Consider the following 228,499-nt stretch of genomic DNA (forward strand, 5'->3'; position numbering starts at 1 on the left):
CTGTTCAAGCCGGAAAACATCTCGAAGCTGAAGACCTGCGGCGTGTCGGTGCTCGACGCGCCGGACCAGATGTTCGCGGCGGCGCTGCACTACATCGGCAAGGATCCGATGAGCACGAACCCGGCCGACTACAAGGCCGCGATGGAAGTGCTGAAGAAGATCCGCCCGTACATCACGCAGTTCAACTCGTCGGGCTACATCAACGACCTGGTCGGCGGCGACATCTGCTTCGCGTTCGGCTGGTCGGGCGACGTCGTGATCGCGAAGCATCGCGCGATCGAGGCGAAGAAGCCGTACAAGGTCGAGTACTACATTCCGAAGGGCGGCGCGCCGGTATGGTTCGACGTGATGGCGATCCCGAAGGACGCGAAGAACAAGGACGCCGCGCTGCAGTGGATCAACTACATCGAGGATCCGAAGGTGCACGCGGCGATCACGAACGCCGTGTACTACCCGAGCGCGAACGCCGAGGCACGCAAGTACGTGCGGCCGGACGTCGCGAACGACCCGGCCGTCTACCCGCCGGCCGACGTCGTGAAGACGCTGTTCCTGCTCAAGCCGCTGCCGCCTGAAATCCAGCGTCTGCAGACGCGTCTGTGGACCGAGCTGAAATCGGGCCGCTGAAGCGAGCCGGAGCAGGCCAGCAGTCATGAAGCCCCTGGTGTCCCCGGGGGCTTTGTTCGTCAAACGCAGGAGAGAAGCAGCACATCATGAATAGCCAGTCGGGTGCGCCGGTCGCGGGCGCGCCGTCCTTCGTTCCTTCGTCCGGCGCCGACGCGCGCGCCGAGAACTTTGTTCAGATTGTCGACGTCGTCAAGAAATTCGGCGAGACCGAAGTGGTACGCAACGTGAACCTGACGGTGCGCCAGGGCGAGCTGTTCGCGCTGCTCGGCAGCTCGGGTTCCGGCAAGTCGACGCTGCTGCGCATGCTCGCGGGTCTCGAGACGGTCACGTCGGGCAAGATCCTGATCGACGGCGAGGACCTCGCGCAGATGCCGCCGTACAAGCGGCCCGTGAACATGATGTTCCAGTCGTATGCGCTGTTCCCGCACATGTCGGTCGAATCGAACGTCGCATACGGCCTCAAACAGGAAGGTACGCCGAAGGCGGAGCTGAAGGAGCGCGTCGCGGCGGCGCTTGACCTCGTGCAGATGAGCAAGTACGCGAAGCGCAAGCCGCACCAGCTGTCGGGCGGCCAGCAGCAGCGCGTCGCGCTCGCGCGTTCGCTCGTCAAGCGCCCGAAGGTGCTGCTGCTCGACGAGCCGATGTCGGCGCTCGACAAGCAGATCCGCCAGCGCACGCAGATCGAGCTCGTCAACATCCTGAACAAGGTCGGCGTCACCTGCATCATGGTCACGCACGACCAGGAAGAGGCGATGACGATGGCGAACCGGCTTGCCGTAATGAGCGAAGGGCAGATCGTGCAGATCGGCTCGCCGAACGAAGTCTACGAATATCCGAACAGCCGCTTCTCGGCCGAGTTCATCGGCTCGACCAACCTGTTCGAAGGCGTCACCGTCGAGGACGAACCCGACTACGTCTACATCGAATCGCCGGAGCTGCCGAGCCGGCTGTACGTGAGCCACGGGATCACGGGCCCGCTCGGGATGCCGGTCACGGTGTCGGTGCGCCCCGAGCGGATCGCGCTCACGCGCAAGCCGCCCGAGGGCGCGTTCAACTGGGCGCGCGGCAAGATCACCAACGTTGCGTACATGGGCGGCTATTCGCTGTATCACGTGAAGCTCGATGCGGGCAAGACGGTGATCGCGAACGTGTCGAGCCTCGCGATCTCCGAGCTCGACACCCCGTCGCTCGGCGACGAGATCTACGTGCGCTGGAGCGCGACCGCGGGCGTGGTGCTGACGTCATGAGCACGCTCAAGTCCCTGCTTGCATGGCCCGTGCGGCGCTTCAACCTGACCGGCGGCTCGGCGGTCGTCGCGGGGCCGTACACGTGGCTCGTGCTGTTCTTCCTCGTGCCGTTCGTGCTGGTCGTGAAGATCAGTTTCGCGGAGCTGCAGCTCGGCATTCCGCCGTATACGGAACTCGCGTCATACGCGGACGGCGTGGTGCACATCGCGCTGAATCTGTCGCACTATGCGTTCCTGCTCACCGACAGCCTGTATTTCGCGACCTACGTGAATTCCGTGGTGGTCGCGGCGATCACGACGCTGCTGTGCCTGCTGATCGGCTATCCGATGGCGTATTACATCGCGCGTTCGAACCCGGCGACCCGCAACCTGCTGATGATGGGCGTGATGTTGCCGTTCTGGACGTCGTTCCTGATTCGCGTGTACGCATGGATCGGGATCCTGAAGAACAACGGGCTCCTGAACAACTTCCTGATGTGGATCGGCCTGACCCACACGCCGATCGAGCTGTACCGCACGAACTACGCGGTGTACATCGGGATGGTGTATTCGTACCTGCCGTTCCTCGTGATGCCGCTGTACGCGCACCTCGTGAAGATGGACCTGCGCCTGCTCGAGGCTGCGTACGACCTGGGAGCCAGGCCGTGGAGGGCGTTCGTGCAGATCACGCTGCCGCTGTCGAAGAACGGGATCATCGCGGGCTGCCTGCTGGTGTTCATTCCGGCGGTCGGCGAGTATGTGATTCCGGAATTGCTCGGCGGCGCGAACACGCTGATGATCGGCCGCGTGATGTGGAATGAATTCTTCAATAACGCAGACTGGCCGATGGCATCGGCCGTGACCTGCGCGATGGTGCTGCTGCTGCTCGTGCCGATGGCGATGTTCCAGCACTTCCAGGCGAAGGAGCAGGAGGGCCGCCGTCGATGAAGCCGAATCGTTACCTGCAGTTCGCGGCGCTCTTCGCCGGTTTCGCGTTCCTGTACATCCCGATCATCAGCCTGATCGTCTATTCGTTCAACGAGTCGAAGCTCGTCACCGTGTGGTCGGGTTTCTCGTTCCGCTGGTACTCGGCGCTCGTGGAGGACGACGAACTGCTGACGGCCGCATGGCTGTCGCTGAAGATCGGCGTGCTGACCGCGTTCGCGTCGGTGTTCATCGGCACGTGGGCCGGCTTCGTGCTCGCGCGGATGGGCCGCTTTCGCGGCTTCGCGCTGTTCAGCGGCATGATCAACGCGCCGCTGGTGATTCCCGAGGTGATCCAGGGGATCTCGCTGCTGCTGCTGTTCATCGAACTGGCGAAGTGGATCGGCTGGCCGGCCGAGCGCGGCGTGTTCACGATCTGGCTGGGCCACGTGATGCTGTGCATCTCCTACGTCGCGATCATCGTGCAGTCGCGTGTGCGCGAACTGAACCCGTCGCTCGAGGAAGCCGCGCTCGATCTGGGCGCGACGCCGCTGAAGGTGTTCTTCACGATCACGCTGCCGCTGATCTCGCAGGCGCTGATCGCGGGCTGGCTGCTGTCGTTCACGCTGTCGATCGACGACCTCGTGCTGTCGGCGTTCCTGTCGGGCCCCGGCTCGACGACGTTGCCGCTCGTCGTGTTCTCGCGCGTGCGCCTCGGCCTGAACCCGGAGATGAACGCGCTCGCGACGCTGTTCATCGTCGCGGTGACGGCCGGCGTGGTGATCGCGAACTTCGTGATGCTGCGTCAGGAGCGCAAGCGGATGATGTCGTTCGCGACCTGACGCGCGCACGGCTGTCGTCATGAAAAACGCCCGGTGCCGACGTCGAGTCGGACCGGGCGTTTTCCTTATGTACCGCGCCGAGGCGCTCAGTATGCGAAGCTCTTGCCGGGCGTCTTCCACACTGCCGTGGCCATAGTGCAAGCCTGCAGCGTCGCGGCGCTGCCGGCCGGCGCGAGGCAGCGGCCGGTGGCCTGCGACACGAGTTGCGCTGTGCCCGGCAGCGTGCCGGCCTTCACCTGCCACTGCTGGCTCGCCGTGCCGGGCACGCAGGTGCGCAGCAGCGCGCCGTTGGCCGAGCCGGGCGCCTGCGCGGTGAGGCAGTAGCTGTACTTGGTCTGCAGCGTGCCGTCGCTGGCCACGACCCACAGTTGCGGATTGAAGTGCGTGCCGCCGGATGCGCGCACCGACGCGAGCGTCGGGCATGCGCCGAGCGTTGCGACGCTGCCGTCGGTCAGGCCGCCCGACGCCGTCAGGCATGCGCCGCCGCTTTTTACGAGGCCGGCGGCCGATTGCTGCGGCCCGCCGATCAGCGTGGCGACGCCATTCGCTTGCGACGCGGTCGCATAGCTCGCCGGACACGACTTGTTGACCGTGACCGAGGGTGCCGGGACCGACACTGCGTTGCCGATCGCGTCATACGCGCGAATGCTGAACTGCGCGTCCGTATGCGCGATCGACGCGCAACTCGTGCGGCTCGAGTTCCAGTCGAAATATTCGACCCACTGGCTGATCCAGCCGACGGGCACCTGCGTCTGCGTGGTGCCGACGTAGATGCTGCCGATATCGAAGCTGTCGCCGGTTGTACCGTTCGTCACGTCGGTCACGTTGCTCTTGAACCAGCCGGGGCCCTGGCTCGTGTCCGGCGTGATGCGGAACCGGTACGTGTGGCCCGCGTGCCATTCGTAGCGATAGCGGCATTGCGCGCCCGCGCTGCCGTCCGTCGCCGAGCCGCTGACCGTGCAATAGCTTCCCGCGCCGATGCCCGCGCTCGCGGGCGTGCCGGGTTTGGCGGCGGTCGCGCCCCACAGGCTGAACAGGAACTGCTTGCCGACGCCTTCGCTGGCCGACACCAGCTCGGTCGACTGCAGGCCGGTGTAGCCGTTGAGCGAACCGATCTGGTTCGACCAGAAGACGTTCGAGTTCGGGCCCGGGTCCGTTGCCGGCGTGATGAACAGGTCGAGCGTGCCGACGCTGCGCACGGACGACGGGAACCACGTGTTGCTGTAGAGCCCAGGTGTCGAGCCGAGGAAACCGGATAGCGTTGGCGCGGTGGCGGCCGTCAGCGTCGCGAGCCCTGCGGCCGTATCGGCCGTGATCGTGAAGCTGCGCGCGCCTGCCGGCGGCAGCGCCGCGACCGGCGGCACACCGAGCGTGAAGCCGAGCGTGCAGGTGCCACCCGCCGGCACCGTCATGCCCGACAACGCGATGCGCGACGTGCCGTCGTCGGTGAGCGTGCCGCCACACGTGCTGGTGAGGCTGCTCGCGCTGAAACCGGATGGCATGCCGATGAAGAGCCCGGCGGCAGCGGGCGCGGTGCCGGTGTTGGCGAGCTTGAGCGTTGCCTTGTCGGTTCCGCCGACCGACGGGGAGAGACTGGCGAGCGTCAGCGTCGCCGTATAGGCGGATGCGGCTAGCGCGGTGAGTGGCGTCAACAGCAGTGCGGCAAGTGCCGCGCTTCCTCGTTTACCGATGTGCATGACCGGACTCCATTGTTCTTGTTGGTGTCGACGCGCCGGGCAACGGCGCGCGGGGAGTCTAGCATGCGGCTCGCGGCGGTTTTGCGACGGCGCGGGCGGCTCCTGCGCAGGACGCGGGGGCGATTCCCGCGCCCCGGTTCACGCGCCGAACGCCGCCTTCGCCAGCAGCCCGAGCGCGACGCAGACGAGCACCGCGGCGAAGCCGGCCTGCACGTGCCGCGCGGACAGGTGCCGGGACGCATTGCGTCCGATTGCCATGCCAATCGCGGTCGCGACCGTGAACCACAGCATCATGTCGAGCGGCGCGCGCGTGCCCGACACGAGCGTCGCGAGCACGCCGCCGGTGCCGACCAGCGCGATCACCATCAGCGACGTCGCGACCACGCCGTGCATCGACACGTTCGTGAACTTGCGCAGCATCGGCACGATCACGAAGCCGCCGCCGACGCCGAGCAAGCCCGTCATCAGCCCCGTCACCGCGCCGGTCGACGCGAGCGCGAGCCCGACCGGCCATGACCACACGAGGCGGCCCGTATCGGGATTCACGCGGCCGACGCATAACCGCGATTCGTCCGCGTCGCCGGAGGCGTGGCGGAGTGCCTGCCGCAACAGGCGGCTCGCGACGACCAGCATCGTCAGCGCGAACAGCGCCAGCAGCACGCGTTGCGGCAGCACGTGCGCGAGCTTCACGCCGAGCGTCGTGAGCGGCACGCCCGCCACGGCCATCAACAGCGCCGCGCGATAGCGCACGAGCCCGCGACGAAACCCTTCGAGCGCGCCGAGCGCGGCACTGCCCGCGACCGCGACGAGCGCGACGGGCGTGGCCTGCTGCATCGGCCAGCCCATCCCGACGACGAGCGCGGGCACCGCGAGAATGCCGCCGCCCGCGCCGGTGAGGCCGAGCACGGCGCCGACGAGGCTGCCGAGTACGAGGGAAATCAGCATGGTGTCATCGGGTTCCGGTCAACGTGCGATCGCGGGCTTCGCGAGCCATTCGCGGCCCTTGAGCATCGCCTTCCAGTAGAGCGGCGGCAGCAGGCGCTCCTTGAGCAGCCACGCGAGCCGGGACGGACGCCTGCCGTCGATCAGCCACGCGGGGAAGGTCGGCGCGACCTTGCCGCCGTAGAGGAATTCGGCGAGCACGATCTTGCCGCGCTCGACGGTGAGCGGGCACGACCCGTAGCCGTCGTACGCGGCGTCGCCGTGCGCGCGGCCCAGCGACGCGAGCACATTGTGCGCGACGACGGGCGCCTGCTTGCGCGCGGCCGCGGCGGTTTTCGCGTTGGTCGTGTTGGTGACGTCGCCGAGCGCGAAGATGTCCGCGAACTGCTTGTGCCGCAGCGTCGCCGGATCGACGTCGATCCAGCCGGCCGCATCGGCGAGCGGGCTCGCGCGCACGAAATCGGGCGCCTTCTGCGGCGGCACGACGTGGATCATGTCGAACGCGCGCTCGACGGTTTCCGTGCCGCCGTCGGGCAACGCGCGCCGGAACGTCGCGCGCCGCGCGGACCCGTCGATCGCGACGAGGTTGTGGCCGAACGACAGCGCGATGTCGTAGCTTTTCACGTACTCCATCAACGCGGGCACGTAGTCGGCGACCCCGAACAGCGCGGCGCCCGCATTCAGGAACTCGACGTTCGCGGCGCCGAGGCGGCCCGTGCGCCGCCAGTGATCGCACGACAGGTACATCGCCTTTTGCGGCGCGCCCGCGCACTTGATCGGCATCGGCGGCTGCGTGAACAGCGCGTTGCCGCCGCGGAACGCCTGCACCAGTTCCCACGTGTACGGCGCGAGGTCGTAGCGATAGTTCGACGTGACGCCGTTGCGGCCGAGCGTTTCCGCGAGGCCGTCGATCGCGTGCCAGTCGAGCTTGAGCCCCGGACACACGATCAGCTTGCGGTAGCCGATGCGCCGGCAGCCATCGAGCACCACGGTGTGCGCGTCGGGCTCGAAGCCGGCGACGGCGGCCTGGATCCATTTCACGCCGCGCGGCAGCAGGTCGACGATCCGGCGCGCGGTCGTGTCGGGCCGGAACACGCCTGCGCCGACCATCGTCCAGCCGGGCTGGTAGTAGTGCGTCTCGGCCGGGTCGATCACCGCGATATCGAGCGATGCGTCGCGCGCAAGCAGGCTCGACGCGACCGCGACGCCGGCCGCGCCCGCGCCGACGATCACGATGTCGTGCCGCGCGTCGACGGCCGGCGCGGCCTGGCGGCCGTCCTGCGCGAGTCCTTGCGCGGAACCTCGTGTGAGACGCGGCGCGAGCGCGGCGAGGTCATAGCCGGCCGTGGCGGCGATCGCGACGATGTCGCCGGCCGGACGCCTGTCGGCCTGCGACAGCGCCCACAGCGTCGCCGAGCGCGTGCCGCTGCGGCAGTATGCGAGTACCGGGCCGGCGAGCGACGCGACGAGCGCGTCGAACTGCCGGGCCTGATCGTCGGTGACCTTGCCGGTATCGACGGGCAGGTAATGGACGGCGATGCCGAGCGGCGCGGCGGCGGCGCGAATCTCGGCGACGGTCGGCTGGTCGGCGCCTTCGCCGTCCGGGCGGTTGCAGACGATCGTGCGGATGCCGGCCGCGTGGAGCGCGGGCAGGTCGGTCGCGGCGATCTGGGGCGAGACCGACAGCAGGTCGGTCAGCGAACGGATGGTCATGTCGGGGGTTCTCCGGTCGGGGCGGCGGCTCAGATCGCGTCGAGCGGGATCTTCAGGTAACGCACGCCATTGTTTTCGGGCTCGGGCAGGTGGCCGGCGCGCATGTTGACCTGCACGGACGGCAGCATCAGCACGGGCATGTCGAGCGTCGCGTCGCGTGCGGTGCGCATGGCGACGAAATCGTCCTCGGTCACCCCGTCCTTCACATGCACGTTCGCGCGGCGCTGCTCCGCCACGGTCGTCACGAACTGCACGTCGCGGCCGCCCGGCTGGTAGTCGTGGCACAGATACAGGCGCGTGTCGGGCGGCAGGGCGAGCACGCGCGCGATCGAGCGATACAGTGTGCGTGCGTCGCCGCCCGGGAAATCGCAGCGGGCGGTGCCGTAGTCGGGCATGAACAGCGTGTCGCCGACGAACGCGGCACGCTGCGTCGCGTCGTCGACGCAGTAGGTCAGGCACGCGGGCGTGTGGCCCGGCGTGTGCAGCGCGCGAATCGTCAGCGCGCCGAGCGCGAGCGTGTCGCCGTCGTCGAGCAGCCGATCGAACTGGCTGCCGTCCTGCGCGAAGCTCGGGCCGGCGTTGAACAGCGTGCCGAACACGTGCTGCACGCGGCGCACGTGCGAGCCGATCGCGATCTGCCCGCCGACATGCGCCTTCAGGTACGGCGCGGCCGACAGATGGTCGGCGTGCACGTGCGTTTCCAGCAGCCAGTGCACGGTCGCACCGAGTTCGGCGACGCGCGCGATCAGGCGGTCGGCGCTGGCGGTGCGCGTGCGGCCCGATTTCGGGTCGTAGTCGAGCACGCTGTCGATCAGCGCGCACGCGCGGCTCGCGGTGTCGAGCAACAGGTAGCTGACGGTATGGGTCGCCGGGTCGAAAAAGCCTTCGACCGACAGCATGGGGGCATGGCTCACGGGTTGTCCTCGATCGGGTTCTGCATCTGCAATCGGCGATTCCATGTTCAAGAAGCATGCCAATCCGCGTCGCGACGCCGGACGATGTGGCAGGTACTTGATTCGGCTCGGATTTCTGGCCCGACCGCGGTGCGCCGCGGGCGCGGCCGATGGGGCATCGTCGAAGTCGACTGCCATATATGGCAGTGCTGTGGCAGAATTGGCAGTCGATCTGGCAGTCCGACTGTCCATCCATTCCCGAGCCGCCTCATGAATCTGCACGACACCATTCCGATCGTTCCCGCGCCGGCGCGCGACGTCATGCCCGACGTGCGCGCGCTCGTCGCGTATCTGGAGCAGGATCCGCAGCCGATGATCGTCGTCGATCCCGAGTACCGCATCCTCGCGGCGAACGATGCGTACCGGCGCCAGTTCGGCGTGGCGGGTGTCGAGCACGTTGGCCGGCGCTGCTTCCAGGTCTCGCATCACTACGACGTGCCGTGCGATCAGGCCGGCGAGCATTGCCCGATGAAGCAGGCGCTCGAGTCGCGCAGCCTGAACCGCGTGCTGCACATCCACCATACGCCGCGCGGCCCCGAGCACGTCGATGTGGAGTTGCGGCCCATCTTCGATGCGCGCGGCGACGTGATCGCGTACGTCGAGCGGCTGACGACCGTGCGCAGCGCGTCCGCGCAGCCGAGCGCGGAAGGGCTCGTCGGCGGCGCCGACGCGTTCAATGCGGCGCTCGGCGCGCTGCAGCGCGTCGCGCCGTCGATGCTGCCGGTGCTGCTGCTCGGCGAATCGGGCACCGGCAAGGAATTGTTCGCGCGGGCGCTGCACGAGGCGAGCGCGCGCGCGATGGGGCCGTTCGTGGTCGTCGACTGTTCGGGCATCGCCGAGACGCTGTTCGAGAGCGAACTGTTCGGCTACGAGAAGGGGGCGTTTACCGGCGCGAACCAACGCAAGCCGGGCCTCGTCGAGACCGCGCAGGGCGGCACGCTGTTTCTCGACGAGATCGGCGACGTGCCGCTGCCGATGCAGGTGAAGCTGCTGCGGCTGATCGAGTCGGGGACGTTCCGGCGCGTCGGCGGCGTCGAGGCGCTGCGCGCGGATTTCCGGCTCGTCGCGGCGACTCACAAGCCGCTGCGCGAGATGATCGACGACGGCCGGTTCCGGCAGGATCTCTACTACCGGATCAACGCGTTTCCGATTCCGCTGCCGCCGCTGCGCGAGCGGCGCGGCGACGTCGCGCTGCTGGCCGAATCGATCCTGCGGCGCATCGCGAACGCGCGTGCCGGCGCGGGCGATGCGAGCGCGCGACCGTTCGTGCTGACCGAGCATGCGCGTGCGTGCCTCGACGCATATGCATGGCCGGGCAACATCCGCGAGCTGCGCAACGTGCTCGAACGTGCGTGCCTGTTCGCGGACGACGGGACGATCCGCGTCGAGCATCTGCCGGCCGAGCTGGTCGCGGCGTCGGCCGCGCCGCACGCGCATGCGGCGGACACGCGTGGCGTGTCGGACGCGGAACTCGTGCGGATTGCCGGCACGTTCGACGGTACGCGCAAGCAGCTGGCCGAGCACGTCGGGTTGAGCGAGCGCACGTTGTACCGGCGGATGAAGGCGCTCGGGCTCGGCGTGCGCGAGCGGTGAGCGGAAGCCGGCGCGCTCGCGCGGGCGGCGCGTGAAACCACCACGCACAGCCCGCGCGGGTTACGCCGTCAACGCGCCGGCGCAAGCTGCGCCATCGCCTCGCGGATGAAACCGAGCAGCGTGTCGTCGACCCACGAATCCTTCGTCAGCGCCGGCTCGGTCATCATCGCGTGCCGGAATTTCGCGTGCGTGGCCGGGTCGTTGCCCGCATAGCTGCGGAACAGGTCGAGCCAGCGTTGCGCGAGCGCGCGGCCTTCCGGCGAATCGGGCCGTGCGCCCGTATCGATCGCATCGCGCACGTCGCCCATCAGTTGTGGCCATTCCATCGCGTGTTTGCCGAAGTGCGCGCGCATGAAGCGGATCTCGTCCGGGGCGAGATACTTCTCGAAGATCCGCATCTTCGTTTCCGAGGACGCGCGCAGCACATAGTCGCGCAGCACGGTCGAGATGCCGAGTTTCGACTGCATCGCCGGTTCGCGCTCGTGCATCAGGTTCAGCTTCGCGAGCAGCCGCGGATCGTTGTTCGTGTCGCGCACGAGCAGCGCCATCCAGCGGCCGGCGAGCGCACGCACGCGCTCGTCCTCGGGCGGCACGCCCGCGTCGTGCAGCGCACGCACGTCGGCGACGAGCGCGATCCATTCGGCGTCGCCCGCCTGGCTCTTGCGGTACATCGGCAGACGCGCGAGTTCTTCCTCGGAAAAATATTTGTCGTACACGGTCATCAACTCCAGTGTGGTGAGCCAATCGGCCAGTTCCGGCTCGGTGCCCGCGGCGAGTTGCGCGTGCAGGTGCACGAGCCGCTCGCGCAGCTGCGCGGCCTGCGCGAGCTGGTGATCGAGCGACGCGATCTGCTTCGCGACGAGCTCGACGAGCGGGGTGCCGGGCTGGTTCAGGTAGTCGCCGATTTCGGCAAGCGACAGTCCGAAGCGACGCAGGGCCTGGATCTGGTGGAGCCGGGCGATGTCGTCGCGGTCGTACAGCCGGTAGCCGTTGTCGGCGCGCGCCGAAGGCGTCAGGAGGCCGATCGCGTGATAGTGATGAAGCGTGCGGACGGTCAGGCCGCTGCGTTTCGCCAGTTCTCCCACTTTCAGCCGCATGGTGTCCTCCGTTCGGTGCGCACACTGGAGTCTCGAACGTTACGCTACGTGAGGGTCAAGCGGAAGATCGCGGATCGGCGCGCGGGGTGGTTCCGCGCGCCGTGCGTCCGGGGCAAGGGCGCGTTATTGCGGTGACGGCGGCGCGGCGGGCGTGGTCGCGCGTGCCTGGGCGGCGGGAGCGCCTGGATCCGCGTTGCCGACGTTCCCGGCCGTCGCTGCGTTGCCGGTCGGCTCGGCCGGCGGCGTGCCCATCGCCTGATAGAGCCGCGCGGTATCCGCGAAGCGTGCGCCGGTTGCGCGAATCTCGTCGAGCCGCGCGTTGCGGTACTGCAGCTCGCTCGCGCGCGCCGCCGACGGCGGCAACGCGCCGAGCCGCACGCGGGCGGCCGCGTCGTCGTACGCGCCGCGCGCGGACAGCGCGGCCCGCGACGACGCGTCGAGCGCCTCCGCGTCGTGCTCGAGCGCGGCGAGCGAATCGGCGACGTTCTGGAACGCGCTCAGCACGGTCTGCCTGTACTGGTCGACCGCGGCTTCGTAAGTGGCCTTCGCCGCACGCCGCTGCGCGAGCAACGCGCCGCCGTGAAACAGCGGCTGGCTCAGCGACGCCCCGACATTCCAGATCGCGCCGGCGCCCGACAGCATCGTCGGCCAGCTGAAGCCGCCTTTGCCCATGGCCGCCGACAGCGACAGCTGCGGGAACAGCTGCGCGGTCGCGACGCCGACTTCGGCGGCGGCCGCCTTCAGCCCCGCGTCGGCGGCCTGGATATCGGGGCGGCTTTGCAGCAGGTCGGACGGCACGACCACGGGCACCTGCGCGGGCAGGCGCAGATCGGCGAGCGTGAGGTCGGCGGGCGGCCGGTCGGGCGTGCGGCCGACCAGCACCGCCAGCGCATGGCGCGCCGAGTCGCGCTGCTGGCGCAGCGCGGGCAGGCTCGCGGCGAAGGTGTCCGCGCTTTGCCGTGCGTTCAGCGCGTCGCTGTGCGACGCCGAGCCGAGCGCGTAGCGGCGTTGCGCGTCGTGCGCCTGGTCGTTCGCGAGCGCGACGAGCCGTTCGGTCGTCGCAATCTGCGCATTGAGCACCGACACCGTGATCGACGCGGTGACGATGTTCGCGGCGAGTGCCCGACGCGCCGATTCGAGCTGGAACGCGCTGACGTCGACGCGTTTCGCGAGCGCGCGGTTCGCGAAACGCGACACGCCGAACAGGTCGATCGTGTAGCTCGCCTGCAGTTGCCCGACGAACGTGTCGTACAGCAGCGTCGGCGCGCCGAGCGCGGGGATCGGCACGCCGAGTGCACGCTGGCGCGTGGCCTGGGCGCCAGCGTCGATCGACGGCAGCATCGAGCTGCCGATCTGCCCGCGCAACTGCTCGCGCGCGGCATCCAGCGAATGCGAAGCCGCGCTGAGCGTCGGGCTGTTGCGCAGCCCTTCGTCGACGAGCGCGTTCAGCGCATCGGAGCGGTACTGCGTCCACCAGTCGGGCACGGGCTGCGCGCCGACCTCGAACTGCTGCGCGACGCCTTGCGCGGCGACGGTCTGCTGCACTTGCGGCGCGGCGCCGTAATGCGCGGGCGACGGCATCGCGGGCGGCTCGCCGCTCGGCGCGAACCATGCGCAGCCGGCGAGCGGGCCGGCGAGGCTCACGGCCGCGAGCGCTCGCGCGGTCTTCGTTTTCAGGTTCATCGACAGTTCCATGATCAGGCTCCCGACGGCGCGGCAGGCGAGCCGTCGTGCGGCGGGCCGTCGCGCGGGTCGCGTTCGTCGCGCTTCACGCGGAACCACGCGGCGTACAGCGCGGGCAGGTAGAACAGCGTCAGCACGGTCGCGCTCGTGATCCCGCCCATCAGCGCGGTCGCCATCGGCCCGAAGAAGTTCGAGCGCAACAGCGGGATCAGCGCGAGCACGGCGGCCGCGGCCGTCAGCGTGATCGGGCGGAAGCGCCGCACGGTCGCGCCGACGATCGCGTCGAAGCGGCCGTGGCCGGCCGCGATGTCCTGCTCGATCTGGTCGACGAGAATCACCGAGTTGCGCATGATGATCCCGAACATCGCGATCACGCCGAGCATCGCGACGAAGCCGAACGGCTGGCCGAACAGCAGCAGCGTGCCGACCACGCCGATCAGCCCGAGCGGCGCGGTCAGCACGACCATCAGCACGCGCGAGAAGCTTTGCAGCTGGATCATCAGCAGCGTGAACACGGCGATCGCCATCAGCGGCATCTGCGCGTTGATCGACGTCTGCGCCTTCGCGCTTTCCTCGACCGACCCGCCGATGTTGATCTGGTAGCCGACCGGCAGTTGCGCGCGCAACGCATTCAGCTTGGCGTCGATCGCATGCGTGACATCGATGCCCTGCGCGCCGGCGCGCACGTCGGACTGCACGGTGATGGTCGGCTGGCGATCGCGCTCCCACACCACGCCGTATTCGAGCGTCGGCGTGAAGCGGCCGAGCGAGCCGAGCGGCACGGGGCCGTTCGGCGTCGGCATCGCCAGGCCCGCTAGCCTCGCGGGATCGACGCGATCGGGGCGCGGCGCACGCAGGTCGACCGCGATCAGCTTGTCGCGTTCGCGATACTGCGTGACGGTCGTGCCGGACAGCGTCATCGCGAGGAAGCTCGACACGTCCTGCGACGTGACGTTCAGCGCGCGCGCCTTCTTCTGATCGAGCTCGAAGCGCACCGAGCGCTCGGCCGGCTCATCCCAGTCGAACTGCACGTTCATCGTGCGTGCGTCGCCGCGCATCGTCGCCGCGACCTTCTCGGCGATCGAGCGCACCGTCGCGATGTCGTCGCCGCTCACGCGGAACTGCACGGGGTAGCCGACGGGCGGCCCGTTCTCGAGCCGCGACAGGCGCCAGCGCACGGCCGGGAAGCGGTCGCGCAGCGTGGTCTCGAGCCACGTCGCGAGCTTCTCGCGATCCTCGACGGATTTCGCGGTGATGACGAACTGCGCGAAGTTCGGCAATTGCAGTTGCTGGTCGAGCGGCAGGTAGAAGCGCGGCGCGCCGCTGCCGACGAAATTCACCGAATGGTCGATCTCGGGCCGCTTGTCGAGCACCTTCTCGAGGCGTTCGGTCTCGCGCAGCGTCGCCGCGAACGACGCACCTTCGGGCAGCCGCAGGTCGACCAGCAGCTCGGGGCGATCGGAGCTCGGGAAGAACTGCTGCGGCACGAGCGAGAAACCCATCAGCGCGACGACGAAGAGGGCGCCGGTGATCAGCAGCACGACGAAGCGGCGCTCGATGCACCAGTCGATCCAGCCGCGCAGGCGCGTGTAGAAGCGCGTGTCGTAGATGTCGTGCTCGTGATCGTCCGGCAGGTGCGCTTCGTGCGCGTGCTTCTTGCGCTCGGGCAGCAGGTGGTAGCCGAGCAGCGGAATCAGCACGACGGCCGCGAACCACGACGCGATCAGCGCGATCGCCGACACCTCGAAGATCGAGCGCGTGTACTCGCCGGTGCTCGATTTCGCGAGCGCGATCGGCAGGAAGCCCGACACCGTGACGAGCGTGCCCGTCAGCATCGGGAACGCGGTGCTCGTGTACGCGAACGCGGCGGCGCGCGCGCGGCTGTAGCCCTGTTCGAGCTTCACGGCCATCATCTCGACCGCGATGATGGCGTCGTCGACGAGCAGCCCGAGCGCGAGCACCAGCGTGCCGAGCGACACCTTGTGCAGCCCGATGTCGAACAGGTACATGAACAGGGCCGTGACGGCGAGCACGACCGGAATCGAGATCACGACGACCATCCCGGTGCGCAGGCCGAGCGACACGAGGCTCACGACCAGCACGATCGCGACCGCTTCGGCGACGGCTTCGAGGAAGTCGTCGACCGAATGCGACACCGCATGCGGCATGCTCGACACGAGCGTCAGCTTGAGGCCGGCCGGCAACTGCGCCTGCAGGTCCTTCGATTCGGCGTCGAGCGCCTTGCCGAGCCGGATCACGTCGCCGCCCGGCTGCATCGTCACGCCGATGCCGAGCACGGCATGGCCTTGGGTGCGCATTTGCGTGACGGGCGGATCGTCGTAGCCGCGCTTCACGGTGGCGAGATCGCCGAGCCGGAACGTGCGGCCGTTGATGCGGATCAGCGTGTCGGCGATCGCGGCGACGTTGTCGAACTGGCCGCTCGGCCGCACGAACACGCGATCGTCGGCGGTCGTGAGCACGCCGGCCGACGAGATGTCGTTCTGCGCGTTGATCGCCTGCCCGAGCTGCTGCGGCGAGATGCCGAGACGCGTGAGCTGCGTGTTGTCGGCCTCGATGAAGATCCGCTGGTCGGGGTCCCCGAAGTAGTCGACCTTGCCGACGCCAGGCACGCGCAGCAGCACCGTGCGCAGCTGGTCCGCGTAGTCGTGGAGTTGCGCGGGCGTGAAGCCGTCGCCTTCGAGCGTCCAGATGTTGGTGTAGACGTCGCCGAACTCGTCGTTGAAGAACGGGCCCTGTACGCCGGGCGGCAGCGTGTAGCCGATGTCTCCGACCTTCTTGCGGATCTGGTACCAGGTCTCGGGCACGTCCTTCACGGGCGCCGAATCCTTCATCGTGAAGAAGATCAGCGATTCGCCGGGCCGCGAATAGCTGCGCAGGAAGTCGATGGCCGGCGTTTCCTGCAGCTTGCGGCCGATCCGGTCGGTCACCTGCTCCTGCACCTGCCGCGCGCTCGCGCCGGGCCAGAACGTGCGGATCACCATCACGCGGAACGTGAACGGCGGGTCTTCGGATTGCGCGAGCCGCGTGTACGCGAGGATGCCCGCGAGCGTCGCGAGCGCGATCAGGTAGACGACCAGCGCCTGGTGGCGCAGCGCCCATGCCGACAGGTTGAACCGGCCTTCTTCGCGGGGGCCGCTCATGACGCGAAGTCCTCCGCATGCAGCGGTGCGATCGGCCGCACCTTCTCGCCCGCGCTGACCGTGTGCACGCCTTGCAGCACGACGCGCTCGCCAGGCTGCAGCCCGCCCGACACGGTGACGGTGCGTTCGTTGAAGCGCGCGACGTCGACGCGGCGCAGTTCGAGCGTGTCGTCCTTCGTGCGCACGACCCACACGGCCGGATGCGGGCCGTCGTGGAACAGCGCGGTCGCGGGCAGCGTGATGCTCGGCGCGTTGCCGGCAATCGGCGCGCCGTCGAACGCGACGGTCGCGGTCATCCCGAGGCGCACGGCCGGATCGGGCGCGGCGAGCGTGAGCTTCACGCGGTAGGTGCGGCTTTGCGGATCGGCGGCCGGCGCGATTTCGCGCACCTTCGCGTCGAACCGGCGGCCCGGCAGCGACGGCAACGTGACGCTCGCCGCGTGCCCGGGCGCGAGCGACGCGAGCGCGGCCTCGGGCACGTCGCTGACGACATCGACGTCGCCCGACCACGCAAGCTGGTAGACGGCCTGGCCGGCCGATACGTTCTGGCCGGTGTCGGCCTGTTCGGCGGTGATGGTGCCCGCGTGGTCCGCGACGAGCGTTGCATAGCGGAGCTGGTTCTTCGCGAGCGCGAGTTGCTGCTGCGCCTGGTCGCGCTGCGCGAGCGCGGACGTGTAGCTGTTCTCGGTCTGTTCGAGCTGCGCGGTCGCGATCAGGTTCTCGCGCGCCTGCGCGCGATCGCGGTCGAGCTGCTGCTTCGCGAACGCGAGGCCGTGCGATGCGGCATCGAGCTGCGCCTGCGCGCTCGCGGCGTTCTTCTCGACGTCGGACGGATCGAGCAGCGCGACGACCTGGCCGGCCTTGACGGTGTCGCCGAGCCGCACCTTGCGTTCGACGATCTTGCCCGCGATGCGGAACGACAGCGGCGTCGCGTAACGCGGCTGGATCTCGCCGGGCAGCGTGGCGGCCGCCGCGGCGCCGTCGGCGTGCGCGGGCAACGCGACGACCGGGCGCGGCGCGGGCGGCGCGGCTTCCTTCGGGTGGCAGGCGGCGAGGACGAGCGCGGTGCCGATCAGCAGCACGGCGCGGGAACCGGAGCGATTCACGAAACCCCCAGATGAGGTGAGAACGGAGCGAAGCCGGCAAGCGCGGCGGGCGCTTGCCCCGAGTGGCGCCGGCCCGGCGCGCACGAACACAGTCGAACGAGGTCGTTCGGAAACTGTGGCGGATTCTAATACACACCTGTATCTGAATGCAAAGATGAATCCGAAAGGGAGTTGGTGCTAGACTGCGCGCCATGAAACCACAGCGCTTAACTCGCGAGCAGAGCAGGGACCAGACGCGCGAACGTCTGCTGAATGCCGCGCACCGGATTTTTCTGAAGAAAGGCTATGTCGCCGCGAGCGTCGAGGACATCGCGGCGGCGGCCGGCTATACGCGCGGCGCGTTTTATTCGAATTTCCGCAGCAAGTCGGAACTGCTGCTCGAACTGCTCGAGCGCGACCATGATTCGGTGCGGGCCGATTTCGAGGCGATCTTCGAGGTGGGCGGGCCGCGCGAGCAGATGGAGTCGATGGCGCTCGCGTACTACCGGACGCTGTTTCGCGACGACGAATATTCGCTGCTGTGGGGCGAGGCGAAGCTGCAGGCGGCGCGCGACGCGAAGTTTCGCGTGCGCTTCAACCAGTTCCTGCACGGCAAGCGGCTGCAGATGGCCGAATTCATCCAGCGCTTCGCCGAGCGCGCGGGCACGCCGCTGTTGCTGCCGGCCGAGACGCTCGCGTTCGGGCTGATGTGCCTGTGCGACGGCGTGCAGTCTTACTACACGGCCGATCCGCAGCATGTTTCGGCCGACGTGGCCGAATCGGTGCTGGCGGGGTTCTTCGCGCGGGTCGTGTTGGGGCGCGCGCCGGACTGAACGGGCCGGCGGTCGGTCGGCGCGGACGGCGCCGCGAGCGAGGATGCGGCGACGCCGTATCGCGCGCCGCGCCCCGTACAGGTCAGCGCTCGCCGGTCATCCGCCGATACGCGTCGAGCAGCGACGTCTTGTAGACGACGCCCGCGAGCGTCGGCTCGGCCTCGCTTTCGATCACCGGCAGGCGTTCGCCCTGGAATGCCATGAAGCGTTCGAGCGCGGTCGAGAGCGGCATGTCGGGCGTGAGCAGCGGAAACGGCGTATGCGCGTAGTGCGCTGCCGTCTTGTCGGTGGTGTCGCGCTTGTCGAGCAGGTCGGACGTGATGTCCTTCAACGCGACCGCGCCGCGGAAGCGCCCGGCGTCGTCGGTCACGTACAGATACTTCACCGGATATTCGAGAAACACGCGCGTCATGTCGGCGACGCTCGCAGTGAGCGGCACGACCGTCTGCGCGGGCTGGATCAGCTCGCGCATCTGGGTGGTGCGCAGCCGCAGCCGTTCCTGCGCGTCCTGGTGGTGGCGCAGCGTGATCTCGTACATCGACGTCGTGCCCGTCGCGCGCGCGACGAAATACGCGAACACGCACGACACCAGCAGCGGCAGCACGACCTGGTAACTGAGCGTCATCTCGAAGATCATCAGGATCGCCATCAGCGGCGCCTGCGTGGCGCCGGCCATGAACGCACCCATTCCGACCATCGCATACGCGAAATACGCGGACGTGTGGCCGGGCCACAGCGCGTTCATCGCGAGCCCGAACAGCGAGCCGAACACGGCCCCGACGAACAGCGTCGGCGTAAACACGCCGCCGACCGCGCCCGAGCCGGCGGTCGCGGCGGTCGCGATCACCTTGAACACCAGCACCGCGACGAGCGCCTGCCAGGTCCACGGCGAATGCAGGATGTGGTTCACGACGCTGTAGCCGTTGCCCCACACGTCCGGAATCCACACCGAGATCACGCCGACCACGAGGCCGCCGAGCGCGAGCCGCACCGGCAGCGGCACGGGCAGCCGCTTGAACTGGTTCTTCGACGCATCGAGCAGGTGCAGGAACTGCGGCGCCAGCACGCCGCACAGCGCGCCGAGCACGACGAACAGCAGCACCTCGGGGCCCGTCACGGCCGGGAACACCGGCATCTCGTATGGTGGCCGGTAGCCGGCGAATTCCCGCATCACGATGTTCGCGACGACGGATGCGACGACCATCGGCCCGAAGCTTTCCATCGCGATCGTGCCGAGCACGATTTCGGACACGAAGAACGCGCCGGCGATCGGCGCGTTGTAGGCGGATGTGATGCCGGCCGCCGCGCCGCACGCGACGAGCAGGCGCAGGCGCGGCGGGTCGAAGTGCACGAAGCGGCCGACCAGCGATGCGGCGAGCGCGGCGAGCTGCACCATCGGGCCTTCGCGGCCGATCGAGCCGCCGCTGCCGATCGTCAGCAGCGACGACACGCTGCGCCACAGGCTCTGCCGTACCGGCACGACGCCGTCGCCGAGCGCGACGGCTTCCATGTAATCGGTGTTGCCGGATTTCCGGACGCCGCGCGTCGCGAGCAGCAGCACGCAGCCGGCGAGGAAGCCGCCCGCGGCCGGCATCCAGAACCGCACGTACCACGGCAGGCTTCGCGCCATCTGCACGAAGCTGCCGCTGTGCCCGGAGATCAGGCGCTGCATCAGGTCGATGCCTTCGCGAAACGCCATGGTGGCGAAGGCGCCGCCGACGCCGACGATGGCCGACCAGATCAGCATCGTATGGGCGTCCGACAGGCGGAACAGCGTCTGGGCGCGAGTGCGCAACTTCAGCAGGAACGAGAGCACGGCTGAAAGAGGATGGTGAAGTGGGCGAAGGAAAACGACGCGAAGCATAGCACTGCGCCGCGCCCGCGGGACCTTCCCGTCGGGCGCGGCGCGTGTCGCGGCGTGGATGCGCGGCTCAGCCAAGCCAGCGCTGCACGACCCAGGTGATCCCGTAGCCGCCGGCGATCAGCCAGACGTACAGGATCAGGCCGGTGGTCAGCGCACGCGGGCCGGCATCGCGGATCTGCGACACGCGGGTTTCGATGCCGAGCGCGGTCATTGCCATCGTCAGCGCGAAGGTGTCGAGCACGTTCAGGGTGTGCGTAACGTCGGCGGGCAGCACGTTCAGCGAATTGACGATCACGAAGCCGAGGAAGCCGAGCGCGAACCACGGCACCGCCACCTTGCGCTTGCCGTGCGCGCCGTCGGCGCTCGCACCGGCCGAGCGTGCGGAGCGGGCGAGCCACCAGCCGAGCGTGAGCAGCACCGGCACCAGCAGCATCACGCGGGTCATCTTCACGATCGTCGCGACGTGCGCGACCTGCGGGCTGATGTCGCTCGCCGCGCCGACCACCTGCGCGACCTCGTGGATCGTGCCGCCGAAGAACAGGCCGAGGCCGGCCGGGTCGAGATTGAGCAGGCCGGCGTGATACGCGAGCGGGTAGAGGAACATCGACAGCGTGCCGAACAGCACCACGCTGCCCACGGCCATCGCGCTCTGGTGCGGCTTCGACTGCAGCGTCGACTCGAACGCGAGCACGGCGGCCGCGCCGCAGATCGCGCTGCCGGCGGCGGTCAAGAGCGCCGCGTCGCGATCGAGCTTCATCACCTTCATGCCGACCCAGGTGCCGATCGCGAGCGTGCTGACGACGACCAGCACCGACACCGTCAGGCCCGGCAGGCCGACCTGCGCGATTTCCTGCAGGCTCACGCGCAGGCCGAAGAACGCGACCGCGATGCGCAGCAGCTTGCGCGCGGAAAAGTTGACGCCGGCCGCCCAGCTCGCGGGCATGCCGTCGCGCAGCGCGTTGCCGTACAGCGCGCCTGCGACGATGCCGACGATCAGCGGCGACAGGCCGAGCCCGGCGATCGCCGGAAGTTGCGACAGACTGGTGACGGCGGCGGCGAACAGCGCGACGAACAGCACGCCGTTCAACTGGCCGCGCATCGACGGGGCGGCGTGATTGAGATGGGGAGTCGGAGCAGTGGACATGGGGCGCCGTGATGAAACGGGTTGCGATGGCTTAATCCTAATTTGGTTATATCGATATGAAAAATTGTGATTTGTGACGTAAGCTATCCGGAAATTCGATAATTAACGCTCATGACCCCGGATCAACTGATAACGTTCGCGGCCGTCGCCGAACATCTGAACATCAGCCGCGCTGCCGTCGCGCTGCATCTGTCGCAGCCGGCCGTGTCGGGCCAGTTGCGCCTGCTGCAGGACGAGTTCGGCGAGCCGCTGTACCAGCGCGAGGGCCGCGGTATCCGCCTGACGCCGGTCGGCGAACAGCTCGCGCAGTACGCGAAGGCGCAGCGCGACACGTTCGCGCAGGCGCGCGCGTTCCGCGACGCCGTGCGCGGGCTCGACGCCGGTACGCTGCGGATCGGCGCGAGCACGACGCCCGCCAGCTATCTGCTGCCGTATCTGATCGCGGCATTCCAGCCGCGCGTGCCGCGGGTGGCGATCCACACGATGAGCGGCAATACGGCCGACGTGGTTGCCACGCTGGCGTCGCTCGACATCGCGATGATCGAAGGGCCGCCCGGCGAGGCGCTGCCGCCCGGCACCGCCGTGCATGCGTGGCACGAGGACGAGATCGTCGCGGTCGTGCCGGCCGGCCATCCGCTCGCCGCGCCGGAATACGAAGCGGGCGTCACGCTCGACGCACTTGCCGCGCATCCGCTCGTGCTGCGCGAGGAGGGTTCCGGCGTGCGCCAGCTCGTCGAACGCGCGTTCGCGCATGGCGGCGCGCCGATGCGCGTCGCGTTCGAGATCGCGGGCGTCGAGGCCGTGAAGGAGGCCGTGCGCGCGGGGATGGGCGTCGGTTTCGTGTCCGCGATGTCGCTGCGCCACGAGGAGGCGGCGCTCGTGCCGCGCTCGCTGGCCCCGGCGCCGCTCACGCGCCATTTCTCGATCCTCGTGCCGCACGGCGCCGCGCCGTCGCGCGTGGCGGCCCAGTTCCTCGACATGTGCATCACGCACGACAACGAATAGGCGCCGACGCGGGTCGTGGAACGCCGGATGCACGTGCGCGGGCGCGCGGCGGCCGGCCTAGGGATTTCCTCTATGGCGTGCACCGGATGCGAAGCGCACCATCCGTCTCAAGCAAATGGAACCGGTTCCATTCCGGTGAAAAAAGGGCAGAAATGGCAGACATCGTGATCGTGGCGAGCGCATTCGGGATGGACCGCGTGCGTCAGGAGGGCCACCGTGCATTCATCGCGACCGCGGCCGCATCCGGCGCGACCGGTTTCGAGGTGCGGCGCGAGCTGTTCGCATCGGACGACGACGCGACGCCCGGCGCGCTGGCCGAGCTTGGCACGGCACTCGCCGCGCACGGGCTGTGGTCGGTCTATTCGACGCCGGCCACGTTGTACACGGAAACCGGCGCGCTCGATGCCGACGTGTTGCGCGACACGCTCGTGGAAGCCGACGCGCTCGGCGCGCGCTTCGTCAAGTTCCAGCTCGGCGGCTTCGCCGGCGACGCGCATGCGTCCGGGATCGTCGCGCTGTCGCGCGGCGCGCGTGCCCGCGTGGTGGTCGAGAACGGCCAGCTGCCGGTGGGTGGCGCACTCGCTCAATTCAGCGGGCTGTTCGCCGCGTTGACCGACGCGGGCGTGCCCGATGCGCTCGGCATGACGTTCGACATCGGCAACTGGCAGTGGCCGGGCGAAGCGCCGCTCGCGTGCGCGCACGCGCTCGCGCCGCATGTGGAATACATTCATTGCAAGGCAGTCGAGGGCGAGGGCGCGCGCCGTTTCGCGGTGGCGCCGGCGCCGGGCGACACGCTCGTCACGGGCGTGCTCGCGGCCCTGCCGCAAGCGGCGCCGCGCGGCATCGAATTCCCGTTCGATGCCGCAGATCTGGCGGGCGATGCCGGCCGGCGCGTGGCGTGGCTCGCCGCCGCGTGACGCAGGAAGGATACGGAGGAATTCACTGATGAAGGCACCACTCGATGTCGTGACCTACGGCGAAGCGATGGCGATGTTCGTCGCCGCCGAGCCCGGCCACCTTGCGCATGCGTCGCAATTCACGAAACGGATCGCGGGCGCGGACCTGAACGTCGCGATCGGCCTGTCGCGGCTCGGCTTCCGAGTCGGCTGGATGAGCCGGGTGGGCCGCGATTCGTTCGGCGGTTACGTGCTCGACACGCTCGCGCGCGAAGGCATCGACGCGTCGTGCGTGACCGTCGACCCGCGCTATCCGACCGGGTTTCAGCTGAAGTCGCGCAACGACGACGGCAGCGACCCGACCGTCGAATATTTCCGCAAGGGCTCGGCCGCGAGCCACCTGTCGTGCGACGACTACGTGGCCGACTACGTGCTCGGCGCGCGTCACCTGCACTTGACGGGCGTCGCGCCGGCGATCTCCGCGACGTCGTGCGAACTCGCGTTCCAGCTGGCGCGCGAGATGCGCGCGGCGGGCAAGACGATTTCGTTCGACCCGAACCTGCGCCCGACGCTGTGGCCGTCCGCCGACGTGATGGCGAAGACGCTGAACGCGCTCGCGACGCTCGCCGATTGGGTGCTGCCGGGCCTCGCCGAAGGGCAGCAGCTCACCGGGCACGACACGCCCGCCGACATCGCGGGCTTCTATCTGGCACAGGGCGCGCGCGGCGTGGTGATCAAGCTCGGCGCCGAGGGCGCGTACTTCCGCACGGCCGACGGCCGCGAGGGCACGGTCGCGGGCGAGCGCGTCGCGAACGTGGTCGACACGGTCGGCGCCGGCGACGGCTTCGCGGTCGGCGTGGTCAGCGCGCTGCTGGAAGGCCGGTCCGTCGAGCAGGCGGTCGCGCGCGGCAACCGCATCGGGGCGCTCGCGATCCAGGTGATCGGCGATTCGGAAGGCCTGCCGACCCGCGAGGCACTCGATCGGCTCGAAAACGTCAGCAATCGAGCCGATCGCTTAGAGGAAAGCGTCACCGCGCAATGAGAGGCCGGACACGGCACAATCCGCGGACCCATTTCGTGCTTCGTGCACGGTTTTGCATGAGGCCGGAGCAGGCGCCGATGCGCCGACGCCGGTCGATTCCCGAAAGGACGGGACGGGAGCAAGCGCTTGAGCGCCCGCTCCGGTCTACCCAGGAGACACTCTGATGGCAGCCAATCTCGCAGCACGACGCTGGTGGACGATCATGCCGATCGTCTTCATCACGTACAGCCTCGCTTACCTCGACCGCGCGAACTACGGGTTCGCAGCAGCGGCCGGCATCAACCAGGACCTCGGGATCAGCAAGGGCCTGTCGTCGCTGATCGGCGCGCTGTTCTTCCTCGGCTACTTCTTCTTCCAGATTCCGGGCGCGATCTACGCGGAGCGCCGCAGCGTCAAGAAGCTCGTGTTCGCCAGCCTCGTGCTGTGGGGCGCTTGCGCGGCGCTCACGGGCGTCGTCACCAACATCCCGTCGCTGATGGCGATCCGCTTCATGCTCGGCGTGGTCGAAGCGGCCGTGATGCCGGCGATGCTCATCTACATCAGCAACTGGTTCACGAAGAACGAGCGCTCGCGCGCGAACACGTTCCTGATCCTCGGCAACCCGGTCACCGTGCTGTGGATGTCGATCGTGTCGGGCTATCTCGTGCACGAATTCGGCTGGCGGCATATGTTCATCGCCGAAGGCGTGCCGGCCATCATCTGGGCCGTATGCTGGTGGTTCCTGGTGCAGGACAAGCCGGCCGATTCGCCGTGGCTCACTGCGGAGGAAAAGAGCGACCTCGATGCCGCGCTCGCGGCCGAACAGGCGGCGATCAAGCCCGTGCGCAACTACGGCGAGGCGTTCCGGTCGCCGGCGGTGATCAAGCTGTGCGCGCAATACTTCTGCTGGAGCATCGGCGTGTACGGCTTCGTGCTGTGGCTGCCGTCGATCGTCAAGAACGGCTCCGAGCTCGGCATGGTCGCGACCGGCTGGCTGTCGGCGATGCCGTACCTCGCGGCGACGATCGCAATGCTGGTCGCGTCGTGGGCGTCCGACAAGGTCGGTTCGCGCCGCGGCTTCGTGTGGCCGTTCCTGCTGATCGGCGCGGCCGCGTTCGCCGCGTCGTATGCGCTCGGCTCGTCGCATTTCTGGATCTCGTATGCGCTGTTGGTCGTCGCGGGCGCCGCGATGTACGCGCCGTACGGCCCATTCTTCGCGATCGTTCCGGAGCTGCTGCCGAGGAACGTCGCCGGCGGCGCGATGGCGCTGATCAACAGCATGGGCGCGCTCGGCTCGTTCGTCGGCTCGTATTTCGTCGGCTATCTGAACGGGGCGACCGGGTCGCCCGTCGCATCGTATGCGTTCATGAGCGCCGCGCTCGTGGCCGCGGTGATCCTCACGCTGTCCGTCAAACCCCAGGCGCGCGATGCGCACCCGCTCGCGACGCCGCTGCAAGGAAAATGAAAACGATGAAGCCTCGTATCGTCGCGTACAAGCCGCTGCCCGATGACGTGCTCGCGTATCTGCGCGAGCATGCGGATGTCGTGCAGACCGACGGCGCCGACGCGCTCGCCGATGCCCTCGGCGACGCGGACGGCGCGATCGGCGCGAGCCTGAAGGTCACGCCGCAGATGCTCGATCGTGCCCCGCGGCTGAAGGCCTGGTCGACGATCTCGGTCGGCTACGACAACTTCGACGTCGCGGATCTCACGCGGCGCGGCATCGTGCTCGCGCATACGCCCGACGTGCTGACGGAATCGACCGCCGATACCGTGTTCTCGCTGATCCTCGCGTCCGCGCGGCGTGTGGTCGAACTGGCGGAGTGGGTGAAGGCCGGCCACTGGCATCGCAGCATCGGCCCCGATCTGTACGGCACCGACGTTCAGGGCAAGACGCTCGGCATCGTCGGGCTCGGGCGGATCGGCGGCGCGGTCGCGCGCCGCGCGGCGCTCGGCTTCCGGATGCAGGTGCTGTACACGAATCGTTCCGCGCATGCCGAAGCCGAGACGCAGTACGGCACCCGTCGCGTGACGCTCGACGAACTGCTCGCGCAGTCGGACTTCGTGTGCCTGCAGGTGCCGCTGTCGCCGGAAACGCGTCACCTGATCGGCGCGGCCGAATTCGCGAAGATGAAGCGCGGCGCGATCCTGATCAACGCGTCGCGCGGGCCGGTGGTCGACGAGGCCGCGCTGGTCGACGCGCTGCGTGCGGGCACGATCCGCGGCGCGGGGCTCGACGTGTTCGAGAAGGAGCCGTTGCCGGCGGATTCGCCGCTGCTGCGGATGAACAATGTCGTCGCGCTGCCGCATATCGGCTCGGCGACGCACGAGACGCGCCATGCGATGGCGCGCTGCGCCGCGGAAAACCTGGTCGGCGCGCTGGCCGGCACGCTGCGCACGAACCTCGTCAATCCCGACGCGCTCGCGCGCGTCTGAGCGGGGGCGGTCAGCCGGCGGGGCCGCCGGCCGGGTTAGAGGCGATGGTCTTGGTACGGGAGGGCAGGCTGCGTTATGATCGCCCGCTCGTCGCATCGACGACCCGGCCACGCGGCCGGCGGCGTTTGGCGGCGGGCATCCGTGCCAGGTCCGGTGCGGCCGATCGCCGTGCGTTTCAGGCGACCGGAGCGGGCGCGAACGCGCCGGCTTCGATCGATCGCGAAGCAGGGGGGGCGGCGGCGTCCGCCGGGTGGCTTTCGTATCCAACAACAAAGGTCCGTCCGCACACGAAGCGGCGCGGATCGTACGTCGCGAGGCACGACTTGAGCGATTCGCAACCTTCCACGCAGCGTCCGGCGACGATCAGCGACGTCGCACGCGAAGCCGGCACGGGCAAGACCAGCGTTTCGCGCTATCTGAACGGCGAGACGCACGTGCTGTCCGCCGATCTGCGCCAGCGGATCGAGGCGGCGATCGCACGTCTCAACTACCGGCCGAACCAGATGGCGCGCGGGCTGAAGCGCGGCCGCAACCGGCTGCTCGGCATGCTCGCGGCCGACCTGACCAATCCGTATACCGTCGAAGTGCTGCAAGGCGTCGAGGCCGCGTGCCACGCGCTCGGCTACATGCCGCTCATCTGTCACGCGGCCAATGAGGTCGAGATGGAGCGGCGCTTCCTGCAGCTGCTCACCACCTACCGGGTCGAAGGGCTGATCGTCAACGCGCTCGGCGCCGAGGAAGACGTGCTGCGCCCGCTGCGCGGCGCCGGCATTCCGGCCGTGCTCGTCGACCGGACGGTCGAGGGCTTCGAGGCCGATCTGATCGGGCTCGACAATACCGAGGCGATCGAGACGGCGATCGCGCATCTGGTTGCGCGCGGCTTCGATGCGATCCATTTCGTCGTGCAGCCGTTCGAGCACGTCAGCTCGCGGCGCCTGCGCGAGGCCGCGTTTCGCGCGGCGCTCGACGCGCGCGGGCTGCCGGTGCCGCCGACGGTCGTGCTCGACCTGAACGAGCCCGCCGCGGCCGCGGCGGCGCTTGCCGACCTCGACGCGCGCATCGACGACGCGGCGCGGCGCGGCGTGCGTGCGGCGCTGTTCGCCGCCAACGCGCCGGTCGCGCTCGCGATCGCGCGCCATCTGCGCGCGCGTTTCGGCGCGGCGTGGCAGGAAAAGGCCGCGCTGCTGTCGATCGACGATCCGGAGTGGGCCGAACTGATCGGCATCACGACCATTCGGCAGCCGACCTACGAGATCGGCTACAAGGCCGTCGAATTCGTGCACGAGCGCATCGACGGCGCGGCAGGCGACGTGCGTGTCGCGTTGCTGCCGGGCGAGCTGATTGCGCGCGCGTCGACCGCAAGCTGAGTATCATTCGGGGCACGCGGCGCGTCAGGTGCGCTGCCCCGAACAAGGAAATTCATGACTGTCGCTCCCGTCACGCTGGCGGTGCTGATCGCCGCCACGCTGATCATCGCGCTACTGCCGTTCGTTCTCTTCCGTCTCCTGCGCAAGCCGCTTTCGCTCGACCGCCGCGACACGATCGTCGGTGTCGCCGTCTTCACGCTGTTCGCGATGATCGTCGAACGCGCATTCCATGGCCTCGTGCTGAGCCAGACGCCCGCCGGCGGCTGGCTCACGCAGCCGCTCGCATTCGTCGCGTACAGCGCGCTCGCGACCGCCGTGTTCGAGGAGGTCGGCCGCTATCTCGGGATCCGGTTCCTGAACCGCCGCTACGGCGCGTCGGTCGGCGACGGGCGCGGCATCGGCTACGGGATCGGCCATGCCGGTGCCGAAGCGTGGTTCGTCGGCGTGCTCGTATGGGGCCAGTGGTCGTATCTCGCGTGGCTCGCGAGCCACGGCCAGCTCGAGACGCAGCTCGCGGACCTGCCGGGCGATACCGTCGTGCGGCTGCACGTGATGCTGGCGACCTTGTCGGCACAGTCGATGCTGCTGTTGCTGCTCGAGCGCTGCTCGGCGTTCGTGGTGCAACTCGCGCTGTCGGTGCTGGTCTGGCGCGGCGTGCGTGCCGGCCGCGCGGGCGTGCTGCCGCTCGCGATCGTGCTGCATGCGCTGGCGGTCGCGCCGGCGCTGCTGTATCAGGTGCGCGTGCTGCCGGCCGGATCGCTCGAGGCCGTGTATTTCGTGCTGGCCGCGATCCTGGTCGCCGTGCTGGTGAAGACGTGCCGGTCGCCGCGTGCGGCGGCCTGACGGGAGAGGCGGAATGGACGACTATCTGATCGAATGCCAGAGCGCCGAATTCGACGCGCTCGCGCGCGTGATCTGCGATCTCTTTCCGGAGCAAACGCGCTTTGCCGAAAGCAACGACGAACGCGGGCGTTTCCTGTCCGTGCAGTGGCTCGCGATGCGTTTCGGTTCGACGCCGAAACGGATGACGCTCGACATCCGCATCGTGCCGGCCGCGCTGGCGCGCTATCTGGCGCTCAGGCCGATGCAGCGCGCCCGCAGCCATGCGGTGCTGCATGCGTACACGGAAGCGATGCTGGGCTCGCTCGAGGAGCGGCACGCGGCCGGCGAGGCCGTCGAGCGCGACGCGGAACTCGAACTCGACGAAGACTTTGCCTGAACGTTGACGTGAACGCACGCGCCGGCGCGATGCCGGCGTCGCGCGCTGCGCGTTACGCGTCGCGGTAGACCTGCGCGAAACGCTGCGCCTGGACGACGCCGTAGTCGCCGGGCGCATACTGCATCACCCAGTCGCCGGCGACGCCGCGCAGCGTGTCGCCGTTCTCCGAGCGGGCGATCGTGAACGGCTCGTCCATCCGGCGGGCGAGCACGACGGCCGGCCGGTTCCGGTAGGCGCCCGGCGCACCGTGCGCGAGTGCCGGATCGGCGGGCAGGTATTTCGCGTCGAAGCGTGCGCGCGACACGACCCAGCGGTCGCCGGTCGAGCCGGTGATCAGTGCGTCGCCCGCGACATAGCGGTTCGGGCCTTCGAGGCTCATCAGTTCGCCGTCGGCCTCCGCGAATGCGACCGTGACGGTTTCGTCCTTCACGACGCGACGGGCCTGTGGGTCGGTACGCAGATCGATGTGCTTGAGTTCGAGCATGGCGGGGGGAAGTGCGGGAAAAGCCGGGAGCTTATCCCGAATCCGGCGCGCCGTGTGACGCACCGGGTTCCTGCGGGATGCGCGACGCCGTTCGGCCCGGGCGGGCAGCGCGACGCCGGCGGGCGGACGTCAGGGTTGTGCGGGCGCGCTTGCGGCCGGTGCGGCGGCCGCCTTGCCTTCCTTGCTCCTGGCCTTGCCCTTGCCGCGGTGTTCGCCGCCGTGATGCAGCCAGCTGCGGAACGTCGTGTCGGCGAGTGCCTTCTGGTCGGCCGGGAAGCTCTCGTAGAGCGGCGCGAATGCGTCGGCGAGCTTCTTCGCGCCCTCCGCGTTCGCCTGCGCGAGTTCCGCGTACTGCTTCATGTCGTCGACCGCGGACACGTTCTGGCTTTCCATTCGCGTGCGATAGAGGCGGCCCATCGTGTCGCCGTTTTCACGCATCGTGTCGGCGAACGTCTTCCATTGCGGCTCCTGCGCCGACGTGATCTTCAACTGATCGTGCAGGTACTTGATGCGTTGCTCGATGCGCGCTTCGTGGCGCGCCGCGCGCTGTTCGGCGCTCGGGGCCGATGCGGCCGTCGCAGTCGCCGTCGACGGAGCGGGCGTTTGCGGTTGCGGCGGCGTTTGCGCGAATGCGCTGGCCGCAGCGGCGAGCGTGGCGAGGGTGAGCGAGATTTTCTTCATGGTTGGCTCTCCGGGGTGGTGTCGTGCGAGCGGGCGCGGCGGCCGATGCCGCGAGCGCCGAACTCTTGTCACCCGTTATTAGTAGCACGTCGCCTGAAACGCGACAGCGAAAGCGACACTTGCTTACATCCGATACGAATCGAAATTGAAAGGGACATAGCGGGCGGGCGACGATCGACGGCGTTCGATCGACACGTCGGACGCCGCACGCGAACGAGGCGGGCAATGCGAACGCGTGAGCCCATGACCGTGCGCGATGCCGTTTGGGCGCACCGGCGTTCGGCGCTATCATCGCGTCACGTTCCATTTCGCCGGCGCGTTGCACGCCGGGCCAGCCTCATGCGTCCACCTCGCCTCGACCAACTCGACGACCTCGACCGGCAACTCGTCGCGCTGCTGCAAGCGGATGCGCGCGCAAGCGTCGCCGATCTCGCGCGACAGCTCGATGTCGCACGCACGACGGTCGTCGCGCGCATCGCGCGGCTCGAGCGCACCAACGTGATCGCTGGATACAGCGTGCGGCTCGGACAGGACGTGCTCGATGCAAGCATCTATGCGTACGTCGGCATCATCCTCACGCCGAAGTTCGGCAAGGACGTGCTGCGCAAGCTCGACCGGATGCCCGAGGTCCAGCTGTTGTGCGCGGTGAGCGGCGAATACGACTATGTCGCATGGCTGCGTGCGGATTCGCCGGAGCGGCTCAACGATCTGCTCGACCAGATCGGCACGCTCGAAGGCGTCGAGCGCACGACGACGTCGATCATCCTGTCGCGCAAGATCGATCGCGGCACGATCGGCGGATGACGTATCGCGTGCGGTGTCGCGTGTGACACCGCGGCGCGATTCGATTCGTCGCGCCGGTTTTTCTTCCTTTCCCTCTTCCTGATACCCGCCGACGGCGCTCGCCGCGGGGCGGGGCGTCGGCTCGCGCATCTTCCTCCTTGCATGTTCCTTCGTGCCCGTCCAAACGCGCCCGTCCAAACGCGCCCATCGCGGCCCGTTTGCGGCGCGTCATATACGCGATTTTTAGACGATTTGGTCGTTGTGACGAAATGTGTCGTCATATCGTCGAATTAAACGGTCGTTTCGCATCATTCTTCGTCTTGGAACTGATTTTGCGCGTCCCTAAACTGTGTTCATGGCTCGACGCCGTACACCAACACCAAACTCATCCTCAGGAGATAAGCGCATGAAAATCGCCATCGTCGGCGCAGGTCTGATCGGCCACACCATTGCTCACATGCTGCGTGAAACGGGCGACTACGAAGTGGTCGCGTTCGACCGCGACGCGGATGCGCTCGCCAAGCTGTCGCGTGAAGGCATCGCGACGCAACGTGTCGATTCGGCCGACGCCAATGCGATCCGTGAAGCCGTGAAGGGCTTCGATGCGCTCGTCAACGCGCTGCCGTATTACCTCGCGGTCAACGTCGCCGCGGCGGCCAAGGCTGCCGGCGTTCATTACTTCGACCTGACCGAAGACGTGCGCGCGACGCACGCGATCCGCGAACTGGCGGACGGTTCGGACCGCGCGTTCATGCCGCAGTGCGGCCTCGCGCCGGGCTTCATCGGCATCGCCGCACACGAGCTCGTGAACGGCTTCAGCGAAGTGCGCGACGTGAAGATGCGCGTCGGCGCGCTGCCCGAGTATCCGACCAACGCGCTGAAGTACAACCTGACGTGGAGCGTCGACGGCCTGATCAACGAATACTGCCAGCCGTGCGAAGCGATCCGCGACGGCCGCAAGCAGTGGGTGCAGCCGCTCGAAGGCCTCGAGCACTTCTCGCTCGACGGCACCGAATACGAAGCGTTCAACACGTCCGGCGGCCTGGGCACGCTGTGCGAAACGCTGTCGGGCAAGGTCGAGACGCTCGACTACAAGTCGGTGCGCTATCCGGGCCACCGCGAGCTCGTGCAGTTCCTGCTCGAGGACCTGCGCCTGTCGAGCGACCGCGACACGCTGAAGTCGATCATGCGCCGCGCGGTGCCGTCGACGAAGCAGGACGTCGTGCTCGTGTTCGTCACGGTGACGGGCGTGAAGGACGGCCAGCTCGTGCAGGACGTATTCACGCGCAAGATTTTCGCGAAGGACGTGTGCGGGATGCACATGAGCGCGATCCAGATCACGACGGCCGGCGCGATGTGCGCGGTGCTGGATCTGTTCCGCGAAAAGAAGCTGCCGCAGAGCGGTTTTATTCCGCAGGAAAAGGTGTCGCTGAAGGCGTTCCTCGCGAACCGCTTCGGCAAGCTGTACGAAGGCGGCACGATGGAGCGCGTGCACGAAGTCGCCTGACGACCGGTCTCCGGCACGAGGGCCGTGCGACGCCGGGAGCGCAACAGCGCTTCCGGCGTTGTTTTTTTGGCGCGTCGCGGCGGGGAAGAGCAGGGTGGTGCGCGCCGCTCAGGCGGGCAGCGGCGGGACGATCGTTGCCTGCGGCGCCGGAGGCGCGATGCGGTACAGCAGTGCATCGATGTCCGCGTCGGACGGCGCGGTGTTGTCGAACATCACGATGCCGTCGCATTCGTGGCCGGTCGGCACGAAGCGGCGTTGCCGGTATTCGTCCCAATGCGCGAGCTTGTACGCGTCGTTCGGATTGCCGCGCGCGACGATCCGCTGGTGCGCGACGTCTTCCGCGGTATGGACCCATACGACCGTCAGCGCGACGTCCGGCCCGATGCCCAGCCACGTGCGGTCGAGGATGCGCCGATCACGCACTTCGCGCGACAGCGGGCCGACCACGAGCACGCCGATGCCGAGCGCGAGGTTCTCGCGGGCCGTGTCGAGCAGGCCCTGGTATTCGGGATCGCGCAGGTGCTTCAGGTAGAGCGGGCTGTCGCGATCGTTCGGATCGGAGGTGAGGGCGCCCATCGCGGCCGAACTGTAGCGGCCGTAGAGCGTGTCCTTGTCGAGCAGGCAGAAGGCTTCGCCGGTCGCGCGCATCAGCGGCCCGATCAGCCGCTTCGCGAGCGTGGTCTTGCCGGTGCCGGCATGACCGCAGAAGAAAACCAGGTGCGTCACGAATACCGGCCCCCCGGATCCCCGCGCGACGCGTCGCTGCGCTTGTCGCCGCGCGAGAAGACTTCCGCCTCCAGCCACATCGCGTTGATGATGCCGAAGCCGAGCGCCACGCCGATGCCGAGTATCCACGAGAAATACCACATGGGTTTGTCTCCTTGACGGTTGGGCCGCACGGCCGTGCCGTGCGTCTGTCGAAGCGATGTCGTGCGCGTGCCGCGTCGCACGCAGTCCGATCATGACCAATATCGGCGTGTCGCGCAAGCCGGACCGCCCGCGCGTCAAACCGGTAAACTGATGCGAAAACTGCAACATGACGGACAACATGCTGATCAACTGTGCTGCATACCAGGACGGCCGCAAGCTGGCGGAAATCGATATCGACGCCATCAGCGACTACGTGTCGAAGCCCGAGTGTTTCGTGTGGGTCGCGCTGAAGGATCCGACGCCGGACGAGATCGACCTGATGGGTGAGGAATTCGGGCTGCACGAGCTTGCGCTCGAGGATGCCCGCAAGGGGCATCAGCGGCCGAAGATCGAGGAGTACGGCGATTCGCTGTTCGCGGTGCTGCATATGGTCGAGCTCGACGACGACGGCGAATTCAAGGTCGGCGAGCTGAACGTGTTCGTCGGCCCGAACTACGTGCTGTCGATCCGCAACCATACCGAGCAGGACTTCCGCGACGTGCGCAAGCGCTGCGAGCGCGAGCCGCATCTGCTGCAGGAAGGGTCGGCGTTCGTGTTCTATGCGCTGATGGATCAGGTCGTCGACCGCTATTTCCCGATCCTCGAGACGCTCGGCAACGAGCTCGAGGAACTCGAGGACCGCATCTTCACCAAGGCCTCGCCCGCGTCGTCGCGCGCGATCATCGAGGATCTCTATTCGCTGAAACGCCGGCTCGTGACGCTGCACCAGCACACGGCGCCGCTGATCGAGCCGCTCGCGAAGCTCACCGGCGGACGCATTCCGCAGATCTGCAGCGGGATGGAGCATTACTTCCGCGACGTGTACGACCACCTGCAGCGGATCGTGAAGACGATCGAAGGGCGGCGCGAGATGGTCGTGACCGCGATCCAGGTCAACCTCGGGATGATTTCGCTCTCGGAGAACGAGGTGACCAAGCGGCTCGGTTCGTTCGCCGCGCTGTTCGCGATACCGACGATGATCGCCGGCATTTACGGGATGAACTTCGCGAACATGCCCGAACTGCACCTCAAGTACGGCTTCTACGGCTGCATCGCGGTGATGGTCGCCGCCGATCTCGCGTTGTGGTGGCGCTTCAAGCGGGCGGGGTGGCTGTAGCAGGGGGACGCCGCTAGCGCGGGGCGTGCTTGCCGACCACGACGCGCCACGGACGCACGCACCAGGATTTGACGAGGCCGTGCTGCACGTACGGATCGGCGCGGGCGAACGATTCGGCGGCTTCCGGCGAGTCGCCTTCGAAGACGAGCACGGCCCGGTCGGCTGGATCCTGCAATGCGCCTGCGAGCATGAGCTCACCGCGCTCGGTTGCCGCCTGCGCGAGTGCAAGGTGCTCGGCGCGGTACTGTTCGCGCCGGGACAGATAATCGTCGACGAGTTCGTAGATCAACTGGTAGTGCATGGTCGCTCCCGGAATCGGCTGCCGCAGGATGGCGGGCGGTTGGCTCAGTATAGGGCGCGTTTCGGTCTTTGTCGGGCATGGTTTGCGACGGCTTCGCCGCTGCGTGGCCGGCTGATCCCGGGCGGCTGACGAGATGATTTTCAGGCCCCGACGCCCTTTCTTTAAATGCAACTAACGGTCTACTTTGAATCCGCCATCGCATGGATTCGGGTCATCGCACCGGACCGGTTATCGCCCATTTGTCTTCAAGAACGGCGGGTGTGGCCGCCATGTTCCATGCGCATTCCGGGCACGAATTTCGCATGCCGGCGAGGGCGGCCGTGTCGACCGCAAAAAGGGCCGAAGCCGGATATCGGACCGCCCGTGCGGACGTCGTGCGAGGGCGTTTCCATTGGCCGCAATGCGACCTATGCTGAACGAATCCGGAGCGAACTTCGTTCGCCCGATTCGTCAAGACGAGGTGTGCCATGCCTGTATCAGCCACCCTGCAGGATTGCCTGCGCCAGAAGTCATCGCGGTACGAAGTCGTGTACCACCCGTATAGCCATACCAGCATGGAGACGGCCGCCGCCGCGCATATCCCCGGCGATCGCCTCGCGAAAACCGTGCTGCTCGAGGACGACGAAGGCTACGTCGCCGCCGTGCTGCCGACGTCGCACGCGGTGCGCTTGTCGGACCTCTGGGTCAAGACCGGCCGTCATCTCGTGCTCGCCAGGGAAATCAAACTGCGCGAACTGTTCAAGGATTGCGACCTCGGCGCGTTGCCGCCGGTGTGCATGGCGTACGGGATGAAGACGTTCCTCGAGGAACATCTCGCGCAGCAGCCGGAAGTGTATTTCGAGGCCGGCGACCACGAAGCGCTGATCCACATGATGCAGGACGAATTCCTGTCGCTGATGGAGACGGCCGAGCGCGCGCATTTCTCGCACAAGATGCAGGGGATGTGGTTGTCCTGATCGTCCTGTAGCGGGCGGTTTGCGGTAGTTGGAGACGGCGTCTGGCGGGCGGCCGTCGGGGGCGTTGCGTGTCGCTGGTTTTGCCGCAGTTGGGTTCACGCTGGAAATCGGTGCTGCGAGCAACCGGTGAGGCGGGATTCTGGTGGCGTCTGGTCGGGATTTCAGTGGTGATGTTGGGTGAATTTCGTATTTTACATAATCATCATTATCGATAAGTTTTGTGTAGGTCCCAAGTTCAGATGTCGCGTTTCCGCTAAATAAAAATGTCGTGTTTTGGCCTGTAGGTTGATCGCCTGCACCCTTGGGAGCGCCGGCGATGAACGCGACTGGGACGATCACCATGACGATGCGTGAAGTGGATCGGCTGAAGGTCATCGAGGCTGTAGCCGAGTGTCGGCTCAAGCCTGGCCAGGCGGCCGAACGGCTGAAGTTGAGCGTGCGGCAGATTGAGCGTCTGGTATTGCGCTATCGCGCGGCCGGCGTGGCCGGATTGGTGTCAGGCAAGCGTGGGCGCCCGAGCAATCATCAGTTGCCGGCTGGAAAGGCGCAGCGGGCGCTGGCATTGATCCGCGAGCGCTACGCCGATTTCGGGCCGACGCTGGCCTGCGAGAAACTGCGCGAATGTCATGGCATTGACCTGGCTGTCGAGACGGTTCGTACGCTGATGAGGGCTTCCGGCCTATGGATTCCACGCAAGCAACGCCCGCCGAAGGTCTACCAACCGCGCAACCGCCGTGCATGCCTGGGCGAACTGATTCAGATCGACGGTAGCGACCACCGTTGGTTCGAGGACCGTGCGCCAGCTTGCACGCTGCTGGTGTTCATCGACGATGCAACCGGACGGTTAATGGCGCTGCATTTCACGGCGACCGAATCGACGTTCAGCTATTTTGAGGCGCTGTCGAAGTATTTGAGTTCGCACGGCAAGCCGGTGGCGTTCTACAGCGACAAGGCCAGCGTCTTTTACGTGAAGAAGCGCTCGGAGACCGCGGGCAAAGGCGTCACGCAGTTTGGCCGAGCGCTGTACGAACTCAATATCGACGCGTTCTGTGCAAACACGAGCCAGGCCAAGGGGCGTGTGGAACGGGCCAACCTGACACTGCAGGACCGGCTCGTCAAAGAGCTTAGATTGCGCGGAATCAGCACATGGGAGGCCGCCAACGCGTATGCACCCTCCTTCATCGCTGATTTCAATCGTCGCTTCGGCAAACCGCCGAAAAGCGATCACGATGCACACCGGCCACTGCGTGCTGATGAGGATCTGAGACAGATCCTGTCGTATCGCGTGCCGCGCAAAGTATCCAACGCGTTGACAGTGCAGTACGACCGCGTGATGTATCTGCTGGCCGATTCGGTGGCCAATCGGAGCCTCGTGCATGAATACGTCGAGGTCGTCGAATATCCGGACGGGATGATCGAAGTACAGGCCAACGGCGCAGTGCTGTCATGTCAGCAATACGATCGCATCACACGCATCGATCAAGGCGCCGAGGTCGAGAACAAGCGGCTGTCCAGCGCACTGGAAGTCGCACGGCGCATCCAGAATATGCGTGACGATCGCCGTGCTTCCGGCTCACCGTCGCGCACCCATTGCGGTGCCGAGGTCCAGGCAAAGAAGGCGCTCATCGGGCTGAAGAAGCAGCGTGCCATCGAGCTTGCTGACCTGAATCAAGCCATTCTTGAAGTAAGCGTCAAAGGAATCAGGGAACGGGGGGCGGCTTCGCCGCCCCACCCCAACACCATAAACAAGGACAAGACAAAGCCCAAACACCGCGACATTTCAATTTAGCGGGAAACCCGACAATTGAACTTAGCGGGGACATTTTGTTGTAGTGGCTAAGTTGAAATGTCCGCCTTTGGCTACGTGGAAATGTCGCTCTAGCGGCCGATCTGCCGACCAACCGCCGCCGGGTCCCAGCCGCACGATGTGCCGCGGCCGTTCAACCCATATTCATGACACGTCTCGCGCGTTCCGTAGGACGTACTCGCGACCGTCTGCCTCGGCCAACTTCACGTATTGCACCAGCTTTCCGGATTGGATGTTCTTGAGCACCCACAACGCGGCAATCCGCTGATATTCGTGTCCGGTGTGCCACGCACGCTCCGCGAGCGCCTCGGCATGAGCGGACTTCAGTGCGCCCAACGCAAGCAAGGCACGTCGGCGCACGTATTCGTCCTCGTCGTCCACCAGGCGCAACAGCAGTGCCTCGGCCTCGGCGGCATGCGAACCCAGCCCGCCGAGTCGCGCGGCCAACTGCCATTTGGCGTTCGGCTCCGACGCGTCGATCGAGGCGCGCGCGAGTGCCAGTAACGCGTCGGGTTGCGTCCAGAGCATGCTCGAAATGTGTTCCAGCGCTTGGTCGCGGGCAATCGCGTAAAGCAGATCGGCGCACGCGGTTGCGGTCCAGGCGGCCGGCGCAAGCGAGTCGACGACGGCAAGCGACGCGTCCCACAGCGCTTCCCAATGGCCGTACTCACATTCCCACTCGACACTTCGCTGGCGGACTGGGGATAGCGCCGCCCATTCCCTGAATTTTTCGACCTGTTCGTGCAGTGTGTTCAACGCGTGCATGGAAAGTGTATTGATTGCGGCCTGCGTCACGGTGCGATGCATGCGGCGTAAAACTACGTTGCCCCTGCAGCCCCAAAACCGGATGTATCGAGCCGCCCGCTCGCGACTCTCGTCGCGTCTCGCGGCACCCGGCATGCCGCGAGACGCGCATACCGCGCCGGCTGTTCGGGGGCGCTCGCGCAGGTGCTGCGCCGGCCGAAGCAAGCGTCCGGGACAAGCGGATCGGCGTCGTCCGCCACCGGGCAATCTCCGGGCGATATCGGGCCGTATCTACGGATGTGGGCAGGATTGTGCCAGTTTTGGTCGTGTTCGGAGTGCCGGATTACGCACCGAACATCCACGTGCGGCCGCATGCCCTGCCCTGATTCTCTTGGGGAGGCGTTCGGTCAGGCGCGTTTTCGTATCCGGGAGTTTTAATAAAAAATACAGCTATCTTGATAAGAAAAGTTATCCGGATATTTTCGATAAAAAACAGAAGTGCCCGATGCGTGATGAACGATCCGGTACACGACATTCCCAGCATTCCGCTGCGCAAACCTTCGAATTCACAACGATCGACGCGTGTCGCTGTGTGTGAAAGACGGCGCACTGGCGATCGCGTCGACGCAGCTCCTCCAGCATCCTCGCCGCTTCCCCCGCCCCGCATTTGTTCCCGCGACGCAAGACTGTTGGTCCATGGTGGGTATTCGAACTCCGGCCCGCCGCGCCTAGAGTTGCGTCCATCGGATTCATCGATCCGGTCGGCGCTGAAGCCGAAAACCAGTCACCTGTCGAGGCATATCATGAGCACTTCCAAAGTCATCATCGTCACCGGCGCATCGCAAGGCATCGGCGCCGAAGCGGTCAACGCATTCCGCGCGCAGGGCCATCGCGTGGTCGCGACGTCCCGTTCGATCGGGACGTCGGACGACCCCGATCTCGTCACCGTCGCGGGCGACATCGGCGACCCGGCTGTCGCGCGGCGCGTGGTCGACGCCGCCATCGAGCGCTTTGGCCGGATCGACACGCTCGTCAACAACGCGGGCATCTTCATCGCGAAGCCGTTCACGCAATACACGGCGGACGACTATGCGGCCATCACCCGCGTGAACCTGGACGGTTTCTTCCACATCACGCAGCGCGCGATTGCGGCGATGCAGCGCAACGGAAACGGCGGCGGTCACGTTGTCAGCATCACGACGAGCCTCGTCGATCACGCGAACAGCAACGTGCCGTCGGTGCTCGCATCGCTGACGAAAGGCGGGCTCAATGCGGCGACGAAGTCGCTCGCAATCGAATATGCGAAGGCCGGCATTCGCGTGAACGCGGTGTCGCCCGGCATCATCAAGTCGCCGATGCACGCGCCCGACACGCACGCGACGCTCGCATCGCTGCATCCGGTCGGCCGGATGGGCGAGATGAGCGACATCGTCGGCGCGATCCTGTATCTCGATTCGGCGCCGTTCGTCACCGGCGAGATTCTGCACGTGGACGGCGGCCAGAGCGCCGGGCACTGAGCCGCAACGTCGTGAACATGCGCCGGCGCGGAAGATGCGGGCGCCCCGATGCCGGCGCAGGCGTGGCGTCGGCGCCCCGCTCTGCCCGGTTGACGGCATGGCTGGCCGCGGCTAGCGAGCCCGCCTTGCGGGTGCCTGTTCGAGATGTTCGACGAGAAAGTCGACGAAGACGCGCACGCGCGACGAAAGATAGCGTGCATGCGGATACAGCAGCATGAACGGCCGCGATCGCCCGCCCTGCGCGGACAGCACCTCGGTGAGCGTGCCTTCCCGCAGATCCCGCTCGACGATGAAGCGATAGGTCTGGAACAGGCCCGCACCGCTGCGTGCGAGCGTGACGCCGGCGAGGACGTCGCCCGACGTGCCGTAGCCGCCCGTGGTCGCGACGTCGATTTCCGCCGATCCGTCGCTGAACAGCCATGGAATCGGCCGGCCGCTGCTTGGAAGCTCGAACTGGATGCATTCGTGCGCGTGCAGATCGTCGACCGTGCGCGGCACGCCGGCGCGCTTCAGATAGCCCGGCGTCGCGACGACGACGAGTTCGGCGTCCTCCAGCTTGCGTGCGACCAGGCTTGAATCCGCTGGCGCGCGGCCGCGGATCGCAAGGTCGAAACCCTCCTCGGCGAAGTCGATGTTGCGATTGCTGAGATGGGTTTCGACGCGTACGTCCGGGTATCGCTCGCGAAACGCGGGCAGCAGCGGCAGCACGCGATAGTGTCCGTATGGCGTCGGCATGCTGATGCGCAGCACGCCGGCCGGCGTTGCCTGCTGCCCCGTCGCTTCGCGCTCCGCGTCGACGAGCTGCGACAACGCATCACGGCATTGCTCGAAATAGCGCCGCCCGGAATCGGTGAGCCGGATCTGGCGCGTCGTCCGGACGAACAGGCGTACGCCGAGACGCTCCTCGAGCCGCGCGACCGACCGGCTCACCGCGGCCGGAGTGACGCTCGCGGCCGTTGCGGCAAGCGTGAAGCTGCCGAGTTCGGCTGCCAGGCAGAACAGCTCGATGCTGCCGAGCAGGAGGTCATCGAATTTTCTCTGCATGGGGGCGGCTCCTGCTTCCTCGTGCCGCCTGGCGCGGCTGCAAGACGGCGAATCCGGCGTGTGCCCGCGACGAGTCACCGCGCTTCCGGCCCGCCAGCGCGCGTTGTTTCGCGGCGGGACGCTGAAGCACCGAGTGTGCATGAATCGCCGCCAGGAAACCAGCGTATCGGCGACACCGGTGGTACGCGTTCGCGCCGCGTTGCACCGCGCGCGATTCGTTACACCGCGTGTCGAGTCAATTGCGCGAACGATATTTACCGGCCCCGACCGCCTCACTAGAGTGACTGACAGAGGCCGTGGCGAGTGGCGAGTCGCGCGTCCACACCGCGGCCAACTCATCAACGATCCCCGAAGGAGCATGCCATGACGATCGAACAGAAGCTGGCCGAACTCGGCTTCACGCTACCCGAACCGCCGCAACCGCTCGGCAGCTATACGGCCGTCAGTGAGGCCGGCAACCTGTTGTTCATTTCCGGGCAATTGCCGCTCGTCGACGGCAAGGTGGCCTATACGGGGCGCGTCGGCGAACAACTGGGCGTCGATGACGGTCGGCGCGCGGCGCAGCTCGCGGCGCTAAACGTGCTTGCACAGATCAGAAAGCACCTCGGCGGGTTCGACCGCCTGCATCACATCGTGCGTGTCGAGGGACACGTCGCGTCGGCCGACGGCTTCCACGGTCAACCGGCCGTGATCGACGGCGCTTCCGACCTGTTCGCCAAGGTGCTGGGCAACAAGGCCGGACATGCGCGCTCGGCCTTTTCCCACCGCCAGTTGCTGGCCGACGCGGCGGTGGTCCTGGTCGTGATCGCCGAAGTCCGCCCGGCATGACCGGGTTGCCGAAGGCCCGGGCGACCGCGATTCCAGCGCGGCCATCTGCCCTGCGATCGCTGAATCTTCCGGCCCGGGTCGTCTTTTAAATATAAGGGTTTGATCATCCCAGAGCCTTGCCCGGCAAGGCTAGCCACGATCTCGATACATTGAAATACAAAATATCGCATGCGATTTAATCGAATCCGCTTGACGAGGTCGGCCGTCTCGACCAAACTGCCTCGCATGCGATCGAATCGCATCAGAGAAAAACCTTCCTACCTGACGGAGTGAACGATGAGCAAGATCGAAAAAGTGCTGTACACGGGCAAGACGCATACGACTTCCGGCGGCCGCGACGGCGCGGCTCGCAGTTCCGACGGCCGCCTCGACATCCAATTGTCGTCGCCAGGCAGCGCCGGGAACGGCACGAATCCGGAACAGCTGTTCGCGGCCGGCTGGTCGGCCTGCTTCATCGGCGCGATGCAGCTCGCGGCGCGCGCGGCGAAGGTCACGCTGCCGGCCGATCTCGCGGTCGATGCCGAAGTGGATCTGGGCACGGGCGGCAACGCGTACTTCCTTCAGGCCCGCCTGAACGTGAGCGTGCCGGGACTCGATCGCGACGTCGCGCAGCACATCGTCGACACCGCACACCAGACCTGCCCGTATTCGAAGGCGACGCGCGGCAACATCGACGTCGAGATCCGCATCGTCTGAGCCATGCACCTGGCGGCCACGTGCTGCCCTCCTGAATGTCCTGCCATTTTCATGTCGAGGTGAATGATGAAAACCCAACTGATCGCTGCCCTTCTCGCTGCCGTGTCCGCCGCCGTTGCCGCGCCGGCCTTTGCCAGTGACGCCGTCGTGACGCGTGCACAAGTGCGTGCCGAACTCGTCCAGCTGCAGCAGGCCGGCTATGTGCCGGGCCGCGCGAACGATCCGCACTACCCGGACGACCTGCAGGTCGCGCTGACGCGTATCCACGCGAACGACACTGTCGCAGCCGATACGGCGACGTCCGGTTATGGCGCCGACGCCGCAGCCGTCACGCAATCGGGCAGCCGTCCCGTCACGCGCATCGACGAGCGCTCGATCTACTTCGGCCATTGAACGAAGTCGCGATCGACGCCGATTGCCGGCGCGCGGCGTTCACATTCCGATTACTCTTTTCTGTCGAGGTAAATGATGAAGACCCAACTGATTGCAGCCCTGCTCGTCGCCGTGTCGGCTTCCGTTGCCGCACCGGCCTTCGCGACCGAAAGCACCGTGACGCGCGCGCAAGTGCGGGCGGAACTGGCCGCCCTCCAGCAGGCCGGCTATCTGCCGAATCGCCCGAACGATCCCAACTATCCGGACAACCTGCAGGCAGCGCTGAAGCGGGTGCGCGACAACGATGCAACGGCGGCCGACACCCGGGCAGCCGGTTACGGCAACATCGCCGACGGTGCGACGCAATCCGGCAGTCGCATCGCGATTCGCACAGCCGAGCGCTCGATCTATTTCGGTCGTTGAGCGTCGCGACGAAATCGACGACACCGTCCGCCAAATAAAGCGCATACGATGTAATCGTATGCGCTTTTTGTTTGCCCGCAACCGGCGCGGGCGATCGCGTCTATGCTGTGCGACGGGCGGCCCTCACTCAAGGAGCAGACGATGCTGGAACCGACGACGGAGCAGGAAGAAGGCGGATCGCATCCGCTCGACAATACCGTATGGCGCGCGCTCACCGGGGAGCAGCATCGTTTCGCCCTCGGCGACGCGCTTGCGCGTCGATTTCCTCCTGCGCTCGCACCGTTTGCGGGCATAGCCGACCGCAGCCCGACCGCGTTCGACGCGTTGCACGGACTGATCGACGCGCATGGACCGGCGGCACTCGTCACGCCGGACGAGATCCCGACGCCGGCCGGTTTTTCCGTGGTCTGGCGGGCGATGCTGCATCAGATGATCTGGCAGGGAACGCTCGACGGCGCGCCTGCTCTGGAGCATGTCCGGCTCACCGAAGCCGATGTGCCGGAAATGCTCGAACTGATCGCGGCGACGGAGCCAGGCCCGTTCGGCCCGCGCACGGTCGAATTCGGCGGCTATATCGGTGTACGCCGGCAAGGCCGGCTCGTGGCGATGGCCGGTCAGCGGCTGAGGGCCGGCGGTCATGCGGAGATCAGCGCGGTGTGCGTGGATGCGGCTTTCCGGGGCCAAGGCCTTGCGGCCGGACTGATCCGGTCGTTGGTCGCGACCATCCGCGCGCGGGCGGAAACGCCGTTCCTGCACGTGCTCACGTCGAATAACGGCGCGATCGAGCGCTATCGCGCACTCGGCTTCGTGACGCGTCGCGACATGCATTTGCTGGTGCTGGGGCCCAAGGAAACCGGGACGGGCCAGCCGGAGCGCCAGCCATAAGGACGGGTCGCGCCGGCAATTGCACCGCAGGCTCGACATCGAGCCGGCGTTTAATCGTCTATTCGTCGATCGAATCGATCAGGTTGCCGCGCAGCGTGACGATGGCCTTCTGCATCTTCGCGAATTCGTCGGGTTTCAGCCCGGTGGCTTCGACCAGATTCATGTCGAGCCCCTTCTCGCGCACGCGGCGGCCGCTTTTCGTCAGGCTCACGAGCACCTGGCGCTCGTCCGACGGATCGCGGTGCCGCTCCAGATAGCCCATCGCCTCGAGCTTCTTCAGGATCGGCGTCAGCGTGTTCGATTCGAGGAACAGTTTTTCGCCGAGTTGCCCGACCGTCTGGTTGCCCTCCTCCCACAGCGCGATGATCGTGATGTATTGCGTGTACGTGAGGCCGAGCTCTTCGAGAATCGGTTTGTAGGCCTTGCCGAACGCGAGATTCGTCGAGTAGATCGCAAAACACAGGAACTCGGACAGCTTCGGCGCGGCGGGCGATTGTGTTTCGGTCGGTTTCATGGGCGTTCTCCAGCGACGGCGGATCGTGTCGCAGATGGACGCATTATATATCGCGTGCGATCTTATCGGTAGCATGATTATCGTTTCCGATCAACATGACTCGACGCCCACGGCACCTGTTCCGGTTCAGTCTTGTCCGCCGTCGTTCCGACCCCGTCGGTCGCCGGTCCGCTGGCGGCTGACTGACAGCAGCGAACACTGCACCGGATGAGCGATTTCGGTCGCGAGACCGCCGGCGGCGAACAGCAGGATCATCAGCCAGCGCTTCATGCGTCCTCCACGACGGAAAGGCTTGCGCCGTCGGCGACGGTCGCATCGAGCGCATAGGGATCGACACCGTCGAGGCAACCGAGATTGACGCGCCAGCACGCGGGATCCTTGCGCGTCTGATGAAACGGATAGACGCCGCAGCGGCTGCAGAAATAGTGACGGGCCGTGTGCGTGTTGAAGCGGTAGAGCGTCAGCGCGCCCTCGCCTTCGACGATCTTCAGGTCGGCCGCGGCGAACATCGGGCTCATCAGCGCGCCGCGACGGCGGCAGAGGCTGCAGTTGCAGCGGGTCGCCGGCGCGAGCGCGGTCCGGACTTCGAATTTCACGGCGCCGCAATGGCAGGATCCGTTGAACCATGTAGCAGACATGTCGTGCTCCTCAAGAGGTCATGTCCGCTTTATAACGGGCCTTCGCCGATGCGTTGTATCACGCTGTATCCACGCCGCGCGTGGATACAGGACGTTGCAATTTTGTCCACGGCCATGCGCATTGCGGCCCATGCGCCGAGCGCCGGCGCGCCGCATGTAACCGGGAAATCAGTCCAGCGCATGCTGTAACCGTGCGATGGCCACCCGTGTCTCGCGCTCGAGCGTCGCGAACAGTTCGGCCGCCGGCAGCGACCGGGCGAGCGGCGCCGCCTGCCCGGCCCATTGCGCGCCGTAGCCGAACTCGCCGTTCGCCTTCGCGGCCGCATGCAGTGCCTTGCCGGCGTCGTATGCGATCGGATAGGCCGGCGTGGCCGGCGCGTGCGGATCGTCGCCGAGCGCGGTCAGGCGGTTCGCGATGCCGCGTGCGATCCGTCCGGAGACCGCGGTCGTCAATGTCGTGCGGCGCGCTGCGTCGCCGAGGATCGCACGGCGATAACCGTCGTCGATCGACGTCTCCGGGCACGCCACGAAGGCGGTGCCGAGCTGTGCGGCCTGCGCGCCGAGCGCCAGCGCGGCGGCGATGCCGTCGCCGTCCATGATGCCGCCGGCCGCGATCACCGGCAGCGCGCATTCGCGCACCAGCAGGCGCGTCAGCGCGAACGTGCCGAGCCGGTCGTCGTGTGCCGTCGAGTCGAATACGCCACGGTGCCCGCCGGCCTCGATGCCCTGCGCAACGATCGCGTCGATGCCGGCCGCGACGATCTGCCGGGCTTCGTCGGGATTCGTCGCGGAGGCGAACAGCGTGATGCCCGCGCGCTTCAGCACGGCAATGGCCTCATCGGACGGCAACCCGAAATGAAAGCTGACGACCGCCGGTTTTTCTTCGATCAGCATCGCGAGCATCGCATCGTCCGCGACGAAGCTCGTGTAGATCTCCGACAACGACGCCGGCGGCGTCGCGCCCTGTTCGCGGAACGCGGGCGCGAGCCAGTCGAGCCACGCGCGTTCGACGACAGCGTCGGCGCGGGCCGGCTGGTGGCAGAACAGATTGATGTTGAACGGCCGGTCGGTAAGCGCGCGCGTGTCGCGGATCATCTTGCGCGCACCTTCGGCGTTCGTCGCGCCGACGCCGAGCGAGCCGAGCCCGCCCGCATTCGACACGGCGGCCGCCAGCGCGGGCGTGCTGACGCCGGCCATCGGCGCCTGGATGATCGGGGTGCGGATGCCGAGCGTGCGCAACAGCGTCCGGTTGTCGGTCGAGGGAATCATGTCGTGCGTCTCCTGTGGGCGGCGTGAACGCAAACGGGAAGCGTGCGGGTGCGCGGCACGTGGGTTGTGCCGGCGGGCCGCCGTTCGAAAGTTCAGCGCTCAGGATAGCGGACGGGGAAAACGCATCCAAGTCCGACGAACGGCATATGTCTCGTCATGCCGCTTCGTGAAATACTGCGGCCACGCGTCCTCCGGAACTCCGCAATGAGTGAAATGCCCGTCGTGCCCTCGTTCTGTTGCCCGATCGTGCGTTTCGCACTGACGTGCGTCGTGGCGTTGCTGGTCGTCGGGCCGGCGACGGCCGCCTCGGCCACGGATGCCACGCACTTGCCTGCCGGGTCGCCCGTACCGGCAGTGCGCACGCCGCAACGCATCCTGTTCGTCGGCGACAGCCTCACGCACGGCCGTTACACGCCAGTGCGTTCGTACGGCGCGATGCGGTCCGACCGCGAGGATACGGGCGGCACAGCGCGGGTCATCGACGAAAACTTCGGGCAGACCGGGGCCCGCGCCGAACGCGAGCCGGGCCCGTGGGGCGGGATTCCGGGGATCTTCGCGCGCTTCGCCGCCGAAGCCGGACTCGACTACGAGGTTCATCTGGAAGCGATGTCGGCGACGAGCCTCGCGAAACATGACCGCGCCGCATCGGACGTGATCGACCGGCCCACGTGGGATGTGGTGGTCCTGCAGGAGCTGAGCGCGAAGCCGCTGCCGTTCGCGCTCACGCACAGCCGCGCCAGCGATCCGGCCGGTTTCCGTACGAGCGTCGCGAAGCTGGCACGCGGCATTCGTGCGGCGGCGCCGCAAGCGCGTGTCTATCTGTATGAAACCTGGCCACGCGCCGAACTCGCGAAAGCGCTGGCTGGCGAGCCGGACAGCGCCGGTTTTCACGCACGGTACGTCGATCGTCTCGCCGACCTCGTCGCAGCGTATCGCGATGCATACGAAGGCGCGCGCCGCACCGATCCGTCGATCGCCGCCGTCGTGCCGGTCGGCCGTGCGTGGCAGCGTGCATGGACGACCGGCGTCGCCGATCCCGACCCGTATGCGCCGTCCGGCGCGCCGCTGCTGTGGTACGGCATGCGTGCGCAGAACGACCCGCCGCTCTCGCGGCCCGATTATCTGCATCCGGGCGTGCTGGGCGCTTATCTGAGCGCGCTCGTGCTGTTTCAACAGATCGCCGGGGTCGACGTCCGTACGTTCGGCCCGCAGGAGCAAGCTGCCGCGCAACTCGGCATCGCGCCGGACATGGCGGCAAGGTTGCAGGCGGTTGCGTCGGATACGGTCCGCCAGGAACGGGCCGACGCCAGCTCTACCCCCGCTGTCGATGCCGGTCAGACTGCGGCAGCCGGATGCGCTGATCCGTGCGCGTCGCAATGAGCGGCAATGCGGTGCGCACGGCGCACCACGTCGAGCGGTGGACGCATGACGAATGCGGAGGGCTGAGCCTGCCGTTCCGCTCCGTTGCGTAGCGCCGGCTGGTCCTGCCGATGCCGAACCGCTCCGCACGGCATCGCGGCCCGCCGAACGCACGCAGCGTCACCCATGGTTTTCCCTGCCCTCGCCTTCCCGCAGCGGCCTGACCTTCATCCGAAGACCGCCCGGCGGGCGTTCCGCAGCCTTTCTGCGCAGGAAAGGATGCTTGAAGCATCCGCAATTATCGTGTCGCGCAAATTCGTCGACGATGTTTCGGACGATCGGCGCCACCCGTGCAGCCGGCCTTTCGCGGGCCTGGCGCGCACGCGCGCCGCGTCGCGCGGCCGGATCCGCAAGGCCGGTCGCGAACGGCCGGGCGTCGCGCCACGGCAAATCGATAATCAGGAGACACGATGAACAGCCAATCCCTCGACCTCGGCGGCACCGCGGGTGACCCCGCGTCCGCCGTACCGTCCGCGGCCCGGGCCGGCGCCGGTGCGACGGCCCTGCCCGCCCGTGGCGTCACGCTCGGCGAATTCATGGACGACCTGCCCGTCAGTGCGCTGCACCGCTTCGTCGTCTGGGTGATCGGCGTCGGGCTGTTCTTCGACATGTACGAGATCTTCCTCGTCAGCACGATCGGCTCCGCGTTGCAGAACGAATACGGGCTGAGCCGGCAAAGCGCCGATTTCAAGCTGCTGCTGGCCTCGGCATTCATCGGGATGTTCGTCGGCGCGATGTGTCTCGGCAGCCTTGCCGACCGCATCGGCCGGCGCAAGGCATTCCTGTTGACGCTCGTCTGGTACAGCGCGTTTTCGCTGATCGGCGCGTTCTCCGTGAACGCCGACATGCTGGTGGCATGCCGGTTCCTGACGGGCATCGGCGTCGGCGCGATCTACCCGGTCGCCGACAGCTTCCTGTCGGAAATCCTGCCGAAGGACAAGCGTGGGCGGTTCGCCGCTTGGGGCTATACGACTTCGTACGTCGCGGTGCCGCTGGTCGGCTTCCTCGCGCTGTGGCTGAATCCGCTGCATGTCTCGGGTGTGGCCGGCTGGCGCATCATCCTCGCGATCGGCAGCCTCGGCGCGGTCTACGTGCTGCTGGTCCAGCATCGACTGCCGGAAAGCCCACGCTGGCTGCTCGCGCAGGGCCGCGTCGCGGATGCGCATGCCGCGGTTCGGCGCTTCGCGGACAGCGCGGGCGTGCGCGTGCCCGAGCAGTTCGCGGCATCGGCAGAACCGCAGCGGCCGCTGCGCCTCGGCGAGCGCATCGCGCTGCTGCGCCGCCGGCCTTACGGCGCGCGCTACCTGATGCTCGCGGTGTTCCACTTGTTCCAGGGCTTCGGCTATTACGGTTTCGGCACGCTCGCGGGCACGGTCGTCAAGAGCCGCGGGTTCGACGTGACGGACAGCACGCTGTTCATTGCGCTGTCGTTCATCGGTTATCCGATCGGCTCGCTGCTGTCCATTCCGCTGCTGAACTGGATCGAGCGCCGCACGCTCGTGATCGGGTCGATCCTGTCGATCGCCGCGTTCGGGCTGTGCTTCGCGTATTCGGGCAACACGGTGCTGATCGTCTGCTTCGGTTTCCTGACGACCTGCGCGTCGAACGTGTTCAGCAACGCGTATCACGTGTACCAGGCGGAGATCTTCCCGGCACGTGCGCGCTCGACCGCGATCGGCAGCACGTACGCGCTGTCGCGCATCGTCAGCGGCGCGCTGCCGTTCGTGCTGCTGCCGGTACTGGCCGCATATGGCGCCGGCGCGATGTTCGGTGTGATCTCGGTCGCGCTCGGCATCGTTGCCGTCACGCTGCGCGTGCTGGGGCCGCTGACCTCCCGGCGCAGCCACGACGACATCAACCCGGTATGACACGGCGACCGGCACGGGGCATGCGCATGCGTGCCCCGTGCATCGCGCGTGCGGCGTGCTGTTGAGCGGGTTCAGCGTGCCGACATGAAATCGAACAGCTTCGCGATGTCGCTGGTCAGCACGGCGCCTGCCTTTACGCCGACCCACAACGTGCGCGTCGCCCACGCGTCGTCGAGTTTCACGACCCCGAGCCGCGCCGCGCGCTCGCCGGTCACCGCATCGCGCGGCAGCACGCCGATCCCGAGCCCGGCCTCGATCATCCGGCTCACGCCGTCGAAATTCGACACCTGGATGCGCAGCTTCAGCGAGCGCTCGGCCGCGAACGCGGCGTCGGTCATGCGCGTGAGCAGCGAACTGCCGTCGCTCAGGCCGACGTAGTCTTCATCGAGCGTATCCTCGAAGCGGATGCTGTCGTGCGCGGCGAAGCGATGCCCGCGCGGCACGAGCAGTACCAGTTCGTCGCGCCGGTACAGGCGGCGTTCGATGCCGGGCGCCGGCACGTTGTCCGCGAACACGCCGAGATCGGCCTTGCCGGCCGCGAGCGCGTCGACGATTTCGTGACTCAGCCGCTCCTCCAGGCTGACCTTGATGCCCGGGTTGTCGGTGAGAAACGCGGCGAGATCGGCCGGCAGGAACTGGACGATGGCCGACGTATTGGTCCACACGTGAATGTGGCCGCGCACGCCCGCAACGTAGTCGCTCATCTCGTGCGCCATCCGGTTGACCTGCTCGATCACCTTCGCCGCATGGTCGAGCAGCGCGCGGCCCGCCGGCGTCAGCTCGACACCGCGCGCATGCCGGACGAACAGCGCGCTGCCGGTCACGCTTTCGAGTTCGGCGATCCGCTTGCTGACCGCGGACAACGTCAGCTGGCCGTGTTCGGCCGCCTTGGTCAGGCTGCCGTGCTCGGCGACGAGCGCGAACACGCGCAACGACTGCAGATCGAAATGAAGCGGGTTCACCATGATGAAGGTCCCGGGAAGCGCCGTGCGGGGCGCGCGTGCCGCGCCAGGCAGGCCTGAAGCGATCATACGCCCGGCCGCGCGCGGCGCGAAATCACGCAAGGCGACGCATTACGGCGCGGTCAGTGCGGCGCGATCGCCTGCAACGCAGCGAGCATCGCGCTCCCCGGTTTCGCGAGATCGTCGAGCACCGTGAAGTGCTGCATGCCGGGCAGCCATGCGCGCGCGATCCGTTCGCCGGCCGCTTCGCAGGCGTCCGCATATTCGTGCGCTTGACGCACGAGCTCCGGCAGCTCGGCCGCGCCGACCGCGACGACGGTCGGCGCGCCGGGCCCGATGTGATGCAGCGGGCTGTATGCGGCGATTTCCTGCGCGGTGAGCTTCAGCTTGTCGTCGAGAACGCACAGAGAGATCGGTTCGAGATCGACGAGCGGGCTGATCGCGAGCGCCGACACGACGGCCGGATGCGCGCGATGCACGGCCGTCAGGTGGCCGCCTGCCGAGTGACCGCTCAGGTGGATCGGTCGTCCCGCGGTGCCGTTGCCGTCGGGGTCGGCCGCGAGATGGTCGAGCAACGCGCCAATCTCGCCGACGATGTCGGTCATCGATGCGGCTGGTGCGAGCGTGTATTCGGCGAGCACGACGTCGAAGCCGCGTGCGAGCGGGCCGGCGGCCGCGTACGCGAAATCCTCTTTCGCGCAGTGCTGCCAGTAGCCGCCGTGAATGAACACGAACAGCGGTGCGTCGGCCAGGCCGCACCGCAGCCAGTCGAAGCGCTGCGCCGGACGCGCACCGTAACGCAGGTCGCGCTGCCCGGGCGTCGCATCGTAAAGCGCCGCGCTGCGTGCCTGGCAGGACGCGAGCACCGCGGGAAAATCGGGAATGGCTCTCGTGTTCAGGTAGGCGGCGTCGAGCGCCGCGCGGTCCATGCCGCGATAGAGGATCGTCATTCGGGAAGCGCCTGGTCGGATTGCGGATGCGCGGGACGTTCGCGGTGCCCCGCCACGAAGGCGCCGGACGGGCCGACGCCGTTGCGCCATTATGCGTAGCGCAACCCGCGCCGGCTATCCGGAATCGGCGGGGGCGGCATGCGCCTGTCCGCTTTCGGCGGAGGACTGTCGAGCAGCGCACGCGTCGTGCCCGCGCATGCGCGAACGGGCGGACCGGCGCGACGAAGCGGCGACGGTAGCCGCTCGGCGCAACGGATCGGCACTCAGATCAGTTCGGATATCTCGATGAGGTTCAGGTCCGGGTCGCGCACGTACACCGACCGTATTTTCTGCGTCGCGCCGGTGCGCTCGACGGGCCCTTCGACGATCGGCCAGTCGACGCGGCGCAGATGCGCGATCACGTCGTCGAGCGGCACCGACGCGATGAAGCACAGGTCGAGCGCGCCGGGCACCGGCACGTGCGCTTTCGGCTCGAACTCCGCGCCGCGCACGTGCAGGTTGATCTTCTGGTTACCGAAGCGGAATGCGAGCCGGCCCGCACCGAAGGTTTCGAGCTGCATCTGCAGCACTTCCGTGTAGAAGTGCCTGGTCCGCTCCGGATCGACGCAGGTCAGCACGAGGTGGTCGAGGTGGTCAATCAGCGCCATGTGGTTCGCTCCTGTTTCCACGCGTTCACGAGAAAGCCCGCTGCGCCGGCATGTCGCCGGTTTCGGCGCGCGGCGGCGGATGAAGGTCCGAGCGGCGCCCGGCCTTCAGGATCTGGCTCGGCACGTCATGCCCGATCAGCGCGGGCAGCCGCGCAGCCGCGGCGAGCACGGCCGCAAGGTCGATGCCCGTATCGTAGCCGTCGAGCGCGAGCATGTGGACCAATTCCTCGGTGCACGCATTGCCGGTCGCGCCCGGCGCGTACGGGCATCCGCCGAGCCCGCCGAGCGACGCGTCGAAGCGGTCGATGCCGGCTTCGAGCGCGGCGAGCGTGTTGGCGAGCGCCATTCCGCGTGTGTTGTGAAAGTGCAGCGTGAGCTGCAGCGCGCCGAAGCGCTCGCGTGCGCGTTCGGCCAGCTCGCGCACCTGCGACGGATATGCCATGCCGGTCGTGTCGCACAGCGTGAAGCCGTGCACGCCGAGATCCGCGAAGCGCTGCATCCACGCGAGCACGGTTTCCGCGCGCACGTCGCCTTCCATCGGGCAGCCCATCGCGGTCGACAGCGACACGTTGATCGCGACGCCCGTGCCGCGCACCGCGTCGATCACGTCGCGCAGCTGCGCGAACGACTGCTCGCGGGTCATCCGCAGGTTCGCGCGGTTGTGGCTCTCGCTCATCGACATCACGAGGTTCACCTCGTCGATGCCGCACGACAGCGCGCGCTCCGCGCCGCGCACGTTCGGCACGAGCGCCGTGTAGACGACGCCTGGCGCGCGCACGATGCCGTGCATCACGGCCTCCGCGTCGCGCAGCGCGGGGATCGCCTTCGGCGACGTGAACGACGTGACCTCGATCTTCGCGTAGCCGCATGCGCTCAGCGCGTCGACGAGCGCGATCTTGTCGTCGGTGTCGACGAACGCCGCTTCATTCTGGAAACCGTCGCGTGTGGCGACTTCGTGGATGTAGAGTCGTTGGGGAGGCTTGCTCATGTCGTCGTCCCGGAGGCTGGCCGGCCGGTTCAGATCACGCCGCGCGCGCGCCAGTCGTCGCGCGTCGCGGCATCGATGCCGATCGATTCGAGTACCGCGTCGGTATCGGCGCCGAGCGCGGGGGCCGGACGCTCGATGCGTCCCGGCGTCGCGCCGAGCTTCGGCACGATGCCCGGCACGAGCACGGGCGTGCCGTCGGGCAGCGCGGCGTCGACGATCATGTCGCGCGCGCGGTAATGCGGATCGGCCGCGATGTCCGCGACGTCGTAGATGCGTCCGGACGGGATACGCGCGTCGTTCAGCGCGGCGAGCACGTCGTCGAGGTCGTGTCGCGCGCTCCATTCGCCGATCGCCGCGTCGATGCGCGCGACCTGCGCGACGCGTCCGTCGTTGTGCGCGAGCGCCGGATCGTGGCCGAGATCGGGGCGCCCGATCAGTTCCATCAGCCGACGAAAGATGCTGTCGCCGTTGCCGGCGATCAGCGCGTACTTGCCGTCGCGGCAGCGGTACGCGTTGGTCGGCGCGATGCCGGGCAGGCTGCTGCCGGCCGCCTCGCGCACCGCGCCGAATGCCGAGTATTCGGGCAGCAGGCTTTCCATCATGTTGAACACCGATTCGTACAGCGCGACGTCGACGACCTGCCCTTGGCCACCCTGCTGCTCGCGATGGCGCAGCGCGAGCAGGACGCCGATCACGCCGTGCAGTGCCGACAGCGAATCGCCGAGCGACACGCCGACGCGCACCGGCGTGCGGCCGGGCTCGCCGGTCAGGTGCCGCAGGCCGCCCATCGCCTCGGCGATCACGCCGAAGCCGGGCCGGTCGCGATACGGGCCGGTCTGACCGAAGCCCGACACGCGCAGCATCACGAGCCCCGGGTTGATCGCGGACAGCGTCTCCCAGCCGAGCCCCCAGCCTTCGAGCGTGCCGGGCCGGAAATTCTCGATCAGCACGTCGGTCTCGGCGACGAGGCGCCGCACGACGTCCTGCCCTTCCGGCGTGCGCAGGTCGAGCGCGAGCGAGGTCTTGTTGCGCGACTGCGCGGCCCACCAGACCGACGTGCCGTCGTGCAGCAGCCGCCATTTGCGCAGCGGGTCGCCGACGCCGGGCGGCTCCACCTTGATCACGTCCGCGCCGAATTCGGCGAGCATCCGGCCCGCGAACGGCCCGGCGATCAGTTGGCCGAGTTCCAGCACGCGGATACCGTCCAGGGGGCGCGTCATGGTTGTCTCCGAAGAAATCGCGTTGTCGATGACGGCGATCATGACGACGTTCGCATTCGGCGAAAATCGATCGATGCTCAACCAGCCTTTCCCGAACGGAAAGGCACGCATGGCGGCGAGCCGCGGCACGTCGTGACGATGGGTCGAGCGGGGAGAAAGACGTGACGACGCGTTGCGGACAGGACGCCGCGGCGGAATCGGAGAAGCGGGGAATCGGGGAATCGGGGTTTCAGGCGGTGCGCGGCGGGCACCGGTATGCGCGGGTGCGCGATGCGCGCCGCCGGCGCGTGTCGGCCATCGGCCGCGCGTCGGCGGGAATCAGCGGCGCTGTGTCAACGTGAGACGAGGCTCAGTAAGCGGACATCTCGACGCAAGGATCGACCTTGGACGGCGAGCAGATGACCGAATACTTGGCGCTTTCGCGCATCAGCGCTTCGCCTTCGTGCAGCGCGATCTTGATCTCGGGGTGACGCTCGTACGCGAGGAATGCGGAGCAGAAGACCGCGGACATCACGACCAGGGAAAACACGAATTTTTCAAGGGATTGGAAACGTTCGGGCATGGTTCGACCTTTCTTCTAGCCCGCGATTATATCTCGAATTAAGGGTTTTCCCTATATGTCGGCCCGCATACCGAGGATGGCTTCGACCGATGGCAGGCGGTGTTTGCGCCCTTTTTCACCGTGACGCAGGTTCGAGCATCGAACGAGACGGAGGGACTGGTCGCTTCAACAGAAGGCAGGCGACGGTTCGGCACGCATCGTCCGCACGGCATTTCGGCGGGAGCGGCGACGAAGCCCGTCGCCGGCGCGTCATTGCGGTGCCGATGCACCGCTGGCCGCGTTGCCCGGCCATGCCTTGCCGATCTTGTCGATCAGCGACTTGGCGGCGCCGGTCGCGATGGCGGCGTCGACGCCCGAGGTCTGCCACGAACCGTCGGCGGCCTGCACGAAGGTCAGGTTCGCACGCGACGGCGTGTAATCGCTGTTGCGCCACGTGATCACGACGTCGCACGCGTAGGTGCGTTCGCCGGTCTTCCTGCAGTCGCCGTCGGGCTTCGCCGAGATCACGTCGGCCGACACGGGCAGCGGCTGGCCGAACAGCGCGTTCAGGCCGCCGTGGTTTTCCGCTTCGAGCGCGCGGCGCACCGCGGCATCGACGTCGCTCGATCCGGGGCCGTCGTGGAGCAGGTGGCAGGCGGCGAGCAGCGTGGCGGCACAGCCGAGCGTCAGCAGCGTGGGAAACTTCATGGAACTCCGCGAATCGGGTGAACGTCGGGCGGCATGCGGCGATGGCCGTTTAAGCATCGCCGAGCCGGTATGCCGCGTAGTCTGCAACGTCCGCGCGTGGTTCGCGGTATCCATTTGTAACCAATTGCACGGACGGCAGGAACGGCGCGAACGCCCCGCTGCCCCGCCGCCTTCGTGCGCGGCTACTGCCGCTCCTGCTTCACACGACTCACGAGCTGCGTCGGGCTCACGAACTGCAGCGCGATCACGACCCACACGAGCGTGATGGCCATGTAGATCATCGCCATCGCGTCGATCGACTGCGGTGCGCGCACGCCGGTCGAGAACACCGCGTAATACAGCGCGACGACGAGCGTCTGCGTGCTCGGGCCCGCGGTGAAGAAGGTCAGCTCGAACATCCCGATCGTGCGCACCAGCACGAGCAGCCCGGCCGCGAGCATGCCGGGCACCAGCAGCGGCAGCAGCACGTAGCGGAAATAGCGCCACGTGTTCGCGCCGAAGATGCGCGCGGCGGCTTCGAGATTCGGATCGATCTGCTCGATGAACGGCGTCATCACGAGGATCACGAACGGCAGCGCCGGCACGAGGTTCGCGAGGATCACGCCGGGCAGCGTGCCGGCGAGCCCGACCTTGTACATCACGGTCGCCATCGGGATCCCGTACGTGACGGGCGGCACCATCAGCGGCAGCAGGAACACCAGCAGCGCGAAGCGCTTGCCGCGGAACTGCACGCGCGCGAGCGCGTAGGCGGCCGGCACGCCGAGCGCGACCGACAGCAGCACGACCGCGCCAACGACTTCGACCGTCACCCACAGCACGCTGGCGAGTTGGAAGTCTTCCCACGCCTTCGCATACCAGTGCAGCGTGAAGCTCTGCGGCAGCGGCGTGCCGAACCAGCGCGTCGCGACCGAGTTCACCGCGACGGTCGCGATCAGCAGCATCACGTTCAGCAGGAAGAACGCCATCAGCCCCCACACGAGCGCCTTCCACGCGCGGCCGGCGACGCTGTCGCGCAGTTTCCGCGGCTTCATCGCGTTGACGGGCTGCGCGCCGGGCGGGCTGTGCTTCGGCGGCCATGCCGGCGCCGCATGATTGTCGGTCGCCATCAGCCCTTGCCTCCCGTGACCGGACCGGTATAGAAGAAGCGGCGCGCGCCGAGCATCGACGCGACCACCAGCAATTGCACGAAGCCCATCACGATCGCGATCGCCGATGCGAGCGAATAGTCGTAGCTCTCGAACGCGGCTTCGGCGGCCGCGATCGAGATCACGCGCGTCGGCCCGGCCGGCGCGCCGAGCAGCACGGCCGACGGGAATACCGAAAACGCCTGCACGAACGACAGACATGCGGCCATCGTGAGCCCCGGCACGAGCAGCGGCAGGTAGATCCGCCGGAACTGCTGCCACGGGTTCGCGCCGAGCGTGGCCGCGGCGCGCGCGAGCGTCGGGTCGATGCCGCTGATGTACGACAGCATCAGCAGGAACGCGAACGGAAAGCCCGACACGATCAGCGACAGCAGCACGCCCCAATAATTGTGCGTGAGGCGCACTTCGTCCGTGTACAGGTGCAGCCCCTGCAGCGCCTGCGGAAACCAGCCGTTCGGTCCGAAATACGTGAGCATCCCGTCGGCGACGAGCACCGTGCCGAGCGTGACGGGAATCACGAGCAGCGTCGTGACGAACTTCTGGTACGGCGAGTTGCGGCGCAGCGCGAACGCGACGGGCACCGAGATGCCGACGTTGATCAGCGTCGCCGGCACCGCGAGCTTCAGCGTGACGAGCACGGTCGGCCACATCGCGGTGTCGGTGAAGAACTGCACGTAGTTCGCGAGCGCGCCGCCGCCGTTCATCGGCTGGAACGACAGGACCAGGCCGTAAGCGAATGGATAGATGAACAGCGCGACGATGAACGCGAGCGCCGGCGTGACGAGCCACGCCTTCGCGTCGCGCGGCGCGCCGCCGGTCGCGAGCGTGCTCATGCGGCCTCCCGGGGGCGCGTCGCGCCTTGGCCGTTCATTGCGCGTCTCCCGCATAGACGAGCGTGCGCGCCGGCGCGACGCGCAGCCGCAACCGCTCGCCCTTCGCGAACTCGCCGGCGACCCGCGCCCAGATCGGGCCGAACGGCGTGATCGCGCGGATGAGTGAGTCGCGGCCGCCGTATTCGACCGTTTCGACGGTCGCATCGAATGTGTTGTCGGCCCCTTCTTCCGCTCGCTCGATGTCGTCGGGGCGCAGCGCGACCACGACGTCCTTGCCATCGAAACCGGCCATCGGCACGCCCGCGATGCGCACGCCCGCCGCGGTGACGTTCACGTGGTCGCCGGCCATCCCTTCGAGCGTGAACGGCAGCACGTTGCGATAGCCCATGAAGCGTGCGACGTGCAGATTGTGCGGGCGCGTGTACACGTCTTTCGGCGACGCGACCTGCTGCACGACGCCCTCCTTCATCACGACGATCCGGTCGGCCATCGACAGCGCCTCGTCCTGGTCGTGCGTCACGTAGATCGTCGCGCGTTCGAGCTGCGTATGGATGCGGCGGATCTCGGCACGCATCTCGATGCGCAGCTTCGTGTCGAGGTTCGACAGCGGCTCGTCCATCAGCACGAGCGGCGGCTCGATGACGATCGCGCGCGCGATCGCGACGCGCTGCTGCTGCCCGCCCGACAGCTGCCCGGGCAGCTTGCCCTCGTGGCCGACGAGTTGCACGAGTTCGAGCGCCTGCTGCGCGCGCCGCCGCGTTTCCTGCTTCGGCACGCCGCGCATCTTCAGCCCGAAGCCGACGTTCTCGAGCACCGACATGTGCGGAAACAGCGCGTAGTTCTGGAACACCATGCCGAAGCCGCGGCGCTCGGGCGGCAATACGTCGATGCGCGTGTCGTCGAGCCAGATGCCGCCGCTCGTGAGCAGCTGCAGCCCGGCGATGCAGTTCAGCGCGGTCGACTTGCCGCAGCCCGACGGGCCGAGCAGCGCGATGAACTCGCCGCGCCGGATGTCGAGATCGAGCCCGTTCAGTGCGGCGACCTGCGCGCCCTCCGCATTGGTGAAGCTGCGGCACACGCCGTCGAGCCGCAACCGTTCGAAACTGTGCTTCATTACGCGAACTCCGTCGGCGCGGGCGCCGCGGCGCCCGCGGGTTCATGCGTCATTTCGACTTCTGCGAACCGATCTCGCGGTCCCACTTCTGGAACGCGGCGACCATCGCCTGCGCGTTGAGCGGCTGCACGTGCGGACGATCCGCGAGCAGCTTCGCGTACTCGGGGCGGCCGAACTTCCTGATCACCTCCTGGCTGTGCGCGGGCGCCATCTCGAGCGTCACGCCTTTCACCGCCGGGCCCGGATAGAAGTAGCCGTCGTCGTAGGTCATCGCCTGCTGCGCCGGTTCGAGCAGGAAGTTCATCAGCTTGAACAGCACGTCGAGCTTGTCCTTCGCCACGCCCTTCGGAATCACCATGAAGTGCGCGTCGTTGACCCACGTCATGTTGTCGAATGCCTGGACCCGGAAGTCGGCCGGCACGATGCCGAGCGCGCGCGGATTGAGGTCCCAGCCGGTCACGGTCACCGTCATGTCGCGCGTGCCTTCGCCGAGCTCCTTCATCACGGCCGACGTGCCGCCCGGGTAGTACGGCACGCAGTCGTTGAGCTGCTTCAGGAACGCCCAGGTCTTGTCCCAGCCGTTGATCGGGTCTTGCGGGTTCTTGTCGCCGAGCACGTACGGCAGCCCCATCAGGAAGGTGCGGCCGGGGCCCGAGTTCGCCGGGCGTGCGTAGATCAGCTTGTTCGGATGCGCCTTGCACCACGCGAGCAACTGCTCGGGCGTCTTCGGCGGATCGCTGACCTTGGCCGGGTTGTATTCGAGCAGCGGGCCGGCCGGCATGTAGGTCACTTCGAGACCGAAGCCCTGCGCGAGATCCTGCATCTTGCGCGGGCCGGGCGCGTATTTGTCGAGCACGCCGGGGAACGCGCCCGCGCTGTCGGGCAGCAGCTTCAGCCACAGGTTCTGCTCGATGCCGGCGGCCAGCGCGTCGGTGCCCGTCAGCACGAGGTCGATGTCGGCCCGTCCCGCGGCCTGCATCGCCTTGATCTTGCCCGGCAACTGCGGCGCGGGCGCGTTCGTGAACGTGACGTTCGAGACGAGATTCGGGTTCTTTTCCTTGAACGCCTCGATGGCCTTCTGCGTGAGCTGCAGGTTGCCCGCGACGTCGACGACATTCAGCGACACGGGAGCCGCGACGGCGGCCGCGGCCGACAGCGTCAGGCCCAGCGCCAGGGCGATCCGGCGGACACGGCGCGCGATCGTGGTGGTGTTCATGTCTCCTCGCTTCGGTCGGTGGATGGGACCGTTCTTTCGGGAAATCATGACGGCGTTATACGATGTCGGTCAACAAAAAACCGACCCGCGCGGGGCGGGAATTTCCCTAACAAAAACCTTCCGTTTGTCGAGGATGTGCTTGTTGACCATTGCGCCGGATACGTCGCATGTTAGGACGTCGTATATCAACGGACGCCGAACCGGCGTCCGTCCGAACCGATTCGCGCCGGCATGCAAAGCGTGCGCGGCGCGTTGCGGACGGCGCTCAGGCCGCACGGAGCGCGATCACCTCCCCGATCAACCGCTCCGCATCCTGCCATTCGCCGAAACCCGAAGCAGGGTTCAGGTGTCCGACTTCGCCGAGATCGACGAGCCGGCTGCCCCACCCGGCCGCCAGCGCCTGCGTGCGTTCGAATCGCGCGAGCGGATCGTTGCGGCTCGCGGCCACGATGCTCGGAAACGGCAGCGGCCGGGTCGGCACCGGCGTCCAGCCGTGCGCGTCGAGCGCATCCGGTGTCGGATAGCCGGCGGGCATCGGCGTATCGAGATCGGCCGGTGCGGCGAGCAGCGCGCCGTCGATGGCACGCGTGGCCTGCAGCGCCCAATGCACGGTGATCATCACCCCCGCGCTGTGCGCGACGAGGATCACGGGGCCGTCGATCGCGGCCAGCGCCGCATCGAGCGCCGCGACGCGCGCGGCGCGGCTCAGCTTGTCGGCTTCGAGCGGCGCGACGGCGCGAGCGTTCGGCAGGCGCCGTTGCAGATGCGTCTGCCAGTGATCTTCGACGTGATCGCGCAAGCCGGGCACGATCAGGATGGTGGGCGCGGTCGCCAGGGTCATGCTGCCTCCGGGAGGGTTCGGTTCAGGAAAGGTGTGACGCGCGCCGTTCGCGTTCGACGCGCGCGAGATCGGCCGCGTAGCTCGCGCGTCCGATCGCGAAGAGCGCGGCGGCCGCGAGCGGCACAGCGGGAATCCATTGCAGTGCGCCGACGAGGCCGGCGCGATCGGCGACCCACCCCGTCAGCAGCGGGCCCGGCGCCATGCCGAGCAGGTTGTTGGCGAGCGTGAGCGTGGCGAACGCCGATGCGTGGATCGCGGCCGGCGTGAGGTTCGCGACCATCGCGCCCGATGCGCCCGACGCACCCGCGCCGACCAGCATGCCCGCGCAGATCAGCGCGAGTTGCAGCGGCCCGGGCGGCAGCCGGAACGCGACCGCGAGGCACACGCCCGTCAGCACGCAATACGCGATCGCGGTCAGCCATTTGCGCTTGCCGTCGGCCTTGCCGACGCGGTCGGTGACGATCCCGCAGCCGACCATCCCGACGCCCGACAGCAGCACGAAGCCGGCCGCGAGCACGGCGGCACGGTCCGGCGCCATCGCGTAATAGCGGTTCAGGTAGCTCGGCAACCAGGCGAACAGCGCGCCGGGCACGAACAGGTGCAGCCCGCTGCCGACATACGCGCAGATCACCGAACGGGATGCGAACAGTCCCGACATCAGCGCGCGCACGCTGCCGCGCAGGTCGCGCGGCGCATCGGCATGGGGCCGGCACGGTTCGACGCGGCATGCCGCGAGCCGCCGTTCGGTGACGATGCCGCGGTACGCGACGAGCAGCACGATGCCGAGCGCGGCCATCACGCCGAACGACCAGCGCCAGCCGAGATGCGCGCCGACGAGACCGCCGAGCGCCATCCCGAACACGGAGCCGAACGCGCCGCCGGCCATGAACGCGCCGGTCAGCGTCGCGCGCAGGCGCGCCGGGAAGATGCTGAGGATCAGCGCGACGCCGACGCTGCCGTATGCAGCTTCGCCGAGCCCGACGAGCCCGCGCGCCACGAGCATTTCGGCGTAGTTGGTCGACAGCGCGCAGCCGAGCGTCGCGACGCTCCACAGCGCGGCCATCAGCACGATGCTGCGCACGCGGCCGAAGCGGTCGGCGAGCACCGACAGCGGAAACGTCAGCAGCCCGACGAGCAGCGCGACGACGCCGGACAGCGAGCCGAGCTGCGTGTCCGACAGCCCCCACGCGTGCTTGAGCAGCGGAAACACGGCATTGAGCACCTGCCGCGACATGTAGTCCGACAGCAGCAGGCCGACGGTCAGCCCGAACACGAGCCAGGCATAGGCCGGCGCGCGCCGCCCGGTGGCCGCCACGTCCTGCAGCGACGGCTCGACGTGATGAATCAGCATGCGTGTCTCCTCCGGCGCCGGTGCGGCAATGCGCCGGCGCGGCTTGGGCGGCCCCGCTCCGTTCGTCGGAGCTTGCCTCGCGCAACGCGCGAGGGTGGGTGCCGCGCCACATCGATCGGCGGGCGGCGCGGGCGCGCCGCCCAGATGCGCGGTGCGTCAGGCCGCGCGCAGCGGCACGCTCAGCTGGCCGGGCCGGCGGTTCGGCGCCATCCCGAGCTGCGCGAGCGTCTCGTCGACGCCGTCGTACTGCACGCCGATCCGGTAGATCGCCTTCGCCTCCTTGCCGGTCGCGATGTCGCGGCCGAGTTCGCGCGCGATCCGCACGCACTGCTCGACCTGCTGCACCGACGTCATCCGGTTGCCCTTCTGGTCGATGATCGTGTCCTCGATCCCGCAGCGCGGATGCAGCCCCAGCGCCATCGCGACGGTGTTGATCGGCAGCACGTTCTTCATCAGCGATTCGAGCGTGATGCACGCGCCGTCCGGGCAGCGCCGCACGAATTCCATGAAGTTGTACGGATTCGGGCCGTCGAAGCCGCCGCCGATGCCGACCCACGTGACGTTCAGCGGGCCGCGATAGACGCCGCGGCGGATGATTCGCTCGAGCGTCTCGAGCGCGTGCATGCCGGTGAGCTGGAAATGCGGCTGGATGCCGGCCGCCTGCAGCCGGCGCAGGTGCTCGTCGACCCAGCCGGGACCGGCCGGCACGGTCATCTCGCGGTAGGCGTCCCACAGTGCCGCCTCGTTCAGCGACGTGCCGGCGATGTCCTTGCGGTTCATCAGCTCGGTGATGTTCATCTGCACGGTGTTGATGGCGACCGTCACCTGGTCGGGCTTCGGCGTCAGCTCGGCGAGCATGTGGCGCGTGTCGTCGGACAGCCATTTCGCTTCCGCGCCGTCGCCTTCCGGCGCGAACGAGATCGAGCCGCCGACCTGCAGGATCATGTCGGGCACCGCCTCGCGCAGCCGGCCGAGCAGCTCGTTGAATTTCGACAGCCGCTTGCTGCCCTTGCCGTCGAGTTCGCGCACGTGCAGGTGCAGCACCGTCGCGCCCGCGTTGTAGCAGTCGACGGCCTTCTGTACGTGCTCGTCCATCGTCACCGGAATGTCTTCCGGAAAATCCGCGGGCATCCATTCGGGGCCGTACGGCGCGACCGTGATGACTACCTTGTCCTGGTTTTCCGGGTGCAGCGAATCGTCGAGAAATTGCATGTCGTCCTCCAGATGGAATCGTTGTGTTCGGGGCGTACGGGCGTGCGTGTCCCGTCGCGCCGGGCGGCAGGCCCGGCGTGTTGCATGGGGTTTCAGGAACCGGTTAAGGCGCGGGCGCGTTCAGATCAGAACGGCACGTCGCCGACGATGCCCGCGCGCTCCATCTTGCGCACGCACGGCGGGTAGTCCATCACCGCGTAATGCTGCGTGGCGCGGTTGTCCCAGATCGCGACGCTGTTCTTCCTCCAGCGCCAGCGCACCTGGTATTCGGGGATATACGCCTGGCTGATCAGGTATTGCAGCAACTGGCCGGCGCCGGGATTCGCGTCCTGTCCGTAACGCACGCGCCCGGGCGTGTGGAAGTTCGTGAAGTGCGTCGTGAACGCGTTCACGTACAGCACCTTCTCGCCCGTTTCGGGATGCGTGCGCACGACCGGATGCTCGGCGTCCGGATACTGCGCCTTCAGCGCGAGACGCTTGTCGATCGGCATCGCCGCGCCGAAGCTCGCCTCGATGCTGTGACGCGCGCGCAAGTCCGCGATCTGCTGCTTCACGTGTTCCGGCAGGTGCTCGTACGCGAGCACCATGTTCGCCCACATCGTGTCGCCGCCAACCGGCGGACCGTCGATGCAGCGCAGCACGCAGCCGAACGGCGGCGCCACGCGCCAGCTCGCATCGCTGTGCCACGCATTCTCGTAGCGGTCGTTCGGCTGGTCGGGCGACTTGTAGATCCGCACGAGCCCCGGGTGCTCGGGGTCGCTGCCGGCGACCGGATGATCCTCGAGCTCGCCGAAGCGGCGCGCGAACGCGACGTGCTCGGCGCGCGTGATGTCCTGGTCGCGCAGGAACAGCACGCGATGACGCAGCAGTTGCGCGCGGATCTCGGCGAACAGGCCGTCGTCGTGCACGGCGTCGGCGAGGCTCACGTCCAGCAACTCCGCGCCGATCGCACAGGTCAGGGGTTCGACTCGCATGCGCGTCTCCTCAGACGATGAATACCGACGAGCCGGTCGTCTTGCGCGATTCCAGGTCGCGGTGCGCCTGCGCCGCGTCCTGCAGCGCATAACGCTGGTTGATCTCGATCCGGATGCGGCCGGCCGCGACGTGCGCGAACAGTTCGCCGGCCAGGTCGTTCTTCTCGGCCGGATCGGCGATGTAGTCGGCCAGCGCCGGGCGCGTCAGGTACAGCGAGCCCTTCATCGCGAGGCGCTGCGGGTCGAACGGCGGGATCGGGCCCGACGCCGTGCCGACGCAGACCATCAGCCCGCGCCGCTTCAGCGAATCGAGCGAGCCTTCGAAGGTGTCCTTGCCGACGCTGTCGAACACGACGTCGACGCCGACGCCGTCCGTCAGTTCGCGCACGCGTTTCGCGACGTCCTCGCGGCTGTAGTCGATCGTGTGGTCGCAGCCGTGTGCGCGGGCGACCGCGGCCTTGTGTTCGCTCGACACGGTGCCGATCACGGTGAGCCCGAGCAGCTTCGCCCATTGCGACACGATCAGCCCGACGCCGCCCGCGGCCGCATGCAGCAGGATCGTGTCGCCCGGCGCGAACGCGTGGATGCGGCGCAGCAGGTAGGCCGAGGTCAGCCCGCGCATCGTCATCGCCGCGGCCGTTTCGCATGCGATGCCGGCGGGCAGCTTCACGAGCGGCGCGGCCGGAATCAGCCGTTCGGTACTGTACGCGCCGAGCGTGTTGAGGAAGCCGGTGTAGGTCACGCGATCGCCGACGGCGACGTTCGTCACGCCGGGGCCGACGGCCTCGACCACGCCGGCCGCCTCGACGCCGATGCCCGCCGGCAGCGGAACCGGATACAGGCCGCTGCGGAAGTACGTGTCGGCGAAATTCAGGCCGACGGCCTCGTGCCGCAGGCGAACCTGCCCGGCGCCCGGCTCGCCGACTTCGACCGCTTCCCAGCGCAGCACGTCGGGGCCGCCGGTTTCGTGGAATCGCACTGCATGTGCCATCGTGTTCTCCGTAAGTATTCAGTCGGATGCGCGTCACGCATCGTCGGGTTCGTCCGCGCCCGGCGGCGTCGCGGCTGTGCCGCTCGCCGGGGGCGCGTCCAGTTCGTTCCAGTCGGCGTCGCCCAGATAGCGCCGCGCAGCCGGGAAAATCACGCCTTCGATGCGCCCCATCTGCTCGAACGCGCCGCGCGCATAGTCGGCGAGCGCCGCATCGAACGCGGCCGACGGCAACCCGCCGGCGGCGAGCCGCGCCAGCGCATCGAGCGCGTGCGCATCGCGGCGCCGCTGGCGGTCGAGCTCGTCGAGTTCGGCCGCGGTGCTCTCCGCCCGCATGCGCAATGCCGCGAACAGGCGTGCTTCGGCAGACGCGCCGAAGCGTGCGTTCTGCAGCGCCGCGAGCGATGCCAGCGCGGCCAGCGGGTCGCCCGCGTCGCCGGTCGGCCGCGTTGCCGCGTCCGGGGTGTCACTCGCCATCGTCATCGTCAGCGCCTGCAGCTGCTCGCCGAGCGCGCGATGCGCCGCGAGACAGCGGGCCATCACGCGCGCCTCGGCCGGCGCACGCCGCGCCGGGCACACGAGCACCGGCACGCCGCTCGTCGCCAGCAGCGACCGCCGTTGCGCGGCCGCGGCAGCATCGGCATCGTGCGGCAGCGCCGCGACGGCGATCAGGTCGCAGCCGAGCTCGCCGGCGAGCGTGGCCGGCGAGGCGTCGCCGGCCCCCGGATGGCCGGCCCCCGGATGGCCGGCCCCCGCGATCGCATGGGACAGGCCCTGCGCCCGTGCGGCGGCTTCCACTTTCGCACCGTGTTCCGGCATCCGCGCTCCGGATAAACGCGAGTCCGGCGCGGCGGCGGACAGCACGAACGTGACCCGCGCGCCGACCGCACGCGCCAGTTCGAGCGCATGGCCGATCGCATCGATGCCGCCGGGCACGCCGTCGACCGTCACGAGCAGATGGCGATACATCGTGCCGCTCCGCTTATCCGGCGCTCGGTGCGCTGCGTCGCGCGCCGGTCGATACGATGTCCATGGTCCCTCCTCGTTGCATTCGTCGGTTGCGTTCGTCACGCATCGGAACCCATGCTATCGACCGGGCGGCGGTGCGGCCCCACTCGTCGCGGGGGGGATTGACGCGCGAACGCGGTTCGGTCGATCCTTCCCCCCACGCCCACCCCGGACGCTGGCCCGCACGGCATCGCCGGATTCCGACTCCTGCCCCGATGGCCCACCCACCCGATCGCGCCGACGCGCCCCCCACCGAACTCGTGCTGAAGACGACCGCGCCGCGCGTACCGGCGCAGTTGCTCGCGCGTGCGCGGCTGAGCCTTGCCGCGCCGGCGTCCGACGCGCGGCCCGTCACGCTCGTGCAGGCGCCGGCCGGCTACGGCAAGACCTCGCTGCTCGCGCAATGGCGGCGCGAATCCCTCGCGCTCGGCCGCGCGGTCGTGTGGCTGTCCGCCGACGAGCGCGACGACGCGCCGCGCCTGCTGCAGGGGCTCGTGCAGGCGGTGCGCACCGGTTGCGCGCGGCCCGGCTTCGGGCGCCTGATTCCGGACGGCGCGGCCCGCGCGCTGGAGGGGCTGACCGCCTGGCTGGCCGAAGTCGCGCAACTGTCGATCGACGCGCTGCTGATCGTCGACGACGCGGAGCGGCTGCCGCCCGCCGGCCTCGACGCGCTGACCTACGTGCTGCACAACGCGCCGCAGAACCTGCGGGTGGTCGTCGCGGCCCGGCGCGGGCTCGATCACGCGGCCGGCGACCTGCTCGCTGGCGGGCAATGCATGCTCGCGGGCCCCGACTGGCTGCGCTTCACGCTCGACGAGACGATCGCGCTGGTCGGCGCGCGCTTTGCGCAGCGGGTCGACGCCGACGCGTGCGCGCGCCTGTTCGAACGCGTCGACGGCTGGCCGCTCGGGCTGCAGCTCGCGATGGCCGCGATGGCGCGCTCGGCCGATCCGCGCCAGGCCGTCGACGCGCTTGCCGCGCGGATGGACGGCACCCGCGACCGGCTCGTCGAGCTGCTGCTCGCGAATTTGTCGGCGGACGACACCGCGTTCCTCACGCGCACGAGCGTCGCCGATCGCCTGCATCCGTCGCTGTGCGCCGCGCTGCTCGACGACGAAAACGCCCCCGACCGGCTCGCGCGGCTCGCGCGCGACACGCCGCTGTTCATCGCGTCCGACGATTCCGACTGGTGCCGGCTGCATCCGCTCGTGCGCGATACGTTGCGCGACCGCCTCGCGGCGAGCCCCGACGCCGAGCGCAGCGCGCTGCACGCACGCGCGGCCGCGTGGCTCGACGCGCATGGGATGACGGAGGAAGCCGCGCGCCACGCGTACGCGGCCGGCCAGTTCGACACGGCATACGCGCTCGCGCAGCGCTGCCTCGAGGACGCGATCAAGCAGGGCCGCATCAACGACGTGCTCGACTGGCTCGCGCTGCTGCCCGATGCGGAACTCGACAAGCGCCCGACGCTGCGGATCGCGGTCGCCTGGGCGCTGGCACTCGGCGAGCGCCATGTCGAGGCGCAGCGCCAGATCGCCGGTATCCTGGCCGATGCCGGCACGCCGGCCGCGATGCGCTACGAATGCGCGCTGATCCTCAGCGCGGCGGCCTATTACGCGGATGAAATCGACCGGTTCGTCGAGCTGTTCGAACCGTGGGCCGACTTCGCGCCGCCCGCGGCGACGTGGCTCGCGCAGATGCACGCGAACCGCCTGTCGGCGCGCGCGATCATCGTCGGCGAACCGGCGCAGGCACGCCGCTTCCAGCAGGCCGCGCCGCGCGGCGAGACGGCGGCCGGATTCGGCTACGTCGCGCGCTGGGGCGAACTGATCACCGGCCTGAGCTACCTGCGCGAAGGCCAGATCCGGCTCGCGGACGACGCGTTGTCGCCGGCACTCGCGCGCGCGGAGGCCGACCTCGGGCGCCGCCATCCGCTGACCTGCATGCTCGCGGCAATGTGCGCGGCGATCGCGTACGAGGCCGATCGCGTCGACCAGGCCGCCGCGCTGCTCGCGAACCGGCTCGACGTGCTCGAGCACGCGGGCACGCCCGACACCGTGTTGCTCGGCTACCGGACGGCCGCGCGCATCGCGCTGCTGCACGGCGTCGAGCATCGCGCGATCGACCTGCTCGAGGCGCTCGACGCGATGGGCGTCGCGCGCCGGCTGCCGCGCCTGTCGGTCGCGAGTCTCGCCGAGCAGGTGCGCATTCACGCGGCCCGCTATCGCGAGGCGACCTGCCATGCGCTCGTGGAACGGATCGATGCGATCGCCGCGGCGGAGTTTCCGTCGCACGGGCCGCTGTGGCGACGCCCCGTCGTGCTGCTGCAGGCGACGGCGCATGCGGGCGCCGCGCTTGCCGCGCGCCGCTGGGACGATGCGTGCGCGGCGCTCGACGAAGCGGCGGTGCTGGCGCGCGAGATGAGCATGGGACGCGAGCGCATCGAGATCATGGCGCTCAGCGCGTTCGCGCTCGAACAGTCCGGACACGGCGGCCGCGCGCTGCTCGACGAGGCGATGAACCTCGCGGACATGTTCGGCCTCACGCGCACGCTCGCCGACGCGCATCCGGCCGTCGCCGACTGGGCGCGCCGCATCGGCGACGAAGCGGCCGCGGGCGACGGTCCCATGCGGCCCGCGCAGCCGCAGCCGCGCATTGTGCCGCCCGCGCCGCGCAGCCCGGCGAGCCCGCGCGCGGTGCCGAGCGTCGTGCTGACGCCGAAGGAACGCGCGATTCTCGAACTGCTCGCGCGCAACCTGTCGAACAAGGAAATCGCGGTGGCGCTCGCCGTCGGCGAGGAAACCGTGAAGTGGCACCTGAAGAACCTGTTCGGCAAGCTCGACGCCAGCTCGCGCAAGCACGCGGTGCGCCGCGCGCTGGTGCTCGGATTGCTCGAAAGCGCGCCTTGAACGCCGTCTGCACGCGTCTGTAGCGGCCTTGCCCCGCCGTTGACGGCAGCGTCGCCGCCGCCCGCCCCCCGATTCTCCGCAACCCTGCCCCCCGCGCATGGGGGGGAGCGGCCGTGCGTCGTTGCGTAACCTTTCCGCACGGCTCGCACCGGCGTCGCCTCACGCGCCTTCCCGCCTGCCTCGATGCTTCCCCCGCTCTACCCGCCCGGGCTCGATCCCGTGCGGTCCATTACGATCCTGGAGACTTCGATGAAGACGAAACTGGCCGCGCTCGCGGCGCTTGCCGGCTGTTCGGCGCTCGCGCATGCGCAATCCTCCGTCACGCTGTACGGCGTGGTCGACACGGGCCTGCTGTACCAGAGCACGTCGGCCGCGTCGTTCGGCCCGAAAGCGCCGAACACTGGCAAGGTGTTCCGCATGAAGGACGGCGGCATCTATTCGAGCTTCTGGGGTATCAAGGGCAGCGAGGACCTGGGCGGCGGCTACAAGGTCAACTTCAAGCTGCAGGGTTCGTTCGACAGCGGCACCGGCAAGATGCAGCTGAGCGACACGCCGGGCGCCGTCGCGATCTTCAACCAGGTGGCGTCGCTCGGCGTGTCGGGGCCGTTCGGCACGTTCACGGCCGGCCGCCAGATCGTGCCGATGATCTACGCGATGGCCGACACCGACGTGCGCAACGCGCAATTCTTCGGCAGCGTGCTGACCGCGTGGCTCGGCCTGAACACCGCGGCCGGCTGGCCGGGAACGAGCACCAACGGCGCGATCGGCGCGCTGTACGACAGCAATGCGCTGGTCTATCAGTCGCCGACGTTCGCGGGCGCGTCGATCGCGCTCGAATACGCACCCGGCGGCGTCGCCGGGCAGTTCCAGGGCGGCACGCGCGAGTCGGTCGTGTTGCGGTACTCGAACTACGGGCTCAATGCGTCGGCGGTCTACTACAACGGTCACGACACGAATCCGGCGCCGGGTGTCGCGCCGACGGGCGTCGACAACAACCGCTTCGTCTACGTCGGCGCGAGATACACGATCCGCGATTTCTCGGTGTCGGCTTCGTACGGCAACGGCCGGAATCCGTCGCATGCGGACAAGGTGAACCTCGACATGCTGTCGGCCGGCGTCGGCTATCGCTTCACGCCCGCGCTGCAGGTCGCCTCCGCCGTGTACTACCTGAAGGACCGCAACCGCGCCGAGAACCGGTCGACGGCCGTCGTGCTCACGGCCGACTACAGCCTGTCGAAGCGGACGATGGTGTATGCGCAGGTCGGTCACGTGAACAACCGCGGCACGATGAACCAGATGCTCGTGTACGGGCAGCCGGTCGCGCCCGGGGTCGGCACGACCGCCGCGATGCTCGGGCTGCGGCACAACTTCTGACGAAGCGGCAACGCGACGCCGCAACGACGCGATGGGCGTGCGGCGGCGCGCGGGCACGGCGCGCGGCCGCCGTCTGCAACGATCGCGGGGATCGGCTACAGTGGGCGTTTTCGGCGCGCCCCGCCCGTCTGTCGAAGTGTTCGTCCCGTCCTGCCGCGGTGTCAGGGGCGGTCGGCGATGCGCGGCAGGACGGCGGAGCGCGGATCCTCCACGTTGACGAGCGAACCTCCATGCCCGATCTGTCCGCCTTCCCGATCACGAAGAAATGGCCTGCCCAGCATCCCGACCGTCTGCAGTTGTACTCGCTGCCGACGCCGAACGGCGTCAAGGTGTCGATCATGCTCGAGGAGACCGGCTTGCCGTACGAGCCGCACCTCGTGCGCTTCGACACCGACGACCAGTTGTCGCCCGAATTCCTGTCGCTGAACCCGAACAACAAGATCCCGGCGATCATCGATCCGAACGGCCCGGACGGCCGGCCGCTGCCGCTGTTCGAATCCGGCGCGATCCTGATCTATCTCGCGGACAAGACGGGCCAACTGATCCCGAAGGATCTCGCGGGCCGCTACGAGACGATCCAGTGGGTGATGTTCCAGATGGGCGGCATCGGCCCGATGTTCGGGCAGGTCGGTTTCTTCCATAAGTTCGCGGGCCGCGATTACGAAGACAAGCGGCCGCGCGACCGCTACGTCGCCGAATCGAAGCGTCTGCTCGCCGTGCTCGACGCGCATCTCGCGAACCGCAAGTGGATCATGGGCGATACGTACACGATCGCCGACATCGCGATCTTCCCGTGGGTGCGTAACCTCGTCGGTTTCTACGAAGCGGGCGACCTGGTCGGCTTCGGCGAATTCAAGCATGTCGCGCGGGCCCTCGATGCGTTCGTCGCGCGTCCGGCCGTCGCGCGCGGGCTCAACATCCCCGCACGCGGCTGAGCCGCGCAGCGGGCGCACCTCGCGGCCCGCGCTCTGCCTGGCCCGCCGCATCGCGCGGCGGGCGATTCTCCCGCTTCCGTCCGGCGTTTCCGTTTCCCGCTCGCTGCGTTCATTCGACGTGACGAATCGGCGGCGCTATTTTTCGGCCGACGTCGACGCCGCTTCCCCCAGTCCCGCCAGCAGCTTTGCCAGCAGCGCTGAAAGCTGCGCCTGCTCCGCCTCCGACAGCGCGGCCAGCATCGCGCGCTGATTGTCGACGTGCGCGACCACCGCATCGTCGATCAGCGCGCGGCCGGCATCGGTCAGCGCGACGAGCGTGCCGCGGCCGTCGGCTGGGTTCGGCCGGCGCTCGACCCATCCGGCCTTCTGCAGCCGGTCGATGCGCGCGGTCATCCCGCCCGACGACATCATCAGCGCGTCGTACAGCGCGGTCGGCGTCAGCGCGAACGGCGCGCCGCTGCGCCGCAGCGTCGCCAGCACGTCGAATTCGCCCGGCTGCATCCCGTAGCGCGCGAACAACGGATTGAGACCGTCGCGTGCGATCACCAGTGCGGCCTCCTGCAGCCGTCCCATCACGAGCATCGACGACGCGTCCAGATCCGGGCGCTCGACGCGCCATTGCGCGAGCGCATGCGCGGCTCGATCCATTAACCCTCCTCGGCTCACCAGTTATCTTGACGTCGAGATAAATCGGCATTTATCTTGATGTCGAGACACTTTACATGAAAACGCGCGGCCCTCCTGACGGAGGTGTCGCGCACCGACACCGAGGGCCGTTCCATGAATCGCTTCGCTTCTCCCGGATGGCGGCTTGCCGCCATCGTGCTGGTCGGACTGAACCTGCGGCCGGCGCTGGCCGCGATCGGTCCGCTGCTCGACATGATCCAGCGCGCGACCGGCATCGGCGACGGCGCGGCGAGCCTGCTGACCACGATCCCGATCCTGCTGATGGGCCTGGGCGCGCTGAGCGCGCGGCGGCTGCAGCGTGCGACGGGAATCGTGGGCGGCGTATGGCTGGGCGTCGCGCTGATCGGCTTCGCCTGCGCGTCGCGCATCGGCGCGCAGCACGCGTGGCTGCTGCTCGCGAGCGCATGCTGCGCGGGCCTCGGGATCGCGATGGTGCAGGCGTTGCTGCCGGGATTCGTGAAGGCGCATTTCGCGACGCGGATCGGCGGCGCGATGGGCGTCTATTCGACGTCGATCATGGGCGGTGCGGTGCTCGCGAGCGTCGTCGCGCCGTTCGCCGCGGCCCGCTGGGGCTGGCTGGTCGCGCTCGCGGGCTGGGCGCTGCCGGCCGCGCTCGCGGCGCTCGCGTGGCCGCTGGCCAGCCGGGGCGGCGACGCGTGGGTGTCCGGGCCGACGTCGGCGTCGATGGTGCAGGCGCGGCCGTCGCGCTCGCCGCGCGCGTGGCGGCTCGCGCTGTTCTTCGGGATCGCGACGGGCGCCTATACCCTCGTGCTGGCATGGCTGCCGCCGTACTACATGCGGCTTGGCTGGTCGCCGACCGCGGCTGGCAGCCTGCTCGGCGGCGTGACGCTCGCCGAAGTCGTCGCGGGGCTCGCGGTCTCGGCGACGATCGACCGCCTGCCCGATCGCCGGCCCGCGCTGCACGCAGCGATCGCGTCGCTGCTCGCGGGGCTGCTGGTGATGCTGGCCGCGCCGCAGGCACTTGCGTTGCCGGCTGCGCTGCTGATGGGTGCCGGTATCGGCGCGCTGTTTCCGTTGTCGCTGATCGTCACGGTCGATCATGCGGCGACACCGGCCGATGCGGCGTCGTTGACGGGGTTCGTGCAGGGCGTCGGCTATCTGATCGCCGGGCTGTTTCCGTTCGCGGCGGGCATCGTGCGCCAGCATCTCGCGGATCTGTCGCCCGCGTGGGTCGCAATGGCTTGCCTGTGCGTCGTGCTGTTCGCGCTGGCGACGGGGTTCGCGCCGCGGTTTGCGCGGCGCGTTGCGCGGGCGTAGCGCGAGCGCAGTGCCTCGCGTTCCCTGCACGCGCAATCAACTGCCGCTCGCATACAGCGTCGAATCCGCGAACCCTTCCGCATCGAGCACGCGCCCGATCAGGATCAGCGCGGTGCGCTCGATCCGCGTGTCCTGCACCTTGCCGACGATGTCGGCCAGCGTGCCGGTCACGCGTTCCTCGTCGGGCCAGCTCGCCCGGTAGATCACCGCGACCGGGCAGGCGGGCCCGTAATGCGGCAGCACTTCGTCGACGATCCGCGCGAGATGCCGCACGCCGAGATGGATCGCGAGCGTCGCGCGATGCGCGGCGAGCGCGCCGAGCGCTTCGCCTTCCGGCATCGTCGTCTTGCCCGCGAAGCGCGTGAGGATCACCGTCTGCGCGACACCCGGCAGCGTCAGCTCGACGCCGAGCGTCGCCGCGCACGCGGCCGTGGCCGTCACGCCGGGCACGATTTCGTACGGAATCCCGAGGGCTTTCAGCCGACGGATCTGTTCGCCGATCGCGCCGTACAGCGACGGATCGCCCGAATGCACGCGCGCGACGTCCTGGCCTTTGGCATGCGCGGCGGCGAGCAGCGCGACGATCGCATCGAGGTCGAGCTCGGCCGTATTGACGACCTGCTCCGCGCGGTGGCCGTCGAGCACGGCCGGCGGCACGAGCGAGCCTGCGTACAGAATCACCGGGCACGTGCGCACGAGACGCTGGCCCTTCACCGTGATCAGCTCCGGGTCGCCGGGGCCCGCGCCGATGAAATACACCGTCATCGAAAAATCTCCGTCAATTCATGGGGCAGCCGGCGCGCGGCGTCACGCGCGCGCGCTCGGGTCGAGCGCATCGAGCAGCGCGGCGGCCGAGTCGAACGTGCGATCGGCGTCGGGCAGCGCCGGCCGGCGCAGCATCACGACCGGCAGCCTGCGTTCGCGTGCGACGTCGAGCTTGGCCTCGGTCGCGGCGCCGCCGCTGTTCTTGCTGACGACGACGTCGATGCCCGCGAGCGCGAACAGCGCGCGCTCGCCGTCGAGCGTGAACGGCCCGCGCGCGGCGAGGACCTGTGCGCGCGCGTTGCCGGGATGCGCATCGAGGCAGCGCACCAGCCAGAACTGGTGCGGCGGAATCTCGTCGAGATGCGCGAGCGGTTCGCGGCCGAGCGTGAACAGCGGCCGCCGGAACGGCGCGAGCGCGGCCTCGATACCGGCCCAGTCGTCGACCATCCGCCAGTCGTCGCCGGGTTGCGGCGCCCACGGCGCGCGGCGCAGCGCCCACAGCGGCACGCCGGCGTCGCGCGCGGCCGCCGCCGCGTTCGCGCTGATTCGTGCGGCATACGGATGCGTCGCGTCGATCACGAGGCCGATGCCGGCGCCACGCAGGTACGCGGCGAGTCCCGCCGCTCCGCCGAAGCCGCCGACGCGCACTTCGCAGCGCAAGTCCTCGGGCACCTTGCCGAGGCCCGCGAGGCTGTAGACCTGTTGCGGGCCGAGTGCGCGCGCGATCTTCAGCGCGTCGCCGGTGCCGCCGAGCAGCAGGATGCGCGCGCTCATCGTGCGCTCCCGACGAAGCGGCCCTGCCGATCGATCGCGAACATTTCTACCGCGACCGATGGCGGCACGATGTCGCGCGCGACCCGCAGCGCATGTGCGCAGACGATGTCGCCGAGCGGCACGCCGTCGGCCTGCGCGAGCTTGAGCGCTTCCTGGCTGGTGTTCGCCGCGCGCATCGCGGCCTGCAGCGCCGCGTTCGCGCCCGCCTCGGCCGCCCACTGCGCAAGCAGCGGCAGGTCGATGCTCGAATGGCGGCTGTGCAGGTCGAGATGGCCCGCCGCGAGCTTGCTGAGCTTGCCGAAGCCGCCGCACATCGACAGGCGCGCGACCGGCGCGCGGCGCAGGTGCTTGAGCACCGCGCCGGCGAAATCGCCCATTTCGATCAGCGCCATGTCGGGCAAGCCGTAGTGCGCGCGCATCGCATCCTCGCTCGCGTTGCCGGTACACGCGGCGATGTGCGCGATCCCGTTCGCGCGGGCGACGTCGATACCCTGGTGGATCGACGCGATGTACGCCGAGCACGAGAACGGCCGCACGATGCCGGTCGTGCCGAGGATCGACAATCCGCCGACGATGCCGAGGCGCGGGTTCATCGTCTTCAGCGCGAGCGCCTCGCCGCCCTCGACGCCGATCGTCACGTCGAAGCCGCCTGCGTAGCCGAATTCTGCAGCGAGCGCGTCGAGGTGCGTGGTCATCATCTGGCGCGGCACCGGATTGATCGCCGGTTCGCCGACCGGCAGCGTGAGTCCGGCGCGCGTGACGGTGCCGACACCCGGCCCCGCGTGAAAGCGCACGCCGGGCGCCGCCGCGAGCGCGACGCGCGCGAAGACCAGCGCGCCGTGCGTGACGTCCGGATCGTCGCCGGCATCCTTGATCGTGCCGGCTTCCGCGCCGTCGGCCGTCGTCCGGCAGAACGCCAGCCGCATCATCACGTGCTGCCCCTTCGGCAGCACGATCTCGACGGCGTCGACCGCGTGCCCCGCCAGCAGCAGGCGCGCGGCGGCGAGCGACGTCGCGGTCGCGCAGCTGCCGGTCGTGTAGCCGAAGCGCAGCGGCGCCGGTTGTTCGGGGGTTTCGTCGCGCATTACGCGGGGTCCGTGAGGTCCGTTGCCGTGACATCGGGTTTGCGCACGTCGTACAGCGTGACGGGCAACGGCTGCCGCCACGTGTCGAAGCGGCCGAGCGGCTCGGCGTGCGCGAGCGACACGCGCGTGAGCGTGCCGCCGTGCATCTCGCGCCACGCGGCGAGCGCGAGCTCGCCCTGCAGCGTGACCGCGTTCGCGACGAGCCGGCCGCCGGGCTTCAGCGCCGACCAGCACGCGTCGAGCACGCCGGGCGCGGTCGCGCCGCCGCCGATGAAGATCGCGTCGGGCGCGGCGAGCCCCGCGAGCGCAGCGGGCGCGCGCCCCGCGACGAGTTGCAGCCCCGGCACGCCGAGCGTGTCGCGGTTGTGCTCGATGAAGCGCTGGCGCTCCGCATGCGACTCGATCGCGATCGCCTGGCACGACGGATGCGCGCGCATCCATTCGATGCCGATCGAGCCGCTGCCCGCGCCGACGTCCCACAGCAATTCGCCGGGTGCGGGCGCGAGGCGTCCGAGCGTCAGCGCGCGCATGTCGCGCTTGGTGAGCTGGCCGTCGTGGCGGTACGCGTCGTCGGGCAGGCCGGGCGTGAGTGCGCGGCGCGGCGCATCGGGGCCGGCCTGGCAGTCGAGCGCGACAAGATTGAGCGCGGCGGTTTCGTCGATGTTCCAGTCTTGCGCGAGACCGTCGATGCGCCGTTCGAGCGGCCCGCCGAGATGTTCGAACACGCTGATGCGCGTCGGGCCGAAGCCGCGCGCAGCGAGTTCGGCGGCGACCGTGGCCGGCGTGCGGCCGTCGGCGCTCAGCACGAACAGGCGCCGGCCCGGCAGCAGATGGCGCGCGAGCGTCGCGAGCGGCCGGCCGACGAGCGACACCGCGCCGACGTCCTGCAATGCCCAGCCGAGCCGCGCGGCCGCCAGCGACAGCGACGACGGCGCGGGCAGCACGCGCCATTCGTCGGGGGATAGTTCGCGCGCGAGCGTCGCGCCGACGCCGAACAGCATCGGGTCGCCGCTCGCCAGCACGCAGACGGGCGAACCGCGTCGCGCGAGCAGGCCCGACAGGTCGAATGGCGACGGCCACGCGGCGCGCTCGGCCCGCAGCCGCGCGGGCAGCATGTCGAGGTGCCGCTTCGCGCCGACGACCCGCGACGCCTCGAGCAGCGCGCGCCGTGCGCTGCGCCCGAGCCCCGCGTAGCCGTCGTCGCCGATGCCCACTACCGTCAGCCACGCCGTCATGCACCCTTCCCCATCGTCCGGTTCCATCGAGTCGCCGCACGGCGCCGGTATGGCGCCGGTGCGGCCGTCCGCATTGCGAAAGTCGGCATGGTACCGTGTTCCACCGCGCGTTTCATCTGCCGGCCCGCCGACGCCGGGCCGCATTTCGCTTCGGCCACGATGCCCGCTCGGCGGTCGCGAAGCGCGGGGGAAATCGGGTATGCTACGGCCGTTCGTTCGCCGGTGCCCTTCGGGGCCGAAGAGGGAACACAGGGCGCGCACCGCGCCGCTGTGGCTGCCCCCGCAACTGTAGACAGCGAGCCGATCTCCCCCTCGTGCCACTGGTTTCACCGGGAAGGCCGGGAGCCGGCGCCGACCTGTCAGCCAGGAGACCTGCCGGCATGAAAGTGCGTGCGTGCCAGTCGGCGTCGGGCGGGGTGTACCGATGCGTTGGCCGCGGCGCGACACTGTCCCGGTATCCCGTTGAGTTCCGCCCCCGATTCCATTCCTGCATCGCCCGTCGTGCGCCCGTCGGCTTGCCCGGGGCTCGTGCGCGTCGTCGCGGCCGCCGACGGCGGGCTGTGCCGGATCAAGCTGCCGGGCGGCCGGCTCGACGCGCGGCAGGCGCGTGCGATCGCCGCGGCCTCGCGCGCCTGCGGCTCCGGCGCGATCGACGCGACCAATCGCGCGAATCTCCAGTTGCGCGGCATCCGCGACGGCGCGGCCGATACGCTGGCCGACGCGTTGCTCGATGCCGGCCTGGGCCCGCGCGCCGGCGATGCCGCCGACGACCGGGCCGCGCTCGCCGCGAGCGACGACGTCCGCAACCTGATGCTCAGCCCGCTCGCGGGGCGCGATCCCGACGCACTGCTCGACAGCCGCGCGCTCGCGCTGCCGTTGCTCGACATGCTGACGCACGAGCCGCGCCGTGGCGAGATGTCGCCGAAATTCTCGATCCAGCTCGACGGCGGCGAATCGGTCGCGGCGCTCGATCATCCGCACGACATCTGGCTCGCCGCGTGGCGTCGCGGCGACGGCGTAGTCCGCATCGCCGCGGGCCTGGCCGGCTGCCCGCCGGTCGCGCCCGGTGATCCGCCGGCCTGGTTCGACGTCGCGCCGGACCAGACCGTCGCGCTCGTTCGCGCACTGCTGCTCGCGTTCCTCGATCTCGCGCCGGCCGACATCACGCGGATGCGCGCGTTGCTCGCAACCGGCGGCGCATGCGCGTTGCGCGAGCGCGCGCAGCATTACGCGCCCTTCCCGCTCGAAGCCGATCCGGCACTGGCCGGCTGGCGGCGCAAGCACGCGGACGCCGCGCTGCGTTTCGGTGCACGGCCGTCGCGCGATGCGGATCGCTGCAGCGTCGGCGCGCAGTTCGTGCTCGGCCGGCTCGACGCAACGCAATTGGAACGGCTTGCGGCACTCGCCGACGCGGAAGGCGACGGCACGCTGTCGATGACCCCGTGGCAAGGCGTGTTCGTGCACGGCGTGCGGCACGAACGCACGCCGGCCGTGCTCGACGCGCTCGCGTCGCTCGGCCTCGTGTGCACGATGTCCGACCCGCTGGCGGCGCTGGTCGCGTGCACCGGCAGCGCGGGCTGCGCGAAGTCGCGTGCCGATACGAAACACGATGCGCTCGCGCTGGCCGCGCGCGTCGGCCATCCGGTCGACGTGCACCTGACCGGCTGCGAGCGCCACTGCGCGCTGCCGCACCCCGCGACGTCCACCCTCGTCGCGGTCGCGCCCGGCCGCTACGACCTTTACCGGCGCGACGCCGCCGCGGGCCTCGGCGCCCCGCTCGCGCGCCATCTGACGATTGACCAGGCCGCGGACCGACTCACGGACGCGCGGCACAGCCAGGACACCACCGATGCTTGACTACATTCGCGACGGGCAGGAAATCTACCGCCAGTCGTTCGCGACGATCCGCGCCGAGGCCGACCTGTCGCAGGTTCCGCCCGATCTCGAGAAGCTCGCGGTGCGCGTGATCCACGCGTGCGGGATGGTCGATGTCGCCTACGACCTGCGCTTCTCGGCCGGCGCCGGCACGGCGGGCCGCGCGGCGCTCGCGGCCGGCGCGCCGATCCTGTGCGACGCGCGGATGGTCGCCGAAGGCATCACGCGCGCGCGGCTGCCGGCCGGCAATCGCGTGATCTGCACGCTCGGCGAACCGGAAGTACCCGACCTGGCGCGGCATCTCGGCAACACGCGCTCGGCCGCGGCGCTCGAACTGTGGCGACCGCATCTGGCCGGCAGCGTCGTCGTGATCGGCAATGCGCCGACCGCGCTGTTCCACCTGCTCGACATGATCGACGCCGGCGCGCCGCGCCCCGCCTTGATCCTCGGCTTTCCGGTCGGCTTCATCGGCGCGGCCGAATCCAAGGCGGCACTCGACGCCGACAGCCGCGGCGTGCCGTACGTCGCGCTGCTCGGCCGGCGCGGCGGCAGCGCGATGGCCGCGGCCGCCGTCAACGCACTCGCGACGGAGGCAGAATGACGGCCCCGCGCGGACGCCTGTTCGGGGTCGGCGTCGGCCCCGGCGACCCCGAACTGATGACGATCAAGGCGCTGCGCGTGCTGCAGGCCGCGCCGGTGGTCGCGTATTTCGTCGCGAAGGGCAAGAAGGGCAATGCCTACGGGATCGTCGAGGCGCATCTGCTCGATGCGCAGACGCAATTGCCGCTCGTCTATCCGGTGACGACCGAGGCGCTGCCGCCGCCGCTCTGCTACGAGACCGTGATCGCCGATTTCTACGACACGGCCGCCGAGATCGTCGCGTCGCATCTCGACGCCGGGCGCGACGTCGCGGTGATCTGCGAAGGCGATCCGTTCTTCTACGGGTCGTACATGTACCTGCACGATCGCCTCGCGCCGCGCTACGACACCGAAGTGATCCCGGGCGTGTGCGCGATGCTCGGCGGCACGGCCGTGCTCGGCCAGCCGCTCGTCTATCGCAACCAGAGCCTGTCGGTGCTGTCCGGCGTGCTGCCGGAGGACGAATTGCGCACGCGGCTCGCGCAGGCCGACGCGGCCGTCGTGATGAAGCTCGGCCGCAACTTCGACAAGGTGCGGCGCGTACTCGACGAACTGGGGCTCGCGAAGCGCGCGCTGTACGTCGAGCGCGCGACGATGGCGGCGCAGCGCATCGTGCCGCTCGACGAAGTCGATCCGATGGCGTCGCCGTACTTCTCGCTGCTCGTCGTGCCGGGGGAAAAATGGCAAGGATGACGACTCCGCCCGCGATCGTGATTCTCGGCGCGGGCGCACTCGAAACCGCGCGGCGTATCCAGGCGCGTTATCCGGGCGCCGTCGTGCACGGGCTCGCGTCGCGCGTCGAGGCCGACGTGCCGTTCGACGAGCTCGGCGCGCACCTGCGCGAGCTTTACGCGCGCGGCCTGCCGATCGTCGCGCTGTGCGCGGCCGGCATTGTGATCCGTTGCGTCGCGCCGGCGCTCGCCGACAAGGGGGGCGAGCCGCCGGTGCTCGCGGTCGCGGAAGACGGTTCGGCCGTCGTGCCGCTGCTCGGCGGGCTGACGGGCGTCAACCTGATCGCGCGCGAAATCGCCGAATGCCTCGGCGTCGCGCCCGCGATCACGACGAGCGGCGAGCTGCGCTTCGGCGCGTGCGTGCTCAACCCGCCCGACGGCTATGCGCTCGCCGATCTCCAGCAAGGCAAGCGTTTCGTGTCCGACCTGCTCGCGGGTGCGGCCACGCGCGTCGACGGCGCGGCGCCGTGGCTCGACGACGTCGCGCTGCCGCGCGACGATGCGGCCGCGCATGCGATCCGCGTGACGCCCGATGCGTGGCGCGGCGCGCGCGACGAACTCGTGATCCATCCGCGCAGCGTGGTGGTCGCCATCGAGGCGCGCGGCGTGCGGGCCGATGCGTCGTCATCGCTTGCCGAGCGCATCGACGCGCTGCTCGATACGCACGGTCTCGCGCGGCTGGCGCTCGCCGCACTCGTCGCGCCGGCGTCGTTGCTCGGCGATACGCGGGTCGAAGCGGCGGCACGGACGCTGGGCGTGCCGCTGCGCTTCGCCGATGTCGAACGCGACGAAGATGCCGATGCCGCTGCCCTGCTGGGTTCGACGTTGCGCATGGCGCACACACTGCGCGCAACGTCCGACGGCCTCGCGTGCGCGGTCGCGACGCAACCCGTCGATCCCGCGACGCTCGGCCGTGCACGCGGCCGCCTGACGGTGCTCGGCCTCGGCCCGGGCGATGCGGCATGGCTCACGCCCGCCGCGCGCACCGCGCTCGCGCAAGCCACCGACATCCTCGGCTATACGACCTACGTGACGATGGCCGGCCCGTTCCGCGCGGACCAGCGTGTCCACGGCACCGATAATCGCGAGGAAATGCAGCGCGCGCGCCATGCGTTCGAACTGGCGGCCGAAGGCCGGCGCGTCGCGGTCGTCTCGTCGGGTGATCCGGGTGTGTTCGCGATGGCCGCGGCCGTGCTCGAAGCGCTCGACGAAGCGCGCGATCCAAGATGGGCCGCGGTCGAACTTCGCATCGAACCCGGCGTATCGGCATCGCTCGCGACCGCCGCGCAGGCCGGCGCGCCGCTCGGCCACGATTTCTGCGCGATCTCGCTGTCGGACAACCTGAAGCCGTGGGACGTGATCGAGACGCGCCTGCGGCACGCGGCGCAAGCCGATCTCGTGATGGCGTTCTACAACCCGATCTCGCGTGCCCGGCCGTGGCAGCTCGACCGTGCGCTCGATGCGGTGCGCGCGCATCGTGCGGCCGATACGGTCGTCGTGCTCGGCCGCGACATCGGCCGGCCCGGCGCGACGCTCACGACGACGACGCTCGGCGCGCTGCGCAGCGATCAGGTGGACATGCGCACGATGGTGATCGTCGGTTCGTCGACGACGCGGCGTTTCGCGATCGGCGACGGGCGTGAGTGGGTCTACACGCCGCGCTGGTATCGTTGAACGTCGCGGCGCCACGCGCGGCTGACCATCCGATCGATATCGGTCGGAAAAATCGCCCGCTTCGCGTTTCGATATGCGATCGAATCGGCAAGATCGTTACGTATCGGGAATCGAATAACGAAAAGAACACCTAAGTATTCACGATTCGGCGCGAATCCTCCAAGATGAGCACGCCGCCGGCCGGGCATACCCAATCGCCCGCCCGGCGGCGATACGCGGGCCAGCGTATCCCTCTTCCACTTGGAGAACACAATGAACAACAACGTGTTGCCGCGATTCAACCCGCGCGCGCTCGCCGCGGGCTGCCTGCTCGCCGTGGCGAGCGTGTCCCACGGCGCCGGCGTCTATGCGCCCTTCGTCGACGTGACGCTCTACCCGACGCCGCTCGTTGACCGGATCGGCGTCCAGCAAGGCATCCAGCAATTCACGCTCGCGTTCGTGGTCGCGGGCAGCGGCTGCGTGCCGTCCTGGGGCGGCGTGCAGCCGATCGGCAACGGCGCGAGCGGCGACCTGCTCGCGTCGCTGTCGACGTCGATCGCGAGCTATCGCGCGAAAGGCGGCGAGATTGCCGTCTCGTTCGGCGGCGCGAACGGCACGCCGCTGATGCAGGCATGCTCGAGCGTCCCCGCGCTGAAGACGGCCTATCAGACCGTGATCGACACCTACGGCCTCACGCACGTCGACTTCGACATCGAGGGCGCATCGCAGCAGGACAGCGCCGCCGTCGCCCGCAACTTCCAGGCCGTCGCGCAACTGCAGTCCGACTACGCGGCGAAAGGCAAGCCGCTGCACGTCACGCTGACGCTGCCGACGATGCCGACCGGGCTCACGCAGGATGGTGTGAACGTCGTCAACGCGGCCATCGCGAACAAGGTTGCGTTCGACGCGGTGAACCTGATGACGATGGACTACGGCCCCGCGAACATCGACATGGGCGCGGCCGCGATCAGCGCCGCGCAGGCGCTTTATTCGCAGCTCGATACGGCGTTCAAGTCGGCGGGCCAGCCGAAAACGGGCGCGCAGCTGTGGCAGATGGTGGGCGTCACGCCGATGATCGGGATGAACGACGTGCAGGGCGAAACCTTCACGCTCGCGAATGCGCAGAGCGTGTTGAATGCGGCGATCGGCAACGGCTACGGTTTCTTCGGCAACTGGTCGGTCGGCCGCGATCAGCCTTGCCCGAACAACGGCGCATATGTGGCGCCGACCTGCTCGGGTATCGCGCAGCAGCCATACGCGTTCGCATCGATCTTCCGCAAACTCGACGGCAAGTGGGGCACGGGCGTCACGCAGGATCCGAACTACGGCGGCGGCTCGAACGGCGGAACGCCGCAACCCGGCGCGCCCTGGTCGGCCGGCCAGGTCTATACGGCCGGCGCGACGGTGACCTACCAGGGCACGACGTACCAGGCGCAATGGTGGACACAGGGCGACGTGCCCGGCCAGGCGGCGGTATGGAAGCCGGTCGGCGGCGGCACGCCCGTGTGGTCGGCAACGACCGCGTACCAGGGCGGCACGTGCGTCACGTACCAGGGCGCGAAATACTGCGCGAAATGGTGGACGCAGGGCGACAACCCGAGCGCGGGCGGCGTGTGGGTGAAGTCGTGACGGCGCGGCGCACCGGCGCGTGACGCGCCACGGCCGTTCGTCGCCGCGCATCGGGGCGAACGGCCGCCGAAGCAAGCGCCGCCGCCCTGCTTCGCAGGGTTTTGCTAGCCGCGCCCCTGCTCGGCCAGCAGCCGCGACTTGGCGTCGACCAGCAGCGCCGCATGCGTGTCGCGATGCTGGCGGATCCGCTCGGTCGGCCCGACGATCGACAGCCCGTACCAGTCGCCGTCGAGCGTCAGCGCGACCGCGATCGCCGACAGCTCCGGCGCGCTCTCGCCGAGGTTCTCGGCCCAGCCGAGTTCGCGAAACCGCGCGGTTTGCGCGACGAGCGCCGGCAGGTCGGCCACCGTCGCATCGGTGAAGCGTTCGAACGACAACTGCGCGCCGAGCGCCTGCTGCGCGTCGCTCGCGAGCGACGCGAAGATCGCCTTGCCGATCGAGTTCGCATGCAGCGGCCGCAGCTCGCCCGGCTGTCGCGTGTAGCGGATCGCCTGCTCGGATTCGACGACGTCGAGATACGTGACCGACGCGCCCTGGATCTTGCCGAGCACGGCCGTCTCGTGGCTCGCGTCGCGCAGCGCGACGAGATGCGGATGCACGATGTCGACGACGGGATCGGTCGCGTCGATCGCGGCGGCGATCGTCTGCAGGCGCCGCGTGGGATAGTAGCCGCCGCGCTTGCGCACCTCGTACAGATAGCCGCGGCTCACGAGCGTGCGCGCCATCGCCAGGCAGCTCGACGCGGGCACGTTGAGCAGGCGCGCGAGTTCGGTGAGCGGCAGCGGCCGCCGTTCGGCGGCGAACAGCTCGAACAGGTCGAGCGTGCGGGCAACGAGTTTGACGTCCATGACGAGCGCTTGATTCGGAACGGGAAACCGCGCGCCGGGCGGGCCGCCGCGCGTCAGTACGACTTCGGCAGCCCGAGCACCTTCTCCGCGATGTAGCACAGGATCAGTTGCGGACTCACGGGCGCGAGCCTCGGAATCATACACTCGCGCAGATAGCGCTCGACGTGGTATTCCTTCGCATAGCCCATCCCGCCGTGCGTCGCGATCGCCGTCTGGCACGCCTGGAACGCGGCTTCCGCGCCGAGGTACTTCGCGGCGTTCGCCTCCGCGCCGCACGGCTGCCCCGCGTCGTAGCGCGTCGCGGCCTTCATCACCATCAGCCACGCGGCTTCGAGCTGCATCCAGGCCTGCGCGAGCGGATGCTGGATCGACTGGTTCTGCCCGATCGGCCGGCCGAATACGACGCGTTCGCACGCATACTGCGTCGCGCGGCGCAGCGCGGCCTGCCCGAGGCCGATCGCCTCGGCGGCGATCAGGATCCGTTCGGGGTTCAGCCCGTGCAGCAGGTAGCGGAAGCCGTCGCCCTCGTTGCCGATCAGGTCGTCGCGCGGCACGCGCAGGTCGTCGATGAACAGCATGTTCGAATCGACGGCCTTGCGGCCCATTTTCTCGATCTCGCGCACCTCGACGCGCGAACGGTCGAGGTCGGTGTAGAACAGGCTCAAGCCATCGGTCGGCTTCGCGATCTGGTCGAGCGGCGTCGTGCGCGCGATGATCAGCATCTTGTTCGCGACCTGCGCGGTCGAGATCCAGATCTTGCGGCCGCTCAGCACGTAATGGTCGCCGTCGCGACGCGCCTGCGTGGTGAGGTGCGTCGTGTCGAGGCCGGCATCGGGCTCGGTCACCGCGAAGCAGGCCTTGTCACGGCCGGCGATCAGCGGCGGCAGGAAGCGCGCCTTCTGCGCGTCGTTGCCAAACACCTGCACCGGGTTCAGCCCGAAGATGTTCATGTGGACGGCCGATGCGCCCGACAGGCCGGCGCCCGACGCGCTGATCGTGCGCATCATCAGCGCGGCCTCGGTCATCCCGAGCCCGGCGCCGCCGTGGGCCGGGTCCATCGCGATGCCGAGCCAGCCGGCCTCGGCGAGCGCCGCGTGAAAGTCGGACGGAAACCCGCCCGCGCGATCGCGTTCGAGCCAGTAGTCGTCGCCGAAGCGTTCGCAGATTTTCTCGATCGCGCTTTCGATCGCGCGCTGATCGTCGGTCAGGTCGAACTGCATCGATTGCCCTCCAGGAAAACGTGAACGGCCGCGCCGATCCATGCAGGCATGAGGTGTCTCCTCTTGCAACGGCGCGTGTCGGGTGCGGCGCGGCGTGATGTGCGAAGGGGCGCGGGCGGCGCCGGCCGCGATGCGGGTCAGTTGCGACGCGGGCCGTCGTCGTCGCGTGCGTCGTCGGCGAACACCTGCGCCGCGTGTTCGTTCAGCGCGGGCGGCGGCCGCCGGTACGTGGCCGGCGTGCGGCCGAGCTTGATCGGCGACGCGATGCCGCGATGCCGGCCCAGTTCGACCTTCATCCGCCGATGCGCGACGTGCGGATGGTCGAGCGCCGCATCGAGCGCGAGCACGGGCGCGCACGGCACGCCACGGCGCATCAACTGCTCGGCGAGTGCCGCGCCGTCGTGCGCGGCCAGCGCCGTTTCGAGCAGTGCGCGCAGTGCGGCGCGGTTCGCGCTGCGCGCGCGGTTGTCGACGAAGCGCGGATCGTCGGGCCAGTCGCGCGTGCCGAGCACGTCGCACAGCGCGGCGAACTGCCCGTTGTTGCCGACCGCGAGAAAGATGTCGACGCTCGCGGTTGGAAAGCTGTCGTAAGGCGTGATGTTCGGATGCGCGTTGCCGGTTCGCGCCGGCGCCTTGCCCGAATGGAAGAAGTTCGGCGTATGCGGATGCAGGATCGACAGCGCGCAGTCGAACAGCGTCGATTCGACGAATTGGCCGCGCCCGCTCGCATCGCGTTCGCGCAGCGCAATCAGCACGCCGAGCGCCGCGTTCAGCCCGGTGACGAGATCGACGATCGGCACGCCGACGCGCAGCGGCGCGCCGCCGGCCTCGCCATTCACGCTCATCAGCCCGGCCAGCGCCTGGACGGCCGCATCGTAACCGGGCAGCCCGCCGAGCGGGCCGTCCGCGCCGAAGCCCGACACGCGGCAATGGACGAGACGCGGAAAACGCGCGTGCAGCGTCTCGAAGCCGAGGCCCCAGCGCTCCATCGTGCCGATCTTGAAGTTTTCGACCAGCGCGTCGGCGTGCTCGAGCAGGCCGAGCAGGCGCTCGCGATCCTCAGGCTTCGTCAGGTCGAGCGCGATGCCGAGCTTGTTGCGGTTCACGCCGAGGAAATACGACGCTGTGTCACCGTCGAACGGCGGCCCCCAGGTGCGCGTCTCGTCGCCCGACGGCGGTTCGACCTTGATCACTTCCGCGCCATGGTCGGCGAGAATCTGCGTCGCGTACGGGCCGCCCAGCACCCGCGACAGATCGATGATGCGCAACCCCGCCAACGCGCCCTGCTGTTCCAGTTCCGCCATGCGTCTCGCTCCTGCTTCCGGTTGATCGGACCGCCGGTTCCGCCGTGCCGACAGGCGGCGACACGCTTTCCCGGACTCGAATGATAATTCGTGTATGTGAATTTATATTCACACTCGGGAATTTCGTTGTCAAGCCGGGCATGCCCCCGGCAGCCGGGCGGAGAACGCGGTCGCCCGCAAGTGGGGACGACACCGAACGCCGGCCGGTTGCGGCGCCGGGCCGCGGTTCGCTAAGCTGGCGGAGAGTGCTCACTGAAGACAGGCGGACCTTTCATGAAACACATGCTGCTCGCGGCCATCGTGCTGGCGTCGACGCTGGGCGTCGCCCGTGCGCAAACCCAGACTTACCAGTTTGGCGAAGGACAATCACAGCCGCGGGCCGCCGCGCCGACGGCACGGCCCGCGCCCACGCGCCCGCACGTGAACCCGCCCCCGCATCAGCACCGGCGCGCCATCCACAAGCGGCGCCATGGGCGGTCCGGGAAACCCGCGCGCACGGGGTTCTACACGCACGCGTGACGCGATGCGCGGTGCGCGCGACAACGCACGGAACTGTCACGAACGCCCGGTATGATCGGCGCGGCGGCTTGCATGCCGTCGTGCCCGACGATCGGGCGACAGGCCGGCAACGCCGGTCGACGACCATTTCCCTCCACGATTCAGCACCTGTTTTGCCGAACATGAATACCGGGCCGGATACCGTCGCGAGCATCAAGGAACGCGCCACGATCGTGTGCCGCCAGCGCAGCAGCGTGCTGCTGGTCGCCCGTACCGCGGCGCGCTGGTCGCTGCCGGGCGGCACGATCCGGCGCGGCGAGACGCCGCTCGAGGCCGCGCAGCGGGAGCTGGCGGAGGAAACGCGGCTGGAGGGGCTCGCACTCGACTATGCGGTGCAGTTCGGCGGCCTCACGAAGCTTCATCACGTGTTCGTGGCCGACGTGCCGAAACACCTGACGCCGCGCGCGAGCAACGAGATCGCGCGCTGCAAGTGGTTCGACGTCGAACGGCTCGAGACGCTGCGCGCGAGCGTGCCGACCCGCAAGATCATCGAACTGCTGCACCTCGACCGCTTTCCCGCGCACGCGGACTGGCCGCTCCGCTCGCGCTGAACCGGCCCGCGCGGGTCACCCGCGCAGCAACGGACCGGCCTTGCGCTCGAGCAGTGCGACGAGTTCGGGCTGCATGTATGCGTAGCGGTCGGGAATGTCGAGGCAGACGATCTTCTTGTGCTTCAGCCGGATGCCGAATCGGGCGGACAGCTTCGCCTTGTGCGCCCGCTCCATCACGAACACGATCTCGGCCCATTCGAGTTGCTCGGCGGATAAGCGCGTCTGCGCGTCGGGCGCGAGGCCCGCGGAGTCGGTTTCGACACCCGGCCACGCGGCGAACACCGCCTCGGCCGTCGGGCTGCGCAGCCGGTTGCGGCTGCAGATGAACAGGGCCCGTGTCATGCCGGTGCGCGGCGGCCGGATGGTCCGCTCAACCGTTCAACCCTGCGGAATCGTGCCGGGCCGCACGTAGGCCAGCATGTGCGGCACGTAGTCGGCCTTGCCGAGCTCGACGCCGTGATGGCGCAGGATCGCGTACGCGGCGATCGCGTGAAAGTAGAACTGCGGCAGCGCCCAGTCGCGCGCGTACTGTTCGCCCGTCATGTCGAACGCGATGCCGTTCGGCAGTTCGAGCGCGATCGGCAACGCGGCGCCGCCGTCGAGTGCGTCCGGCGCGAGTTCGCCGAGGAATGCGATCGTGCCGGCGACGATGCCTTGCGCGTCGCTCAGCGTGCCGGGCTGCGCGTCGGCATGCCAGCCGGCCTCCCGCAACGCCAGCAGCGCGTCCGGCAACGGTTCGCCGCGCAGACGGTAGACCGGTTCCATCGCCTGGAAACAGGAAAATCGCACCTGGGCGGCGAGCGGATACATGTCGGGCGCCAGCTTGAGCGTCAGCAACGCATCGGGCGCGTTGCCCTCGGCCTGCCGATGCGCGGCGGCCTTGTCGAGCCACGCGGATTGCGCGCGCAGCATCTGGGTGAAGGTCGGAACGAGAAGTTGGGTCGGTGACATCCATGCTCTCCGATGAGGCGTTCGCGCCACGATATCAATGTCGGCGCGAATCCGTATTCTGCCGTAGCCGAAGTTTCGACGCGAAACCGGTGACGTATCGCATGACCGACGCCCGGCGCCGGAAGTGTCACGGTTTGCCGTGGCGTGCCAGGAAGCGATCGAATTGCGACGCGAACGCCTTGCCGTCGCGCACGCTGAACGGGGCCGGGCCGCCCGTATCGATGCCCGCGCTGCGCAGTTGCTCCATCATCGCGCGAGTCGACAGCCGTTCCTCGATGTTCTCGCGGCTGAACCAGTTGCCGCGCGGGTCGAGCGCATGCGCGCCCTTGTCGAGGACCGCAGCGGCCAGCGGGATGTCGGCCGTGATCACGAGATCGCCGGCTTCCGCGAGTTCGACGATCCGCGCATCGGCCACGTCGAAGCCTGCCGGCACCTGCAGCGCCTTGATGAACGGCGACGGCGGCGTGCGCAGGAACTGGTTCGCGACCAGCGTCACGCAGATCTCGGCACGACGCGCGGCGCGAAACAGCATGTCCTTGATGACGGCGGGACACGCGTCGGCATCGACGAGTACTTGCATGGCAGGCATTCCGGTGGGTAGAAACGGCGATCATAGCGCAGCGCCGGCGCGTCGCCACGCACGGCCGCCCACGCGATCAGCCGGCCGGCCCGGCGCACAGCGACGCGGCCGTCATCCATTGCGCGCCCCAGGCATCGGCGAGCCGCCTGCCCTGCCCGATTCGCACGGCCGCATCGTCGAAGTCGACGAACACGACGTGATCGGCGGCCGCCGGTCTCGGCGGCGTTTCGCGCGTGCGGCCGTCGGACAGCACCCATAGCCAGCGCTGTTCGTCCGGCGTACGTCGTGCGGCGCCCGCGAGCAATTGCGCGGCGGCCGCGATGCCGTCGGCAAGCGGCGTGCCGCCGCCACCGTCCACCGGTTCGAGCCAGCGCGCATTCCACCAGCGCGGCACGGCCGGGCCGAAGCGCCGCGCGGCGCCGTCGCCGCCGAAGCAGATCAGCGCGGTTTCCACGCGATCGCGCGCGGCCTGATCGAAGTACGCGACGATCAGGCCTTTCGCGAGCGCGAGCCGATCGTGCGCCAGCATCGACGCCGAACAGTCGAGCACGAAGCAATGGAGCGCGCGCGGTGTGCCGGCCCGCTTGCGGAAACGCAGATGGCCGGCGTGCAGCGGGCCGCCGCGCTTCGCGGCGAGCGTCGCCGGCCATGCAACGGCCGTGCCGGCACGCACCGTACCCGGCACACGCGCGACAGCGCCTGGTTGCCATCGAGGACCGCGAACGGCGTTCGCGGCGGCGTCGGCTCGATGGCTCAGCGTTTTTTTAGCGGCAGCGGCACCACGCTCTTCACGTCACGCAGTCCGGCCGGCTCGGGCGGCAGGTAGCCCCAGTCGCCTTGCGATGCGGTCGCGTCGTTTCGTGCCGCGCCCGGTGGATGGTCGGGCTGCCGGTGCGTGTCCGGCGGCGGACGGTCGTCGCGGTCGCCGCCGCCCTCCGCATTCGACTGCGTCGCGCCCGATGACGGCGGCGTACCCGCATGGCGCCGATGCCGCAGCACCGAGTCGGCTACGCGTTCGACGTGCGACACCGTCACCGCGCCGGCCTGCTCCAGCGCCGCGAGCGCGCGCGCGGCGCGCAGCATCACGAGGTCGGCGCGCAGGCCGTCGACGGCCGCGTCGATGCACAGTGCGCTGACGCGTGCATGCACCGCGTCGCCGAAATCCAGCGCCGGCAACCGTGCCCGCGCCGCGCGGATCCGGTCGCCGAGTTCGCGCTGCGCGGCCGCGTGACGTGCGCGAAACGCGTCCGGGTCGAGATCGAACGCGAGGCGCGCCTTCACGATCTGCTCGCGCTGCGCGGCATCGAAGCAGTTCTCGAGCTCGACCATCAGCCCGAAGCGGTCGAGCAGTTGCGGGCGCAGTTCGCCTTCTTCGGGATTCATCGTGCCGACCAGCACGAAGCGCGCGTCGTGCGCATGCGACACGCCATCGCGCTCGACCACGTTCACGCCGCTCGCGGCGACGTCGAGCAGCGTATCGACGAGCCCGTCGGCGAGCAGGTTCACCTCGTCGACGTACAGCACGCCGCGATGCGCGCGCGCGAGCAGGCCCGGCCGGAAGCGCACGCCGTTTTCGGCGAGCGCATGGGCGAGATCGAGCGTGCCCGTGACCTGTTCGTCGCTCGCCGACAGCGGCAGCGTGACGAATGCCCCTTCGGGCAGCAGTTCGGCGAGCGCGCGTGCGGCGGTCGATTTCGCGGTGCCGCGCGGCCCGCTGACGAGCACGCCGCCGAGCGACGGGTCGATCGCCGCGAGCAGCAGCGCCTGCTGCAGCGGTTGCTGCGCGACCAGCGCCGCGAACGGAAATACCGCGCGGGCGCGATGCGTCGTCGAATCGGTCATCGCCGTCCTCCTTCCTGACATTGTTCGCTGTCGAGCCAGACCGCTTCGATCCGCTCGCGATAATCGCCCGGCTCCTGCCACAGCCCGCGCTGCATCGCTTCGACGAAGCGTTCGCAGATGCCGTGCAGCGCCTTCGGGTTGTGGCGTTCGAGGAACGCGCGGGTGGCGTCGTCAAACAGGTACGCGTCGGCGACGAGCGCGTACTGGTGGTCCGACAGCACGCGCGCGGTCGCGTCATAGCCGTACAGGTAATCGACGGTCGCGGCCATTTCGGCCGCGCCCTTGTAGCCGTGGCGCTTCACGCCGTCGAGCCATTTCGGATTGACGACGCGCGAGCGGATCACGCGCGCGATTTCCTCGCGCAGCGTGCGCATCTTCGGCGCGACCGGGTTCGCATGGTCGCCGTGGTAGATGCTCGGCTGCTGCCCGGACAGGTGCCGCACGGCTGCCGTCATCCCGCCCTGGAACTGGTAGTAGTCGTTCGAATCGAGGATGTCGTGTTCGCGGCTGTCCTGGTTCTGCACGACGACGTCGATCGTCGCGAGCCGTTCGCCGAACACGTCCGGCGCGGCGTCGCCGGCGCTGTTCAGCGCGTATGCATGGCCACCCCACTGGCGGTACGCATGGGCGAGATCGGCATCGGTCTGCCAGCGGCGCTGGTCGATCAGATCCTGCAGGCCCGCGCCGTAGCTGCCCGGCCGCGCGCCGAACACGCGCCAGCCGGCACGCCGCCGCGCTTCGTCCGGCGCCACGCCCTGCTCGATCCATTTCGCACGTTCGCGCTCGACGCGCGCGCGGATCGGGTTCAGTGCCTCGGGCTCGTCGAGCGCGGCAACGGCCTGCACGGCCGCGTCGAACAGGTGCATCAGGTTCGGGAACGCGTCGCGGAAGAAACCCGACACGCGCAACGTCACGTCGATGCGCGGCCGGTCGAAGATCTCGATCGGCAGGATCTCGAAGTCGGTCACGCGATGGCTACCGTGCGCCCATTTCGGCCGCACGCCAAGGAGCGCGAACGCCTGCGCGATGTCGTCTCCGCCGGTGCGCATCGTGGCCGTCCCCCAGACCGACAGGCCGATCGCGCGCGGATAGTCGCCGTGGTCCTGCAGATGGCGTTCGATCAACTGCTGCGCGGACTTCAGCCCGAGCGACCACGCGGCCTGCGTCGGCACGGCGCGCGTATCGACCGAATAGAAGTTGCGGCCCGTCGGCAGCACGTCGGGCCGGCCGCGCGACGGCGAGCCGCTCGGCCCCGGCGGCACGAAGCGGCCGTCGAGCCCGCGCAGCAGCTGGCGCAGTTCCTCGCCGCCGCATGCGTCGAGGGCGGGCAGCAGCGTCGAGCGCACGCGTTCGAGCACGGCGAGCGTGCTCGGCCAGTCGCCGGGCGGCGTGGGGGCGGCATCCGCGCCGGTCTCGCCGGAAACAGCCGCGCACAGCCCGTCGAGCCAATGCTGCGCGAGCCGTTCGAGCCGCTCGCGCGTGTCGCCGGCATGGCGCCACGGCGACGCGTCGAGCGCTTGCAGAACGGCCGGCCGCGGGCCCGTCCACGGCGCGGCCCAGTCGGCCGCGAGCGGATCGAAATCGTCGCCGAGCGCGAGATCGCGCGCGAGCGCGCCGATCAGCCCCGCGCGTTCGCCCTTGCCGTCGCCGACCGGAAAACGCGCGAGCGCGAGCAGCGTGTCGCGTCGCTGACGGTCGGCGGGCGACACGCCGAACACGTGCAGCCCGTCGCGAATCTGCGCTTCCTTCAATTCGCACAGCCACGCGTCGACGCGCGTCAGCAGCGCATCCTCGTCGCCCGCATCGCGCGGCGGCGACACGCTCAGTTCGTCGTGCAGACGGTGTTCGGCGATCGTCGCGAGAATCGTCTTGCGCAGCAGCTTCGCGCGCCGCGCATCGACCATCAGCGCTTCGTAGTATTCATCGACCTGCCGTTCGAGATCCTGCAGCGGGCCGTAGTTTTCCGCGCGCGTGAGCGGCGGCATCAGGTGATCGACGATCACCGCCTGCGCGCGGCGCTTCGCCTGGCTGCCCTCGCCCGGATCGTTGACGATGAACGGATACAGATGCGGCAGCGGCCCGAGCGTCAGGTCGGGCCAGCACGCGTCGGACAGCGCGACGCTCTTGCCCGGCAGCCATTCGAGGTTGCCGTGCTTGCCGAGGTGGATGACCGCGTCGATGCCGAACGCATCGCGCAGCCAGAAATAGAACGCGAGATACGCGTGCGGCGGCACGAGATCCGCATCGTGGTAGCTCGCATAGTCGTTCTCGCCGCGCGAGCGCGACGGCTGGATGCCGACGAACACGTTGCCTGCGCGCCAGCCGGCGATCGTGAAGCGCCCCTGACGCAGCGTCGGGTCCGCTTCGGGCAGGCCCCAGCGCGCGTTCAGCGCGTCGCGCACCGCGGCCGGCAGCCGCGCGAAATGCGCGACGTAATCGGCCAGCGCGAAGCTCTGGAACGCGGGGCGCAAGGCGCGCACGGCCGGGTCGTTGGTCACGCCTTCGGTGAGTCGCGCGATCAGCGCGTCGCCATCGGCCGGCAGGTCGGCCACGGCATAGCCCGCATCGCGCAGCGCCGCCAGCACGCGCAGTGCGGACGCCGGCGTGTCGAGCCCCACGCCGTTGCCGATCCGCCCTTCGCTTTGCGGATAGTTCGCGAGGATCAGCGCGATGCGCTTGTCGGCGTTGTCGAGCGTGCGCAGCCGGCACCAGCCCCGCGCGAGCGCCGCGACGAACGCGACGCGTTCGGCGTCCGGCTGGTAGCGCACGACGTCGACTTCGGTGTGCGGACAACGATACGCCAGCCCCTTGAAGCTCACCGCGCGCGTGACGATGCGCCCGTCGACCTCGGGCAACGCGATGTGCATCGCGATGTCGCGCGCATGCAGCCCCTGGTTGTCGGCCACCCACGCGTCGCGGTTGCCGCCGGACAGGATCACCTGCAGCACCGGCGCATCGCCGGCGAGCACGTCGGGCTCGGGGCTGTCGATCGCGCCGGCCGCGAAGGCGGTGGTGTTCAGCACGAGCGCGACGCCATGCGTGTCGCACAGCTGCGCGATGACCTCGCGGCTCACCGCATCCTTCAACGACGTGACCGCGATCGGCAGCGGATTGAGCTCCTCGCGCACGAGCGCATCGGCCAGCGCGTCGAACACGGCGGTGTTCGCGGCCTGCCAGTGCGCGCGATAGAACAGGATCGCGGCGACGGGCGCGCCGGGCGTCCAGCGCGCACGCCAGTCGTCGACGCTCGCCGGGTCGCGCGCCGGGTGATATAGCGCGGCGGCCGGCAGCGGGCGCGGCAGCTCGGGTTCGTCACCGAAACCGAGCGTATGGAACGCGATGCTGCGCAGCAACGCTTCGGCGTTGTGCATGCCGCCTTCGCGCAGATAGCGCCACCACATCCGGCACAGGTCGGGCGCGACCGTGCTCTTCGCGACGAGGTTCGGGTCTTCCTGCAGGTCGCCCGAGAACATCGCGAGCTGCTGCTTGCGTTTCGACGCGAGCGACACGGCCTGCTCGATCCCGTACGGCCAGTATGCTTCGCCGCCCAGATGATCGATCACGACCGTCTTCGCGTGACGCAGCACGTCGTCGACGTAGAAATCGACCGACGCCGGCTGACGCAGGAACGTGACGTTCGCGAGCCGCACGCTCGGAAAGCCGGCAGGCAGTTTCGGCACGACGCTGGCCAGCAGCGACAGTGTCGTGTCGGCCGAGCTCAGGATCACGATGTCGGCCGGCTGCTGGTCGATCCGGACGACGCCCTGCGTATCGTCGACGAAGCCGCCCGGCGTGGTGCGCAGCAGATGCATCGCGCGTTACGCCTGTTGCAGGTCGGCCGCGCACGCGGCGTCGAACGCGCGCTGCAGCGCGGCCGCGTCGAGATCCTCGCCGATCAGCACGAAGCGGCTCGCACGCGTTTCGCCGTCCTGCCAGCGACGGTCGAAGTAGCTGTCGAAGCGGCGGCCGACGCCCTGGATCACGAGCCGCATCGGCGCATCGGGCAGCGCGGCGAAGCCTTTCGCGCGGTAGATCGTATGCGTCTCGACGACACGCTGCAGCGCGGCGATCGTCGCCTCGCGCGTGCCCGCATCGCCCGACACCACCACCGAATCGAAATCGTCGTGATGGTGGTCGTGATCGCCGTCGTCGGCCGAGCCGTGATGGTCGTGCCGCAGGTGGATGGTTTCCTCCGACGCCGATTCGAGCCCGAGCAGCATCGCGACGTCCAGTTCGCCGCGCGTCGCGCGCACGATCTTCACCTGCGGCGCGATTTCCTCGCGGATCGCGGCTTCGACCTCGGCGAACCGCGCGTCGGCGACGAGGTCGGCCTTGTTCACGATCACGAGGTCGGCGGACGACAGCTGATCGGCGAACAGTTCGTGCAGCGGCGATTCGTGGTCGAGGTTCGGATCGGCGCGGCGCTGCGCGTCGACGGCCTGCGGGTTCTCGGCGAACTGGCCGCTCGCGGCGGCCGGACCGTCGACGACGGTCACGACCGCGTCGACCGTGAAGCTGTTCCGGATCGTCGGCCAGTTGAAGGCCTGCACGAGCGGCTTCGGCAGCGCGAGGCCCGACGTCTCGATCAGGACGTGATCGATGTCGGCGCGGCGCTCGACGAGCGCTTCCATCACCGGATAGAACTCCTCCTGCACGGTGCAGCACAGGCAGCCGTTCGCGAGTTCGTACAGCTGGCCCGACGCTTCGCCCTGCGCGCCGTCCGCGTCCTCGCAGCCGATGCCACAGCCCTTGAGGATTTCGCCGTCGATGCCGAGCTCGCCGAATTCGTTGACGATCACCGCGATACGGCGGCCTTCGGCGTGCTGCAGGATGTGGCGCATCAGCGTGGTCTTGCCGCTGCCGAGAAAGCCCGTGACGATCGTGACGGGAAGCTTGCGTAAGGTCATGGTGGATCCTGTGTCGAAAAGGGAGTCAGGCCGAGAGCGTCACGTCGATCTCGTCGTAGCGTTTGAGGCGGTAGATCGCGGCCGACACGATCCAGCACGCGAGGAACAGGCCGATCACGACGTAGCCGAGCATCCCGAAATGCGATGCGACCATCGTCGAGAAATTCCACACGGGCCCCTGCAGCGACAGTTTATCCGCGAGCAGCGCGAGCACCTCGATGCCGCCGATCAGCGCGGCGACCAGCACCGACACGAACGTGATCGTCATGTTGTAGTAGATCTTGCGGATCGGCCGCACGTACGCCCAGCGGTACGCGCCCATCATCAGGATGCCGTCGGTCGTGTCGACGAGCGTCATGCCCGCGGTGAACAGCACCGGCAGCACCATCACCGACCAGAACGACAGGCCGCCCTGCACCTGCGTGGCCGAAATGCCGAACAGCGCGATTTCGGTCGCGGTGTCGAAGCCGAAGCCGAACAGGAAGCCGACCGGATACAGGTGCCAGCTGCGCGACACGAGGCGGAACAGCGGCCGGAACAGGCGGGCCAGCACGCCGCGCTGGTTCATCAGCATGTCGAGGTCGGCGTCGACGATCGCCTCGCCGCGGCGGGCCGCGCGAAACGTCCGGTAGACGGAGATCAGGATCAGCAGGTTGGCGGCCGCGAGCACCAGCAGGAAGAACGCCGACACGCTCGTGCTGATCACGCCGCCCCAGGTCTTCATGCTCTCGAAACGCGCGAGCGACGCCGCGGTCAGCGCGACCGCGACCGACATCACGATCACCACCGTCGAATGGCCGAGCGAGAAGAACAGGCCCGCGCCGAGCGGGCTGCGGCCCTCCTGCATCAGCTTGCGCGTGACGTTGTCGATCGCGGCGATATGGTCGGCGTCGACCGCGTGGCGCAATCCGAACACGTAGGCGAGCAGCGCGGTGCCCAGCAGCACGGGCTGGTCGCGAAACGCGACGAAGGCCCAGATCCACGCGCCGACGTTGAAGGCGACGAGCAATGAATAGATCGCGACGATTTTGCCGCGCAGCCCGGATGAGCTGTCGTTGAACAGACGGAAGAACGAGTCGAGCATGATGCTCCTTTGCGAACGGTCGACATGATGAATGCCAACACGGCCGTCGTCGGCCCGGCCCGCGCCGCTGGCCGTTCTTCGCCCCGGCCCGCGCGCGATGCGGCTGACGGGTCGGCAAAGGAAGCGGGCAGCGTTCGGGCGTCGGGCGTGCTGCGGCCGTGGACGATGCGCCGCCTCCCCGCGGCGCTGAACCCCACGTTCTGGCCGGTATCCGGGCTGACGAACACGCCGCTTCGCCTTCCCGGATGCGCGGCATCCAGTGGCGGTCGTCCGCATGCGGCAGGCATGCGGCGAAGCGGCGCTGCATCGCGCTGGGCGCGATGCGTTCGCTTACCGTTGCGGGGGCAGCACAGGTTGGCTCGACTGCGGTGCAGCCAGGCTCCCTGTTTCCCGTTTAACTGCGCGCGCCGGAGGAGCGCGCGCGAGCACCAAAACGCGTGCGAGTGTAGGCGGCGGTGCGGGGAGCGTCAAGGCGGAACGGGCCGACGCGGCGCGGTTGGCACGGCCGCGGCATCGCGCCGGGGGCGCTCGCGGCGCCCGCGGGGCGGGTTCGCGCGGGCCGATCGCTGTGCTATCGTATGCGCCGCGTTCGGTGCTCGCATGCGCATTCCGCGCACGCAGTTAAACGGGAAACAGGAGGCGGAAGTCCGCCCGGCCTGTGCTGTCCCCGCAACGGTACGCCGCCCGCGCGCCGCGGTTCCCCCCGCACGCGCCCAGGCCGCCCGCGATGCCACTGCCCTTCAGCGGGCGGGAAGGCTGCGGCCTGGCAAGCGGCCAGCCCGGATACCGGCCGACGCAAGGGGCGAGCCCGCTGCTCGCCGAACGCCCGATCCGCGGGGGACGGATGGGGTGCGCTTCCCGCCCGCGTTCGCGCGGGCATCGCCCGATCCATCATGCCTTGCCTGTCCGCCGGCCGCCGATGTGCCGCTCGCCGTCCCCTTTCCACTGCCACGACACGGTGTGCGCCGTGCCGCGTCCGATGAGCCGCGCCTGGCTCGTCGGCGCCGGCCCCGGCGACGCCGATCTGCTGACGCTGAAGGCCGTGCGCGCGATCGCCGCGGCCGACGTGCTGCTCGTCGACGACCTCGTGAACCCCGACGTATTGCGCCATGCGCGCGCCGACGCGCGCATCGAGCACGTCGGCAAGCGCGGCGGCCATGCATCGACGCCGCAGGAGGCGATCGTCGCCGCGATGCTCGCACACCTGCGTGCGGGCCGCAGCGTCGCGCGGCTCAAGGGCGGCGATCCGTTCGTGTTCGGCCGCGGCGGCGAGGAGCTGCTCGCGCTCGGCGCGGCGGGTTTCCCGGTCGAGGTCGTGAACGGCATCACGGCCGGTATCGCGGCTCCGGCCGCGCTCGGCATTCCGGTCACGCATCGCGGCGACGCGCAGGGCGTGATCTTCGTCACGGGCCACGGCGCGGGTGCCGACGAACCCGACTGGCGCGCGCTGGCCGCGACGCGCATGACGATCGTGATCTACATGGGCATACGCCGGCTCGACGCGATCGTGGCCGCGCTGCGCGACGGCGGCGTGCCCGGCGACATGCCGTGCGCGGCGATCGAGAACGCGACGCGCGACGGGCAGCGGCACGTGCTCGCGACGCTCGACACCATCGTCGAACGCGTGGGCGCGACCGGTATCGGTTCGCCCGCGATCGTCGTGATCGGCCGCGTCGCCGCGCTTGCCGGCGATCCGGCCGTGCGCGCGGCGCTCGGCGGCCGCGCATGATGCGCGTCGCGCTCGGCGTCGGGTTTCGCGCGGACGTGACGGCCGCGCAACTCGATGCCGCGATTCGCGCGGCGCTGAAGCACTACCCTGATGCCGAGCCGGCCGTCGTCGCGACGCTCGCCGACAAGGCGCGCGCCCGGCCGCTGCGCATGCTGTGCGCACGCCGCGGCTGGCCGCTCGTCGCGTTCGACGCGGCGCAACTCGCGCAGTGCCCCGAACCGCCATTGAGCGGCCCGTCGGCGGCCGCGCTCGCGCGTTTCGGCGTCGCGGGCGTGGCCGAGCCGTGCGCGCGGCTCGCGGCACCGCGGGGCCGGCTGCTCGGCCCCAAATCCATCCTGGGCGGCGTGACGGTCGCGCTCGCCGGCCCGCTCTGAACCCTTTGTTTCGCTTTCGACAGGACGATTCCCGATGAAGACCGATGCCGAATCCCATCAGCGGATGACCGAACGCCGCCGCGCCGGCCATGAAAAGAAGCAGGCTGCCGCCACTCAGGAAAAGGGCCTGCTGATCGTCAACACCGGCAACGGCAAGGGCAAGAGCACGGCCGCGTTCGGCATGGCCGTGCGCGTGCTCGGCCACGGCATGCGGCTCGGCGTCGTGCAGTTCATCAAGGGCGCGCTGCACACGTCCGAGCGCGATTTCCTCGGCGCGGTCGCGCAATGCGACTTCGTGACGATGGGCGACGGCTATACGTGGAACACGCAGAATCGCGACGCCGACATCGCGACCGCCCGCAAGGGCTGGGACGAGGCGCGCAGGATGATCGAAAGCGGCGAGTACCGGATGGTGATCCTCGACGAGCTGAACACCGTTCTGAAGTACGAATATCTGCCGCTCGACGAAGTGCTCGCGACGCTCGTCGGGCGGCCGGATTCGGTGCACGTCGTCGTCACGGGCCGGCATGCGCCCGATGCCCTGATCGATGCGGCCGACCTCGTCACCGAAATGCGGCTCGTCAAGCATCCGTACAAGGAGCAAGGCGTGAAGGCGCAGCCCGGCGTGGAGTTCTGAGCGATGCCGGCCTGCCCCGCGCTGTTCGTCAGCGCGCCCGCGTCCGGCCAGGGCAAGACGTCGGTGACGGCCGGCCTCGCGCGGCTGCACCGGCGGCTCGGCCGGCGCGTGCGCGTGTTCAAGACCGGGCCGGATTTTCTCGATCCGATGTTGCTCGAACGCGCGAGCGGCGCCCCCGTGCATGCGCTCGACCTCGGCATGGTCGGGGAAGCCGGCTGCCGTGCGCTGCTCGCCGATGCCACACGCGACGCGGACCTGATCCTGATCGAAGGCGTGATGGGATTGTTCGACGGCACGCCGAGCAGCGCCGATCTCGCGGTCGCGTTCGGCGTGCCGGTCGTCGCGGTGATTGCCGCGAAGTCGATGGCGCAGACGTTCGCGGCAATCGCATTCGGGCTCGCGCGGTTCCGCCCCGAGGTGCCGTTTCACGGTGTGCTGGCGAACCGCGTCGGGTCGCCGCGGCACGCGGAATTGCTGCGGCAGGCGTTACCCGACGACTTGCGCTGGCTCGGCCACGTGCCGGCCGATGCGGGCATCGCGCTACCGGAGCGGCATCTCGGCCTGCACCAGCCCGCCGACATCGACGACCTCGATGCGCGGCTCGAGCGCGCGGCCGACGTGCTCGCGCAGACGGCGCTCGCCGAATTGCCGCCCGCCGTTTCGTTCGCGGCGCCGGATGTCCGCGCCCCGCTGCCGCGTGCGCTCGCCGGCACGCGGATCGCGATCGCGCGCGATGCGGCGTTCTCGTTCATTTATCCGGCGAATCTGGCGCTGCTCGATGCGCTCGGCGCGCAGCTTCGGTTCTTTTCGCCGCTGGCCGACGAACCCGTGCCCGACGATTGCGATGCGCTGTTCCTGCCGGGCGGCTATCCGGAACTGCATGCGGCGACGCTTGCGGCGAATGCCGTGACCGCGCGGACGATTCGCGCGCACGCGGCGGCCGGCCGGCCGATCGTCGCGGAATGCGGGGGAATGGTGTATCTGTGCGAATCGCTGACCGACGTGGACGGCGCGACGACGCCGATGCTCGGGCTGCTGTCGGGCCATGCGACGATGCAGCGCCGGTTCGCGGCGCTCGGGATGCAGCAGCTGGACACGCGCACGGGACCGATGCGCGGTCATACGTTTCATTATTCGCGGCTCGATACGCCGCTGGCGCCGCTGGCGATCGCCGCGCGGCCCGACGGCGCGCCCGGCAGCGGCGAAGCCGTTTATCGCGCGGGCCCGATCGTCGCGACGTACATGCATATGTACTGGCCGTCGAATCCGGAGCTGGCGGCCGCGCTGTTCGGCGGCACGGCATTCTGACGAAAAACTGCGGGACACCGCGAGGTCGCGATGTCAGTGCTTTTCGCGGCCCGGTGCTTCCGAGCGTGAAGTCCGGATCACGGTGCCGTCGGGCGAGAAATGCGCGTTGAACATCGCGTCGCCCGATACGCCGCCCTCGGCCCAGTGCCAACTCCACACTTCTTCATGACTCAATGCGTATTGCGCGACCTCGGTCGGCTTGCCGAGCAGTTGCCGTACGTCGTCCTTCGACATTCCAGGCACGACCTTCGCGATGTTTGCCGCCGTCAGGGCCTGCGTGATCGACACGAGCCGGCCGTCCGGCCCGAAATCGAGCATGTACGTGCTCGTGCCGTACGGGCCGCGCGGATACTCGAAGCGCTGCGAGCCGTCCTCGCCCTGCCTCACCATCTCGGGCTTGCCGGCCTGGCGCAGCACGTCCTCGGTCGTCGAGACGCCCGGCTGCAGATTGCCGAACGCCATCGGATCGGGCTTGATCGCATTCACCGCGTCAGCCACCTTCTGGTCGTCGCAACCGGCCACCAGAACGCCGACCGCGCAGGCCGTCAGCACGGTCAGAAACTGTTTTCGCATGTCATCCACACCTGTATTCATCGAGCCGATCCGGCGTCGCGCGCAGCGTAGCACGCGGCTCGTCCCGTCGATGTCAAGGAGCGTCAAATTCGCGCGCATCCCGCGCGCCCGGTATCACGGCCGCGTTGGCGCGTGCCGGGCGGCGGCGCCCGCGTCGATGCGCCGCGGCCTCACACCAGGAACGTCTCGGCCAGCTTGACCCAGTACGATGCGCCGGTCGGCAGCGCGGCGTCGTTGAAGTCGTAACCGGGGTTGTGCACCATGCAGCCGCCCTCCCCGTCGCCGTTGCCGATGATCAGGTAGCAGCCCGGCCGCTTCTCGAGCAGGAACGCGAAATCCTCGCTGCCGGTGAGCGGCACCATCCCGTCGATCAGGTTCGCCTCGCCGACCCACTCTCGCGCGACGCCGCGTGCGAACGCGGTCATCTGCGCGTCGTTGACGAGCACCGGGTAGCGGCGTTGGTAGTCGATCGTCGCGGTCGCGCCGAACACTGCAGCCTGCGCATGAACGACTTCCTTGATGCGCGTCTCGAGCAGGTCGCGCACTTCCGGTTTCAGCGCGCGCACGGACAGGCGCATCTGCGCGCGGTCGGGAATCACGTTCGGCGCCTCGCCCGCATGGATCGCGCCCACCGTGACGATCGCCATGTCGAGCGGCGACACGTTGCGCGACACGATCGTCTGCAGCGCGACGACGATCTGCGCGCACACGACGACCGGGTCGATCGCCCTGTGCGGCACCGCCCCGTGGCCGCCGCGCCCCTGCACGTCGACGATCACGGTATCCGACGACGCCATGAACGGCCCCGGCAGGAAGCCGAACTTGCCCGTCGGGAAGCCCGGCATGTTGTGCATCGCGAAGATCGCGTCGCACGGAAACTGCTCGAACAGCCCGTCGTCGAGCATTTTCTTCGCGCCGCCGAGCCCTTCCTCGGCCGGCTGGAAAATCAGGTTCAGCGTGCCGGAAAAGCGGCGCTCGCGCGCCAGGTGCTTCGCGGCCGCGAGCAGCATCGCCGTGTGGCCGTCGTGGCCGCACGCGTGCATCTTGCCGGGGATCGTGCTCTGGTACGGCAGGCCGGTCGATTCGTGGATCGGCAGCGCGTCCATGTCGGCGCGCAGGCCGAGGCGCTGCGTGCCGTTGCCGACCTTCAGCTGCGCGACGACGCCCGTGCCGCCGAGCCCGCGATGCACCGTATAGCCCCACGCCTGCAACTGCCCGGCGACGAGGTCGCTCGTCGCGAATTCCTCGAATCCCAGCTCGGGGTGGGCATGAATGCGGTGCCGGATCTCGATCATTTCGTCGGCGAGGCCTGCGGGGATCACGCTGTGCGTCACGGTGTCGTCTCCTGGGTTTCGTGGGGAAGGTGCAGGTAAGGATAGTCGGTTGAGCGGCAACCGGACAGACAGAAAGTCGTCACGGCAGCAACCAGAAGTTGCCTGTCGATCGTCGTGGCGCGCGACGAATGCGCGACGGATCGTACGGCGGAAGGAAACCGGCCATTCGGGCGACTGCCGCCTGCGGTCGGGATTCGCGACACTGCGTGTTCCGTCTCGATTTTTCAGGTGGGAGGGCGTGTTGATTGCCGTTCGTCATTCCGGAATAATTCCGTCACATCAATGGGTTGAGGATATTTGTTCATTTTTTGACGGCCGTACATTTTTTGTGTACGCTCGTGAAAAAGTGAACAGGCGATCCACCCCGATGCCCAAGAACGCCATCCTGCCGATATCGGAACAGCACGTGCTCGACGAAGCCTGTGCCGCGTTCGGACGCGCGACCCGGCGCTTCGACGCCCGGCCCGTGCGCGTGCCGGCCGCATACAACGCGCATGCCGACGCGATGATCCGCTTCGGCATTGCCGGGCAAACATTCGAGATGCCGGTGGCGGTGAGCGTCGGCGTCGAATCGCTGCACGGCGCGCTCGCCGCGTTACGCCGCCGCGCGCCTCCAACGTCCGCCGAGCGGCCGCTGATGCTGGTCGCGCCGTATTTTTCGGCCGACCTGGCCGCCCGCCTGATCGAGCACGACATCCCGTTCATCGATACCGCCGGCAACGCATGCCTGATCCAGCCGGAGGCGATCGTGATGATCTCCGGCCGGCCGAAACCTGCACGCACGCCACGCCGGCAGGCATCGCGCGCGACGACGCCCAAGGGGCTCGCCGTGATGTTCGCGCTCGCGACGCAGCCGGGCCTCGTCGCGCAACCGCTCCGTGCGATCGCCGCCGCGTCGGGCGTCGCGCTCGGCACGGTCAATCTCGCGATGGACGATCTGATCGCACGCGGCCTCATCGCGCAGCGGCGCAACGGCGCGCGCGCGTTTACCGACTGGCCGCGCTTCGTGCAGGAATGGGTCGCGCTGTACCCGAGCCGCCTGCGCGCGAAATTGCCGAGCCGGCGGTTTGCCGCGCTCGCGCCCGACTGGTGGCGCGGTTTCGATTTCGCGCCATTCGACGCGCGGCTCGGCGGCGAACCCGCGGCCGACCTGCTGACGCACGACCTGAAGCCGGCCGCGGTCACCGTCTATACGCACGGCGCCGTGTCGAACCGCCTGCTGCTCCAGGCGCGCCTGCGCCCGGACGAGCGCGGCGACGTCGAGCTGCTCGAAGCATTCTGGCCGCCGTCGCCGGCGCTCGACTGGCGCGAGCAGGACGTGCCGCTCGTGCCGCCGCTGCTGATCTACGCGGATCTCGTCTCGTCCGGAGACAGCCGCAATCTTGCCGCCGCCGAACACATCCATGACCGATACCTCGCCCACCCGCCCGCTTGAAGTCGACGCGCGCCGGCCGCTCGAACCGGCGGCGGTCGCGTTGCTGCAGGCGGTCCGTACGGCTTGCGCGCAGCTCGACGCGGCATTCGTCGTCGCCGGCGCAACCGCGCGCGACATCCTGATGTGGCATGTCCACGGCATCCGGCCGGTGCGTGCGACGCGGGACGTCGACGTCGCCGTGTGCGTGGTGAGCTGGCCGTTTCACGAACGGCTCGTCGATGCGCTCGTCGCGACGGAGCAATTCGCACGCGCGCCGAAGCATCAGCAGAAACTGCTGTTCGACAGCGGCACGCAAGGCTTTCGCACGGAGCTCGATCTCGTGCCGTTCGGGCCGCTCGAGGCGCCCCCCGGCGAAATCGCGTGGCCACCGGGCGGCGATTTCGTGCTGAACGTGCTGGGCTTTCAGGAGGCGGTCGATACGGCGCTGGTCGTGTCGATCGCGGCCGGCATCGCGGTGCCGGTGGCCAGCCTGCCGGCCCTGGCGCTGTTGAAGCTGCTCGCGTGGAAGGACCGGCGCGCACGCCAGAACAGCGACGCGTACGACCTGCTGTTCCTGCTCACGCATTTTCACGACGCGGGTAATCGCGAGCGTATCTGGGACGTCGCGCCCGACCTGCTCGAGCAGCACGGTTTCCAGCCCGAGCTGGCCGCGGCCGCGCTGCTGGCGCGCGATGCAAGGCGGATTGCTTCGCCGCACACGCACGATGCGATCCGCGCGCTGTTATCCGACGCAGCGACCTACGCGACGCTCCGGCAGGATCTGCAGGCCCGCGCGTTCGCGCTGCTGCCGGGCGAATTCAACGATGACGCCGACCGGTATCTCGACGCGTTCCGCAACGCTTTTCTCACCAATTCGCCCGTTCCCCGGAGGTGACGTGCGGCCGCGCGACCGCAACGCCATCGCGCATTCACTGCCCTGCGCCGGGCCCGCCCGGTCTCCGAGCGACGGCCCCGCGCCGCAACTGAATTCGCGACCGTGGTTCCAGCCGCGCGACAAACGCCGTCACGCGTTCCGCATGCTTCGTCACGGCAACCGGAACGTGTCGAAGAATGTATCGCGCTCCATCACGGTGAGCGCCGCGCGCTTGTGCGGGAAGTCGAACTCCTTCAGCGTGTAGAACCCGAGCCGGTGCATGTACGCGATATGCCGCACGTGATCGACGCGCGGCTCGCCGACGAGCCGCTGCGTGCGCGGTTCGTCGACGAACATGTAGTGCAGCACCCCGCTCCACCACGCATGCAGCTTGCCCGCGCTCTGGAAGCGTGAATCGCCGATCAGCAGATGCAGCCCGCGATCGTGGTCGTGCGCGTCGTAGAACGGTGCGAGGCGGTCCTCCTTCGCCCAGTAGAACTCGAAATAGCCGAACGGCGTATCGTCGAAATAGCCGATCATCGGATGCATGTGCGGATCGGCGAGCCGCTCCGCGAGATAGGCGGCGTGCTCGTCGAGCGTGCCGCGCTGGTCCCAGAAATGCGCGACGCGATCGAGGTTCATCCAGTCGCTGAATAACTGCGCATGCGCATCGATGTCGACGGTGCGCAGGCTGAACGTCATCCCGACCTGCGGCATGTGGCGCGCATAGATCTCGCCGGCCGGCGACGGCGGCCGCACCGGATGCCGGTGGCCGTTCGTGATCGTGTAGCGCAGCGGCATCCCGCCCGACGCGGGCACCTTCAGCCAGGGCCGAGGGTTCTGCCAGAACGTCGCGCGCGATGCGGTGAGGCGCAGGCGGTCGCCCACGATCCGTGCATCGTCGATCACGCCGTCGCGCACCGCGCGCGCGACGTACGACGCGATAGCCGCCGGATCGGCGCCGCCGTGCGGCACCGACACCGTCGCCGCATCGTGCCGCGTGTCCGTGTTGAACAGCGCGACGAACTCCGCCAGCAACGCGGCCGGCGCATCGTCGGGCCGCCACGCGTCGAGCGTGCGCTCGGCGGCGGGCGACTCCTGCCCGTGCGCGGCGCCGTCGAGTGCCGCGGCCACCTCGCCTTCGACGGCGTCCGCTTCCTTGTCGGCCGGTTTCGTCAGCGTGTCTTCCATCACAGTGCTCCCGCGTCGTGGCGATCGGCGAGGATATGCAGCCCCCGCTCGAGCGCCGGAAACAGGCTGCGCTGGAAGTTGTTCCAGCGCAGTTCGAGAATCGTGTCGTCCGGCGCGATCGGCGTGTCGAGCACGTCGCAGATCACTTCACCGGAATCGATGCCGTTGTCGACGTAGTGCAACGATGCGCCCGTCATCGTCACGGGTTCGACGCGCGAGGTCGCGCCGCTCGCCCAGTCGACCCGTTCGCCGCGCGCGCCGTGCAGCGCGTCGAGCGTCGCCCACGCGCCGCGCCGCTGGTACGGCGAATCGTCGGCCGTGATGCCGGGGTGGATGTTCGCGATGCGACGATGAAAACGCGCGCCGGGACGCACGAGCTCGTCGAGGATCACGAGCAGCCCGTCGAGCACGACCACGTCGGCGTCGAGTTCGAGCAGGCGTTCGAGCAGGCGGCGCTCGAACGCCTGCTTGCCCGTCACGCGCTCGCGCGAATCGCGCGGCAACCGGCGGTACGTCGACGCAATCGTGCAGAACAGTTCGTCGACCGGCCTGCCCTGCACGGTCAGCCCGTCGGGCAGGATCCACGGGCGGCCGGGCGTGCGTGCGAAGCCGTAGTCGGCAACCTTCGCGCGATCGGCCGGCGAGCCTTCGTCGTCGTCGACGATCACGCCCTGGAGCGCATAGCGTTCGCCGAGCGGCGAGTCGTTCAGACGCTCGACGAGGAATTCGAGCGGCGCCTTCATGTAGCGCGTGCCGCCCTGGTAAGCGACCGGCTGGCCGGCGCGATCGGCCGCGCCGTTGCGCAGCGACTGGATGTAGACGAGATTTTTCTTCGGCATGGAGGCGTCGTGAAAAAAGCGGACGACGGCGCCGCGGCCCGCCCGCGCCGGCCCGAAGGCCGGCCGGCGCGCCACGGCGCGCGGCGTCACCAGTTGTATTTCGCGGTGGCGATCACCGTGCGGTCGGTCCCGAAAACGCAGACGCTCGTCGACTGGCAACCGCTGATGTAATGGCGGTTGAACAGGTTCGTCCCGTTCACGGCAAAGCGCCAGTTGCGCGTGTCGTAATGCACGCCCGCGTCGAACAGCGTGTAGCTCGATACCGTCAGCGAGTTGTCCGCCGCACCGGCCGACGCACTCTGGTAGCGCACGCCGCCGCCCAGGCCGAAGCCCGTGAGCGGCCCCGTGTGCCACGTCCAGTCCGCCCACAGCGACGCCATCTGGCGCGGCCGCGGAATGTCGACCGGCCAGTTGTTCAGCGACGCGTCGTTGGCCTTCACGTTCTTCACGTCCTGGTAGACGTAGGACGCGATCAGCGACAGGTTCCGCGTGAGCTTGCCGGTCGCGTTCAGCTCGATCCCGCGCGAACGCACTTCACCGGTCTGGACCAAGGTCGTGCCGGACGGATCGAGATTGAGCGGCGTCGCCGTGAGCACGTTGGTCTGGTTGATCTGGTAGATCGCCGCGCTCAGCATCAGGTTCTTGCCGGGCGGCTGCCAGCGCAGGCCGGCCTCGATCTGCTTGCCGCGCGTCGACTGCGGCAGCCCGCCGCCGTACAGGTTCACGCCGATCAGCGGGTTGAACGACGTCGCGTAGCTGACGTACGGCGACAGCCCGTAGTCGCCCTGGTACGTGAGGCCCACGCGGCCGGTGAACGCCGTGACGTCGGCCTTCGACTGCGTGCCGCCCGCGCGGTCGTCCATCCGCTGGTTGACCCAGTCCTCGCGGCCGCCGAGCGTCAGCGTCCAGCGGTTCCACTTGACCTGGTCCTGCACGTACAGCCCGAACGTGTTCATCGTCGTGTACGTGTTGGTGCGATACGTGGTGTTCGGCGGCGAGAACACGGACAGCGTGACCGGCGTGTAGACCGGGTTGTAGATGTTCAGCGTCGGCGCGGCGGCCAGCCATTCGCTGTCGGTCGCGGTCTGCCGGTTGTACTGGAAGCCGAGCAGCAGCGTGTGCTCGAGCGGCCCCGTGCCGAAGCGGCCCTGCAGGTTGTTGTCGATGTCGAAGCGGCTGTAGTTCGTCTGGAACACGCCGGCCCAGCGGTTGATGTCGGTCAGGCTGCCGTCGGCGAAGCCCGCGCCGAACACCGAGCCGTTGTCGAGCGACAGGTGCATCCAGCGCACGTTCTGGCGGAACGTCCACATCGGGTTCAGGTTCCGCTCGAACTGGTAGCCGAGCGACCACTGCTTCTTGCGGTAGTAGTTGAAATTCGGGTCGCCGCCGTAGACGTCCTTGTCGAGCTGCCCGTTCGGGTTCGGCAGCACCGTGCCTTGCGCCGGCAGGAAGTTCGACGAGATATCGCCCCAGTCCTGCAGGTACGTGGCGGACAGCGTCAGCGACGTATCCGCGTCCGGGCGCCAGCGGAACGACGGCGCGAGCGCGACGCGCTGGTCGTTGTTCGGGCCGGTCAGCGCGTTGCCGTCGCGGGCGACGCCGACGAACCGGTACGCGTACTTGCCGTCCGCGTCGAGCTTGTCGCCGACGTCGATCATGAACTGCTTGCGCGCGTAGTTGCCGAACTGCACGCCGGCTTCGCGCACGCGCTCGCCGTCGGCCGTCTTGGTCTGCACGTCGATGATCGCGCCCGGGTCGCCGGCGCCGTACAGCACCGACGTCGGCCCGCGCAGCACGGTGATGCTGTCGATCATGTACGGATCGACGCGCCAGCTCGACAGGTTCAGCGTGTTCGGCACCTGCAGGCCGTTCACGTACGCGGTCGGCGTGAAGCCGCGCAGCGCCGCGTACCAGTCGGAGCGGTTGTCCGAGCCGTACGACGAGAAGCCCGGCACGTAGCGCAGCGCCGCGTTCACGTCGGTCGCGCCGGTCATCTCGATCTGCTGCGCGGTGACGACGTTGATCGTCTGCGGAATCTCGTTCAGCGCGGTATCGGTCTTGGTGCCGGTCCTGCTGCGCTTCGCGACGAGCCCGACCGTGCCGTCGCCTTCCGAGCCCGCGTTGACGTTGATCGCCGGCAGCGTGCCGGACGTCGAGCCGTTCTGCGCGCCGGCCGATGCGCCGACCGCCACACCGTTCTGCGCATTGCCGCCCGACGCCGCGGCGCCTGCGTTCACGGCTGGCGCCGTCTGGGCATATGCGTGCCCTGCCGCCATCCCGAACGCCACGCTCGCCGCGGCTGCGATCGCACGCACACGCGTGCCTGTTGCCCACTCCATCTTTCTCTGCTCCACTTTTTTGATGCGGTCTCCGACCGCGCCTTTGTCAAAGAGCGAAAGCCATGCGGCCCGCGCTCGCCCCGTCTTGATGTCGTTGTTCATGCAGTGCCCGGGCCGCGCCATCGTCATGGGCGGGCGCGATCCCTTCCTCGAGCGACGCGCAGATCTCGTCCGCGCGGCGCGCCAGGACCGACAGCAGCGTGTCGGACAGGCCGTGGCTGTCTTCGCAGCAGCCTTGCAGGTAGATGCGCGGCGCGAAGTGCGCGGGCGTCGCGAGCAGGTAGTCGCGCGTGACGTCGCCGCGCGTGAGCGCATCGCCCAGATGCGGCGCGAGCCCTTCGAGCAGCGCCGAATGCGTATCGCGCCGGTAGCCGGTCGCGAGCACGAGCGCGTCGAACCGTTCGACGCGCGTCGCGCCGTTCAACCGGTCGCGCAGCGTCAGCTCGATGCGGCCGTCGCCGGCGCGCACCGCGGCCTCGATCGCGCTGTTCGCGAGCAGCGCATGGCGCGGCGTGCCGTCGATGCGCTGCAGGTACAGCATTTCGTAGATCTGCTCGATCAGCGGCCGATCGACCACCGCGTAGTTGGTGTCGCGATAGCGCTCGAGCAGCGCGCGGCGCGCGTCGTGCGGCTGCGCATAGACGACGTCGGTGAATTCGGGGCTGAAGATCTCGTTGACGAACGGGCTGTCGTCGGCCGGTTTCAATGCGCCCGCGCGCATCACGAGGCTCGCGTCGACGTGCGGGAAACGGCGCGCGAGGTCGATGAACACCTCGGCCGCGCTCTGCCCCGCGCCGATCACCGCGACGCGGCGGCGCTCGCCGTCCGGCGCGGCGACCAGCCGGTCGATGTCGGTCAGGTACGACGACGAATGGATCACGCGATCGCGGCTGAGCGCGGCGAACGCGTCCGGCACCGCCGGCGTGCCGCCGACGCCGACCGACAGCGCACGCGTCACGCGCTTGCGCTCGCGGCCGGCCGCGTCGCGCGACAGCACGCGCAGCGCGTCGATCCGCGCGCCGTCGCCGCGCACGGGCTCGATCGCCGTGACGGTTTCGTTGTAATGGACGTGCTCGTCGAATGCGTCGGCGACCCAGCTCAGGTAGTCGTGGAATTCGACGCGAGTCGGATAGAAGTTCTTCAGGTTGACGAATTCGTTCAGCCGGCCGCGTTCGAACAGGTAGTTGATGAACGTGTAGCGGCTTTTCGGATCGCGCATCGTGACGAGATCCTTCAGAAACGAGATCTGCATCCGGCAGTCGTCGAGCAGCATGCCGCGATGCCAGCCGAATTCCGGCTGGCGTTCGACGAAGCAATGCGCGAACGGACGCGTGCCGTTGCGTTCCGCGAGGCGCACGGCCAGCGCCAGGTTCGACGGCCCGAAGCCGACGCCGATCAGGTCGAATACGGTTTCTCTCTGCATGTCTCTCAGCTCCCTTGTCGGTGAATCCGGCCCGTCAGACGTGACGGCCGGAGAAGAAGGTCTCGCGCAGCGTGCGCATCCACAACGGCTGCCCGTCGGCGAGCGCCAGGCGGCGCTGCCGCGCGAAGCCGTGCCGCGCGAGGGTGTCGACGACCCGCGCGCGGCCGGCCGGGACCGCGCAGCCGACCGCTTCGGTGCGCGCATCGTCGAGGAACAGGTAATGCACGACCGACGGCAGCCAGCCCGCCACGCAATGCGGGCCGCGCCAGCGCGATGCGCCGACCAGCATCCGCAGCCCGCGGTCGTAATCGCGCGCGCCGACGTGCGGCGCGAGCGGGTCTTCCTTCAGCCAGAACGCCTCGACGTACGCGAACGGTTCGCCGTCGAAGCAGCAGACGAGCGGGCTCACGTGCGGATCGGCATCGGGCGCCGTGCCGTCCACGCCGGGTTGCGTGCCCGGCCAGCCGTCGCGCACGCGCGGCTCGTCGAACCAGTGCGCCAGGCGCGCGGCGTCCTCGCCCGGCTGCCAGCCGCGCAGCGTGAAGCGCACGCCGAGTGCAGGCAGGTCGCGTGCATACACGTCGCCGCGCGGCGCGGGCGGACGGCGCGGATGCCGCCGGCCGTCGGTCAGCATCGGCAGCGTCGCGCATGGCAGCGGCGTGCCGACGCGCCACAGATCGGCCTGCTGCGCCCAGCCTTCGCGCATGCACAGACCGCCGTCGGCGAGCACGCCGCTCGCGCGCAGCGCGTCGAGCGCGACCGCCGGCCACGCGGCCGGGTCGAGCCGGATCGCCGCACGGCGCGCGTCGTCCGAAAACGCGGCGGCGAGCGCGGCCAGCAACGCGCGACGCTGGTCGCCCGGCGCCGCGCGATGGTTGTATGCGACGAGGCGCAGCGTGCCGTCGTCCGCGAGCTGCGCGCGCAGCAACTGCGCGCCGATGCCGTCGCCCTGCGCGACGCGGATCTCCGCGTCGTCGCGCGCGGCGAACAGGCCGTCCGCGAACGCGAGGCGGCACGTGTCCGGCATCGTGAATCCGTCCGGACGCACTTCAGCCAGCATCGCGCACCTCCTGTTCCGTTTCGGCCGACACATCGAGATGCGCACCGAGCGCCGCGAGCGTCGGCGACGCGAATACGTCGGCCACCGTCAGCGCGTGCCCGGCGCGGCCGGCCGCGTCGACGAAGCGCACGACGTCGAACGACGTCGCGCCGGCTTCGAACAGATCGGCATCGGGCGCGGGCGCGGCCGTCGCGAACGTGTCCGACCACAGCGCGGCGAGCGCGGCTGCGGCGTCCGGCGCGCGCGATGCCGCCGTGACGCGCGTCGCCGCGCTGCCGGCCGGTGCGACTGCGACCGCCGCCGACGCGGCGAACAGCGCGTCGGGCGCGCCGAGCGCCGCTTCCGGCGCACCGGCGAAACGCGCGACTTCGTCGTGATAGAGGTCGACGAGCGCATCGACGAAATCGCCGTCGAGCAGTTCGTCCGCGTACGAGAACGCGGCGCTCACGTGGCCGTCCGGATGCTCGACGACATCCAGCTCGAGCGTGAACACGACGCGATGACGCACGTCGTCGAACCCGGCGAGCGACAGGCCGGCCCAATCGCGCGCGGCGGCGCCGGTCGGACGCAGGTAGTTGAACATCACCTGGAACAGCGGATTGGCGTTTGCGGCACGCGGCGCGCGCAGCGCGGCGACGACGTCGGCGAACGGCACATCGGCATGCGCATACGCGGCGAGCGCCGTATCGCGCACCTGCGCGAGCACGTCCGAGCGGCAGGCTGACGTGTCGAGCCGCGTGCGCACGACCACGGAATTGATGAAGAGACCGAGCGCATCGCGCGCGGCGTCGCCCGTCAGCTCGCGCGTCGACGCCAGCACGCCGACCAGCTGATCGGCCGCACCGGTCACGCGGAACAGCGCAGTGTTGAGCGCCGCGTGCAGCAGCATCGGCAGCGTCGCGTGCGCGGCGGACGCCGCGGCGCGCGCGGCACGGATCAGCGATGCGTCGAATTCGAACGCGACGCGCGTCGCACGCCATTGCGGGACGGCCGGCGCGTTTGCGCGCGGCGGCAGTATGGGCGGCGGTAGATCGGCCAGCGCGTCGCGCCAGTACGCGACGCGGGCCGGGTGGCACGGCGCGGGCAGCGCGAGCGACGTGTCGTGAGGCGGTGTCGATACCGCTTCGCCGCGCACGAACGCGACATAGCCTGCACGCACCGCTTCGAGCCACAGCTCGATCGAATCGCCATCCGACACGATGTGATGGATCGTCACCGACAGCACGTGATCGTCCACGTCGAGGCGCAGCAAGCGTGCGCGCCACAGCGGCGCATCGGCCGCGAGATCGAACGGTGCGAGCGCATCGGCGTCGGTCAGCGCCGCCGCGCGGGCGAGCGCGTCGGGCCGTGCCGACAAATCGACGAGCGGCATTTCGACGGAAACGTCTGCATCGATCCGCTGGCCGGGCAGCATGCCGTCGCGCGTGACGAGCCGGGTACGCAGCGCCGGATGAGCGGCCGCCGCAGCCGAGAACGCCGCACGCAGCGCATCGACGTCGAGCGGACCGCGCACGCGCAGCGCGACCGGAATGTTGTACGCGGCGCTGTCCGGCTGCGCGCGCCACAGGAACCACAGGCCGAGCTGCGCGGGCGACAGCGGCCATACGCCGTGCGCATCGGGTTTGACCACCGCGACGCCCGGCGCTGCGGCACCGGCGTGCGCGGCGCGCGGCGCGTCGGCGATCTGGCGCGCGTATTGCGCGAGCACCGGCGCTTCGAACAGCGCGCGCACCGGCACGTCGCGGCCGAGCCGCTCGGCGACGCGCGTCGCGACGCGCACCGCCGCCAGCGAATGGCCGCCGAGTTCGAAGAAGTGATCGCCGCGACCGACGCGCTCGACGTTCAGCACGTCGCGCCAGATCGCCGCGAGCGCGGTTTCGTCGCCGTCGTGCGGCGCTTCGTATGCGCGTTCGACGCGCACCGGCGCCGGCAACCGTGCACGGTCGACCTTGCTGTTCGCGTTGCGCGGCAGCGCGTCGAGCACGATCAGTTGCGCGGGCACCATGTAGTCGGGCAGCGTGCGGCGCAGATGCGCGTCGAGCGTCGCGGCCTCGACCGGTTGCGCGGCCGCCTGCGCGTCGGCGGTCAGTTCGACGTAGGCGACGAGCTGCGCCTGCGCGCCCTGCCCGTGCACGACCGCGCACGCTTCGCGCACCGCATCGTGCGCGGCCAGCTGCGCCTCGATCTCGCCGAGCTCGATGCGCAGCCCGCGCAGCTTCACTTGATGATCGACGCGGCCGATGAAGTCGAACACGCCGTCCGCGCGACGCCGCACGAGGTCGCCCGTGCGGTACAGGCGCGCGCCCGGCGCGCCGTACGGATCGGGCACGAAGCGCTCGGCCGTCAGCGCGGGACGATCGAGATAGCCGCGCGCGACGCCGATCCCCTCGCCGCCCAGGTACAGCTCGCCGATCACGCCGACCGGCAGCGGATGCAGCCGCGCGTCGAGCACGTGCGCGGTGCGCGCGCCGACCAGCGTGCCGATCGGCAGATACGCGGCGTCGCCCAGCTTCGCCAGATCGTCGCCGGGACGGAACATCCACAGCGTCGGCGTGATCACGGTTTCGGTCGGGCCGTAGCCGTTGACCACGCGCACGTTCGGCATGGCGCGGCGCAGCATCGCGAACGCTTCGCGCGACGTGGCTTCGCCGCCGACGGTCAGCGAGCGCAGCGTCGGCGGCGCGCCGTGCGCGAGCGCCCATTCGGCGAGCTGCGCGGCGCAGCCGGGCGGCACGTAGGTCATCGTCACGCCGTCGCGGATCATCATCGCGCAGGTCTGCGCGGGCGGCCACAGCACGTCGGCCGTCACCGACACGGCGGCGCCCGACAAGTATTGCGAAAACCAGCCTTCGTGCGCGCCGTCGAAGTTGACCGACTGGAACAGCAGGAACACGTCGTTCTCGCCCGCGCCGTAGCGCTCGGCGATCGCCACGCAATGCCGCGCGAACGCCGCGTGATCGACGATCACGCCCTTCGGCTTGCCGGTCGAGCCCGACGTGTAGATCGCGTAGGCCGCATGACCTGGCAGCACGTCCGGCAGCGCGACGTCCGCGGCTTCGTCGAGTGCGTCGACTTCGTCCGCGCGCCAGACGCGCAGCGCCGGCAGCTCGGGCAGCGAGGCGGCGCTCGCGCCGTCGGTCAGCACGTGCGCGATGCCCGCATCGCCGACGATCTGCGCGAGGCGTTCGCGCGGATGGGCCGGATCGAGCGGCACGAACGCGGCGCCCGACTTCAGCACCGCGATCAGCGCGACCAGCAGGTCGACCGAGCGCTGCAGCGCGACGCCGACGCGCATTTCAGGCCGCACGCCGACCGCGACGAGGTTGCGTGCGATGCGTGCCGCGCGCGCGTCGACCTCGCCGCGCGTCAGCGCGCGATCGATGTCGGCAACACCGCGTGCGTCGGGCCGCGCCCGCGCATGCGCGGCGATGCGTGCGTGCACGGGGACGAACGGTTCGGCTTCGGCCGCACCCGCCGGCGCGTTCCATGCGAACAGTTGCGCGCGCTCGTCGGCCGGCAGCCAGTCGAGATCGCCGACCGGCACGTCGGGGCGCGCGAGCGCATCGCCGAGCAACGTGACGAAGCGCGCGGCCAGCCGCGCGATCGCGTCGCCGTCGAACAGGTCGAGCGCATGGATGAACGCGGCGTCGAACGTGCCGTCGGGCGTCGCCTCGACGGAAAGCGTCAGGTCGAATTTTGCCGACGGCGTGCCGGACGGCAGCAAGGTTGCCGATGCCGCGCCCAGCGCCGGCAGCGCGCGGCGCTCGCCATACGCGGCCATCACCTGGAACAGCGGATGGTGGCTCGCGCTGCGCGGCACGCCGAGCGCGTCGACGACCTGCTCGAACGGCACGTCCTGGTGCATCTGCGCATCGACGAGCGCGCGCTGCGTACGCGCGACCAGCGACGAGAAATCGCCATGCGCGGGCACGTCGACATCGATCGCGAGCGTGTTGACGAAGAAGCCGATCAGGCCGGCCGTTTCCGCACGTTCGCGGTTCGCGGCCGGCACGCCGACGCAGATCCGCGCATCGCCGGTCGCACGCGCGAGCAGCGCATCGAGCGCTGCAAGCAACACCGCGAACGGCGTCGCGTCCGACGCGGCCTCGAACGCGCGCAGCCGCGCACCGGTGCACGCGTCGAGCGAAAACACGTGACGTGCACCGCGCGCGCTGCGGCGCGCGGGCCGCGCGGCCGCGCCGGGCAGCGTCAGCACGCCGCGCTGCGGGTCGAGCCGCTCGCGCCAGAACGCCAGTTGCCGATCGCGCTCGCCCGCATCGAGCCAGCGGCGCTGCCACAGCGCATAGTCCGCGTACTGGATCGGCAGCGGCGCGAGCGGCACCGGCTCTCCCGACGTATAGGCGCGATAGAACGCCGCGAGTTCGAACAGCATCACGTCCGACGACCAGCCATCCGACACGATGTGATGAACGGTCAGCGCGAGCCAGTGATGCGTCGCGTCGAAGCGGATCAGGTGTGCGCGCACGAGCGGTGCCGCGCCGAGATCGAACGCGTCGGCTTCATCGGCCATTGCGACGCTTTCGGCGCGCGCGACGCGCTGCGCGTCGGGCAACGCTTCGAGATCGGTCTCGCGCCACGGGCAGCGCAGCGGCGGATGGATCGTCTGCGCGACGCCGTCCTCCGTTTCGTCGAAGGTCGTGCGCAGCGCTTCATGGCGCGCGATCAGCGCATCGCACGCGAGCCGCAGCGCATGCGCGTCGAGCGGGCCCGTCAGCGCGAGCCGTTCGGTGATGTGATAGGCGTCCGGCGCGTCGATCAAGCGCGCGTGCAGCCACAGCCGCGTCTGCGCGAACGATGCCGGCACGCGCTCGGAGCGCGGCGCGCGCGGCGGGATCGGCAGCATGCGGAAATCGATGCCGGCCGCGCCGAGCTTGTCGATGAACACCGCGCGCTGCGCGTCGGGCAATTGCGCGAAGCGCGTCGCGAGCGCGAGCCAGTCGGGTTGAGCCTTCGTCATCCGTCGTCCTTATTGGGTTTCCAGTTCGCCGAGCAGCGCATCGATCGCGCTCGCCACGTCGGTCTCGCCGCGTGCCGCGCAGGCCGCGTCGATCGCGTCCGCGCAGCGTGCGAGCGTGCGGGTGTCGAACAGCGTGCGCAGCGGCAGCGCGAGGCCCCAGTGCAGGTTCGCCTGCGCATGCGCTTGCGTCGCGAGCAGCGAGTGGCCGCCGAGCTGGAAGAAATCGTCGTCGCGGCCGATCGCGTCCACGTGCAGCACGCGCTGCCAGATCGCCGCGAGCGCGCGCTGCGTGTCGGTCGCGAGTTCGACGGCCGCGGCCGCTTCGCGCACCGGCGCGGGCAGCGCATGGCGGTCGCACTTGCCGTTCGGCGTGACCGGCAGCGCGTCGAGTTCGATCAGCTGCGACGGCACCATGTAGGCCGGCAACTGTGCGCGCAGCGAATCCAGCAAGGCGGCACGGTCGAGCGGCCCCGCGTCGCCACGTGCGATATAGCCGATCAGCTGCGCGTCGCGCACGATCACGACCGCGTCATGCACGCCGGGTGCCGCGCGCAGCAGCGCCTCGATCTCGCCCGGCTCGATCCGCTGGCCGCGCAGCTTCACCTGGGTGTCGACGCGGCCGAGGTAGTCGAGCGCGCCATCGGCTCGACGCCGTGCGAGGTCGCCGGTGCGATACATGCGGGCGCCCGGCACGAACGGATCGGGCACGAAACGCTCGGCCGTCAGCCCCGGGCGGCCGAGATAGCCGCGCGCGAGGCCCGCGCCCGCCAGATACAGTTCGCCGGTCGCGCCGGCCGGCACGGGCTGCCAGGCCGCATCGAGCACGTGCAGCTGCAGGTTCGCGATCGGATGGCCGATCGGCACCGCGACGGCGCTGGCGTCGTCGGGGCCACAGGTCCAGTGCGACACGTCGATGGCGGCTTCCGTCGGCCCGTACAGGTTCACGAGCGTCGCGTTCGGCACGAGGCGCGCGACCTTCGCGACGAGTTCGGGCGCGAGCGCCTCGCCGCTCGCGACGATCAGGCGCACGCTGTCGCATTGCGCGGCGGCGGAAAAATCGTCGAGATACGCGGCGAACGCGGCCAGCATCGACGGCACGAAGTGCAGCACCGTCACGCCGTGCGCATGGATCGCCGCCGCGAGGCGGGCCGGATCGCGGTGGTCGCCGGGCGCGGCGATCGCGAGCCTCGCGCCGGTCGCGAGCGGCCACACGAATTCCCACACCGACACGTCGAAGCCGAACGGCGTCTTGTGCAGCACGACGTCGTCGCGCGTCAACCGGTACGCGTGCTGCATCCACGCGATGCGGTTCGCGAGCGCGCCGTGCGAGTTGCCGGCGCCCTTCGGCTTGCCGGTCGAGCCGGACGTATAGATCAGGTAGGCGAGCTGTGCATCGTCGATGTCGGTTGCACAGTCGGCGGCGACGTCGTCCACTTCGCCCGCCTCGTCCTCGAGCAGATCGGCCACCGTCAGCAGTTGCGTCGTCGCGTCGTCGCCGAGCGCGGCCTCGACCTGCGCGCGCAGATGCGCCTGCGTGATCGCGACCGCGGGCCGCGCGTCGCGCAGCAGGTACGCGATGCGCTCGGCCGGATAGTCGGGATCGACCGGCAGGTACGCGGCGCCGGCCTTCAGCACGCCGACGAGCGCCGTCACCATGTCGAACGAACGCTCGACGCACAGCGCAACCGGCGTGTCCGGCCGCACGCCGCGCCGGCGCAATGCGGCGGCGACGCGCGTCGTGTTCAGGTCGAGCTCGCGATAGGTCGCGCGCTGCACGCCACCGTGCGCATCCGCGTATTCGAGCGCGATCGCGTCGGGCGTCGCCCGCGCGGCGGCCGCGAATTGCAGATGCAGCGGTTGGCGTTGCGCGTCCGACCACGTCCGCGCGGTGTCCTGCGCGCGCGCCAGTGCGTCGCGCGTCGCGTCGTCGGCGATCGACAGCGTGCCGAGCAGCGCGTCCGGCGTGCGGGCCAGCGCATCGAGCGCGCACGCGAACGCGCGGTGCCAGCGTTCGACCTGGTGCGTATCCACGCGCGCGGTGTCGTAGCCGTAGTCGATCGTCAGTTCGGCGCCGCTCTCGATCACGAGCGTCAGCGCGAAGTCGGTCGACTCGATGCTGCGCACGCCGCTCAGTGTGAGCGCGCGCGGATCGGCGTCGCGCGCCGTGTCGTCGACGGGATAGTTCTCGAACACGACGAGCGTGTCGAACAGTGCGCCGCCGGCGCCGCGTGCCCAGCGCTGGATGTCGGCGAGCGGCGTGTGCGCATGCTCGGCCGCAGCTGCGTTTTCGCGCTGCAGCGTCTGCAGCCAGTCGGCCGCGCATTGTTGCGGCGCGGGTGCGGTGATAACGGGCAGCGTGTTGATGAAGAGGCCGAGCACCGTGTCGACGTCCGCGAGCGCATCGGGACGGCCCGCGACGGTCGCGCCGAACGCGACGGCCGGCTGGTGCGTCATGCGCTGCAGCGCGAGCGCCCAGGCGCCCTGCACCAGCGTGTTGACGGTCAGCTTCAGCGCACGCGCCGTTTGCGCGACACGCGTCGTCGCAGCCGCGTCGATCGTCGCGCGCCACGTGACCATCTGCGCATCCGCGCGGTCGGCCGCGCGCTCGGCGATCAATGTCGGCGCGTCGAGACGCGCAAGCCGCCCGGTCCAGAAGCGCTCGTCGGCCTCGCGGTCGCGCGTGCCGAGCCACGCGATGAAGTCGCGATAGCGCAGCGCCGGGCGGCTCGCGAACGGCGACACCGCGTCGGGGTCGCGATAGTCGCGCAGCACGTCGGCAAGCAGGCGCGCCGTGCTCCACCCGTCGAGCAGCACGTGGTGGCGCGTCCACACGACGCGCCACGCGTCGTCCGTCACGCGGATCAGCGTGAGCCGCATCAGCGGCGGCTCGCGCCAGTCGAAGCCGCGGGCGCGGTCGGCCGCGAGCCACGCGTCGAAATCGGTGTCCAGCGTGTCGCCGCGCATGCGCCAGTCGAGCTGTTCGACCGGCATCCGCGCATGGCGATGCACGCATTGCAGCGGTGCGGCCTCGTCGGGCATCACGCTGGTGCGCAGGATGTCGTGGCGTGCGATGGACGCGGCGAACGCGGCCGCGAGCCGGTCAGCATCGAGCGCCGTCGCGGTCGCGACGAGCTGGTTCACGTAGCTTGCATGACCCGGCGCGAACAGCGCATGGAACAGGATCCCCTGCTGCATCGGCGACAGCGGATACACGTCGTCGATCGTGCGCCAGTCGAGCGGCGCGCGCTCGATCGCGGCCTGCGTGAGGCCGGCGGCCCGTGCGAGCGGAAAATCGCCCGGCGTCGCACCGCCGCCGCGATGCGCGACACGCGCTGTGCATGCGTCGGCGAGTTCGCGCAGCGCGGCGGCAAAGCGATCCGCGAATGCATCGATCGTCGCGCGCGCGAACTGCGGCGCGCCGTAAACCCAGTGAACCTTCAGCGTGCGTGCGCCGTCGCGGTCGGTATCGAGGTAGGCGTGAATCGCGAGCGTGTTGCCGAGCGGCCCTTGCGGGTCGCGCTCGATGCCGGTGCCGCCGAAGCGCGGCACGAGCGTCGCGTCGCGCGGTGCGTCGAACTGGCCGAGATAGTTGAATGTGACGCGCGGACGCGGCACGGCGGCCAGCGCCGCACGCGTCGCCGCGTCGCCATAGTGCGCGAGCACGCCGAAACCGAGCCCCTTGTGCGGCACCGCGCGCAGCGTGTCCTTGACGGCGCACAGCGTGTCGCGCGCGGTGGCTTCGACGGGCAGCGTGACCGGATAGTGGCTCGTCAGCCAGCCGATCGTGCGGCTCGCGTCCGCATCGTCGAACAGCGCCTCGCGGCCATGCCCCTCGAGTTCGACGCGGCACGACGCGGCGCCGCTGGCGCCGGCCAGCGCCAGCGCGAGCGCCGCGCCCAGCAGTTCGATCGTCTGCGTGCGATACGCGGCGTGCGCGTCGGTCAGCGCGGCGCGGGTCAGCGCCGCGTCGATCGTCTGCACGACGACAGCCGCGTCGGCATTCGTCGCCGGTGCGTCGGGATGATCCGGCACGAGATCGTCGCCCTCTGCCATGCCGGCCCAGTAGGCCGTTTCGGCGGCGAACGGCGATGCCGGATCCGTCGCGGCACGTGAGAGGCGCGCGGCCCAGGCATCCGCACGCAAACCCGGCTGGGACAGGCGCACCGGCGTGCGTTCGCATGCGGCGCGATACGCGGCGTCCAGGTCGTCGAGCAGGATGCGCCACGACACGCCGTCGACGATCGCGTGATGAATCGCCAGATACAGCCGCGTCGCGCCGTCCGGCAGCCGCGCCGCACATGCGCACGCGAGCGGCCCGCGGCCGAGATCGAGGCGGCGCTGCAAGGCGTCGAAGCGCGCCAGCGCATCGGCTTCGTCGCGCGCGGAGACCTCGACGAACGGAAGCGCGTCGTACGGTTTCGCCGCATCGCTCGCGTGCCAGTGGCCGTCCGCGTCGCGTGCGAAGCGCTGGCGGAACGCGTCGTGATGCGTCAGCAGTGCGTCGAATGCACGTGCGAACGCATCGGCGTCGAACGGGCCGCGCACGTCGAATGCGACCGACTGGTTCCAGTGGCCCGGATGCGGCACGTCGAGCGCGAAGAAGCGTTGCTGTGCCGGCGTCAGGATCGCCGCTGCGGCAGCCGTTGCGGCCTGAGCCGGCGCCGATGTCGATGCCGACGGCGCGGCGGCGACGTCCCCAGTTTTCGCGATGCGCGCGAGTTCGGCGACCGTCGGTCCGTCGAACAGCTGCTTCGGCGTGAAGCGCACGCCGCGCTTGCGGGCGCGTGCGATCACCTGCAGAACCAGAATCGAATCGCCGCCGAGCTCGAAGAAGTTGTCGTCGCGGCCGACGTGCGGCGCCTTCAGCAACGCCTGCCAGACTTCGGCGAGCGCCGTTTCGACCGGGCCCTGCGGCGCGTCGCCGGCGGCAACCGCCACCGGCGCGGCGGCCAGTTCGCGCAGCGCCGCGCGATCGATCTTGCCGTTCGCGGTCACCGGCAGGCGCGCGAGCGCGACGAACTGCGCGGGCACCATGTAGTCGGGCAGCGTCGCGCCGAGTGCCGCGCGCAGGGCGGGCTCGTCGAATGCCGCGCCGTCGCGCATCACGACGAACGTCGCGAGCCGCAGGCGGGCGTCGTGCTCGATCGCGAGCGTCTCGGCCTGCGCGATCGGGCCGGTCGCGCGTACCGCCGCGCTCACCTCGCCCGGTTCCACGCGATAGCCGCGAATCTTCACCTGGTCGTCGATGCGGCCGAGGAACGCGAGACGGCCGTCCGCGCGCAGGCGCACGCGGTCGCCGGTGCGATACAGGCGCGCACCGGGTGTGAACGGATCGGGCACGAAGCGCTCGGCGGTCTGCGCCGGTCGGTTCAGGTAGCCGCGCGCCACGCCCGGCCCGCCCAGATACAGCTCGCCCGTCGCACCGGCCGGCACGCACGCGCCGAATGCGTCGAGCACCAGCGCGCGCGCATTCGGCAGCGGCAGGCCCAGCGGCACGCCGCTCACGGGATCGCGCGCATCGGCGCCGATCGACGCGGTGTCGCACGCGATCGCGCCGACGGTCGCTTCGGTCGGCCCGTAATGGTTGATCACGCGGCAGGCCGGCGCGAGCGCGGCCAGGCGCGCGACGAGCGCCCACGTCAGCGTTTCGCCGCCGGTCACGAGCGCGTGGCGCGGCAGCACGTCGGCCGGCACGCGCGCGTCGAGCAGCGCCTGCAGGTGGCTCGGCACGATCTTCAGCACGCCGACGTCGCGGCGGCGCATCTCGTGTGCGAACAGGTCCGGATCGAACGCGCACGCGGCCGGCAGCAGGTGCAGCGTGCGGCCCGCGCACAGCGCGCCGAACAGCGTCGTGTGGCCGAGGTCGGCGGCGACGGTCGACACCATCGCGAACGACGCGTCCGGTGCGAACGCGAGTTCGTCGAGCATCCCCTGCACGTAGTCGGCCAGTGCGCCGTGCGACACGACGACGCCCTTCGGCGTGCCGGTCGAACCCGACGTATAGATCAGATAGGCGCCCTGTCCGGGATGCGGCGCGACGCGTACGCCGGCCGCATGCGCGAGCGTCACGTCCTGTGCGAGCGCGTCGACATCGAGCGGCTGCGCGGCATTGCCGGCCGGCCACGCGGCCACATCCCGACCCTGCGCAACGAGCGCCCAGCGCGCGCCGCAATCGGCGGCCGCGGCCGCGACGCGTGCGGCCGGCTGAGCCGGGTCGAGCAGCACGGCCAGCGCGCCGGCTTTCAGCGCGCCGAGCAAACCGACGACGAAGCGGACCGAACGCTCGATGCAGACGATGACGGGTGCTTCTGCCGTCGCGCCGCGCAGCTTCAGCGCATGCGCGATGCGGTTCGACGCATCGTCGAGCTCGGCGAACGTCAGCGACGCCGACGCATCGGCGAGCGCGACGCGATGGGGATACGCGGCAGCCTGCCGCGCGAAGGCGGCGACGATGTCGGCGTGTTCGACGTTCAGCGCGCGGCCGTCGCGCGGCTGGCGCGACACCGGCGACGCATCGCACGGCAGCGCGGCTGTCATGCGATGCGGTTCATGCGCGGCGGACGCGACGAGCGCCGCATAGCTGTCGAGCCACGCGCGCGCGGTGTCGGCATCGATGCAGTCGGTCGCATAGGCGGCGACCAGTTCGATGCCGTGCGTGTCGTCGGTGAAATCCAGCGCGAAGTCGAAGCGCGCGGCGAGATCGGGCCCCGGCGTCGCAACCGCGGTCGCGCCCGGCAGCACGCTGTCGTGCCGCGCATCGAACTGCTGCGCGAATTTCACGCGCAGCCATTCGTCGCCGCGCTTGACGGGCGGCTTCACCGCATCGACGACGCGCTCGAACGGCACGTCCTGGTGCGCGACCGCATCGAGCGCCGCCGTGCGTGCCGCGTCGACCAGCGCGCGGAACGGCAGCGTCGGCGCCACCCGCACGCGCAGCGCGACCGTATTCAGGAACAGCCCGAGCAGCGCACGCGTTTCCGGGCGCTGGCGATGCGCGACCGGCACCGCGACGACCACGTCGGTCTCGCCGGTCACGCGCGACAGCCATGCGTCGAGCGCGGCCAGCAGCACCGTGAAGACCGTGGCCTGTGCGTCGCGCGCGAGACGCCGGACGTCGGCAGCGACCGCGTCGGGCAGGCGGACCGACACGCGTGCGCCCTGCAGCGTGCGCGTCGCGCCGGGCTGGCGGTCGACCGGCAGTGCGAGCGGGCGCGGCACGTCGCGCAACGCGCCGCGCCAGTAGTCGAGCTGACGCTCGCCTTCGCCGCCGGCGAGCATGTCGCGCTGCCAGTCCGCATAGTCGGCGTACTGGATCGGCAGTGCCGGCAACGACGGTTCGCGGCCTTGCGCATACGCGCGGTACGCGGCCGACAGCTCGTCGAATGCGCAGCGCGAGCTCCAGCCGTCGGTGATCGCATGATGCGCGGTGAGCAGCAGCCGGTGGCGGTCGTCGGCGAGCGCGACGAGCGTCGCGCGCAGCAGCGGCCCGTTCGACAGATCGAACGGCGTGCCGGCGTCGCGCTCGGCGAGGCGCGCGGCTTCCGCGTCGCGCGCGGCCGGCGGCTGGTCGCGCAAGTCGAGCGTCGCGATCGTGACCGGCAAGCGGGCATGGATGCGCTGCATCACGATGCCGTCGTCGTTGTCGACGAGGGTCGTGCGCCACGCGTCGTGCCGCTCGATCACGTGATCGAGCGCGCGCTGCAATGCGGCGCGGTCGAGCACGCCGTCGATCGTCCAGTGCGCGGCGATGTGATACGCGGCGCTGGCGTCGCGCGTTTGCGCGAGCACCCAGAAGCGCTGCTGTGCGAGCGATGCGGCGCGATCGACGTACGGGGCGCTCGATGCGGCGGAATCGGCCGGCGCGCGGCGCGCGGCAATCGCGGCCAGCGGCGCGCCCGTTTCGCGTTCCGCGCGATCGACGTGCGCGGCCAGCTCCGCCAGCGCCGGATCGGCGAACAGCGTGTCGAGCCGCAGGTTCACGCGCAACGCGGCGCGGATCGCGGCCTGCAGTTGCATCGCGGCGAGCGAATCGGCGCCCAGCACGAAGAAGCGGTCGTCGCGCGACGGCGTCGCGTCGAGGCCGAGCAGCGTTTGCCAGAGGCCGGCGATCTGCTGCTCGGTCGGCGTGCGCGGGGCGTCGCCCGCGGGCCGTTCGGTGTCGCGAGCGGCGGCGATGCGCTCGCGTAGCGCGGCGCGGTCGATCTTGCCGTTCAGCGTGTACGGCAGCACATCGCAGCGCACGAACCGGTGCGGCTGCCACGCGGCGGGCAACTGCGCGCCCACGTGCGCCTTCAGCGCCGCATCGTCGACGGCCGCGCGCAGCGCGACGCACGCGATCAGCCGCGTCGGCCCGTTGCCGGTTTCGGCGATCACGGCCGCGTCGGCCACCGCCGGATGCGCGCGCAAGCACGCGGCGATTTCCGCGGGCTCCACACGCACGCCGCGCACCTGGACCTGGTCGTCGAGACGGCCGAGATAATCGAACGCGCCATCGGCACGCAGACGAGCGAGGTCGCCGGTGCGGTACACGCGGGCACCGGGTTCGCCGTGCGCATCGGGAATGAAGCGTTCGGCCGTCAGCGCCGGGCGGCCGTGATAGCCGCGCGCGAGACATACGCCGCCGAGCAGCAGCTCGCCGCCCTCGCCCGGTTCGCCGGACTCGCCGCCATCGATGCGCGCGACGCGCGGGCCGATCGCGCGACCGATCGGCAGCGACGCATACGCATCGTCGTCGGCCAGCACCGGCATTTCGCCCGGCTCGACCGGCCACAGCATCGGGGAGATCACAGCCTCGGTCGGCCCGTAGCCGTTGATCAGGCGAACCGACGGGAACGTGCGGCGCACGAATTCGAATGCCTGTTGCGGCAGCGCCTCGCCGCCGAACGCGAGCACGCGCAATGCCGGCGGCACGCCGTCGCGCGCGGCGACGGCCGCGAATTCGCGCAGATACGCGGGCGGAAACGCGGCGACGCTGACGGATTCACTCACCATCAGCGCATGCGCGGCATCCGGCGCGAACGGTTGCGGCGGCGCAATCGTCACGCTCGCGCCGACCGCGAGCGGCGCGAGCCAGCATTCGTGCGCCGCGTCGAAATTGACCGACGCGAAATGCAGCAGGCGGTCGCCGCCCTCGATCGGCAGCGCCGCCGCGAGCGCGTCGCAATGCGCGGCGAGCGGCCCGTGCTCGACGACCACCGCCTTCGGCATGCCGGTCGAGCCCGACGTATAGATCATGTAGGCCGCCGAGCGCGGATGCACCGGTACGTCCTCGTCGTCGACGAAGGCGGCGGCCGCCGCATCCGCGGACATCGCGTCGAACGCGTGTTCGAACGGCGCGCCGAGCGCCGCGCGGCCGGCCGCGTCGACGATCCCGTGGCGCAGTTGCGCATCGCGGACGATCCAGTCCAGACGCGCGGCCGGATGACGCGGGTCGAGCGGCACGAATACGCCGCCCGCCTTCAGCACGGCAAGCAGCGCGACGAACAGCTCGCACGAGCGTTCGACGCAGACGCCCACCCGCACTTCCGCGCCGACACCGGCCGCGCGCAACTGCCGCGCAAGGTACGACGCACGCGCATCGAGCGCGCCGCGCGACAGGCGCAGGTCGTTCTGGAAAGGCGCGGCGAGCGCGGGTGCGTCGGGCGCGCGGCGCGCCAGTTCGCGAATTCGGTGATGCAGCGCAGTCGGGAAACTCGTCATGTGCGTGAAGTCCTTCGGTCCGGCCGCTTCGGCCAAGTCTCGGGGCCGCATGGGGCGGCTTCACTGGTGTGACGAACGGCGCGGCCGATTTTTTACCGTTTTGCGCGCAAAGCCAGAACAGATGCATTTTTTGAAGGCACCGCTAAATATTTGCGCGGCCCGTTCGTCTATCAGGGAGGAAAGCCGCGACCGGGCTCGTCCGGTGTGCTGCTTTCGCATCAATCTCGCCGTTTCCGCATATTTGCCTGCCCTTCATTTACCGACGCTGCCGATGACCGCCGCCCACGAGCCCGCTTCCCCGCCGTCCCTCGACGCCTCCCCTGGCCGCCCCGCGGCCCGCCTGATCCTCGCGCTGCTGCGCGAAAGCCGCGCATCGCTCGCGCTGGCGCTCGTCGCCTGCGTGCTCAACGGCGTCGCGAGCGTGCTGCTCGTCGCGACGCTGAACCGCGCGCTCGCGACGCCCGGCGCGGCCGACGCGTCGCTCGCGTGGCGCTTCGCGCTGTGCGCGGTGATCGCGCTCGTCACGCGCATCGTGTCGGGCACGCTGTTCGCCCGGCTGTCGCAGGACACGATGGCGCGGCTGCGCGTGCATCTCGCGCGGCGCGTCGGCGCGGCCGAGCTGCGCGACATCGAGCGGATCGGCGCGGCGCCCGTGCAGTCGGTGCTGACCGACGACGCGACCAACGTGTCGATGCTGTTCTTCGCGCTGCCGAACCTGGTGATGCACGGCTCGATCGTGTTCGGCTGCCTCGGCTATCTCGCGTGGCTGTCGTGGCCCGTGTGCCTGCTCGCGCTGACCGCGATCGTCGCGGGCTCGCTCGGCTATCACACCGGCGACCGCCGCGCGATCGCGTCGCTCGAGGCGGCCGGCCAGGCGCAGGATCGCCTGTTCGGCTATCTCGGCTCGCTGTTCTCCGGCGCGAAGGAACTGAAGCTGCACGACGCGCGCGCGCGCCAGTTCGTCGACGGCCAGCTCGGCGCGGCGATCGGCGAGGTGCGCGACCATCGCCGCCGCGCGTTCAGCGCGTATGCGGTCGGCGTCGGCTGGATCATCTTCCTGTTCTACGTATTCCTCGGCGCAGCCGCGTTCTGGCCGCAGCTCGGCGTGCATGCGGATGCAGGCACGGCGGCCGGCTACGTCGTCGTGTTCCTGTTCATGCTGGTGCCGCTCGACGGGCTGCTGAACAACCTGCCGACCGTCAATGCGGCGCGCGTGTCGCTCGGACGCATCGAGGGCGTGATGGCCGAATTCGGCGCGCTGCGCACGGTGCCGCCCGCCAGCGACGCCCCCGACGTGCCGCCGGCCGGCGCCGTCACGCTGCGCGGCGTCACGCACGCGTATTTCCACGAGCGCGACGAACGGATGTTCCGGATCGGGCCGATCGACCTGACGATCCGGCCGGGCGAGCTCGTGTTCATCGTCGGCGGCAACGGCAGCGGCAAGACGACGCTCGCGAAGGTCCTGACGGGGCTCTACGAGCCGGAGGAAGGCGCGATCGAGGTCGACGGCCGGACGATCGGCTGGCGCGAGCGCGCCGCGTACCGGCAACGCTTCAGCGCGGTGTTCAACGACTTCCACCTGTTCGATGCGCTGCTCGGCATCGTCGATCCCGACGATCCGGCGCGTGCGCAGGCCGATGCGCGCGCGAACGCGCTGGTCGCGAAGCTCGCGCTCGATCACAAGGTGAAGGTCGTCGACGGCGCGTTCTCGAACCGCGCGCTGTCGACCGGGCAGCGCAAGCGGCTCGCGCTCGTCGTCGCGTATCTGGAGGACCGGCCGTTCTATCTGTTCGACGAATGGGCGGCCGACCAGGATCCGTCGTTCAAGGCGGTGTTCTACGAGCAACTGCTGCCCGAACTGCGCGCGCGCGGCAAGGCCGTGATCGTGATCACGCACGACGATCGCTATTTCGATCTCGCCGACCGCCTGCTGAAGCTCGACAACGGACAGATCGTCAGCGACACGACGCCCGCGCGGTCACGCGCACGGGATGGCGCCGATGCGCTTAGCGCGTAAGCATGCGTGAACACCGGCCGCCTGCGTGCCGCGATTGCCGCGCCCAGGCGGCTGGTGTTCGGTTCGGCGGAGTGGAAGGGATTGGAAAAGCCGGAATGAAATATCGTTCGGTGTACTGGTATATGCGTAACACCGCCGGGATGCCGCGACAAGCGAATGCCTACGTGAGTTTCGTTCACGCGCTGCCCTGCCCGCGAACGACAAGCCGCGCGTTCAGCGCACGGCCGGCAGCTTCAGCAGCGTATCGGTCATCACGTCGGCCAGCTTCAGCGCCGACATCGGACCGCCGAACCCCCAGATGTTCCGTTCGACGAGCGCGATCCTGCGCTCACGCAGCGCAGGCACGAAACGCCACACCGGCGAATCGAGTTTCGACGCCAGCGGCACGTCCATCCCCGTCGCGGTGACGAACAGCACGGCGAGATCGCGTTGCCGGAGCAGATCGGCGGACGTCACGTAAAGCGTGCCTTCCCGCGTCGGCTTCTTCGGCCACGGGTCGAGCCCGAGCGCGCGCGCGAGGCCCGCCGACGTGCTGTTGCCGGTATACGCCCAGTAGCGATCGGGCAACCCGAGATCCTGCAGCAGTGCGATGCGTTCGCCGCCGCGTCCCGCCGCCCTGAGCCGCGATGCGTTGCGCGCGATCCCCGCGTCGAGCTGTGCTTCGACCGCCTTTGCGCGCGCATCGCGCCCGGTGACGGTGCCGATCGTCCGGAAGATCTGGCGCATCCAGTCGAGCTGCGTGACGGGCACGCCGTCTTCCGACACGTTCGGGCTGAACTGGAACAGGATCGTCGGCGCGATCCGGTCAAGCGCGGCGAAGATCGGCGCATGCCGGAAGCCGACGCCGATGATGAGGTCGGGCTTCACCGCGGCGATCGCCTCGAGCCCCGGCTCCTGACGCGAGCCGATGTCGGTCACGTGCGCGAGCCGGTCGCTCTCGTAGCCGAGCCAACCCGGATAGAACGCGGTATCGGCCATGCCGACCGGCACGATGTCGAGCGCGATCACGCTTTCGGCGAACATGAAGTCGAGCGCGACCACGCGTTGCGGCCGCACGGGCATCGTCGCGCTCGCCTGCGATACGACGGGGTTGCCGGCGAGCGAGCGGCCCAGTTGAGAAGGCATGCCGCCCTGCCCGCCGCGCGCGTCGTTCGCGACCGCGGCGGCCGGCGCGGCCAGCGCGCCGCAACATGCGGCGCCGAGCGCGGCCAGTGCGCCGAGCGCATGGCGACGGCCGGCATACGGTGCCGGCGTCACCGGATCGCGTCCTGCTCGGCCAGCGTCGCGTCGTCCATCGTCAATAGCAGCGGGCAGCTTCCACACAGTTGCGTTTCTCCAGGAATTTCATAGCGCAGGCAGCACACGCGGCGCGCGCGAAACGGCGTCGGCAGCAGCGGCGAGCGCGGCACGGCGTCGCGCACCGGCAGGCGCAGCGGATTCGGCTCGCCGTCGACGCAGGACGCGCCGAACAGCCAGTCGGCATCCCGAGCGGGATCGGCCGCGCATGGCAGCGAACGGTACGTGTCGAGCAGATAGTCGAGCAGGTTGCCCGCGTTGCTCCACAGCACGCGCGGCGTGACGCGGCCCATCGCCGCGAGCAGGTCGATCACCGCGCCGAGATGCGCGACGAGCCCCGCATAGCGCGGCGCGGGCGCGACGCAGGGCGCGCCGAGCGCGTCCGGCGCGAAATACAGCGCGGCCGGCATCCCGTCGTCGAGCGCGACGAACGCGCGCTCCGGCGCCATGTCGAGCGGCCGGCCCAGCGTCAGCGCGGCGACCACGCCGGCAGGCGCCGCGCGGCCGAAGTAATACTTGCTCCATTGCGACATCAGCGCTCGCGCGTGCAGCGCCGGATCGCCGCCGTAGTGGCGGACCATCGCGTCGAGCAGCGCATCGCGATGATCGGACAGCGCGCCGACGGGCACGACGATCCGGCCCGGCGCGTGCGCGTCGTCGGGCATCCCGAGCCACACCGCGTCGAGATGCTCGGCAAACGGTTCGGGCGCGAAGGCGGAAAAGCGCGTGGCGCGTGCACCGTCGAGCGCCGGCGTCATCGCCCCGCGCGCCGGGCGCGGCGCCCCTCGAGGATCAGCAGCCCGAGCAGATACGGCGCGCCGATCAGCGCGGTCAGCACGCCGGCGGGCACTTCGCGCGGCGCGACGACCGTACGGGCGGCCAGGTCGGCGCACCCGAGGATCAGCGCGCCGCATGCGGCCGCAAGCCACAGCCGCGTGCGGTGCCGGCGCGCGCCGAGCATCGTCGCGACGTGCGGCGCCATCAGCCCGATGAAGCCGACCGGCCCGACCGCCGCGACGGCTGCGCACGCGGCGAGCGTCGCGACCGTCAGCGCGAGCGGCCGCAGCGCGGCGACCGGCAGGCCGAGCGCGGCCGCCTGGTCGTCGCCGAGCGCGAGCATGTCGAGCGGCCGCGCGAGCCATGCGAATACGGGGACCGCGAGCACGCACCACGGCAGCAGCATCGACACCTCGCCCCACCCGCGGCCATAGGTGCCGCCGACGAGCCACACGACGAAGCGCGCGGGCTGCACGCTTTCCTGCGTGATCAGCCATTGCGCGAGCGTGGTCCACAACGCGCCGATCACGATGCCGGTCAGCGCGACCGCGAGCGGTGCGTAACGATGCCGGTGATTCAGCACGAGCGTGATCGCGAGCGACAGCGCACCGCCGATCAACGCGGCCACGCCGAGCGTCACGTGCCCCATCAGCGGCCACGTCGACAGCGCGAACAGCGTGACGAGCCCCGCGCCCTGCGTGACGCCGAGCACTTCGGGCCCCGCGAGCGGGTTGCGCACGACGCTCTGCATCGCGACCCCGCTCACGGCCAGCAGCGCACCCGCGAGAAGCGCGCTCAGCAGCCGCGGCATGCGCAGGTCGATCAGCATCCGCGCGACGGCATCGTGACCCGACAGCGCGGCGGACCAGCGTGCCGGCGACAGCCATTCGGGACCGGCCGACACGCCGACGCACACGACTAGCCCGCCGGCCACGACGAACAACGCGGTGCGCAGCGGCCAGCCGAGCCGTTCGAGCCAGGCGACCATCCGCGTCGACCCGCTGCCGGCCGCGCGTTCGGCTTGTGCGTGCAGCACGCCCGACCATGCGGCGCCGCGCCGGATCATCGCGAGCATCAGCGGCGTGCCGACGAGCGCGATCGCGACGCCGGTCGACAGCGTCGCGTCGAGGCCCGACGCGAGCACCGCGCTGTCGGTGACGAGCACGAGCGCGCCGCCCGCGAGCGCCGACAGCGGCGCCAGCACGCCGAGCCGGGCCGCGCGTGCGCCGCGCACCTGGCGCAGCAGGTTCGGCGCGACGAGCCCGACGTACGACAGCGGGCCGGCGATGCTGACGGCCACGCTCGTGAACGCGACCGCGACGATCGTCGCGGCGAGCCGCGCCGCGTCGACGCGCACGCCGGCCGCGGCCGCCGCCTCGTCGCCGAGCGCGAGCGGATTCAGCGGCCGGATCACGAACGGCAGCGCCAGCAGCGGCACGACGAGCCAGCGCGCGGCGAGCGCGAGCCCGGTCGCGCCGGGTTGATAGAGACTGCCGTTGGTCCACAACGCCGCGCCCGCGATGTTCTGCTCGAAAAACGCGAGCACGAGCGTCGACAGCGCCGCGAACAGCAGCATGCAGACGCTGCCCGCGAGCACGAGCCGCAGCGGCGTCGCGCGCCAGCCGCCGGCCGCGACGATCGCGCACGCGGCGGCGATCAGCCCGCACACGAACAGCAGCGGCACCGACGCGACACCGGCGAGCGCCGGCACCAGCATCGCCGCGAGCAGGCCGAGCTGGGCGCCGCCCGTCACGCCGAGCAGGTCGGGCGACGCGAGCGGGTTGCGCGTGAGCGACTGGAACAGCGCGCCCGCGATGCCGAGGCAGCCGCCCGCGACGAGCGCGGCCGCGACACGCGGCAGGTTGAGGTCGAACAGGAACACGCCCGCGAGCGCGGCGGCGTCGCTGCCGGGCACCGCGTTCCACCATACGCGCAGGTCCGGTGCAACGCGCAACACGGCCAGCGCCGCGATCAACGCGACGAGGCCGAACGCGAGCGCGCCGGCACGGCGGCCGGATGCCGCGTCCTGCCCGCTCGCCGCGAGCCGCTTGCGCATCGCGAACGTCGTCATACGGCGATATCCCGTTGAACGGCACGATCGAACGCGCCCGCCGCGCCGGATGCCGGCGGCCCGTAGGCCGGCACGCACATCGGCGCGCCCGTTTGCGGATGCGCAAGCTTCAGCATGTCGACGCCGAACGCCGCGCGCAGCCGCGCCGGTTCCAGCATCGCGTCGGGCGAGCCCTGCGCGACGAGGCGGCCGGCACGCATCAGCACGATGTCGTCGCTGTACGCGGCCGCCTGGTTCAGGTCGTGAAGGACCCACACGATCGTCAGCCCGCGCGCGCGGTTCAGCGCGCGCAGCGCGTCGAGGATGTCGAGCTGGTGATGGATGTCGAGATAGGTCGTCGGCTCGTCGAGCAGCACGATCGGCGCCTGCTGCGCGAGCGCCATCGCGATCCACGCACGCTGCCGCTCGCCGCCCGACAGCGCGCCGACGTCACGCTCGGCGTCGCCGGCGAGGCCGCTGGTGTCGAGCGCCTCGTCGATCGCCGCATGGTCGGCGCGCGACAGCCCGCGCAGGAAACCGCCATACGCGTAGCGGCCGTACGCGACCAGCTCGCGCACCGTCAGCCCCGACGGAATCTGATTGAACTGCGCGAGCATCGTCAGCTCGCGCGCGAGCGCGCGACGGCGAAACGACGCGAGCGGCGTGCCGTTCACGTCGATGTGGCCCGCACGCGCGGGCTGCAGGCCCGCGAGCGTGCGCAGCAGCGTGCTCTTGCCGCAGCCGTTCGGGCCGCACAGCGCCGTCACGCGGCCGGCCGCGATCGACAGGTCCAGCCCGTCGATCACGACATGGTCGCGATAACCCACCGTCAATCCGCGCGCGGCGAGCGCGGCGGGACTACGCGTCATCGGTCCTCCGTTCGGCCGCGCGCGGGACCGTGTAACTTTGCGCCATCGCGACGACCACCTTGCGCGGCCCGTCGAACGGGTCGCGTGCGTGCGCGGTCAGCATGTTGTCGAGCATCAGCACGTCGCCCGTCCGCCACGGGAACACGATGCGCTGGCGATCGAGCACGTCGCGGATTTCCGCGAGCGCGTCGGCCTCGAGCGGCGCACCGTCGCCGTAATACACGTTGCGCGGCACGTTCTCGAGCCCGACCGCGTCGACGAGCGCTTCCTGCATGTCGTCGTCGAGCGCGGACAGGTGGAACAAGTTCGCTTGGTTGAACCACACGCGATCGCCGGTGCGCGGATGGCGCGCGACGGCCTGGCAGCGTTCGCGCGTGCGCAACAGCAGTTCGCCGTCGTCATCGGTGCGCCATGCGCATTCGATTCCGCGCGCCGCGCACATCCGCTCGACCTCGGCCGGCTCGTTCGTGCCGAACGACTGCTGCCACGGCAGGTCGAGCCCCTGGCCGAAATTGCGCACGTACAGCAGCTCGCGCTGCTCGAAGCGCGCGACCAGCGCCGGATCGAGCGCGCGATAGACTGCGCGGCTGTCCGCGATCGGCGTCGCACCGCCCGTCGGCGCCGCGAGCGCGCAATGGAACCAGATCCGCAGCGGCCACTCGCGCGTGTACGACTGCTCGTTGTGCAGCGGAATCGCGCGATGCGGCGGGTATTCGGTCGACGTATAGACGGCGCCTTCGACCTGGCTGCGCGGCGTCGACGCGTATTCGTAGCCGATCAGCGGATCGCCGAACGACGCCGCGAACTGCTGGAACGCATCGATCGACGGCACGTGAAAGCCCGTGAACAGCACACCGCCCGCCCGTTCGAGCGTGTCGGCCGCGATCGCATGCGCGAGCGGCGCGATCTCGTCGATCGACATGCCGTCGGCGCCGCGCGGCGACACGACGGTGGGCAGCCCCGGCTCGATACGCAGGTCGTCGAGCGTCGGCAACGAAAGCAAGGTCATGCAACGTCCTCTTCAGGTGGCGCGCCGCGCACGCGGCGCAGCGGGTCACGACGCGCGCGTCGCGCGATCGCCGTCCATCGCGCGGCGCAGGCTCGCGGGGCGCATGTCGGTCCAGACGGTCTCGATGTGCGCGAGGCAGTCGGCCTTGGGGCCGCGCACGCCGACTTCGCGCCAGCCGGCCGGCACTGGCCGGAACGTCGGCCAGATCGAATACTGTTCTTCGTCGTTGATGACGACCGTGTAGACGAGGTCGTCGGTGTCGGCGGAAGGCGTCGTGGCTTGCGTCATGATCGAAAAAAGCGGGAGGCGGTTGAGGGAGGCGAAGCGGCGAATCGTCGGATCGGCCGCTCCTGTCTTGAAGACGATTGGCCGGCGCGTTTTTTTACCGCCGCCGCGCGCGGCCGCCGAGGAACGCCGGACACGCGTCGCCGCGATGGCACGCGTCGAGGCATTCCGCGCAGTGCCGCTCCGCGTCGCGCACCATGAAATGCACGAGCGTTTGCGACACGTTCAGCGCGCGCGCCGCGGTCTGCAGCGTTTCCTCGCGCAGCCGCACCATCTCGAACGCCGCGCGGCTGCGCGCCGGCAGGTCGTCGAGCGCGGCCCACACGCGGCGCAGCGTGTCGCGCGTCATCAGCGCGGCTTCGGGCGTCGGTTCCGGCGACGGCACGTCGAAGCCGTCGTCCTCTTCCGTGTGATAGACGTTCTCGAGGCTTTGCCGGCGGCATGCGTCGATCGATGCGTTGCGCACCATCCGCGTCACGTACGCGACCGGCTGGCGCACCGCGTCCTGGTTCGGGAATTCGACGAGCTTCACGAATACATCGTGCACGACGTCCTCGGCGCGGCTCGCACAACCGACGAAGCCGCGCGCGACGTTGACGAGCATCGCTCGATGGGAAATCAGCACGTCGAGCAGCGCGCCCTGCGCATGCGGCTCGGCGGTACGGCGCGCACGCGGCGCGGGGCGCGACGGCCGGTCCGGATAACTGCCGAGGAACGGGTTCGCCGTTGCCGCTGCCGGTCGTTCGAGCACTTCCGCCATAGCCATCGATCTGCTCCGTCAGATTTCGAGATAGCGCAATTTAACGTAAACGCAAATCATTCTCAATCCGATTACCGAATGCCCCTTCCGATTATCGGGATTTGTCTGATCAATTGGCGGAATCGTTGCCCGGGTGGAGGGGACGCACGGCGGCTGGTTCGGTACGTGGTCATTGGCCCATCCGAACGGCGCGACCGGCCTGCGACCCATCGGCACGATCTTTCACGCGTCTGACAAAGCGCCCGCACGGGCGTTGCCTATCCTGCCGGCGCGGCTCAAATCACGATCGGCTGGCATGGCGATCGTTACTCGGACGGCAATCGCTACTGTGAGCGCCGTGACTGGGAAGCGCAGCGTCCCCGCGGATAAGACGACCATCGGGACGACGGACGTGACGATCAGCGGCCGCAGTGGTAAGGCGTTCCCTCTTCCCGTGATTCACTTTTCAACGATCAGGACTGCAACATGAAAACGCTACTGAAATCGCTCACCGCCGCCGTGCTCGTGCCGGCCATCGCCGAAGCGCATCCGCACCGCGTGTGTCACTTCGACCATCACAGGATGTGCCGCTGGGTGCGGTAAACGAAACAAGGCGCCGGAAACCGGCGCCTTGTTTCATCGCTTCACCTGCGTGCGACCACGCTCGCTAGCGTGCGGCCTGCAACCGCGGCAGGCATCGCGCGAGCTGCGCCGGGATGACGGGCATGCGGCAGGCGCCTCGCTGCATCGCTGCGTTCGGCTTCGCCACCAGCATGCGTGACGCCGCCTTCCGCGGCGAAGCCCGCACCCGCAATGCGTCGGCGCCCGGGCTCGCCGGCTGCAACGCGCGCAGGGTCGCCGCATCGATGTGCACTTGCCAGAACTGCGGTCTATAGTCGGGATCGCCGTCGCGATAGCCTTGCCCCGTGATAATCTGCCCGTCGGGGCTCACGCCGATCACGTTGGCCAAGTTCAGCGTGCCGACCGACAGGCCGGCCGCTTCGAGCAACGCAACGAGGCTGCGCATGCCGCTTTGCGGCGTCCACACGAAGACGCGCTCGATACCGGTCTGCCGGTTGCTCGATGTGCCGATGACGACCCGCCCGTCCGTACTGATCGATAACGCGTAGCTGCTGTCGTCACCGTCGAGAAAACCGAGCCGCTGGATGCTGTCGCCGCCGTTCGTCCACAGCACCGCCTCCGAGTCGACCCGTTGTCCATCCGGCGTGACCACCAGGGTGCCAAGCGCGCCGGCGATCGTCCGTTCGTCTTCGGTCACGCCACGGGCCTGATCCATTCTCGCCACGCCCGCGTTGATCGTCGGCAATAGTCGTTCACCGATTCGTTCTGTCCAAAGGAACGCACGCGAACCATACACGCCGTCGACATTGCCGGCGAACCCGGCTGCCGCATTCCCGGACGAGGTCATCGACAGGAGATGCACGATATAGTCGCCGCCCGGCAGCAACTCGCGGAAACCCCTCGGCTGGTCCCACATGAACCGTGCATTTCGGCCGTCTGTCGTCGTAAAGCGGCCCGCCATCCTCGTGCCGCCGAGGTTCGCGACTTCGACCGATGCGCCCCGGCCCGCCGTATCCGGAACGAGTTTCTGTGTGCGACCGTCACCGGGCCATCGCACCGCCCATCGATCGAGATTGCTGCTTTCCGCCTGGCGCGCGCTGATCGATCCGCCGATCACCTGCCCGTCGGCCGACACCGTTTGTGCCATCGAGTCATAGGCGTTCGCCGGCGCGGCCAGACGCTGCCAGCCCGTCGCGGCCGACCACGAGAAGGCCATCGAGTTACCGGGCTGCGCTTCGCTCCAGTAGGAACCGATGATCGTCTTGCCGTCCGCGCTGACGGCATTGCCGTCGTACCGCATGTCGCGCGGCCCGCCCAGGTCGCCGATCACGGTCAGCGAATAACCACCTGCCGATATCGTCTGTGCGTGAGCCGCGCCCACCGTCGAAGCAACGAATAGCGTCGCTGCCATGGTGCCCTTCAGATGCATTTTCATCTCCCCCGAAAAAAGACGCTCGGCCATCGGCCTGCCTTGCACGGTATATATCCGCTCGGGCCGCGCTCGCGTGCGTCAGTAGATAAACAACCGGATCGTCGCCGTGCCGTTGAACGGACCGATCTTCGGCGGCCCGAACGCCTTCAGAACGGCATCAAGCGTCACGCTCTGGTAGTTCACACTTCCCGGCATCTGGGCGAGCACGAACTGTTGGTTGAACGCAATCGCCTTGCCGTTTCTGTCCTCGATGCCGATGCCGAAATTGCTGTTCGGGTCCGGCACGAGCAGCCCGTTCTGCACCGTCTGCGATGTCTCGAAGTAGCCGTCCACGCGCACCGCCACGTTGCATTGCTTGGTCAGCGCGAGACTGAACGATTTGCGCGGCACCGCTGGCAAGAAGCCGTTGCCCGTGGCCTGAACCTGGCCGAACTTCACGATGCCGGGTTCAGGCGTGACCTTCACATCGACGAGACAAGGCGTCGGTTTCAGTTTCTGCAGGCCGCTCAGCTTGTAGCGAAAGCTCGGATTGATGTAGTTCAGACCGCCCCTGCCGTCGAACTGGAACACCGCGTAGATGTCTGATGGCGGCTGCGACCACTTGCCGCGCTTGCGCACCACGATCTGATAGGTGATGCTCAGCGGAAACTTTTCGCAACGCCCTGCCTTGACCTCCGCGTCGCTCAGCTTGCATTCCTCCACATAGGTTTTCGTCTGTACGCCATCGCCGGGTTGACTGCTGCGGCCGAAGTAATCTTCACCGAGATAGCGAATGCCGATTTCGAGACCCCACGCAGCCGGGGTCTGCTTTTCAGGGTTCGCATAGAAATAGATCCATTCACCGTACGTCTTCTCCCTGCCGCCGAGATCCTTGTAGCAGTATCCCGTCGTCGTGCGCGGCGGCGACACCCAGATCACGTACCCATCCGGCGCATCGGTCGGATACGACGCAACATTGCCGATCGCTTCCGTCAGCGACACACCGCCGTTGTTTGCGATGCAGCGCACCGCCCACGCCGGCTGCGCCAACGCAAAGAACAGCCCGATCACACACCACCTGAGCCACGCCCGCATTCTCGACTCGATCCTGTTTCGTCGCACGCCGCTCATCGCTTCACGCTCTTGCACGCACCGGCGTCGCACGCATATTCGACCGCCACCTGGCCGCCGTAATCGTCGATGTGCGTGACGAACAGCGTCGACGGCGTCGCCGCCTTGAACGGTACGTCGGCCGTGCTCATCGGGCTCACCATCACCGGCTCGATCGGCACCGGCGTCTTCTGCGCGCCCGCCGTCACCTCGACCACCGTCACGTGGTACGGCGTCGGGTTGTCGAACACGAGCTTGTGCGCCCCCGCATCGACGCGCAGCGTCATCGGCAGCGTCCAGTCCTCGTCGCGCGTCGGCTGCACGGCCTTCGGCCGGTAGAACAGCTTCATCTGCGTATGCAGCGCGATCTGCAGCGTGTTCGGCGTATCGGACTTCGGCGGTACTTCGCGGATGTTCAGGTAGAAGACCGATTCGCGATCGGCCGGCAGCGCGGTGCCCGGCAATCTGGCGATCCGCAGCACGTTGCGCTCGTTCGCCTCGACGCGCTGCAGCGGCGGGACGACCATCAGCGGCGACGTGATCTTGTTGCCCTTCGCGTCCTCCAGCCACGACTGCACGAGATACGGATACGTCGTGCTCTTGTTCGTGATGGTGACGATCGCGGCCTGTTCGCCTTCGTTGAAGATCACGCGTGTGCGGTCCGGCACGATCGCCGCGTGCGCGACACCGGCCGCCAGCGCGCCGGCCGCGGCCAGCATGCACGACGTGCGTCGCAGGAAGGAAAGAGAGAAAGCTGGGTTCATCGCTGGATCCGTGAAATCATCGTTCGGCCCGTGCGGCCGCTGCATGCGACTCGCCGGGCGTCTGGCACGTCACCGGAATCGGCGTGCCTTCGAGTTGAAGCTGGTTGGGCAGTGCGTCCACCGTGCACAGCGTGCGCTCGCCCGCGCGCACCGCGAGCGCGGATTTCGGCTGAACCTGCGTCAGGAACGCCGCACCGCCCTCGCCGACGATGCCGAGCTCCTTGCCGTTCGCCGCGTCCTGCACCGACGCGCCGAACGGCAGCGGCTTGCCGGCCGCGTCGGTCAGCGTCAGGTACAGGTTGCTGCCGCGCGCGACGTTGAACTTCGCGAAGCCGATCGCGCCGTCGGTCAGCACCATGCGCTGGATCGGGTTCGACACCTGCACTTCGAGCGGAAGCTTCTCGACGTTGACGGTCGCGTCGTACACGTTGTACGGCGAGATCCCGTCGAGCACCGCATAGCCGCGCGAGTCGGTATGCGTGAGCGTGCCGGACAGCGGCACGTCGGGCACGCCGTCGGTCGAGACCAGGAGGCGCGTATCGCCGGCGTTGCCGTTCGCGTGCGCGGACACGCCATATTGGGTCGCGACGAACGAGCCGTCGACTTCGAGCGACGCGGCCGCATACGCGTTGGCGAGCGTCGACGCCTGCGCGGTCAGCTGATACGTCGACGTGCGCTGGCGGAAGCTCGCGTTCGCCGCCGCGCGGCCGTCGGTCGCGCCTGCGTTGACCTGGTAGGTGCGACCGTCCGGATCGTCGTAGATGTAACCGGCGTTCACGCTCGTGCTGTCGCTGCCCGTCGTCAGGTTCGACGTGACGGTGTGGCGACCGCCGATCGGCAGCGTCGCCGTCACTGAAAACTGATTGCCGCTCGCGCCCGCGCTCTGCGTGCGGAACGCCGACACGCTGACGTTCAGGTTGCGCAGCGCGCCGACCGAGAACGCGCGCGTCAGCGTGAGGCCCACGCGCTGCTCGGACGAGCGCGCCCAGTAGGTCGTCTGGTCGTACGAGAAATAGGTCGACGTGTCGCCGAAGCGCTTCGACATCGTCGCCGAGTAGCGCTGCTTGCTGTTGGCGAGGCAGTACGCGGTCGGGTCGCCGGAGAACTGCGCGAAGTTGGTGTACTCGCGTTCGGAAAAGCGATAGCCGAAGAAGCGCACGTCCGCGTCGAGCCCGTCGAAGTGCTTCGAATAGTTGATGCGGTACGAGTTGCCGTTGCGTGTCGCGCCGTTCCACCACAGCCGCGCGCGCGCATGCGTGACGTCGGCCGACACCGCACCGAACGTGCCGAAATCGCGGCCGACGCCGAGCGCGATCGACGTGTAGCCGGATGCCGCGATGAAGCCGCCGTACACCGTGACGTCGAGCGGCAGGCCGTATGCGATTTCGCCGAAGCCGAAAAACGGCGTGATGCCTGCGCCGCCGAACTGCCGCGGCTTGCCGACGGCGGCCTTGTAGCGCAGTTGTCCGGTGCGCGCGAGGAACGGCACGGCGGCCGTCGTCACCTGGAAGCGCTGCACGCTGCCGTCCTCTTCCTCGACCGCGACGTCGAGCGTGCCCTGCACGCTCGTGTTGATGTTCTGCAGCGCGAACGCGCCCGGCGACACGCGCGTCACGTAGAGCACGCGCCCCGCCTGCGACACGGTCACGGTCGCATTGGTGCGCGCGACACCCGAGATCAGCGGCGCATAGCCGCGCAGCGAAGGCGGCAGCATGCGGTCGTCGCTGCGGATCGACGCGCCGGTCAGCGCGAACGTGTCGAAAATGTCCGAGCTCAGGTAGTCGTCGCCGAACGTCACCGTCGACTGGATCGACGGCAGCGCGCGAAATGCGTAAAGCCGGCTGAAGCGGAACGTGCGGTCCGCGTACGCCGTGTTGCCCACGTTCGACTGCGCCTGGTAGTCGCCGCGAAAACGCCACGCATCCCAGTTCGCGCCGATCGTGCCGTAGGCCTGGATCGAATTCGTCTGTGCGCCGCCCGCACCGAAGCTGCGGTTCGTGTTTGCGATCACGCGATAGTCGAGCATCGCGCCCGGAATCCCCTCGGACCAGCGCTCCGGCGGCAGATAGGTCGAGTCGGTGAATTCGAGCGCGGCCTGCGGAATCGTGATCTTGAGGCGTCCGTCGCTCTTCAGGTAGCGCACGGTTGCCCCCTCGATCGCGCCGAGATCGACGCAACGGCCGCCCTGGAAGCGCGGCAGGTCCTTCGCGAGCGACGGCTTCAGTCCGAACTGCGCGACGAGTTCCGGCGGCAGGCACGGCTTGCCGGCGCCGGACGCATCGAGTGCGATGAACTGGATCGCCTGCAACCCGTAGAACAGGTCGTTGACCTGCACGTCGAGCATGTATTCGCCCGGCAGCGTGAAGTCGGCCTGGGAGAACTGCGACAGGTCGACGTTGTTCGTGCCGTCGATGTCGAGGAACGACGAATTGAATTCCGTCGCATGGCTCTGGCTGCCGACCACCAGCACGGAGACGCAAAGGAAGGAATGTCTGATTCGCACGCGGCGCTACCGGAAGTCCGAGGAAAAGGAAGCGGGAAGGAAACGAGGACGGAGAAAGGGTGCGCGCACCCCTTCTCCGGTACGGACGCTTACTGGTAGCGAACCGTGAAGTTCGCGACGCCGTCGGCGGTACCCGGCGTCACGCCGGCTGCCGTCGCTTCGTACATTGCCGCGAAGCGTGCGACGTTCGTGCCGTTCTGCAGCACGGTCGGCGCCTTTTGCTCCGCGCCGTTGTCGAGGTATTCACCCGACGCAGACTGCAGGCGGATGCCGACGTTGGTCGCCGAACCGATCGTGGCGAGCAGCTTCGGCTGGCCCGCGCTCGACGTGCCCGTGAACGTGAAGTACGCGTTCTGCGCGATGCTCGTGTCGCAGTCGGTCAGCTTGATGTCGAAGTTGGTCGGCGTGGACTTGTCGCCGGCCTGCTTGAACGTGTGGGTCGGCACCTTGCCGAGGTTCACGGTCTGGTTGACCGAACCCGAATCGATGCCGCATGCGCCCGCGACGATCTCGCCCGTGAAGTTGATCGTGCCGGTGCCCTCTGCGAAGGCCGAGGTGGACAGGGCTGCGAGTGCGACAGCGGTCAGGAGGGATTTTTTCATGACGTTTTCCGTGTGAATTGCAAAGGGAATGACGACGTGGCGGATACAAAAGGCAGCGTGTGGTTGGCTCCCGTCCGTCACGAGGCGGCATTATCGAGATAGGAATGAAAGAATTCTGTAAATCATTGTCAAATCGCCCATGACAATCTTCAATTCACCCATCTTCAAACGCACTCTTTCCCTGAAATTCACAATTCCGATATTTTCGTCCGAAGTCCTTTTTAATTCTCCGGAACCTACTGAAAATTAACGGAATTTCATTTTATCGAATTCCGACACCCAACTCCGCCTTACCGGGCAAGGCTTTCCAATATCACCAATCTGGAAAGACAAAATTCTGTCCAATCCCGCCATCGTTGTTCGACCGCAACGACAGCAATCGTCGATTTTCAACTGACAGGAAATTAACGAGCAATTTTCGTCATCTGCAATTTTCGCGCAAACGATTGCGCAATTCGTACAAACGTTTTACCGCGACACTTTGCCGCCCCGCATTATTCGCAATACCTGAATTAATCGAATCGTCAATCCCGGATTAAAAGTCGCGTGTCGTGCCGTGCGCCGCCACGACATTCGGCGCCCGTTTGCGACGATGCGCAGACGACTTTTCAGCGGATTGGTCGGGATCGGAAAGAAGGAAGTCCGGCATGCTCGAGCCGGGATGCGTGTCGAGTCGAAGGCAGGCCTTCGGCTCGACAGCCAGGAGAAAAACGTGGAAGACGAAGCGCGGATGTCACGCGTCGGCGATCTCTGCCGGTACCCCGACAAAGGCGATGCCAACCGGGAGCGACGGCATCTCGCGATGCGCCATCGCCGCCCGGCACGGCCGGCGCATCACACGGCAGCAGCCGCGGCGGATGCCGGCGCCCACCCGCCGCCCAATGCGCGATACAACGCGATCGCATTCGCGAGCCTGCGCTCCTTGAGCCGGATCAGCTCCTGTCCCGACTCGTACGTGCTGCGCTGCGCGTCGAGCAGTTCGAGATACGTCGCGACGCCGCCCGCATAGCGGCGCTCGGCGAGCTTCAGCCGCGCGCCGTCGGCCGCGTAGACGTCCTGCTGCGCGGCGAGCTGGCGATCGATCCAGTCGCGCGCGGTGAACGCGTCGGCCACTTCGCGGAATGCGGTCTGCACGGTCTTCTCGTATTCGGCGACCGCGATGTGCTTGCGTGCGTTCGCGACGTCGAGATTCGCGCGATTGCGGCCGCCCGCGAAGATCGGCAGCGTGATGCGCGGCGCGAACGTCCACACGCTCGTGCCGCCCGCGAACAGGCTCGAGAACGCATCGCTGACCGAACCGTAATCGGTCGTCAGCGCGATGCGCGGGAAGAACGCCGCGCGCGCGGCGCCGATCTGCGCGTTCGCGGCCTTGAGCCGCGACTCGGCCTGCCGGATGTCCGGCCGCCGTTCGAGCAGCGCGCTCGGCGCGCCGGGCGCCACCGGCGCGATCGCGAGCGTGTCGAACGCGGTGCCGTCGGCCGGCACGGTACGTGCAAAATCGCCGGCGAGCAATTGCAGCGCGCGCACCGACTGCGCGTGTTCGCGCTGCAGCGCGGCCTGCGACGCACGCGCGGACGCGACCAGCATCTCGGCCGAGCGCAACTCGATCGCGTCGCTCGTGCCGGCCGCGTAGCGGCGCTGCGTGAGCGCGGCGATGCGCTCGCGCGCGTCGAGCGTGCGCTGCGCCAACGCCAGTTGCTCGCGCAACGACCGTTCGGAAACATACGCGCCGGCGACTTCGGCAATCACGCCGATACGCACCGTGCGCTGCGCGTCGGCCGTCGCGAAATACTCGGCGAGCGCCGCGTCGGACAGATTGCGCACGCGGCCGAACAGGTCGAGCTCGTACGCGCTGACGCCCACGCCCGCACGATACAGCCCGCTCACCGCGCTCTCGCGCACGACCGGGTCGTACTGGCGCGTGCGTTCGTAGCCGAGGTTCGCGTCGACCGACGGCATCAGGTCCGCGCGCTGCACGCCGTACAGCGCGCGGGCTTCGTCGAGCCGGCCGGCCGCGATCCGCAGGTCGCGGTTGTTCGCGAGCGCCGCGTCGATCCACGCCTGCAGCGCAGGATCGGTGAAATATGCGCGCCAGTCGTCGAGCAGCGCGGCATCGGCGGACGCAGCCGCCTCGACCGCCTGCGGCGTGTCGCCATCGGCCGGCGTGTAGCTGGCCGGCACCGGCGCCGCCGGCCGCTCGTAGCGCGGCGCGAGCGAGCAGCCGGCGAGCGCGAACGCGAGTGCGGCGGCCAGCGCGACCCGAGCCCGCGGCGTCGCGCACGCCTTCAGGTAAAACGTCATTGCGAACCCTCCATCGTCGCCGGTTGCGATCCGCCGCGCCGGCGCGGGCCGACGTCGAACAGACGACCGACGCTCACGAAAAACAGCGGGACGAGAAACACCGCGAGCACCGTCGCCGTGATCACGCCGCCGAGCACGCCGGTGCCGATCGCCATCTGCGCGCCGGACGCGGCGCCCGATGCGAACGCGAGCGGCAGCACGCCGACACCGAACGCGAGCGACGTCATCACGATCGGCCGCAGCCGCAGGCGCGCGGCCTCGAGCGCGGCGTCGACGAGCGACATGCGCTGCGCGACCAGATCCTTGGCGACTTCGACGATCAGGATCGCGTTCTTCGCGGACAACCCGATCGTCGCGATCAGTCCCACCTTGAAATAGATGTCGTTCGGCATCGCGCGCAGCGTGACGCCGAGCACCGCGCCGATCACGCCGAGCGGCACGACCAGCATCACCGCGAACGGGATCGACCAGCTTTCGTACAGCGCCGCGAGCGCGAGGAACACGACGAGCACCGACAGCGCGAACAGCATCGGCGCCTGCGTGCCCGACAGCCGCTCCTCGAACGACTGCCCCGACCACGCGTGGCCGATGCCGGCCGGCAGCTTCGCGGCGAGCCGTTCGATCGCGGCCATCGCCTCGCCGCTGCTGTGCCCCGGCGCGGCCGAACCGTTGATCGTGAACGACGGATAGCCGTTGTAGCGCGTGAGCTGCGGCGGCCCGAGCGTCCAGTGCAGCGTCGCGAACGCCGCGAGCGGCACCATCTCGCCGCGCGCGTTGCGCACGCGCAGCTTCTTCACGTCGTCCGGATCGAGCCGGTGCAGCCCGTCGGCCTGCACGATCACGCGGCGCACCTGCGTGCCGTGCATGAAGTCGCCGATGTAGTCGGAGCCGAACATCACCGCGAGCGTCGTGTTGATCTCTTCCATCGACACGCCGAGCGCCGACGCCTTCGCGCGATCGATGTCGAGTTTGAGCTGCGGCGCGTCCTGCGTGCCGGCGAACATCAGGTCGGCGAGCGCCGGATCCTTGCCGCCCGCCGCGAGCAGTTGCTCGCGCGCGGCACTGAACGTCGCGTAGTCGAGCCCGCTGCGATTCTGCAGCCGGAAGTCGAAGCCGCTCGTCGAACCGAGATCGGGCAGCGCCGGCGAGTTCATCGCGAACACCGTGGTGTTCGCCGCACCCGCGAAGCGCTCGTTGATGCGCGCGACGATCGCCTGCACGTGATCGCGCCCGGCCTTGCGTTCCTTCCAGTTCTTCAGCGTGACGAAGATCATCCCGCCGTTCGGCCCTTCGCCGTACAGGTTGAAGCCGCCGAGCGCGAACGTGTACGCGGCCGGCTCGTTGTGGCGAACATACGACTCGACCTCGCGCACGCTCTGCATGGTTTCCGCGAGCGGCGTGCCCTGCGGCCGGATCACCATCACCATGAAGTTGCCCTGGTCTTCGTCGGGCAGGAACGCGGTCGGCAGTTGCGTGAGCATCAGCGCGGCCGCCGCCGTCAGCGCGCCGTACACGACGAGCCAGCGCACCGGCTTCTTCAGCATCGTGCCGACGCGTGCCGCATAACGCTGCGTCGCACGTGCGACCAAGCGGTTGAACCAGCCGAAGAAGCCGCGCTTCTCGTGATGGTCGCCGGACACCGGCTTGAGCAGCGTCGCGCACAACGCGGGCGTCAGCGACAGCGCGAGAAACGCCGAGAAGCCGATCGATACCGCGAGCGCGAGCGCGAACTGCCGATAGATGTTGCCCACCGCGCCGCCGAAGAACGCCATCGGCACGAACACCGACGTCAGCACGACCGTGATGCCGACGATCGCGCCGCTGATCTGCGTCATCGCCTTGACGGTTGCTTCGTACGGCCCGAGCCCCTCCTCGACCATCAGCCGCTCGACGTTCTCGACGACGACGATCGCATCGTCGACGAGAATGCCGATCGCGAGCACCATCCCGAACATCGTCAGCACGTTGATCGAGAAACCGGCCGCATACATCACGCCGAACGTGCCCGCGAGCGCGACCGGCACGACGAGCGTCGGAATCAGCGTCGCGCGCAGGTTCTGCATGAACAGGAACATCACGAGGAACACCAGCACGCCGGCCTCGATCAGCGTCGTGACGACCTTGTTCATCGACACGCGCACGAACGACGACGTCTCGTACGGAATCTGGTATTTCACGCCCGGCGGGAAATACGCGGACAGCGCGTCCATCGTCGCGCGCACGCGCTTCTCGGTGGCCACCGCGTTCGAGCCCGGCGCGAGCTTGATGCCCATCCCGGTCGCGACCTTGCCGTTCACGTACGACGGATAGTTGTAGTCGTTGCCGCCGAATTCGATGCGCGCGACGTCGCGCAGGTAGAGCGCGGCGCCGTCCGGCAGCGTGCGCAGCGCGATCGCGCCGAAGTCGGCCGGCGTCTTCAGCGGCGCGTCGGCGAACACCGTCGCGGCGATCGGCGCGCTGTTCGGTACCGCGCCGCGGCCGATGTCGCCGATCGTCACGCGCGCGTTGTGCGCGCGCACGGCCGACGAGATATCCGACGCGGTGAGGCCGTGCCCGGCCATCTTCACCGGGTCGGGCCAGATCCGCATCGCATATTCGGCGCCCCAGAACTGCACGCGGCCGACACCGTCGACGCGGCGCAGCGCCTGCACGACGTTCGCCGATGCGTATTCGCCGAGCTGCACGTCGGTCATCCGGCCGTCGTCCGACGTCAGCGATACGACGAGCTGGATGTTGTCGGCGGCCTTCTCGACCTGGATGCCGTCGCGCCGCACGGGTTCGGGCAGCCGCGCCTCGACCGTCTTCAGCCGGTTCTGCACCTCGACGGCCGCGAGATCGGCGTTGACGCCCTGCTTGAACGTCAGGTACAGCGACGCCGCGCCGGCGCTGCTGGTCGCGGACGTATAGAGCAGCCCCGGCGCGCCGTTCATCTCGCGCTCGATCAGCGCGGTCACCGATTCCTCGACGACCTGCGCGGACGCGCCCGGGTACGTCGCATAAATGCTGACGACGGGCGGCGCGATGTCCGGATACTGCGCGACGGGCAGCGCGCGTATCGCGAACGCGCCGCCGAGCATGATGAAGAGTGCGATCACCCACGCGAAGACGGGGCGATCGATGAAGAAACGTGCCATGTTGGTCTCGGTGAACCGGTCAGGTTTGGCGGGCGGCCGCCTGTGACGCGGCCTTCGTCGGCGTTGCCTGCTCGACGGGCTTGACGGCGGTATCGGGCGCGAACTGCGCGGCGTTGTCGACGATCACGCGCTCGCCGCCCGCGAGGCCGCGCGTGATGCGCCAATCGCGTCCGCTCATCCGGTCGGCGACGACCTCGACGTCCTGCACCTTGCCGTTCGCGCCGACCACGCGCACCGACGTGCGATCGGCCGTGCGCAGCAGCGCATCGCGCGGCACGAGGATCGCGCGCTGATCGACGGCCGCGTCGAGCGCGATCCGCACGTACGCGCCCGGCAGCAATTCACGTTCGGGATTCGGGAACAGCGCGCGCATCGCGACGGTATCGGTGGTCGGGTCGACCGCGAGATCGCTGAACAGCAGCTTGCCCTTCAGCGGATACGCGGTGCCGTCGGCGCGCAGCAGCGTCACCGTGACGTCGTGCTGCGCGATGCCCGTCGCGCGCCCGCTCTTCACCGCGCGGCGCAACGCATCGACGTCGGCCGCCGGTTGCGAGAAATTCACGTAGATCGGATCGAGCTGCTCGACGGTCGTGAGCGGCGTTGCCTGGTCCTGGCCGACGAGCGCGCCTTCGGTGACGAGCGCGCGCCGCGCGCGGCCCGAAATCGGCGCGGTGACGGTCGCGTAGTCGAGTTGCAGTTGCGCGCGGGCGAGCTCGGCCTTCGCCGAAGCGACGCCGGCCTTCGCCTGCGTGTCGTCGGCAACGGCCTCCGTGTGATCGCGCTCGCTGACCGCGCGGTCGCGCACCAGGTCGTCGTAACGGCGACGCTTGTCGCTCGCGGCGAGCGCGACGGCCTGCGCTTTCGCGAGCGCGCCCTGTGCGGCGTCGCGCGCGGCCTTCAGCGGCGCGGGGTCGATGCGGAACAGCACCGCGCCCTGCTTCACTTCCTGGCCTTCTTCGTAAGTTCGCGCGGTGACGATGCCCGCGACCCGCGCGCGCACTTCCGCTTGCCGATACGCGTCGAGCCGGCCGGGCAATTCGACGGTCATCGGCACGGCCGTCGGACGCACCGTGACGACCGTCGCGTGCTGAATGGCCTCCGGTGCCTTGTCCTGTTCGCCCTTTCCGCATCCGGTCACGAGCAGCATGGCCGCGAGCGCGAACGGCGCCAGCCGAAGGCGGCGCCCCAGGGAGCGTTTGTTATTCATGTATGACCTCGGATCGTTCGCCGCCGATACAATGCGGCGGCTCAGGGTGGCCGATTATAATCAGTCACGACTGATTAAATACAGGCGGTTGCAATCGGGCCGCCTTACTGTCTCAATAAAACGACAGCGAACTGTAAGGAAATTCACGACATGGCCCGCAAGACCCGGGAAGAATCGCTCGCCATCAAGCACCGGATCCTCGACGCCGCCGAGCTCGTCCTGCTCGAAAAAGGCGTCGCGCAAACCGCGATGGCGGACCTCGCCGAGGCCGCCGGAATGTCGCGGGGCGCCGTGTACGGCCACTACCGCAACAAGATGGAAGTGTGTCTCGCGATGTGCGACCGCGCGTTCGCGCGCACGTCGGAAGGCTTCGACGCGGTCGACAACCTCCCCGCGTTCGCCACGCTGCGCCGCGCGGCGTCGCACTACCTGCAGCAATGCGGCGAGCCGGGCGCGATGCAGCGCGTGCTCGTGATCCTCTATACGAAGTGCGAACAAAGCGAGGAAAACGGCGCGCTGCAGCGGCGCCGCATGCTGCTCGAACTGCAGATGCTGCGCATCACCAAGGCGCTGCTGCGCCGCGCGATCGCGTCCGGCGAACTCGCCGCCGATCTCGACGTGCATCTCGCGGCCGTCTATCTCGTGTCGCTGCTCGAAGGCGTGTTCGCATCGATGATCTGGACCAACCGGTTGCGCGGCAATCTGTGGACCGACGCGGAAGCGATGCTCGACGCGGGCTTCGACGCCGTCCGGACATCTGCCGCGTTGCGCGCGCACGCGCAAAAATTGCCAGCCGAACCCAAAGCCGCGCAATAAATGCTGATTTAACCCGATTTACCGCAGTGCGAAACGAATGCGCTGACCCTCTTTAAAATTTTTAACGTTTCGCGGAACATCGGTAGACTGACGCTGTCATCTTTCTTTAGCGTCTTCGTGATAATCCGGGTGCGACCCGGAAAGTTCACGCCGCCGTTCGAAGCGGGCCTGCCCGCGAGTTGGGTCGAACGGAAACGACACAGGCCCCTGGCGGGGCCTGTTTTGTTGCACGCCCGTCGCCCGCCCCGTCGCCACCCGACGGATATGCCGCCGATGGCTCCCGCCCACACCTCTTTGAACCGCTTTCCTGGATGTGGACACCCTTGGTCAAGCCTGCCGCAACCCCTGATGCTTTCGCGCCCGGCCGCGCGCAGCGCCTCGTGCGCGCGCTCGTGCCGGCCGCCGTGCTCGGCGCCCTCGCCGCCTTCGGTCTCGCCGCCGCGCTGCCGGCCGTCTCGCAACTGCCGGGTGCCGTCGATTCGGGCACGGCCGCGCTGCCGCAGCGCGTGCTGTCCGACACGCCGTTTCCCACCGCTCAGCATTTCGTGACGAGCGAACTCGCGCGCACGATCGGCGAGCGCAACGAACTCGATGAACGCGGCGAGCGCAGCCTGCAGCCGGGCCTGTTCGCGCCGCTCAGCGCGCATCGTAACGACATGCTCGGCTATACGAACCTGTTCCAGTTCGCGGCGCCCGAACAGCAACACGGAATGCGCGCGGGCGACATCGAACTCACGCTGTCCGATACGCTGAACCGTCTCGACGTGCCGCCCGAGGTGCGCATCCAGCTCGGCGATCTCGTCACCGGCAAGGTCGCGATGCGCGCCAGCGCCCAGCGCGGCGACTACTACCGCGTCGCGTACGACACCAACAACGGCACGCCGCACCTCACCGCGCTCGAACTGCGCGTCGCGGGCCGCACGTTCGGCGCGATCTGGTTCCGCGCGCCGGGCGCCGACCACGGCGCGTACTACACCCTCGATGGCGCGCCGCTCGAAGCAGCGGCGTTCACGATGCCCGTCAAATGGACGCGCATCAGTTCGTTCTTCGGCGAACGCGTCCACCCGCTGTCGCAGGCGATGGCGTTCCATACCGGCGTCGACCTCGCCGCGCCGTCCGGCACGCCCGTCAATGCGGCGGCCGATGGCGTCGTGTCGTTCGTCGGCACCGATCCGGGCGGCTACGGCCACTACGTGATCGTCGATCACGCGGACGGTTATTCGACCTACTACGCGCATTTGTCCGCGTTCGCGCGCGGGCTGAAGACCGGTGAAACCGTGAAGCAGGGCCAGCGCCTCGGCTCGGTCGGGATGACCGGCGCCGCCACCGGGCCGCACCTGCACTTCGAGGTGCGCGTCGCGAACGATCCGGTCGATCCGCTCGTCACGCTCGCAAGCGCGCAGACGGGGCTGTCCGACATGCAGCTCACCGCGTTCCGCCAGGAAGCGGCGCAATGGCGCTTCCGCCTCGCGTCGATCAGTACGACGCCGTTCGCATTCGCGCAGACCGACGGCCCGCTGTGGGGCGACTTCGCGACCGGTCCGTCGACGCTGCGCGCGGTCTTCGATACGCACTACAGCGCGTCCTGAGGCTGACGCGCCGAAGCATCAGCACGTCCGTCGCCGCTCGAGCGGCGACGACGCGGGCGGCCACGCCTCATCACCGCGCGTGCGTCGCATTCATCGCATGCGGCCCGCCGTCACCGCGCCGGCTCCGTGCGCTCCGCCGCCCGCGCGAGGCGCTCCGCACGCGGACGACGCGACAGCAGCCAGCGCGCCGCGCCGTCGAGCGACGTGCACAACACGAGATAGATCGCCGCAACGAACAGGAAGATCGGCGCCGGATACACCATCAGCCGGTTGTTCACCTGCGTCGCGACGAACGACAATTCCGGCACGCCGACGATATACGCGAGCGACGTGTCCTTCACGAGCGCGACCCACTGGTTGACGAACGACGGCGTCATGATCCGGATCGCCTGCGGCAGCAGCACGTAGCGCACGGTCTGCCAGCGTGTGAGCCCGAGCGACAGCCCCGCCTGCCACTGCCCGTCGCCGGCCGCGACGATGCCCGCATGCACCGCATGCGCGAGATAGGCACCGCCGATCAGCGCCAGCGCGCACACGACCGTCGCGAGCCCCGGCACGTCCATGTGCAGCAGCATCGGCATCAGGAAATACGTCCAGAAGATCAGCATCAGCACCGGAATCGCGCGGAAGAAGCCGATGAACGCGAGCAGCAGCACGCGCAGCGGGCCGCGCGCGAGCGCCATCGCGACGCCGAGCGCCACGCCCAGCACCGCGGACGCCATCGCCGACGCGATCGCGAGCACGAGCGACAGTGCGGCACCGCCGAGCGGGCCGTCCGGAAACGCGCCGACGAGCAGGTACGGCAGGTTGTCGAGCAGCAGCGAGATGTCCATCGTCAGCGCCCCGCCCCGAGCCGGTCACGCCATTGCGTGGCCGCATATGCGCCGGCCTCGATCGTGGCCACCGCGACGATGTACAGCACGGTCGCGACACCGAACGCAGCGAAGGTCCTGAACGTCTCCGTCTCGACCTGCCGCGACGCATACGACAGCTCGGCGACGCCGATCGCCATCGCGAGCGACGAGTTCTTCACGAGATTCATGTATTGGCCGAACAACGGCGGCAGCGCGATGCGCACGGCCTGCGGCAGCACCACGTAGCGCAGCGACTGCATCGGCGTGAGGCCGAGCGCCGCGGCCGCGTCATGCTGCGCGCGGCGCACGCCGCGCAGCCCGGCTTCGCATTCCTCGGCGACGAACGCGGCCGTGTACGCGCTCAACCCGAACCAGCCCGCGACGAACTCGAACGACGGCCACGCGAGCGTGAACGGGCCCGCGCTGAGTTGATGGCGCGCGTTCAGCCATGCGACCCACGTTTCGGGCAGCAACGACGCGACGCCGAAATACCAGAACAACAACTGCACGAGCAGCGGCGTGTTGCGGAACGCGACGACATAACCGGCCGCCAGCGTGCGCGGCGCCGTGCTGCGCGTATGCCGCATGACGGCGAGCAGCAGCCCGCCGACGGTCGCGGCGAGCGCCGACGCGGCCGCGAGGCCGAGCGTCAGCAGGAAGCCCTGCCAGAGCCAGGACAGATATTTGGGAGCCAACCCGAGCATGCCGTGGTGCGGGCGCGAAGCGCGCGATCGAAAAGAAACGGAAAGCGCCGCGATCCGTGCGCACCGGCGTAGCCGGCGGCGGAACGCGGCGCACCTGGCGTGCGACTCAGGTCTTGTCGCCGATGCGGAAGATGCGCGTGAGCGGCGTCTTCGTCGTCGGCCCGAACCACGCGTCGTAGATTTGCGTCGCGCGGCCGTTTGCCTCGAGGCCCTTCAGCGTGTCGTTGACGAAGCCGAGCAGGCGCGTCTCGCCCTTCGGCACACCGACGCCCATGTAGTCATTCGAGATCGTGAACGCCGGGATCTCGTAGTTCTGTTTGTCGGGCACGTTCGCGAGCAGGCCGATCAGTTTCGGCCCGTCCTGCGTGATCGCCTGCACGTTGCCGGCGCGCAGCGCGGCGAATGCGAACGGCGTGTCGTCGTATGCGACGATCGTCGCCTTCGGGAATTTCTCGCGCAGCGTGATTTCGTTCGTCGTGCCCTTGTCCGCGCCGACGCGCAGGCTGTTCAGCTGGTCGGCCGATTTCAGCACGCCCTTCTTCGCGAGAAACTGCTGGCCCGACGAGAAATACGGGATGCTGAAGTCGACCTGCTTCGCGCGCTCGTCGGTGATCGTGAAGTTCGCGAGCACGAGATCGACCTTGCCGGAAGTCAGGAACGGAATGCGGTTCGCGGGATTGGTCGGCTGCAGCTGCAGCTTCACGCCGAGCTTGTCGGCCAGCGCCTTCGCATAGTCGACGTCGAGGCCGACGATGTGGTTGCTCTTGCCGTCGACATAACCGAACGGCGGATTGCTGTCGAAGGTCGCGACGCGCAGCACGCCGGCCTTCCTGATGTCGTCGAGGCGGTCCGCGTGCGCGACCGTGCCGGCCGTGACGAGCGCGGCCCCGACGAGCCACGTAGCGAGAGTGTGGAGTTTCATGAGCACGACCTGGTTTTTCATGAAGGCCGCCGCGGATCGCGCGACGGCCGGTTCGAGGAACATCGCGACGGAGTGTGTCGTCGCGAAGCCGCTAACGTATCAGCGCGTGCGGCAATTCCGAACCAACAATTGGTGCTTTGCTCTGCGGGTTTCGTGATGACGCTTGAGACGGCGTGCGCCACGGCGCGCTTCGGAAAAAAAGACGCCCGCTGCACGCAGCGGGCGCGAATCCCAGTCAAGGAGGTGTCACACGAACTACGGGTTCAGAATAAAGGCATCGCACGCGACGGACAACGAAGCGATTCCGATATCGATATCGCGCGTCCCGCGATGCGCTTGCGCGTGTCCATGCGACGACGGCGCGCATGAAAAAACGGCGCGCCGCCTGTGTGGCGGAGCGCCGTCCTGTTACACGTTGCCGGTCGATGCGGACAGCCTCGCGAGGCTGCCCCGCCGATCACGGTTCGTGACGCAGATACCCTTCCTTGCTCGGATCGCGCATCCGCCACGACACGATCAGCGAGATCGCGCACAGCACCGTCACGTACCAGTAGAAGGTTTCCTCGCTGCCGATCGACTTGAACCACAGCGCGACGTACTCGGCCGAGCCGCCGAAGATCGCGTTCGCGACCGCATACGACAGGCCGACGCCCATCGCGCGCACTTCGGGCGGGAACATCTCGGCCTTGATGAGGCCGCTGATCGACGTGTAGAAGCTGACGATCGCGAGCGCGATCGTGATCAGCACGAACGCGGCCGTCGGGCTCGTCACGGTCTTCAGCGCGTGCATCAGCGGCACCGTGCCGATCACCGCGAACGCGCCGAACAGGATCATCGACGTGCGGCGGCCGATCTTGTCGGACAGCGCGCCGAACACCGGCTGGATCAGCATGTAGACGAGCAGCGCGACGGTCATCACGTTGCTGGCGGTCTTCGCATGCATGCCGGCCGTGTTCACCAGGTACTTCTGCATGTACGTGGTGAACGTGTAGAAGATCAGCGAGCCGCCGGCCGTGAAGCCGACCACCGTGAAGAACGCGCCCTTGTGCTGCCACACGCCGCGGATCGTGCCCGCATCCTTCTTGTCGCGCGATGCGCTCGTCGACGTCTCGTCGAGCGATTTACGCAGGTACAGCGAGATCAGCGCAGCCGCCGCACCGACCACGAACGGAATGCGCCAGCCCCACGCCTTCAGCTCGTCGCCCGACAGCGTCTGCTGCAGGATCACGAGCACGAGCAGTGCGCACAGCTGGCCGCCGATCAGCGTCACGTACTGGAACGACGCGAAGAAGCCGCGGCGGCCCTTCAGCGCCACCTCGCTCATGTAGGTCGCGCTCGTCCCGTATTCGCCGCCCACCGACAGGCCCTGGAACAGCCGCGCGACCAGCAGCAGCGCCGGTGCGAGCGCGCCGATCTGCGCATAGGTCGGCAGCACCGCGATCACGAGCGAGCCGCCGCACATCATCAGCACCGAGATCATCATCGCCGTGCGGCGGCCATGACGGTCGGCGATGCGGCCGAACAGCCAGCCGCCGATCGGACGCATCAGGAAGCCGGCCGCGAACACGCCGGCCGTGTTCAGCAGCTGGGTCGTCGTGTTGCCGCTCGGGAAGAACGCCGGTGCGAAGTACAGCGCGCAGAACGAGTAGATGTAGAAGTCGAACCACTCGACGAGGTTGCCCGACGAGGCGCCGACGATGGCGAACACGCGCCGCCGGGTGTCATGCGCGGACAGCGCAGCTTGGTCGGTCTGGACGTCCATGGGTTGGTCTGTTCCTTTTAGTGCTTTCTGGGCGAGACGGCTGGGAGCCGCCGCGTGCGGTCGCACGTGGCACCGGTTCCGGCGCACGGCGCTACGGGATTTTAGCGAAATGTAAAGTAACGGGCTTTCCGGGTTCGTCCGGATGTAGAAAAATTTTCTCCCGCCACCCGTTCGTCATATGAAAACGCCAGCCGCGAGGCTGGCGTCCGGTGCAAACTATTTCCGGTCTCGGTGCTCAGACACGCACCTCCGGCGGCACGTAGCGGCACTCGTAGCGCTTGCGCACGGTACCGGCCTCGTCGACGCTTTCCAGGAATACGTCGAACTGCCAGAGCCGCGCCATGTGCTTGAGCACTTCCTCGCTGTCGTTCGACAGATGGCGGTTGTCGGTCATGAAGTGGCGCAGCGTGAGGCTGCGGTCGCCGCGCGTGTTCACCGCCCATACCTGGATGTTCGGCTCGCGGTGATGGATGTCGTACTGACGCGACAGCGCCTGCCGCACGTACTGGTAGCCGGACTCGTCGTGGATCGCCGATACCTCGAGCGAATCGCGCATGTCGTCGTCGAGCACCGAGAACAGCCGCATTTCGCGGATCAGGTTCGGCGACAGGTACTGCGCGATGAAGCTCTCGTCCTTGAAGTTCCGCATCGCGTAGTGCATCGCCGGCAGCCACGGCGTGCCCGCGATCTCTGGAAACCACTTGTAGTCCTCCTCCGTCGGCGCCTCGCAGATCCGCCGGATGTCGCTCATCATCGAGAAGCCGAGCGCATACGGATTGATCCCGCTGTAGTACGGCTTCGTGACGGGCGGCTGATAGACCACATTGCTGTGCGAATGCAGGAACTCCATCATGAAGCCGTCTTCCAGCTTGCCCTGGTTGTACAGCGTATTGAGCAGCGTGTAGTGCCAGAACGTCGCCCAGCCTTCGTTCATCACCTGCGTCTGCCGCTGCGGATAAAAGTACTGGCCGATCTTGCGCACGATGCGGATCACTTCGCGCTCCCACGGCTCGAGCAGCGGCGCGTTCTTCTCCGCGAAATACAGCAGGTTCTCCTGCGGCTCCGGCGGGTAGCGTTCCTCCTGCTCCTCCATCTGCTCCGGCTTCTTGCCCGGCAGCGTGCGCCACAGCTCGTTGACCTGCGACTGCAGATACGCCTCGCGCTCGCGCCGCAGCGCGGCCTCCTTCGACAGCGACGGCTTCTGCGGCCGCTTGTAGCGGTCGACGCCGTAGTTCATCAGCGCATGGCACGAATCGAGCAGTTCCTCGACGCGATCGAGGCCGTAGCGCTCCTCGCATTCGGCGACGTAGTTCTTCGCGTACACGAGATAATCGATGATCGCGTGTGCGTCGGTCCACAGCCGGAACAGGTAGTTGCCCTTGAAGAACGAGTTGTGCCCGTACGCCGCGTGCGCGATGACGAGCGCCTGCATCGTCATCGTGTTCTCTTCCATCAGATACGCGATGCACGGATTCGAGTTGATGACGATCTCGTAGGCGAGCCCCATCTGGCCGCGACGATAGCTTTTCTCGGTCGCGAGGAAGTGCTTGCCGAACGACCAGTGGCGATAGTTGACCGGCATCCCGACCGACGCGTACGCGTCCATCATCTGCTCGGCGCTGATCAGTTCGAGCTGGATCGGATAGATGTCGAGCTCGTACTGCTCGGCGACCTGCGAGATGTGCGTGTCGTATTCCTCGAGCAGTTCGAAGGTCCAGTCGGACGGGCACGGCAGCGGCTTGCGTTCGGCCACGTTCATACGCGCTTCCTTCTGCCCGGCAGCGGGCAAGTCGGCGGCCGGCGCCGCCGGCTCGGTCCCGCCGCTTTGCTGCGATGCGGCAGGGCCGGCCGTGTCGTCGCCGGAAGGGCGCGGCGCGTAGCCGCGCGACTCGTTGTGCAGATGGCGGGTCGTCATGACATTTCCACCTGCTTTTCGAACAATTCGCGAAACACCGGGTAAATGTCCGCAGCCGATTCGACTTTCTTCATCGCGAGATGCGGTTGCGACAACGCCAGCTGCGCGTACTCCAGCCACAGGTTCTGCTCTTCGGGCGCGACCTGGATATACGCGAAGTAGCGCGTCTTGGTGAGGATATCCTCTTCCAGGATTTTGCGACACTTCGGCGAATCGTCGGTCCAGTTGTCGCCGTCGGACGCCTGCGCGCCGTAGATGTTCCATTCCGTCGGCGAGTAGCGCTCGTTCATCACCTTGCGCATCAGCTCGAGCGCGCTCGACACGACGGTGCCGCCGCTTTCGGTCGAATGGAAGAAGGTGTCCTCGTCGACCTCCTCGGCGCGCGTGTGGTGACGGATGAACACGACCTCGATGCGCTCGTAGTTGCGCTTCAGAAACAGGTACAGGAGGATGAAGAAGCGCTTCGCGAGATCCTTGCGCTGCTCGTCCATCGAGCCCGACACGTCCATCAGGCAGAACATCACGGCCTGGCTCGACGGTTGCGGCTGCTTTACGCGATTGATGTAGCGCAGGTCGAACGGATCGATGAACGGAATCCGCCAGATGCGCCCCTTCAGATGATGGATCTCGGCCTCGAGCGTCGCGATTTCCGCGCGGCGGTCTTCCGGGTCGATCTTCAGCGCCTCGAGCTGCGCCTCCAGCTCGCGCAACTCGTTGACGAGCGGAGAGCCGAGCGCGATGCGCCGGCCGAGCGCGCTGCGCAGCGAGCGCACGACGTCGATGTTGTTCGGCGTGCCTTCCGCCGACCAGCCTGCGCGCACGTTCTTCCAGCTCGGCACCGTCAGCAGGTGCGTCTTCACGAGGCGCGGCAGTTCGAGATCGTCGAAGAAATACTGCATGAATTCGTCGCGCGACAACTCGAACACGAAGTCGTCCTGCCCTTCGCCCTCGTTGCTCGCCTGACTGCCGCCGCCGCCCGAGCCGCCCTGCGGACGCGGAATCTTGTCGCCGCGCACGTAGTCTTCGTTGCCCGGGTGCACGTATTCGCGACGCCCGCCAGGCGCATGCCGGAAATTCGGTTCGGCGATGTCCTTGCGCGGAATCGTGATGCTTTGCGTGCTCTGGATATCCTTGATGCTACGGTCGCGCACCGCGTCGGACACGGCACGACGAATGTAGTTCTTGACGCGACGCAGAAAGCGTTCGCGGTTGGTGATGCTCTTGTTCTTGCCGGCCAGCCTGCGGTCGATGATTTGATGAAGCACTCCCGGTCTCCCGCTCGAAATTCGATCTGCCGGGGCACTCGCCGCGCATGCCGTCTGCCGTCATGCGGGCGGCGCCTCTGAAGGTGCCCGTACGGACTCGCCGTACGGGCGCGGTACCGCGCGCGTCATGACGACTTGCGCACGCGCAGGTACCAGTCGCAAAGCAGCCTCACCTGCTTCGGCGTATAGCCCTTCGCGACCATCCGGTTCACAAAGTCCTCATGCTTGCGTTGCTCCTCCGCCGACCCCTTTGCGTTGAACGAAATGACCGGCAACAGTTCCTCGGTATTCGAGAACATCTTCTTCTCGATCACGACGCGCAACTTCTCGTAGCTCGTCCACACCGGGTTCTTGCCGGCGTTCGCCGCCCGCGCGCGCAACACGAAGTTCACGATCTCGTTGCGGTAATCCTTCGGATTGCTGATCCCGGCCGGCTTCTCGATCTTCTCCAGTTCCGCATTCAGCGCGGCGCGGTCGAAGCTCTCGCCCGTGTCGTGATCGCGGAATTCCTGATCCTGGATCCAGAAGTCCGCATACGTGACGTAGCGGTCGAAGATATTCTGCCCGTACTCCGAATACGATTCGAGGTAAGCCGTCTGGATCTCCTTGCCGATGAAGTCCGCATAGCGCGACGCGAGCACGTCCTTCACGAACGACAGGTATTTCTGCTCGGTCTCTGGGGGGAACTGCTCGCGTTCGATCTGCTGTTCGAGCACGTACATCAGGTGCACGGGGTTCGCCGCGACCTCGCTCGAATCGAAGTTGAACACGCGCGACAGGATCTTGAACGCGAAGCGTGTCGACACGCCCGTCATCCCTTCGTCCACGCCGGCGTAATCGCGATACTCCTGATACGACTTCGCCTTCGGATCGGTGTCCTTCAGGTTTTCGCCGTCATACACCTGCATCTTCGAGAACAGACTCGAATTCTCCGGCTCGTGCAGGCGCGACAGCACCGAGAACTGCGACATCATCTTCAGCGTGCCCGGCGCGCACACGGCTTCGGCCAGCGACGAATTGCGGATCAGCTTCTCGTAGATCTTCGTCTCTTCCGACACGCGCAGGCAGTACGGCACCTTTACGACGAAGATCCGGTCGAGCAGTGCCTCGTTGTTGCGGTTGTTGCGGAATGCCTTCCACTCCGACTCGTTCGAGTGCGCGAGGATCACGCCGTCGAACGGAATCGCGCCGAATCCTTCGGTGCCCTTGAAGTTACCTTCCTGCGTTGCGGTCAGGAGCGGATGCAGCACCTTGATCGGCGCCTTGAACATTTCGACGAATTCGAGCAGGCCCTGGTTCGCCAGGCACAGGCCGCCCGAATAGCTGTACGCATCGGCATCGTCCTGCGCGTACTGTTCGAGCTTGCGGATGTCGACCTTGCCGACGAGCGACGAGATGTCCTGGTTGTTTTCGTCGCCAGGCTCCGTCTTCGCGATGCCGATCTGCCGAAGGATCGACGGAAAGCGGCGCACCACGCGGAACTGGCGGATGTCACCGTTGTATTCGTGCAGGCGCTTGACGGCCCACGGACTCAGGATGCTCTTCAGGTAGCGGCGCGGAATGCCGTATTGCTCTTCGAGGATCGGGCCGTCCTCGTCGTAGTCGAACAGCCCGAGCGGCGATTCGTTGACGGGCGAACCCTTCAGCGCATAGAACGGCACGCGCTCCATCAGTTGCTTCAGGCGCTCGGCGATCGACGACTTGCCGCCGCCCACCGGCCCGAGCAGGTAGAGAATCTGCTTCTTTTCTTCGAGCCCTTGCGCAGCGTGGCGGAAGTACGCGACCACCTGCTCGATCACTTCCTCCATTCCGTAGAACTCACGGAACGCGGGATAGACCTTGATAACCTTGTTCGCGAAGATCCGCGACAGGCGCGGGTCGTTGCGGGTATCGACTTGTTCCGGTTCCCCGATTGCAGCCAGCATGCGTTCGCCAGCCGTGGCGTACGCTGACGGATCGTTCTTGCAGAGCGCGAGGTACTCCTCCAGCGAGAACTCTTCCTCTCGCGTTTTTTCGAAGCGGTTCGCGAAGCTGCTGTAAATATCCATGCTACCTCCCTCGCCTGAGTCTGAAGACGTGCCTGCCTTCTATGACTGCGCAGAAGCAAGCGCGTTCGAATTCATCCTAAACCCTTTCTTATTTTTTTTCACGAACTCTTCGTATGAAGTTCGTCATTCTCGACAACACCGCTTGGACAACGCATTTCGACGCTTTACAATCGATCTCCCGAGCCGCAGAAACTGCATCCTCCGCGTCTCGTCGAGCATCGGAACGTCTCGTGCGTTGGATGCCTCCGCCGTCGTCGCCGCGCCCTTCACTCTCCCCTTCATCCCTAGACGTTCGAGCAGACGTTTTCGACGACACGCTGCGCGCACCGTTACAAATTTTTCTCGCATCGTCCGGAGATACCCGTAGCGCGGATGCGCACATGCAACGCGCGGCGACGCACGCACGTTCACGCGCGCTGTCACATTTCACCGGTCGCCGAAACGACGACGCCCGCATGTCGCGGGCGTCGTGTGCTGCCAAATGGGGATAGATGCGCGGCGCGCGGATCAGAACGTTTCCCAGTCGTCGGCGCCGGCAGACGCAGCCACCGGTGCGGGTGCAGCGGCCGCCGGCTTGCGAGCCGGCGCGGGGCGCTTCGGCGCAGCGTCGCGATCGTTGCGCGCCACGGCCGGTGCGGGTGGCGACACCGGCACGACTGCCGGCGCGGCCACCGCGCGCGGCGCCTGACGCGCAACGGCGGCTGCCGGCTTCGCCGCATCGTCGTCGATCCGGAACACCGACGCCGTTTCGCGCAGGCGCGCGGCCTGCTCGTCGAGCGATTGCGCGGCGGCCGCCGCTTCCTCGACGAGCGCGGCGTTCTGCTGCGTGACCTCGTCCATCTGCGCGACCGCGCGCGCGACCTGGTCGATGCCGCCGCTCTGCTCCTCGGATGCCGCCGCGATCTCGCCCATGATGTCCGTCACGCGCTGCACCGCACTGATCACGTCGCTCATGGTGCGGCCGGCTTCGTCGACCAGCGTCGAGCCCGTCCGGATGCGCTCCACCGACGCGTCGATCAGCGCCTTGATCTCCTTGGCGGCACTCGACGAACGCTGCGCGAGGCTGCGCACCTCGCCCGCGACCACCGCGAAGCCGCGGCCTTCCTCGCCGGCGCGCGCGGCTTCGACCGCCGCGTTCAGCGCCAGGATGTTGGTCTGGAACGCGATTCCCTCGATGATCGCGATGATGTCCGCGATCTTCGCCGAGCTGTCGTTGATCTCGCCCATCGTGCCGACCACCTGGCCGACCACCGTATTACCCTTGTTTGCAATCTCCGACGCGTTCGCGGCCAGCGAGCTTGCCTGCCGCGCATTGTCCGCGTTCTGCTTCACGGTGCCGGTCAGCTGCTCCATGCTCGACGCGGTTTCCTGCAGCGCGGACGCCTGCTCTTCCGTGCGCGACGACAGGTCGATGTTGCCGGCGGCGATCTGGCGCGCCGCGGTCGCGATCGACTCGCTGCCGCCGCGCACGGTGCGCACCGTGTCGACCAGTCCGCGCTGCATCTTCGCGAGACCCTCGAGGAGCTGGCCCATTTCGTCGCGCCGCTGCACCACGATCGAGCGGCGCAGGTCGCCCGCGGCGATCGCGTCGAAATGCGCGAGCGCGTCCGCGAGCGGGCGGCCGATCGCACGGCTGAGCGTCAACCACGACAGCACCGCGGCAACCAGACCAGCCGCCAGCAGGACGATCGACACCACGCGCAGCGTATCGAACGTCGCTTCCGAATGATCGAAGCTCGTCTGCCCGGCGCTGAACTGGAAATTGCGCAGCGCCTCGCTCGCCACCGAGAGGTCGTTGTAAAGCGTCTGGAGTTGCTTGGCGCCTTCGCCGATCCGGTCGTGGTCGCCCGTCGCGACAAGGCCGCCGAACGCGTCGCAACCGCGCTGTAGCGCCTGCCGCTTCGCGGCGACGTCCTGCGCGAGACGATCCTCGTCCGCATCGCGCGGCAGCGCAAGGTACTTTTTCCACCACACATCGGACTGCGCGCGCATCGCGCGGCTACGCTCCACCGCCGCAGCCGATTCCGGCGTCCCCACCAGCAGCGCGGCGCGATCGAGCGCCAGGCGCTCGCGCGCCGCGTACATTTCGGCAACGGCCACGTCGACCGCGCTCGGCATCTGGTTCGTGAAAATCTCGCGCGTCGCGTCGTTCGAACGCGTCATCCCGTACACGCCCAGCACGCCGATCACCCCCAGCAGTATCGCGAGAAACGCCATCGTCAAACCGATGCGTGCACGTATCGTCAGGTTTCCGATCACCATCATTGTTCCTGTATTGCGTCGTCATGAACGGGCAAGGCCCATTTTTCGAAACAGCGTTTCGTCCTGATGTATTTACGACCGGATGTTGCGCAGCTTGATGGTATTCACGTCATTTTTTTCAGCAATTCGTTAGTTCATTACAGATTCCTGAACAATGGGGTCGAAGCATCGCAGGCCCGCCTCGCGAAAGCGCGTGGCAGGCATCTCGATCGGGCAATCAGGGGAAAATGGCCGGCGCCTGCTTGCGCATGCGCCGGCCGGGATGCGCGATCCAGCCCTATTCGGCCAGTTCGGCGAGGGTAGGAATCGACGGCTGCGCGCCTGCGCGCGTGACCGACAGCGCCGCCGCACGTTGCGCGAAGCGGATGGCCGTGTCGATGGCCTCGCCCGCCGCGAGCCGCGCGGCGAAACCGCCGATGAAGGTATCGCCGGCCGCGGTCGTGTCGACTGCCTTGACGACGGGTGCCGGATAATGGCGCGCCGCGCCGTCGGCCGTCAGCGCGAACACGCCGCGCGCGCCGAGCGTGATCAGCACGTTGCGCGCGCCGGCCGCGTGCAGCGCACGCGCTGCGGCTTCCGCCTCGGCCGGATTGCGCACCGGCAGCCCGGTCAGCGCGGCTGCTTCCACTTCGTTCGGGATCAGGTAATCGACCAGCGGCAGCCAGCCGTCCGGCAGCGGCGCCACGGCCGGCGCCGGATTGAGCACCACGGTGCGGCCGAGCCGCCGCCCGGCCGACAGCGCCGCGAACACGGCGTCCGGCGGCGTCTCGAGCTGGCAAATCAGCACGTCGGTCGCGGCAAGCGCGGCCTCGTGCCGCGCCACCGTATCGGTCGTCACTTCGCCATTGCCGCCCGCGACGATCACGATCGCGTTCTGGCTCGCGTCGTCGACGACGATCAGCGCGACACCGGTCGACGCCGTCGCGCTCGTCGCGAGCCGCGAGCAGTCGATGCCTTCGGCCTCGAGGCCGGCCCGCAGCGCGGTACCGTGCGCATCCGCGCCGACGCAGCCGATCATCGCGACCTGCGCGCCGAGCCGCGCCGCCGCGACGGCCTGGTTGCCGCCCTTGCCGCCCGCGGCCTGCGCGTATGCATGACCGGCAAGCGTTTCGCCCGGCAGCGGCAGCCTCGGCGCCCGTACGACGAGATCCATGTTGAGGCTGCCGACCACCGTCACGCGGCCGGCGCCCGCCGCACGCGCCGTCATGGGCGACCGCCCGGCGCGGCCGGCTCGCGGTAAACCGCCGTCGATTCCCGCAGCACGAGGCGCGGCGACACGACGCGACGACGGCTCGGCGCGGCCGTCGAACCGCCGCCGATCCGCTCGATCAGCGTTTGCGCGGCCATTTCGCCGAGCGCGCGCACCGACTGGCCGACCGTCGACAGCGCCGGATACGTGTAGCGGGAGAATTCGATGTCGTCGAAGCCGATGATCGAGCAGTCGTCCGGCACGCGCATGCCGCGCTCGGCCGCCGCGCGCAGCGCGCCGACGCCCATCAGGTCGTTGCCCGCGAAAATCGCGCTGGGATGCACCGACTCGAACAACCGCGATGCCGCGTGGTAACCGCCGAGGCACGAAAAATCGCTTTCCGCGATCGCGCCCGGCACGATGTCGATCCCGCGCTCCGCCATCGCACGGATGAAGCCGTGCACGCGCATGGCGCTGACGGCCGTGTCGGTCGGCCCGGTGATGCAGCCGATCTTCGCGTGCCCGAGTTCGAGCAGGTGACGCGTCGCCAGGTAGGCGCCGCGTTCGTGGTCGATCTGCACGAGGTCGGCCGCGAGCCCCTCGATGTTGCGGTCGACGACGACGAGCGGCGCATGCGCGTCCGCAAGCGTCTGCGCGAGCACCGTGTCCTCGCCGGCCGACGCGACGATCAGCCCGTCGATGCGCTTTTCCTGCAGCACGCGCAGGTAGTTGCGCTGCTTCACGGGATCGTCGTCCGAGTTGCAGAAGAACACGCAATAGCCGTTGGCCGCGCACTGGTCCTCGATGCCGCGCGCAAGCTCCGCGAAGTACGGATTCGTGCTGTTCGGCACGACGAGGCCGATGGTCGCCGTCGAGCGCGCCTTCAGCGAGCGCGCCACGGCCGATGGCACGTAATTCAGCTCGCGGATCGCGCCCTCGACCTTCGCACGCACATCCGCGGACACAGGCCGCGAATTGTTCACCACGTGCGAGACGGTCGTAAACGACACGCCCGCCATGGCTGCCACATCCTTGATCGTCGCCATTTCCCGTTTCTCTCTGGTCTGCTTTCCGTGTAGTAGTTCTACCGGGCGCGCGCGCGCCGGCTGCGATACGTGTCGAGCACGACCGCGACCACGATCACCGCCCCGGTGATGATCCGTTTGGTCGGCTCGTTCGCGCCGATCTGCGCCAGCCCCGCGGCCAGCACGGAGATGATCAACACGCCGAAGAACGTGCTGATCACCGAACCGCGCCCGCCCATCAGGCTCGTGCCGCCGATCACGACGGCTGCGATCACCTGCAGCTCGACGCCCGCGCCCGCGTTCGGATCGGCGGCCTCGAGCCGCGAGATCTGGAACAGCGACGCGAGCCCCGCGAGCGCGCCCATCAGTGCGAATACGACGATTTTATACGGACGCGGGTTAACCCCGGCAAGCCGTACCGCCTCTTCGTTCGTGCCGATCCCGACGAGATAGCGTCCGAATACGGTGCGCGTCAGGACGAACTGTGCCGCGATCATCACCGCGACCGCGATCAGGAACGCCGGCGAGATGCCGAGAGCGATCGGGTTCGACAGGAAATCGAACGCGTCGCCGATGTAGGCCGTGCGCGAATTCGTCAGCTGGTATGCGACGCCGCGCGCGGCCTCGAGCACGCCAAGCGACACGATGAACGACGGAATCCGCCAGCCGACCGTGATCGCGCCCGTCAGCGAGCCCGTCGCGGTCGCGACCGCGATCCCGATCAGCGCGGCCGGCAGCGGCCCCCACTGCCATTTCAGCGCGGCCACGCTGACCATCGACGCGGCCAGCGCGAGCACCGAGCCGACCGACAGGTCGATGCCGGCGATGATCAGCACGAAGGTCATCCCGACCGACATCACGACGAGATCGGGGATCTGGTTCGCGATCGTACTGAACGTATCGTAGGTCAGGAAATGCGAACTCAGCGCCGAAAACAGCGCGATCATCGCGGCGAGCGCGCCGGCGAGCCCGAGATAGTTCGATACGCCGAGCCGTGTGCCGGACAGCGTGCGTGCGCGGCGCCCCGTCACGGTCTGCTGCGCGCCTGCGTCGCTCGGGGATACGGGAGGCTGGGTCATTGCTGTTGTCCTGTGGTCGAAGTGCCGGAAGCCGCGCGCGGCGCGCCTTCCGCATCCGGATGCCGCACGCCGTCCGGCAGCGCTTCGCGGCCGAAGCCGGCGAACGCCGCGGCCAGCAGCGCATCCTGGGTCCAGTTGCCGCGCTCGAACACGGCGGTCATGCGGCCTGCCGACATCACGCCGATCCGGTCGCAGATCAGCATCAGCTCACGCAGGTCGCTCGATACGACCACCAGCGCACGGCCCTCGCGGGCGAGCGCGCCCATCAGCGTGTAGATCTCGAACTTGGCGCCGACGTCGATCCCGCGGGTCGGCTCGTCGAACAGCAGCACACCCATATCGCGCGCGAGCCAGCGGCCGATCACGACCTTCTGCTGATTGCCGCCCGACAGTTCGCCGACCGCCTGCGCGGCGCCGTGCGTGCGGATCCGCAACGCATCGATCTGCCGCTCGGCGAGCGCCGTCTCGCGCGTCGTATCGACGATGCCGCCACGCGCGAGCCGGTCGAGCTGGCCGAGCGAGACGTTCGACGTGACCGACTGCGACAGCAGCAGCCCTTCGCCCTTGCGGTCCTCGGTGATCAGCGCGATGCCGTGCTTCACCGCGTCGACGGGCGAGCCGATGTGCGCCGGTTTCAGCGGATCGCCGACCGCGATCATCCCGGCGTCCGGCGTATCCGCGCCGTAAATCAGCCGCAGCAGCTCGGTGCGCCCCGCGCCGATCAGCCCGGAGATGCCGAAGATCTCGCCCGAGCGCACTTCGAGCGACACGTCCTGCACGGCCGTGCCGCGCGTCATGCCCGACACGACGAGTCGCGGCGCGCCGATATGGCGCGCGCCGAGATCGATGTGCTCGCCGAGCTCGCGGCCGACCATCAGCGTGACGAGCCCGTCGGACGTCGTCGCGGCCATGTCGCCGACATGCACGAGCCGTCCGTCGCGCAGCACCGCGACGCGCTCGGCGACGCGCGCGAGCTCCTCGAGCCGGTGCGAGATGTAGACGATCGCCACGCCGCGCGCCTTCAGCCGGTCGATCTGCTCGAACAGCAGTTCGACCTCGCGCGCGGTCAGCATCGCGGTCGGCTCGTCGAGGATCAGCACACGACAGTCGCCGATCAGGTTGCGCGCGATCTCGACCATCTGCTGGTGGCCGATGCCGAGCGCGCCGACCGGCGTATCGGGGTCGACCGCGTCGAGCCCGACCTGCGCCATCGCGGCACGCGCGTCGTCGCGCAGCCGCGCGCGATCGATGATGCCGAAGCGTCGCGGCAGACGGTTCAGAAACAGGTTTTCGGCGACCGTCAGCGTCGGCAGCAGGTTCAGCTCCTGCATCACCATGCGCACGCCGAGCGCCTCGGCCTGCGTGCGGCTCGCCGGCGCATAGGCCTGGCCGCCGAGCTGCATCGTGCCGGTCGTCGGGTCGACGAGCCCGCCGATGATCTTCGACAGCGTGCTCTTTCCTGCGCCGTTCTCGCCCGTCAGCGCGAGCGCCTCACCCGGCGCGAGCGTCAGCGTGACGTCGGCGAGCACGGGTTCGGCGTAGGTCTTGCCCACGCCGGAGACGGACAGCACGGGAATGGCTGAACGGGAGGGTTGGAAGGTCGGTTCCATCGCGATCCTGGTTGCGGCCGCGCGCACGCGGCGCGCGGGTATGACGCTCACAAGTGCTTGCAGTGGCCGTGATCGCGCTCACTCCGGATAACGGCCGCCGGCCCGGATTCTTGAGCGCGGCGGCCGTGGCGGCGTGGCGTTACTTCGTCACGAGATCCACCGGCGTCTCGACCACGCCGGTCATGTCGGCCTGCTTGCGATGCTCGGCGATCGCCTTGAGCGCCGTGTCGATGCCGAACACGGCCTGCTTCGCCGCGTACTGGTCGGCGGTCGCGATCACCCGGCCGTCCTTCAGCATCGGCTTGATCGCGTTGATGTTGTCGTAGCCGACCACGAGCACCTTGCCCTGCTTGCCCGCCGCCCGCACGGCCGACACGGCGCCGATCGCCATGTTGTCGTTGCCGCACAGCAGCGCCCGAAGGTTCGGGTATTCGTTCAGCATCGCGGACGCGACCGCATTGCCCTTGTCGATCTCCCATTCGCCCGACTGCACCGACACGACCTTCATCCCGCCCGCCTTCATCGCATCCTGGAAGCCGGCCGTGCGCTGCTGCGCATTGGTCGTCGTCGACACGCCTTCGATGATGCCGACCTGGTCGCCCGCCTTCAGCCGCTTCGCGAGGTAGTCGCCGATCTTGCGCGCGCCCTTGCGGTTGTCGGGGCCGACGAACGGCACGTTCAGGTTCTTCGACTTCAGCACGTCGGGATCGAGCCGGTTGTCGATGTTCACGACGATGATGCCCGCGTCGACCGCCTTCTTCACGACCGGCACGAGCGCCTTCGAATCGGCCGGCGCGAGCACGATCGCATCGACCTTCGACACGATCATCTGCTCGACGATGCGGATCTGGTTCGCGGTGTCGGTCTCGTCCTTGATCCCGTTCGTGATCAGGTCGAACTGGCCGGCGTTGTGCTTCTGGTATTCCTTCGCGCCGTTTTCCATCGTCAGGAAGAACTCGTTGGCGAGCGACTTCATCACGAGCGCGACCTTCGGCTTGCCTGCCGATTGGGCATGGACGACCGGTGCGGCGACGACCGCGACGGCGGCAAGCGCGGCGGTCAGGAAGCGACGGCGAAAGCGGACATTCATACACATCTCCTGGCGACTGGCCCAAAGGGCCGGACTGTTGTTTTAATGTGAGCAAACGTTTGCGCCACACTACCCGGGCATTGGCCATCGATGCTGCTTGTCGGTACCACGGAATGGAAGCGAGGCAGACGGCCGACTGCCTGGCGCGTGCTGTCGTCGACGCGCCACCGCCGGCGGGGACGCCGGCGGAGTGAAGGCTATGCTGTACCGTTTCGGGTCGACGCGCAACCCGTCTGATCAATATTTAAGGGTTTATTCGGAGCGCGCGGTTGCGCGCTCCGATTGCGGCGCGTTACTCGGGGTGCGGCGGAGCCGCTTCGTCGCGGTCGTCCGGCGGGCGCCTGCCTTGCCCCCGAAACATCATGTGCTCGATGATCAGGCCACTTCGCGCAGTTGCGAGGCGATTTCGGCTTCGTTCAGGTGCGGTGCGAACATCTCGATCAGCCGGTATGCATACGCGCGCAGGAACGCGCCCTTGCGCAACCCGACGCGCGTCGTGCTCGCCTCGAACAGGTGCTGCGTGTCGAGCGCGACGAGCCCGGTGTCGCGCTGCGGATCGAAGGCCATCGCCGCGACGACGCCGATCCCCATTCCGAGCTCGACGTAGGTCTTGATCACGTCCGCATCGATCGCGGTCAGCACGACGTCGGGCACGGCGCCGGCCTGCGCGAATGCCTGGTCGATGTGCGAGCGGCCCGTGAAGTCCTGGTCATACGTGATGATCGGGTACTCGGCGATTTCGTCGAGCGTCAGGTTCTCGCGGCCGACGAGCGGATGCCCCTTCGGCACGACGACCGTGTGGTGCCACGAATAGCACGGGAACGTGACGATGTCCGGATAGCGGTCGAGCGCCTCGGTCGAGATGCCGAGATCGGCTTCGCCGTTCAGGATCATCTGCGCGATCTGCTGCGGACTGCCCTGTCGCAGCGCGAGATGCACCTTCGGGAACACGTCGGTGAACTGGCGGATCACCTTCGGCAGCGCGTAGCGCGCCTGCGTGTGCGTCGTCGCGACGACGAGGTGGCCGCTGTCCTGGTCCGCGAACTGGCGCGCGACCCGGCGCAGGTTTTCCGCGTCGAGCAGCATTCGCTCGATCAGCTGGTGCACGGCCTTGCCGGGCTCCGTGAGCCCCGTGAGCCGCTTGCCGCGCCGGATGAAGATGTCCACGCCCAGTTCATCCTCGAGATCCTTGATCTGCTTCGACACGCCCGACTGCGACGTGTACAGCACGTTCGCGACTTCCGTCAGGTTCATGTTCTGGCGCACGGCTTCGCGCACGAAACGCAATTGCTGAAAATTCATGGGTATGCCTCTTGGGCTGTCGTTGTTCGAATGTCGATCCGGAGCGGTATCCGCCCTCTTCTCTTTACCGGGCTCGGGCGTCAGTGTGCGGGAAATACGCGGACCGCGCGCGGCACGGCCGTCGCGCCGTCGCCGACCTGCAGCGCGAGCGCGCGCCACGCGTCGCGATCGAGTTCCGCTTCGAGTGCGCCGCCCGTGCGGGCCTCGAGCTCGACGCGCACCGAGCCGCCGAGCGGGATCACGCGGCGCACGTCGACCGCGATGCCGTCGCGATGGCCGTCACCGGCCGGCCACAGCTGCAGGTCGTGCGGTCGCACGTATGCGTTCGCGGGGCCCGCGAAATCGGCGTCGACCGCGATCGGCGCAGCCGCCCCCTCGGCGACGAAGCCGCGCCCGGCGACCGTGCCGGGCAGCCGGTTCGCTGCGCCGAGAAACTCGTAGACGAACGCGCTTTGCGGATGATCGTAGACGTCCTGCGGGCTGCCGACCTGCTCCACGTGGCCGCGGTTCAGCACGACGATCCGGTCGGCCACTTCCAGCGCCTCTTCCTGGTCGTGCGTGACGAAGATCGTCGAGATGTGCAGGTCGTCGTGCAGGCGCCGCAACCAGCCGCGCAGTTCCTTGCGCACCTTCGCGTCGAGCGCGCCGAACGGCTCGTCGAGCAGCAGCACCTTCGGCTCGACCGCGAGCGCACGGGCCAGCGCGATCCGCTGGCGCTGGCCGCCCGACAGCTCCGACGGGTAGCGCTGCGCGAGCCAGTCGAGCTGCACGAGCTTCAGCAGCTCGTGCACCTTCTCGCGGATCACGGTTTCGGACGGCCGTTCGCGGCGCGGCTTCACGCGCAGCCCGAACGCGACGTTCTCGAACACGGTCATGTGGCGGAACAGCGCGTAATGCTGGAACACGAAGCCGACCTGGCGATCGCGCGCGCCGACCGACGCGACGTCGAGCCCCTGCAGCACGACCTGGCCGGCGTCCGCGTGCTCGAGGCCCGCGATCACGCGCAGCAGCGTGGTCTTGCCGCAGCCCGACGGCCCGAGCAGCGCGACGAGCTCGCCCGGCGGAAAGTCGAGCGACACATCGTCGAGAGCGGTGAAATCGCCGAAGCGCTTCTGAAGGTGACGGACGGTAATACCCATTCTGGTTGCCTCTTTACGATTTCGACGAAATGGCGGCGACGGGGCCGGCATGAGCGGGAACGTCATCGCGTGCGCCGGCCAGTTCGGCGGCGAGGTGACGTTCGGCGAGCAGCTTCAGCGCGAGCGTGACGAGCGCGAGCAGCGCCAGCACCGACGCCACCGCGAACGCCGCCGCGAAGTTGTATTCGTTGTACAGGATCTCGACGTGCAGCGGCATCGTGTCGGTCACGCCGCGGATGTGGCCCGACACGACCGACACCGCACCGAACTCGCCCATCGCACGCGCATTGCACAGGATCACACCGTACAGCAGGCCCCACTTCACGTTCGGCAGCGTCACGCGCCGGAAGATCTGCCAGCCCGATGCGCCGAGCACGCGCGCGGCCTCTTCCTCGTCGGTGCCCTGCGCCTGCATCAGCGGAATCAGCTCGCGCGCGACGAACGGAAACGTGACGAAGATCGTCGCGAGCACGATGCCCGGCACCGCGAAGATGATCTGCACATCGTGGTCCTGCAGCCACGGCCCGAGCCAGCCCTGCGCGCCGAACAGCAGCACGTAGACGAGGCCCGAGATCACCGGCGACACGGAGAACGGCAGGTCGATCAGCGTGGTCAGCAACGCCTTGCCGCGGAATTCGAACTTCGCGATCGCCCACGATGCGCACACGCCGAACACGAGGTTCAACGGCACCGCGATCACGGTGACGGTCAGCGTCAGCTTGATTGCCGACCATGCGTCGGGATCGGCGAGCGATTCGAGATAGAAGCCGACGCCCTTGCGCAGCGCCTCGAAGAACACCGCGGCGAGCGGCACGACGAGGAAGAACGCAAGGAACGTCAGCGCGACGCCGATCAGCAGCCAGCGCACGGCGCGCGGCTCGCTGACGGGGTCGAGCTGCTTCGCGGCGCGCACGCGCGCGACGGACGGGTCGTTCAGCACGGCGTTGGACTCCTGGGTCATTGCTGGCCTCCTGCTGCTGCGGCAACGGTGACGGTCGCCGGCGCGGGGCCGCTCGCGCCCTTGCTCGTGCGGCGCTGCAGATACCACTGCAGCGAGTTGATCAACAGCAGCATCAGGAACGACACGACCAGCATCACGACCGCCAGCGCGGTCGCGCCCGCATAGTCGTACTGCTCGAGCTTCGTGATGATCAGCAGCGACGTGATCTCGGATTTCATCGGCACGTTGCCGGCGATGAAGATGACCGAGCCGTACTCGCCGAGCGCGCGCGCGAATGCCAGCGCGAAGCCGGTGAGCAGCGCCGGCAGCACGGCCGGCAACACGACGCGGCGGAACGTCAGCCAGCGCGATGCGCCGAGGCACGCGGCGGCCTCTTCCTGCTCGCGCTCGAAATCCTCGAGCACCGGCTGCACGGTGCGCACGACGAACGGCAGCCCGATGAAGGTCAGCGCCACCAGCACGCCTACCGGCGTGAACGCGATCTTGATGCCGAACGGCGCGAGATACTGGCCGACCCAGCCGTTGGTCGCATAGACGGCCGCGAGCGAGATGCCGGCGACCGACGTCGGCAGCGCGAACGGCAGATCGACGATCGCGTCGACGAGGCGCTTGAACGGGAACGTGTAGCGCACCAGCACCCACGCGACGAGAAAGCCGAACACGGCGTTGATCAATGCGCCGCCGAGCGCGGCGGAGAACGTCAGCCGGTACGACGCGAGCACGCGCGGCGACGCGACGGCGGTGACGAACTGGTCCCACGACAGCGTCGCGGTCTTCAGGAACGTGGCGGCGAGCGGAATCAGCACCACGAGGCTCAAATAGGCCACCGTGATGCCGAGCGTCACGCCGAAACCGGGCAGTGCGCTCGGCTTGCGAAAGGTGTACGTCGTCATCGGATGCTCTTGCTGGGTCGTTGCTGCTCATGGGCCCGACGCAAACGCCGGCGCGGGGAGTCGCGCCGGCGGGCCGTCGGGGATGCGGCGCGCTCTCGTGGCGCGCCGCTGTCGTTATGGTTTATTACTGCGTGGCGTTACTGCGGCTTGTAGATCGAGTCGAACACGCCGCCGTCCGCAAAATGCGTCTTCTGCGCATTCGTCCAGCCGCCGAACGTGTCGTCGACCGTGTACAGCTTCAGCTTCGGGAACTGCTTCGTCAGCTCCGCCGGCACGTTCTTCGAGCGCGGGCGGTAGTAGTTGCGCGCCGCGATTTCCTGGCCCTGCGGGCTGTACAGGAAATTCAGGTAGGCCTCGGCCAGCTTGCGCGTGCCCTTCTTGTCCACCACCTTGTCGACCACCGCGACGGGCGGTTCGGCCAGGATGCTCACCGACGGCACGACGATCTCGAACTTGTCCGTGCCGAATTCCTTGATCGACAGGAACGCCTCGTTCTCCCACGCGATCAGCACGTCGCCGATCCCGCGCTGCACGAAGCTCGTCGTCGCGCCGCGCGCGCCCGAGTCGAGCACGCCCGCGTTCTTGTAGAGCTTCGTCACGAATTCCTTCGCGCTCTGCTCGTTGCCGCCCGGCTTGTGAACGGCGTATGCCCATGCGGCCAGGTAGTTCCAGCGCGCGCCGCCCGACGTCTTCGGGTTCGGCGTGACGATCGAGATGCCCGGCTTGGTCAGGTCGTCCCAGTCCTTGATCCCTTTCGGGTTGCCCTTGCGCACCAGGAACACGATCGTCGACGTGTACGGCGATGCGTTGTCCGGCAGGCGCTTCTGCCAGTCCTTGTTGACGAGCCCCTTGTTGGCGATCGCGTCGATGTCATAGGCGAGCGCCAGCGTCACGACGTCGGCCTGCAGGCCGTCGAGCACCGAGCGCGCCTGCGCGCCCGAGCCGCCGTGCGACTGCTTGAAGTTGACCGTCTCGCCCGTCTTCGCCTTCCACTCCTTGCCGAACGCCTGGTTGAAGTCCTGATACAGCTCGCGCGTCGGGTCGTAGGACACGTTCAGGAACGTCGTATCGGCCTGGGCGTGCGTCGCCACGCCCAGCGCTGCCGCCGCGCCCAGCGCGAGTGTTGCGATCAGGCGGCCCACTCCGCCCACCAGCCCCGTATTGCGCTTCGCCATCCTTGGTTCTCCAGTGTTGTCGGTATTGCGATGTCGGGCCAGTCTAGCGAACGGGTTACATGATTAAAAATAATCGTTCTTCATTTTTTAATACTCAAAAGTGCTAACGCAGACGGGACGGACGGTTGCGGCGGACAAACCGGCGTCCGGGCGTCGCGAAATCGCGCCGGAACCGGCGCGATCGCGTCGAACCTCAAGTAACACTTGAAATTCGCGAAGTACTGTATAAAAATACAGCTCACTGTCTATCCATACAGTTCAGCCATGACCAAACTCACCGCCCGTCAGCAGCAAGTGTTCGACTTGATCCGCCGCGCGATCGAGCGCTCCGGTTTCCCGCCCACGCGCGCCGAGATTGCGGCAGAGCTGGGTTTCAGCTCGCCGAACGCGGCCGAGGAACACCTCCGTGCGCTTGCGCGCAAGGGTGTGATCGAGCTGGCCGCCGGCGCGTCACGCGGCATCCGCCTGCTCGGCATCGACGACGCCCCGCACCAGTTCACGCTGCCGCACGCCGGCCTGATGCAACTGTCGCTGCCGCTCGTCGGCCGCGTGGCGGCCGGCAGCCCGATCCTCGCGCAGGAGCACATCTCGCAGCATTACGCGTGCGATCCCGCGCTGTTCACCAGCAAGCCCGATTACCTGCTGAAGGTGCGCGGCCTGTCGATGCGCGACGCCGGCATTCTCGACGGCGACCTGCTCGCCGTGCAGAAGCGCACGGAAGCGAAGGACGGCCAGATCATCGTCGCGCGCCTCGGCGACGACGTCACGGTCAAGCGCCTGATGCGCCGGCCCGGCGGCCTCGAGCTGATCGCGGAGAACCCGGATTACGAAAACATCTTCGTCAAGGCCGGCAGCGCGGAATTCGCGCTGGAAGGCATCGCCGTCGGGCTGATCCGCTCGGGCGAACTCTGACAATCGGTCTCGCTGAGGAGAACATCATGGAACGCCTTTCCCGTCTGCTGCCTTTCCGTCAATTCGGCCGCCTGCGTCACCTGCGCGGCCGCACGCCCTGCGCGCCGCTGTCCGCCGCGGCGCCCGTGGTGAGCCAAGAAGTCGCAGTTGAACGGCAGGCGTCGCTGCTGCCGTCAGCGCTTCCCGCGTTCGCGCGGGTTTCGCTGAACGCCGGCCTGAATCACGCGGAGCCGGCGCGCCGTGCGCCCGTGCGCGTCTATCACGGCCGGTCGCGCCTGATCATGGTCGGGACGATCGATGCCGTGTGCCGGATGATCGATCGCTGCATCGCCGAGGAACGATCGGCCACGCACGGCGGTCTCTGATTGCGGAACCTGTCCGCACCGGAGGCATCGTGACTGGATCTTCGGGCCGCGCGCGGCGGCTCAAGCCATTGCTGATCGTCGTGCTGGCCGTCGCCGTTCTGATGGCGATCGGTTATGCGTACGCATCGCCGTACGTCGCGCTCGGTCGCCTGAAATCGGCGATCGACGCGCGCGATGCGCAAGCGGTCAGCGAATATGTCGATTTTCCGTCGCTGCGCATCAGCCTGAAGCAGCAGGTGACGGAAGAGTTGATGCGCCGGATCGACGCGGTGAAGAAGGACAACCCGTTCGCGGTGATTGGCGCGCTGATCGGGTCTGCGTTGATCGGCCCGCTGGTCGATGCCTATGCGACACCGGAAGGTGTAGCGGCGCTGATGAGCGGCGTTCCCCCGCGCGGCAATCCGGGCGAACGGCCGCCCGAATGGTCGGGCCCGCCATCAGGCGCTGCGCCTGGCAACGCACCGGCCGCGCCGCCGGTCAATCCGTCGAACGCACCCGCGCCGAGCAGCAATGCCCCCGCCTCGGCCGCAGCTGCGCCCGCCATCGCGCCCGCACCCGCCTCCGGGGAGGCGGGTCGTCCGCAGCAAACGAGCGCCGGCTACCGGAATATCGACGAATTTGTCGTGACCTACCAGCGCAGCACCGACGGCACACGCTATGCGGCGATCTTCCACCGCTTCGGCTTGTTCTCGTGGAAGCTGTCGGCGATCGACCTGCACGCCTGAGCGGCCGCTCTCGGCGTAGCCGCCGCTGGCGGCACGGCGCGCGACCGGCCCGAATCGCAGTACGACCCGGCCGGTCTCACGATCATTGCATTACTTGCCGCTCGCGGTGGCCGCTTCGCGTTCGCGTGCGATCTCGGCCTTTTGCTCTTCCGCCGACGAACATGCGACCAGAATGCTGCAGTTCACGCGATCGAGCAGTTGCGTGTTGCCCGACCCCATCCACCATCTCGATAACCCGCTACGGCACCGATGGCCGACGACGACGAGGTCGGCCTTCAATTCCGTCGCAAGATTCGCGATTTCGTCGATCGGATAGCCAAATGCAAAATGGCCTTCCGCCTGAACGCCGCGCTCGCGCAGCCAGTTCACGCCCTCCTGCAGGATCTCGCGCGCGGTTTCCTCGAAGCGGCCGCACGCGACGTCGGTCAGCAGCCCGGCGCTTTGCGCGATGCTCGAGCGCATGTCGACGACCGACAACAAATGCGTTTCCGCCTTCAGGTCCAGCGCGAGATTGGCGCCGCACCGCAATGCCTTGCGTCCTTCGAGCGTGCCGTCGTAGCACAGCAGAATCTTGTTGTAGCTAGCCATGAAACCTCCCTGTCGCGACTACGTACCCTATGTACTCATCATGGTGCGCCGCAATTCCGGACGCAAGGGATGGAAAACGCTGATTCGCCACGCGGGGCGCGTCGGCGATGATGCGGTGCACGATCCGTGCGCGCATGCACCGTGCCGCGTGGGGCCGCCCTGAAGAGACGCAGCCGATGCACTAGAATGGCCCGTTCGTGCCGTTGACGTGCGTTCGCCTCGGTCATGCCCATGTGACACGCATTCATCCGATCCGTTCGCCGGCCGGCGTGCCCGACCGACCGGCCGCGAAACGCGTCCGCGTCCGCTGATTACAACGACAACCTGCCCATGTCCGTTGCACCGATCGATTTCCGGAACGTCGAAAAGCGCTATGGCGACAAGCTTGTCGTCAATGACCTGTCCTTCCACGTGCAGGCCGGCGAATGCTATGGCCTGCTCGGGCCGAACGGCGCCGGCAAGACCACCACGCTGAAGATGTTGCTCGGCCTCGCGTATCCCGACGCCGGCACCATTTCACTCTGCGGCGAGCCGGTTCCGTCACGCGCGCGGCATGCACGCCAGCGCGTCGGCGTCGTCCCGCAGTTCGACAACCTCGACCCGGACTTCACGGTCCGCGAGAACCTGCTCGTGTTCAGCCGCTATTTCGGCATGTCGGCACACGCCGCACGCGCGCTCGTGCAACCGCTGCTCGAATTCGCGAAGCTGGAAAACAAGGCCGATGCGAAGGTCGGCGAATTGTCGGGCGGCATGAAGCGCCGTCTGACGCTCGCACGCGCGCTCGTCAACGATCCCGACGTGCTGGTGCTCGACGAACCGACGACGGGTCTCGATCCGCAGGCGCGGCACCTGATGTGGGAGCGGTTGCGGTCGCTGCTCGCGCGCGGCAAGACGATCCTGATCACCACGCATTTCATGGAGGAAGCCGAGCGCCTGTGCGACCGACTGTGCGTGATCGAGGAAGGCCGCAAGATCGCCGAAGGCGCGCCGCACGCGCTGATCGAATCGGAGATCGGCTGCGACGTGATCGAAATCTACGGGCCGGAGCCGGTCGCGCTGCGCGACGAACTGGCGCCGTTCGCGAAGCACACCGAGATCAGCGGTGAGACGCTGTTCTGCTACGTGACCGATCCCGAGCCGCTCAGTGCGCGACTCAAGGGTCGCACGGGATTGCGTTATCTGCATCGTCCGGCCAATCTGGAGGACGTGTTCCTGCGGCTCACGGGCCGCGAAATGCAGGACTGATCGATCATGGACGTACGCAACTATTCCGCCGCCGCGCCGTCCGCACCGCCACGCGAATCACGCTTCGCGATCGCGCTGCCCGCAAATGCCACCAACTGGATTGCCGTGTGGCGACGCAATTACCTCGTGTGGCGCAAGCTCGCGCTCGCCTCGCTGTTCGGCAATCTCGCCGATCCGATGATCTACCTGTTCGGGCTGGGGTTCGGGCTCGGCCTGATGCTCGGCCACGTCGACGGCGTGTCGTATATCGCGTTCCTCGCGGCCGGCACGGTCGGTTCGAGCGTGATGATGTCCGCGAGCTTCGAATCGATGTATTCGGGCTTCTCGCGAATGCACGTGCAGCGCACCTGGGAAGCGATCATGCACACGCCGCTCGCGCTGGGTGACATCGTGCTCGGGGAGATTGTCTGGGGGGCGAGCAAGGCGCTGCTGTCCGGCGTCGCGATCATGCTCGTCGCGGGCCTGCTCGGCTATGCGCGGTTTCCGTCGATGCTCGCGGCGCTGCCCGTGATCGCACTCGCCGGCCTCGCGTTCGCGAGCACGGCGATGATCGTCACCGCGCTCGCGCCGTCCTACGACTTCTTCATGTTCTATCAGACGCTCGTGCTGACGCCGATGCTGCTGCTGTCGGGCGTGTTCTTCCCGATCACGCAGTTGCCGCCGGTCGCGCAGCATGCGGCGCACATGCTGCCGCTCGCGAACGCGGTCGAACTGATCCGCCCCGCGATGCTCGGCCGGCCGGCGACGGACGTCGGCCTGCATCTCGCGGTGCTCGCCGGCTATGCGGTCGGCGGATTCGTGGTCTCCGCGTGGCTGTTCCGGCGGCGGATGATGCGCTGACGGCCGGCGCGCACGGCGCCCGCGCGATGCTGCGATGAAATGGCGACGACGTTACTCGTCGTCGTCGCTCCACGGGATCTCGACGTCGGTCAGGAATGCGACGGTCGCCAACGGGCCGCCTTCCTGGCGGCCGAGCTTGCCGTCCGCGCGATGCCATTCGACGCGAAACTGCGTACCCGGATCGTCGGCGACGAGATAGACCGCGCGCAGCTCTTCCGCGTCGGCCTCGTCGACCGGACCGTCGAACGACACCAGCATCTTCTGCGGCCACAGGCCGTTCACCGGATCGTAAATGCGGTCGCCCTGCGGAATGTCGATGCTGGCCTCGACGCCGATCGTGGCGGAGGCTTCGATGATCATCGTGCCGAGTGCGTTCAGCACGGCAGTCGCCCGCGCGGAATTGGCCTGGCGGATCGCGAGATCGCCGCGCGTCAGCGCCTTTTCGAGTCGAGGATGAATCTTCGGTTGGGTCATGCGTTTTCCTGTTTGCTTCTTGTAAAGGGCACCGCACGCGTGAAGCGGCGGCGCCGGATGAATACGACGGTCGCGCGGCGGGATCGGTCGGCGCGCGGCACTGCCGCCATCGCACAGGCCCGGTCGCCGGCAGCCGGGCAAGTCGTGCCCCGCGCTCCGACCGGGCACACGCGCCGGACTTGTCCGGCCGTCGCGCCCGATCGCCGTTCCGCCCGCGTGTCCGTCAGAACCCGAACGCGATCGCGAGCAGCCCGCTCACGATCCCGAACACGACGACGAGGCCCGTGACGATCGCCAGCATGTACGGCTTGAACGAGCGCGCGAGCATCGCGAGCGACGGCACGCTGATCGGCGGCAGCGTCATCAACAGCGCAGCGGCCGGGCCGACGCCCATGCCGAGCGACAGCATCGCCTGGATGATCGGCACCTCGCCGGCCGTCGGGATCACGAACAACGTGCCCGCGACCGCGAACGCGATGATCCAGCCGAGATGATTGCCGATGTCCGGGCCGATATGCGGGAACAGCCACGCGCGCGCCGCGCCGAGCAGCAGCACGAGCACGATGTATTCGGGCACGAGCCGCACGGCCATGCGTGCGAGCAGCTTCATCCAGCGGACAAACGGATTGCCCGCGGCGGCCTGCTCGGCCACCAGCGCGGCGAGTTGCGCATCGTCGATGCTGCGATCCTCGGGACGCGCGATACGATTCAGCAGATAGCCGATCCCGAACACCATCGCAACGCCGAGCACGAGCCGCAGCGCGCTCCAGTGCCAGCCGAGCACGAAGCCCATGAACACCAGCGCGGCCGGATTCAGCACCGTGTTGCCGAGCCAGAACGCAACCGCGCCGCCCGGCGATGCGTGCCGCGCGCGCAGGCCCGCGACGACCGGTGCCGCGCAGCACGTGCACATCATGCCGGGCAGCGACAGCAGGCCGCCCGCGGCGACACTGCCGAAGCCCGTGCGGCCGAGCACGCGCGCGACCCAGTGCGCCGGCAGCAGCGCCTGCACGGCCGAACCGAGCAGCAGGCCGAGCACCATGGCCTGCCAGATCGCCTTGCCGTACGCCCACGCGTAGTCGAGCGCCGCCTTCAGCGACGGCTCGGGCGCGCTCGCCGACGTGCCCATCAGGATCGACTGGCCGATCGAATGATGCTCGGCGGCGACGAACGCCTTGTTGTAATACGGGAACCATTTCACGTAGAACAGTCCCGCGACCGCGATCAGCAGGAAAGTCATCCAGCCGAGCGCCGGACTGGGTTGGGTGCGTGTGGTCGTCATCGTGTGGTGATCGTAGGGTTGTTGTCGATGTCGGCTCGCGCCGCCGCGCCGGCGGCGGGCGATGCCGGCAGTCCCGCCTGCGCGAGCGCGTCGAGCAGCGCGCGCGCCTGGTGGCGCCCGTCGGCCGCGTTCGGCCGGAAAGTGAACGTCAGTGCGCGATTCGGCTTGTCGTGCGACGAACGATAGGTGCGCGCATAGGCCGGATCGTAATGCTTGTCGATCAGCGTGCGGAACAATTCGGTGCGCTCGTTCGCATCGATCAGTGCGCTCCAGCGCGCGACCTCTTCACGGCTGTGCAGGCCGATCAGTCGTTCGAGCTGCGCCTTGAACACTGCCGGCTCGTCGAACAGATGGGCGTAATCCTCGAGCAGGAAAGCGATACGTTCGTCGTGCGCTGCCTCGACTTGCACCCACGGCCCCGCGTGAAACGCGTCCAGCAACGCGAGCGGCAGCTGCACGAGCCCGATCTTGCGGCTTTCCGATTCGACGAACACGGGCCATGCGGGGTCGAAACGCTCGAGCGCGCCGACGAGCCCCGAATCGAAGGACTTCTGCGTCGGCTGCGGCACCCCCGGCAACGCACCGAGCAGCGAGCCGCGGTGGCATGCGAGCGCCTCGAGATCGAGCGTCTGTGCGCCTTCGTCGCGCAGCGCGTTCAGGAGCCGCGTCTTGCCGCAGCCCGTGTGACCGACGAGCGCGATGTAGCGGAACCGCGTCGGCAGCGTATCGAGCGTCGCGCATACCGAGCGGCGGTACGACTTGTACCCGCCCTCGAGCTGGCGCGCCTGCCAGCCGATCAGGTTGAACCAGGTCGTCATCGAACCCGAACGCTTGCCGCCGCGCCAGCAGTAGATCAACGGCCGCCAGTTGCGCGGCCGATCGGCGAACGTGGTGTCGAGATGGCGCGCGATGTTGCGCGCGACCATCGCCGCGCCGACGCGCGTCGCCTCGTACGGCGACACCTGGCGGTACATCGTGCCGACGATCACGCGCTCCTCGTTGCTGAGCACGGGCGCGTTCAGCGCGCCGGGAATATGATCCTCGGCGAACTCGAGCGGCGTGCGCACGTCGATGATCTCGTCGAACTCGCCGGCGCGATCGAGGGTGACAATCAGGTTCTTCAATTTGGCGTCGAACAGGGGCGATGCGGCTCGGCGAGCCGCACGGGCACGGAAGGCGGATTCGCGATTATCTCATGCCCGGGCGTCTCGGGCCGCGCACGGCAACCGGCGGGGGCGACGCGCTGCTCATCACGTCGATCAGATGGTCGCGAAACGCGCGCACCGACGCGGGCAGATCGCGCCCCGCCATGGTCTGCACCTGGATGCTGCGCTCGCGTAGCTGGGGATTCGTGACGGGCAAGACGACGAAGCCGTCCGCGTCGAAACGGTCCCGCACCGATAGCAGCCCCGTGAACATCACCGCGCCGGTACGCTGCGCGTAGCGGTACATCGCCGCGGTGTTGTTGCTGGTCAGTTCCGGCTCGAGCATGAGCCCGTCGAGCACGCACGCGATGTCGATCAGCTGGCGCACCGTCGTACCGGCCTCGGGCAGCACGTGCGGATGCCGCGCGACATCGGCGAGCGACACCGAGTCGCGCGCCGCGAGCGGATGATCGCGCCGCACGAGCGCGAAGACCGGCGCACGCTCCGTGTGTTCGACACGCACGCCCTTCTCCGGCGCCAGGCTGAACGTCAGACCGATGTCGGCATCGCCGTCGCGCACGCGCCGTGTCGCCTCCGCCGGCGACACGACCCACACCGAGAAATCGACGCCCGGGTGGCGCGCCTTGAAGCCTGCGAGCGCGCCCGGCAGGAAATCGATCGCGAACCCTTCCGAGCAGGCGATCTTCAGCAGGCTGCCGTGCAGCGCCTCCAATCCGCCGATTTCCTTCATCACATGCTCGGCCTCCAGCAGGCTGCGCTGCGCGAAGCCCAGCAGCCGTTCGCCGGCCTCCGACAACGCCATCCCGCGCGGCCGGCGCTCGAACAGCGGCGCACCGAGTTCGCTCTCGAGCTTCGCGATCTGCCGGCTGATCGCCGAGACGGCCACGTGCAGCCTCGCGGATGCGTCGCTGATCGACCCCGTGCGCGCCACTTCGACGAAATACCGCAACGCGAGACCATGCAGGAAAGCCGCCATCGTTCTGTCCCCGAGCCCGTCACCCAGGCCGCTCCGCTTTGCCTTTTCGGCAAAGAAATGTTCGAAATTCGATCATTGTGACAAAAAAAACGGCTTTCTAGAATCGATCGCACTCTCGGCCGTGCGCGCCCGCACCCGCCGGAAAACCGATACAGGAGACACGTCTTGAGCCGTACCGCCGCCATCCAGCACGCGCTGACCCAGTTCGAATCGGGCGCGTTTTTCACGACCCTGAGCCGCCGCGTCGGCCTGCGCACCGAAAGCCAGGACAGCGGCTCGAGCGCCGCGCTGCGCGCCTACCTGACCGACGAGATCGCGCCGGAGGCCGCGCGTCTGGGCTTCACGTCGCGCATCGTCGAGAACCCCGTCGACGGCGGCGGCCCGTTCCTGCTGGCGTCGCGCCACGAGGACGACGCGCTGCCGACCGTGCTCGTCTACGGTCACGGCGACGTCGTGCGCGGCTACGACGCGCAATGGCGCGCGCCGCTGTCGCCGTGGACGCTGACCGTTGACGGCGATCGCTGGTACGGCCGCGGCAGTGCCGACAACAAGGGCCAGCACACGATCAACCTGGCCGCGCTGGCGAGCGTGCTCGCCGCGCGCGGCGGCCGGCTCGGCTTCAACGCGAAACTGCTGATCGAGATGGGCGAGGAAACGGGGTCGCCGGGCCTCGACGCACTGTGCCGCCAGGAGCGCGACGCGCTCGCGGCCGACGTGCTGATCGCGTCCGACGGGCCGCGCCTCACCGCCGAACGGCCGACCGTGTTCCTCGGCTCGCGCGGTTCGGTCAACTTCAAGCTGAGCCTGCGCGCACGCGATGGCGGCCATCACTCGGGCAACTGGGGCGGCCTGCTGCGCAACCCGGCGACCGTGCTCGCGAACGCGCTCGCGAGCCTCGTCGACGCGCGCGGCGCGATCCGCGTCGCCGGGCTGCGCCCGCCGCCGATCCCGGCCGCCGTGCGCGCCGCGCTTGCCGACCTGTCCGTCGGCGGCGGCCCCGGCGATCCGGCGCTCGACGCCGACTGGGGCGAGCCGGGCCTCTCCGCCGCCGAGCGCGTGTTCGGCTGGAATACGTTCGAAATTCTCGCGTTCAAGGCCGGCAATCCGGACCACCCGGTCAATGCGATTCCGCCCGTCGCATACGCGCACTGCCAGTTGCGTTTCGTAGTCGGCACGGACTGGCAGGCGCTGCATGCGCATCTGCGCGCGCATCTCGATGCGCACGGCTTCGCCGACATCGAGATCGACGTGGAACGCGGCGCGCCGGCGACGCGCCTGCCGCCGGACGATCCGTGGGTCCGCTGGGCTGTCGCGTCGCTCGCGCGCACGACCGGCAAGAAGCCCGCGATCCTGCCGAACCTCGGCGGCACGCTGCCGAACGAAGTGTTCGCCGATACGCTGGGGCTGCCGACGCTGTGGGTGCCGCACTCGTATCCGGCGTGCTCGCAGCACGCGCCCGACGAGCACCTGCTCGCGAGCGTCGTGCGCGAGGGACTGCAGATGATGGCCGGCCTCTTCTGGGATCTCGGCGAGGCCGCGCCGCCCGTTCGCCGCGCGGCACCCGCCGCGGCCGGCGCCGCCCTGTAACGCGCTTCGCCCCTTTCTCGGGACCTGCTCACACGATGAATACGACCACCCTGACCTCGCAGGACGCCGCGCGCCCCAGCGCCGCGAAGATCCGGCGCATCATCTTCGCCGCATCGATCGGCAACGCGCTCGAATGGTTCGACCTGATCGTCTACGGCTTTTTCGCGGTGACGATCGCCAAGCTGTTCTTCCCCACGACGAGCGAGGCGACGTCGCTGCTGCTCACGCTCGGCACGTTCGGGCTCTCCTACCTGATCCGGCCGATCGGCGGGTTCGTGCTCGGCGCCTACGCGGACCGCGCGGGCCGCAAGGCGTCGCTACTGCTGTCGATCGGGATGATGATGGTCGGCACGCTGCTGATCGCGCTGATGCCGACCTATGCATCGATCGGCATCCTCGCGCCGCTCGGGATCATGCTGTCGCGGCTGATGCAGGGCTTTTCCGCCGGCGGCGAATTCGCGAGCTCGACCGCGTTCCTCGTCGAACACGCGCCGCAGCGGCGCGGCTTCATGTCAAGCTGGCAGTTCGCGAGCCAGGGCCTCGCGACGCTGCTCGCATCGGGCTTCGGTGCGCTGCTGACGTCGACGCTGAGCGTCGCGCAACTCGAAAGCTGGGGGTGGCGCGTACCGTTCCTGTTCGGCCTCGCGATCGGCCCGGTTGGGCTCTACATCCGCCGCTACGTCGACGAGGGGGTCGAGTTCAAGACGCAGGCGCGCTCCGAAGCGCCCGTGCGCGAGCTGTTCGCGGACCAGAAGATGCGCGTGCTGCTGGCGATCGGGGTGCTCGTGATCTCGACCGCGATCAACTACATGGTGCTGTACATGCCGACGTATGCGATCAAGCAGCTCGGGCTGCCGGCATCGACGGGCTTCGCGGCGACGCTCGCGACCGGCTTCGTGCTGACGCTCGTCACACCGCTCGTCGGCCATCTGTCCGACCGCACCGGGCGGATCCGCGTGATGGCGGCAGCGGCCGTGCTGATGCTCGCCACCGTATGGCCGACGTTCGTGTGGCTCACGCGTCACGCGTCGTTCGCGACGATGCTCGCGGCGCTGATCTGGATCGGGCTGCTGAAGGCGACGTACTGCGGCGCGCTGCCGGCGCTAATGGCCGAACTGTTTCCGTCGCAGACCCGCGCGACCGGCCTCGCCGTCAGCTACAACACGGGCGTCACGCTGTTCGGCGGCTTTGCGCCGTTCGTGATCACATGGCTGATCAGCGCGACCGGCAATCGGCTGTCGCCGGCGCTGTACCTGATGGGTTGCGCGGTGCTGAGTCTCGTGGCACTGCTGGTCGCGCGCACGCGGTTCGGGATGCGCTGACCCTGCGGCAATGCGCGTCGGACGCGGCCCGTCGCGGCACCGTGCCGCGCGGGCCGCTCGCCGTTTACGGCGCCGGGTTCGGCTGCCGTTCGTGCAGCGCGTCGATCTCGGCGAGGATCTCGTCGGACAGCGTCACGTCGATGCTGCCGATGTTCTCCTTCAGTTGCGCGAGCGTCGTCGCGCCGACCAGGTTGCTGCGCACGAACGGCCGGCTGTTGACGAACGCGAGCGCAAGCTGCGCGGGCGACAGCCCGAGCCGTTTCGCGAGCGCGACGTAGCGCGACGTCGCCTCGACGGCCTGCGGCTTGCTATAACGCTGGAAGCGCTCGAACAGCGTGATGCGCGCGCCGGCCGGACGCGCGCCGTTCTCGTACTTGCCGGACAGCCAGCCGAACGCGAGCGGCGAATACGCGAGCAGGCCGATGCCATCGCGATGCGTGAACTCGGACAGGCCGTTCTCGAACGTGCGGTTCAGCAGGCTGTACGGATTCTGGATGCTGGCGATGCGTGGCAAGCCGAGCTTCTCGGCCGCGCGCAGGAATTGCGCGACGCCCCACGGCGTTTCGTTCGACACGCCGATCGCGCGGACCTTGCCGGCCTTCACGAATTCCGCGAGCACGCCCAGCGTTTCCTCGATCGGCACCGTGTACGCGTCGTCGACCCACGGATACGCGGGGCGGCCGAACGTCGTCGTGCTGCGATCGGGCCAGTGCAGCTGATACAGGTCGACATAGTCGGTCTGCAAGCGCCTGAGGCTGCCGTCGAGCGCCTCGGTCAGGTTCTTGCGGTCGAACTGGTTGCCTTCGCCGCGAATATGACGCGGATTGTGCGGCTGCCGCGCCGGGCCCGCGATCTTCGTCGCGAGCACGATTCGATCGCGCTGCGCCCGGTGCTGCGCGAGCCAGGTGCCGATGTACTGCTCCGTGCGCCCCTGCGTATCGGGCTTCGACGGCACCGGGTACATTTCCGCGGCATCGATCAGCGTGACGCCCTGCCCGAGCGCGTAATCGATCTGCTCGTGAGCGTCGCGTTCAGAATTCTGCTCGCCCCACGTCATCGTGCCGAGACCGATCAGGCTGACCTCGATGCCCGAATTGCCGAGTGTGCGGTATTCCATGCTGTTCCTGTCGCGTCAGTGGAAAGCAGGAACGCTATCACATTGAAACGAACGCTTCAGATGGCCGGTGCGTTCGCTTACAGGCCGCCTGCGATGTGCGCTCGAGCTCGCCCATTCGGGGTACAGCGGCCTTCGCGGGCGCGTGCGCGGTCCGGATCATGCCGGACGAACCGGGCCCGCCGGCCCGCTGCATCACTGCGGCCGCTGAATGAAGCAGGTTGCCGATGCGTGCGCAACGATCTTGTCGTCCGGCGTCTTCAGCGTGCCTTCCGCCACGCCGAGCGAACGCGACAGGTGAATCACGCGTCCCTCCGCGATCAGGTCGACGTCGCGCGGCACGGGACGCAGCATTTTCACGTGGAGGTCGACCGTGCCGTAACCGACGCCCGCGTCGAGCATCGAATGCACCGCGCAGCCCGTGACCGAGTCGAGCACCGTCGCGGCGAACCCGCCGTGCACGCCGCCGAGCGGATTCAGGTGCCGGCCGTCCGCACGCGCGGACATCTTCACGTAGCCGAGCTCGACACCCAGCGGCCGCATCGGGATCGTTTCCGAGATCGACGCGAGCGGCAGATCGCCCGCCGCCGCCGCGCGCAGCAGTTCCAGACCGGACAGGGAAAGCGGATTCATCGGGTTGTCTCCTGATTGAAAGCGCGTTGCCGCGCGAGTAAGTTCTAAATTGGAACCGATTATTGACAACCGCACCGGGCTTGTCAACGCAGTCATCGCCCGTTGCAACCGAAGGTAAGTTCTATAATCGAACCCGCTCATTCACTGCACCGTCGCACGAGACTCGATCATGAAATGGGATGACATCGGCACGCTGAACTGTTCGGTTGCGCGCACGCTCGCCGTGCTCGGCGATCGGTGGACCATGCTGATCCTGCGCAACGCGTTTCTCGGCTGCCGCCGCTTCGATGCGTTCCAGACGCAACTGGGCCTCACGCGCCACGTCCTGGCCGAGCGGCTCGCTCGCCTCGTCGACGAAGGCGTGCTGGTCAAGCGCGCGTATCAGGAGCGCCCACCGCGTTTCGAGTACCGGTTGACGGAAAAAGGCCTCGACCTCTACCCGGCCCTGCTCGCGCTGATGACATGGGGCGATCGCTGGAAGGACGACGGCCAGGGGCCGCCGGTGCAATTGCGTCATCGAACCTGCGGTCAGCTGATGCATGCGGTCGCGGTGTGCTCGGCATGCGGCGAGCCGCTCGATGCGCACGACGTGCAGCCGGAGCCCGGGCCCGGATGGATCGCACGCGAGGCGGCCGACTGACGCATGGCGCGTAGCGAGGGTCGAGCGCGCATGGCAGCGCCGCACGATCACGGAGCCGATGCAGATACCGCTCGACACGATGAACGTCATCACGTCGACCGCGCCGGACTATCACGCGATGTCGCGCATTCGCATCCGGGCGTGACCGCGCCGCCGTGTCTGCGTTACACTCACGGCCCGCTGTCTCAAAACCATTCGCTGTCCAAGATGTTGTCGCGCCAACGCCTCGCTGCTGCCTGCCTCGCCGCTTCCCTGCTCGCCACGCCCTTCGCCGCCTTCGGCAAGACGCAAACCGAATCGCTGCTGCAGCAAGCGATCGACTTCATCGCGCAACTTCTGCCGGCTCCGACCCATGAGGCGCCCGCGACGCAGGTCGTCGAATCTGCGTTCTCGCCCGACGGCGGTGCCGAGGCGCTCGTCCTGAAGGCAATCGGCGCCGCGCGCACCTCGATTCGCGTGGCCGCCTACTCGTTCACGTCGCCGCCCGTCACGCGCGCGCTGCTCGCCGCGAAGCGGCGCGGCGTGAATGTCGCGGTCGTCGTGGACGACAAGGGCAATCGCGCGAAGAGCAGCAAGCAGGCACTGAACCTGCTCGTCAACGCGGGCATTCCGACACGCACGATCGACGCCTATGCGATCCACCACGACAAGTATGTCGTGGTCGATGCCGAGCACGTCGAGACGGGCTCTTTCAACTACAGTGCCTCGGCAGCCAGCCGCAATTCCGAAAACGTCGTCGTGGTCTGGAACAATCCGCAACTCGCGTCGCGCTACCTTGCGCATTGGCAAAGCCGCTTCGACCAGGGTACGCCGTACCGCTCGTCGTACTGACCCTTCGCGCATGCGATCGCCACGCGCCGTTCGCATGCGGTGCGGCCGACGCGCATCGTTGCATGCATTCGCGCCGTCATGTCGTCGATGATCGGTGCGCATTGCATGCCGGTCAACCTGGCCGAATGGCCTGCACACCGGGCGCGACGGCGCCGCGATCGGTGGAATCGGTTGATGAAATCAGTGGATGTCGGCCGACCGCTCCGCGATCTGCGTGGTCGCGATACACCGGCTCGCATGCGCATGCGCATCGCTGGCCGAAGGCTTCGGTCGATCGCGAGTCCCGCCCGGCAGCGCACCGAGCACGCAGTCCGTGCTGAAGGTCAGCGGGTTCTGAATCATCGGATAGAGCAGATACAGCGCCAACGCGAGATACCCCGCGTAGAGAATTCGAACCATGGTGCGGTGGATGAGCGATTGATCTTGCCCTGTTTACGGCATCGCACCGGAGAGCTTGAGCCGCCGGGAATCGAATTGCTTGTCCCGCAGCGACGCATGACATGTGAAGCGTTCGTGTCGCATCGACATGGCAACGCCGCACAACACGACGTGCAGCGCGATGGCGAATGCGCGATACTGTTCGGCGTGCACGGCGAGTTCGGCAAGCATGCGCCGACGGCTTTCGCACGCTCCGAGCGACATCCAGACGATCGATGACCGGCTTCGCAGCCGGGACCAGAGACAAAGGCCAATGCAGATTGCTTCCAAACCGGTCGACGAGGCGGCCCGGCTCGAGACGCTTCATTCGTTGTCGATCCTCGACACGCCACCGGAAGAACGGTTCGACCGACTCACGCGCCTCGCGCGCCGGCTGTTCGACGTTCCGATCGCACTCGTCAGCCTCGTCGACGAGAATCGCCAGTGGTTCAAGAGTCATCCGGGCCTCGACGCCACGCAGACCTCGCGCGACGTCTCGTTCTGCGCACATGCGCTGCTCGCGGACGAAACGATGGTGATCCAGGACGCGCGCAACGACGATCGCTTCCACGACAATCCGCTCGTCACCGGCCAGCCCGGCATCCGCTTCTATGCGGGCCGGCCGCTTGCCGCGCCGAACGGCGCACCCGTCGGCACGCTGTGCCTGATCGACACGCGGCCGCGCGACCTCTCCGTCGACGAACTCGCGCTACTCGGTGATCTCGCGCACATGACCGAACGCGAAATCGCGGCGCTGCATCTCGCGACGACCGACGAGCTGACCCAACTGACGAACCGGCGCGGCTTCGAGATTCTCGCGCGCCACGTGCTGAGCCTGTGCGAGCGCATGGGCCGGCACGCGGTACTGCTGTTCTTCGACCTGAACGGCTTCAAGGCGATCAACGACCGCTTCGGCCATGCCGAAGGCGACCGCGCGCTCATGGCCTTCGCGGACACGTTGACCGGTGCGCTGCGCGACAGCGACGTGATCGCCCGACTCGGCGGCGACGAATTCGTCGTGCTGTTGAGCGCCAGCGATCCGGCCGACGTCGGCGAGCCGATCGAGCGCGTCACGCAGGCGCTCGCGCTGCGCAACGCGGCCGACGCACGCGGCTATGCGATCCGGTTCAGTGTCGGCTACGTCGCATACGATCCCGCGCAACACCGCGCGGTGGCCGACCTGCTTGAATCGGCCGATCGCCGCATGTACGAGGACAAGCAGCGCGGCAAAGCCGCCGGCGCCTGAGCGCGGATCAACCGCTCGCCGATACGCGCCTCCGCCGCTGCCGCCAGCCGCGCTTGGTCGGATATGCGCCGTTCGGTCAGCTTCCGCACGGCGGCGCACTCGCCATCGCTTCCGCGATCTGCTCGGGCGTCAAGTCGCGCTGGTGGGTCGCGATCGACCAGCGATGGCCGAACGGATCCTCTACCTGGCCGTAGCGATCGCCCCAGAACATATCGGTGGCCGGCATTCTGACGGTCGCGCCGGCCGCGACGGCCTGCGCGATCGCCGCATCGGTGTCCGGCACGAACAGGTGGAGGCAGACCGGCGTGCCGTTCAGCGTCTTCGGCCCGAGTGCGCCGTGCTCCGGCATTTCATCGACGAGCATCAGCGTCGAATCGCCGATTGCAAGGCACGCGTGCGCAAGCCGGCCGTCCGGGGTCGGCAGGCGAAACCGTTCGGTCGCGTTGAACGCACGCTTGTAGAAGTCGATGGCGGCGGCTGCGCCGGCGCAGATCAGATGCGGGGTCAGCGTGCGCATCCCTTCCGGGATCAGGTTGACGGACGTGGCCATGGGTGTCGCTCCTTCAGTCGGTTATCGAGTCGGAAATCGGGACGGACGCACGATGCGCACGCCTCCGATGCTGCGACGGACGGACTCGACCGAAATCGACACGCCTGCGGATATTTTTTTCTCAGATTTGCGGAAGGTCACGCAACGTACGCGACTCGCTCGTCGCATCGATGTCGAGTTCGATCCCTTCCGACGCGTCGCGATAAAGCACGCGCTTCAGTCTCGGCCCCACCGCCGTCCCGTCCGCTTCGTCGAATACGGCGCGAACGTCGTCGCCGGCCGCAAGCGCGCACGCAACTTCCGCCACCGACGCCTCGCTCGGCGTCGCCGCCCACGACCTGTCCGCCGGATTGACGGCCGCCCAGCGCACGTGCGTCACACGTGCGCTGCGCACGTCGATTCGGACACCATTCACCACGAACATCGACATCGGGATCTCCTTCGAAACGGTTGCGGCCGGACGAACGCCGGACGACGGAAGCCGACGATGGCGCGACAGCCCGCGAGTTCAACCGCCACCAAGCCAGCCTGACGCACGATCATCCCCGCACGCGGCTTCGTGCCAACGCGATTTTCGATGATACATTGGGACGCTTTGCAACCGTCAACAGACAATCGTGCACGGGAGAAACACATGACCGACGCCTGGGGAACCTTCCCTGCCAGAATGGGCGACCATCAGGCCTTCATCAGCTTCAATCACGGCTTTGCGGAAATCGCCGAAAGCGATCCGCGCACGTCGCTGCTCAGCGTGCGTGTCGCGCTCGAGCATCCGACACCCGACGGCCTGCCGAGCAGCGACGAGTTCGCCGGTCTCACAAACATCGAAGATCTGCTGGACGCCGCAGTGACCGCGAAAAACGGCGTGCAGGTTGGCCGCATCACGGTCGACGGCAATCAGGATTTCCTGTTCTACGTGCCGTTCGACGAGGAAACCGCGGGCGAGATCGTCGACTCGCTGGCCGAGCGCACGACCTACGCGCTTCAGTACGCATTCCAGGACGATCCGGACAAGGAAACGTACTGGCGCACGCTCTACCCGACCGACGACGACTGGCAACTGATGCGTGACATGCGCGTGCTCGAGGCGCTGCGGCAGAAAGGCGATGTGAGCGACATGAGCCGGCGCGTGATGCACTGGGCTTACTTCCCTGAACCCAGCGATGCGCACCAGTTCGCCGACTGGGCCGAGTCGAAAGGCTATCTGGTCGAATCGGTCGCGCCGACCGAAGACGGCAAATCGGGCGTGCGGTTTGCGCACGAAGGCACGATGGCGCTGGCCGACATCACGCGCCATACGCTCGAAATCAATCGCGAGGTGCGTTCGCTCGGCGGCGAATACGACGGCTGGGAAACCAGCGTCGAGCAGGCGGGCTGACCCCGCCGGCACGCGCGGTGCGCGCGTGTCGGACCTTGACGGGTTCGGTACGAAAAGCATCCCGGCAGCGCGACGGCGCGCCGCCGGGACCAAGGCATCGCCGGCCGTAACCGGCGATGGGCCCAGGCAACCGCCCAGGCACGAGGAAAGCGATTCATGCGGATCAGGCGAACGGATGCCGTGGCGCGAAACGCCGCCTGCCGAACGCCTGTCCGTTTCCGCCGACGCGACTTGCATGCGTCGTGCGGGGAAAAAGCCCCCGCTCCTGCGCGAGCGAGCGGGGAAATGGTTGACCGGGCCGGGGTAGAACGGTCAACCGGCCAGATTGTGATCGTGGCCCGTGCGACCGTCTGTGCGGCAACTCACCCTTTCAAGCGGAAAGCTCGCGTGCCTGGTGCCTGATACCGCGTGCGGCACGTCACGGTCCGAGCGCGACGCCGGCGGCCGGTGCGGCGATCACGACGATCACGGAAACAACACGATGGCACCGATCATCATCACGCCGTCGGCCGCCAGCGGGACGGGCGTCGCGAGCACGCGCTCGGTCTTGCCGCCCTTCGTAAGGCAATCGTCGACCCGAATGATGGAAGCGACGATTACGCCGGCAGTCAGCAGCGTTCTTCCTTTTATGTTTCGGGTCCGGATTTTTTGATTTATATCGGCGATTTTTTAATCGCGCGTCAATCTCCGGCAACGCGCGCCTCGTCAAAGTTGCGTCATTCCGCCTTTCCTTGAATGAGCGGATTTTCTTTCCGGATTTTCGTGACACGACGTTTCACGATCGAAATCACTCGCTTTGGAACGGCGCGAACCTGACGTTACTCCGGGTCGGCCGTGAACCATCCTGCAATCATGTCGATCCAGTCGAGATCGCTGACGATTTCAACGACGACATCGCTGACGACTTCTGCGGTTGAAGTATCGCTGTCGAATGCCCTGGTTGCAGCACCGGCGGCAGCCGCCTGCGACGCAGGGATTTCGACGAGTGGCGCGCCCTTCGGGCTGACCAGCTGCTCCAGCCAGTCGACGATATTGGCGCGTGCGTCGTCCTCGTCAGCGAAATCGTTGCGTTTCAGGAAACGGTCGAGCACGACCCACGCGAACGTCTTGCCTCGCGAAATGGAATCCAGTTGCCAGTCGACCACGGCGACCCGCCCCGTTTCCCGCGTTTCGAGTGTCGACGTGAAGCGGTAATCGAGATATTCGATCTCAAGTTCCGGTGACATGATTTTCTCCGGCCAATCCGCCCTCCCGGTTCTTATGATGCGCGGCGCCAGTCCGGCGTCACGAGTTGCGTGAATCTTGTGTGAATTCGGGGCTGCAAGTCATTCCGGCAGGCAGTATCGCGATATTCTCGCGAGCTGTCGATCTCGACTGAAAATACACGGCCGTCCGGTCCGGTATCCGTTGCGCGATCGATTCCGCGCCGCGGTCTTGCGCGCACGATTTTGCCCTGTCGATTCCGAGTATCCGCCTGCTCCGCGGCCGCGGTCGCGCTGCTACACTCGGGCCACAATAATCACTGCGCCACCCAAGGAAACAATGTCACTCGCCCGGGCACAACATGATGGTGTCGATGTCTGGATCATCCCGCTTTCGGGACATGCCGCCTATGCCTCCACGCATCTCAAGCGGGTATTCGCCTCCGACGACTCGCGCCATCGCGTCGTGACGGTCGACCTGACGAAGCTGCTCGCCTGCGCCGATCGCGACACGACCGATTATGTGCTGCCTTCGGTTGAATACTGGGCACCCGGCAAGGCCGCCGGCATCCGCGCTTTCCTCGACCCGGCCGAACCCCGTATTCCCGAGATGCCCTTCATCACCTTTCGCGAGACGAGAACGCGGACGCTGCTCGGCATTCCGGGCCTGTCGAAAGTCGGCGTCGCGTCGTTCCGGAACGGTCAGCATCGCGCGCGCTATCTGGCGTATGCCGGAGCGACGAGCCTGCCGGTCGAGGTGCATGAAACGGAGGCGGATTTGCTCGTGCGGTATTGCGGCGAATAACGGACGCGACGCCCGACCCTGTGCGGAACGGGTCGTGACAAATATGCCGCCGGAAGGATACGGCGATGTGCTCTCTGTCAGTTCAACGTACACACGCGAGCGATGCGCTCCGCGTCATGTGACGTCGCGCTGCGCAGCGTGACGGTTCGGGTTGCCGGCACGCGCAGGTCGCTCACCAATGTGTAATGGAGGCCGGGAAAGTGCGGCAATCATGCGTCGCGAGCGATGTCGGACGACAGCGATGCGGGCAAAAAAATGTCCCGACGCCTTCCGGGTTGTCGGGACCGAACGGCCCTGCAAAGCTGAGGGCACGAGGAAGTCATCACATTACACGAATGTAAGCCTGTTAAGCATTGGTGATTCACGCCAAGTCGCTGGCCTATTCCGCCAATTTGCGGGGGTGACGGACCCGCCCACGACGAGCGCCTTGCTTCGCGGAATTGCGATCGGCTCGGAGTTTCCGGGATGCCGACGCGCGCGTGACGTGACGTCACTCAGCAGCATCGCGCCGTGTTCGGCCAGTTCCATGAAATGAATCGATGACGGGCATGAGGCGCGTTATAGATCACATTCTCTTGCCGTGTAGAATCCCCGGACATTGAAAATTCTTGACGATGACGACACAACACAAGGCGCCAAAATACGAATTTCTAGACGGTCTCCGGGGTATCGCTGCTCTGCAGGTCGTCTTTCTCCACTACTGCGCGGCATTCTTGCCGGCGTTTGCACGCGCCGGCGTCCCGGAACATTACAAATGGGAGACGCTGGCGACAAACTCCCCCGCATTCCTCCTCGTACAGGGATACGTGGCCGTATACGTGTTCTTCATCATGAGCGGCTTCGTACTCGCGAACTCCTTCCTCGATTCTCGAGCGCCCGTGGTTGCATTGGCAGTAAAGCGGTGCGTCCGCTTGTACCTTCCCGTCCTGGCATCAGTTCTGCTGGCAGGTGTTCTGATGTTCATGTTCAGGTCAGTCAAGCAGCAAGCGGTAGACATATCGATGTCATCGTGGCTGCATCAACAATGGGAAGCGCAGCCAGACCTCCATTTGCTCATGAAGGACGTCATCGTCAATTCGATGATCGTCGGGTATGGTCAAGCCTCGGTGTTCTCCGCCTTTCCCGCTTTCACTTCATCCGCATTGCTGACCCCCATGGTCGGAGCAGTCAACCCGCCTCTCTGGACGTTGCATCTGGAATTCTGGGGATCCATGGTTCTCCTTATCATCACGATTCTCATTCGGAATTTGTCCGCGTGGTGGACGTGGGTCGCAATGCTCACGCTTTTTGTCTTGTCCGGCACCAGCTTCCTGATGCTGTTCCTGGTTGGCTTTGCGTGCTGTCTGATCAGCCGATCGAGCCGGCCGACAACCTCTCGTGCCCGCTCGATCGCCGGAGCAATTTTGTTGTTTGCCGGATGTGTAGCCGCGTGCATGCCAACGACCGGCACCATACAGGCGGTACATGAACTCACCCGAAGTCTGCCGATCATGCACGCGCTCGATCCATTCCAACTCCAATGCGAGATAAGCGCACTTCTCCTTTTTTCCGGTGTTTTTTTGTGGCCTGCAATGCGCAGTTTGCTTTCAAGCAAAGTACCGCAGTGGCTCGGTAAAGTCTCATTCAGCCTGTACCTGGTCCACTTCTCGATTTTGCTGACACTCGGGTGCGCTGTATTTTCGTGGCTGCACCCCCACGGGTACCTAATGGCGTTTTTCGGCGCAACATCTATTGGCACGTTGGTTTCCCTGTACGCGGCAGCACTTTTTGGACGGGCAGTCGACCAGAAATCAATCCGCCTCGCTCAAAAGGTGATGCAATTGACAAGCTCCATGGTCAGCACTCGACAACGCCCCATGGAACGAGAAATACCACGTCGTTGACGCGACAGCCTGCCCCGGTGCAAGGGGATGCCGGAAGGTGTCGGTGGCTTTCCACGCTCGCCCCTTATGCATATCTTCGTGCCTGCTGCCGAGGCGATCTCGGCCTGTACTGTCCTACGCCGCTTCTCCGGTGACGGTCCCGCCCGTTTGAAGGCATGCGACACAGCGTGTCGATCGAATTCGTGTGCGTCACGCACGGCGGCGATGCAATCGAGTTGCCGCATTAGCAGCCGTAACCGCAGCCAATGGGGTAGTCCGCGAACATCTTCGGCTTGCAGCGGCTGAAGGTGGATTTGCAGAATGAAATCATCCGTGTTGCCGAAGCACTGGTCCGCGGCGAGCACAAGGATCGGACCAAGACAGCGGTCGCCCGAACGGTTCTCCTGAACAGCCGGGCCATAGCTGCGTTGACACGTCAGCACTCGTTCACACTGACCGCCAGCGCCGCAATCTTTCATGATCCGCGGTACAACATCCGTTGGGAAGACGAGCGCGCATTCCGGCGAAGTTTCTGAGCGCCGATTCTGAAACGGCTCCGGATGCGCTACCGCCGGCCTACAACATGCGGCATCGCTACGCGACGGCAATGCTGATGGCAGGAATGACTTCAGCCTTTTGCGCGAAACAGCTCGGGCACAGCATCGGGATGTTCCTGACAACGTACGCGAAATGGATGGATGGTGAGCAGAACGCTCTAGAGATGGCGAGGCTCGAATCGACGCTATTGTCCCCGAGTTGTCCCCCGCAAAGCAAAACAGGCGCCTAAGCGCCTGTTTTGTTAATGCATTCGGTGGGGTGGCTGATGGGACTCGAACCCACGACAACAGGAATCACAATCCTGGACTCTACCAACTGAGCTACAGCCACCACTGTTACTGCTTTGTTTCTTCGCTGGTTCGTGTTCAGCAGCGAAGAACAAGATTATACGAAGACTTTTCCATCTTGCAAAGCATTTTTTTCAAAATTTTCGAGAGCGTCGTTCAGATGCGTGCGCGCCTCGTCGAACACGGCCAGATCGCCGCGCGCGAGCTTCTTGTTGTCCGACAGCACGCGACGCCAGCCGCGTGCACCCGCGACGCCGCGATACAGCCCGAGTGCGTGCCGGACGATCGCGCCGAGATACGTGCCGCGCTTCAGTTCCGCCGCACAGTATTCGATCAGTTTCGCCTCGGCCTCCTCGCGCGTCGGCAACGCCGCAGTCGACCCATAGAAGCGCGCATCGACGCCCGCGAGCACGTACGGGTTGTGATATGCCTCGCGGCCGAGCATCACGCCGTCCACATGTTCGAGATGCTGCGCGACTTCGTCGAGCGTCTTGATCCCGCCATTGATCACGATCTCCAGCGACGGGAAATCGCGCTTCAGCTGATACGCATAGTCGTACTTGAGCGGCGGGATCTCGCGGTTCTCCTTCGGAGACAGCCCCTTCAGGATCGCGTTGCGCGCGTGCACGACGAACGTCTCGCAGCCGGCCTCAGCCACCGTGCCGACGAAGTCCCGCACGAACGCATAGTCCTCGACCGCGTCGACCCCGATCCGATGCTTGACCGTGACCGGCACCGACACCACATCGCGCATCGCCTTCACGCAATCGGCAACGAGTTGCGGCTCGTTCATCAGGCACGCGCCGAACGCGCCGCGCTGCACGCGCTCGGACGGACAGCCGCAATTCAGGTTGATCTCGTCATAGCCCCACTGCTCGCCGAGTTTCGCGGCACGCGCGAGATCGTCCCGTTCGCTGCCGCCCAACTGCAGCGCGACCGGCGATTCGTTCGGCGTGAACGCGAGATGCCGCTGGGCGTCGCCGAACAGCAGCGCGCCCGTCGTGATCATTTCCGTATACAGCCACGTGTCGCGCGTCAGCGTGCGATGAAACGACCGGCAATGACGGTCGGTCCAGTCGAGCATGGGCGCCACGGAAACACGGCGGGGAGGAAGCGAGGACGAAGCGGACATGGAATTCGGGGCAGCAAGCGGCGCGGGAAACAACCCGACATTTTACCGCAACGCGACCAGGCCGGCCCGGCAGCCTGACTAGACCGGCCCGCCCTCGCCCAGTTCGGCGTCGACGGCCCGCCGAGCCTCCTCGAGTACGCGCTCGATCACGCGGCGTTCGGTCAGCAGCATCCCGTCGACTTTCACGAGCCGCCAGTCAATCCGCACGGCCGCGCCCTGCAGCACGCGGTAGTGCGCATGCTCGCCGTCCCACACCTGCTCGGTCTTCACTTCGATCTCGTAGCCGCGGTACGGCTCGCTGAAATCGCCGAGATCGCTGCCTCTCGGTTCCATCGCTCGCTCCGTGGCGACGCACGCCGGGCCGCCTCGGCGGCCGGCGCCGTGCGCTCAATCGTATTCGTTAGACAAAACGGATTTGCCGTCGGCGGTCAGGTCGACGCGGTCGGCCGCCGCCTGATAGATCAGCCCTTCGTTCAGCAACGCATAGACGACGTCGTCGAACGCGGCGGGAACCGGCCGGGTGTCGCCGAACTGGTCGATCCACTTCAGCGCCTCGATGGCTTCGGGAGAAAGGATGGGGGTCATGCGTTGGCCTCCGGCGTCGGTGTCGTTCCATCCTAGCACTTCGTCCGGACGGCGAATACCGAGGCAAACGCGCGACGAAAATGCCGGGCGCGACGGATGGCCTGATGGCTCATCCGCGGCGCCCGGCATCGAAGACACGCTCAGAGGCGCGCGATCGACACTTCAGTGGATTTCACGAGCGCGACGACTTCCGCGCCCACCTTCAGTTCAAGTTCGTCGACCGAACGCGTCGTGATCACCGACGTGACGATGCCGAACGGCGTCTCGACGTCGACCTCGGAGACCACGGGCCCGCGAATGATCTCCTTCACCTTGCCTTTGAACTGGTTACGCACGTTGATTGCAGTGATGCTCATCGGGTTGATCGCTCCGAAGAAAAAAGTCTGAGAGCGGGCGGCCGGTGCCGCCCGGATTTAAACGGCCCAGCGAATCTGCCCGACCGGTCGTACGTGATCGACCTCATGTGCCGCGCCCTGCTCGGCGCCACCTTGCCCGCCGGCGAGCACGCGTTGCAGTACGCGATCTTCGAGCGCCGCGAACGCGGCCGATGCGCGTGCACGCGGCCGGTCGAGCGGCACCGGCTGATCGAGAGCGACGCGACCTTGCTCGATCAACAGGATCCGGTCGCCGAGGGCGACGGCTTCCTGCACGTCGTGCGTGACCAGCAGCGCGGTGAACCGGTGCTCGCGCCACAAACGCTCGATCAGCGCATGCATCTCGATACGGGTCAGCGCGTCGAGCGCGCCGAGCGGCTCGTCGAGCAGCAGCAGTTGCGGTCGGTGCACGAGCGCTCGGGCGAGCGCGACGCGCTGCCGCTGGCCGCCCGACAACTGCGCGGGCCAGTCGTTCGCGCGCTCGAGGAGCCCGACTTCGTCGAGCACCGCGCGCGCCCGATCGCGTGCCCCGCGACCCAGGCCCAGCATCACGTTCTGCAGCACGGTCTTCCACGGCAGCAATCGCGCATCCTGGTACATGATTCGCGTGTCGAGCGTGCCCCCCCCCTCGCCGCGCGTCACGAGCGCACCGCTGCTCGGCGCCTCGAGTCCCGCGACGAGGCGCAGCAGCGTGGATTTCCCGCAGCCGCTGCGGCCGACGATCGCGACGAAGCTGCCGCGCGCGATGCCGAGTTCGACGTTGTCGAGCACGGTGCGCGCGCCGAAGCGCTTGCTGACGCCCGACAGCGTCACCGCGTCGTCCTGTATCGGGCCGCCCGTGCGCCGCCGGGCAAGCGGGACGACGGATGCGCCGCCGTCCCGATCGACGATCGCCGCATGACGTGCGTCGTCGTCCGTCACGCGTGCCTGCGCCAGTTCGGCCTCAAGGTCTGCGCCGGCGAGCGGGCCGTAGGCGGCCGCCGAAGTCGTCGCATTCATGCCTTTGCTCCAGATTGATAAGCGGGGTGCCAGCGCAACGTCACGCGCTCGATCCATTTCGCCAACACGTCGGCCAGCTTGCCGAGCACCGCATACAGCAGGATGCCGACCACCACCACATCGGTTTGCAGAAATTCGCGCGCGTTCATCGTCATGTAGCCGATGCCCGACTGCGCGGAGATCGTTTCCGCGACGATCAGCATCACCCACATCAGCCCGAGCGCGAAGCGCACGCCGACGAGAATCGACGGCAATGCGCCGGGCAGGATCACGTCGCGATACAGCGCGAAGCCGCGCACGCCGTAACTCTTCGCCATCTCGATCAGGTTCGCGTCGACCGAGCGGATCCCGTGATACGTGTTGATGTAGACCGGAAAGAACACGCCGAGCGCGACGAGAAACAGCTTCGCCTTCTCGTCGATGCCGAACCACAGGATCACGAGCGGAATCATCGCGAGCGCGGGGATGTTGCGGATCATCTGGATCGTCGAATCAAGCGCGACCTCCGCTGCTTTCGACAAGCCCGTCGCGAGCCCGAGCGCCAGGCCGACGCCGCCGCCGATCGCAAAGCCGAACAGCGCGCGCCAGGTACTGACCTTGACGTTCGCCCACATCTCTCCCGACGTCACGAGCGACCACGCGGCACGCACGACCGCCACAGGCTCGGGCAGCACGCGGGTCGACAGCCAGCCGACGCGCGCGCCGACCTCCCATGCGGCCAGCAGCGCGAGCGGCACGAGCCACGGCGCGATGCCGCGCCAGGCGCGGGCGGCCACGGCCGCGCCGGTCGTCGACGTTTTCGTTGTCATCACATGCCTCCTTCGCTCAGCTCTGGCTCGCTTTCGGCAGGTAGTTGTTGCCGACGATCTCGCCGAACGGACCCGACAGCGGACCGGACGCCCGCGCCGCACCCTTGCCCTTGATCAGCGGGAACACGAGCTCGGCGAAACGGTACGACTCCTCGAGGTGCGGATAGCCGGACAGGATGAACGTCTCGATGCCGAGATCCGCGTATTCGCGCATGCGTTCCGCGACCTGCTCGGGGTTGCCGACGAGCGCGGTACCCGCGCCGCCGCGCACGAGACCGACACCGGCCCACAGGTTGGGATACACCTCGAGCGCCTCACGGCCGCCGCGCTTGCCGCCGTGCAGCGCGGCCATCCGGCGCTGGCCTTCCGAATCCATGTTCGCGAATGCCTTCTGCGCACGCGCGATCGTCTCGTCGTCGAGACGGCTGATCAGGCGCTCGGCATCGCGCCAGGCTTCGTCCTCGGTCTCGCGCACGATCACGTGCAGGCGGATGCCGAACTTGATCTTGCGGCCGCGCGCCTCGGCGCGGGCGCGAATGTCGGCGATCTTCTTCGCGACGGCCTCGGGCGGCTCGCCCCAGGTCAGATAGGTGTCGATGTGATCGGCGGCGATCGCGTGCGCGGCCGGCGACGATCCGCCGAACCACAACGGCGGATGCGGGCGCTGCACGGGCGGATACAGCGCCTTGCCGCCCTTCGATTGAAGGTGCTTGCCGATGTAGTCGAACCCGCCGTTGTCGTGCGACGCGGACAGCAGCCCGCGCCAGATGTTCAGGAAGTCGTCGGTGATTTCGTAGCGCGTGTCGTGGTCGGCGAACAGTCCGTCGCCTTCGAGCTCGGCGGCATCGCCACCGGTCACGACGTTGATCAGCAGACGCCCGCCCGACAGACGGTCGAACGTCGCGGCCATCCGCGCCGCGAGGCCGGGCGATGCGATGCCGGGACGCACGGCGACCAGGAACTTCAGGCGCTGCGTCGCCGGAATCAGGCTCGACGCGACGACCCACGCATCCTCGCAGGAACGGCCGGTCGGCAGCAGCACGCCTTCATAGCCGAGCGTGTCGGCCGCGACGGCGATCTGCTTGAAATAATCGTAATCCGCGGCGCGCGCGCCTTCAGCGGTGCCGAGGTAACGGCTGTCGCCGTGCGTGGGAATAAACCAGAAAACGTTCATCTGCTGCTCCTGCTTGACTGTTCTTGCCGGAATCTGGACAAAACGAGGCCCTGCTCGCGTCGCGAATGAGCGACGCATGCATGGTGTGCGTTCGAATCGGGATGGCTCGCCGGTCAGGCCGTGCCGCGGGCGAGTACGCGATTGCACGGCTGTTTCTGGGAAATCAGTCTATGGATCGCTGCAGGGCTTTGGAACGATTTTTTTGAGCTTAGGTTTTCCGCTTTCGTGATTAGCACGACGCTCCAGCGAATATCGCGTCGGCCGGGCCCTATAATGACGCACCTATCCGAATAACTTCGCGCGGACGGCCCCGCCGGCCGCGCCTGCAATGCACTCATCGATGCAGAAAGTCATCCTGCCGTTCCTGTCCGGCTTCCTGGCCGCCCTCTTCTTTCGCGAAGCGACGCTCGCGCTCCTGCATACGGCCGACCTGATCGCCGCCGCCGGCTTCTCCACACAACCGTTCGCGCCGCTCGGCATTCCTGAATTTGTTGCGAACGCATTGATCAGCGCGTGCTGCGCAATTCCGATGGCGTGGCTGCTGCGCGTGACGCCGGACCGTGAGGCGCCGTGGATCGGCGCGCTGGTGTTCGGCGGCATCGTGCTGACGGCCGCCCGCGTGTTCGCGATCGATCCGCTGCGCGGGATCTGGCCGTCGGGCAACATGATGCCGGTGCTCGCCGCCGGTTTCGCAGCGAACGCGGTCTGGGGCTTCGGCGCGCTCGTGTTCATGCGCGCGTTCATGTCGGACGACGCCGGCGACGAATAACGCACGTCTTGCCGCGAGGCCCCCGGCCCACTGCCCGCCGAGCCGGATCGGCATCCTCGAATGAAAAGGCCGCCTGCACACAATGCAGGCGGCCTTTTTGCTTTTCGCGTCGAAACCGCGGTGCGTCAGTCCTTCAGATTGCGCAGCGGGTGCGTGTCGGGCGTCCACGGGCTGTCGAACATCGCGAGCACGTCGGCGCGGTCGATATCGGCGATCGACTTGAAGCGCCAGGCCGGCTGATGGTCCTTGTCGACGATCAGCGCGCGCACGCCCTCGATCACGTCGCCGTGCGCGAACGTCGAACGCGTGAGGTCGAGGTCGCGCCGCAGGCAATCGGCCATCGTCGCCCCGCGCGCCCGTTCGACGACTTCGAGCGACACGGCCATCGACAGCGGCGACAGCTGGCTGCGCATCGCATGGGTCGCCTTCTCGACCCATCCGTCGACCGCGGCGCAATCCTGCTCCGCGTCGAGCGATGCGAGGATCGCGCCGATATCGGCTCGCGCGAAATGACGATCGATCCCGGCGCGCGCGTCGGCCAGCGCCGACGTGTCGGGCGTCGGCACGACCTTGTGCGACGCGGCCGCGTCGGCCACGCACGCGACGGCCTGCGCACCGCTGTCGATGCGCGCGCTGCGCAGCGTATCGAACAGCGCCGGCAGCGCGGCATCGGGCAGGTACACGTCGGCGAGCTGTGCATACAGTGCGCCGACCGCGTCGAGCGTCGCGCCGGTCACCGCGAGATAGCGGCCGATTGCACCCGGCGTGCGCGCGAGGAACCAGCCCATCCCGACATCGGGAAACAGGCCGATGCGCGTTTCGGGCATCGCCATCTTCGTCGAGTCGGTGACCACACGCAGGCCGCCCGTATGCCGTGCCGCCTGCGAAATGCCCATGCCGCCACCCATCACGACACCGTGCATCAGCGCAATGTACGGTTTCGGATAGGTGAAGATCGTATGGTTGAGCGTGTATTCCTCGATGAAGAACGTGTCGACCGCATCGCGGTCGCCGCGCTGCCACGCGTCGTGGAAGAAGCGCACGTCGCCGCCCGCGCAGAACGCGCGAGGATGCGGGCTGTGCACGACGACGGCGACCACGTCGGCGTCGTCGCGCCATGCATCGAGCGCCTGCTGCATCAGCCGGATCATCCCCACCGACAGCGCATTCAGCGCCTTCGGCCGATTCAGTTCGAGATAGCCGATGCGGTGCGCGACATACGCGCGAACGTCGGGGTAGGCGGAATCCGCGGAAGCGGAAGTGGAATCGGTCATGTGAGCCATCCGGCGTATCGCGGGCGCACGCTCAGTGCGCCTGCATCTTCGAGAACAGGTTCAGCACCACGACGCCCGAGATGATCAGCCCGAGGCCGATCACGGCCGGCAGATCCGGCACCTGGCGATAGAGCAGCATCGCGACGAGCGTGATCAGCACGATGCCGGCACCCGACCACACGGCATAGATGATGCCGACGGGCATCGTGCGCAACGTGAGGGACAGACAGTAGAACGCGATGCCGTAACCGGCCACGACGAGCGCCGACGGCCAGAAACGCGTGAAGCCGTCCGCCGCGCGCAGCGCGGACGTGCCGACCACTTCCGCGACGATCGCGATCGCGAGCCATGCGTAACCCGGAAGCTGCATCGCTCAGCTCCTTGCAAGTGCCAGCACGGCATAGTTCTGCCCAAGCTCGGCGCACAGCGCTTCGACGACGAACTCGTGATCCGCGCGCTGCGGCAGGCCCGATGCGGTGATCGATCCGATCACGCCGGCCCCCGCGACGGTCAGCGGAAACGCGCCGCCGTGCGGCGAATATTCCGAGATCGGCAGTCCGTGCTTGTCGGCGAGCGTCGCGCCGGCCTGCTGCATGCGCAGGCCGATCGCATACGAGCTGCGGCGGAAATGCGCGACGACGTTGCGCTTGCGGCGCACCCAGTCGGTGTTGTCGGGCGTCGCACCGGCGAGGGCCGCATAGAACAGCGGCTGGCCGAACGTGACGATGTCGATCGCGATCGCATGGCCGCGCGACGTCGCGAGCGCATGCATCCGGTTGCCGAGCGCCCAGGCACGAGCCGGGTCGAAATGGGGAAACACGAGCGCCTGTTCCTGCGCGCCGATCGATTGCAGATCGTGAGCGATGTCCATGAATCCGTCGATGCAGTAGTGAATGTTGCAACGGCACCGACGCAATTCGCGCGCGACTCCGCTGCAGGAATGAACGACACAAGCAAACCGCTCGATTCTAGCTCACGCGCCTGCCGTACCGGCCCTGCAAGCGCCCCGCCGGCGATTGCGACGCGATTGTCAGAAAGTGCTTGCAAGCATTCTGGTTAGTCCATATAATTCATTTCTTCGACGGACGCGGGGTGGAGCAGTCTGGCAGCTCGTCGGGCTCATAACCCGAAGGTCGTAGGTTCAAATCCTACCCCCGCAACCAACGTCCCGATTCATGCAAAAAGCCCGGCCCAACGCCGGGCTTTTTGTTTTCGGTGCCCGATTCCGCGCATCGCACGTTGCGCTACGCGCCGCACGCCGCACGCATGCGCGCGCGTTCAAGAATGCCCCGCCCCGGTGATACACTCGCATCACCTCGTCCCTTCCACTCGACATGAAATTCTGCTCCGTCTGCGGTCACGAAGTCATCGCGCGCATTCCTCAGGGCGACAACCGTGAGCGCTTCGTCTGCGATCACTGCGGCACGATCCATTACCAGAATCCGCGTAACGTGGTCGGCACGGTGCCGGTCTGGGGCGATCAGGTGCTGCTGTGCCGCCGCGCGATCGAACCGCGCTACGGTTTCTGGACGCTGCCGGCGGGCTTCATGGAGATGGGCGAGACGACGGCCGAGGCCGCCGCGCGCGAGACGCTCGAGGAGGCCGGCGCACGCGTCGAGGTGCAGAACCTGTTCACGCTGCTGAACGTGCCGCACGTGCATCAGGTCCACCTGTTCTATCTGGCACGGCTCACCGATCCGGCTTACGAGGCCGGCGAGGAAAGCCTTGAAGTCAAGCTGTTCGACGAAGCCGACATTCCTTGGGACGAAATCGCGTTCCCGACCGTCAGCCAGACGCTGCGCTTCTTTTTCGCCGATCGCGCCGCCGGCGACTACGGCGTCCATACCGGCGATATCTTCCGCTCGCTGCGCAACGGCTGAGCCCGCGCCCCATGGTCCCCTGGCTCGGCCCGGACGATCCGTTTCCGCCCATCGAACGCGCGCTCGGTCCGGCGACCGGCGCGCCGGGGCTGCTCGCCGCGAGCGCCGACCTGCTGCCGTCGCGACTGATCGAGGCCTACCTGCGCGGCATCTTCCCGTGGTATTCGGACGGTCAACCCGTGCTGTGGTGGAGCCCCGACCCGCGGATGGTCCTCGTGCCAGCCGAATTCAAGGTGTCCCCGTCGCTGCGCAAGACGCTCCGGCGCGTGCTGCGCGACCCCGCATGGGAAGTGCGCGTCGACCACGACTTTCCGGGCGTGATGCGCGCGTGCGCGCAGGCACCCCGTCGCGGGCAGCGCGGCACCTGGATCACGGCCGAAATCATCGACGCGTATACGTCGCTCTATCGTTCCGGCAACGCGCACAGCATCGAGACGTGGCATGACGGGCGCCGCGTCGGCGGCCTCTACGGCGTCGCGTTCGGACGAATGTTTTTCGGCGAATCGATGTACGCGGATGCCACCGATGCGTCGAAGATCGCACTGGCGACGCTCGTCGCCCATCTTCGCGAGCAGGGGCTGGAGATGATAGACTGCCAGCAGAATACGTCGCATCTAGCGTCGCTCGGCGGCCGCGAGATCGCACGCAAGGCCTTTGTCGCTCACGTGCGCCGCGCGGTAGCCGAACCGCCGATTCCGTGGCAGTTCGACAAGCGCGCGCTCGCCGCGCTGACGGGCCCTGCAGAACCGGCCGCCCCCTCCGGGATCGAGCGCTAGCGCGGCACTCCCTCCCTGCATCGAGAGCTGCCCATGACTCACCCGACTGAGCTGCCGCTTTCACCGCTTTCGGCGCTGCAATTCTATGCAACGGCGCCCTATCCGTGCAGCTATCTGGACGGCCGCGTCGCGCGCTCGCAAGTCGCGACGCCGAGCCACCTGATCAATTCCGACATCTATACCGAACTCGTGAAGGCCGGCTTCCGGCGCTCGGGAGTGTTCACCTATCGTCCATACTGCGACGGCTGCCGAGCCTGCGTGCCGGTGCGCGTGCCGGTCGGCGCGTTCACGCCGTCGCGCACGCAACGCCGGATGTGGAAGCGGCACCGCGCGCTCGTCGCGACGGTCTCGCCGCTGCACTACGACGAGGAGCACTACGCGCTCTACATGCGCTACCAGTCGGCGCGCCACGCGGGCGGCGGCATGGACCGCGACAGCCGCGACCAGTACGAGCAGTTCCTGCTGCAGAGCCGGATCAATTCGCGCCTCGTCGAATTCCGCGATCTCGACGCGCCGGGCGGCGAGCCCGGCAAGCTGCGCATGGTCAGCATGATCGACATCCTCGGCGACGGGCTGTCGTCGGTCTACACGTTCTTCGAGCCGGACGAGCAGCACACGAGCTACGGCACGTACAACATCCTGTGGCAGATCGAGCAGGCGAAAAGCCTCGGCCTGCCGTACGTGTATCTCGGCTACTGGATCCGCGAGAGCCCGAAGATGGCCTACAAGGCAAACTTCCATCCGCTGGAAGGGTTGCTCGACGGCCGCTGGAAAGTACTCGATCCGGATCGGATCGACCTGCCGCCGGTCGACGCGGCACTCGCCCGCGCACCGCTGCCCGGCGGACATTCCGGGTCGGGCTGACATGAACGTCACCGGCGCGGTTGCTCGCGAGCGGCGAGCGTCCGTCCCGGTCATGAAGCAGCTGACGCACGGCGCGGCAACCGTCGCCGCGGGCCGCTGCGAAGCGAAGCCCGCCCGTGCGGCGCAACTCCCGGTAAAATAGCGGGTTGTCATTCATTCCGGCTGTCCGCCCAATTCTCGTGTTCAGTTCCCTCTATCCGCTGGCCCGCGCATCCCTGTTCAAGATGGATGCGGAAGACGCTCACCACCTCACGCTGCGCGCGCTCGGCGCGGCCGGCCGCACGGGCCTCGCCTGCGCGCTGTCGTCCCGCGTGCCCGATGCGCCGCGCACCGTGATGGGGCTCACGTTCCGCAATCCGGTCGGCCTCGCCGCCGGCCTCGACAAGGACGGCGCGGCCATCGACGGCCTCGCGGCGCTCGGCTTCGGCTTCATCGAGGTCGGCACGGTCACGCCGCGCCCGCAGCCGGGCAACCCGCGCCCGCGGATGTTCCGTCTGCCGCAGGCGGAAGCGCTGATCAACCGGATGGGCTTCAACAACCACGGCGTCGACCAGTTCGTGAAGAACGTCCAAGCGGCCCGCTATCGCGGCATCCTCGGCCTGAACATCGGCAAGAATGCCGACACGCCGATCGAACGCGCGGCGGAAGACTATCTCTACTGCCTCGAGCGTGTGTATCCGTTCGCGAGCTACGTGACGATCAATATTTCGTCGCCGAACACGAAGAACCTGCGCCAGTTGCAGGGCGCGGGCGAGCTCGATGCGCTGCTCGCCGCGCTGAAGGACAAGCAGCAGCGCCTCGCCGACCTGCACGGCAAGCTCGTGCCGCTCGCACTGAAGATCGCGCCCGATCTCGACGACGAGCAGGTCAAGGAAATCGCCGACACGCTGCTGCGCCACAAGATCGAAGCGGTCATCGCCACCAACACGACGTTGTCGCGCGCAGCCGTGCAGGGCCTGCCGCACGCCGACGAGGCCGGCGGCCTGTCCGGCCGCCCGGTGTTCGACGCATCGAACGAAGTGATCCGCAAGCTGCATGCCGAAGTCGGCAGCGCGGTGCCGATCATCGGCGTCGGCGGCATCTTCTCGGGCGAGGACGCACGCGCGAAGCTCGCGGCCGGCGCGTCGCTCGTCCAGCTGTACACGGGCTTCATCTATCGCGGCCCCGCGCTCGTCGCCGAATGCGTGAAGGCGATCGCACGCGATCGCGCCGCGTAATATAGCCATAAACAAACGATATTTAGCAGCCGATTGTATTTTTGCTATGATCGGCCTCACATTCAGAATCAAGCGCCCCGCTGGGGCAAGGAAGCCCACACGATGGAAATTTCGCTGCTGAAGAAGCTGCTGGTCGCCGGCCTGATCGGCACGTCGTTCGCTGCCGCCACCGCGCATGCGGCCGACCTCCTCGACCAGGTGAAGCAACGCGGCACGCTGCGCGTCGGCCTCGAAGGTACGTTCCCGCCGTTCAACTCGAAGAACCCGCAAGGCGAACTCGTCGGCTTCGACGTCGACATCGCAAAGGCCGTCGCCGCGAAGCTCGGCGTGAAGGCCGAGTTCGTCACGACCGAATGGAGCGGCATCATCGCGGGCCTGCAGGCCGGCAAGTTCGACGTGATCGCCAACCAGGTCGGCATCACCGACAAGCGCAAGGAAACGCTCGACTTCTCGCCCGCATACACGTATTCGTCCGCGCAGCTGATCCAGCGCACGGACGACACGCGCCAGTTCAAGTCGCTCGAAGACCTGAAGGGCAAGAAGCTCGGCGTCGCGCTCGGCACGAACTACATGGACATGGCGAAGTCGGTGCCCGGCGTCGACGTGAAGACGTACCCGGGCGCGCCCGAGTACCTGCGCGACCTCGCGGCCGGCCGTCTCGACGCAGCACTGAACGACCGCCTGATGCTCGCGTACCTGACGAAGAACTCGCAGCTGCCGCTGCGCCCGGGCGCGAACGTCGGCTCGGCGAACCCGTCGGGCATCCCGTTCAAGAAGGGCAACCCGAAGTTCCAGAAGGCGATCGACGACGCGATGACGCAACTCGCAGCCGACGGCACGTTCACGAAGATCTCGGACAAGTGGTTCGGCATCGACGTGACCAAGCCGATCAAGTAAGCATGCCTCTGTTTCCCGCCTGACGGCGGGCCGGAAAGGGCGGCATCCGAAACGATGCCGCCCTTTGTTTTATCGGTCCGGTTTATGATTGCGCTTTCGCGCACGCATTCGCTTCGTATTCCATGTCGACAACGTCCCTGCTCGTCCAATCGCTGCCAGTGCTCGCCCAGGGTGCCGTGCTGACCGTCAAGTTCGCCGTGCTGTCGATGGTGTTCGGCCTGCTCGGCGCCGTCGTGCTCGCGATGATGGGCATCCGGCAAAGCGAGGCGCTCGAAGGCTTCGAACGCATCTGGGTCAACGCACTCGCGTGGCTCGCACGCGCATACGTGAGCCTGATGCGCGGCACGCCGCTGCTTGTGCAGATCTTCGTCATCTATTACGGGCTGCCGAGCCTCGGCATCTCGCTCGATCCGACGCCCGCCGGTGTGATCGCGCTGTCCGCGAACGTCGCCGCCTACATGTCGGAAAGCATGCGCGGCGCGATCAACGGGATTGCCCGCGGCCAATGGCTGGCCGCATACAGCCTCGGGCTGTCGTGGGGGCAGACGCTGCGCTACGTGATCGGACCGCAGGCATTGCGCATCGCGGTGCCGAGCCTGTCGAACAGCCTGATCAGCCTGATCAAGGACACGTCGCTCGTGTCGGTGATCACCGTGACCGAACTGCTGCGCAGCGCGCAGGAAGTGATCGCGGCGACCTACCAGCCGCTGCCGCTGTACCTGGCCGCCGCCGCTGTCTACTGGGTGCTGTGCCAGATCCTCGAATGGGTCCAGCGCTGGTACGAAAAGCGCCTGTCGCTGCCCGCGCGGCACTGAGCGCGGAATCTCCCGCCGGGCTGCCGTCGCGCGCCCGGCCCCCGCCTTCCCTTCCCGCCTACTCGCCCGAATAGCGCACGCCTAGTGCCGCACGTGCCGCGTCGGTCATCGCGATCATCCGGCGCGAGTGGTCGTGCGTCATGATCGGGCTCTCGAGTTCGCCCGCGCGCAACAAGTCGCAGAAATGCGCGGTCTCGTAGTTCAGGCCGCCGCCGTCGACCGGTGCATCGAGTTCGACCGTGCGCCCGTCCGCATAGCGGATCGTCGCCCGCGCGGGGTTCCACCACTTCTCGTGAATCGTCACGTGCCCGCCTGCGGCGGCGATCAGCGCGTCACCGCGTCCCATCACGTCGAGCCCGCAAAAGAGCTGCGCGATGCCGCCGTTCGCGTGACGGCTGTTCAGGCTCGCGAACACGTCGACACCCGTCGCGCCGATGCGGCCAAGCGTCTGCACGTCGACTGCCGCGCCGAGCCAGTCGACCGCGAGAAACGCTTCGTAGATCCCGATGTCGAGCAGCGCGCCGCCGGCGCGGTCGAGTCGATAGACGGAATGATCGTCCGGCACCGACGACGATGCGCAGCCCGCGCGCACGAGCCGGATTTCGCCGATCGGGTCGTCGTGCAGGTGCGCGCGCAACTGACGATACAGCGGAAAGAACGGCGGCTTCATCGCTTCCATGAAGAGCCGTCCGGCAGCGCGTGCCGCATCCAGCACGGCGTCGAGTTGCGTCGCGTTCAGCGTCGCGGGTTTTTCGCACAGCACGGCCTTGCCGGCGGTGAGCGCCGCTTGCGCGTAGTGCGCGTGACTGTCGTGGAGCGTCGCGATATAGATCGCGTCGATGTCGCTCGCGAGGAGCGCGTCGAGGCTGGCGGCAGGCGTGCCGCCGCAGCTGTCGCTGAAGGCGGTTGCCGCGTCGGCACGGCGTGCCCATACGCCGGCGAGCGTGGCGCCCGGCACGTGAGCGAGGCTTTGCGCGAATCGGCGTGCGATGCTGCCTGCGCCGACGATGCCGAAGCGCACCGGGCGGTTGTCGAGGTCGTTCATCCGGATCTTCCGTGTCGGTCGTATGACGGGGGCCGGCACGCTGCCGGCCGGCCGTCATGATAAACGGCTCGCCGGCGCACGGATAAGCGACGCGCGCCGATTCAGGCGCGCACAGGCACGTCGACGGAGAAATCGCGCGAAATCTCGTCGGCGCTGAAATCGATCAGCGCCAGCGATGCCGCTTCGGCTTCGCGCGGATCGCGGCGTTCGATCGCGTCGACGACGCGCGCATGCGCCTTCACCGCGACGTCGTGCGCACCGTCCTTCTGCGCGACGCGCGGATTCACGAGACGCACCGCACCGCGCACGATGGCCGCCATCTGCTGGAAGAACTGGTTGCCGCTCGCCTGAACGATCCGCGTGTGCAGCAGCTCGTCCGCCGTGTCGTATCCGGGGTCGCCCGGTTGCAACACCTTGAACGCTTCGAATGCCTCGCGAATGCCCGCGATGTCGACCGCCGTCGCACGAACGGCCGCCTGCGCGGTCGCGCGCGGTTCGATCAGCATCCGGAATTCGATGACGTCGCGCATGAACTGCGGATCCGGCTTCGCACGAAACCGCCAGCTCACCACGTCTTCATCGATCATGCGCCAGTCGCGCATCGGTCGAACGCGCGTACCGACTTTCGGACGCACGTCGAGCATGTCGCGCGCAAGCAACATCGACAATGCTTCACGCATCACCGTACGGCTCACGTCGAACTCTTTCGACAGCACGTCCTGCGGCGGCAAAATGCCGCCGTACTTGTCTTCGACGATACCCGCGACAAGCCCATCCATCACTTTGGCGACCAGTGACCGGTCTTTGCCCTGCTCCATGACACCTCCCCGTGCGTCGATTTGCGAACACCTGCTCCGCAGTTCCGCCGGCCCTGGTTACGACTGTTCTTATGATCTATAAGTTGATGAGTTCGGGGATATTTCGCTATCTGGTAAACACCTGACAGGGTTATCCCTCTTTTTGACGTGGTGATTTATAAGGCTTCAAAAAAAGCCCGGGAAGCGCGCTGCGCTTGCCGGGCCGGGCTTTCGGTCGAATTTAAACATGCAATCCATTACGGCATCCTGACGCCATTACGGACTGCTTCTCATTCAGTTTCGATTAATCGGGATAAACGATCGTCTCAACGCCGTTTGCCGTGCCGAGCAGACACAGATTCGCGCCGCGCTCGGCGAACAGGCCAACCGTCACGACGCCCGGCCATGCGTTCACCTGCGCTTCGAAACCGCGCGGATCGGCGATCTGCAGCCCCTTCACGTCGATGATTTCGTTGCCGTTGTCGGTGATGTACGGCGTGCCGTCCTTCGTCACGCGCAGCACCGGCACGCCGCCCAGCGCGGTCAGGCGCCGGCCGATCGCCGTGCGCGCCATCGGCACGACTTCGATCGGCAGCGGGAATGCGCCGAGCACCGGCACGCGCTTGCTGCCATCCGCGATGCAGACGAACGTATCGGCCACCGACGCGACGATCTTCTCGCGCGTCAGCGCACCGCCGCCGCCCTTGATCATCGCGCCGCTTGCGTCGATCTCATCGGCACCGTCGACGTACACCTGCAGCGATTCGACCTCGTTCAGGTCGAACACCTTGATGCCGTGGGACTTGAGGCGTTCGGTCGTCGCGATGGAGCTCGACACGGCGCCGCGGTAGCGCGATTTGACGGCCGCGAGCGCGTCGATGAAGCAGTTCGCGGTCGAGCCGGTGCCGACGCCGATCACGGCGCCTTCCGGCACGTTCTGGATCACATAATCGGCGGCTGCCTGGCCGACCAGGCGTTTGAGTTCGTCTTGAGTCATGGGGTGGGAATACAGCGGGATTGCGGAAAACCGGCAGTTTACCGGACTCGGATGACGACCCGGGCTTTTTCGGCGCGTATTGCGGCGCCTCGCGCGCCGATCGATCGTCAGGGCGCGCCGGTTACGGCACCGTCCTCGGCCGGCGGCGTGCCGGGAAAATACTTGTCGAGCAACGCTTGCGCGATCGCATCGGTCCCAGCGTCCGGGTTGCCCGCATAGTCGGATGGCCGGAAATGCATCTGAAACGCCGCGAATACGCGTTGCGTGCGCGCGTCGAGCACGCCGTCGGTCGGCACGTCATAGCCGTAGCGTGCAAGTTTCAGCTGCAATTCCCGCACGTCGACGAGCGCGTGCGGATCGCGGCCGCCCAGTCGCGCGGCCACGGTCGCATCGTCCGGCCACGCGCCGACGCCGGCTTGCGCGAGCGCATGCCACGGGAACAGCGGCCCCGGATCGATCTTGCGTTGTGGCGCGATGTCGCTGTGCCCGACCACGCGCGTCGGCGGAATTCCGTAGCGCGCGACGATGTCCTTCGACAGGCGGATCAGCGCATCGACCTGTTCGGGCGGATACGGCTGCCACGTGCGGTTTTGCGGATCGAGCGGGCCGCGATTCACGTTCTCGATGCCGATCGACGCCGCATTGAGCTCGGTCGTGCCCTGCCATTCGCTGATACCCGCATGCCATGCGCGTTTCGATTCGGGAACGAGCTGGTAGACGACCGGCATCCCGTGTTCGATGCGTGGTTGCGGCGGCACGACGTAATGCGCGCTGACCGAGTCGCCCGTCAGCGTGCGCAGCGATTTCGCTTCGTCGCTTTCGGTGTAATGCATCACGAGAAAGCGGATCCGCGAATCGGCGCCGCGCGCTTGCAGGCTCGTATCGGCGTAGTAGGTGCCGCGCCCGACCAGCGACGGCGATGTGCAGGCGGCCAGCAGGCCGAGGATGGCGCACGATGCGCCGAGGCGAAACAGGGTCATGGTCCGCGAGTTCCGGGAGCCGCGTGCCGCGCGCAATCGCGGCACGCGTCGTTCGGGTCGTGACGGCCCGCGCATCGCGCGAGGCCGCGTGCGTCAGCCCGTGTCAGCCCTTCACGCGCCGCTGCCGCACCGCTTCGTACAGGCACACACCGCTCGCCACCGACACGTTCAGGCTTTCGACGCTGCCGGCCATCGGGATGCTCATCACTTCGTCGCAGGTGTCGCGCGTGAGCCGGCGCATGCCTTCGCCCTCCGCACCCATGACGATGGCGACGGGGCCGTCGAGCTTCGTGTCGTACAGCGTCCCCGGCGCCTCGTCCGACGTGCCGATGATCCACACACCTGCCTCCTTCAGCTCGCGCAGCGCGCGGGCGAGGTTCGTCACAGTGATGTACGGCACCGTGTCGGCCGCGCCGCTCGCGACCTTCGCCGCGGTCGCGTTCAGGCCGACCGCGCGGTCACGCGGCGCGATCACCGCATGCGCGCCGGCCGAATCGGCGACGCGCAGGCATGCGCCGAGGTTGTGCGGATCGGTGACGCCGTCGAGCACCAGCAGCAGCGCCGGGCCCTGGATGCCGTCGAGCAGCTCGGACAGGTTCTGCGCGAGCGGAACGTCCTCGACGCGCGCGACGACGCCCTGGTGGCGCTCGGTATGCGCGAGGCCCCACAGGCGGGTTTCGTCGGCTGCGATCAGCCGCACGCCCGCTTCCTTCGCGGTGTGCAGGAAGTCCTGCATGCGGCGGTCGCGGCGCGTCTGGTCGTACAGCACCTCCGCAACCGTCGACGCATCGTGCCGCAAACGTGCGGTCACCGCGTGAAAACCGTAAAGAACCTTCAGACGTGACATGACTGGAACAACCTTCGATCAAACGTGCGGCCGCGCGATGGGCGCAGCCGCGATTCATGGAAAAGGAAAGCGCCGCGTTGCCGGCCGGTGACCGGTAGAACGCGGCGTCTCTCGATACTGCAGGGACGTGCGCATGCACCGCCCCGAACGCTCAATACTTCTTGCGGGCGTGTACCTTCTTCGCAGCCGTCTTCGCCGCCACGCCGCCCTTCTTCTTCGCGGCACGCGCGGCACGCGCCTCCTTCACCGCGACGGTCGGCGCGCTCGCCGCCTTCTTGCGACGCGGCGCGGCTTCCTCCACCGGCGGCAACGAGCGCACGCGCGGGCCACCGCGATCGTTACCGTTACCGGCGACAGCCGGCGCCGGTACCGTACGCGGCGCCTTCACCGGCGTGTCGCGCACGAGGCGGAAATCGATCTTGCGCGCGTCGAGATCGACGCGGCTCACCTGCACGCGCACACGATCGGAGAGGCGATAGCGGATGCCCGTACGCTCGCCGCGCAGCTCGTTCTTGATCTCGTCGTACTGGAAGTAGTCCGAGCCGAGTTCCGTGACGTGCACGAGCCCTTCGATGAACAGCGTATCGAGCTGCACGAAGATGCCGAACGACGTGACGCCGTTCACCATCCCGCCGTACTCCTCGCCGAGCTTGTCGCGCATGAAGTAGCACTTGAGCCAGGCCTCGACGTCGCGCGACGCTTCGTCGGCACGGCGCTCGTTCGCCGAGCAGTGCAGGCCGAGTTCTTCCCAGATCGCGGTGTTCGATCGCGAACGGCCGCGCGCTTCGTCGTCGGCCTGTTGCATCGCGCGGGCGCGCGGCGACAGCGCGGTGTTCAGCTCGAAACCTTCCGGTGCCTTCGGCACGTACTTCTTGCCCGACAGGATCGAGTAGATCGCGCGGTGCGTGAGCAGGTCGGGATAGCGGCGGATCGGGCTCGTGAAGTGCGCGTACGCCTCATACGCGAGACCGAAGTGACCGATGTTGTCCGGACTGTAGACGGCCTGCTGCATCGAGCGCAGCAGCATCGGCTGCAGCATCTGCGCGTCGGGCCGGTCGCGGATCTGCGCCATCAGCGCGGCGTAGTCGCTCGCATGCGGCTTGTCGCCGCCGCCGAGCGACAGGCCCATGCCGCGCAGGAACGCGCGCAGGTTCTCGAGCTTCTCCGGCGTCGGGCCTGCGTGCACGCGATACAGGCCCGGGTGCTTGTTGCGCTTCAGGAAGTCGGCCGCGCAGACGTTCGCGGCCAGCATGCATTCCTCGATCAGCTTGTGCGCATCGTTGCGCTGACGCGGCACGATCTGTTCGATCTTGCCCTGCGAGTTGCAGACGATGTACGTCTCGGTCGTGTCGAAATCGATCGCGCCGCGCTTCTGGCGGGCGGCGAACAGCGCCTTGTAGACGCCGTACAGATCCTGCAGGTGCGGCAGCAGGTCCGCGCGGCGCGCGGCCTCCGGCCCCTTCGTGTTCGACAGCACGGCGGCGACTTCGGTGTACGTCAAGCGCGCCGCCGAATGGATCACGGCCGGGTAGAACTGATACGCCTTGATCTCGCCGCGCGCCGTAATCACCATGTCGCACGCGAGCACGCAGCGGTCGACCTGCGGATTCAGCGAGCACAGCCCGTTCGACAGCTTCTCCGGCAGCATCGGGATCACGCGGCGCGGGAAATAGACCGACGTGCTGCGTTCCAGTGCGTCGGCATCGAGGCCGTTGCCCGGCTGCACGTAGTGCGACACGTCGGCGATCGCGACGATCAGGCGGTAGCCGTCGCCGCGACCGACCTTGGTCGGCTCGCAGTAGACGGCATCGTCGAAGTCGCGGGCGTCCTCGCCGTCGATCGTCACGAGCGGCACGTCGCGCAGATCGACGCGGAACCGCAGGTCGGCCGGCCGCACCTTGTCGGGCAGCGCGGTGGCTTCATCGAGCGCCGGCTGGCTGAACTCATGCGGCACGCCGTACTTGCGCACCGCGATCTCGATTTCCATGCCCGGATCGTCGATGTCGCCGAGCACTTCGACGACACGGCCAAGCGGTTGCGAATGGCGGCTCGGGAAATCGGTCAATTCGACGACGACGACCTGCCCGACCTTTGCCTTCTTCACGTTCTGCGTGATCAGGATGTCGTGGCCGATGCGCTTGTCTTCGGGTGCGACGATCAGCGCGCCGTTCTCGTTGAGCAGGCGGCCGATCACGCGCTTGTTCGCGCGCTCGGTGACTTCGACGACATGGCCTTCCGGGCGGCCGCGGCGATCGTAGCCGACGATTCGCGCGAGCACGCGGTCGTTGTGCATGACCTTCTGCATTTCGCCGTTCGGCAGGAACAGGTCGTCCTGGCCGTCGTCGCGGATCACGAACCCGTAGCCGTCGCGATGCCCCTGCACGCGGCCGGCGACGAAATTCGACGGATGGGTAAGCTGATAGTGGCCGCGCTTGTCGAGGCGGATCTGGCCGTCGCGTTCCATCGCGGCGACACGCCGGAAGAACCCTTCGCGCTCCTGGCGCTTGATCGACAACGCTTCGGCGATGTCGTTGGCTGCCAGCGGCGCGTCGCTCGTACGCAGCACGCCGAGAATTTCTTCACGGCTCGGAATGGGGTACGGATATTTGCTCAAGGGTTTGTCGATGATTGTTCTCGTTGCGTTGACTGATGGTGCACGGCATCAACATAGAAGTGTCCGTCAGACAGTTCTATAGTGACGGCGGCGGATCATTCTATCACCCGCCTGTGCCGCCAAATGACGCGAATGCCGCGTGCGGGCGCCGCAGCGGCCGGTTTGCGGTGCATCGCAAAAAAGTGTTGACACAATTAATTGGGGCGCTATAATTTCGCTTCTTTGCAGCAAGCAGCTACTGCAAAACGTGCCCAGGTGGCGGAATTGGTAGACGCACTAGGTTCAGGTCCTAGCGGTGGCAACATCGTGGAGGTTCGAGTCCTCTCCTGGGCACCATCTGTTTTTGAAAAGGTCGGCTTTATGCCGGCCTTTTTTCATTTCAAGCCCCGCATTACGCGCGCTGGCCGCGCCATATGCCAGTCACGCCGATCGATAGCAGAATTGATCGGTGATCGATTGCCCTCCCCGTTGGTACGTTAGCCGCCTTGCTTTCAACGAATCCAGCGAGGGACACGATCCATGACGTCGATGCACCCGCCGCACGTTCGCACGCGCGATGCCGTGCGCCGGCATCCCGGCGCACGCCGAGAACTCGCCATCCACGCTGCGCATCGGTCGACACGAATCCCGCCGTGAGGATTCCGTAGTCCCTCAGAACGTCGGTGAGCAGCAGAAGATCGCCGATACGTTTCGCGCAGCAAGTTTGCTGCATACCCGCGTCGACACAGCTGATGCGCTGCGCAGGAATTTCGCGGCAACGCGTGCAAATCCGATCCGCGCGTGACGCCCCGAACATGCGACACGCGAAATTTTTATGGCCGTCGCATAAATTGTATTGACAGGCTTTCAAGACACGCTAAAATAGCGGTCTTCGCATCGCAGTAAGCGAAACGTGCCCAGGTGGCGGAATTGGTAGACGCACTAGGTTCAGGTCCTAGCGGTGGCAACACCGTGGAGGTTCGAGTCCTCTCCTGGGCACCACTTATTTAAGAAAGGCCGGCTTTTAGCCGGCCTTTTTCTTTTTCAGGCTCGGAAGGACGCAAAGCACTGCGCGCTTTGCATGAGGGTTCGAAACGCTGCGCTTGCAAGCGCAGCTCGGGGCGCGCGCCCGTGTTACCAAGCCCCCCCTCCGCTTTCCAGAAACGGACGACCCATCGAGACCCGCCCAGCTGTCGACGTCAGGCACCGTTCCAGCGTTTCGCGGCAATCGCGACACGCTCGCCCAGCACTTCCGCCGTCTTGCGATCGCTCTCGAGAATCGCATCGCCGCCCTCGTCCGCATTTGCCTGCGCCATCGCACCGAGGAACGACCCGAGCCGATTCAGATCGTTGACCGAACCCGCACTGCTGTTGTTGCCGGGCATCAGGCCGAGGCTGACCCACAGCATCTGATGCTGGGCAGCGAAAACCGCCAGTTGTTGCAGCGTCGAGAGCTTGTCGCCGCTTTGCGAAGCCGACACCGTGAAACCGGCCGCCAGCTTGTCACGCCACTTGCCCCAATGCTTCGACGATGCATCCATGAAGCCCTTGAACTGAGCGGACGCACTGCCCATGTACGTCGGCGAGCCAAAGATGATCGCCTTCGCATCGCGCTCCAGGTACTCCCAGTGTTCGTCGATCGCGTCGACGGGGATCAACTTGACCGACGCGCCATCGACTTTCTCGACGCCGCGAGCAACTGCGTCCGCAATAACGGCTGCGTGGCCGTAGCCGCTGTGAAAAACCACTGCAATTTCAGACATGACGAACTCCTTGACGCGGACCGTTCCGCAATAAACGTTACCGTTACGGTAACATAAAAATCGCGATACAAGCGACCCACCCACAGGTGCCGCACGCGTCATTGCGTATCGGCGTTGCGCGATGCACACGGGCAATCGTTGCGATCGCATCCTGTAGCCGCGGGGGCAGCGCGCACGACAGGATGTCGTCGACAATAATTTCTCCGGCGACAAACGTGAATGCGCATTCAGGAAATTTGCTCGATCCTTTCCGGCAGTAATTCCTCGCACCGGCATCGACCGGTCAATCGTTCAGACGCGACGAATCAGGCGCGCCCTTTTTCTCACCGGTCCAAACGATCGCGCAAAAATCTGTTGACACGCCCTTCAGTCACGCTATAATTGCGGTCTTTCGCGATGCAGCAAAGCGAAACGTGCCCAGGTGGCGGAATTGGTAGACGCACTAGGTTCAGGTCCTAGCGGTGGCAACATCGTGGAGGTTCGAGTCCTCTCCTGGGCACCATCTGTTTGTTGAAAAGGTCGGCTTTATGCCGGCCTTTTTTCATTTCCGGCTCCAGGATCTCTGCGGGCGCGCTTGCGCATTCACCGCGGCAGCGCAACTTACCCCAGCCCGCCACTCGCACCGAGTGCCGACTCCACGCCAGCCTCGTGCGCGGAGACAATCACTTCGCCACCCGTGATCCGCCCCCAGCCTTGCCCACCAGCATCGATCCCCCCAGAGGCAAAACCGGGATTTCCCTAGGCTGACACGCCGCCGCTCACGCGGTTAAATAAATCAACGTGATTTATTTAATGCGTCACAACCGACGCGCCCATGGAAGGAGACGCCATGAGAAGCCCGCACATCGGCCAGGGAAGCAACTCGGCCAACGTGCGCCGTTACAACGAGCGCCTGCTGTTGAAGACGCTGCGCCGTGCGGGTAGCGCATCGAAGGCCGATCTCGCCCGTCTCGCGAACATGACGGGCACGGCTGTCGGCAGCATCATCGCGTCGCTCGCCGATGCGAAGCTGATTGCGTTCGCCGGCCGCACCGAAGGCCAGCGCGGCCAGCCGGCATCGCTGATCCGCCTCGATCCGCGCGGCGCGTTCGGCATCGGCGTTCATCTCGACCGGATGCGCATCGAGACGGCGCTCGTCAATTTCGCGGGCGACGTGCTCGGCCGCCGCTCCCACGACACGCTGCTCCCCCCGCCCGCCGACGTGCTCGACATCGTGCGACGCGACATCGATGCGATGCAGGATCTGCTTCCCGCGCATGAGCGCGCGCGCCTGGCGGGCGTCGGCGTCGCGCAACCGTACAACCTCGGCGCATGGATGCGCGAGCTCGGCCTCGCGCCCGACACGTTCCGCGCATGGGAAGACGTCGACTTCGCGAGCGACCTCGGGCGCACGCTGTCGCTGCCCGTGTTCGGCGAAAACGACGGCAACGCGGCCGCGATCGCCGAACTGTTCTACGGGTACGGCCGGCAGTGCGACGACTTCGTCTACCTGTTCATCGGTCCGGCGATCGGCGGCGGCATCGCGATCGACGGCGACTGCTTGCGCGGCGTGACCGGCAATGCCGGCGACATCGCCGTGATTCCCGTCCCGCCGAGCCGGCTGGCCTCCGCGCCGCCGCCGCGCGGCCCGTGGGACATCCTGCTCGCCCGCGCATCGCTGCATGCGCTCGTGCGCCACCTGCGCCATCACGGCGAGACGGTCGAGAACCGTGCCGATCTCGAGGCCTGCATCGCGCGCGGCCTGCCGGCGGTCGACGAATGGATCGACGACTGCGTCGACGCACTCGCCCCGGCATTGCGCGCGGTGCTGTGCGTCGTCGATGCGCCGGTGGTCGTGCTCGATGCCGATACCGACGCCGGCCTGCTCGATGCGCTGACGACCCGCCTGCGCGCGGCGCTCGTCGCCACCGCGCCGGAAGCGCGCGGCACGCCGACGCTCGTGCGCGGCACGTTCGGCGCCGACGCCGGTGCGATCGGCGCCGCGACGCTGCCGATGTTCTTCAACTTCTCCCCGCGGGCCGGCATCCTCAAAGGCGCCCGCACCGAATCGCAGGAGGTCAACCATGTCGCGTTCTGAGTCGCCCCGGCCGCTGCTCGAGATGCGCCGGATCAGCAAGACGTTCCCGGCCGTGCGCGCGCTCGACAACGTCAGCCTGACCGTCTATCCGGGCGAGATCCACTCGCTGATGGGCGAGAACGGCGCGGGCAAATCGACGCTGATGAAGATCCTGTCGGGTGCGTACCGCGCCGACGCCGGCGGCGAAATCCTGATCGACGGCGAGCGCATCGACGTCGACGGCCCGCTTGCCGCGCGCGATGCGGGTGTCGCGGTGATCTACCAGGAGCTGTGCCTCGCACCGAACCTGACGGTGGCGGAAAACATCTACGTCGGCCGCGAACTGCGGCGCGGCAACCGGCGCTGGGGCACCATCGACCGCGCGGCGATGGCGCGCGGCTGCCAGGACGTGCTCACGCGTCTCGGCGCCCCGTTCGGGCCCGACACGCTCGTCGGCACGCTGTCGATCGCCGAGCAGCAACTCGTCGAAATCGCGCGCGCCGTGCACACCCGCGCACGCATCCTCGTGATGGACGAACCGACGACACCGCTGTCGTCGCGCGAGACCGAGCACCTGTTCGGCCTGATCCGCCAGCTGCGCGAGGAAGGTCTCGCGATCATCTACATCAGCCACCGGATGGCCGAGATCTATGAATTGTCCGACCGCGTGTCGGTGCTGCGCGACGGAGCGTACGTCGGCACGCTCGAGCGCGAATCGCTGTCGGCCGAGCGGCTCGTCGCGATGATGGTGGGCCGCGACATCTCCGGCTTCTACAAGAAGGAACATGCGCCGTACGACCCCGGCCACCTGCTGCTGTCGGTACGCGACATCGCCGACGGCGACCGCGTGCGCGGCTGCAGCCTCGACCTGCATGCGGGCGAGGTGCTCGGCATCGCCGGGCTCGTCGGCGCGGGCCGCACCGAGCTCGCGCGGCTGATCTTCGGCGCGGAACCGCGCACGCGCGGCGACGTGAAGCTGGGCGATCGGACGTTCGGCGCGCATTCGCCGCGCGACGCGATCGACGCGGGCCTCGTCTACCTGACGGAAGACCGCAAGCGCCAGGGCCTGTTCCTGGACATGAGCGTGCGCGACAACATCAACATCTCCGTGTGCAACCGCGACGCCCGGCTCGGCGCGCTCGATCTCGCACGCGGCGCCGAACGCGCGCGCGACGCGATCGCCTCGCTGTCGATCCGCGTGCCGAACGCGAACGTGAATGTCGGCGCGCTGTCGGGCGGCAACCAGCAGAAAGTGCTGCTGTCGCGCCTGCTCGAGACGAAGCCGCGCGTGCTGATCCTCGACGAACCGACACGCGGCGTCGACATCGGCGCGAAATCCGAGATCTACCGGATCATCAACGAACTGGCCCGTGCGGGCGTCGGCGTGATCGTGATCTCGAGCGAGCTGCCGGAAATCATCGGTGTCGCCGATCGCGTGCTCGTGATGCGCGAAGGCGAGATCGCCGGCCAACTCGGCGGCCACATGCACACGCCCATCACGCAGGAAGCGATCATCGCGCTCGCCACCGGCTCGCAGGCCGAACTCGCCGACGCGCACTGACCACGGCCCCTTCATCTCCCTCTTACGTCCAGGTACCGACATGATCAACCCGACCAAGCAGCGGAACCTCGCTTCCGCGACGGCCCATCCGGTGGCCAACCGTACGCCGCTGATGCGCGGCGCCGATCATCGCGCGCGCATGCAATCGCTGATGCGCACCGCCGGCATGCTGCCGGTGCTGCTGGTTCTGTGCATCGGCTTCGGATTCCTGACCGACGGCTTCTTCACGCTGCAGAACCTGTCGATCGTCACGCAGCAGGCCTCGATCAACATCGTGCTCGCCGCCGGCATGACCTTCGTGATCCTGACGGGCGGCATCGACCTGTCGGTCGGCTCGGTGCTCGCCGCATCGGCCGTCGCCGCGCTGCTCGCGTCGACCATCCCCGGCTGGGGCTGGCTCGGCGTGCCGATCGCGCTCGCGGTCGGCCTCGTGTTCGGCGCGATCAACGGCGGCCTGATCTCGTTCCTGCGCCTGCCGCCGTTCATCGTCACGCTCGGCGCGATGACGGCCGTGCGCGGGGTCGCCCGCCTGATCGGCAACGACACGACCGTCTTCAACCCGCAACTGCCGTTCGCGTTCATCGGCAACGGCACGATCCTCGGCGTGCCCTGGCTCGTCGTGATCGCGTGCGCGGTGATCGCGCTGTCGTGGTTCATCCTGCGTCGCACGGTGCTCGGGATGCGGATCTATTCGGTCGGCGGCAACCCTGAAGCCGCGCGCCTGTCGGGCATCAACGTGCGGGCGATCCAGCTGTTCGTGTATGCCGCGTCGGGTCTGCTCGCGGGTCTCGGCGCGGTGATGTCGGCCGCGCGGCTCTATGCGGCCAACGGCCTGCAGCTCGGCCAGTCGTACGAACTCGATGCGATCGCCGCGGTGATCCTCGGCGGCACGAGCTTCGTCGGCGGCGTCGGCTCGATCGTCGGCACGCTGATCGGTGCGCTGATCATCGCGGTTCTGACCAACGGTCTCGTGCTGCTCGGCGTGTCCGACATCTGGCAATACATCATCAAGGGGCTCGTGATCATCGGCGCCGTCGCGCTCGATCGCTATCGCCAGCGCGACTCGGCCCGTACCTGACACGCATTCCTCACCATTTAACCATCAGGGCGCAGGCAGGTCCTCCTGCGCCCGTCCGCCAACGGACCTTCCGGAGACACAACGACATGTTCAAGCACAAAGCCGCCCTGACCGCCATCGCCTGCGCGCTCGCCTTCGGCGCCACCGCCGCCCACGCAGCCGACAAGCCGCTGAAATCGATCGGCGTCACGGTCGGGTCGCTCGGCAACCCGTACTTCGTCACGATCGTGAAGGGCGCCGAAGCACGCGCCAAACAGCTCAACCCGAACGCGAAGGTCACCGCGGTTTCCGCCGATTACGACCTGAACAAGCAGTTCACCCAGATCGACAACTTCATCTCCGCGCACGTCGACATGATCCTGCTCAACGCGACCGATCCGAAGGCGATCGAGCCGGCGGTGAAGAAGGCGCAGGCGGCCGGCATCACGGTCGTCGCGGTGGACGTCGCGGCAGCCGGCGCGAACGCGACTGTGCAGACCAACAATGTGAAGGCCGGCGAGCTCGCGTGCGACTACCTCGCGAAGAAGCTCAGCGGCAAGGGCAACGTGATCATCGAGAACGGCCCGCAGGTGTCGGCCGTGATCGATCGCGTGAACGGCTGCAAGGCCGTGCTCGCGAAAAACCCGGGCATCAAGCTGCTGTCGAGCGACCAGGACGGCAAAGGCTCGCGCGAAGGCGGGATGAACGCGATGCAGGGCTACCTGACGCGCTTTCCGAAGCTCGACGGCGTGTTCACGATCAACGACCCGCAGGCGATCGGCAGCGATCTCGCGGCGAAGCAGCTGAATCGCCCGAACATCGTGATCACGTCGGTCGACGGCGCGCCGGACATCGAGGTGGCGCTGAAGTCAAACACGCTCGTGCAGGCGTCGTCGAGCCAGGACCCGTGGGCGATGGCGCAGCAGGCCGTCAACGTCGGCTACGGGATCATGAACGGCCAGAAGCCGGCCAATCCGATGATCCTGATCGAGCCGACGCTCGTCACGCGCGACAACGTGAAGGGCTACAAGGGCTGGAGCAGCCCGCGCTGATCGCGCGACGCGACTCGCGATCCCGGGCGGTGCCGGGCCACGCCGCCGTATCGCCGCGCGCGGCGTCCGGCCCTGCCCGTCCGCTCACCTCAACCGCTGCACCGCCGCGCGACACGCCGCGGCACAAGGTTTTCGACATGACGACGACGTTCCCCCGCCTGATCGTATTCGGCGAAGCGCTGACCGATTTCATCCGCGACGACGCGCAGCACTGGCGCAGCGTCGCCGGCGGCTCGTGCTGGAACGTGGCGCGCGTCGGCGCGCGGCTCGGCGTGCCGACCGCCTTCGCCGGCACGGTCAGCCGCGACATCTTCGGCGACGAACTGATGCGCAGGAGCGCTGATGCCGGGCTCGACCCGCGCTTCATCCGGCAGGTCGATCGTGCGCCGCTGCTCGCGATGGTCGTGTCGAAGCAGCCGCCCGACTATTTCTTCATCGGCGAAAACAGCGCCGACCTCGCGTTCGATCCGGCCGACTTGCCCGACGGCGCGCTCGACGCGGCCGAGATCGTGCACGTCGGCTCGCTCGGCGTCGTGCGCGAGCCGCTTGCGTCGCGCCTGATCGACGTCGTGCAGGCTGCACGCGCCGCCGGCAAACGAATCTCGTTCGATCCGAACTATCGCGCGCCGATGGCCGCGCCGTCGTATCGCGCCACACTGCGCCGGCTGGCAAGTCTCGCCGACTGGATCAAGGTTTCCGACGAGGATCTGCGCGGCCTGTTCCCCGAACGCGACGAAGCCGCCGCGCTCGCGCAATTGCGCGCGTGGGCACCCGATGCGAGCGTGCTCGTCACGCGCGGCGCGGCCGGGATGCAGCTCCTGCATCGCGATTCCGCGCTGTTCCAGCCGGCGTTCGCGACCGAGGTCGCCGATACCGTCGGCTGCGGCGACGCCAGCATCGGTGGCTGGCTCGCCAGCCAGCTCACGCACCCCGGCGCATCGGCCGCCGATCATCT

General features: G+C 68.1%; 203 protein-coding genes, 5 tRNA genes and 3 riboswitches (2 of these 211 cut by a window edge). Of the genes, 82 read left to right on the top strand and 126 right to left on the bottom strand.

Going from position 1 to position 228,499, the window contains the following annotated elements; genetic code table 11:
• The 4 genes from WS87_RS09250 to WS87_RS09265 form a co-directional block, all read left to right on the top strand.
• Window positions 1–624, top strand: the 3' portion of a protein-coding gene (locus WS87_RS09250; protein ID WP_059524232.1) for a polyamine ABC transporter substrate-binding protein. 471 nt of this gene lie to the left of the window's left edge; 624 of the gene's 1,095 nt are visible here — the last part of the coding sequence; its start codon lies beyond the left edge, outside the window; the stop codon is at window positions 622–624.
• Window positions 625–710: 86 nt separating this feature from the next.
• Complete coding sequence (locus WS87_RS09255) at window positions 711–1,871, top strand: ABC transporter ATP-binding protein (RefSeq protein ID WP_059814432.1); 1,161 nt, start codon at window positions 711–713, stop codon at window positions 1,869–1,871.
• Window positions 1,868–2,797, top strand: a complete 930-nt coding sequence (locus WS87_RS09260) for an ABC transporter permease subunit (protein ID WP_059691659.1) — start codon at window positions 1,868–1,870, stop codon at window positions 2,795–2,797. The genes WS87_RS09255 and WS87_RS09260 overlap by 4 nt, the downstream gene beginning before the upstream one ends.
• Window positions 2,794–3,615, top strand: a complete 822-nt coding sequence (locus tag WS87_RS09265) for an ABC transporter permease subunit (protein WP_059524235.1) — start codon at window positions 2,794–2,796, stop codon at window positions 3,613–3,615. Before WS87_RS09260 ends, WS87_RS09265 begins: the two co-directional genes overlap by 4 nt.
• 86 nt (window positions 3,616–3,701) lie before the next feature.
• Here WS87_RS09265 and WS87_RS09270 read toward each other — a convergent pair whose 3' ends face one another.
• From WS87_RS09270 to WS87_RS09285, 4 genes are all read right to left on the bottom strand, one after another.
• Window positions 3,702–5,312: an RICIN domain-containing protein gene (locus tag WS87_RS09270; RefSeq protein ID WP_082750520.1), complete on the bottom strand. Its 1,611-nt coding sequence runs from the start codon at window positions 5,310–5,312 to the stop codon at window positions 3,702–3,704.
• 138 nt (window positions 5,313–5,450) lie between these two features.
• Complete coding sequence (locus tag WS87_RS09275) at window positions 5,451–6,257, bottom strand: sulfite exporter TauE/SafE family protein (RefSeq protein WP_059814425.1); 807 nt, start codon at window positions 6,255–6,257, stop codon at window positions 5,451–5,453.
• Window positions 6,258–6,275: 18 nt separating this feature from the next.
• Complete coding sequence (locus WS87_RS09280) at window positions 6,276–7,967, bottom strand: bifunctional protein tyrosine phosphatase family protein/NAD(P)/FAD-dependent oxidoreductase (protein ID WP_059814423.1); 1,692 nt, start codon at window positions 7,965–7,967, stop codon at window positions 6,276–6,278.
• A 29-nt stretch (window positions 7,968–7,996) separates the two neighbouring features.
• Window positions 7,997–8,866 (bottom strand): MBL fold metallo-hydrolase, encoded by an 870-nt coding sequence (locus WS87_RS09285; RefSeq protein WP_442861409.1) that lies wholly within the window; start codon window positions 8,864–8,866, stop codon window positions 7,997–7,999.
• Window positions 8,867–9,130: 264 nt separating this feature from the next.
• Here WS87_RS09285 and WS87_RS09290 point away from each other — a divergent pair, with 264 nt between their 5' ends.
• On the top strand, window positions 9,131–10,513 hold the full coding sequence (locus WS87_RS09290; protein ID WP_059814417.1) for a sigma-54 interaction domain-containing protein: 1,383 nt from the start codon (window positions 9,131–9,133) through the stop codon (window positions 10,511–10,513).
• Window positions 10,514–10,581: 68 nt separating this feature from the next.
• On the opposite strand, the gene WS87_RS09295 is transcribed toward WS87_RS09290, so the two are convergent.
• From WS87_RS09295 to WS87_RS09310, 4 genes are all read right to left on the bottom strand, one after another.
• Complete coding sequence (locus WS87_RS09295) at window positions 10,582–11,610, bottom strand: MerR family transcriptional regulator (RefSeq protein ID WP_059814414.1); 1,029 nt, start codon at window positions 11,608–11,610, stop codon at window positions 10,582–10,584.
• A 123-nt stretch (window positions 11,611–11,733) separates the two neighbouring features.
• Window positions 11,734–13,305: an efflux transporter outer membrane subunit gene (locus WS87_RS09300; protein WP_059814411.1), complete on the bottom strand. Its 1,572-nt coding sequence runs from the start codon at window positions 13,303–13,305 to the stop codon at window positions 11,734–11,736.
• A 2-nt stretch (window positions 13,306–13,307) separates the two neighbouring features.
• Window positions 13,308–16,454 carry an efflux RND transporter permease subunit gene (locus WS87_RS09305; RefSeq protein ID WP_059814409.1) on the bottom strand — a complete coding sequence of 1,049 codons (3,147 nt, stop codon included), beginning with the start codon at window positions 16,452–16,454 and terminating at the stop codon, window positions 13,308–13,310.
• Window positions 16,451–17,560 (bottom strand): efflux RND transporter periplasmic adaptor subunit, encoded by a 1,110-nt coding sequence (locus tag WS87_RS09310; RefSeq protein ID WP_059814406.1) that lies wholly within the window; start codon window positions 17,558–17,560, stop codon window positions 16,451–16,453. The genes WS87_RS09305 and WS87_RS09310 overlap by 4 nt, the downstream gene beginning before the upstream one ends.
• A 191-nt stretch (window positions 17,561–17,751) precedes the next feature.
• On the opposite strand from WS87_RS09310, the gene WS87_RS09315 reads away from it, so the two are divergent.
• Window positions 17,752–18,372, top strand: a complete 621-nt coding sequence (locus WS87_RS09315) for a TetR/AcrR family transcriptional regulator (RefSeq protein WP_059524255.1) — start codon at window positions 17,752–17,754, stop codon at window positions 18,370–18,372.
• Window positions 18,373–18,454: 82 nt separating this feature from the next.
• On the opposite strand, the gene WS87_RS09320 is transcribed toward WS87_RS09315, so the two are convergent.
• Window positions 18,455–20,188 (bottom strand): ClcB-like voltage-gated chloride channel protein, encoded by a 1,734-nt coding sequence (locus WS87_RS09320; protein ID WP_208456483.1) that lies wholly within the window; start codon window positions 20,186–20,188, stop codon window positions 18,455–18,457.
• A gap of 115 nt (window positions 20,189–20,303) precedes the next feature.
• The gene (locus WS87_RS09325) at window positions 20,304–21,380 is read right to left on the bottom strand and encodes a YeiH family protein (protein ID WP_059814399.1); all 1,077 of its coding nucleotides are present in this window, start codon (window positions 21,378–21,380) and stop codon (window positions 20,304–20,306) included.
• Window positions 21,381–21,491: 111 nt separating this feature from the next.
• Here WS87_RS09325 and WS87_RS09330 point away from each other — a divergent pair, with 111 nt between their 5' ends.
• The 8 genes from WS87_RS09330 (at window position 21,492) to WS87_RS09365 (ending at window position 29,324) form a co-directional block, all read left to right on the top strand.
• On the top strand, window positions 21,492–22,385 hold the full coding sequence (locus tag WS87_RS09330) for a LysR family transcriptional regulator (RefSeq protein WP_059814396.1): 894 nt from the start codon (window positions 21,492–21,494) through the stop codon (window positions 22,383–22,385).
• A 152-nt stretch (window positions 22,386–22,537) separates the two neighbouring features.
• On the top strand, window positions 22,538–23,302 hold the full coding sequence (locus WS87_RS09335; RefSeq protein ID WP_059814394.1) for a TIM barrel protein: 765 nt from the start codon (window positions 22,538–22,540) through the stop codon (window positions 23,300–23,302).
• Window positions 23,303–23,330: 28 nt separating this feature from the next.
• Complete coding sequence (locus WS87_RS09340; protein ID WP_059814391.1) at window positions 23,331–24,323, top strand: sugar kinase; 993 nt, start codon at window positions 23,331–23,333, stop codon at window positions 24,321–24,323.
• A gap of 163 nt (window positions 24,324–24,486) precedes the next feature.
• The gene (locus tag WS87_RS09345; RefSeq protein WP_059814388.1) at window positions 24,487–25,767 is read left to right on the top strand and encodes an MFS transporter; all 1,281 of its coding nucleotides are present in this window, start codon (window positions 24,487–24,489) and stop codon (window positions 25,765–25,767) included.
• A 5-nt stretch (window positions 25,768–25,772) separates the two neighbouring features.
• On the top strand, window positions 25,773–26,738 hold the full coding sequence (locus WS87_RS09350; RefSeq protein ID WP_059814480.1) for a 2-hydroxyacid dehydrogenase: 966 nt from the start codon (window positions 25,773–25,775) through the stop codon (window positions 26,736–26,738).
• 323 nt (window positions 26,739–27,061) lie between these two features.
• A complete protein-coding gene (locus WS87_RS09355; protein ID WP_059814385.1) occupies window positions 27,062–28,105 on the top strand; it encodes a LacI family DNA-binding transcriptional regulator in 1,044 nt (347 codons plus the stop codon).
• 54 nt (window positions 28,106–28,159) lie between these two features.
• Window positions 28,160–28,948, top strand: a complete 789-nt coding sequence (locus WS87_RS09360) for a YhfC family intramembrane metalloprotease (RefSeq protein ID WP_059814382.1) — start codon at window positions 28,160–28,162, stop codon at window positions 28,946–28,948.
• Between the two features lie 13 nt (window positions 28,949–28,961).
• The gene (locus WS87_RS09365; RefSeq protein ID WP_059814379.1) at window positions 28,962–29,324 is read left to right on the top strand and encodes a DUF3022 domain-containing protein; all 363 of its coding nucleotides are present in this window, start codon (window positions 28,962–28,964) and stop codon (window positions 29,322–29,324) included.
• 52 nt (window positions 29,325–29,376) lie between these two features.
• Here WS87_RS09365 and WS87_RS09370 read toward each other — a convergent pair whose 3' ends face one another.
• Both WS87_RS09370 and WS87_RS09375 read right to left on the bottom strand, forming a co-directional pair.
• Complete coding sequence (locus tag WS87_RS09370) at window positions 29,377–29,808, bottom strand: PGDYG domain-containing protein (protein ID WP_059524276.1); 432 nt, start codon at window positions 29,806–29,808, stop codon at window positions 29,377–29,379.
• A gap of 129 nt (window positions 29,809–29,937) precedes the next feature.
• A complete protein-coding gene (locus WS87_RS09375; RefSeq protein ID WP_059814376.1) occupies window positions 29,938–30,489 on the bottom strand; it encodes a Spy/CpxP family protein refolding chaperone in 552 nt (183 codons plus the stop codon).
• Between the two features lie 339 nt (window positions 30,490–30,828).
• Between WS87_RS09375 and WS87_RS09380 the strand changes: the two genes are divergently transcribed.
• On the top strand, window positions 30,829–31,293 hold the full coding sequence (locus WS87_RS09380) for an Lrp/AsnC family transcriptional regulator (RefSeq protein WP_006481526.1): 465 nt from the start codon (window positions 30,829–30,831) through the stop codon (window positions 31,291–31,293).
• Window positions 31,294–31,678: 385 nt separating this feature from the next.
• Window positions 31,679–32,779: a saccharopine dehydrogenase family protein gene (locus tag WS87_RS09385; RefSeq protein ID WP_040144221.1), complete on the top strand. Its 1,101-nt coding sequence runs from the start codon at window positions 31,679–31,681 to the stop codon at window positions 32,777–32,779.
• A 108-nt stretch (window positions 32,780–32,887) separates the two neighbouring features.
• Here the strand turns inward: WS87_RS09385 and WS87_RS09390 are convergent, their stop codons facing one another.
• Window positions 32,888–33,505 (bottom strand): AAA family ATPase, encoded by a 618-nt coding sequence (locus WS87_RS09390; protein WP_059814372.1) that lies wholly within the window; start codon window positions 33,503–33,505, stop codon window positions 32,888–32,890.
• Window positions 33,502–33,648 carry a cytochrome bd-I oxidase subunit CydX gene (gene cydX, locus WS87_RS09395; protein WP_082750519.1) on the bottom strand — a complete coding sequence of 49 codons (147 nt, stop codon included), beginning with the start codon at window positions 33,646–33,648 and terminating at the stop codon, window positions 33,502–33,504. Before cydX ends, WS87_RS09390 begins: the two co-directional genes overlap by 4 nt.
• A gap of 179 nt (window positions 33,649–33,827) precedes the next feature.
• Here cydX and corA point away from each other — a divergent pair, with 179 nt between their 5' ends.
• Window positions 33,828–34,805: a magnesium/cobalt transporter CorA gene (gene corA, locus WS87_RS09400; RefSeq protein ID WP_059814477.1), complete on the top strand. Its 978-nt coding sequence runs from the start codon at window positions 33,828–33,830 to the stop codon at window positions 34,803–34,805.
• Between the two features lie 13 nt (window positions 34,806–34,818).
• Here the strand turns inward: corA and WS87_RS09405 are convergent, their stop codons facing one another.
• Complete coding sequence (locus WS87_RS09405; RefSeq protein WP_059451388.1) at window positions 34,819–35,106, bottom strand: YciI-like protein; 288 nt, start codon at window positions 35,104–35,106, stop codon at window positions 34,819–34,821.
• A gap of 467 nt (window positions 35,107–35,573) precedes the next feature.
• Here WS87_RS09405 and WS87_RS09410 point away from each other — a divergent pair, with 467 nt between their 5' ends.
• Window positions 35,574–36,062: an aminoacyl-tRNA deacylase gene (locus tag WS87_RS09410; RefSeq protein ID WP_059814369.1), complete on the top strand. Its 489-nt coding sequence runs from the start codon at window positions 35,574–35,576 to the stop codon at window positions 36,060–36,062.
• 316 nt (window positions 36,063–36,378) lie between these two features.
• Window positions 36,379–37,851, top strand: coding sequence for an ISNCY family transposase (locus tag WS87_RS09415; RefSeq protein WP_107938058.1), 1,473 nt, complete (start codon window positions 36,379–36,381; stop codon window positions 37,849–37,851).
• Window positions 37,852–38,013: 162 nt separating this feature from the next.
• Here WS87_RS09415 and WS87_RS09420 read toward each other — a convergent pair whose 3' ends face one another.
• Window positions 38,014–38,664, bottom strand: coding sequence for a HEAT repeat domain-containing protein (locus WS87_RS09420; RefSeq protein WP_159085653.1), 651 nt, complete (start codon window positions 38,662–38,664; stop codon window positions 38,014–38,016).
• Window positions 38,665–39,416: 752 nt separating this feature from the next.
• Between WS87_RS09420 and WS87_RS09425 the strand changes: the two genes are divergently transcribed.
• Window positions 39,417–40,130, top strand: coding sequence for an SDR family NAD(P)-dependent oxidoreductase (locus tag WS87_RS09425; RefSeq protein WP_059818271.1), 714 nt, complete (start codon window positions 39,417–39,419; stop codon window positions 40,128–40,130).
• Window positions 40,131–40,241: 111 nt separating this feature from the next.
• Here WS87_RS09425 and WS87_RS09430 read toward each other — a convergent pair whose 3' ends face one another.
• Complete coding sequence (locus tag WS87_RS09430) at window positions 40,242–41,174, bottom strand: LysR family transcriptional regulator (RefSeq protein WP_059691683.1); 933 nt, start codon at window positions 41,172–41,174, stop codon at window positions 40,242–40,244.
• Between the two features lie 363 nt (window positions 41,175–41,537).
• Here WS87_RS09430 and WS87_RS09435 point away from each other — a divergent pair, with 363 nt between their 5' ends.
• From WS87_RS09435 to WS87_RS09455, 5 genes are all read left to right on the top strand, one after another.
• Complete coding sequence (locus tag WS87_RS09435) at window positions 41,538–42,002, top strand: RidA family protein (RefSeq protein ID WP_059818269.1); 465 nt, start codon at window positions 41,538–41,540, stop codon at window positions 42,000–42,002.
• Between the two features lie 276 nt (window positions 42,003–42,278).
• A complete protein-coding gene (locus tag WS87_RS09440) occupies window positions 42,279–42,698 on the top strand; it encodes an organic hydroperoxide resistance protein (RefSeq protein ID WP_059451383.1) in 420 nt (139 codons plus the stop codon).
• Window positions 42,699–42,764: 66 nt separating this feature from the next.
• Complete coding sequence (locus WS87_RS09445; RefSeq protein WP_059818301.1) at window positions 42,765–43,091, top strand: DUF4148 domain-containing protein; 327 nt, start codon at window positions 42,765–42,767, stop codon at window positions 43,089–43,091.
• Window positions 43,092–43,163: 72 nt separating this feature from the next.
• Window positions 43,164–43,493, top strand: coding sequence for a DUF4148 domain-containing protein (locus WS87_RS09450; protein ID WP_059818267.1), 330 nt, complete (start codon window positions 43,164–43,166; stop codon window positions 43,491–43,493).
• 141 nt (window positions 43,494–43,634) lie between these two features.
• Window positions 43,635–44,378: a GNAT family N-acetyltransferase gene (locus WS87_RS09455; RefSeq protein WP_059818299.1), complete on the top strand. Its 744-nt coding sequence runs from the start codon at window positions 43,635–43,637 to the stop codon at window positions 44,376–44,378.
• Window positions 44,379–44,436: 58 nt separating this feature from the next.
• On the opposite strand, the gene WS87_RS09460 is transcribed toward WS87_RS09455, so the two are convergent.
• The 4 genes from WS87_RS09460 to WS87_RS09470 all read right to left on the bottom strand — a co-directional run bounded on the left by WS87_RS09460 (window position 44,437) and on the right by WS87_RS09470 (window position 46,799).
• Window positions 44,437–44,892 carry a MarR family winged helix-turn-helix transcriptional regulator gene (locus WS87_RS09460; RefSeq protein WP_059818265.1) on the bottom strand — a complete coding sequence of 152 codons (456 nt, stop codon included), beginning with the start codon at window positions 44,890–44,892 and terminating at the stop codon, window positions 44,437–44,439.
• 126 nt (window positions 44,893–45,018) lie between these two features.
• Window positions 45,019–45,162, bottom strand: a complete 144-nt coding sequence (locus WS87_RS33945) for a hypothetical protein (protein ID WP_175911009.1) — start codon at window positions 45,160–45,162, stop codon at window positions 45,019–45,021.
• Window positions 45,159–45,530 carry a GFA family protein gene (locus WS87_RS09465; protein WP_059691687.1) on the bottom strand — a complete coding sequence of 124 codons (372 nt, stop codon included), beginning with the start codon at window positions 45,528–45,530 and terminating at the stop codon, window positions 45,159–45,161. The genes WS87_RS33945 and WS87_RS09465 overlap by 4 nt, the downstream gene beginning before the upstream one ends.
• Window positions 45,531–45,698: 168 nt before the next feature.
• Window positions 45,699–46,799: an NAD(P)H-dependent flavin oxidoreductase gene (locus WS87_RS09470; protein ID WP_059818263.1), complete on the bottom strand. Its 1,101-nt coding sequence runs from the start codon at window positions 46,797–46,799 to the stop codon at window positions 45,699–45,701.
• A gap of 204 nt (window positions 46,800–47,003) precedes the next feature.
• Between WS87_RS09470 and WS87_RS09475 the strand changes: the two genes are divergently transcribed.
• The 3 genes from WS87_RS09475 to WS87_RS09485 all read left to right on the top strand — a co-directional run bounded on the left by WS87_RS09475 (window position 47,004) and on the right by WS87_RS09485 (window position 50,086).
• On the top strand, window positions 47,004–48,179 hold the full coding sequence (locus WS87_RS09475) for a hypothetical protein (RefSeq protein ID WP_059818262.1): 1,176 nt from the start codon (window positions 47,004–47,006) through the stop codon (window positions 48,177–48,179).
• 165 nt (window positions 48,180–48,344) lie between these two features.
• Window positions 48,345–48,632: a hypothetical protein gene (locus tag WS87_RS09480; RefSeq protein ID WP_159085654.1), complete on the top strand. Its 288-nt coding sequence runs from the start codon at window positions 48,345–48,347 to the stop codon at window positions 48,630–48,632.
• Window positions 48,629–50,086 (top strand): MFS transporter, encoded by a 1,458-nt coding sequence (locus WS87_RS09485; RefSeq protein ID WP_059818258.1) that lies wholly within the window; start codon window positions 48,629–48,631, stop codon window positions 50,084–50,086. The genes WS87_RS09480 and WS87_RS09485 overlap by 4 nt, the downstream gene beginning before the upstream one ends.
• Before the next feature lie 71 nt (window positions 50,087–50,157).
• Here WS87_RS09485 and WS87_RS09490 read toward each other — a convergent pair whose 3' ends face one another.
• From WS87_RS09490 to WS87_RS09510, 5 genes are all read right to left on the bottom strand, one after another.
• Window positions 50,158–51,051 (bottom strand): LysR family transcriptional regulator, encoded by an 894-nt coding sequence (locus tag WS87_RS09490; protein WP_059818256.1) that lies wholly within the window; start codon window positions 51,049–51,051, stop codon window positions 50,158–50,160.
• Window positions 51,052–51,170: 119 nt separating this feature from the next.
• Window positions 51,171–51,998, bottom strand: a complete 828-nt coding sequence (locus WS87_RS09495; protein ID WP_059818255.1) for an alpha/beta hydrolase — start codon at window positions 51,996–51,998, stop codon at window positions 51,171–51,173.
• A 263-nt stretch (window positions 51,999–52,261) separates the two neighbouring features.
• Window positions 52,262–52,645 (bottom strand): VOC family protein, encoded by a 384-nt coding sequence (locus tag WS87_RS09500; protein WP_059524323.1) that lies wholly within the window; start codon window positions 52,643–52,645, stop codon window positions 52,262–52,264.
• A 25-nt stretch (window positions 52,646–52,670) separates the two neighbouring features.
• On the bottom strand, window positions 52,671–53,633 hold the full coding sequence (locus WS87_RS09505) for a hydroxymethylglutaryl-CoA lyase (RefSeq protein ID WP_059818253.1): 963 nt from the start codon (window positions 53,631–53,633) through the stop codon (window positions 52,671–52,673).
• 29 nt (window positions 53,634–53,662) lie between these two features.
• Entirely contained in the window at window positions 53,663–54,853 is a 1,191-nt protein-coding gene (locus tag WS87_RS09510; RefSeq protein ID WP_059818251.1) for a CaiB/BaiF CoA transferase family protein, read from the bottom strand.
• Here WS87_RS09510 and WS87_RS33535 point away from each other — a divergent pair.
• Window positions 54,852–54,989, top strand: coding sequence for a hypothetical protein (locus WS87_RS33535; RefSeq protein ID WP_156441322.1), 138 nt, complete (start codon window positions 54,852–54,854; stop codon window positions 54,987–54,989). The genes WS87_RS09510 and WS87_RS33535 overlap by 2 nt on opposite strands.
• 213 nt (window positions 54,990–55,202) lie before the next feature.
• Here WS87_RS33535 and WS87_RS09515 read toward each other — a convergent pair whose 3' ends face one another.
• The 12 genes from WS87_RS09515 to WS87_RS09570 form a co-directional block, all read right to left on the bottom strand.
• Window positions 55,203–55,415 carry a hypothetical protein gene (locus WS87_RS09515; RefSeq protein ID WP_059467484.1) on the bottom strand — a complete coding sequence of 71 codons (213 nt, stop codon included), beginning with the start codon at window positions 55,413–55,415 and terminating at the stop codon, window positions 55,203–55,205.
• A gap of 249 nt (window positions 55,416–55,664) precedes the next feature.
• Window positions 55,665–56,102: a hypothetical protein gene (locus tag WS87_RS09520; protein ID WP_059449716.1), complete on the bottom strand. Its 438-nt coding sequence runs from the start codon at window positions 56,100–56,102 to the stop codon at window positions 55,665–55,667.
• Window positions 56,103–56,284: 182 nt separating this feature from the next.
• Complete coding sequence (locus WS87_RS09525; protein ID WP_059818250.1) at window positions 56,285–57,208, bottom strand: ABC transporter permease; 924 nt, start codon at window positions 57,206–57,208, stop codon at window positions 56,285–56,287.
• The gene (locus WS87_RS09530; RefSeq protein WP_040144198.1) at window positions 57,208–58,080 is read right to left on the bottom strand and encodes an ABC transporter permease; all 873 of its coding nucleotides are present in this window, start codon (window positions 58,078–58,080) and stop codon (window positions 57,208–57,210) included. The genes WS87_RS09525 and WS87_RS09530 overlap by 1 nt, the downstream gene beginning before the upstream one ends.
• Window positions 58,081–58,114: 34 nt before the next feature.
• Window positions 58,115–59,194, bottom strand: a complete 1,080-nt coding sequence (locus WS87_RS09535; RefSeq protein WP_059818248.1) for an ABC transporter ATP-binding protein — start codon at window positions 59,192–59,194, stop codon at window positions 58,115–58,117.
• Between the two features lie 49 nt (window positions 59,195–59,243).
• Window positions 59,244–60,410 (bottom strand): ABC transporter substrate-binding protein, encoded by a 1,167-nt coding sequence (locus tag WS87_RS09540; RefSeq protein ID WP_059691701.1) that lies wholly within the window; start codon window positions 60,408–60,410, stop codon window positions 59,244–59,246.
• 265 nt (window positions 60,411–60,675) lie between these two features.
• The gene (locus tag WS87_RS09545; RefSeq protein ID WP_059524332.1) at window positions 60,676–61,251 is read right to left on the bottom strand and encodes an RBBP9/YdeN family alpha/beta hydrolase; all 576 of its coding nucleotides are present in this window, start codon (window positions 61,249–61,251) and stop codon (window positions 60,676–60,678) included.
• A 22-nt stretch (window positions 61,252–61,273) separates the two neighbouring features.
• Complete coding sequence (locus WS87_RS09550; RefSeq protein WP_059818247.1) at window positions 61,274–62,602, bottom strand: MFS transporter; 1,329 nt, start codon at window positions 62,600–62,602, stop codon at window positions 61,274–61,276.
• Window positions 62,603–62,758: 156 nt separating this feature from the next.
• A complete protein-coding gene (locus WS87_RS09555) occupies window positions 62,759–63,814 on the bottom strand; it encodes a 3-keto-5-aminohexanoate cleavage protein (protein WP_059524336.1) in 1,056 nt (351 codons plus the stop codon).
• Window positions 63,815–63,939: 125 nt separating this feature from the next.
• Window positions 63,940–64,788: a TauD/TfdA dioxygenase family protein gene (locus tag WS87_RS09560; RefSeq protein ID WP_059691703.1), complete on the bottom strand. Its 849-nt coding sequence runs from the start codon at window positions 64,786–64,788 to the stop codon at window positions 63,940–63,942.
• A gap of 10 nt (window positions 64,789–64,798) precedes the next feature.
• On the bottom strand, window positions 64,799–65,779 hold the full coding sequence (locus WS87_RS09565) for a quinone oxidoreductase family protein (RefSeq protein WP_059524340.1): 981 nt from the start codon (window positions 65,777–65,779) through the stop codon (window positions 64,799–64,801).
• Window positions 65,780–65,812: 33 nt separating this feature from the next.
• Entirely contained in the window at window positions 65,813–66,745 is a 933-nt protein-coding gene (locus WS87_RS09570) for a universal stress protein (protein WP_059818245.1), read from the bottom strand.
• Between the two features lie 254 nt (window positions 66,746–66,999).
• Here WS87_RS09570 and WS87_RS09575 point away from each other — a divergent pair, with 254 nt between their 5' ends.
• From WS87_RS09575 to WS87_RS09585, 3 genes are all read left to right on the top strand, one after another.
• Window positions 67,000–69,693 (top strand): LuxR C-terminal-related transcriptional regulator, encoded by a 2,694-nt coding sequence (locus WS87_RS09575; protein WP_059818244.1) that lies wholly within the window; start codon window positions 67,000–67,002, stop codon window positions 69,691–69,693.
• A 249-nt stretch (window positions 69,694–69,942) separates the two neighbouring features.
• The gene (locus WS87_RS09580; protein WP_059449705.1) at window positions 69,943–71,067 is read left to right on the top strand and encodes a porin; all 1,125 of its coding nucleotides are present in this window, start codon (window positions 69,943–69,945) and stop codon (window positions 71,065–71,067) included.
• 230 nt (window positions 71,068–71,297) lie between these two features.
• A complete protein-coding gene (locus WS87_RS09585) occupies window positions 71,298–72,002 on the top strand; it encodes a glutathione S-transferase N-terminal domain-containing protein (protein ID WP_059818242.1) in 705 nt (234 codons plus the stop codon).
• Window positions 72,003–72,137: 135 nt separating this feature from the next.
• Here WS87_RS09585 and WS87_RS09590 read toward each other — a convergent pair whose 3' ends face one another.
• Window positions 72,138–72,650: a MarR family winged helix-turn-helix transcriptional regulator gene (locus WS87_RS09590; RefSeq protein ID WP_059818240.1), complete on the bottom strand. Its 513-nt coding sequence runs from the start codon at window positions 72,648–72,650 to the stop codon at window positions 72,138–72,140.
• A 132-nt stretch (window positions 72,651–72,782) separates the two neighbouring features.
• On the opposite strand from WS87_RS09590, the gene WS87_RS09595 reads away from it, so the two are divergent.
• Window positions 72,783–73,967, top strand: coding sequence for an MFS transporter (locus WS87_RS09595; RefSeq protein ID WP_059818297.1), 1,185 nt, complete (start codon window positions 72,783–72,785; stop codon window positions 73,965–73,967).
• Window positions 73,968–74,003: 36 nt separating this feature from the next.
• Here the strand turns inward: WS87_RS09595 and cobM are convergent, their stop codons facing one another.
• The 4 genes from cobM to WS87_RS09615 are packed head-to-tail and all read right to left on the bottom strand — an operon-like array spanning window position 74,004 to window position 77,826.
• A complete protein-coding gene (gene cobM, locus WS87_RS09600; RefSeq protein ID WP_059818239.1) occupies window positions 74,004–74,732 on the bottom strand; it encodes a precorrin-4 C(11)-methyltransferase in 729 nt (242 codons plus the stop codon).
• A 42-nt stretch (window positions 74,733–74,774) separates the two neighbouring features.
• Complete coding sequence (locus WS87_RS09605; RefSeq protein ID WP_059818237.1) at window positions 74,775–75,506, bottom strand: cobalt-precorrin-6A reductase; 732 nt, start codon at window positions 75,504–75,506, stop codon at window positions 74,775–74,777.
• The gene (locus WS87_RS09610; RefSeq protein WP_059691711.1) at window positions 75,503–76,591 is read right to left on the bottom strand and encodes a cobalt-precorrin-5B (C(1))-methyltransferase; all 1,089 of its coding nucleotides are present in this window, start codon (window positions 76,589–76,591) and stop codon (window positions 75,503–75,505) included. The genes WS87_RS09605 and WS87_RS09610 overlap by 4 nt, the downstream gene beginning before the upstream one ends.
• Window positions 76,591–77,826 carry a bifunctional cobalt-precorrin-7 (C(5))-methyltransferase/cobalt-precorrin-6B (C(15))-methyltransferase gene (locus WS87_RS09615; RefSeq protein WP_059818295.1) on the bottom strand — a complete coding sequence of 412 codons (1,236 nt, stop codon included), beginning with the start codon at window positions 77,824–77,826 and terminating at the stop codon, window positions 76,591–76,593. The genes WS87_RS09610 and WS87_RS09615 overlap by 1 nt, the downstream gene beginning before the upstream one ends.
• Before the next feature lie 203 nt (window positions 77,827–78,029).
• A riboswitch (cobalamin riboswitch) is annotated at window positions 78,030–78,220 on the top strand.
• 107 nt (window positions 78,221–78,327) lie between these two features.
• On the opposite strand from WS87_RS09615, the gene cobG reads away from it, so the two are divergent.
• From cobG to WS87_RS09640, 5 genes are all read left to right on the top strand, one after another.
• Window positions 78,328–79,683: a precorrin-3B synthase gene (gene cobG, locus WS87_RS09620; protein ID WP_059818235.1), complete on the top strand. Its 1,356-nt coding sequence runs from the start codon at window positions 78,328–78,330 to the stop codon at window positions 79,681–79,683.
• Window positions 79,676–80,302, top strand: a complete 627-nt coding sequence (locus WS87_RS09625; RefSeq protein ID WP_059537435.1) for a precorrin-8X methylmutase — start codon at window positions 79,676–79,678, stop codon at window positions 80,300–80,302. Before cobG ends, WS87_RS09625 begins: the two co-directional genes overlap by 8 nt.
• Complete coding sequence (locus tag WS87_RS09630; RefSeq protein ID WP_059502040.1) at window positions 80,299–81,033, top strand: precorrin-2 C(20)-methyltransferase; 735 nt, start codon at window positions 80,299–80,301, stop codon at window positions 81,031–81,033. Before WS87_RS09625 ends, WS87_RS09630 begins: the two co-directional genes overlap by 4 nt.
• The gene (gene cobJ / locus WS87_RS09635) at window positions 81,030–82,745 is read left to right on the top strand and encodes a precorrin-3B C(17)-methyltransferase (RefSeq protein WP_059818233.1); all 1,716 of its coding nucleotides are present in this window, start codon (window positions 81,030–81,032) and stop codon (window positions 82,743–82,745) included. Before WS87_RS09630 ends, cobJ begins: the two co-directional genes overlap by 4 nt.
• Before the next feature lie 252 nt (window positions 82,746–82,997).
• Window positions 82,998–84,353 carry a chitinase gene (locus WS87_RS09640; protein ID WP_059818232.1) on the top strand — a complete coding sequence of 452 codons (1,356 nt, stop codon included), beginning with the start codon at window positions 82,998–83,000 and terminating at the stop codon, window positions 84,351–84,353.
• 104 nt (window positions 84,354–84,457) lie between these two features.
• On the opposite strand, the gene WS87_RS09645 is transcribed toward WS87_RS09640, so the two are convergent.
• The 3 genes from WS87_RS09645 to WS87_RS09655 form a co-directional block, all read right to left on the bottom strand.
• Window positions 84,458–85,201, bottom strand: coding sequence for an IclR family transcriptional regulator (locus tag WS87_RS09645; protein WP_059818230.1), 744 nt, complete (start codon window positions 85,199–85,201; stop codon window positions 84,458–84,460).
• A gap of 53 nt (window positions 85,202–85,254) precedes the next feature.
• A complete protein-coding gene (locus WS87_RS09650) occupies window positions 85,255–86,421 on the bottom strand; it encodes an acyl-CoA dehydrogenase family protein (RefSeq protein ID WP_059818228.1) in 1,167 nt (388 codons plus the stop codon).
• A gap of 137 nt (window positions 86,422–86,558) precedes the next feature.
• Window positions 86,559–87,725, bottom strand: a complete 1,167-nt coding sequence (locus tag WS87_RS09655) for a CaiB/BaiF CoA transferase family protein (RefSeq protein WP_059818226.1) — start codon at window positions 87,723–87,725, stop codon at window positions 86,559–86,561.
• A 273-nt stretch (window positions 87,726–87,998) separates the two neighbouring features.
• Here WS87_RS09655 and WS87_RS09660 point away from each other — a divergent pair, with 273 nt between their 5' ends.
• Window positions 87,999–88,244: a hypothetical protein gene (locus WS87_RS09660; protein ID WP_059524371.1), complete on the top strand. Its 246-nt coding sequence runs from the start codon at window positions 87,999–88,001 to the stop codon at window positions 88,242–88,244.
• A 161-nt stretch (window positions 88,245–88,405) separates the two neighbouring features.
• Window positions 88,406–88,834 (top strand): NUDIX hydrolase, encoded by a 429-nt coding sequence (locus WS87_RS09665; RefSeq protein ID WP_059818224.1) that lies wholly within the window; start codon window positions 88,406–88,408, stop codon window positions 88,832–88,834.
• A gap of 15 nt (window positions 88,835–88,849) precedes the next feature.
• Here the strand turns inward: WS87_RS09665 and WS87_RS09670 are convergent, their stop codons facing one another.
• The 8 genes from WS87_RS09670 to WS87_RS09705 form a co-directional block, all read right to left on the bottom strand.
• Window positions 88,850–89,176 (bottom strand): low molecular weight protein tyrosine phosphatase family protein, encoded by a 327-nt coding sequence (locus WS87_RS09670; RefSeq protein ID WP_059524375.1) that lies wholly within the window; start codon window positions 89,174–89,176, stop codon window positions 88,850–88,852.
• A gap of 36 nt (window positions 89,177–89,212) precedes the next feature.
• A complete protein-coding gene (locus tag WS87_RS09675; protein ID WP_059524377.1) occupies window positions 89,213–89,785 on the bottom strand; it encodes a DUF1993 domain-containing protein in 573 nt (190 codons plus the stop codon).
• Between the two features lie 127 nt (window positions 89,786–89,912).
• Window positions 89,913–90,365, bottom strand: coding sequence for a YaiI/YqxD family protein (locus tag WS87_RS09680; protein ID WP_059524379.1), 453 nt, complete (start codon window positions 90,363–90,365; stop codon window positions 89,913–89,915).
• A gap of 76 nt (window positions 90,366–90,441) precedes the next feature.
• A complete protein-coding gene (locus WS87_RS09685; protein WP_059818223.1) occupies window positions 90,442–91,050 on the bottom strand; it encodes a vWA domain-containing protein in 609 nt (202 codons plus the stop codon).
• A gap of 68 nt (window positions 91,051–91,118) precedes the next feature.
• Window positions 91,119–92,207 (bottom strand): ATP-binding protein, encoded by a 1,089-nt coding sequence (locus tag WS87_RS09690; protein ID WP_059818221.1) that lies wholly within the window; start codon window positions 92,205–92,207, stop codon window positions 91,119–91,121.
• Window positions 92,204–96,019, bottom strand: a complete 3,816-nt coding sequence (cobN, locus tag WS87_RS09695) for a cobaltochelatase subunit CobN (protein ID WP_059818219.1) — start codon at window positions 96,017–96,019, stop codon at window positions 92,204–92,206. The genes WS87_RS09690 and cobN overlap by 4 nt, the downstream gene beginning before the upstream one ends.
• A gap of 6 nt (window positions 96,020–96,025) precedes the next feature.
• The gene (gene cobW, locus WS87_RS09700) at window positions 96,026–97,114 is read right to left on the bottom strand and encodes a cobalamin biosynthesis protein CobW (RefSeq protein WP_059818217.1); all 1,089 of its coding nucleotides are present in this window, start codon (window positions 97,112–97,114) and stop codon (window positions 96,026–96,028) included.
• 25 nt (window positions 97,115–97,139) lie between these two features.
• Entirely contained in the window at window positions 97,140–98,198 is a 1,059-nt protein-coding gene (locus WS87_RS09705; protein ID WP_059524389.1) for a HoxN/HupN/NixA family nickel/cobalt transporter, read from the bottom strand.
• 185 nt (window positions 98,199–98,383) lie between these two features.
• A riboswitch (cobalamin riboswitch) is annotated at window positions 98,384–98,646 on the bottom strand.
• Window positions 98,647–98,770: 124 nt separating this feature from the next.
• Window positions 98,771–99,007: riboswitch (cobalamin riboswitch) on the top strand.
• A gap of 170 nt (window positions 99,008–99,177) precedes the next feature.
• Here WS87_RS09705 and cobA point away from each other — a divergent pair.
• From cobA to WS87_RS09725, 4 genes are read left to right on the top strand one after another with little or no spacing between them, the layout of a single operon-like run.
• Window positions 99,178–99,927, top strand: coding sequence for a uroporphyrinogen-III C-methyltransferase (cobA, locus tag WS87_RS09710; protein ID WP_059818293.1), 750 nt, complete (start codon window positions 99,178–99,180; stop codon window positions 99,925–99,927).
• Entirely contained in the window at window positions 99,924–100,301 is a 378-nt protein-coding gene (locus WS87_RS09715; protein WP_059691724.1) for a cobalamin biosynthesis protein, read from the top strand. The genes cobA and WS87_RS09715 overlap by 4 nt, the downstream gene beginning before the upstream one ends.
• 34 nt (window positions 100,302–100,335) lie before the next feature.
• Window positions 100,336–100,938: a cob(I)yrinic acid a,c-diamide adenosyltransferase gene (gene cobO / locus WS87_RS09720; protein WP_059524395.1), complete on the top strand. Its 603-nt coding sequence runs from the start codon at window positions 100,336–100,338 to the stop codon at window positions 100,936–100,938.
• A gap of 3 nt (window positions 100,939–100,941) precedes the next feature.
• Window positions 100,942–102,246, top strand: a complete 1,305-nt coding sequence (locus WS87_RS09725; RefSeq protein WP_059818215.1) for a cobyrinate a,c-diamide synthase — start codon at window positions 100,942–100,944, stop codon at window positions 102,244–102,246.
• Window positions 102,247–102,279: 33 nt separating this feature from the next.
• Here the strand turns inward: WS87_RS09725 and bamE are convergent, their stop codons facing one another.
• Together bamE and WS87_RS09735 are read right to left on the bottom strand one after the other, a co-directional pair.
• Window positions 102,280–102,819, bottom strand: coding sequence for an outer membrane protein assembly factor BamE domain-containing protein (gene bamE / locus WS87_RS09730; RefSeq protein ID WP_059818213.1), 540 nt, complete (start codon window positions 102,817–102,819; stop codon window positions 102,280–102,282).
• Between the two features lie 170 nt (window positions 102,820–102,989).
• Window positions 102,990–104,153, bottom strand: coding sequence for a M20 aminoacylase family protein (locus tag WS87_RS09735; protein ID WP_059818211.1), 1,164 nt, complete (start codon window positions 104,151–104,153; stop codon window positions 102,990–102,992).
• Window positions 104,154–104,520: 367 nt separating this feature from the next.
• On the opposite strand from WS87_RS09735, the gene WS87_RS09740 reads away from it, so the two are divergent.
• Both WS87_RS09740 and WS87_RS09745 read left to right on the top strand, forming a co-directional pair.
• On the top strand, window positions 104,521–105,588 hold the full coding sequence (locus tag WS87_RS09740) for a type IV toxin-antitoxin system AbiEi family antitoxin (protein WP_059818209.1): 1,068 nt from the start codon (window positions 104,521–104,523) through the stop codon (window positions 105,586–105,588).
• On the top strand, window positions 105,557–106,462 hold the full coding sequence (locus tag WS87_RS09745; RefSeq protein ID WP_059818208.1) for a nucleotidyl transferase AbiEii/AbiGii toxin family protein: 906 nt from the start codon (window positions 105,557–105,559) through the stop codon (window positions 106,460–106,462). Before WS87_RS09740 ends, WS87_RS09745 begins: the two co-directional genes overlap by 32 nt.
• A gap of 150 nt (window positions 106,463–106,612) precedes the next feature.
• On the opposite strand, the gene WS87_RS09750 is transcribed toward WS87_RS09745, so the two are convergent.
• The 7 genes from WS87_RS09750 to WS87_RS09780 all read right to left on the bottom strand — a co-directional run bounded on the left by WS87_RS09750 (window position 106,613) and on the right by WS87_RS09780 (window position 127,970).
• Window positions 106,613–107,632, bottom strand: coding sequence for a GNAT family N-acetyltransferase (locus WS87_RS09750; protein ID WP_059818206.1), 1,020 nt, complete (start codon window positions 107,630–107,632; stop codon window positions 106,613–106,615).
• Complete coding sequence (locus tag WS87_RS09755) at window positions 107,632–108,471, bottom strand: formyltransferase family protein (RefSeq protein ID WP_059818292.1); 840 nt, start codon at window positions 108,469–108,471, stop codon at window positions 107,632–107,634. Before WS87_RS09755 ends, WS87_RS09750 begins: the two co-directional genes overlap by 1 nt.
• Window positions 108,472–108,557: 86 nt before the next feature.
• Window positions 108,558–110,810, bottom strand: a complete 2,253-nt coding sequence (locus WS87_RS09760; RefSeq protein WP_059818205.1) for a TonB-dependent siderophore receptor — start codon at window positions 110,808–110,810, stop codon at window positions 108,558–108,560.
• A 46-nt stretch (window positions 110,811–110,856) separates the two neighbouring features.
• Window positions 110,857–112,233, bottom strand: coding sequence for a lysine N(6)-hydroxylase/L-ornithine N(5)-oxygenase family protein (locus WS87_RS09765; protein ID WP_059818203.1), 1,377 nt, complete (start codon window positions 112,231–112,233; stop codon window positions 110,857–110,859).
• A 34-nt stretch (window positions 112,234–112,267) separates the two neighbouring features.
• Entirely contained in the window at window positions 112,268–113,293 is a 1,026-nt protein-coding gene (locus tag WS87_RS09770) for a GNAT family N-acetyltransferase (RefSeq protein ID WP_059818202.1), read from the bottom strand.
• A complete protein-coding gene (locus tag WS87_RS09775) occupies window positions 113,283–118,271 on the bottom strand; it encodes a non-ribosomal peptide synthetase (protein WP_059818201.1) in 4,989 nt (1,662 codons plus the stop codon). Before WS87_RS09775 ends, WS87_RS09770 begins: the two co-directional genes overlap by 11 nt.
• A gap of 9 nt (window positions 118,272–118,280) precedes the next feature.
• Window positions 118,281–127,970, bottom strand: a complete 9,690-nt coding sequence (locus WS87_RS09780) for a non-ribosomal peptide synthetase (protein ID WP_059818290.1) — start codon at window positions 127,968–127,970, stop codon at window positions 118,281–118,283.
• Between the two features lie 271 nt (window positions 127,971–128,241).
• Between WS87_RS09780 and WS87_RS09785 the strand changes: the two genes are divergently transcribed.
• Window positions 128,242–129,987 carry a cyclic peptide export ABC transporter gene (locus WS87_RS09785; protein ID WP_059691735.1) on the top strand — a complete coding sequence of 582 codons (1,746 nt, stop codon included), beginning with the start codon at window positions 128,242–128,244 and terminating at the stop codon, window positions 129,985–129,987.
• Window positions 129,988–130,200: 213 nt separating this feature from the next.
• On the opposite strand, the gene WS87_RS09790 is transcribed toward WS87_RS09785, so the two are convergent.
• The 7 genes from WS87_RS09790 to WS87_RS09820 form a co-directional block, all read right to left on the bottom strand.
• Window positions 130,201–131,244, bottom strand: a complete 1,044-nt coding sequence (locus WS87_RS09790) for an ABC transporter substrate-binding protein (RefSeq protein ID WP_059818200.1) — start codon at window positions 131,242–131,244, stop codon at window positions 130,201–130,203.
• On the bottom strand, window positions 131,241–132,041 hold the full coding sequence (gene fhuF, locus WS87_RS09795; RefSeq protein ID WP_059818198.1) for a siderophore-iron reductase FhuF: 801 nt from the start codon (window positions 132,039–132,041) through the stop codon (window positions 131,241–131,243). Before fhuF ends, WS87_RS09790 begins: the two co-directional genes overlap by 4 nt.
• Window positions 132,038–134,131 carry a Fe(3+)-hydroxamate ABC transporter permease FhuB gene (gene fhuB, locus WS87_RS09800; RefSeq protein WP_059818196.1) on the bottom strand — a complete coding sequence of 698 codons (2,094 nt, stop codon included), beginning with the start codon at window positions 134,129–134,131 and terminating at the stop codon, window positions 132,038–132,040. Before fhuB ends, fhuF begins: the two co-directional genes overlap by 4 nt.
• On the bottom strand, window positions 134,128–134,979 hold the full coding sequence (locus WS87_RS09805) for an ABC transporter ATP-binding protein (RefSeq protein WP_059818195.1): 852 nt from the start codon (window positions 134,977–134,979) through the stop codon (window positions 134,128–134,130). Before WS87_RS09805 ends, fhuB begins: the two co-directional genes overlap by 4 nt.
• Window positions 134,969–135,988 carry a TauD/TfdA family dioxygenase gene (locus tag WS87_RS09810; protein ID WP_059818193.1) on the bottom strand — a complete coding sequence of 340 codons (1,020 nt, stop codon included), beginning with the start codon at window positions 135,986–135,988 and terminating at the stop codon, window positions 134,969–134,971. Before WS87_RS09810 ends, WS87_RS09805 begins: the two co-directional genes overlap by 11 nt.
• Window positions 135,989–136,033: 45 nt before the next feature.
• Window positions 136,034–136,276 carry an MbtH family protein gene (locus WS87_RS09815; RefSeq protein ID WP_059510746.1) on the bottom strand — a complete coding sequence of 81 codons (243 nt, stop codon included), beginning with the start codon at window positions 136,274–136,276 and terminating at the stop codon, window positions 136,034–136,036.
• A 94-nt stretch (window positions 136,277–136,370) separates the two neighbouring features.
• Window positions 136,371–137,039, bottom strand: a complete 669-nt coding sequence (locus WS87_RS09820) for an RNA polymerase factor sigma-70 (protein ID WP_059701243.1) — start codon at window positions 137,037–137,039, stop codon at window positions 136,371–136,373.
• A gap of 459 nt (window positions 137,040–137,498) precedes the next feature.
• On the opposite strand from WS87_RS09820, the gene WS87_RS34225 reads away from it, so the two are divergent.
• Entirely contained in the window at window positions 137,499–137,615 is a 117-nt protein-coding gene (locus tag WS87_RS34225) for an HHHH-motif protein (protein ID WP_236873173.1), read from the top strand.
• A gap of 64 nt (window positions 137,616–137,679) precedes the next feature.
• On the opposite strand, the gene WS87_RS09825 is transcribed toward WS87_RS34225, so the two are convergent.
• From WS87_RS09825 to WS87_RS09860, 8 genes are all read right to left on the bottom strand, one after another.
• Window positions 137,680–139,056, bottom strand: coding sequence for a calcium-binding protein (locus tag WS87_RS09825; RefSeq protein ID WP_236873174.1), 1,377 nt, complete (start codon window positions 139,054–139,056; stop codon window positions 137,680–137,682).
• A gap of 48 nt (window positions 139,057–139,104) precedes the next feature.
• Window positions 139,105–140,136 carry a fimbrial protein gene (locus tag WS87_RS09830; RefSeq protein WP_059818192.1) on the bottom strand — a complete coding sequence of 344 codons (1,032 nt, stop codon included), beginning with the start codon at window positions 140,134–140,136 and terminating at the stop codon, window positions 139,105–139,107.
• Window positions 140,133–140,879: a fimbrial biogenesis chaperone gene (locus WS87_RS09835; RefSeq protein WP_059818287.1), complete on the bottom strand. Its 747-nt coding sequence runs from the start codon at window positions 140,877–140,879 to the stop codon at window positions 140,133–140,135. The genes WS87_RS09830 and WS87_RS09835 overlap by 4 nt, the downstream gene beginning before the upstream one ends.
• A 16-nt stretch (window positions 140,880–140,895) precedes the next feature.
• Window positions 140,896–143,349, bottom strand: coding sequence for a fimbria/pilus outer membrane usher protein (locus WS87_RS09840; RefSeq protein WP_059818190.1), 2,454 nt, complete (start codon window positions 143,347–143,349; stop codon window positions 140,896–140,898).
• Window positions 143,350–143,471: 122 nt separating this feature from the next.
• Entirely contained in the window at window positions 143,472–143,984 is a 513-nt protein-coding gene (locus WS87_RS09845; protein WP_059524437.1) for a fimbrial protein, read from the bottom strand.
• 834 nt (window positions 143,985–144,818) lie between these two features.
• A complete protein-coding gene (locus WS87_RS09850) occupies window positions 144,819–146,285 on the bottom strand; it encodes an efflux transporter outer membrane subunit (protein ID WP_059818188.1) in 1,467 nt (488 codons plus the stop codon).
• Entirely contained in the window at window positions 146,282–149,419 is a 3,138-nt protein-coding gene (locus tag WS87_RS09855) for a multidrug efflux RND transporter permease subunit (protein WP_059818187.1), read from the bottom strand. Before WS87_RS09855 ends, WS87_RS09850 begins: the two co-directional genes overlap by 4 nt.
• A 19-nt stretch (window positions 149,420–149,438) precedes the next feature.
• Window positions 149,439–150,626 carry a MexX/AxyX family multidrug efflux RND transporter periplasmic adaptor subunit gene (locus WS87_RS09860; protein WP_059818185.1) on the bottom strand — a complete coding sequence of 396 codons (1,188 nt, stop codon included), beginning with the start codon at window positions 150,624–150,626 and terminating at the stop codon, window positions 149,439–149,441.
• A 150-nt stretch (window positions 150,627–150,776) separates the two neighbouring features.
• On the opposite strand from WS87_RS09860, the gene WS87_RS09865 reads away from it, so the two are divergent.
• Window positions 150,777–151,442, top strand: a complete 666-nt coding sequence (locus WS87_RS09865) for a TetR family transcriptional regulator (protein ID WP_059818183.1) — start codon at window positions 150,777–150,779, stop codon at window positions 151,440–151,442.
• Window positions 151,443–151,753: 311 nt separating this feature from the next.
• Window positions 151,754–153,031, top strand: coding sequence for a M23 family metallopeptidase (locus WS87_RS09870; RefSeq protein WP_059818181.1), 1,278 nt, complete (start codon window positions 151,754–151,756; stop codon window positions 153,029–153,031).
• Window positions 153,032–153,141: 110 nt separating this feature from the next.
• Here the strand turns inward: WS87_RS09870 and WS87_RS09875 are convergent, their stop codons facing one another.
• The 3 genes from WS87_RS09875 to WS87_RS09885 form a co-directional block, all read right to left on the bottom strand.
• Window positions 153,142–153,864 carry an amino acid ABC transporter permease gene (locus tag WS87_RS09875; RefSeq protein WP_059818179.1) on the bottom strand — a complete coding sequence of 241 codons (723 nt, stop codon included), beginning with the start codon at window positions 153,862–153,864 and terminating at the stop codon, window positions 153,142–153,144.
• A 2-nt stretch (window positions 153,865–153,866) separates the two neighbouring features.
• The gene (locus tag WS87_RS09880; protein ID WP_059818177.1) at window positions 153,867–154,589 is read right to left on the bottom strand and encodes an amino acid ABC transporter permease; all 723 of its coding nucleotides are present in this window, start codon (window positions 154,587–154,589) and stop codon (window positions 153,867–153,869) included.
• Between the two features lie 106 nt (window positions 154,590–154,695).
• Window positions 154,696–155,511: an ABC transporter substrate-binding protein gene (locus WS87_RS09885; RefSeq protein ID WP_059524452.1), complete on the bottom strand. Its 816-nt coding sequence runs from the start codon at window positions 155,509–155,511 to the stop codon at window positions 154,696–154,698.
• Here WS87_RS09885 and WS87_RS33540 point away from each other — a divergent pair.
• On the top strand, window positions 155,510–155,668 hold the full coding sequence (locus WS87_RS33540) for a hypothetical protein (protein WP_159085655.1): 159 nt from the start codon (window positions 155,510–155,512) through the stop codon (window positions 155,666–155,668). The genes WS87_RS09885 and WS87_RS33540 overlap by 2 nt on opposite strands.
• A 300-nt stretch (window positions 155,669–155,968) precedes the next feature.
• On the opposite strand, the gene WS87_RS09890 is transcribed toward WS87_RS33540, so the two are convergent.
• The 15 genes from WS87_RS09890 to WS87_RS09965 all read right to left on the bottom strand — a co-directional run bounded on the left by WS87_RS09890 (window position 155,969) and on the right by WS87_RS09965 (window position 176,226).
• On the bottom strand, window positions 155,969–157,273 hold the full coding sequence (locus WS87_RS09890; RefSeq protein WP_059524454.1) for an MFS family transporter: 1,305 nt from the start codon (window positions 157,271–157,273) through the stop codon (window positions 155,969–155,971).
• Window positions 157,274–157,508: 235 nt separating this feature from the next.
• On the bottom strand, window positions 157,509–159,188 hold the full coding sequence (locus WS87_RS09895; RefSeq protein WP_059818175.1) for a SpoVR family protein: 1,680 nt from the start codon (window positions 159,186–159,188) through the stop codon (window positions 157,509–157,511).
• Entirely contained in the window at window positions 159,185–160,453 is a 1,269-nt protein-coding gene (locus tag WS87_RS09900) for a YeaH/YhbH family protein (RefSeq protein WP_059818174.1), read from the bottom strand. Before WS87_RS09900 ends, WS87_RS09895 begins: the two co-directional genes overlap by 4 nt.
• A gap of 125 nt (window positions 160,454–160,578) precedes the next feature.
• Window positions 160,579–162,501, bottom strand: coding sequence for a PrkA family serine protein kinase (locus WS87_RS09905; protein ID WP_059524460.1), 1,923 nt, complete (start codon window positions 162,499–162,501; stop codon window positions 160,579–160,581).
• A gap of 507 nt (window positions 162,502–163,008) precedes the next feature.
• Complete coding sequence (locus tag WS87_RS09915; RefSeq protein WP_059818172.1) at window positions 163,009–164,763, bottom strand: methyl-accepting chemotaxis protein; 1,755 nt, start codon at window positions 164,761–164,763, stop codon at window positions 163,009–163,011.
• 277 nt (window positions 164,764–165,040) lie between these two features.
• Window positions 165,041–165,970 (bottom strand): ribokinase, encoded by a 930-nt coding sequence (rbsK, locus tag WS87_RS09920; RefSeq protein WP_059818170.1) that lies wholly within the window; start codon window positions 165,968–165,970, stop codon window positions 165,041–165,043.
• Window positions 165,967–166,998 (bottom strand): LacI family DNA-binding transcriptional regulator, encoded by a 1,032-nt coding sequence (locus WS87_RS09925; RefSeq protein WP_059524464.1) that lies wholly within the window; start codon window positions 166,996–166,998, stop codon window positions 165,967–165,969. Before WS87_RS09925 ends, rbsK begins: the two co-directional genes overlap by 4 nt.
• Window positions 166,999–167,036: 38 nt before the next feature.
• Entirely contained in the window at window positions 167,037–168,056 is a 1,020-nt protein-coding gene (locus tag WS87_RS09930; protein WP_059524466.1) for an ABC transporter permease, read from the bottom strand.
• Window positions 168,053–169,666, bottom strand: a complete 1,614-nt coding sequence (locus WS87_RS09935; protein WP_059818168.1) for a sugar ABC transporter ATP-binding protein — start codon at window positions 169,664–169,666, stop codon at window positions 168,053–168,055. Before WS87_RS09935 ends, WS87_RS09930 begins: the two co-directional genes overlap by 4 nt.
• A gap of 139 nt (window positions 169,667–169,805) precedes the next feature.
• Window positions 169,806–170,756, bottom strand: a complete 951-nt coding sequence (locus WS87_RS09940; protein WP_059818165.1) for a sugar ABC transporter substrate-binding protein — start codon at window positions 170,754–170,756, stop codon at window positions 169,806–169,808.
• A gap of 375 nt (window positions 170,757–171,131) precedes the next feature.
• Window positions 171,132–172,058, bottom strand: a complete 927-nt coding sequence (locus tag WS87_RS09945) for a CysB family HTH-type transcriptional regulator (protein ID WP_059524472.1) — start codon at window positions 172,056–172,058, stop codon at window positions 171,132–171,134.
• Window positions 172,059–172,138: 80 nt separating this feature from the next.
• Entirely contained in the window at window positions 172,139–173,197 is a 1,059-nt protein-coding gene (locus tag WS87_RS09950) for a sulfate/molybdate ABC transporter ATP-binding protein (RefSeq protein ID WP_059818164.1), read from the bottom strand.
• A gap of 13 nt (window positions 173,198–173,210) precedes the next feature.
• On the bottom strand, window positions 173,211–174,158 hold the full coding sequence (gene cysW / locus WS87_RS09955) for a sulfate ABC transporter permease subunit CysW (RefSeq protein ID WP_059818162.1): 948 nt from the start codon (window positions 174,156–174,158) through the stop codon (window positions 173,211–173,213).
• On the bottom strand, window positions 174,155–175,051 hold the full coding sequence (gene cysT, locus WS87_RS09960) for a sulfate ABC transporter permease subunit CysT (RefSeq protein ID WP_059524478.1): 897 nt from the start codon (window positions 175,049–175,051) through the stop codon (window positions 174,155–174,157). The genes cysW and cysT overlap by 4 nt, the downstream gene beginning before the upstream one ends.
• Window positions 175,052–175,188: 137 nt before the next feature.
• Complete coding sequence (locus WS87_RS09965) at window positions 175,189–176,226, bottom strand: sulfate ABC transporter substrate-binding protein (protein ID WP_059818160.1); 1,038 nt, start codon at window positions 176,224–176,226, stop codon at window positions 175,189–175,191.
• A 264-nt stretch (window positions 176,227–176,490) separates the two neighbouring features.
• Between WS87_RS09965 and lexA the strand changes: the two genes are divergently transcribed.
• Genes lexA through WS87_RS09985 form a run of 3 tightly spaced genes read left to right on the top strand, consistent with a single transcriptional unit; the run spans window position 176,491 to window position 178,228 of the window.
• Complete coding sequence (gene lexA, locus WS87_RS09975) at window positions 176,491–177,138, top strand: transcriptional repressor LexA (RefSeq protein WP_006754655.1); 648 nt, start codon at window positions 176,491–176,493, stop codon at window positions 177,136–177,138.
• Window positions 177,139–177,164: 26 nt separating this feature from the next.
• The gene (locus WS87_RS09980) at window positions 177,165–177,503 is read left to right on the top strand and encodes a hypothetical protein (protein WP_040144136.1); all 339 of its coding nucleotides are present in this window, start codon (window positions 177,165–177,167) and stop codon (window positions 177,501–177,503) included.
• A 29-nt stretch (window positions 177,504–177,532) separates the two neighbouring features.
• A complete protein-coding gene (locus tag WS87_RS09985; protein WP_059818158.1) occupies window positions 177,533–178,228 on the top strand; it encodes a DUF2939 domain-containing protein in 696 nt (231 codons plus the stop codon).
• A gap of 90 nt (window positions 178,229–178,318) precedes the next feature.
• Here the strand turns inward: WS87_RS09985 and WS87_RS09990 are convergent, their stop codons facing one another.
• Window positions 178,319–178,816, bottom strand: a complete 498-nt coding sequence (locus WS87_RS09990; RefSeq protein WP_044843612.1) for a universal stress protein — start codon at window positions 178,814–178,816, stop codon at window positions 178,319–178,321.
• 330 nt (window positions 178,817–179,146) lie between these two features.
• On the opposite strand from WS87_RS09990, the gene nodI reads away from it, so the two are divergent.
• A complete protein-coding gene (nodI, locus tag WS87_RS09995) occupies window positions 179,147–180,061 on the top strand; it encodes a nodulation factor ABC transporter ATP-binding protein NodI (RefSeq protein WP_059467564.1) in 915 nt (304 codons plus the stop codon).
• A 6-nt stretch (window positions 180,062–180,067) separates the two neighbouring features.
• Window positions 180,068–180,901 (top strand): ABC transporter permease, encoded by an 834-nt coding sequence (locus WS87_RS10000; RefSeq protein WP_059524486.1) that lies wholly within the window; start codon window positions 180,068–180,070, stop codon window positions 180,899–180,901.
• A 51-nt stretch (window positions 180,902–180,952) separates the two neighbouring features.
• Here the strand turns inward: WS87_RS10000 and WS87_RS10005 are convergent, their stop codons facing one another.
• The 4 genes from WS87_RS10005 to WS87_RS10020 all read right to left on the bottom strand — a co-directional run bounded on the left by WS87_RS10005 (window position 180,953) and on the right by WS87_RS10020 (window position 184,799).
• The gene (locus WS87_RS10005) at window positions 180,953–181,375 is read right to left on the bottom strand and encodes a hypothetical protein (RefSeq protein ID WP_059691758.1); all 423 of its coding nucleotides are present in this window, start codon (window positions 181,373–181,375) and stop codon (window positions 180,953–180,955) included.
• A gap of 223 nt (window positions 181,376–181,598) precedes the next feature.
• On the bottom strand, window positions 181,599–182,657 hold the full coding sequence (locus WS87_RS10010; RefSeq protein ID WP_059818156.1) for a permease: 1,059 nt from the start codon (window positions 182,655–182,657) through the stop codon (window positions 181,599–181,601).
• The gene (mnmH, locus tag WS87_RS10015) at window positions 182,654–183,781 is read right to left on the bottom strand and encodes a tRNA 2-selenouridine(34) synthase MnmH (RefSeq protein ID WP_059818153.1); all 1,128 of its coding nucleotides are present in this window, start codon (window positions 183,779–183,781) and stop codon (window positions 182,654–182,656) included. The genes WS87_RS10010 and mnmH overlap by 4 nt, the downstream gene beginning before the upstream one ends.
• Window positions 183,782–183,845: 64 nt before the next feature.
• On the bottom strand, window positions 183,846–184,799 hold the full coding sequence (locus WS87_RS10020) for a LysR family transcriptional regulator (protein ID WP_059818151.1): 954 nt from the start codon (window positions 184,797–184,799) through the stop codon (window positions 183,846–183,848).
• Window positions 184,800–184,964: 165 nt separating this feature from the next.
• Here WS87_RS10020 and WS87_RS10025 point away from each other — a divergent pair, with 165 nt between their 5' ends.
• Both WS87_RS10025 and WS87_RS10030 read left to right on the top strand, forming a co-directional pair.
• Window positions 184,965–186,386 carry a M20 family metallopeptidase gene (locus WS87_RS10025; protein ID WP_059818149.1) on the top strand — a complete coding sequence of 474 codons (1,422 nt, stop codon included), beginning with the start codon at window positions 184,965–184,967 and terminating at the stop codon, window positions 186,384–186,386.
• A 35-nt stretch (window positions 186,387–186,421) separates the two neighbouring features.
• Window positions 186,422–187,708 carry an MFS transporter gene (locus tag WS87_RS10030; protein WP_059818147.1) on the top strand — a complete coding sequence of 429 codons (1,287 nt, stop codon included), beginning with the start codon at window positions 186,422–186,424 and terminating at the stop codon, window positions 187,706–187,708.
• Window positions 187,709–187,772: 64 nt separating this feature from the next.
• Here WS87_RS10030 and WS87_RS10035 read toward each other — a convergent pair whose 3' ends face one another.
• Window positions 187,773–188,825, bottom strand: coding sequence for an NADP(H)-dependent aldo-keto reductase (locus tag WS87_RS10035; protein ID WP_059818146.1), 1,053 nt, complete (start codon window positions 188,823–188,825; stop codon window positions 187,773–187,775).
• Window positions 188,826–189,017: 192 nt separating this feature from the next.
• Window positions 189,018–189,455 carry a PaaI family thioesterase gene (locus WS87_RS10040; RefSeq protein ID WP_059606628.1) on the bottom strand — a complete coding sequence of 146 codons (438 nt, stop codon included), beginning with the start codon at window positions 189,453–189,455 and terminating at the stop codon, window positions 189,018–189,020.
• Between the two features lie 169 nt (window positions 189,456–189,624).
• Between WS87_RS10040 and WS87_RS10045 the strand changes: the two genes are divergently transcribed.
• Window positions 189,625–190,095 (top strand): winged helix-turn-helix transcriptional regulator, encoded by a 471-nt coding sequence (locus tag WS87_RS10045; RefSeq protein WP_059701272.1) that lies wholly within the window; start codon window positions 189,625–189,627, stop codon window positions 190,093–190,095.
• A gap of 207 nt (window positions 190,096–190,302) precedes the next feature.
• Complete coding sequence (locus WS87_RS10050; protein ID WP_059691767.1) at window positions 190,303–190,926, top strand: phospholipase D family nuclease; 624 nt, start codon at window positions 190,303–190,305, stop codon at window positions 190,924–190,926.
• A 180-nt stretch (window positions 190,927–191,106) separates the two neighbouring features.
• On the opposite strand, the gene WS87_RS10055 is transcribed toward WS87_RS10050, so the two are convergent.
• Both WS87_RS10055 and WS87_RS10060 read right to left on the bottom strand, forming a co-directional pair.
• The gene (locus WS87_RS10055; RefSeq protein WP_059818144.1) at window positions 191,107–191,325 is read right to left on the bottom strand and encodes a hypothetical protein; all 219 of its coding nucleotides are present in this window, start codon (window positions 191,323–191,325) and stop codon (window positions 191,107–191,109) included.
• 33 nt (window positions 191,326–191,358) lie between these two features.
• Window positions 191,359–191,535 (bottom strand): hypothetical protein, encoded by a 177-nt coding sequence (locus WS87_RS10060; RefSeq protein WP_159085656.1) that lies wholly within the window; start codon window positions 191,533–191,535, stop codon window positions 191,359–191,361.
• 82 nt (window positions 191,536–191,617) lie between these two features.
• Between WS87_RS10060 and WS87_RS10065 the strand changes: the two genes are divergently transcribed.
• Window positions 191,618–192,589, top strand: coding sequence for a GGDEF domain-containing protein (locus WS87_RS10065; protein WP_059818140.1), 972 nt, complete (start codon window positions 191,618–191,620; stop codon window positions 192,587–192,589).
• Window positions 192,590–192,665: 76 nt separating this feature from the next.
• On the opposite strand, the gene WS87_RS10070 is transcribed toward WS87_RS10065, so the two are convergent.
• Together WS87_RS10070 and WS87_RS10075 are read right to left on the bottom strand one after the other, a co-directional pair.
• A complete protein-coding gene (locus WS87_RS10070) occupies window positions 192,666–193,139 on the bottom strand; it encodes a VOC family protein (protein WP_059818138.1) in 474 nt (157 codons plus the stop codon).
• 121 nt (window positions 193,140–193,260) lie between these two features.
• The gene (locus WS87_RS10075; RefSeq protein WP_059818136.1) at window positions 193,261–193,569 is read right to left on the bottom strand and encodes a hypothetical protein; all 309 of its coding nucleotides are present in this window, start codon (window positions 193,567–193,569) and stop codon (window positions 193,261–193,263) included.
• A gap of 204 nt (window positions 193,570–193,773) precedes the next feature.
• Here WS87_RS10075 and WS87_RS10080 point away from each other — a divergent pair, with 204 nt between their 5' ends.
• Window positions 193,774–194,517 (top strand): DUF695 domain-containing protein, encoded by a 744-nt coding sequence (locus tag WS87_RS10080; protein WP_059818134.1) that lies wholly within the window; start codon window positions 193,774–193,776, stop codon window positions 194,515–194,517.
• Window positions 194,518–194,998: 481 nt separating this feature from the next.
• Complete coding sequence (locus WS87_RS33545; protein ID WP_159085657.1) at window positions 194,999–195,169, top strand: hypothetical protein; 171 nt, start codon at window positions 194,999–195,001, stop codon at window positions 195,167–195,169.
• 166 nt (window positions 195,170–195,335) lie between these two features.
• On the opposite strand, the gene WS87_RS10085 is transcribed toward WS87_RS33545, so the two are convergent.
• Window positions 195,336–195,743, bottom strand: coding sequence for a hypothetical protein (locus WS87_RS10085; RefSeq protein WP_059818133.1), 408 nt, complete (start codon window positions 195,741–195,743; stop codon window positions 195,336–195,338).
• A 316-nt stretch (window positions 195,744–196,059) separates the two neighbouring features.
• On the opposite strand from WS87_RS10085, the gene WS87_RS10090 reads away from it, so the two are divergent.
• The 3 genes from WS87_RS10090 (at window position 196,060) to WS87_RS10100 (ending at window position 198,922) form a co-directional block, all read left to right on the top strand.
• Window positions 196,060–196,524: a plasmid fertility inhibition factor family protein gene (locus WS87_RS10090; RefSeq protein WP_059818131.1), complete on the top strand. Its 465-nt coding sequence runs from the start codon at window positions 196,060–196,062 to the stop codon at window positions 196,522–196,524.
• A gap of 614 nt (window positions 196,525–197,138) precedes the next feature.
• The gene (locus tag WS87_RS10095) at window positions 197,139–198,407 is read left to right on the top strand and encodes an acyltransferase family protein (RefSeq protein WP_059818129.1); all 1,269 of its coding nucleotides are present in this window, start codon (window positions 197,139–197,141) and stop codon (window positions 198,405–198,407) included.
• Between the two features lie 272 nt (window positions 198,408–198,679).
• Window positions 198,680–198,922, top strand: a complete 243-nt coding sequence (locus WS87_RS10100; protein ID WP_236873177.1) for a hypothetical protein — start codon at window positions 198,680–198,682, stop codon at window positions 198,920–198,922.
• Window positions 198,923–199,198: 276 nt separating this feature from the next.
• Here WS87_RS10100 and WS87_RS10110 read toward each other — a convergent pair.
• The 8 genes from WS87_RS10110 to ssuD all read right to left on the bottom strand — a co-directional run bounded on the left by WS87_RS10110 (window position 199,199) and on the right by ssuD (window position 204,304).
• Window positions 199,199–199,274, bottom strand: a tRNA-His gene (locus WS87_RS10110).
• Window positions 199,275–199,328: 54 nt separating this feature from the next.
• Window positions 199,329–200,315 carry a tRNA dihydrouridine(20/20a) synthase DusA gene (gene dusA, locus WS87_RS10115; protein WP_059818125.1) on the bottom strand — a complete coding sequence of 329 codons (987 nt, stop codon included), beginning with the start codon at window positions 200,313–200,315 and terminating at the stop codon, window positions 199,329–199,331.
• A 126-nt stretch (window positions 200,316–200,441) separates the two neighbouring features.
• Entirely contained in the window at window positions 200,442–200,696 is a 255-nt protein-coding gene (locus WS87_RS10120) for a hypothetical protein (protein WP_059524526.1), read from the bottom strand.
• A gap of 54 nt (window positions 200,697–200,750) precedes the next feature.
• Entirely contained in the window at window positions 200,751–200,948 is a 198-nt protein-coding gene (locus tag WS87_RS10125) for a hypothetical protein (protein WP_059467585.1), read from the bottom strand.
• A 140-nt stretch (window positions 200,949–201,088) separates the two neighbouring features.
• Window positions 201,089–201,304, bottom strand: a complete 216-nt coding sequence (locus WS87_RS10130; protein WP_006400187.1) for a TOBE domain-containing protein — start codon at window positions 201,302–201,304, stop codon at window positions 201,089–201,091.
• A 57-nt stretch (window positions 201,305–201,361) separates the two neighbouring features.
• On the bottom strand, window positions 201,362–202,321 hold the full coding sequence (locus tag WS87_RS10135) for an ATP-binding cassette domain-containing protein (RefSeq protein WP_059818124.1): 960 nt from the start codon (window positions 202,319–202,321) through the stop codon (window positions 201,362–201,364).
• Window positions 202,318–203,130, bottom strand: coding sequence for an aliphatic sulfonate ABC transporter permease SsuC (ssuC, locus tag WS87_RS10140; protein WP_059691777.1), 813 nt, complete (start codon window positions 203,128–203,130; stop codon window positions 202,318–202,320). The genes WS87_RS10135 and ssuC overlap by 4 nt, the downstream gene beginning before the upstream one ends.
• A gap of 16 nt (window positions 203,131–203,146) precedes the next feature.
• Window positions 203,147–204,304, bottom strand: coding sequence for an FMNH2-dependent alkanesulfonate monooxygenase (gene ssuD / locus WS87_RS10145; protein WP_059818122.1), 1,158 nt, complete (start codon window positions 204,302–204,304; stop codon window positions 203,147–203,149).
• 340 nt (window positions 204,305–204,644) lie between these two features.
• Here ssuD and WS87_RS10150 point away from each other — a divergent pair, with 340 nt between their 5' ends.
• Complete coding sequence (locus WS87_RS10150; RefSeq protein ID WP_059524561.1) at window positions 204,645–205,073, top strand: hypothetical protein; 429 nt, start codon at window positions 204,645–204,647, stop codon at window positions 205,071–205,073.
• Window positions 205,074–205,198: 125 nt separating this feature from the next.
• Here WS87_RS10150 and WS87_RS10155 read toward each other — a convergent pair whose 3' ends face one another.
• The 3 genes from WS87_RS10155 to WS87_RS10165 are packed head-to-tail and all read right to left on the bottom strand — an operon-like array spanning window position 205,199 to window position 207,218.
• The gene (locus WS87_RS10155; RefSeq protein WP_059818120.1) at window positions 205,199–206,347 is read right to left on the bottom strand and encodes an enoyl-CoA hydratase/isomerase family protein; all 1,149 of its coding nucleotides are present in this window, start codon (window positions 206,345–206,347) and stop codon (window positions 205,199–205,201) included.
• A 31-nt stretch (window positions 206,348–206,378) separates the two neighbouring features.
• On the bottom strand, window positions 206,379–206,717 hold the full coding sequence (locus WS87_RS10160) for a DMT family transporter (RefSeq protein WP_034186989.1): 339 nt from the start codon (window positions 206,715–206,717) through the stop codon (window positions 206,379–206,381).
• Window positions 206,718–206,720: 3 nt separating this feature from the next.
• Window positions 206,721–207,218 carry a heme-degrading domain-containing protein gene (locus tag WS87_RS10165; protein WP_059818118.1) on the bottom strand — a complete coding sequence of 166 codons (498 nt, stop codon included), beginning with the start codon at window positions 207,216–207,218 and terminating at the stop codon, window positions 206,721–206,723.
• Between the two features lie 215 nt (window positions 207,219–207,433).
• Here WS87_RS10165 and WS87_RS10170 point away from each other — a divergent pair.
• From WS87_RS10170 to WS87_RS10200, 7 genes are all read left to right on the top strand, one after another.
• Window positions 207,434–207,510, top strand: a tRNA-Met gene (locus WS87_RS10170).
• A gap of 171 nt (window positions 207,511–207,681) precedes the next feature.
• The gene (locus tag WS87_RS10175; protein WP_059532907.1) at window positions 207,682–208,227 is read left to right on the top strand and encodes an NUDIX hydrolase; all 546 of its coding nucleotides are present in this window, start codon (window positions 207,682–207,684) and stop codon (window positions 208,225–208,227) included.
• A gap of 11 nt (window positions 208,228–208,238) precedes the next feature.
• Entirely contained in the window at window positions 208,239–209,003 is a 765-nt protein-coding gene (gene aat, locus WS87_RS10180) for a leucyl/phenylalanyl-tRNA--protein transferase (RefSeq protein ID WP_059532910.1), read from the top strand.
• A 33-nt stretch (window positions 209,004–209,036) separates the two neighbouring features.
• Window positions 209,037–209,867: an arginyltransferase gene (locus WS87_RS10185; protein ID WP_059818117.1), complete on the top strand. Its 831-nt coding sequence runs from the start codon at window positions 209,037–209,039 to the stop codon at window positions 209,865–209,867.
• A 179-nt stretch (window positions 209,868–210,046) separates the two neighbouring features.
• Entirely contained in the window at window positions 210,047–211,084 is a 1,038-nt protein-coding gene (locus WS87_RS10190; RefSeq protein WP_059532916.1) for a quinone-dependent dihydroorotate dehydrogenase, read from the top strand.
• A 102-nt stretch (window positions 211,085–211,186) separates the two neighbouring features.
• Window positions 211,187–211,981, top strand: a complete 795-nt coding sequence (locus WS87_RS10195) for a cystine ABC transporter substrate-binding protein (protein ID WP_059818114.1) — start codon at window positions 211,187–211,189, stop codon at window positions 211,979–211,981.
• A gap of 122 nt (window positions 211,982–212,103) precedes the next feature.
• On the top strand, window positions 212,104–212,796 hold the full coding sequence (locus WS87_RS10200; RefSeq protein WP_059818112.1) for an amino acid ABC transporter permease: 693 nt from the start codon (window positions 212,104–212,106) through the stop codon (window positions 212,794–212,796).
• 58 nt (window positions 212,797–212,854) lie between these two features.
• On the opposite strand, the gene WS87_RS10205 is transcribed toward WS87_RS10200, so the two are convergent.
• The 6 genes from WS87_RS10205 to rnr form a co-directional block, all read right to left on the bottom strand.
• Entirely contained in the window at window positions 212,855–213,841 is a 987-nt protein-coding gene (locus tag WS87_RS10205) for a Gfo/Idh/MocA family protein (protein ID WP_059818111.1), read from the bottom strand.
• 101 nt (window positions 213,842–213,942) lie between these two features.
• The gene (locus WS87_RS10210; RefSeq protein WP_059691784.1) at window positions 213,943–214,659 is read right to left on the bottom strand and encodes a FadR/GntR family transcriptional regulator; all 717 of its coding nucleotides are present in this window, start codon (window positions 214,657–214,659) and stop codon (window positions 213,943–213,945) included.
• A 283-nt stretch (window positions 214,660–214,942) separates the two neighbouring features.
• Entirely contained in the window at window positions 214,943–215,635 is a 693-nt protein-coding gene (rpiA, locus tag WS87_RS10215; protein ID WP_059818109.1) for a ribose-5-phosphate isomerase RpiA, read from the bottom strand.
• A 107-nt stretch (window positions 215,636–215,742) separates the two neighbouring features.
• Entirely contained in the window at window positions 215,743–216,615 is an 873-nt protein-coding gene (locus WS87_RS10220; protein ID WP_059818108.1) for an N-acetylmuramoyl-L-alanine amidase, read from the bottom strand.
• Window positions 216,616–216,718: 103 nt separating this feature from the next.
• On the bottom strand, window positions 216,719–217,462 hold the full coding sequence (rlmB, locus tag WS87_RS10225) for a 23S rRNA (guanosine(2251)-2'-O)-methyltransferase RlmB (protein WP_059818106.1): 744 nt from the start codon (window positions 217,460–217,462) through the stop codon (window positions 216,719–216,721).
• A 151-nt stretch (window positions 217,463–217,613) separates the two neighbouring features.
• Window positions 217,614–220,076: a ribonuclease R gene (gene rnr / locus WS87_RS10230; protein WP_059818105.1), complete on the bottom strand. Its 2,463-nt coding sequence runs from the start codon at window positions 220,074–220,076 to the stop codon at window positions 217,614–217,616.
• Between the two features lie 249 nt (window positions 220,077–220,325).
• Between rnr and WS87_RS10235 the strand changes: the two genes are divergently transcribed.
• Window positions 220,326–220,412 (top strand) — tRNA-Leu (locus WS87_RS10235).
• A 558-nt stretch (window positions 220,413–220,970) separates the two neighbouring features.
• A tRNA-Leu gene (locus WS87_RS10245) sits at window positions 220,971–221,057 on the top strand.
• A 197-nt stretch (window positions 221,058–221,254) separates the two neighbouring features.
• Here the strand turns inward: WS87_RS10245 and WS87_RS10250 are convergent.
• Window positions 221,255–221,818, bottom strand: coding sequence for a flavodoxin family protein (locus WS87_RS10250; protein WP_059532936.1), 564 nt, complete (start codon window positions 221,816–221,818; stop codon window positions 221,255–221,257).
• Window positions 221,819–222,233: 415 nt separating this feature from the next.
• Here WS87_RS10250 and WS87_RS10255 point away from each other — a divergent pair.
• The 6 genes from WS87_RS10255 to WS87_RS10280 all read left to right on the top strand — a co-directional run.
• Window positions 222,234–222,320, top strand: a tRNA-Leu gene (locus tag WS87_RS10255).
• Between the two features lie 327 nt (window positions 222,321–222,647).
• Window positions 222,648–223,895 (top strand): ROK family protein, encoded by a 1,248-nt coding sequence (locus WS87_RS10260; protein WP_059818284.1) that lies wholly within the window; start codon window positions 222,648–222,650, stop codon window positions 223,893–223,895.
• Window positions 223,882–225,435, top strand: coding sequence for a sugar ABC transporter ATP-binding protein (locus WS87_RS10265; RefSeq protein ID WP_059818103.1), 1,554 nt, complete (start codon window positions 223,882–223,884; stop codon window positions 225,433–225,435). Before WS87_RS10260 ends, WS87_RS10265 begins: the two co-directional genes overlap by 14 nt.
• A gap of 40 nt (window positions 225,436–225,475) precedes the next feature.
• Window positions 225,476–226,513, top strand: coding sequence for an ABC transporter permease subunit (locus tag WS87_RS10270; RefSeq protein WP_059532942.1), 1,038 nt, complete (start codon window positions 225,476–225,478; stop codon window positions 226,511–226,513).
• A gap of 86 nt (window positions 226,514–226,599) precedes the next feature.
• Window positions 226,600–227,544: an ABC transporter substrate-binding protein gene (locus tag WS87_RS10275; protein ID WP_059818101.1), complete on the top strand. Its 945-nt coding sequence runs from the start codon at window positions 226,600–226,602 to the stop codon at window positions 227,542–227,544.
• 137 nt (window positions 227,545–227,681) lie between these two features.
• Window positions 227,682–228,499, top strand: partial view of a carbohydrate kinase family protein gene (locus WS87_RS10280; protein ID WP_059818100.1) — the 5' portion only. It continues 133 nt past the right edge of the window; only the first 818 of its 951 coding nucleotides appear in the window; it begins with the start codon at window positions 227,682–227,684; the stop codon falls past the right edge of the window.

Origin of the sequence: Burkholderia sp. MSMB0856 (assembly GCF_001524645.2) — a bacterium.
Taxonomy (GTDB): domain Bacteria; phylum Pseudomonadota; class Gammaproteobacteria; order Burkholderiales; family Burkholderiaceae; genus Burkholderia; species Burkholderia diffusa.

Coding starts and splice junctions, on each gene's coding strand:
- WS87_RS09255 (WP_059814432.1), top strand. CDS start 711: ATGAATAGCCAGTCGGGTGCGCCGGTCGCGGGCGCGCCGTCCTTCGTT.
- WS87_RS09260 (WP_059691659.1), top strand. CDS start 1,868: ATGAGCACGCTCAAGTCCCTGCTTGCATGGCCCGTGCGGCGCTTCAAC.
- WS87_RS09265 (WP_059524235.1), top strand. CDS start 2,794: ATGAAGCCGAATCGTTACCTGCAGTTCGCGGCGCTCTTCGCCGGTTTC.
- WS87_RS09270 (WP_082750520.1), bottom strand. CDS start 5,312: ATGCACATCGGTAAACGAGGAAGCGCGGCACTTGCCGCACTGCTGTTG.
- WS87_RS09275 (WP_059814425.1), bottom strand. CDS start 6,257: ATGCTGATTTCCCTCGTACTCGGCAGCCTCGTCGGCGCCGTGCTCGGC.
- WS87_RS09280 (WP_059814423.1), bottom strand. CDS start 7,967: ATGACCATCCGTTCGCTGACCGACCTGCTGTCGGTCTCGCCCCAGATC.
- WS87_RS09285 (WP_442861409.1), bottom strand. CDS start 8,866: ATGCTGTCGGTCGAAGGCTTTTTCGACCCGGCGACCCATACCGTCAGC.
- WS87_RS09290 (WP_059814417.1), top strand. CDS start 9,131: ATGAATCTGCACGACACCATTCCGATCGTTCCCGCGCCGGCGCGCGAC.
- WS87_RS09295 (WP_059814414.1), bottom strand. CDS start 11,610: ATGCGGCTGAAAGTGGGAGAACTGGCGAAACGCAGCGGCCTGACCGTC.
- WS87_RS09300 (WP_059814411.1), bottom strand. CDS start 13,305: ATGGAACTGTCGATGAACCTGAAAACGAAGACCGCGCGAGCGCTCGCG.
- WS87_RS09305 (WP_059814409.1), bottom strand. CDS start 16,454: ATGAGCGGCCCCCGCGAAGAAGGCCGGTTCAACCTGTCGGCATGGGCG.
- WS87_RS09315 (WP_059524255.1), top strand. CDS start 17,752: ATGAAACCACAGCGCTTAACTCGCGAGCAGAGCAGGGACCAGACGCGC.
- WS87_RS09325 (WP_059814399.1), bottom strand. CDS start 21,380: ATGTCCACTGCTCCGACTCCCCATCTCAATCACGCCGCCCCGTCGATG.
- WS87_RS09330 (WP_059814396.1), top strand. CDS start 21,492: ATGACCCCGGATCAACTGATAACGTTCGCGGCCGTCGCCGAACATCTG.
- WS87_RS09335 (WP_059814394.1), top strand. CDS start 22,538: ATGGCAGACATCGTGATCGTGGCGAGCGCATTCGGGATGGACCGCGTG.
- WS87_RS09340 (WP_059814391.1), top strand. CDS start 23,331: ATGAAGGCACCACTCGATGTCGTGACCTACGGCGAAGCGATGGCGATG.
- WS87_RS09345 (WP_059814388.1), top strand. CDS start 24,487: ATGGCAGCCAATCTCGCAGCACGACGCTGGTGGACGATCATGCCGATC.
- WS87_RS09350 (WP_059814480.1), top strand. CDS start 25,773: ATGAAGCCTCGTATCGTCGCGTACAAGCCGCTGCCCGATGACGTGCTC.
- WS87_RS09360 (WP_059814382.1), top strand. CDS start 28,160: ATGACTGTCGCTCCCGTCACGCTGGCGGTGCTGATCGCCGCCACGCTG.
- WS87_RS09365 (WP_059814379.1), top strand. CDS start 28,962: ATGGACGACTATCTGATCGAATGCCAGAGCGCCGAATTCGACGCGCTC.
- WS87_RS09370 (WP_059524276.1), bottom strand. CDS start 29,808: ATGCTCGAACTCAAGCACATCGATCTGCGTACCGACCCACAGGCCCGT.
- WS87_RS09375 (WP_059814376.1), bottom strand. CDS start 30,489: ATGAAGAAAATCTCGCTCACCCTCGCCACGCTCGCCGCTGCGGCCAGC.
- WS87_RS09380 (WP_006481526.1), top strand. CDS start 30,829: ATGCGTCCACCTCGCCTCGACCAACTCGACGACCTCGACCGGCAACTC.
- WS87_RS09385 (WP_040144221.1), top strand. CDS start 31,679: ATGAAAATCGCCATCGTCGGCGCAGGTCTGATCGGCCACACCATTGCT.
- cydX (WP_082750519.1), bottom strand. CDS start 33,648: ATGTGGTATTTCTCGTGGATACTCGGCATCGGCGTGGCGCTCGGCTTC.
- corA (WP_059814477.1), top strand. CDS start 33,828: ATGCTGATCAACTGTGCTGCATACCAGGACGGCCGCAAGCTGGCGGAA.
- WS87_RS09405 (WP_059451388.1), bottom strand. CDS start 35,106: ATGCACTACCAGTTGATCTACGAACTCGTCGACGATTATCTGTCCCGG.
- WS87_RS09410 (WP_059814369.1), top strand. CDS start 35,574: ATGCCTGTATCAGCCACCCTGCAGGATTGCCTGCGCCAGAAGTCATCG.
- WS87_RS09415 (WP_107938058.1), top strand. CDS start 36,379: ATGAACGCGACTGGGACGATCACCATGACGATGCGTGAAGTGGATCGG.
- WS87_RS09425 (WP_059818271.1), top strand. CDS start 39,417: ATGAGCACTTCCAAAGTCATCATCGTCACCGGCGCATCGCAAGGCATC.
- WS87_RS09430 (WP_059691683.1), bottom strand. CDS start 41,174: ATGCAGAGAAAATTCGATGACCTCCTGCTCGGCAGCATCGAGCTGTTC.
- WS87_RS09435 (WP_059818269.1), top strand. CDS start 41,538: ATGACGATCGAACAGAAGCTGGCCGAACTCGGCTTCACGCTACCCGAA.
- WS87_RS09440 (WP_059451383.1), top strand. CDS start 42,279: ATGAGCAAGATCGAAAAAGTGCTGTACACGGGCAAGACGCATACGACT.
- WS87_RS09445 (WP_059818301.1), top strand. CDS start 42,765: ATGAAAACCCAACTGATCGCTGCCCTTCTCGCTGCCGTGTCCGCCGCC.
- WS87_RS09450 (WP_059818267.1), top strand. CDS start 43,164: ATGATGAAGACCCAACTGATTGCAGCCCTGCTCGTCGCCGTGTCGGCT.
- WS87_RS09455 (WP_059818299.1), top strand. CDS start 43,635: ATGCTGGAACCGACGACGGAGCAGGAAGAAGGCGGATCGCATCCGCTC.
- WS87_RS09460 (WP_059818265.1), bottom strand. CDS start 44,892: ATGAAACCGACCGAAACACAATCGCCCGCCGCGCCGAAGCTGTCCGAG.
- WS87_RS33945 (WP_175911009.1), bottom strand. CDS start 45,162: ATGAAGCGCTGGCTGATGATCCTGCTGTTCGCCGCCGGCGGTCTCGCG.
- WS87_RS09465 (WP_059691687.1), bottom strand. CDS start 45,530: ATGTCTGCTACATGGTTCAACGGATCCTGCCATTGCGGCGCCGTGAAA.
- WS87_RS09470 (WP_059818263.1), bottom strand. CDS start 46,799: ATGATTCCCTCGACCGACAACCGGACGCTGTTGCGCACGCTCGGCATC.
- WS87_RS09475 (WP_059818262.1), top strand. CDS start 47,004: ATGAGTGAAATGCCCGTCGTGCCCTCGTTCTGTTGCCCGATCGTGCGT.
- WS87_RS09480 (WP_159085654.1), top strand. CDS start 48,345: ATGGTTTTCCCTGCCCTCGCCTTCCCGCAGCGGCCTGACCTTCATCCG.
- WS87_RS09485 (WP_059818258.1), top strand. CDS start 48,629: ATGAACAGCCAATCCCTCGACCTCGGCGGCACCGCGGGTGACCCCGCG.
- WS87_RS09490 (WP_059818256.1), bottom strand. CDS start 51,051: ATGGTGAACCCGCTTCATTTCGATCTGCAGTCGTTGCGCGTGTTCGCG.
- WS87_RS09495 (WP_059818255.1), bottom strand. CDS start 51,998: ATGACGATCCTCTATCGCGGCATGGACCGCGCGGCGCTCGACGCCGCC.
- WS87_RS09500 (WP_059524323.1), bottom strand. CDS start 52,645: ATGGCGCTGATTGACCACCTCGACCACCTCGTGCTGACCTGCGTCGAT.
- WS87_RS09505 (WP_059818253.1), bottom strand. CDS start 53,633: ATGAGCAAGCCTCCCCAACGACTCTACATCCACGAAGTCGCCACACGC.
- WS87_RS33535 (WP_156441322.1), top strand. CDS start 54,852: ATGGTTGTCTCCGAAGAAATCGCGTTGTCGATGACGGCGATCATGACG.
- WS87_RS09510 (WP_059818251.1), bottom strand. CDS start 54,853: ATGACGCGCCCCCTGGACGGTATCCGCGTGCTGGAACTCGGCCAACTG.
- WS87_RS09515 (WP_059467484.1), bottom strand. CDS start 55,415: ATGCCCGAACGTTTCCAATCCCTTGAAAAATTCGTGTTTTCCCTGGTC.
- WS87_RS09520 (WP_059449716.1), bottom strand. CDS start 56,102: ATGAAGTTTCCCACGCTGCTGACGCTCGGCTGTGCCGCCACGCTGCTC.
- WS87_RS09525 (WP_059818250.1), bottom strand. CDS start 57,208: ATGGCGACCGACAATCATGCGGCGCCGGCATGGCCGCCGAAGCACAGC.
- WS87_RS09530 (WP_040144198.1), bottom strand. CDS start 58,080: ATGAGCACGCTCGCGACCGGCGGCGCGCCGCGCGACGCGAAGGCGTGG.
- WS87_RS09535 (WP_059818248.1), bottom strand. CDS start 59,194: ATGAAGCACAGTTTCGAACGGTTGCGGCTCGACGGCGTGTGCCGCAGC.
- WS87_RS09540 (WP_059691701.1), bottom strand. CDS start 60,410: ATGAACACCACCACGATCGCGCGCCGTGTCCGCCGGATCGCCCTGGCG.
- WS87_RS09545 (WP_059524332.1), bottom strand. CDS start 61,251: ATGACCCTGGCGACCGCGCCCACCATCCTGATCGTGCCCGGCTTGCGC.
- WS87_RS09550 (WP_059818247.1), bottom strand. CDS start 62,602: ATGCTGATTCATCACGTCGAGCCGTCGCTGCAGGACGTGGCGGCCACC.
- WS87_RS09555 (WP_059524336.1), bottom strand. CDS start 63,814: ATGCAATTTCTCGACGATTCGCTGCACCCGGAAAACCAGGACAAGGTA.
- WS87_RS09560 (WP_059691703.1), bottom strand. CDS start 64,788: ATGCGAGTCGAACCCCTGACCTGTGCGATCGGCGCGGAGTTGCTGGAC.
- WS87_RS09565 (WP_059524340.1), bottom strand. CDS start 65,779: ATGGCACATGCAGTGCGATTCCACGAAACCGGCGGCCCCGACGTGCTG.
- WS87_RS09570 (WP_059818245.1), bottom strand. CDS start 66,745: ATGTATCGCCATCTGCTCGTGACGGTCGACGGCGTGCCCGGCGGCATC.
- WS87_RS09575 (WP_059818244.1), top strand. CDS start 67,000: ATGGCCCACCCACCCGATCGCGCCGACGCGCCCCCCACCGAACTCGTG.
- WS87_RS09580 (WP_059449705.1), top strand. CDS start 69,943: ATGAAGACGAAACTGGCCGCGCTCGCGGCGCTTGCCGGCTGTTCGGCG.
- WS87_RS09585 (WP_059818242.1), top strand. CDS start 71,298: ATGCCCGATCTGTCCGCCTTCCCGATCACGAAGAAATGGCCTGCCCAG.
- WS87_RS09590 (WP_059818240.1), bottom strand. CDS start 72,650: ATGGATCGAGCCGCGCATGCGCTCGCGCAATGGCGCGTCGAGCGCCCG.
- WS87_RS09595 (WP_059818297.1), top strand. CDS start 72,783: ATGAATCGCTTCGCTTCTCCCGGATGGCGGCTTGCCGCCATCGTGCTG.
- cobM (WP_059818239.1), bottom strand. CDS start 74,732: ATGACGGTGTATTTCATCGGCGCGGGCCCCGGCGACCCGGAGCTGATC.
- WS87_RS09605 (WP_059818237.1), bottom strand. CDS start 75,506: ATGAGCGCGCGCATCCTGCTGCTCGGCGGCACCGGCGACGCGCTGAAG.
- WS87_RS09610 (WP_059691711.1), bottom strand. CDS start 76,591: ATGCGCGACGAAACCCCCGAACAACCGGCGCCGCTGCGCTTCGGCTAC.
- WS87_RS09615 (WP_059818295.1), bottom strand. CDS start 77,826: ATGACGGCGTGGCTGACGGTAGTGGGCATCGGCGACGACGGCTACGCG.
- WS87_RS09625 (WP_059537435.1), top strand. CDS start 79,676: ATGCTTGACTACATTCGCGACGGGCAGGAAATCTACCGCCAGTCGTTC.
- WS87_RS09630 (WP_059502040.1), top strand. CDS start 80,299: ATGACGGCCCCGCGCGGACGCCTGTTCGGGGTCGGCGTCGGCCCCGGC.
- cobJ (WP_059818233.1), top strand. CDS start 81,030: ATGACGACTCCGCCCGCGATCGTGATTCTCGGCGCGGGCGCACTCGAA.
- WS87_RS09640 (WP_059818232.1), top strand. CDS start 82,998: ATGAACAACAACGTGTTGCCGCGATTCAACCCGCGCGCGCTCGCCGCG.
- WS87_RS09645 (WP_059818230.1), bottom strand. CDS start 85,201: ATGGACGTCAAACTCGTTGCCCGCACGCTCGACCTGTTCGAGCTGTTC.
- WS87_RS09650 (WP_059818228.1), bottom strand. CDS start 86,421: ATGCAGTTCGACCTGACCGACGATCAGCGCGCGATCGAAAGCGCGATC.
- WS87_RS09655 (WP_059818226.1), bottom strand. CDS start 87,725: ATGGCGGAACTGGAACAGCAGGGCGCGTTGGCGGGGTTGCGCATCATC.
- WS87_RS09660 (WP_059524371.1), top strand. CDS start 87,999: ATGAAACACATGCTGCTCGCGGCCATCGTGCTGGCGTCGACGCTGGGC.
- WS87_RS09665 (WP_059818224.1), top strand. CDS start 88,406: ATGAATACCGGGCCGGATACCGTCGCGAGCATCAAGGAACGCGCCACG.
- WS87_RS09670 (WP_059524375.1), bottom strand. CDS start 89,176: ATGACACGGGCCCTGTTCATCTGCAGCCGCAACCGGCTGCGCAGCCCG.
- WS87_RS09675 (WP_059524377.1), bottom strand. CDS start 89,785: ATGTCACCGACCCAACTTCTCGTTCCGACCTTCACCCAGATGCTGCGC.
- WS87_RS09680 (WP_059524379.1), bottom strand. CDS start 90,365: ATGCAAGTACTCGTCGATGCCGACGCGTGTCCCGCCGTCATCAAGGAC.
- WS87_RS09690 (WP_059818221.1), bottom strand. CDS start 92,207: ATGACCGATTCGACGACGCATCGCGCCCGCGCGGTATTTCCGTTCGCG.
- cobN (WP_059818219.1), bottom strand. CDS start 96,019: ATGCATCTGCTGCGCACCACGCCGGGCGGCTTCGTCGACGATACGCAG.
- cobW (WP_059818217.1), bottom strand. CDS start 97,114: ATGACCTTACGCAAGCTTCCCGTCACGATCGTCACGGGCTTTCTCGGC.
- WS87_RS09705 (WP_059524389.1), bottom strand. CDS start 98,198: ATGCTCGACTCGTTCTTCCGTCTGTTCAACGACAGCTCATCCGGGCTG.
- cobA (WP_059818293.1), top strand. CDS start 99,178: ATGAGCCGCGCCTGGCTCGTCGGCGCCGGCCCCGGCGACGCCGATCTG.
- WS87_RS09715 (WP_059691724.1), top strand. CDS start 99,924: ATGATGCGCGTCGCGCTCGGCGTCGGGTTTCGCGCGGACGTGACGGCC.
- cobO (WP_059524395.1), top strand. CDS start 100,336: ATGAAGACCGATGCCGAATCCCATCAGCGGATGACCGAACGCCGCCGC.
- WS87_RS09725 (WP_059818215.1), top strand. CDS start 100,942: ATGCCGGCCTGCCCCGCGCTGTTCGTCAGCGCGCCCGCGTCCGGCCAG.
- bamE (WP_059818213.1), bottom strand. CDS start 102,819: ATGCGAAAACAGTTTCTGACCGTGCTGACGGCCTGCGCGGTCGGCGTT.
- WS87_RS09740 (WP_059818209.1), top strand. CDS start 104,521: ATGCCCAAGAACGCCATCCTGCCGATATCGGAACAGCACGTGCTCGAC.
- WS87_RS09745 (WP_059818208.1), top strand. CDS start 105,557: ATGACCGATACCTCGCCCACCCGCCCGCTTGAAGTCGACGCGCGCCGG.
- WS87_RS09750 (WP_059818206.1), bottom strand. CDS start 107,632: ATGGAAGACACGCTGACGAAACCGGCCGACAAGGAAGCGGACGCCGTC.
- WS87_RS09755 (WP_059818292.1), bottom strand. CDS start 108,471: ATGCCGAAGAAAAATCTCGTCTACATCCAGTCGCTGCGCAACGGCGCG.
- WS87_RS09760 (WP_059818205.1), bottom strand. CDS start 110,810: ATGGAGTGGGCAACAGGCACGCGTGTGCGTGCGATCGCAGCCGCGGCG.
- WS87_RS09765 (WP_059818203.1), bottom strand. CDS start 112,233: ATGCAGAGAGAAACCGTATTCGACCTGATCGGCGTCGGCTTCGGGCCG.
- WS87_RS09770 (WP_059818202.1), bottom strand. CDS start 113,293: ATGCTGGCTGAAGTGCGTCCGGACGGATTCACGATGCCGGACACGTGC.
- WS87_RS09775 (WP_059818201.1), bottom strand. CDS start 118,271: ATGACGAAGGCTCAACCCGACTGGCTCGCGCTCGCGACGCGCTTCGCG.
- WS87_RS09780 (WP_059818290.1), bottom strand. CDS start 127,970: ATGACGAGTTTCCCGACTGCGCTGCATCACCGAATTCGCGAACTGGCG.
- WS87_RS09785 (WP_059691735.1), top strand. CDS start 128,242: ATGACCGCCGCCCACGAGCCCGCTTCCCCGCCGTCCCTCGACGCCTCC.
- fhuF (WP_059818198.1), bottom strand. CDS start 132,041: ATGACGCCGGCGCTCGACGGTGCACGCGCCACGCGCTTTTCCGCCTTC.
- fhuB (WP_059818196.1), bottom strand. CDS start 134,131: ATGACGACGTTCGCGATGCGCAAGCGGCTCGCGGCGAGCGGGCAGGAC.
- WS87_RS09805 (WP_059818195.1), bottom strand. CDS start 134,979: ATGACGCGTAGTCCCGCCGCGCTCGCCGCGCGCGGATTGACGGTGGGT.
- WS87_RS09810 (WP_059818193.1), bottom strand. CDS start 135,988: ATGACCTTGCTTTCGTTGCCGACGCTCGACGACCTGCGTATCGAGCCG.
- WS87_RS09815 (WP_059510746.1), bottom strand. CDS start 136,276: ATGACGCAAGCCACGACGCCTTCCGCCGACACCGACGACCTCGTCTAC.
- WS87_RS09820 (WP_059701243.1), bottom strand. CDS start 137,039: ATGGCTATGGCGGAAGTGCTCGAACGACCGGCAGCGGCAACGGCGAAC.
- WS87_RS34225 (WP_236873173.1), top strand. CDS start 137,499: ATGAAAACGCTACTGAAATCGCTCACCGCCGCCGTGCTCGTGCCGGCC.
- WS87_RS09825 (WP_236873174.1), bottom strand. CDS start 139,056: ATGGCCGAGCGTCTTTTTTCGGGGGAGATGAAAATGCATCTGAAGGGC.
- WS87_RS09830 (WP_059818192.1), bottom strand. CDS start 140,136: ATGAGCGGCGTGCGACGAAACAGGATCGAGTCGAGAATGCGGGCGTGG.
- WS87_RS09835 (WP_059818287.1), bottom strand. CDS start 140,879: ATGAACCCAGCTTTCTCTCTTTCCTTCCTGCGACGCACGTCGTGCATG.
- WS87_RS09845 (WP_059524437.1), bottom strand. CDS start 143,984: ATGAAAAAATCCCTCCTGACCGCTGTCGCACTCGCAGCCCTGTCCACC.
- WS87_RS09850 (WP_059818188.1), bottom strand. CDS start 146,285: ATGACGTTTTACCTGAAGGCGTGCGCGACGCCGCGGGCTCGGGTCGCG.
- WS87_RS09855 (WP_059818187.1), bottom strand. CDS start 149,419: ATGGCACGTTTCTTCATCGATCGCCCCGTCTTCGCGTGGGTGATCGCA.
- WS87_RS09860 (WP_059818185.1), bottom strand. CDS start 150,626: ATGAATAACAAACGCTCCCTGGGGCGCCGCCTTCGGCTGGCGCCGTTC.
- WS87_RS09865 (WP_059818183.1), top strand. CDS start 150,777: ATGGCCCGCAAGACCCGGGAAGAATCGCTCGCCATCAAGCACCGGATC.
- WS87_RS09870 (WP_059818181.1), top strand. CDS start 151,754: ATGTGGACACCCTTGGTCAAGCCTGCCGCAACCCCTGATGCTTTCGCG.
- WS87_RS09875 (WP_059818179.1), bottom strand. CDS start 153,864: ATGGACATCTCGCTGCTGCTCGACAACCTGCCGTACCTGCTCGTCGGC.
- WS87_RS09880 (WP_059818177.1), bottom strand. CDS start 154,589: ATGCTCGGGTTGGCTCCCAAATATCTGTCCTGGCTCTGGCAGGGCTTC.
- WS87_RS33540 (WP_159085655.1), top strand. CDS start 155,510: ATGAGCACGACCTGGTTTTTCATGAAGGCCGCCGCGGATCGCGCGACG.
- WS87_RS09885 (WP_059524452.1), bottom strand. CDS start 155,511: ATGAAACTCCACACTCTCGCTACGTGGCTCGTCGGGGCCGCGCTCGTC.
- WS87_RS09890 (WP_059524454.1), bottom strand. CDS start 157,273: ATGGACGTCCAGACCGACCAAGCTGCGCTGTCCGCGCATGACACCCGG.
- WS87_RS09895 (WP_059818175.1), bottom strand. CDS start 159,188: ATGACGACCCGCCATCTGCACAACGAGTCGCGCGGCTACGCGCCGCGC.
- WS87_RS09905 (WP_059524460.1), bottom strand. CDS start 162,501: ATGGATATTTACAGCAGCTTCGCGAACCGCTTCGAAAAAACGCGAGAG.
- WS87_RS09915 (WP_059818172.1), bottom strand. CDS start 164,763: ATGGTGATCGGAAACCTGACGATACGTGCACGCATCGGTTTGACGATG.
- rbsK (WP_059818170.1), bottom strand. CDS start 165,970: ATGACGGCGCGTGCGGCGGGCGCCGGCCGCGTGACGGTGGTCGGCAGC.
- WS87_RS09925 (WP_059524464.1), bottom strand. CDS start 166,998: ATGGCGACGATCAAGGATGTGGCAGCCATGGCGGGCGTGTCGTTTACG.
- WS87_RS09930 (WP_059524466.1), bottom strand. CDS start 168,056: ATGACCCAGCCTCCCGTATCCCCGAGCGACGCAGGCGCGCAGCAGACC.
- WS87_RS09935 (WP_059818168.1), bottom strand. CDS start 169,666: ATGGAACCGACCTTCCAACCCTCCCGTTCAGCCATTCCCGTGCTGTCC.
- WS87_RS09940 (WP_059818165.1), bottom strand. CDS start 170,756: ATGAATGTCCGCTTTCGCCGTCGCTTCCTGACCGCCGCGCTTGCCGCC.
- WS87_RS09945 (WP_059524472.1), bottom strand. CDS start 172,058: ATGAATTTTCAGCAATTGCGTTTCGTGCGCGAAGCCGTGCGCCAGAAC.
- WS87_RS09950 (WP_059818164.1), bottom strand. CDS start 173,197: ATGGGTATTACCGTCCGTCACCTTCAGAAGCGCTTCGGCGATTTCACC.
- cysW (WP_059818162.1), bottom strand. CDS start 174,158: ATGACCCAGGAGTCCAACGCCGTGCTGAACGACCCGTCCGTCGCGCGC.
- cysT (WP_059524478.1), bottom strand. CDS start 175,051: ATGACGACGTACACCTTTCGCAAGCCGAGCGCACTGCCCGGTTTCGGC.
- WS87_RS09965 (WP_059818160.1), bottom strand. CDS start 176,226: ATGGCGAAGCGCAATACGGGGCTGGTGGGCGGAGTGGGCCGCCTGATC.
- lexA (WP_006754655.1), top strand. CDS start 176,491: ATGACCAAACTCACCGCCCGTCAGCAGCAAGTGTTCGACTTGATCCGC.
- WS87_RS09980 (WP_040144136.1), top strand. CDS start 177,165: ATGGAACGCCTTTCCCGTCTGCTGCCTTTCCGTCAATTCGGCCGCCTG.
- WS87_RS09990 (WP_044843612.1), bottom strand. CDS start 178,816: ATGGCTAGCTACAACAAGATTCTGCTGTGCTACGACGGCACGCTCGAA.
- nodI (WP_059467564.1), top strand. CDS start 179,147: ATGTCCGTTGCACCGATCGATTTCCGGAACGTCGAAAAGCGCTATGGC.
- WS87_RS10000 (WP_059524486.1), top strand. CDS start 180,068: ATGGACGTACGCAACTATTCCGCCGCCGCGCCGTCCGCACCGCCACGC.
- WS87_RS10005 (WP_059691758.1), bottom strand. CDS start 181,375: ATGACCCAACCGAAGATTCATCCTCGACTCGAAAAGGCGCTGACGCGC.
- WS87_RS10010 (WP_059818156.1), bottom strand. CDS start 182,657: ATGACGACCACACGCACCCAACCCAGTCCGGCGCTCGGCTGGATGACT.
- WS87_RS10020 (WP_059818151.1), bottom strand. CDS start 184,799: ATGGCGGCTTTCCTGCATGGTCTCGCGTTGCGGTATTTCGTCGAAGTG.
- WS87_RS10030 (WP_059818147.1), top strand. CDS start 186,422: ATGAATACGACCACCCTGACCTCGCAGGACGCCGCGCGCCCCAGCGCC.
- WS87_RS10035 (WP_059818146.1), bottom strand. CDS start 188,825: ATGGAATACCGCACACTCGGCAATTCGGGCATCGAGGTCAGCCTGATC.
- WS87_RS10040 (WP_059606628.1), bottom strand. CDS start 189,455: ATGAATCCGCTTTCCCTGTCCGGTCTGGAACTGCTGCGCGCGGCGGCG.
- WS87_RS10045 (WP_059701272.1), top strand. CDS start 189,625: ATGAAATGGGATGACATCGGCACGCTGAACTGTTCGGTTGCGCGCACG.
- WS87_RS10050 (WP_059691767.1), top strand. CDS start 190,303: ATGTTGTCGCGCCAACGCCTCGCTGCTGCCTGCCTCGCCGCTTCCCTG.
- WS87_RS10055 (WP_059818144.1), bottom strand. CDS start 191,325: ATGGTTCGAATTCTCTACGCGGGGTATCTCGCGTTGGCGCTGTATCTG.
- WS87_RS10060 (WP_159085656.1), bottom strand. CDS start 191,535: ATGCTTGCCGAACTCGCCGTGCACGCCGAACAGTATCGCGCATTCGCC.
- WS87_RS10065 (WP_059818140.1), top strand. CDS start 191,618: ATGCAGATTGCTTCCAAACCGGTCGACGAGGCGGCCCGGCTCGAGACG.
- WS87_RS10070 (WP_059818138.1), bottom strand. CDS start 193,139: ATGGCCACGTCCGTCAACCTGATCCCGGAAGGGATGCGCACGCTGACC.
- WS87_RS10075 (WP_059818136.1), bottom strand. CDS start 193,569: ATGTCGATGTTCGTGGTGAATGGTGTCCGAATCGACGTGCGCAGCGCA.
- WS87_RS10080 (WP_059818134.1), top strand. CDS start 193,774: ATGACCGACGCCTGGGGAACCTTCCCTGCCAGAATGGGCGACCATCAG.
- WS87_RS33545 (WP_159085657.1), top strand. CDS start 194,999: ATGGCACCGATCATCATCACGCCGTCGGCCGCCAGCGGGACGGGCGTC.
- WS87_RS10085 (WP_059818133.1), bottom strand. CDS start 195,743: ATGTCACCGGAACTTGAGATCGAATATCTCGATTACCGCTTCACGTCG.
- WS87_RS10090 (WP_059818131.1), top strand. CDS start 196,060: ATGTCACTCGCCCGGGCACAACATGATGGTGTCGATGTCTGGATCATC.
- WS87_RS10095 (WP_059818129.1), top strand. CDS start 197,139: ATGACGACACAACACAAGGCGCCAAAATACGAATTTCTAGACGGTCTC.
- dusA (WP_059818125.1), bottom strand. CDS start 200,315: ATGCTCGACTGGACCGACCGTCATTGCCGGTCGTTTCATCGCACGCTG.
- WS87_RS10120 (WP_059524526.1), bottom strand. CDS start 200,696: ATGGAACCGAGAGGCAGCGATCTCGGCGATTTCAGCGAGCCGTACCGC.
- WS87_RS10125 (WP_059467585.1), bottom strand. CDS start 200,948: ATGACCCCCATCCTTTCTCCCGAAGCCATCGAGGCGCTGAAGTGGATC.
- WS87_RS10130 (WP_006400187.1), bottom strand. CDS start 201,304: ATGAGCATCACTGCAATCAACGTGCGTAACCAGTTCAAAGGCAAGGTG.
- WS87_RS10135 (WP_059818124.1), bottom strand. CDS start 202,321: ATGAATGCGACGACTTCGGCGGCCGCCTACGGCCCGCTCGCCGGCGCA.
- ssuC (WP_059691777.1), bottom strand. CDS start 203,130: ATGACAACGAAAACGTCGACGACCGGCGCGGCCGTGGCCGCCCGCGCC.
- ssuD (WP_059818122.1), bottom strand. CDS start 204,304: ATGAACGTTTTCTGGTTTATTCCCACGCACGGCGACAGCCGTTACCTC.
- WS87_RS10150 (WP_059524561.1), top strand. CDS start 204,645: ATGCAGAAAGTCATCCTGCCGTTCCTGTCCGGCTTCCTGGCCGCCCTC.
- WS87_RS10155 (WP_059818120.1), bottom strand. CDS start 206,347: ATGACCGATTCCACTTCCGCTTCCGCGGATTCCGCCTACCCCGACGTT.
- WS87_RS10160 (WP_034186989.1), bottom strand. CDS start 206,717: ATGCAGCTTCCGGGTTACGCATGGCTCGCGATCGCGATCGTCGCGGAA.
- WS87_RS10165 (WP_059818118.1), bottom strand. CDS start 207,218: ATGGACATCGCTCACGATCTGCAATCGATCGGCGCGCAGGAACAGGCG.
- WS87_RS10175 (WP_059532907.1), top strand. CDS start 207,682: ATGAAATTCTGCTCCGTCTGCGGTCACGAAGTCATCGCGCGCATTCCT.
- aat (WP_059532910.1), top strand. CDS start 208,239: ATGGTCCCCTGGCTCGGCCCGGACGATCCGTTTCCGCCCATCGAACGC.
- WS87_RS10185 (WP_059818117.1), top strand. CDS start 209,037: ATGACTCACCCGACTGAGCTGCCGCTTTCACCGCTTTCGGCGCTGCAA.
- WS87_RS10195 (WP_059818114.1), top strand. CDS start 211,187: ATGGAAATTTCGCTGCTGAAGAAGCTGCTGGTCGCCGGCCTGATCGGC.
- WS87_RS10200 (WP_059818112.1), top strand. CDS start 212,104: ATGTCGACAACGTCCCTGCTCGTCCAATCGCTGCCAGTGCTCGCCCAG.
- WS87_RS10205 (WP_059818111.1), bottom strand. CDS start 213,841: ATGAACGACCTCGACAACCGCCCGGTGCGCTTCGGCATCGTCGGCGCA.
- WS87_RS10210 (WP_059691784.1), bottom strand. CDS start 214,659: ATGGAGCAGGGCAAAGACCGGTCACTGGTCGCCAAAGTGATGGATGGG.
- rpiA (WP_059818109.1), bottom strand. CDS start 215,635: ATGACTCAAGACGAACTCAAACGCCTGGTCGGCCAGGCAGCCGCCGAT.
- WS87_RS10220 (WP_059818108.1), bottom strand. CDS start 216,615: ATGACCCTGTTTCGCCTCGGCGCATCGTGCGCCATCCTCGGCCTGCTG.
- rlmB (WP_059818106.1), bottom strand. CDS start 217,462: ATGTCACGTCTGAAGGTTCTTTACGGTTTTCACGCGGTGACCGCACGT.
- WS87_RS10250 (WP_059532936.1), bottom strand. CDS start 221,818: ATGTCTGAAATTGCAGTGGTTTTTCACAGCGGCTACGGCCACGCAGCC.
- WS87_RS10260 (WP_059818284.1), top strand. CDS start 222,648: ATGAGAAGCCCGCACATCGGCCAGGGAAGCAACTCGGCCAACGTGCGC.
- WS87_RS10265 (WP_059818103.1), top strand. CDS start 223,882: ATGTCGCGTTCTGAGTCGCCCCGGCCGCTGCTCGAGATGCGCCGGATC.
- WS87_RS10270 (WP_059532942.1), top strand. CDS start 225,476: ATGATCAACCCGACCAAGCAGCGGAACCTCGCTTCCGCGACGGCCCAT.
- WS87_RS10275 (WP_059818101.1), top strand. CDS start 226,600: ATGTTCAAGCACAAAGCCGCCCTGACCGCCATCGCCTGCGCGCTCGCC.